We start from the raw sequence: 230686 nt of genomic DNA, 5'->3' as shown, positions 1-230686 counted from the left end.
CGACCGCCTGTTTGCCGGGCAGATCGACCCGCTGCCGTGGTTCTCGCTGCGCTACAACACCCTGGAGCACACCAGCCGTCAGCTGCAGTCGTCGCTCTGGGGCCTGGGTGGCACCCGCGCACAACCGATTGCCCACCAGTTGCACATCGCCCGTGAAGTGGCCGACCGTATCGCTCCGCGGGTACTGCTGGCCGACGAAGTGGGCCTGGGCAAGACCATCGAAGCGGGCCTGGTGATCCATCGCCAGCTGCTGTCGGGCCGCGCCAGCCGCGTGCTGATCCTGGTCCCGGAGAACCTGCAGCACCAGTGGCTGGTGGAAATGCGCCGGCGCTTCAACCTTGAGGTCGCGCTGTTCGATGTCGAGCGCTTTATCGAAAGCGACGCCAGCAACCCCTTCGAGGATGCCCAGCTGGCGCTGGTCGCCCTGGAATGGCTGACAGAAGACGAGAAGGCCCAGGACGCGTTGTTTGCCGCCGGCTGGGACCTGCTGGTGGTCGACGAGGCGCACCACCTGGTCTGGCATGAAGAGCAGGTCAGCCCCGAATACGCCCTGGTCGAGCAACTGGCCGAGGTCATCCCCGGCGTGCTGCTGCTGACCGCCACCCCCGAGCAACTGGGCCAGGACAGCCACTTCGCCCGCCTGCGCCTGCTCGACCCGAACCGTTTCCACGACCTGGCCGCCTTCCGCGCCGAGAGCGAACACTATCGCCCGGTAGCCGAAGCGGTACAGGAACTGCTCGACGAAGGCCGCCTGTCGCCCAAGGCCCACGCTACCATCGAAGGATTCCTCGGTGCCGAAGGCGAAGCCCTGCTGGCCGCGGTCAACGATGGCGACACCCAGGCCAGCGCCCGCTTGATCCGCGAGCTGCTCGACCGCCACGGCACCGGCCGCGTGCTGTTTCGCAACACTCGCGCCGCCGTCCAGGGCTTCCCTGAGCGCAACCTGCACCCCTACCCGCTGCCCAACCCCGACCAGTACATGGAGCTGCCGCTGGGCGAACACGCCGAGCTGTACCCGGAAGTGGCCTTCCAGTCCCAGGGCGAAGGCAGCGAAGACGAGCGCTGGTGGCGCTTCGACCCCCGGGTCGACTGGCTGATCGACACCCTGAAGATGCTCAAGCGGGTCAAGGTCCTGGTGATCTGCGCCCACGCCGAAACCGCCATGGACCTGGAAGACGCCCTGCGCGTGCGTTCCGGTATTCCCGCGACGGTGTTCCATGAAGGCATGAGCATCCTGGAGCGTGACCGCGCCGCCGCCTACTTCGCCGACGAAGAATTCGGCGCCCAGGTGCTGATCTGCTCGGAGATCGGCAGTGAAGGCCGCAACTTCCAGTTCGCCCATCACCTGGTGCTGTTCGACCTGCCCGCCCACCCGGACCTGCTTGAGCAGCGTATCGGCCGTCTGGACCGGATCGGCCAGAAGCACACCATCGAACTGCACGTGCCGCACCTGCAGAACAGCCCGCAAGAGCGGCTGTTCCAGTGGTACCACCAGGCCCTGAACGCCTTCCTCAACACCTGCCCAACCGGCAACGCCCTGCAGCATCAGTTCGGCCCGCGCCTGCTGCCGCTGCTCGAAAGCGGTGATGACGATGAATGGCAAGCACTGGTGGACGAAGCCCGCGCCGAGCGCGAGCGCCTCGAAGCCGAGCTGCACAGCGGTCGCGACCGTCTGCTCGAACTCAACTCCGGTGGCGCCGGTGAAGGCCAGGAGCTGGTCGAGGCGATCCTTGAGCAGGACGACCAGTTCGCCCTGCCGATCTACATGGAAACCCTGTTCGACGCCTTCGGCATCGACAGCGAAGACCACTCGGAAAACGCCCTGATCCTCAAGCCGAGCGAAAAAATGCTCGACGCCAGCTTCCCGCTGGGCGACGACGAAGGCGTGACTATCACTTACGACCGCAACCAGGCGCTGTCACGCGAAGACATGCAGTTCATCACCTGGGAGCATCCGATGGTCCAGGGCGGCATGGACCTGGTACTGTCCGGCTCGATGGGCAACACCTCGGTGGCGCTGATCAAGAACAAGGCGCTCAAGCCCGGCACCGTGCTGCTGGAACTGCTGTACGTGAGTGAAGTGGTGGCCCCGCGCGCCCTGCAACTGGGCCGTTACCTGCCACCGGCCGCCCTGCGCTGCCTGCTCGACACCAATGGCAACGACCTGGCTTCGCGGGTGTCCTTCGAAACCCTCAACGACCAGCTCGAAAGCGTGCCCAAGGCCAGCGCCAACAAGTTCATCCAGGCCCAGCGCGACGTGCTGGCGCCGCGGATCAACAGCGGCGAAGCCAAGATCATGCCGCGCCATGCCGAGCGTGTTGCCCAAGCGCAGCAGCGCCTGGCGGCGGAAACCGACGAAGAGCTGGCGCGCCTGACTGCGCTGCAAGCGGTCAACCCGACCGTTCGCGACAGCGAAATCGAAGCCCTGCGCAAGCAGCGTGAACAAGGCCTGGCGATGCTGGAGAAAGCGGCGCTGCGCCTGGAAGCGATTCGGGTGTTGGTCGCCGGATAAACCGCGTCGTGTTCATCGCTGGCAAAGCCCGCTCCCACAGGATCTTTATCAACCTGCAGATTGCAGGCGAACATTGAACCTTGTGGGAGCCAGCCTTGCTGGCGATGAGGCCCCTCAAGCCTGCGCAAGTTTGCCCGCGCCCCCCTCACTGTCTACCAGCATCCCGTCCCTCATCCTCTGCGCATCGCGGCTAAAGCACCGCGAGGCCAGCAACAGGAACACCAGCGTCAGCATCAACGCCACCGGTATCAGGTACATTGCCCCATGCAGGCCTTCAGCCTTGAATGCCTCGCTCATCTGCACCTGCCCCGCCGCCTGCATCGCCGCCACGGCAAAATGGTCCGACAGCGCACCGACCACCACCGGCCCCAGGCCGCCGCCCAGCAGATAAAGCCCGGCAAAGAACAACGCCATCGCCGTCGCCCGCAGACGCGGCTGCACCACATCCTGAATCGCGGTGTAGACGCAGGTATAGAAGTTGTAGGCAAACAACCAGCCGACGCCGAACACAGCCACGAACACACCGATCTCGATCCGCCCGGCATGCAGCGCCCAAGCGGTGGCCAGGGTTGCAATCAGCATGCTCAAGGCGCCAAACAATAAGCGCCCATTGGCAAAGCGCTGGTGCAGCTTGTCGGCAATCCAGCCGCCAAGGGTCAAGCCCACCAAGCCGGTCAGGCCGACGATCACCCCGGTGGCCACCGCTGCCTGCTGCAGCGACAACAGGAAGTAACGCTGCAACATCGGCACCATGAACGAGTTGCACGCGTAGGTGGCGAAGTTGAAGGTCAGGCCGGCCAGCACCAACCAGCAGAAGGTCGGCACACTCAGGACCCGGCGCAACGGCCGGTCCAGCGGCGCTTGGGAAATCGCCACCGACTCCGCCGCCCCGCGCGCCGGTTCGCGAATCATGAACATGAACAGCGCCAGCAACAGCCCTGGCACCGCCGCGATGAAGAACGGCGCCCGCCAACTGTCGAACGCCTGGACCATGGCGCCGATGCTAAAGAACGCCAGCAACAACCCCAACGGCAGCCCGAGCATGAAGATGCCCATGGCCCGCGCCCGCCGTTCAGCGGGGAACAGGTCGCCAATCAGCGAGTTGGCAGCTGGCGCATAACTGGCTTCACCAATGCCCACGCCCATGCGCACCAGCAAAAAGCTCCAGAAACTGCCGACCATGCCGTTGACCGCCGTCAGCCCGCTCCAGGCCATCAGCCCCCAGCCCATCAATTTGCTGCGTGAACCGTTGTCGGCCAAGCGCCCCAGCGGCAATCCGGCAATCGCATACACCAGAGTGAACGCTGTCCCGATCAAGCCGATCTGAAAATCGCTCAAATGCCATTCCAGGCGGATCGGCTCGATGATGATGGCGGGAATGGTGCGGTCGAAGAAGTTGAACAGGTTGGCCAGAAACAACAGAAACAGGATTCGCCAGGCGTTCGCCGCTTGAGTGGAGCTCTGCATCGATCAGTCCCTCGTTATTATTGTTCGGGGCTTTCCAGCACACCGAGCTGAATCTAGAGGGCCCTCGACGATCTGTCTGCCACCATTGACCGCACTGATACCGGGTAATTGTAAGTAATTGCAGTTTTAGAACCCGGCGCTATTGCCTCAATGACCAAATCGTAGGAGTCAATGTGCCATTAATCAGGATGGACTAATGCCGAGTTCCTATACTCCTGCAGGACGGTCTCCGAACGGGCTATTGGGGGACGAGTGCACACTCGACTAAGAGGGATGCTATGGAGTGGCTGGGGCTAGAAATGCTCGCCGAACTTCCGGCAACCGGAAAGATCCTTCTCGATTGCAGGCATAACCCCTACCTGGTGCTGCTTGCGTTCCTGATCGCCTGTGCCGGCAGCTTCGCCACCCTCGACATGGCCGAGCGCCTGAGCCACGTTGAGTTGCCCGCGGCTCAGCGGCAGTGGCGCCTGCTCGGTGCCTGCTGCCTGGCCGGCGGCATCTGGGCCATGCACTTCGTCAGCCTGCTGGCCCTGCAAACGCCACTGGAAGTGCATTATGACGTCGCCCTGACCGGCGTCTCGCTGCTGATCATGCTGCTGGCCGGCTGGATGGCCATGAATACCCTGGGCCGCCAGGAGCTGCTGCCGCACCATTACCTGCAAGCGGCGGTGTGCTTCGGCCTGGGGATTATCGCCATGCATTACGCCGGCATGGCGGCTATGCGCTCCAGCGCCCAGCAGTTCTATCGTCCCGACCTGTTTGCCGCCTCCGTTGCCGCGGCCATCGCCACCAGCCTCGCGGCACTGCTGTTCGCCCGCTATTTGCGCAATGGCAGCGGCAGCCTCCATCAATTGATGAAGTACGGCGCCAGCGTGCTGATGGCTGCTGGCATTGTCGGCACCCATTTATTGGGGATGGCGGCATTGACCCTGGTGATCGCCCCCGATACCCCGCTGTCGTTGCCGGTCAGCGACAACAGCCTGCAACTGAGCCTGACCATTGCCTTCATTACCTTGCTGATCAGCGCCAGCAGCATCAGCGCCGCGCTGTCGGACAAGAAGCTGCAAAGCAAGGAACACGACCTGCGCCGGGTCAATGTGCTGCTCAGCCAGCTCGACCAGGCCCGAGTCTCCCTGCAGCAGGCCGCCCATTACGATGCCCTGACCAACCTGGTCAACCGTCGTGGCTTCAATCAGGTGTTCGCCGAGCGCCTGGCCGAACAAACGGCCAATGACGGCATGCTGGCGGTGATGTTTCTCGACATCGACCATTTCAAGCGCATCAATGACAGCCTCGGCCACGACGCTGGCGACGAGCTGCTCAAGGTGATTGCCGCGCATATCAAGATTGCCACCCGCAGCCAGGACGTGGTCGCCCGATTTGGTGGCGATGAGTTCTGCATCCTCACTGCCCTGCACAGCCGCGACGAAGCCCGGCACCTGGCCCAGCGCATCATGCAGAAGATGAAGGAGCCGATCGACCTGGCCGGGCGGCGCATGGTGATGACCACCAGCATCGGTATCAGTGTGTTCCCCGACGACGGCCGTACCTGCGAAGAGCTGCTGAAAAACGCCGACCTGGCCCTGTACCAATCCAAGGGCTGCGGGCGCAACAACCTGAACTTCTTCAATAGCAACCTGAAAACCCGCGCCACCCTCGAACTGCAACTGGAAGAGGAACTGCGTATTGCCCTGCTGGAAGAGCATGGCCTGCGCATTCACTACCAGCCGATTTTCGACCTGCATAGCGGTCAGGTTGCCAAGCTCGAAGCGCTGGTGCGCTGGCAACATCCACAGCACGGCCTGCTCAGCCCGGACCGTTTTATCGGTATTGCCGAAGCCAATGGCCTGATCGCCGAACTTGATCTGTGGGTGCTGCGCCATGCCTGCGCAGACCTGGCTCAGCTCATCCGCCACGGGTATGACGGGCTCAAGGTGACAGTCAACTGCTCGGCCTTGACCCTGGCCCGTGAAGAGCTGGGCCGTGAAATCGAGGATGCCCTGCGCCAGGCCGGGATCTCGGCGCGCCAGCTGGAACTGGAAGTCACCGAAAACGCGCTGATGGGCAACATTCACAACACCATCGCCCTGCTCAAGGGCATTCGCGCCCAGGGCGTATCGCTGTCAATCGATGACTTTGGCACTGGCTACTCGTCACTGGCCTACCTCAAGCGCCTGCCGCTGGACACGCTGAAGATCGATCGCTCGTTCATCCAGGATGTGCCACGTTGCCGACAGGACATGGAAATCGTCCAGGCAATCATCGTCATGGCTCACACCCTGCACCTGCAGGTGATCACCGAAGGCGTCGAAAGCGTCGAGCAGTACCAGTTCCTCGCCCAGCAAGGCTGCGACTTCGTCCAGGGTTACCTGCTCAGCCGGCCCGTGCCGCTGGGCGAACTGCGGCCGATCCTTGGCGAGCTCAACCAGCGCCATCAGCAGAGGCAGAGCAGCTTCAATCCTTATGCCGGTACAGATCAATCAGTGTCGCCGGATCTTTTTGCAGATAGCCCTGACTACCATGCAAGCGCATCAATTGGGCGGCCAGGCCGCTGATCGGCGTCGCCGAAGCCTGTTCGCGGGAGAATTTCACCGCGCTATCGAGGTCCTTGAGCAAGGTGCGCACGTGCCACTTGACCGGCTCGAAGCGGCTTTCGGCCATTTGCGGGGCGAGTATCTGCAGCGGCTTTGAATCAGCAAAACCACCGGCCAGCGCTTCGGCGATCAGGCTGGCATCGACTCCCGATTGCTCGGCCAGCGCCACCACTTCGGCAATCACCAGCGCGTTGCAGGCAACGATCATCTGGTTGCAAGCCTTGGTCACCTGCCCTGCCCCTACCGGCCCCATGTGCGTGACCCGCTGACCGAGGGTCAGCAGCACCGGGCGTACCCGCTCAAGGTCTGGCGCCGTGCCGCCGGCCATGATCGCCAGGGTGCCGGCTTCGGCGCCCGGGGTGCCGCCGGAAACCGGGGTATCGAGCCAGCTCATGCCGGTCTTCGCTGCCAGCTCGCGGGCCATCTCGCGGGTGGCTGTCGGTTCGAGGCTGGAGAAATCCACCAGCAACTGGCCGGCCTTGCCGCCCTCGACGATGCCCTGTTCGCCAAACACCACCTCGCGCACCACCGCCGTGTCGGCCAGGCACAGCATCAACACATCGGCGTGCTGGCACAGCTCGGCCGGGGTCGCTACCTGGCGGGCGCCGGCCTTCACCAGCTCGGCGCATTTGTCCGCTGAGCGGTTCCACACCGTCAGCGGATAACCCGCCGCCAACAGCCGCCGACACATCGGCAAGCCCATCAGACCGATACCGGCAAACCCCAACGAAGGACGTGCAGTGCTCATGTACAGCTCCAGACAGATTAAAGAAGTTGACTGATCGGACGATTCAGTTTGCAGGCGTGGCAAGGAAAACTCCTACAAAGGCCTAGGGTTAACCCCTATCGCTCACGCCAAATGCGCACTGATACAGTCGCGAACCTCATCCAGTGATGGCTCTATGCTACCGACTAGAACAGCCACCCACCCCCAGGCAAATGGCGCAAAATGACCTCCAAGACTACTTCTGCCAACGCGGTTTCCGAGCTGACTTCATCCACTCCCGCGTACAGCGCTCCCGGCTCGAGTTACTACAGCCCGCGGGCGCTTAACCCGCAGCAGTACCTGTATTTCACCGAAACCGATATCCAGCGCATCCTCGACAACCTCGACGGCCTGCGCGATCTGGTGTTCCCGCCCAGCGTGCACGTCGAAGACGATGCCCAACTGCGCCTGGACCAGCAGTTCCCTTCGGTGTGCCTGATTGGCCTGGGCCGCTGTGGCTCGAACATCGCCCTGGATGTCGCAGAACTTGTATACAACGCCAGGACCTTCTACCTCAACGAATTCAACAACGAAGACCGCGCGGGCAGCGAACCGAACTACAGCCCGGCACGCTGGATTCGCAACAACCTGCGCCTGGTGCAGAACAAGGGCACCAAACCGGTATTCCTGGTAGAGCCATTGGTCATGCTCGGTGACCTGGACAAGGACATCGCCGGGCGCATCCGCTTCTCGCGCAAGGGCGAGAAGAGCGGCTTTATCCGCGATTACAGCAAGATGAAGATCATGGACCTCTCGGAAGTCCATGCCGGGGGTGCCGGTAACGCGCCGATTCTCGGCCAGTACCTGGCCAAGATCATCCTCAACAAGGAAACCCACCGTTTTTCCAGCGCCGACTGGAAGCTGATCCACTCGTACCTGATCGACTCCTGCGGGATCAAGGCCAACCAGTCGCGCTTGTACTTCTACATCTTCAGCGCCGGCGGTGGTACGGGCTCGGGGATGGCGTCGGAGTTCGGCCTGGCCCAGCAATACTCGTACATGAACAAGACCTTCGATACCAAGCCGGCCGACGAGAACGACGGCAAGAGCGGCCATTCGTTTGTCTTCGAGCCGATCTTCACCAGCGGCATCTGCGTGCTGCCGAACATTTCTGATCACCGCAGTGAAATGTCCGAAGCCCTGCATATCAACGCTGGCCGGCTGCTGTGTAAGTACCTGTCAGAGGAATGGGATTTCTCTTACAACTTCGACAATGAAGACAGCAGCGAAGCCAGCGTCATGGGCCGTATCCGCCCGTGGAACGCCATGATGCTGATCTCCAACGACATCATGCGTTACGCCGAAGAGAACGATGACGGCAACATCCAGAACATCGACGTCAATGCCATGGAGAAGCACGCCAACCAGTACATCTCCCAGCAGATCTTCAACATCCTCACCGCCCAGGCGGTGACCACCGACTACGACCAGAACTACTTCCGTCGCGCCGGCATCGACATTGGCGAAACCATCCGCCTGGATGCCAACGACCTGTTCATGAGCCTGGCCGGCCCCGTGGCCATCGCCTATGCCGAATCGGTGGTACCGGAACAGCCGTCGCCAAGTTCGGATAAATTCAAAGTGTTCGAGAAAGAGCAGCCACGGTTGAACATCGACGACCTGTTCTTCCGTTCCATCGACCTGCCGCACTTCAACAAGGTGACCCAGGCGATCGAAGGCATCAGCCTGTTGCCGATCGAGTCCCGGCGCTACCGCGCCGCCCTCGAGCAGTACCAGGCCTCCGGCTATGACGCGGCAGCGCTGCACGACCTGCACTTTTTCAAGAACTGTTCGTCGGTGGTGTCGATCGTGTCGCTGCCCAAGGACTACAAGCTGTCGTACATGGACCTGAACCGGCTCAAGACGCACCTCAACAGCCTGTTCCCCAACACCACGCTCAAGCGCTACGCGCTGGTCATCGGGGCCTCGGCCAACCTCTCGCTGACCACTCTGATCGCCAAGAGCCCGTGCCTGTCGGACGACTTCCTGACCCTGATCGTGGCCTTCATCAAGCGTTGCTTCGCGCGTAATCCGTACCGTTTCGACGACACCCTGGACAACGCCATCCTCGAATTCATCACCAGCGATGCCTTCGATGAAGACCGCATCGACGACCTGCTCAACGAGTTCGAAAACCCGGCGAAGATCCTCGATACCAACTGGTATGCGATCAAACCGATGTACGAGAAGAAGTACCGCGAACTGATCAACGACAAGAGCAAGTTCGTCTCGATCAATGACATCCGGCTGTCACGCGAATGCGTGAAGAAAGCGGTGAAGTACCTGCGTGAGATTTACCGTCACCGCATCGGCAAGACCCGGGTGATCTCGTTGAACAGCCACACCGGGAAAGTGGATTACTGATTGAAAGCATCGCGGGGCAAGCCCGCTCCTACAGAGATCGCTGTGGGAGCGGGCTTGCCCCGCGATCAGACTGTTACCGCTCTCTCTCGGCACACTCAACTGTTACCAACAGCCACCACGACTGAACAGTCCCGAGCACCAAAACCTTCTCGCTGTGCATTTTCACGCACCATTTTGGCGCGCGATCAGCCGTTGGTCTTTTCCTGAATCACGATAAACGGCGAAACCACCACCGCCCAGATCTCTGGATCGCGGCTCTGAAGGTCTAGCGCCTGCTCTGTAGTGACCGCGCCGACAGTGCCAGCATTACGCCATGCAGCAAAGGTTTCGCTACGGTTTTCGGCCATTGCCTGCGCAACTTCGATCAGGTCCAGGCTAGGGTCGACCCAAATCAGGTCACCCTTGGCCCAAAAACGCTCCAGCGCTTTCCACTCGATTGTTGCTGTCTCGCCGAGCAATTTGGCATAGAGGGTGCTTGGTTGATCAGTCATGGGTTCCTACCAGAAATAATTCGACCGCAATAAAGGTCGGTATTTTTGCAGAAAAACCCAGTTTCAAAATAAGTAATTGATCGACAAGGTGGTAAATGCCCGGGCTCGGCCAGTGAAACTGGCAAAGCAGTGGCGCTTTTATATAACTTTCTGTCGATTAGGCGACACCCCTGGTTTTTGCCCCAGCGGGCCTGCTTTTCAAGCGACAAAGCAGCGCTCTACACTGTACCGGTACAGTTGCCAGGGCCAATCCGGGGGTTATCCGGGTCCGTGACGAGGCGTGGCCTCCCATGGAACCTGATCCGGTCCTCAAGCTCTGGCCGCCAGGACTATAAAAATTACAACAGAATGAGTGGAGCACTATGAGTAAGGCTACTAAGCAGATTTCCAAGCTGTTTGCCGCAATGGTTCTGGCCGGGGTTGCCAGCCATTCGTTTGCAGCCGATACCATCAAGATCGGCATCGCCGGCCCGAAAACCGGTCCGGTCACTCAGTACGGCGACATGCAGTTCGTTGGCGCCAAACAAGCCATCAAGGACATCAACGCCAAGGGCGGCGTCGACGGCAAGATGCTTGAAGCCAAGGAATACGACGACGCGTGCGACCCTAAACAGGCCGTGGCAGTCGCCAACAAAGTGGTCAACGATGGCGTCAAGTTCGTGATCGGCCACCTGTGCTCCAGCTCCACCCAACCCGCTTCCGACATTTACGAAGACGAAGGCGTGATCATGATTACCCCGGCTGCCACCAGCCCGGAAATCACCGCTCGCGGCTACAAGCTGGTCTTCCGCACCATCGGCCTGGACAGCGCCCAGGGCCCTGCCGCCGGCAACTACATCGCCGACCACGTCAAGCCGAAAGTGGTTGCCGTGCTGCACGACAAGCAGCAATACGGTGAAGGCATCGCCACTGCGGTCAAGCAGACCCTGGAAGGCAAAGGCACCAAGGTTGCCGTGTTCGAAGGCCTGAACGCCGGTGACAAGGACTTCTCCTCGATCATCCAGAAGCTCAAGCAAGCCAACGTCGACTTCGTCTACTACGGCGGCTACCACCCAGAGCTGGGCCTGATCCTGCGCCAAGCCCAGGAAAAAGGCCTGAAAGCCAAGTTCATGGGCCCGGAAGGTGTCGGTAACGACTCCATCTCGCAAATCGCCCAGAACGCCTCCGAAGGCCTGCTGGTCACCCTGCCCAAGTCCTTCGACGCCGACCCTGCGAACAAGGCCATCGTTGACGCCATCAAGGCCGACGGCAAAGACCCTAGCGGCCCGTTCGTGTTCCCGGCCTACTCGGCTGTCACGCTGATCGCCGAAGGCATCAAGGCCGCCAAGTCAGAAGACTCCGACAAGGTGGCTGCTGCCATCCACGCCGGTACCTTCAAGACCCCGACCGGCGACCTGTCGTACGACGCCAAGGGCGACCTGAAAGACTTCAAATTCGTGGTCTACGAATGGCATTTCGGCAAACCTAAAACCGAAGTTTCTCCTCAGTAATCCCGTCTGACTATATGACTACAAGCCCACTGTGCGAGCAGTGGGCTTTGTTTTACGAGGTTCATGGGCCTGATTCCCGCGATCCGGGAGCAGGTTCACCTGAAAATCTTAAAACCGTCACCAGCGGTTCGCTGGCAGTTGCCTGTGCCGAAGTGGCCAAGACCACAAGACCGGGCCGGGGGCATCCCCACCAGTGAAATGCGTATCAGGTTTTTAGGAGCGCTGTAATGCCTGAGATCTATCACTTCTTCCAACAGCTGGTTAATGGTCTGACCATTGGCAGCACCTATGCCTTGATAGCCATTGGCTACACAATGGTTTACGGCATCATTGGAATGATCAACTTCGCCCATGGCGAGGTCTATATGATCGGTTCCTACGTGGCCTTCATCGCCCTTGCCGGGCTTGCCATGATGGGTATCGATTCACTGCCGCTGCTGATGACCGCCGCGTTCATCGCGACGATCGTCGTTACCAGTGCCTATGGCTACAGTATCGAACGGGTCGCCTACCGTCCGTTGCGTAACAGCAACCGGTTGATCCCGCTGATTTCTGCCATCGGCATGTCGATTTTCCTGCAAAACACCGTATTGCTATCCCAGGACTCCAAGGACAAGTCCATACCCAACCTGATCCCTGGGAGTATCTCCTTCGGCCCGGGCGGCGCAGAGGAAGTGCTGATCTCCTACATGCAGATCCTGGTTTTCATCGTCACCCTGGTGGCCATGACCGGTTTGACCCTGTTCATCTCCCGCTCGCGTCTGGGCCGGGCCTGCCGGGCCTGTGCCGAAGACATCAAGATGGCCAACCTGTTGGGCATCAATACCAACAACATCATCGCCCTGACCTTCGTCATCGGTGCCGCCCTGGCGGCGGTGGCGGCCGTGCTGCTGAGCATGCAGTACGGGGTGATCAACCCCAACGCCGGTTTCCTGGTGGGCCTGAAGGCCTTTACCGCGGCGGTATTGGGCGGCATCGGCAGCATTCCGGGCGCCATGCTCGGCGGGCTGGTGCTGGGGGTGGCTGAAGCCTTTGGCGCCGATATCTTCGGTGACCAGTACAAGGACGTTGTGGCGTTCGGCCTTTTGGTTCTGGTGCTGTTGTTCCGTCCGACCGGCATTCTCGGCCGTCCGGAGGTTGAAAAAGTATGAACAGACATCTCAAATCGGCGTTTTTCAGCGCCTTGCTGGTCTGGGCCGTGGCCTTCCCGGTACTTGGCCTGAAACTCAGCATCGTCGGCATCAACCTGGAAGTACACGGCCAGGGGCCACTGACCCTGTCGATCATCGCCGCCTGCTCGGTGCTGATGTTCCTGCGCGTGCTGTTCGACAAGCAGTGGAGCGGCCTGATGAAGTCAGCGCCCAAGGGCCCGCTGGTATCGCCCAAGGTCAGCCACTTCCTGACCCTGCCGCGGACCCAGCGCTACATCATCCTCGGCCTGATCGCCGTGGCCCTGGTGTGGCCGTTCTTCGGCTCGCGCGGCGCGGTCGACATCGCCACCCTGATCCTGATCTACGTGTTGCTGGGCCTGGGCCTGAACATCGTGGTCGGCCTGGCTGGCCTGCTTGACCTGGGTTATGTCGGCTTCTACGCCGTCGGCGCCTACAGCTACGCCCTGCTGTCGCACTACTACGGCCTGAGCTTCTGGGTCTGCCTGCCGATCGCCGGCCTGATGTCGGCGACCTTCGGCTTCCTGCTCGGTTTCCCGGTGTTGCGCTTGCGCGGTGACTACCTGGCCATCGTGACCCTGGGTTTCGGTGAGATCATCCGCCTGTTCCTGCGTAACCTCACCGGCCTGACCGGTGGTCCCAACGGGATCAGCAACATCGAGAAACCGACCTTCTTCGGCCTGACCTTCGAACGCAAGGCCGCCGAGGGCATGCAGACCTTCCACGAGTTCTTCGGCCTGCAGTACAACTCGATCAACAAGGTGATCTTCCTCTACCTGGTGGCACTGCTGCTGGCGTTGCTGGCGCTGTTCGTGATCAACCGGCTGCTGCGCATGCCGATCGGTCGCGCCTGGGAAGCCCTGCGTGAAGACGAGATCGCCTGCCGTGCACTGGGCCTGAACCCTACCGTGATCAAGCTCTCGGCGTTCACCCTGGGTGCCTGCTTCGCCGGGTTCGCCGGCAGCTTCTTCGCCGCCCGCCAGGGCCTGGTGACACCGGAGTCGTTCACCTTCATCGAGTCGGCCATCATCCTGGCCATCGTCGTGCTCGGCGGCATGGGCTCGCAACTGGGCGTGATCCTCGCGGCCGTTGTGATGATCCTGCTGCCGGAACTGATGCGTGACTTCAGCGAATACCGCATGTTGATGTTCGGTGCGCTGATGGTGTTGATGATGATCTGGCGTCCGCAAGGCCTGCTGCCTATGCAACGTCCACATATGGAGCTGCGTCGATGAGCCGCGAAATTCTGCAAGTCAACGGCCTGAGCATGCGCTTCGGCGGCTTGTTGGCGGTCAACGGCGTGGCCCTGACCGTCAAGGAAAAACAGGTGGTGGCGTTGATCGGCCCGAACGGCGCCGGCAAGACCACGGTGTTCAACTGCCTGACCGGTTTCTACAAGCCGAGCGCCGGCAGCATCCTGCTCGACGGCCAGCCGATCCAGGGCCTGGCCGGCCATCAGATCGCCCGCAAGGGTGTGGTGCGGACCTTCCAGAACGTGCGTCTGTTCAAAGAGATGACCGCCCTGGAGAACCTGCTGATCGCCCAGCACCGGCACCTGAACACCAACTTCTTCGCCGGCCTGCTGAAGACCCCGGGGTTTCGTCGCAGCGAGCGCGAAGCCATGGACTTCGCCCAGTTCTGGCTGGACAAGGTCAACCTCACCGAGTTCGCCAACCGTACTGCCGGCACCCTGGCCTATGGTCAGCAACGGCGCCTGGAAATCGCCCGCTGCATGATGACCCGCCCGCGGATCCTGATGCTCGACGAACCGGCGGCGGGCCTGAACCCGAAGGAGACCGAAGACCTCAAGGCGCTGATCAGCATGTTGCGTGAGGAGCACAACGTCACCGTGCTGCTGATCGAACACGACATGAAGCTGGTGATGAGCATCTCCGACCACATCGTGGTGATCAACCAGGGCACGCCCCTGGCCGACGGTACGCCGGAACAGATCCGCGACAACCCTGAAGTGATCAAAGCCTACCTGGGGGAAGCGTAAATGCTGCAGTTCGAAAACGTTTCCACCTTCTACGGCAAGATCCAGGCCTTGCACAGCGTCAACGTCGAGATCCGCCAGGGCGAGATCGTCACCCTGATCGGCGCCAACGGTGCCGGCAAGTCGACCCTGCTGATGACCCTCTGCGGCTCGCCGCAGGCCCACAGCGGCAGTATCCGCTACCTGGGCGAAGAGCTCGTCGGCCAGTCATCCTCGCACATCATGCGCAAGAGCATCGCCGTGGTCCCTGAGGGCCGCCGCGTGTTCGCCCGCCTGACCGTGGAGGAGAACCTGGCCATGGGCGGCTTCTTCACCAGCAAGGGCGATTACCAGGAGCAGATGGACAAGGTCCTGCAACTGTTCCCGCGCCTGAAGGAGCGCTTCAGCCAGCGTGGCGGCACCATGTCCGGCGGCGAACAGCAGATGCTCGCCATTGGCCGTGCACTGATGAGCAAGCCCAAGCTGCTATTGCTCGACGAGCCATCGTTGGGCTTGGCGCCGATCATCATCCAGCAGATCTTCGACATCATCGAGCAGCTACGCCGCGATGGCGTGACGGTGTTCCTGGTCGAACAGAACGCCAACCAGGCGCTGAAAGTCGCTGACCGTGCCTATGTGCTGGAAAACGGCCGGGTGGTGATGGAAGGTACCGGTGAAGCGTTGCTGACCGACCCGAAGGTTCGCGACGCCTACCTGGGCGGTTGATAGCCAAGGCTGCATGCTCCAACAGGAAAAAGGCCTTCGGGCCTTTTTTCTTGCCCGCTGTAACGCCTCCACGGCAAGGGACTCTAGTGCTGCAGGTGAGCCAGAACCGCTGGCTCTTGCCTCCTCTGACTACTGGAGCCTCATCATGAACAAGACCCTCAGCGCCGCCGCACTCATCCTCTCCCTCGGTTCGAGCCTGGCCTTCCTGCCCGCGGTACACGCAGCCGACGACATGAAAATGAGCAAGGAAGCGAGCATGGACAAGGACATGAAAATGGACAAGAAAATGGCCGACGACAAAAAGATGGACATGAGCAACGACAAGAAAATGGACAAGACGATGCCCAAGGACGACAAGATGATGAAAAACGAAATGCACGACGACAAAATGTAACCCCCTAAAGGGTCCGTAGCGCCTGGCTGCTGCGCCGGAACCAGGCCAGCAGGTAATCGGCCAGCACTTGGACCCGCCTGGGCATCCCGCCCTGATAGGGGTGCACCAGAAACAACGGTACGCTGCGCGTCTGATAGTCGCGCAGCAACCACTGCAAGCGACCGTCAGCGAGCTCCGCATGCAGCATGTACGATGGCAGCCGGGCAACCCCCGCGCCCAGCAGCGCCGCCTTCTTCAGCAAGCTGTAATGATTGCTGGCAAAACTGCCAGCCACCTGCACCCGCAACAGTTCGTGCTGCTGGTGATACAACCACTCTTCACGGCCGCTGTAGTGGCTGTTGAGCAGACAGCGATGGCCGCTCAACTCGCTCGGCGTCTTCGGCTCCCCATGGCGCTGCAGGTAACCAGGGCTGGCACAGGTAAGTTCCTGCATGGCCAGCACCGGGCGGGCGACCAGGCGCGCGTCATCCTGGACGTCGGTTCGAATCGCCAGGTCGAAGCCATCACCCAGCAGGTCGCGGTAACCGTTGTTCAGCTCAAGCTCTACCTGCAAATCCGGGTAGCGCGTGGCGAACTCCAGCAACAGCCCTTCAAAAAACGTCTCGCCCAAGGACACCGGCACGGTGATACGCACCGGTCCCGCCAGTTCGTCCTTGAGCATGGCCAGGGTCTGCCGCGCCCCTTCCATCTGCCGCACCAGTGCCTGCGCCTGGGGCAGCAACATGGCGCCGGCAGCCGTCAGGCTCAGCCGCCGTGTCGTGCGGTGCAGCAACTTCACCGAATGGCTGGCCTCCAGGGCACTGATGCGCTTGGACAGCTGCCCCTTGCTCCAGCCCAGTTGTTGCGCGGCCAGGGTGAAACTGCCGGCATCCATCAACACGGCAAAGGCCGCCAGGTCATCGAGGTCGCTCATGGATTGTTTCCACATGAAAACCAAAGGTTGCCTATTAGCACGCTTATCTGCAGAAAAATCCACCCTAGACTTGAGCCTTGTCTTCACTACCCATGAGGAAGGGCCCCATGAAAATCCTGTTGATCGGCGCCAGCGGTACCATCGGTTCGGCGGTTGCCAAAGAGCTGGAACAACGCCACGAAGTGCTGCGCATCGGCCGCAACAGCGGCGACTATCAGGTGGACATCAGCGACAGCGCTTCGATTCGCCGCTTGTTCGAACAGACCGGCCGCTTCGATGCCCTGGTCTGCGCCGCTGGCAACGTGACCTTCGCGGCCCTGGAGGAAATGAGCGCGGAGCACTTCGCCCTGGGCCTGAACGACAAGCTCATGGGCCAGGTCAACCTGCTGCTGATCGGTCGCGAGTTCATCAACGATGGCGGCTCGTTCACCTTCACCAGCGGCATTCTCAACCGTGACCCGATTCGTACCGGCACTTCAGCCGCCTTGGTCAACGGTGCCCTGGATGCCTTCGTCAAAGCCGCCGCCATCGAGTTGCCCCGTGGCCTGCGGGTCAACGCCATCAGCCCTAACGTGCTGGTCGAGGCCATGCCAACCTATGCCCCGTACTTCCGTGGTTTCAAACCAGTGCCGGCCGCCGACGTGGCACTGGCCTATGCCAAGAGTGTCGAAGGTTTGCAAACCGGCCAGAGCTACCAGGTCGGCTAGACCCTTGTGATCGGCGACAAGCCTGCGTAACGTGGCGGCACCTTTTGCTCGAGATGCTGGAGTTTGCTTGATGCGTGCCGCCCCTTCGCTGTTGCTTGTCGCTGTGTTGCCGCTGTTTGCCGGCTGCCAGATGCTGGCTGAAAAGCCCCAGGCTGCCTCTACCGCCGGCCAGACCCGCATGCAGGGCGAACTGAGCGCCCAGGGTGGGCAACTGCTGTTCAAACCCTGCGAAGAAACCCGCCGCTTTGCCGTCAATGACAGCGGCAACACCGGCCTGCTGCAGGAAGCCAGTGCACTGGCGGCAACCCCCGGCACCTTGTTCGCCGACGTACGCGGCACGCTGTCGGCCAGCCAGAAAGGCGGCAACGACGGCCAGTTCAATGTGCAGCGCCTGTACCGCGTCGAGCATTCCAGCAGCGCCTGCAGCGACCCCAACTTCAAGCGCCTGACCCTGCGCGCCAGCGGCCACGCGCCGGACTGGAGCCTCAAGGCCAGCGGCAAAGGCATGGTCCTGGAGCGCGTCGGCCAACCGTCCCTGGCCGTACCCTACCTGGAAGAACAACTGCCCGACGGCCGCTTCAGCCTCAATACCGAAGCCAATGGCCAGAAAGTCGAACTCTGGGTCGCCCCACAACGCTGCGTCGACAGCGCCACCGGCAGTGTGCAGCACCTGAGGGCCGAACTGCGGGTCGACGGCCAGACCCTGCGCGGCTGCGCCTATTACGGTGGCTCGCGCAACGACTGATCATCGGCGCACGCGTTTAACCTGCCTGCAAAGGCGGCGAACAGCTTATACTTGGCGGTTTGTGTAAAGCCGCCGGCCGTTCATGGCCGGGATACTGGACCCTGCCATGTTACGAATCACCGAACTGAAGCTGCCGCTGGATCATCCTGATGAAGCCTTGCGCGAGGCCATCGTGCAACGCTTGGGGATCAGCGACGAGCAACTGCTGGACTTCACCCTGTTCAAGCGCAGCTACGATGCACGCAAGAAGAACAGCGAGCTGCTGTTCATCTACACCATCGACCTGCAAGCGAGCAACGAAGCCGAACTGCTGCAAAAGTTCGCCGACGATCACAACGTCAACGTCGCCCCGGATGTCAGCTACAAAGTGGTTGGCCAGGCCCCTGCCGACCTGCAGGAGCGCCCCATCGTCGTCGGCTTCGGCCCGTGCGGGATCTTCGCCGGCCTGCTGTTGGCGCAGATGGGCTTCAAGCCGATCATCCTCGAGCGCGGCAAGGAAGTCCGCCAGCGCACCAAGGACACCTGGGGCCTGTGGCGCAAAAGCGTGCTCAACCCCGAGTCGAACGTGCAGTTCGGCGAAGGCGGCGCCGGGACCTTCTCCGACGGCAAGCTGTACAGCCAGATCAAGGACCCGCAGCACCACGGCCGCAAGGTGCTGCATGAGTTCGTCAAAGCCGGTGCGCCGGATGAGATTCTCTACGTCAGCAAGCCGCACATCGGTACCTTCCGCCTGACCGGCATGGTTGAGAACATGCGCCACGAGATCCAGGCGTTGGGCGGCGAAGTGCGCTTCGAGCAAAAGGTCACCGACCTGCTGATGGACGACGGCCAGCTCAATGGCGTGGTGCTGGCAAGCGGCGAACAGCTGCACTCGCACCACGTGGTCCTGGCCCTGGGCCACAGTGCCCGTGACACTTTCCGCATGCTGCATGCCCGTGGCGTGTTCATGGAGGCCAAGCCGTTCTCCATCGGCTTTCGTATCGAGCACCCGCAATCGCTGATCGACCAGGCGCGCCTGGGCAAGTACGCCGGCCACCCGAAACTGGGCGCTGCCGACTACAAGCTGGTGCACCACGCCAAGAACGGCCGTTCGGTCTACAGCTTCTGCATGTGCCCGGGCGGCACCGTGGTTGCTGCTACCAGCGAGCCGGGCCGAGTCGTGACCAACGGCATGAGCCAGTACTCGCGTAACGAGCGCAATGCCAACTCCGGTATCGTCGTTGGCATCACCCCTGAGCAAGATTATCCGGGCGGCCCGCTGGCCGGTATCGAGTTGCAGGAAAAGCTCGAAGCCCACGCGTATGTGCTGGGGGGCAGCAACTACCAGGCGCCGGCGCAACTGGTCGGTGACTTTGTCGCCGGGCGACCCTCCACGGCTATTGGCAGTGTCGAGCCTTCGTACAAGCCTGGCATCAGCCTTGGCGACCTGGCACCGAGCCTGCCTGATTTTGCCATCGAGGCGATTCGTGAAGCGTTGCCGGCCTTCGATCGGCAGATCAAGGGCTACAACCTGCCTGACGCGGTGCTGACCGGTATCGAAACCCGCACCTCATCGCCGCTGCGTATCACCCGCGATGCCAGCATGCAGAGCCTGAACCTCAAGGGCCTGTTCCCAGCGGGTGAAGGCGCAGGTTATGCCGGCGGGATCCTGTCGGCGGGTGTTGACGGGGTTCGCATTGCTGAAGCGGTGGCGCGCAGTATGCTGGGCTTGCAGGCCTGATTCATACCGCAACACCGTAATCGCCGGCAACGCCGGCTCCCACAGGGGTCTGAGTCGCAGCGGACCTTGTGGGAGCTGGCCTTGCCAGCGATGGGCTGCAAGGCAGCCCGCCCTTCAAAGACCCTCGCGCAATACCGACGCCGGCAACGCCTCACCGCGCTCGACACACGCCTGCACCGCCGCAATCAAGCCCTCCAACTGATACCCCTGCCCGTTCAACCATTCCTGGTCATAGTAAGTGGTGGCATAGCGATCGCCGCCATCACACAGTATTGCCACGATCGAGCCGGCCTCCCCTGCTGCGCGCATCTGCTGCGCCGCCGCCAGGGCGCCAATCAGGTTGGTGCCGCTCGAACCGCCGACTCGTCGGCCCAGGCGCTGCGCCAGGTAATGCATGGCCGCCAGTGACAGGGCGTCCGGTACCTTGACCATGGCGTCAATCACTTGTGGCAAAAACGAAGCCTCCACCCGCGGCCGGCCGATGCCTTCAATGCGTGAACCGCAGTCCAGGCGCAGGGAACGGTCACCGGTCCTGTAGCTGTCGAAAAATACCGAGCGCTCGGCATCGGCGCACAGTACCCGGGTAGCATGCTGGCGATAGCGCACATAGCGGCCCAACGTGGCAGTGGTGCCGCCCGTACCCGGGCTGGAGATCAGCCAGCTCGGCTCGGGGAACTGCTCGAAACGCATCTGGGCAAAGATCGATTCGGCGATGTTGTTGTTGGCCCGCCAGTCGGTAGCGCGTTCGGCATAGGTGAACTGGTCCATGAAGTGCCCACCACTTTCCCGGGCCAGACGTTCGGACTCAGCGTAGATCTGCGTCGGGTCCTGCACCAGATGGCTCTGGCCACCGTAGAAGGCAATCTGGGCGATCTTCTCCTGCGATGTGCTGGCAGGTACCACGGCAATGAAAGGCAGCCCGAGCAAGCGCGCAAAGTAAGCTTCGGAGATGGCTGTCGAGCCGCTGGACGCCTCGATCACTGGCGCCCCCGGGCGCAACCAGCCATTACACAAGGCATACAGAAACAACGACCGCGCCAACCGGTGCTTGAGGCTGCCGGTGGGGTGGCTCGACTCATCCTTGAAATACAGCTCGACACCGGGAAAGCCTGGCAGCGGCAGCGGGATCAGGTGGGTATCGGCGCTACGCTGGAAGTCCGCTTCGATAATGCGGATGGCTTCACGAGCCCACTGGCGGTGATCGTTCATGGTCGATTCTCGGGCAAAAAGGTCGAAGTTCTGTAGAACATGTTAGGAAAATTCTGATAACTCCTACAGATACAGCCACGGTGAATTATCGACTGCAACTGCTAGGCTGCATGGCGTGAGTTGGTTACAGCATATAACAAAAAAGAATATAGTTTTTGTTTTAAAGAATATCACCACAGGGTAGGGTGTGCCCCTATCAGAACCTTCAGGATGGAGAGCGCCCTTGCCCCTGCGTAGCACTTTCACACGTTTCTTTCAGTTGGAAGCTGCCAGCGGTCTATTACTGATTGCTGCAGCCGCCCTGGCCCTGATCATCAACAATTCGCCGCTGTCTTACCTGTACAACGGCCTGCTGGATGTTCCGGTGGTCGCCCAGATTGGCGCCCTGAAAATTGCCAAACCCTTGCTGTTGTGGATCAACGACGGCCTGATGGCCTTGTTCTTCCTGCTGATCGGCCTTGAGGTCAAGCGCGAGGTGGTCGATGGCCACCTCTCCAAGCCCTCGCAGATCGTCCTGCCCGGCGCTGCCGCCATCGGCGGCATGGTGGTACCGGCGCTGATCTACTGGTTCCTCAACAAGGACAACCCGGCCGCCGTGGCTGGCTGGGCCATCCCCATGGCCACCGACATCGCCTTCGCCCTCGGCGTGCTGGCCCTGCTGGGCAAGCGTGTACCGGTTTCGCTCAAGCTGTTTTTGATGACCCTGGCGATCATCGACGATCTGGGCGCGATCATCGTCATCGCCCTGTTCTACTCCGGCACGTTGTCGAGCCTGTCGCTGGGCCTGGCGGCAGCCTGCCTGCTGGTGCTGATTGCGATGAACCGGCTGGGGGTGGTCAAGCTCGGCCCGTACATGGTGGTCGGCCTGATCCTCTGGGTCTGCGTGCTCAAGAGCGGTGTGCATGCCACCCTGGCCGGGGTCACCCTGGCGCTGTGCATCCCGCTGCGCACGAAAAACGCCGAGCCCTCCCCGCTGCTGAGCCTGGAGCATGCCCTGCACCCTTGGGTCGCCTATGGCATCCTGCCGTTGTTTGCCTTTGCCAACGCCGGTGTGTCGCTGACGGGCGTCAGCCTTGAAAGCTTTACCCATCACGTGCCCATGGGCATCGCCGTCGGCCTGCTGGTGGGCAAGACCCTCGGGGTATTCGGCTTCGCCTGGGTGATGATCAAGGCTGGCATGGCTGCGTTGCCCGCAGGTGCCAATTGGGGCCAGGTGCTTGGGGTCGCGATTCTCTGCGGCATCGGCTTTACCATGAGCCTGTTTGTCGGCTCCCTGGCCTTTGTACCGGGCAGCAGCGAATACGCCGGCATGGACCGCATGGGGATCCTCACCGGGTCCATCCTTGCCGCGCTGATCGGCTATGGCATCACCGCGCTGTCGAGTCGCAAGCCCGCCGTGGCCTGAAATTCAAGGCAATAAAAAACCCCGACCGGCGCTGCCGAGTCGGGGTTTTTAATGGCGGGTTCACCACTCAGTGAGTAACCCGGCTGGTACCGTCGACGGTCATGATCCGCACACGCTCACCGACGCGGAAAATCTCGTTCTGTTGCACCGCCTGCACGTAGGCACGCATGCTGCCGTCGTCTTCACGCACGGTGATTTCCACGCCCTGGGTACGGGTCAGGCCTTCTTCGGCCGCAGAACCTGCCAGGCCACCGGCCACGGCACCGATCACGGCGGCAACGATACTGCCGCGACCGCCACCCACCGCGCTACCGGCGACGCCGCCAACGATTGCACCGGCGCCACCGCCGATCGGGGTTTTGGTACCTTCGATTTTCACCGGCCGCAGAGACTCGATGGTGCCCATGCGCACGGTCTGCACACGGCGTGCTTCATCACGGGAGTACGAATCGCCGGTCAGGCTCGAGGCACAACCGCCAAGCAGCAGCGACATTGTGGTGAAGCTTGCCACCAGCAGAACAGATTTACGCATTGGATGATCTCCGTAAGACAGATGCCCATTAGACTCCGCGCATTGACGACTGTCACGACAGATGCGCGGTAAAATTGCTTCCATTCAGCTTCCGTACAGCCTGTTCTATCGGGGCAGCCTGTAGAAACTTCTAGCGCAAGGATAGACATGGATTACTTCATCGTCGTCATCACCACCGTGGCAGGCCTTTACTTCCACTGGTGGATCTACGTTCGCATCAAGCGCTGGATGGACCGTGACCTGGCCTTGTCACTGGCAGGCGAAGACGAAGGCAAGAAGGCCTTCATGCTACAACGTCTGGACAGCGCCAAGGCGCAAAAGGTCAAACGCAGTGAACTGGCGGCCTGGCTGGAGCGTGAGGCCGCCGGTTACCCGGCCGATTAAGGCGCGAGGCGCTCACGCAGCCAGTTGCCCTGCTGCAAGCGGTAATTGAGGCGGTCGTGCAGGCGGCTGGCGCGCCCCTGCCAGAACTCGATACGCTCGGGCAACAGGCGATAGCCGCCCCAGTGCTCCGGGCAATGCGGCTGGTTGTCGCTAAAGCGCTGCTCGGTGGCCTTTACCAGGCCTTCGAGCTCGGCACGGTCGGCAATCACCTGACTCTGCGGAGAAGCCCAGGCCCCCAGGCGGCTGCCCAGCGGGCGCACCTGATAGTACTCGTCCGATTCCTGCTGGCTGACCTTGACCACCCGGCCTTCGATGCGCACCTGACGCTCCAGCGCCGGCCAGAAGAACGTCATGGCCGCAAAGGGATTGACCAGCAATTGCTGGCCCTTGGCGCTTTCATAGTTGGTGAAGAAGGTAAAACCTTGCTCATCCAGGCCTTTGAGCAAAACGATCCGGCAATGCGGACGACCATCGCCATCCACCGTTGCCAGGGTCATGGCATTGGCTTCCACCGGTGGTTGCTCGGTTTTCAGGGCGTCATCGAACCACTGACGAAACAACGCGAACGGCTGCTCCGGAGCCAAGGCTTCGGTCAGGCCGTCACGGGTGTAATCGCGGCGCATATCGGCCAGGGATTGGGTCATTACTGCGTTCCTTGACGATCAGTTGGTCTTCGCAGGGCTGGTGTTGGCAGCGACTTTTTTCGCCGCCGGTGCCGCAGCCTTTTTCGCCGCAGGCTTGGCGGCAGGCTTCTTGGCCGCGCTCTTGGCTGGTGCGGCTTTCTTGGCTGCAGTGGCTTTTTTCGCCGGGGCCTTGGCCGCAGGCTTGGCAGCCGGCTTAGCCGCGACCTTGGCTGGGGCTTTGGCATCCTGCACGGCAACCAGTTCGGCCGGGCTCGGGGTCGGCTGCTTGTACTTGGCCAGCAAGGCGACCATGGTGTTCTGTGGCGTCAGCACCAGCTCGACGCGGCGGTTCAGCGAGCGGCCCTCGAGGCTGTCGTTGGCCGCGCGCGGCATTTGCGAGCCCATGCCACGCAGCATCAGGCGATCGCGTTCCAGGCCGCTGAGACGGAAAATGGCGGCCACCGACTGGGCGCGCTCCTGGCTGAGCTTGGTATTGGCTGCCGCGACCCCACTGCTATCGGCATGGCCGAGGACCAGCACTGCGGTCTGCTTGTCGGTCTCGATGGCCTTGGCCACACGGGTGATCGGGCCAAGGGTGACCGGCAGGAGCATGGCCGGGCGGTCCGGGTTGTAGGAGCTGTCGACCGGCACGGTCACGACCAACACGTCTTCACGGCGTTCGACTTCGAACTTGCTGTCCTTGATGGCTTCGCGCAGCTTCGGCTCGTAACTGTCCAGCCAGGCCTGGGTCGCCTTGCGGTCGATTTTCGGCACGGCAGCGACCTTGCTCTTGTCGCTCTCGCCAAACGGCCACCACCAGCGGCTGGCGCTGTCCGACTTGGCGTCGGCCTTGGCCACTTTTTCGGTTACCACGTCCTTAACTTCCTTGTCGACGACCTGGTCCGAGCCAAATGGCCACCAGTTGAAACCGGCATCAGCGGCCCCGTGTTGCTGAGGATGCTGCGCGCAGCCGGTGACAGCCAGGCACAGGGCGAGAGCTAAGGATTTATGCGAAGACATCAGCGATACACCATGAAAATGAAAGAAATTTGGCCCAGCAATGCAGGGCTTTGGATTTCAGAATAGCCAAAGGGTTCAGGCCACAACGGGGTCAACCGATCAAAGGCAGCTGGCCAATACCCGCACCAGCTTCTGCGCCCGAGGGTCCATGAGCACGTAAGGGCCCAGGGTGTTGGTAACAAAACCAAAGGAAACATCATGTTCCGGGTCGGCAAAGCCCACCGAGCCACCCGCCCCCGGGTGGCCGAAGGCGCGCGCGCCCAGACCAAAGGTAGCGTTTGCCACGCGTGGCTGATCGAGCATACAGCCCAGGCCAAAACGGGTCTGGGTCAACAAGGTCCGGTCCTGGCCGAGGCTGTGCTCCCGCGTCAGTTCATCCAGCAGTTCCGACTCCAGCAGGCTGCCATCGAGCAGGCCAGCATAGAAACCGGCAAGGCTGCGGGCATTGCCATGGCCATTGGCCGCCGGTTGCTGCATCCGGCGCCACTCTGGCTTGTTGGTACTGGTGAGCATGCCTGGCGGGTTGGTGAAGGCCCGGGTCGACAGGGCCTGTGGCTCACGCAGGGTTACCTGGAGCAGGCGCTGGGCCGCTTCATCGCCCAGGTTGCCTTTGCCGCGGGCGATGTGCGCAACCCGATGGAATTCTTCTTCGGCCAGGCCGATATGAAAGTCCAGACCCAGCGGCCTGGCGGTGCGCGCGACGATCGACTCGCCTGGCTCGCGGCCATCTGCACGGCGGATCAACTCGCCGATCAACCAGCCAAAGGTGATGGCCGCATAACCGTGGGCGGTGCCGGGCGTCCACCAGGGCGATTCGCCAGCCAGCGCCTGGACCATGGTTTGCCAGTCATAGAAGGCTTCGGCCGGCATCAACTCGCGCAAGGCCGGTACACCGGCGCGATGGCTGAGCAACTGGCGCAGGGTGATCGATTGCTTGTCGGCCTGGGCGAATTCCGGCCAGTAACGCGCCACAGGCGCATCCAGGGCCAGCTTGCCCTCGCCGACCAATTGCAGGGCCGTCACGGCGGTGAACATCTTGGTGCAGGAAAACAGGTTGGCGATGGTGTCGCTGTGCCAGGCCTCGGCCCCGTCCTTGTCGGCGCTACCGGCCCAGAGGTCGATGACGGTCTCGCCACCGACCTGGATGCACAGCGCTGCGCCACGCTCCTGGGGATCGTCGAACAGCGCCGCAAAGGCTTCACGCACTGCTTCGAACTTAAGCTCGTAATGACCCTGAATCTGCACCCAGCAACTCCCGCAAAACCGGCTTCTCAATAGGGTGTGCATTGTTTCAGTCTGCGCACGATTTGGGAACAGACAGAAGCCGGGCGGTCCACGCCAGACGGCTGCTGTCAGGGGGCCTTGGGCGTTTTCTGCGTGGCTACGAGGGTTTTACCGATCTGCTCCTGAGCCTGCAGGTTGCTTTTGCGCACACCGTCGACAAAGCCCTGGAACGGCACATCGGTAATGCCCACCAGGCCGAAGTGGCCATTCTCGCCATCGAGCAGACGCCCGCTGGCCGGCTGGTCGAGGTATTGGAACCAGTGCACGCCGACGATCGACGGCTCATCCACAGCGGCCTTGACGAAGCCGGCATAGGCTGGCGCCCTGCCTTCTTCCTTGGCCACTTCCATCGGCCCCGGCCAGAACGGGCCGCGATCACGGGAGCCGAACTGGAACTCGGAGACCAGCACCGGCTTGTCCAGCGCCTTGAGCTGGCTGAAGTCGTAACCGTCCTGTGGTTTGGGCGTGTAGAAGTTGAAGCTGATGACGTCGCAGTACTCGGCACAAGCGGCGACCGCTTCCGGGGTGCTCACGGCATAGCGGCCACCGAGCAACAGGTGATTGGGCGCATGCCATTTCAGCGAGTCGGCAATGGTCTTGAAATAGGTTTCGGCGAAGACCTTCTGGAAGTACTTGAAGTCGGCTTCGATCTCCGGGTGCTCAGGGCTTGGCAGCGGCGGCTCGAAGCCAGGGTCTTCCATCAGCTCCCAGGCCGGCAAGTCAATGCCCCAGGCCTTGGACAAGCCAGCCTGGTTGCGGTATTTGTCGCGCAGCTGCTTGAGGAAGGCGCGCTTGGCCGGCACGTCGGTAGTCAGGCGCAAAGTGCCATAGGCCAGGGCGTAACGGGCCTTGGGGTCATCCCCGGGGGCGGCCCAGGCCAGTTCGTTGTCGGCGAAATAACCGATCAGCCAAGGGTCGTCGCGGTGGTCGCGGGCGGCAATCGCCACCGCACGCTCGGTGGCCATGGCAAAGCGTGGGTCGAACGGGTCGGGCATGCCGCCCCACCAGTCCATGCCGGTGCTGATACTGGCATAGTCACCGACGATCGACAGCGGCAAGGTGTAGGGCATGCGGCTGGCCTGGCCCAGCGTCGGCTCGCTCCAGTTGCCCAGGGTATTGAAGCCCCAGGCCTGCAGGCGATCGAGGGTATGACCCTGCCAGCGTTGCTTGTCGAAGCTGGCTACCGGGCATTCAACCGCCGGGGCCTTGTCGCTGGCTGCCACCGGCGTGCACGGTGTGCCATGGCTGCGCTCGATATTGGCGGCATAGAAGTCGAACCAGCGCCCCTGGTTGAAGTTGCGGCCACGGGCCGAGCCGTTGCCATCGTTATTGTTGCCCTCGCCGTAGAACTGCGCCAGCGCTTCACCCGGTTGCGGCAGCGCGCTGAACATGGCTTCGCGCCCGGCGACGTAAGTGCGACCGCCGTCGGCGGCCACGGTGTTGACGCCCAGGGAGTAGAACGGGTGCCCTTGCGGCGTCACCAGGTACCAGCGGCCCTCGCGTTTTTCCGTACGGAAGAAGCCCTTGGCCTCGAACGCCGGCCCCTCGTTGATGCCGCCGAACTTGTCCAGCTTGAGCTTGCTGCGCTCGCCCAGCCAGCCCTTGAGCTGCTGCTGCTCACGGCTGGCGGCGGCCTTGAGCTGATCGTCGCTGACAACCTTCTCCGGCCAGCGGCCGCGGGTGGACTGGCCATAGCCGTCGATCAAGCCGGAGTACACGGCCTTCTGCAACTGGTCGTCATCCTGAGTGCCGACGCGCTCGATAAGGATGCTCTGGGCGACATTGGGCTTGTTCATCGACAAGGTCACCGATACCACCTGCTTGAGGTCGACCTCGCCGGCGCTGCTGGTCAGCAACACCCGCTGGCCCTCATGCACCCAGGGCATCGGCGGCCCGGCACGCATGCCCTGGCTCAGGGGCGAGCTGGCCTTGAGCGGCACATAGACGGTTTGCGCCGGGCCCGCCGGCAGGTCGATGCGGCTGGTGAGGGTCTTGCCATCGCTGCTCTGTACCGTCACATCGACGGTCAGCGCCCAGTCCATGGCGCTTTGCAGACGCAAGGTCATGGCCGTGGCAGTGGACCAGTCCCAGGCACCGGACTGCGGAGTCAGGCGCAGTTTGGGCTGCTGCACCGGGTTGAACACCACCCGGCGCAGCACCTCGCCCTCGGCCGTCTGCTCTGCGTTGTACTGCGGCAGGCTGGCATCTTCGGTCACCACATTGACCACCGCGGCCGGGCGAACGAAGCTGAACAGCGTCTGTTGCCCGGCCAGCAGCGGCGTGCTGAACAACAGTGCGAATACGGCAGGCAAGGTACGGCGAATCATAGGGCTGGTGCTCTCCTTGAGGGCCCATAGGGCCTTGAACTGAGTGATAGACAACGCCCGGAGCATTGCGCTCCGGGTTTCAGGAAATTTCTCTGCGAAACGGTGGCAACGCATTGAGAATAGCCTTGCCGTAGCGCTGGGTGACCACGCGCCGATCAAGCAGGGTGATGGTGCCGCGATCCTCTTCGGTGCGCAGCAGGCGCCCGCAGGCCTGGATCAGCCGCAGCGAGGCATCCGGCACGGCGATTTCCATGAACGGATTGCCGCCCCGGGCCTCGATCCATTCGGCCAGGGCTGCCTCGACCGGATCATCCGGCACCGCGAACGGAATCTTGGCAATCACCACGTGCTCGCAATAGGCGCCCGGCAGGTCGACGCCTTCGGCGAAACTGGCCAGGCCGAACAGCACGCTGGAATCACCGCCATCGACCCGCGCCTTGTGCTTGTTGAGGGTTTCCTGCTTGGACAGGTTGCCCTGGATGAACACCTGCTTGCGCCAGTCGCGGTCCAGGCCGTCGAACACGTCCTGCATCTGCTTGCGCGAAGAAAACAGCACCAGCGAACCGCGCGAACCTTCCACCAGCTCCGGCAGGTCGCGGATGATCGCCGCCGTGTGGGCGGCGGCATCGCGCGGGTCGGCGCGCAGGTCCGGCACCCGCAGCACGCCGGCATCGACGTGGTGGAAGGGGCTCGGCACGACGCTGGTGACCGCAGTCTTGGGCAGCCCGGCACGCATGCGGAAACGATCGAACTTGCCCAGCGCAGTAAGGGTGGCCGAGGTCACCAGGGCGCCATGGGCGACACTCCACAGGTTGCGCCGGAGCATTTCGGCGGCGAGGATCGGGCTGGCATTGACCTCGATGTCGAACAGCGCACCGCTTTCCGCCAGGGTCAGCCAGCGGGCCATGGGCGGGCTGTCTTCCGGGTCCTCGGCGGTGAAGGCGGTCCACAGCTCCCAGTTGCCCTGGGCACGCATCAACAGGCTGCCGAACAGCGGGTACCACTCCTCGGCCTGATGGCTGGCGATGCCGATGTTGACTTCGCCGTCCATGCCTTCCTTGAGCAGCTCGGTCAGGCGGGTGAACAGGTCGTTGAGGCGCGAGAAGCCCTTTTTCAGCTCGATGCCCATCTCGCGCATGTGCTCGGGGACCACTCCGCCTTCGAAGCGATGACGGGGCCGCTCGCGACCTTCCATGTCTTCGCCGGGGCGGAAATCGGCGACCTGCTCGCAGGCGCTGAACATGAACTGCTGCTGGGCCTTGATCTCGCGGGCCAGCTCCGGCACCTGCTCGATCAGTTTGCCCAGGTCGCCGGGCAGCGGATGCTGGGCCAGCAGTTTGGTCAGGTTCTTGGCGGTTTGCTCGAGCCAGTCGGCGGTCGAGCGCAAACGGGTGTAGTGAGCGAAGTGGCCGATGGCCTTGTCGGGCAGGTGGTGGCCTTCGTCGAACACATAAATGGTGTCGCGCGGGTCCGGCAGCACGGCGCCGCCGCCCAGGGCCAGGTCAGCCAGGACCATGTCATGGTTGGTGACGATCACATCGACCTTGCCCATGCCTTCGCGAGCCTTGTAGAAGGTGCACTGCTGGAAGTTCGGGCAATGACGGCCGGTGCACTGGCTATGGTCGGTGGTCAGGCGCGCCCAGTCCTGGTCTTCCAGGGCCTGGGGCCAGCTGTCACGGTCGCCATCCCAGCGGTTGCCGGCGAGCTTCTCGATCATGCTGGTGAACAGCTTCTGGCTGGCTTCATCGACTTCGATCTTGAAGCCTTCCTCTTCGAACAGCTGGGCGGTGGCCGACTGTGCCTGGCCTTCCTGCAGCAGCAGGTCGAGTTTCGACAGGCACAGGTAGCGGCCCCGGCCCTTGGCCAGGGCGAAGCTGAAATTCAGGCCGCTGTTGCGCATCAGGTCGGGCAGGTCCTTGAAGACGATCTGCTCCTGCAGGGCAACCGTGGCGGTGGCGATTACCAGGCGCTTGCCGGCCGCCTTGGCCGCCGGAATCGAGGCCAGGCTATAGGCCACCGTCTTGCCGGTACCGGTGCCGGCCTCGACTGCGACCACAGCCGGTTCACCGACGCGCCGACCTTCGTCGTCGCAGTCGATATCGCCGAGCACCTTGGCCACTTCGGCAATCATCAGGCGCTGGCCGTAGCGGGGCTTGAGGCTCTTGGCTTCGAGAAAACGCGAATAGGCGCCCTGAATCGTGGTTTTGAGTTCGTTGCTGATCATGGTGTCGGGGCGCCCGAAGGGCTGGATAAATTTTCAGTGTTTCGGTTGGGTCGCTATCATACCCCGCTATTGCCCTTTGCGCCGAATGGAGATCCCGATGCCCATCTTTGCCCTTCCTTATAGCCTGCATGTTCTGGCCGCCCTGGTGTGGGTCGGGGGGATGTTCTTTGCCTGGCTGATCCTGCGCCCTGCGGCGGTTGCAGCCCTGGATGGCCCCGCTCGTCTGCGCCTGTGGGTGGAAGTGTTTCAGCGTTTTTTCGTGTGGGTGTGGATCGCGATCGCGGTGCTGGCGATCAGCGGTGTGATCATGATCAATACGCGTTTTGCCAGCTTCGAGACGACACCGCGGCATGTTCAGGTGATGATCGGTGGCGCGATTGCGATGTTCGCCCTGTTCTTTCGTATCCAGTCGTTGCTGTACCCGGAACTGCGCAAGGCAGTGCAGGCCGAAGACTGGCCTGCAGGCGCGGCGGTCATGGCGAGGATTCGCCGGATGGTCGGGATCAACCTGATGCTGGGGATCGCAGTGGTGCTGTCGGGAGGGGTGTTGTGGTGAATTGAAGGCCGGGGGGCTGCTACGCAGCCCATCGCCGGCAAGGCCGGCGCCCACCGGGTCGGCGTGTGTTTTTACAGGCGCTGCAGAATCAACTCCCCAGCCGCCCCGGGCAAACCTGGCTGGCCTGCCACACCCGGTTTGCCCGCGGTACCGCCAGCGGTGCTGTAAACCAGGCAGCCCTTGCTCGAGCCACCGGCCCCCGGCTTGCCGGCTGCTCCCGCCACACCTGGCGCGCCGCCATCGACCTGAACCACGATGCGCTCGGCCGGGAAATCCGCCGGCAGCGCCAGCCGTACCCGGCCACCAGGCGCGCCGTCATGGCCGTTGCCGCCATTGTCGCCATTGGCCCCGCGGCTGGCCTGGCCCCAGGTGCAACCTCCCGGCTTGCCGTTGGCGCCATCGAGCCCGACGTATCCCGGAGCACCGGCCCCGCCACGAGCATCAATGGCCAGCGTCGAGGCCTGCAGCTCATGCAACTGCAACGCCAGGTTGCGCCCGGCCTTCGCCGCCTTTTCATAGGTCCCCGGCGCACCATGGGCGACAATCTGGCTACCCTCGCCCAAACTGGCCCGGCTCACCTCGATCTGCAAGGTGGTGTCGGCCGGCACGATGGCAATCCGCGCGTCATGCCCCAGGTGCAACTCATCGATTTTGAGGTCGACCAGGCTGGCTGGCAGCAACAACGTGGCGGAGTCCGCAACCTCCAGGCGCTGCAAATGCACGACGCTGGACTTGTTCGGCAAGCGCAGCACCGAATGGCTCGCCACGCTAATGGCATCGGCCAGGGCCAGGGGGCTGAACAACGCAGCCAGAATGATCAATTTACGCATGAGCAGCTTCCTTGCGGGGTGCAGGAATCGAAAGGACATGAAAAATACCCACCAGCAGGATCTGCAAGCGATCGAACCAACGATGGCTGCGCGTGCGCAAGCAACCATTGAACATCAACACTTCCAGCAGGTGCAGGCCAAGCAGGGCGGCACCGGCGGCATTGATCAGCAGGTGGAAGGGATGCTCCAGGGGAATCAGCAGATTCACCAGCACCACCCACCAGAACACCACGGTCAGGGCCTTGGCCAGCCCCAGTAAGCCTTGCATAGGCGCCCCCCGTTGTTATTTTTCGGTGGCGATGCCAGCCACGCCGGCATCGCCTGCAACAGTAACGGCTGACACACTCCTTGTGCCAGTGGCTCGATCAATTAAGGTGCAGTTCCACCCTGCGGTTTTGCGCGCGGCCGGCGTCGGTGTCGTTTTCGGCAATGGGCTGGCTCTCGCCGTGCCCCTGGCTGGTGACTTTCGACGGTGCCAGCCCCTGACTGATCAGGTACTCGGCAACGCTGCTCGCGCGCCGCTCGGAGAGTGCCTGGTTGTAGGCATCGGAGCCTTGGCTATCGGTGTGGCCGATGACCTTGACGCTGACCACATTGGCGCCATTGAGCTTGCTGCCCAGCGCCTGCAATTGTTGCTGGGCCGCACTGGTCAACTGCGCCGAATCAGAGGCAAACATCACGGCCCCCTGATCGCTGAGGGTGATGACCTGCGAGGTGGCTGCAGGCTCCGGCGCTTTCTGGCTCATCGGGTACTGCGGCGACGGGCAACCGGTATGGCTGACCGGGGTATTGGCCGGCGTGTCGGGGCAACGGTCACGACGATCGAACACCCCGTCTTCGTCTTCATCACCATCCTGGGCATAACAGATCAAACCGCCGGCAATCGCACCGGCAGCACCGGCGCCAGCTGCCCAGGCAGAACTTTCGATGGCGCCCAGGCCGCCACCGACCAGACCGCCAAGCAGACTGCAGATAGGCCAGGTCCTTTGATTGAGTGGGGCGCTGCCATCGCTGTGGGTCGCGCAACCGGAGAGCAGGCTTGCGGCCAGAAGGACCGGCAGTGTGGCCTTGGAGAGAACACTCATGAGAATTGCTCCTGTGTCACCGGCCTCTACCGGTCACACAGGAGTAAAGACCGGCCTGCAGTACTTCTCAAGCCGCAGGCCGCGGACCGCCGGCGTTTCAGCGCTCGATACGAATTTCCGTACGACGGTTCTGTGCCCGGCCCTCGGCGGTGGCATTGTCGGCAACCGGCTGGGTTTCACCCGCGCCCTGCACCGAGACGAAGCTGGCGCGTGGCACACCGCTCTCGATCAGGTACTCGGTGACCGAATGGGCACGGCGTTCCGAGAGTTTCTGGTTGTAGGTATCAGAGCCTTTGCTGTCGGTATGGCCGGTGACGCTCAAGCGAGCGTTCGCCGCTTCGCTTTTCAAGCGCGTGGCAATGGTATTGAGGCGCTCCTTGTCAGCAGCGGTCAGTTTGGCGGAGTCGAACTCGAAGTGAACATCGCGGATGACGATGACCTCTTCCTTGACCACGGCCACTTCTTCGACCACGGCCACGGGCTCTGGCGGACAACCGTTGGCATCGACCTGTACCCCACGCGGGGTACCCGGGCATTTGTCGCGGCTGTCCGGCACGCCATCACCGTCTTCGTCGCCATCGCCATGGGCCCAGCAATAGCCCGCCGCCATGCCTGCGCCGAGCAACGCGCCCCAGCCAGCCCAGCTGGAACTCTCGATGGCGCCCAGGGCTGCGCCGCCTACGCCCCCGACGGCAGCACACTTCGGCCAGTCGGTTTTTTGCAAACCTGCACAACCAGTCAACACGCTGGTTAGCAGAACCAGAGGTAATGCTGTGCGTACTATGCTCATTTTGTTGCATCTCCTAGGGGGAATCGGTGCAAAACCGATGCTCTGGGAGTAAAGACCGCCTCATTGATATCCGCCAGCAATAGGCCATGATGCGGCGCTGCGGCACTATGCCAAGGGACGCCAGACCGTTAATCTTGCCCGATCTGACCGAGGGTTCCCGATGATGGACGGTTTTTCCCAGCGCACCCCGCAACAGGCCCTTGCCGCCCTGCTCGATCGCTATGCGCCACAGCGGCTGCTATTGATAGGTGAGCGATTTCCGGCGCTGGAGGCGTTTGCCCAGGCCCATCCGCACGTGCAAATCGCCGTGGCCAGCCCCGGCCCGCTGCCTGGGGAGCTGGCGGCGCAACGCTTCGACCTGGCGCTGCTGGTCGATTGCCTGGAGCATCTGCCCAAACGTGACGGTCTGCAGTTGCTGGGGGGTATCCGTAACCTCAACGCCAGCCGCGTGGCGGTACTGGCCGACCTGAGCGCCTGCGGCTGGCAGGAAACCGACTTTTTCGCCCTGGCCCTGCAGGCCAGCGAAAAATTCCAACGGGATGCGCAGGTTCTAAACCTGTTCACCTATGATCTACGTGAATACAAACAGGTCCCGGACTGGCTCAATGCCAAGTTCTGGGCCAACCCGGAAAATTTTGGCAAGTACTGGTGGTGAAGCAATGAGTGTCTCGGTTTGTCCCTGCGGTAGCGGCGATCTGCTTGATACCTGTTGCGGGCATTATCACGCAGGGCTTCCCGCCCCCGACGCGCAGACCCTGATGCGTTCGCGCTACAGCGCCTACGTGCTGGGGCTGGTCGACTACCTGGTAGCCACCACCCTGCCGGCGCAGCAGGCCGGGCTCGATCGCGAAGCGATCAAGGCCTGGAGCCAGCAAAGCACCTGGCTGGGCCTTGAGGTGGAAAGCGCCGAGGTGTTCGGCGGCAAGCCTGAACATGCGTTCGTAACCTTCACCGCCCGCTGGCACGACAACGACGGTGAGCATTGCCATCGCGAACGCTCAGCCTTCGTACAGAACCAGGGCCGCTGGTATTTCATCGACCCCACTGTCAGCCTCAAGGCCACACGCAATGACCCCTGCCCGTGCAACAGCGGGCAGAAATTCAAGAAGTGCTGCTCCAGTTACCTGGGTAGCTGAGCCTGATGGCCCGCCTGTTGCTGATTGGCGCTCTGCTCCTGCAACTGGCGGGGTGCGCCAGCTGGCTGGACGCTGACTATCAGGACCCGCAGGTGCACCTGCTCAAGGTGGAACCGGTAAAGATGCGCCTGCTGCAACAGGAGTTCGTGCTCCATGTGCAGGTCGACAACCCCAACGACAGCCGTCTGTTCATCCGTTACCTGAGCTACAAGGTGCTGATCAACGACCTGGCGCTGACCGCAGGTGAAGCCAGCCTCTGGCGTAGCGTCGGCCCCCACGCGCGGCGCACCTTCAAGATCCCGGTGCGCACCAACCTCTGGCAGCAGGTCAAACCCCTGGCAAAACTGCTCAAAGGCAGCCAAGGTCCACTGCGCTATCGCCTGGAAGGTGAACTGAGCAGCGGATTATTCTTCGCCCGCGACCTGCACTTGTCGCGCAGTGGTGAGATAATTCCCGGCGATCTTATTCCGGAGTAACCCAAGATGACCCAGCAACCCCATGTCCATGGCCCTGACTGCAACCACGATCATGATCATCACGACCATGACCACGGCCATGTACACGGCCCGCACTGCAACCACGGCCACCAGGAGCCGGTGCGCAACGCCCTGAAGGACGTCGGCCGCAACGATCCGTGCCCATGCGGCAGCAGCAAGAAGTTCAAGAAGTGCCACGGGGCCTGATAGCGGCCTTGTAGCAGTGGCCGGTGCTTGTGCCCAGCACAGGCGCGGCCGCTAGCCCTCCCCGCAGGATCGACGCCTCGTCAACTGCTGAAAATAAAGGCAGCGCCCCGCTTGCATGGTGTGATCGCGCTCACTAACGTAGCGCCTTTTACCGCCACGCCCTGCAGGAGCCTGATCATGGCCGCGCCAGCCCTTCCCCCTTTTACCCCCCGGTTCGGCGTAGCCGCTGTGATGCTCGGGCTATTGAGCCTGAGCGGCTGCCAGATGGCCGGCCAGCGTGACAGCGTGCTGCCTGCTTCAGGCGTGCAGCCGCTCAAGGGCCTGGCGCAGAATGTTTCAGTGCGCCGCAACGCCATGGGCATGCCGCTGATCGAATCGAGCAACTTCCACGATGCGCTGTTCGCCCTGGGTTATGTCCACGCCGGCGACCGTATCGGGCAGATGGTCGGCATGCGCCTGCTGGCTCAAGGCCGCCTGGCGGAAATGGCCGGCGCCGATGTGCTGGAAGTCGACCGCCTGATGCGCGCGGCCAACCTCAAGGCCAGCGCCAACCAGCTGTATGCCGATGCCTCACCACGGCTCAAGCGTTTCTTCGAGGTGTATGCCCGCGGCGTCAACGCCTACCTGTTCCGCTACCGCGACAAGCTGCCGGCACCCTTGGCCCAGAGCGGCTACCGCCCGGAATACTGGAAGCCCGAGGACTCGGCGCTGATCTTCTGCCTGTACACCTTCAGCCAGTCGGTCAACCTGCAGGAAGAACTCGCCGCCTTGGGCCTGGCGCAGAAAGTCGGCACCGACAAACTGGCCTGGCTGTTGCCCAGCTATCCTGACGAGCCCCTGGCCCTGGCCGAAACCGACAAGCTCAAAGGCCTTAACCTGAACACCCAGCTCGCGGGCCTGGCGCCATTGACCGCGGCCAGCGAGCAACTGGCCGCGCTCAACCTGCTCGGCACGGCCGGCTCCAGCAACTGGGCGATTGCCCCGCAGCGCAGCCGCAGCGGCAAGAGCCTGATGGCCAGCGATACCCTCGGTGCCTGGGCCATGAGCCCGGTGCAGATCCGCTCGCCCAAGTACCAGGCCGCTGGCGTGTCGATTGCCGGCCTGCCGCTGGTGCTGTCCGGCTACAACGGCAAGCTGGCCTGGAGCGCCAGCGCGGTGATGGCCGACAACCAGGACCTGTTCCTGGAAAAACTGCGCAAGGAAGGCAACCGCTTGATGTACCAGGCCGACGGCAAATGGCTGCCGGCCCAGGCCCGCAACGAGACCTTCTTCATCAAGGGCCAGCGCCCGCTGCGTGAGACGCTGTACGACACCCGCCACGGCACCCTGCTCGGCCAGCCGCAGAATGCAAGCCTGGGCCTGGCCTTGCGCATGCCCGAGTTCAAGGGCGACCAGAGCCTGGACGCCTTCTTCAACCTGTCGCGGGCGCAGAATGTCGAGCACGCGTTCGACAACACCCGCGAGATCGGCGCCGCGGCGCTGAACTTCGTCTTTGCCGACGCCAGCAATATCGGCTGGCAAGTCAGCGGACGCTTCCCCAACCGCCGCGAAGGCCAGGGCCTGCTGCCGTCACCGGGCTGGGACGGACGCTACGACTGGGACGGTTACGCCGACCCGATGCTCCATCCCTACGACCAGGACCCACCCCAGGGCTGGCTTGGCAATGCCAACCAGCGCAGTGTGCCCAAAGGCTACGGCATGCAGCTGTCCAACAGCTGGTACTACCCCGAGCGCGCCGAGCGCCTGGCGCAACTGGCGGGCAATGGCAAACATGACAGCCGCAGCCTGATCCTGATGCAGAACGACCAGACCACGCTGTTTGCCGACAAGCTGAAAAAGATGTTCGAAGCGCCCGGCATGGCCCAGCCCCTGAAGCAGGCGATCGACGCCCTGCCCGCCGATCAGCGGACCAGGGCCCGTGAGGCTTACACCCGGCTGATGGCCTTTGACGGCCGGCTGAGCAGCACATCGGCAGATGCCGCCCTGTACGAGCTGTTCCTGCAGGAAAGCGCAAAACTGACCTTCCTCGACGAGCTGGGCCCCGAATCCAGCCTGACCTGGCAGGCGTTCGTCGGCAATGCCCGGTTGTCCTACTCGGCCCAGGCCGACCACCTGCTCGGTCGCGAAGACAGCCCGTTCTGGGACGATCAGAAAACCGCGCAAAAAGAAGACAAACCGACCATTCTTGCCCGCAGCCTGGCTGCGGCCGTCAGCGCCGGCGAAGCGCAACTGGGCAATGACCACCGCGCCTGGCAATGGGGCAAGCTGCACCAGTACCGCTGGCCGGTACCGACCTTCCACGGCCTGGGTGATACCGTCAGCCGCGGCCCGTTGGCCAGCGGTGGTGACCACAGTACCCTGAACCTGGCGCCCTACGCCTGGGGCAAGGACTTCAACGCGCAACTGGCACCGTCGCTGCGCATGGTGGTGGACTTCGGCCAGGTCGAACCGCTGCAACTGCAAAGCAGCAGCGGCCAGTCCGGCAACCCGGCCAGCCCGCACTTTGCCGACGGCCTGGATGCCTGGTTCAAAGGCCGCTACATGAGCCTGCCGGTGCAGCCGCAGAACTTCGACCGCGCCTATGGCAGCAAGCGCCTGACCCTGGTGCCGGGCAAGTAAACCCGGTACAACCACCCGCAGCCGGTGCAATGCCGGCTGCGCTGATCCATATCAACAGCCCCCGTCGCCAAATCCTTTACAACGAAACTGAGGCCGGTTTCGTTACCAGCCTCTGCCTGATGAACCATAAAAACGATTGCAGCCCTGCGCCCAGGGGACCACCCCACGCCAGGTGATTAAAGGAATAATGCAATGGCATCTGCCTTCTCCCGTCTGGCCCTGCTGGCCACGACCGTGTTGTCGTTCTGTGCACTCGCCAGTGAGCCGCCCCCGGCAGCGGCAGCCGACCCCGAACTGCTTGCCCGCGGCAAATACATCGCCCAACTGGGCGACTGCATCGCCTGCCACACCGCCCCGCAAGCACCGCAAATGGCCGGCGGCCTGCAACTGCAAACGCCCATGGGCACCATCTATTCGAGCAACATCACCCCCGACCCAGACACCGGTATCGGCCGCTACAGTTTTGAACAGTTCGACAAGGCCATGCGCGAAGGTGTTACCCCGGACGGTACCAACCTCTACCCGGCAATGCCCTACCCGTCCTACGCGAAAATGAGCGAAGAGGACATGCGCGCCCTTTACGCCTACCTGATGCACGGCGTGACGCCGATCAGCCAATCCAACCAGGAAGCGGACATGAGCTGGCCGTTCAATATGCGCTGGGGCTTGTCGTTGTGGAACTTCGCCTTCGTCGACACCCAGCCCTTCGAGCCCGACCCCAACAAGGATGAGGTGCTCAATCGTGGTGCTTACCTGGTGCAGGGCCTGGGTCATTGTGGTGCCTGCCACACCCCACGCGGCATCGCCTTCCAGGAAAAGGCCATGAGCGACGCCGGTCGCAGCGGCAAGCACTTCCTCGCCGGCGAAACCGTTGAGCACTGGCGCGCCCTGAGCCTGCGCAACCTGTGGACCGTCGACGACACCGTGCAACTGCTCAAGACCGGGCAGAACCGCTTCGCCACGGTGTCGGGCAACATGGCCGACGTGATCCATCACAGTACCCAGCACTTCAGTGATGGCGACCTGATCGCCATCGCCAGCTACCTGAAGTCCCTGCCGCCGGGCAAGGACGACCTGCCGATGCCGGACATCCCGCTGGCCGCCGCAGCACCGGATGACCTGTTCAGCAGCCGCGGTGGCCTGGGCTACACCCAGTTCTGCAGCGACTGTCACCGCCCCGACGGACGCGGGGTCAAGGGCCTGTTCCCGCCATTGGCCGGCAACCCGAGCATCGCCTCGGCCAATCCGACCTCCTTGCTGCACATCACCCTCACTGGCTGGGAGACCGCGCAGACCGCCACCCACTCACGGGTCTACACCATGCCGGGGTTTGCGCGCCTGGCCGATGAAGAAATCGCCGAGATCCTGAGTTTCGTGCGCAGCCGCTGGGGCAACAACAGCTCGCCGATTACTGCCAAGCAGGTGAAGACGCTACGTGAGCAGCTCAACCCGCAGACCACCGACTCGACGGCATTTGAAACCCCGCGCCTGGCCAACCTGCTGGCTGCTGCCAACGCCGACCAGGTCATCCGTGGCATGCGCCTGCACCTGCAAACCCGCGAGTTGCTGCCGAACAACGTCGGTAACGCGCTGAACTGCACCAGTTGCCACCTCAACGCCGGCACCGTGGCCGATGGCTCGCCGTTTGTCGGCGTCTCGGCATTCTTCCCCAGCTACGCACCACGGGCGGGCAAGGAAGTCACCCTCGAAGAGCGCATCAACGGCTGCTTCCGTCGTTCGATGAATGGTAAACCGCTACCGCCGCAATCAGCGGACATGCAGGCGATGGTGGCCTACTTCGACTGGATGAAGATGAACACCCTGCCAGGCGACAAAGTGGCCGGACGCGGGGTCGGCAAGATCGATACCGCGATCAAGCCGGACCTGGACAACGGCAAGCAGGTGTATGCCGAGCAATGCGCGGTGTGCCATGGCAGCAATGGCGAGGGCCTGGCCCGTGAAGACGGCAGCCTGGTGTACCCGCCGCTGTGGGGCGAGCAGTCGTTCAACATCGGCGCCGGCATGGCCCGCACCTATACCGCCGCCGCATTCGTCAAACGCAACATGCCGATTGGCTTCCACGAGAAGTTCCCATTGGGCCAGGGTGGCTTGAGTGATCAGGAGGCGGTGGATGTCGCGGCCTGGTTCTCGCAGCAACCACGGCCGGACTTCCCGGACAAGGTCAAGGATTGGCCTAACGGTGGCAAGCCGGTGGATGCGCGCTACTGAGGCTATTCAGGGCCGCGCTGCGGCCCATCGCTGGCAAGGCCAGCTCCCACAGAATGTGGGGGCCGGCTGGAATATGGTGTGAAACTTGCTATCACTGTGTTGTCTGGCATCGACCGGTAACGGCTTTGTGCCACCCCAACACTTTGCGAATCCAAGGACACACAATGAAAAAAGCATGGCTGACGCTTTCCGCACTCGCGTTGTGTCTGGCTGCGGGGAATACCCTGGCCAAGGAATACAAGGAGCTGCGCTTCGGCGTTGATCCGTCTTATGCACCGTTCGAATCGAAGGCCGCCGACGGTACCCTGGTGGGCTTCGACATCGACCTGGGCAATGCCATCTGCGCTGAGCTCAAGGTCAAGTGCAAGTGGGTGGAAAGCGACTTCGACGGCATGATTCCAGGGCTCAAGGCCAACAAATTCGACGGCGTTATCTCATCGATGACCGTTACCCCGGCGCGCGAGAAAGCCATCGATTTCTCCAATGAGCTGTTCTCCGGCCCCACCAGCCTGGTGTTCAAGAAAGGTTCCGGCCTGACCGCCGACCCGGCCTCGCTCAAGGGCAAGACCGTCGGCTACGAGCAGGGCACTATCCAGGAAGCCTACGCCAAAGCCGTGCTGGACAAGGCCGGGGTCAAGACCCAGGCCTACCAGAACCAGGACCAGGTCTATGCCGACCTGACCTCCGGGCGCCTGGATGCCTCGATCCAGGACATGCTCCAGGCTGAGCTGGGCTTCCTCAAGTCGCCCAAAGGCGCCGACTACGAAGTCAGCGAGCCGGTCGACAGCGAATTGCTGCCATCCAAGACCGCCATCGGTATCAAAAAAGGTAACACTGAGCTCAAGGCTCTCCTGGACAAAGGTATCAAAGCGTTACACGACGACGGCACCTATGCCCAAATCCAGAAAAAACACTTCGGTGACCTGAACCTCTACAGCGGCAAATAACCCATGTGGGAACCGGCCACGCCGGTTCCCACCTGTTCGCGTCTACTGGCATAGGTTCGGTTCATGTTCGAAGACCTGCTGCAATTTCTGGGGCTCTCGGCATTCAGCTTGAAGGGTTTCGGCCCCTTGCTGCTGCAGGGCACTTGGATGACCATCAAATTGTCCTTCATGTCGCTGCTGGTCAGCGTTGGCCTGGGCCTGCTCGGTGCCAGTGCCAAACTCTCGCCAGTGCGCCCGCTACGCCTGATCGCCCAGGCCTACACCACGCTGATTCGCGGCGTGCCCGACCTGGTACTGATGCTGCTGATTTTCTACAGCCTGCAAACCTGGCTGACCACCCTGACCGACACCATGGAATGGGAATACATCGAGATCGATCCATTCGCCGCCGGGGTCATCACCCTGGGCTTCATCTACGGCGCCTATTTCACCGAGACCTTCCGCGGCGCCATCCTCGCCGTGCCCCGCGGCCAGGTCGAAGCAGCCACCGCCTACGGGCTCAAACGCCTGCAACGTTTCCGCTTCGTGGTCTTTCCGCAGATGATGCGCTTCGCCCTGCCAGGCATCGGCAACAACTGGATGGTGATGCTCAAGGCCACCGCCCTGGTGTCGATCATCGGCCTGGCCGACCTGGTCAAGGCCGCCCAGGACGCCGGCAAGAGCAGCTACCAGCTGTTCTACTTCCTGGTGGTCGCCGCTTTCATCTATCTGTTGATCACCAGCGCCTCGAACGTCGCCCTGCGCTGGCTGGAGCGGCGCTATAACGTCGGTACCCGGGAGGCCATCCGATGATCGAGCTCTTGCAGGAATACTGGCGCGCCTTCCTCTACACCGACGGCACCCACATCACTGGCCTGGCCATGACCATGTGGCTGCTGACCGCATCGCTGGCCATCGGCTTCGTGGTGTCGATCCCGCTGTCGATTGCCCGGGTGTCGCCGCGCTTCTGGATTCGCTGGCCGGTCCAGTTCTACACCTACCTGTTTCGCGGCACGCCGTTGTATATCCAGTTGCTGATCTGCTACACGGGGATCTACAGCCTGGAAGCGGTGCGCACCCAACCGCTGCTCGACAGCTTTTTTCGCGACGCGATGAACTGCACCATCCTCGCCTTTGCCCTCAACACCTGCGCCTACACCACGGAGATTTTCGCCGGGGCGATCCGCAGCATGAACCATGGCGAAGTCGAGGCAGCCAAGGCCTATGGCCTGCGCGGCTGGAGACTTTATGCTTATATCATCATGCCGTCGGCGTTGCGCCGCTCGCTGCCCTACTACAGCAACGAAGTGATCCTGATGCTGCATTCCACCACAGTGGCCTTCACCGCCACCGTGCCGGACATCCTCAAGGTCGCCCGTGACGCCAACTCGGCCACGTTTCTGACCTTTCAGTCGTTCAGCATCGCTGCGGCCATCTACCTGTGCGTGACCTTCGCCCTGGTAGGCTTGTTCCGCCTCGCCGAACGTCGCTGGCTGGCTTTTCTAGGACCGACACACTAGGACTGATATGCATCACTCGACTCACGACATTCTGGCGCCGGTTCCAGGCATTGCCCGCCAGATCCACAGCTTCCACTTCGGCCCCCCGCAAGCCGGCAAGATCTACATTCAGGCCTCGCTGCACGCCGATGAACTGCCCGGCATGCTGGTGGCCTGGCACCTCAAGCAACGCCTGGCTGAGCTTGAGGACCAGGGCTTGCTGCGCCGCGAGATCGTGTTGGTGCCGATTGCCAACCCGGTGGGCCTGGAACAGGTGCTGATGGATGTACCACTGGGCCGTTATGAGCTGCAGAGCGGGGAAAACTTCAACCGCCACTTCGTCGACCTGAGCGACCAGGTCGGCGACCAGGTCGCCGATCACCTGAGCCAGGACCCGCAGCACAACGTCGCGCTGATTCGCGAAAGCCTGCGCCGCGCCCTGGACGCCCATGTCGCCCACACCCCGCTGCAATCCCAGCGCCTGACCCTGCAACGCCTGGCCTGCGATGCCGAGATGGTGCTCGACCTGCACTGCGATTTCGAGGCCGTGGCACACCTGTACACCACCCCGGAGGCCTGGCCACAGGTCGAGCCGTTGTCACGTTACCTGGGAGCCCAGGCCAGCCTGCTGGCCACCGACTCGGGCGGCCAGTCCTTCGATGAGTGCTTTACCCTGGTCTGGTGGCAATTGCAGCAGCGTTTCGCCAAGCAGTTCCCGATCCCCCAGGGCAGCTTCTCGGTGACCGTCGAATTGCGTGGCCAGGGCGATGTCAGCCATCCACTGGCGGAACAGGACTGCACAGCAATCCTCGATTACCTGACCCGCTACGGCGCCATTGAAGGCGAGCCCGCCGCCCTGCCCGCCCTGAGCTACCCGGCAACGCCGCTAGCCGGTGTGGAGCCTGTGGCAACGCCCCTGGGCGGCTTGCTGGTGTTTCACGCCAAACCGGGCCAGTACCTGCAAGCCAATGAGTTGATCGCTGAAATCATCGACCCGCTCAGCGACCGGGTAACCCCGGTGCGCAATACCCAGCCCGGCCTGCTCTATGCCCGCTCGCTGCGGCGCATGGCCACCGCTGGCATGGTCGTTGCCCATGTGGCAGGCAACCAGGCCTATCGCAGCGGCTACCTGTTGTCGCCTTGAACCCTTACCTTTAGAGCCTGCGCATGTACAAACTGACCATCGAAGACCTGCACAAACGCTACGGCGAGCATCACGTGCTCAAGGGCGTTTCGCTCAAGGCCAAGACCGGCGACGTGATCTGTCTGATCGGCGCCAGCGGCTCGGGCAAGAGTACCTTCCTGCGCTGCATCAACTTCCTCGAACAACCCAACGAGGGCAGCATGACCCTCGACGGCAAGCCGGTGCACATGACCCACGACCATCATGGCCTGCATGTCACCGACCCGGACGAGTTGCAGCGCCTGCGCACGCGCCTGGCCATGGTGTTCCAGCACTTCAACCTGTGGAGCCACCTGAGCGTACTCGACAACATCGCCATGGCGCCGCGGCGGGTACTGGGGGTGAGCAAGCATGAGGCCGAAGAACGCGCCCGCCGCTATCTGGACAAGGTTGGTCTGGCGCCGCGGGTGGCGGATCAGTTCCCGGCGTTCCTCTCCGGCGGCCAGCAGCAACGGGTAGCGATTGCCCGGGCGCTGGCCATGGAGCCGGAAGTCATGCTGTTCGACGAACCGACCTCGGCCCTCGACCCGGAGCTGGTCGGCGAAGTGCTGCGGGTGATTCAGGGCCTGGCCGAAGAAGGCCGGACCATGATCATGGTCACCCACGAAATGGCCTTCGCGCGCAAAGTGGCGAGCCAGGTGATGTTCCTTCACCAGGGCCTGGTGGAGGAACAAGGGCCGCCGGAAGAGGTGCTGGGCAATCCGAAGAGCGAGCGCTTGCGTCAGTTCCTGAGCGGCAACCTCAAGTAGGGTCAGGCGATCGGCTGTGGTGGCGGCTCGTCGGGCAAGGTCGGCTCGCCCGGCTCCATCGGCGGATGTTCACCCGGTTGCGGTGAATCGGGGGTGTCCGGGTCAGGCTGACCGGGCACGCCGCCCGCCTGCACGCTATGCGGGTGCGGATGGGCCAGCAACGACCAGGCCAGCACCCCAACGCTGTTGGGCTGCAGCACGGCCAGCTTGGCACTGATGGTCGGGTCGAGTTTCATGGGCTGCTCCTGGTTGACGTCCGCCAGGCGTGTTGCCGAGCGGAGCAGTTCAACTCATTGGAGTATGCCGGGGGCGAGGAATTCCCTCGCTTTGTCGCCTCAGGTGCGTGGCAAGGTAACGCCGCGCTGGCCCTGGTATTTGCCGCCACGATCCTTGTAGGACACTTCGCATTCTTCATCGGATTCGAGGAAGAGCATCTGCGCCACGCCTTCGTTGGCGTAGATCTTTGCCGGCAGCGTGGTGGTGTTGGAGAACTCCAGGGTCACGTGGCCTTCCCACTCCGGCTCAAGCGGGGTGACGTTGACGATGATGCCGCAGCGGGCGTAGGTGCTCTTGCCCAGGCAGATGGTCAGCACGTTACGCGGGATACGGAAGTATTCGACGGTGCGGGCCAGGGCGAAGGAGTTCGGCGGGATGATGCAGACGTCGCTCTTGACGTCGACAAAGCTGCCGGCATCGAAGTTTTTCGGATCGACGGTCGCCGAGTTGATGTTGGTGAACACCTTGAACTCGTCGGCGCAGCGCACGTCGTAGCCGTAGCTGGAGACGCCGAAGGAGATCAGCCGGTTGTCGCTCTCACCGCGCACCTGGCGCTCGACGAACGGCTCGATCATGCCGTGTTCCAGCGCCATGCGGCGAATCCACTTGTCCGATTTGATGCTCATGGCGGGGTGTCCTGAAATTGCGTGGTGAAAAAATTCTGTGCGGCATCTTACCGGGCCCGGCGCCGGGTTCAAAGTTCCATGCGACATCAACCGTCGGATCCACGTATGACGGGGCCTGCGCGGGGGCCTGAAGCACCGTCAGTCATGAATTATGAGAAAGCTTCACAAGACCATTGGCACGTTCTGGAAAAAGGGTTAAGGTGACGCCACTGTGCTGCACGTGTCACTGAGAATATCTACCTGATGCAAGATTTCGATCAACCCATCTTCATGAATTTTCTGCCTCTTTGCACTCAGTCTCGGCCAGGGCGTTTCCTGAGTCGTAGTTAACTTTGTCCAAGGAGACAGACCATGTCCAATCGCCAAACCGGTACCGTTAAGTGGTTCAACGATGAAAAAGGCTTCGGCTTCATCACCCCACAATCCGGTGACGACCTGTTCGTACACTTCAAAGCCATCAAGGCTGACGGCTTCAAGAGCCTGAAAGAAGGCCAAGCGGTCTCTTTCATCGCTACCCGCGGTCAGAAAGGCATGCAGGCTGAAGAAGTAGAAGTTATCTAACTTCCGCTTTACAGCTTGAAAAAAGCCCCGCCCTTAACAGGTGGGGCTTTTTTATGCCTGCTATTCGAGAAATCAAAACAGGGCTGCTTCGCAGCCCATCGCCAGCAAAGCTGGCTCCCACAGGGTCTGGCTATAATCCAGAGAATGGTAGAAACCCTGTGGGAGCCGGCGTTGCCGGCGATGAAGCCCCTATCAATCTTCGCTGATGGTGATATTCGGCATCGCCGGCGCCGCTGCTTCCTGCAGCACGATCCGCGCCCCGACCTGACGGGCCAGCTCCTGATAGACCATGGCAATCTGGCTTTCCGGCTCGGCAATCGCCGTCGGCTTGCCGCTGTCGGCCTGCTCGCGGATCAGCATCGACAACGGCAGCGATGCCAGCAGCTCGACACCGTACTGGGCCGCCAGCTTCTCGCCGCCGCCCTCACCGAACAGATGCTCGGCATGGCCGCAGTTGGAGCAGATGTGCACGGCCATGTTCTCGACCACACCCAGCACCGGGATGTTGACCTTGCGGAACATCTCCACACCTTTTTTGGCATCGAGCAGCGCCAGGTCCTGCGGCGTGGTGACGATGACCGAGCCAGCCACCGGGACTTTCTGCGCCAGGGTCAGCTGGATATCGCCAGTGCCCGGCGGCATGTCGATGACCAGATAGTCGAGGTCGTCCCAGGCCGTTTGCGTCACCAGTTGCAGCAGCGCCCCGGAGACCATCGGCCCGCGCCAGACCATCGGCGTGTTGTCGTCGGTCAGAAAGGCCATGGACATGACCTCGACACCATGGGCCTTGAGCGGCACGAACCACTTCTGTTCGCGGATCTGCGGCCGGGTGCCTTCGGCGATACCGAACATCACGCCCTGGCTCGGGCCATAGATATCAGCATCGAGAATCCCCACCCGCGCACCTTCACGGGCCAGGGCCAGGGCCAGGTTGGCGGCGGTGGTCGACTTGCCGACGCCGCCCTTGCCCGACGCCACGGCAATGATGTTCTTGACGTTGGCCAGGCCCGGAATCTGCGCCTGGGCCTTGTGTGCGGCGATCACGCAGTTGATCTCGACCCGCGCCGAAGCCACCCCGTCGAGACCTTCGACAGCCGTTTGCAGAACCTGCGCCCAGCCGTTCTTGAACAGACCGGCGGCATAGCCCAGTTGCAGCTGCACGCTGACGCGATCGCCCTGGATATCGATGGCCTGGACACAGCCGGCGCTGACCGGGTCCTGGTTCAGGTAAGGGTCGGTGTACTGGCGAAGTACGGCTTCGACGGCTGCGCGAGTGACGGCACTCATGGAGACTCCCGTTATAAAGACTGAGCAAAACAGGCCACTATGCTAACCCGTCATACCTGTTCAGATACGTCCATGGGGTGAAATATATTTCCCGGCGTTTTATAGTGGCCGATCACCGTTTCATCTCAAGTAGCCGAAAAAAGTAGCCGAGCCCCCATGTCCGAGCCACGTCAGATTCTCGTCACCAGCGCCCTGCCCTATGCCAATGGTTCCATTCACCTTGGCCATATGCTCGAGTACATCCAGACAGACATGTGGGTGCGCTTCCAGAAGCTTCGCGGCAACCAGTGCATTTATGTCTGTGCGGACGACGCCCACGGTTCGGCCATCATGCTGCGCGCCGAGAAAGAAGGCATCACCCCCGAGCAACTGATTGCCGCCGTCCAGGCCGAGCACAGCGGGGATTTCGCCGACTTCCTGGTCGAGTTCGACAACTTCCACTCGACCCACGCCGAAGAAAACCGCGAACTGTCGAGCCAGATCTACCTCAAGCTGCGTGACGCCGGGCACATCGCTACCCGTTCGATCACCCAGTACTTCGACCCGGACAAAGAAATGTTCCTGGCCGACCGCTTCATCAAGGGCACCTGCCCCAAGTGCGCGGCTGAAGACCAGTACGGCGACAACTGCGAAAAATGCGGCGCCACCTACGCGCCAACCGAGCTGAAAAACCCCAAGTCGGCGATCTCCGGCGCCACGCCGGTGCTCAAGGACTCGCAGCACTTCTTCTTCAAGCTGCCGGACTTCCAGGCCATGCTCCAGCAGTGGACCCGCAGCGGCACCCTGCAGGACGCGGTGGCCAACAAGATCGCCGAATGGCTGGATGCCGGCCTGCAGGAATGGGACATCTCCCGTGACGCGCCGTACTTCGGCTTCGAGATCCCCGATGAGCCGGGCAAGTACTTCTACGTCTGGCTGGACGCACCGATCGGCTACATGGCCAGTTTCAAGAACCTCTGCGCCCGCCGCCCGGAGCTGGACTTCGACGCGTTCTGGACCAAGGACTCGAAAGCCGAGCTGTACCACTTCATCGGCAAGGACATCGTCAACTTCCATGCCCTGTTCTGGCCCGCCATGCTCGAAGGCGCCGGCTACCGCAAGCCGACCGGCATCAACGTGCACGGCTACCTGACCGTCAACGGCTCGAAGATGTCCAAGTCGCGCGGCACCTTCATCAAGGCCCGCACCTACCTGGATCACCTGGCGCCGGAGTACCTGCGCTACTACTACGCCTCGAAGCTTGGCCGCGGCGTCGACGACCTCGACCTGAACCTGGAAGACTTCATCCAGAAGGTCAACTCCGACCTGGTCGGCAAGGTGGTCAACATCGCCAGCCGCTGCGCCGGTTTCATCCACAAGGGTAACGACGGCGTCATGGTTGACGGCGACGCCGCACCAGAGCTGACCGAAGCCTTCCTTGCCGCCGCCCCAGGCATTGCCGAAGCCTACGAAGGCCGCGACTTTGCCCGCGCCATGCGCGAGATCATGGGCCTGGCCGACCGCGCCAACGCCTGGATCGCCGACAAGGCGCCATGGTCGCTGGCCAAGCAGGAAGGCAAGCAGGACGAAGTCCAGGCGATCTGCGCCCAGGGCATCAACCTGTTCCGCCAGCTGGTGATCTTCCTCAAACCGGTACTGCCCGTGCTGGCCGCCGACGCCGAGGCGTTCCTCAACGTCGCCCCGCTGACCTGGGCCGACCATCAGACCCGCCTGAGCAACCACCAGCTCAACCCGTTCAAGGCACTGATGAGCCGTATCGACCCAGCCAAGGTCGAAGCCATGACCGCAGCCTCCAAGGAAGACCTGGCGGCCAGCCAGACCAGCGTCGTCACCGGTAATGGCGAACTGGCCAAGGACCCGCTATCGGCCGAGATCGACTTCGACACCTTTGCCGCTGTCGACCTGCGGGTCGCCCTGATCCTCAAGGCCGAAGCCGTGGAAGGTGCTGACAAGCTGCTGCGCCTGACCCTGGACATCGGCGACGAGCAACGCAACGTGTTCTCCGGCATCAAGTCGGCCTACCCGGACCCAGCCAAGCTCGAAGGTCGCCTGACCATGATGATCGCCAACCTCAAACCGCGCAAAATGCGCTTTGGCATCTCCGAAGGCATGGTCATGGCAGCCGGCCCTGGCGGCGAAGAGATCTACCTGCTCAGCCCTGACAGCGGCGCCAAGCCGGGCCAGCGCATCAAGTAAGGTTCACGCCCCGGCCGATTGCGGCCGGGGCGTTCTCATCCTCGCGTCATTGCCGGATAATGGCGGACAGCCTCAGCATTCGGCCCCCTCATGAGCGAATTCTTTCTGGCCCTGGTCAGCGCCGCGCTGATCAACAACCTGGTCCTGCACCAGGGACTGGCCATCGACCCACTGCTGCGCAGCGCTACCGATCAGGATCGGCGCCAGGTGCATGCGCTGGGGCTGGCAACCCTGGTGTTACTGGTTTTGGCGGTCGGCCTTGGGCAACTGATTTACCGCCTGGCGCTGCTGCCCCTGCAGCTTGAATACCTGCGCCTGTTCGTGTTCCTGCCGCTGTGCGTGCTGCTGATCAAGCCGCTGCTCACACTGCTGACACGCCTGCTGCCCGCCCTGCCCTTTGACGGCTTGCTGCCCTTGCTGCTGGCCAACGTAGCGCTGCTAGGCTTGAGCCTGCAGGCTAGCGAAAACGGTTTTGGCGTCGCGCAAACCCTGGCCTGGAGCCTGGGTGGCGGCCTGGGCTTCTGGCTGGCCTTGAGCCTGTTCGCAGACCTGCGCCAACGCAGCGACAACGACGACATCCCAGAGGCGTTTCGCGGCCTGCCGATCGAGCTGATTGGCGCCGGCGTGATGGCCATGGCGTTTCTCGGCTTTAACGGATTATTCAACCCATGAGTCTGATTCAACGCATCGACGCCCTGCTGCCGCAGACCCAATGTGGCAAGTGTGGCCACCCTGGCTGCAGGCCTTACGCCGAAGGCCTGGCTGCGGGCGAAGCGATCAACAAATGCCCACCCGGGGGCCGCGAGACCATCGCCGCCCTGGCCAGGTTGCTGGAAGTGCCGGTGATCGAACTGGACCCCGAGCGCGGCAGTGCTCCGGCGCAGGTCGCATTCATTCGCGAAGCCGAATGCATTGGCTGCACCAAATGCATCCAGGCCTGCCCGGTGGACGCCATTGTCGGCGCGGCCAAGCTGATGCACACGGTGATCAGCGCCGAATGCACCGGCTGCGACCTGTGCGTGGCGCCTTGCCCGGTGGACTGCATCGACCTGCTGCCATTGACGGCCAGCCGCAACGTCGTGGCGATTATCGGCGGCCTGGCCCAGGATGCCGAAACGCTCGCAGCCCGCAGTCATAAGCGCAACCATGCCCGGCGCCGTTTTGAGCAGCGCAACAACCGCCTGCAGCGCGAAGAAGCACGCAAGCAGGCCGAACGCCTGGCCCGCAGCCAGCGGGCAGCCAACCCCACCGCTGCCACCCCAAGCGCAGCTGTCGACGACCCGATCAAGGCCGCCATTGAACGCGTCAAGGCACAGAAAGCCGCGGCCGCCGATGCCGCCCTCAAGCAGGCAAAAATTGCCGCGGCCATGAGCCGGGCGCAATTGAGCAAGGCCAGGGCGGCCTTTGGCGATACCCCCAGCGAGACCCAGCAAGCGCAACTGGCGGAGCTTGAGCGCGAGGCGCAACAGACCCAGACGCACCTGCAAACACTACAACCGGCAGCCGACCATGGCCGCAACTGATAACAGCGAACGCCTGCGCAGCACCATGGGCCTGGTGCTGCTGGCCTGCGCGCCAGGGTTGCTGACCCTGCTGTGGCTACACGGCTGGGGGCTGCTATTGAACCTGCTGCTGTGCGCCAGCGCGGCACTGGCGAGTGAAGCGCTACTGCTGAAACTGCAACACCGGCCGATCCAGCCCGCCCTGAATGATGGCAGCGCCCTGGTCACTGCCGTCCTGCTGACGGCGGCACTGCCGGTCTACACCCCCTGGTGGCTGCCAATGATTGCCGCCAGCAGCGCCATTGTCCTGGGCAAGCAACTCTACGGCGGTGTCGGCAAGAACCTGTTCAACCCGGCGATGGTCGGCTATGTGCTGGTGCTGCTGTCGTTTCCACAACATATGACCCAGTGGCCGGTCACCCAGGTACTGGGGCTGGCAGATACACTGCAGCAGGTATTCGGCCTTGGTTCCGGCAACCAGCCAGATGCCTGGGCACAAGCCACGGTACTGGACGGCCTGCGCAACAACCGCAGCCTGACCATGGATGAGCTGTTCGCCAACCATCCCGGCTTCGGCCACTTTGGCGGCCGGGGCAGCGAAGCGGTCAACCTGGCCTTTGTGCTCGGCGGCTTGCTGCTGTTACAGCGCAAGGTCATCAGCTGGCATGCCCCGGTCGGCCTGTTGGCCAGCCTGTTGCTGATCAGCCTGGTGTGCTGGAACGGCTCGGGCTCGGACTCCAATGGCTCGCCGCTGCTGCATCTGCTGTCTGGCTCGACGATGCTGGCGGCGTTTTTCATCGTCACCGAGCCGGTGTCAGGGCCGAAAAGCCCAAAGGCCAAGCTGCTGTTCGGTATCGGCGCGGGCGTGCTCATTTACCTGATTCGAACCTGGGGCAGCTATCCGGACGGTGCCGCATTCGCGGTATTGTTGATGAATCTCAGTGTTCCCACGCTGGAGCGCTGGGCTGAGCGCGCAAAGGCGCAAGCGCAATGAACACCACGTCGATACGCTCCACGGCGCTGTTGCTGGCCCTTGCCGTACTGGCCGTGGGCGGCACAGTACTCTGGCACCAACTCACCGCCCAGCGCATCACGGACGCCGAGCAGCAGCTCAAGGCCCAACGCTGGCTCAGCGTGCTGCCCGAACAGCACTACGACAACCAGCCGCTGCAACACCCCCTGCACCTGGGGGCCGCGCCCCTGGATCACAGCCGCCTGCTCGCAGGTTACCTGGCGACCTTGCAGGGGCAGCCCCGCGCGGTCGTGCTGCACAGCCAGGCGCAGGGCTACGGTGGCCCCCTGGACCTGTTGATTGCCATCGATGACAACGGCCGCCTGATTGGCGTAAAGGTGTTGCAACAACAGGAAACCCCTGGCCTGGGCGGCAAGCTGGTCGAACCCGGCAACACCTGGCTGCAAGGTTTTGTCGGCAGCAGCCGGCACACCATTGCCGATACCGCCTGGGCGCTCAAGCGCGATAGCGGTCAGTTCGATCAACTGGCCGGCGCCACCGTCACCTCCCGGGCAGTCATTCAGGCCACCCATGATGCCCTGCGCTATTTCGACGAGCATCGCCAGCAACTGCTGACAGGAGGTGCCAATGAATAGACAGTGGCTCGCGGCCATAAGCCTGGCGCCCTTGCTGGGGGCCACACAGACGTTCACGCAGGCAAGTGCCATTGCGCTGCTCAGCCTGTTGATCATCGGCCTGCACCGGCTGTGCATGACGCCCCTGCACAAAGTGCTGGATGCAAGCGCCAGCCTGATTGCCAGCGTGCTGCTGGCCGCCTTGCTGGTCACCTGCCTGGAGTTGGCCCTGCGCGCCTGGGCCCTGCCACTGTCGCTGGTGCTGGGCCCCTATTCGGCACTGATCGCCGTACAATGCCTGGTATTCGAGTTCGCCCAGGGCGCCAGCGGCCGTTGGCGTACGGCGGCGGCCACACTGGGCGGTTTCGCTTTGTTGTGCATGGCCATGGGGCTGTTCAGGCAAGGGCTTGGCGAGTTTGCCAACCTGCGCCTGGCCAGTCTGTTGCCGGGTGCGCTGATACTTTTGGGCCTGATGCTGGCCCTGTACAACCGGGTTTGCCGACGGCCAGCCCCTACACGTCGTCAAGGAAAGCGTTGACCCCATGAATGCCGCCAAACGCCTGGAAATCTTTCGCAGGCTGCACGAAGACAACCCTGAGCCGAAAACCGAGCTGGCCTACAACAGCCCGTTCGAACTGCTGATTGCGGTGATCCTCTCGGCCCAGGCGACCGATGTCAGTGTGAACAAGGCCACGGCCAGACTGTACCCGGTCGCCAATACCCCGGAAGCGATCTACGCCCTGGGCGTCGAAGGCCTGTCCGAATACATCAAGACCATCGGCCTGTACAACAGCAAGGCGAAAAACGTCATCGAAACCTGCCGCCTGCTCATCGAACAGCACGAAAGCCGGGTGCCGGAAACCCGCGAAGCGCTGGAGGCCCTGCCCGGGGTTGGCCGCAAGACCGCCAACGTGGTACTCAACACAGCCTTTCGGCAACTGGCCATGGCCGTCGATACGCATATCTTCCGGGTCAGCAACCGTACTGGAATTGCGCCGGGCAAGACTGTCCTGGAGGTTGAAAAGGCCCTGATGAAGTTCGTGCCCAAGGCTTACCTGCTGGATGCCCACCACTGGCTGATCCTGCATGGACGCTATGTGTGCCAGGCGCGCAAACCCCGCTGCGGGAGTTGCCGGATCGAAGATTTGTGTGAGTACAAGCACAAAACCTCGGACGATTGAGAAGATAGTGAAAACACTGCTCAACCGATTGAAAAAATCTTTTTTACCCGCTCAGAAATTCTCGCTATAAGGTGCGCCAATGGCCCTCTTGGCTTGGAGTGACTTATGAGCACCGATAAAGAAGACCTGGTTGTAGATGATGACATCGTCACTGAAGAAGCGGATGACGATGTACCGGTTGAAGTGGCGAAAACCAACCTGAGCAAACGCCGCACCATCGACAACCTGCTGGAAGAACGTCGCTTGCAGAAGCAGTTGGCTGACTACGACTTCGACCTCTGAAGGGCCGATGCTGTAGAAGCACAAAAGCCTCCTTGATGGAGGCTTTGTTGTTTCTGGGTGTATCAAACCAGGCCGTTACGCTGGGCCAGCTCGATCAGATCGACCAGCGAGCGGGCATTGAGCTTGAGCAACAAACGCGTCTTGTAGGTGCTGACCGTCTTGTTGCTGAGGAACATGCCGTCGGCGATCTCCTTGTTGGTCTTGCCGCGGGCAAGCTGCTGCAAGACCATCATCTCCCGGCCCGACAAGCGCTCGACCATGTCCGCCTCGCTCGAGCCACCCAGGTTCGAGCGCACGGAATGCAACGCCTGGTTGGGGAAGTAGCTGTAACCGGAAAGCACTGCCTTTATGGCACTGAGCAGTTCGGTGAGATCCTGCTGTTTGCAGACATAGCCCGCAGCCCCCGTTTGCATGCAGCGCATGGAAAAATGCCCAGGCGCCTGCGAAGTCAGCACCAGCACCTTGATACAGGCATTGTTGGCGGTCAACCTGGCGATCACTTCAAGGCCGTCAAGCTTGGGGATACCGATGTCCAGGATGACGATATCAGGACCATGCTCGCGCGCCAGCTGCAATGCGTCCACACCGTTATCTGTCTCGGCAATGACTTCATATCCATGCCGCTCCATCAATATGCGTACAGCCAGGCGAATGACCGGATGATCATCCACGATCAGGACTTTATTCATGAGCAAAATCCAATTGTTCGCTGTTCTATTATTTTGAGCTCGCACAATAGCCTAGTTGTACGACATATTGTATTGCGCCGTTAACAAGCAAATGCATACAAGGACGCAGCCTACGGACTTTAGAGAATTATCCTACAAACCAGCAAAACCAAAATTTCTAAAGAACCAACACTGACCCATATTGCAGATAGCCTCAACACTTCCTGAATAAAGGTAGCACTAGACAAAGACACCGCCTATGAAACTCGGCCTTAATAGCTGAAGGAAAAGTCCTATAGATCTGTTTGATAAAAACAATAATATTCAGCCATGTAAAACCGCCTTACATGATCCATGGGTAGATTACCAACCCGAGAAGTGAGCCATGCTGCCCGAGGCTGTGTCGAGCATGCTAAACCTGCGGCAACATAGGACCGGACGCACCGAGTGCAAGGGTAACTGCATGAGTAAAGTCGAGCCGAAAAGCCCACTGACGATCATTGCGATTTTTGCTGGCATCATCGAAGCATCAGCGCTGGCCTCTCTGCCATTCCTGGGGGAGGATAGCCAAGGTATCTACACCTGGTTTCTGGTCGGCTTTCCGTTCTTCCTGACGGTATTGTTCTTTCTTACTTTGAATTTCAATTACAAGTCCCTTTATTCCCCCGAAATAAATGAACTCACTGCAGCCACGGTGCCTGCTCCGGCACACATCTCCCTCCAGGTTGAACCGCCCACCCACGAAGTCGCCGACATTGATTTACCAAGCACGCCAGTTAAAGAAGTTGAAACACGGCATGTGCTTCCGGACATTTCCGAGCTGAGCACAGTAACCATCGCATTACGTGGCCCGGCTGCAAGCGAACTAATAGAGTACTTCGTACTACAAGCACTAAAGCCCACACGATTGCCGTGTAACAAGTGGATCTTGAACAACCTCGACACGGGCGCGCAAATCACCCTGATGAGGCAATCATTGACCAAATCGTAGTGCTGCAACCAACCAACAGGCAAAAAAAACCCCGGCAAGCCGGGGTTTTCTGGGGTAACAAGCGTCAGACCAGCTTGCGACCCTTGTTGGCAGCAATGCGCATGCGCAGGGCGTTGAGCTTGATGAAGCCCGCTGCGTCAGCCTGGTTGTACGCACCGCCATCTTCTTCGAAGGTGGCAATGTTGGCGTCAAACAGCGAATCGTCCGACTTACGGCCGGTGACGATGACGTTGCCCTTGTACAGTTTCAGGCGCACGACGCCGTTCACGTTGACCTGGGACGCATCGATCATCTGTTGCAGCATCAGACGCTCAGGGCTCCACCAGTAGCCGGTGTAGATCAGGCTGGCGTACTTGGCCATCAGCTCATCTTTCAGGTGAGCGACTTCACGGTCCAGGGTGATCGACTCGATCGCCCGGTGGGCGCGCAGCATGATGGTGCCGCCTGGGGTTTCATAGCAGCCACGAGACTTCATGCCGACGTAACGGTTCTCGACGATGTCCAGGCGACCGATGCCGTTTTCGCCGCCGATGCGGTTGAGGGTGGCCAGCACAGTGGCAGGCGACATTTCAACGCCGTCCAGGGCAACGATGTCGCCGTTGCGGTAGGTCAGTTCCAGGTAGGTCGGAACGTCCGGGGCGTTTTCTGGCGACTTGGTCCAGCGCCACATGTCTTCTTCGTGCTCGGTCCAGGTGTCTTCCAGCACGCCGCCTTCATACGAGATGTGCAGCAGGTTGGCGTCCATCGAGTACGGCGACTTCTTCTTGCCATGACGCTCGATCGGGATACCGTGCTTCTCGGCGTAGTCCATCAGCTTTTCACGGGACAGCAGGTCCCATTCACGCCATGGCGCAATGACCTTGACGCCTGGCTTGAGCGCATAGGCACCCAGCTCGAAACGTACCTGGTCGTTGCCTTTACCGGTGGCGCCATGGGAAATGGCATCGGCGCCGGTTTCGTTGGCGATTTCGATCAGGCGCTTGGCGATCAGTGGACGAGCGATGGAAGTACCCAACAGGTACTCGCCTTCATAAACGGTGTTGGCGCGGAACATCGGGAACACGAAGTCGCGTACGAATTCTTCGCGCAGGTCGTCGATGTAGATTTCCTTGACGCCCATGGCCTGAGCCTTGGCGCGGGCCGGTTCGACCTCTTCGCCCTGTCCCAGGTCAGCGGTGAAGGTCACCACTTCACAGTTGTAGGTATCCTGCAGCCACTTGAGAATCACCGAAGTATCAAGGCCGCCGGAATACGCCAGTACGACCTTTTTTACGTCCGCCATGCCATCACTCCACGGGGTTGTACGGAAAGCCGTTGATTCTACCGACCTTGCGACAAAATTTACAGTGGGGCGACAGCTTGTGACGACAAAGCGACAGGAACTGTCGAGAGCGCGACGGACTGTCGCAGCTCAGGACTTGCTGACCGGCTTGCTGGCCTCTGTCGCCGCGGCCGGTGCGGCTGGTGCTTTGACGGCAGGCTCGAGCGGTTTTTCCAGCGGTTTTTCGACAGGCGTTACCCGATCAAGCTGAATATTCACCCGCCGGTTGCGTGCGCGGTTGGTTGCGCTGTTGTTGCGCGCCAGCGGATAGCGCTCGCCATGGAAGCGCACGGTGATCTGCTCTTCGGGAATGCCATGGGCCTTGAGGTATTCCATCACCGCCAGCGCCCGGCGCCGTGACAGGTCGCGGTTGGTCAGGCGGTTACCACTGTTGTCGGAGTGACCATCGAGTTCGATATGGTTGACCGAAGGGTCCGCCTTGAGAAAGTCGAGGATCACATCCAGGCGTGCCCGGGCATCGGCATCCAGGTCGATGCCCCCGCCAGGGAAGCCGACCTGCGCCTGGCGCACCTGGTCATAGTTCATCGGCAAGAGTTTTGCCGCACAGGCCTGATAATCGCCGTAGGCCTTGTTGAACTTGACCGGCAACACCCGCACTTCCATGGTCCGCCCGGCTTCACCGGCATAGTTGCGCACCACGGTGCTGCGACCATCGAGCAAACCGTTGATAAGGCGGCTGGCCTGGCCCTGGGAACTGGTGAAGAGCACGCCACTGCGAGCCATGCGCACCGCCCCCAGGTTGATATCGCCGCGACCGGGCTGCCACGGCGCGGCCGCCGCCAGCAGGGTGGCGGAGCCTGTGCCGAGGACATTGCTGCTTGAACGCAGCTGGAAAGTCGCCTGCTCGCCAGCGCGACGGACGAACTCGCCGCTGCCGAAATCGGCAATGGGTTGAACCAGCCGACATTCGAACTGATCGCCTTCGACCTTCCACTCGATGTTCTCCAGACGGGTCTGGAAGGTGAGTGCCATGGCGGGCATGCTGGCAAACACACTGAGCAGGGCTAGATAACGCTGGCGCACGGGCGGCTCCACAGATTTTCACGGTATACCTGCACGCTATCGGTCGGGCGCGGCAAAACTTGATAGCGAGTGCTCGCAACCGGCTTTTCCGGTAGCATTAACCTTGAGTTCGACCCGCCTGGAATCCTCAATGTCCGACCGCCTGACCCTCCTGCGTCCCGACGACTGGCACATCCATCTTCGTGATGGCGCTGTACTGCCGCATACCGTCGGCGACGTTGCGCGCACCTTTGCCCGCGCAATCATCATGCCCAACCTGGTGCCACCGGTGCGCAACGCCGCCGAAGCCGGTGCCTACCGCGAGCGCATTCTTGCCGCACGCCCTGCCGGCAGCCGTTTCGAGCCGTTGATGGTGCTTTACCTCACCGACCGCACCCAGCCCGAGGAAATCCGCGCGGCCAAGGCCACCGGCTTTGTCCATGCCGCCAAGCTGTATCCGGCTGGCGCGACGACCAACTCCGATTCCGGCGTGACCAGTGTCGACAAGATCTTCCCGGTGCTCGAAGCCATGGCCGAGGTCGGCATGCCGCTGTTGGTGCACGGTGAAGTGACCCGCAGCGAGATCGACGTGTTCGACCGCGAGAAGCTGTTCATCGACGAGCACCTGCGCCGTGTGGTCGAACGCTTCCCGACCCTCAAGGTGGTGTTTGAACACATCACCACCAGCGACGCCGTGCAGTTCGTCAACGAGGCCCCGGCCAACGTTGGCGCGACCATCACTGCCCAGCACTTGCTCTACAACCGCAACCACATGCTGGTGGGCGGTATTCGTCCGCACTTCTATTGCCTGCCGATCCTCAAGCGCAACACCCACCAGGTGGCCTTGCTGGACGCCGCCACCAGCGGTAGCAGCAAGTTCTTCCTCGGCACCGACTCGGCTCCGCACGCCCAGCACGCCAAGGAAGCGGCCTGTGGCTGTGCCGGCTGCTACACCGCCTATGCCGCGATCGAGATGTACGCCGAAGCGTTCGAACAACGCAATGCACTGGACAAGCTCGAAGGCTTCGCCAGCCTGCACGGCCCGGCCTTCTACGGCCTGCCGGCCAACACCGATACGATTACCCTGGTCCGCGACAGCTGGACCGCCCCAAGCAGCTTGCCGTTCGGCGAGCAGACCGTTATCCCGCTGCGCGCCGGTGAGCAACTGCGCTGGCGCCTGCTGGAGGAAACTGCGTGAGCGAAGATCAGTACGAAGACGACCAGGAAAGTCATGGCGGCGGTCCGCGCCACCCAATGGCTGAGCGCTTTCGCGGTTACCTGCCAGTAGTGGTCGACGTTGAAACCGGCGGTTTCAATTGCGCGACCGACGCCCTGCTGGAGATCGCCGCAGTCACCATCGGCATGGACGAAAAAGGCTTCCTGTTCCCGGAACACACCTATTTCTTCCGCGTCGAGCCGTTCGAAGGCGCCAACATCGAGCAGGCCGCCCTGGAGTTCACCGGGATCAAGCTCGACCATCCGCTGCGCATGGCCGTCAGTGAAGAGTCGGCCCTGACCGACATCTTCCGTGGCGTGCGCAAGGCACTCAAGGCCAATGGCTGCAAACGGGCGATCCTGGTCGGTCACAACAGCAGTTTCGACCTGGGTTTCCTCAATGCCGCCGTGGCCCGCCACGACATGAAGCGCAACCCGTTTCATCCGTTCTCAAGCTTCGACACCGCCACCCTGGCCGGCCTTGCCTATGGCCAGACCGTGCTGGCGCGGGCCTGCCAGAGCGCCGACATCGACTTCGATGGCCGTGAGGCGCACTCGGCGCGTTACGACACCGAGAAGACTGCCGAGCTGTTCTGCGGCATCGTCAACCGCTGGAAAGAAATGGGCGGCTGGCAGGACTTCAACGACTGACGTTGGAGCGGGCTTGCCCCGCGATTGGGGCCTGTCAGGTACATCGTATCGCGGGGCAAGCCCGCTCCTACAGGCATAAAAAAACCGGCCATCAGGCCGGTTTTTTTATGCCTGGCAATTACAGCTTGCCAGCGTTCTCGCTCAGGTAAGCAGCAACGCCTTCTGGCGAAGCGGTCATGCCCTTGTCGCCTTTTTTCCAGTTGGCAGGGCAGACTTCGCCGTGCTCTTCGTGGAACTGCAGGGCGTCGACCAGACGCAGCAGCTCGTCCATGTTACGGCCCAGTGGCAGGTCGTTGACGATTTGCGAGCGGACAACGCCCTTGTCGTCGATCAGGAAGGCGCCACGGAAAGCCACGCCGCCTTCGGACTCTACGTCGTAGGCCTTGGCGATGTCGTGCTTCATGTCAGCAGCCATGATGTACTGGACCTGACCGATGCCGCCGGCATTGATCGGGGTGTTGCGCCAGGCGTTGTGGGTGAAGTGCGAGTCGATCGACACGGCGATCACTTCAACGTTGCGCGCCTTGAATTCAGCCATGCGGTGGTCCAGAGCGATCAGCTCGGACGGGCAGACGAAGGTGAAGTCCAGCGGGTAGAAGAACACCAGGCCGTACTTACCTTTGATGGCCGAAGCCAGGTTGAAGCTGTCGACGATTTCGCCGTTGCCCAGAACAGCTGGAACGGTGAAGTCCGGGGCATTTTTGCCAACGAGTACGCTCATGCGATATCTCCTGATGGGGTGGAATCATCCTGCACAGGCCAGCATGCACCGGCCTGGCATCGAAATGGCCGACCATCATACACCGCCCGGCGCCGCTCGCCGAGTTTCAGTCCGAACGCTCGACAATCAGCCGTTGGTCGCTCTAGTCCGCGCCCTGCAGAAAGAGCTTTGACAAGCATTCTCATTAACATTAAGCTTCTTCGCATTGAGCCTTAACCAGCGATGGCCAGCCCTATGTATGTGTGTCTTTGTGTTGGTGTGACCGACGGACAGATCCGCGATGCGATCTATGAAGGATGCTGCAGCTACAAGGAAGTCAGAAGCGCCACCAACGTGGCGAGCCAGTGTGGCAAATGTGCCTGCCTGGCCAAGCAGGTAGTGCGCGACACCCTCACCGAGCTTCAGGTCAGCCAGGCTGCCCTGCCCTATCCTGTAGAATTTACGGCAGCATAATTCAGCGAATTCCAAGAACCGGACCCAGTGTCCGGTTTTTTTATGCCTGTAATTCAAGTAGTTAGGGGTTTAACGCGGAACACAAACATTCTTATTCCGATTAATTTTCATTTATTATTCAATAACTTAGGTTTGACAGTAGAAGTTGCGAAGCTCAGACTTGCCTTTATAGACACACTTACAGGGCAGGACCCCATCATGAAAGGCGACGTTAGCGTCATCCAGCATCTCAACAAGATCCTCGGAAACGAGCTGGTCGCAATCAACCAATACTTCCTGCATGCCCGCATGTACGAGGACTGGGGTCTGGAGAAGCTCGGCAAGCACGAGTACAAAGAATCCATCGAAGAGATGAAACACGCTGACAAACTGATCAAGCGTATTCTGTTCCTCGAAGGCATCCCCAACGTCCAGGACCTGGGCAAGTTGCTGATTGGTGAACACACCAAGGAAATGCTTGAGTGCGACCTGAAGATCGAGCAAAAAGGCCTGGTCGACCTCAAGGCCGCCATCGCCCACTGCGAGACCGTCGGCGACTTCGGTAGCCGTGAACTGCTCGAAGACATCCTCGAAGCCGAGGAAGAGCACATCGACTGGCTGGAAACCCAGTTGAGCCTGATCGACAAGATCACCCTGGAAAACTACCTGCAGTCGCAGATGGGCGAGTAAGCTCACCACCCTGTCCTACAGGCACAAAAAAGCCCCGCACTGCGGGGCTTTTTTTTGACCAAACCTGGAATCAGGCCTTGTCAGCGGCCTTGGCTGCAGCTTCCTTGATCAGGGTCTGCAGTTCGCCGTTGGCAAACATTTCGGCCATGATGTCGGAACCGCCGACCAGCTCACCGGCAACCCACAGTTGCGGGAAGGTTGGCCAGTTAGCGTACTTTGGCAGGTTGGCGCGGATTTCCGGGTTCTGCAGGATATCCACGTAAGCGAACTTCTCGCCGCAACCCATCACGGCTTGCGCCGCCTTGGCCGAAAAGCCGCACTGCGGGGCATTCGGCGAGCCTTTCATGTAAAGCAGAATGGTGTTGTTGGCAATCTGCTCTTTGATTGTTTCGATAATATCCATGAAGCACCTCGCGGCTGAACTTTCCGACCTGGTTGTCGGCACGGTGACGCATTGTATCGGAAAGCCAAGCAGGACGCTCGGCCTTGCCGATATCAGGCCGCAACCACCTGCACTGGCACGCCATTGAGCGCCGCATTGCCCGACACCGCATCGAACTGGCGCTCATCGGTGAGGTCGTTGGCGCTGGCGCCGGGCTGGCCTTGGGCGATCTCCAGGCGTACCCCGGCACGGGCATGGCCAAAGCCATGGGGCAAGCTGACCACCCCCGGCATCATGTCGCTGCTGGCCTGCACCTCGACCTCGATTTCGCCGACCCGCGAGCTGACCCGCACCCGCTGGCCGTCCTGCAAGTGGCGACCGGCCAGGTCATCCGGGTGCATCAGCAGTTGATGGCGCGGCTTGCCTTTGACCAGGCGATGGTAGTTATGCATCCAGGAATTATTGCTGCGCACATGGCGACGACCGATCAGCAGCAGTTGATCCGCCGCCAGCGGCTGTTGCCCGGCAAAGCGCTGCAGGTCGCCAAGCATTTCCCGCGGTGCGGCTTGAATCCGCTGGTTAGGCGTCTTCAAGCGCGCGCCAAGGTTGGGCCGCAGTGGCCCCAGGTCGATGCCGTGCGGGTGCTGGTCGAGGGCCTCAAGCGACAGCTTGAACGCCGAGGCCTCACCGTAACGGCCCTGGCGCAGGCCGATATCGATCATCTGCGCCGGCGCCAGGGTCGGCTTCAACGGCTTGTCACTGCGGGCGGCAAAGGCCTTGGCCAGGCCGACGAAGATCTCCCAGTCATGCAAGGCGCCGTCGGGTTTGGGCAGGATGGCCCGGTTGAAGCGGCTCACGTTGCGTACCGCCAACAGGTTGAAGGTGGTGTCGTAGTGATCATTCTCCAGTGCCGAGGTGGACGGCAGGATCAGGTCGGCGTAACGGGTAGTCTCGTTGATGTACAGGTCGATGCTGAGCATGAACTCAAGGCCGTCCAGGGCCCGCTCCAACTGCCGGCCATTGGGCGTGGACAGCACCGGGTTGCCCGCGACCGTCACCAGCGCGCGAACCTGCCCCTCGCCTTCGACCAGCATCTCTTCGGCCAGGGCCGCCACCGGCAATTCGCCGCCGTACTCGGGAAGCCCGGAGACCCGGCTCTGCCAGGCATTGAAATGCCCACCCGAAGTACTGGCCACCAGATCCACCGCAGGCTCGGTACACAGGGCACCACCCACGCGGTCGAGGTTGCCGCTGACCAGGTTGATCAGCTGTACCAGCCAATGGCACAAGGTGCCGAAGGCCTGGGTCGAGATGCCCATGCGCCCGTAACAGACTGCCTTGTCGGCGGCGGCAAAGTCCCGGGCCAACTGGCGAATGACCTGGGCCTGGACGCCGCACAGCGGGCTCATGGCCTCGGGCGTGAACGGCGCGATCGCCGCTTGCACCTCGTCCAGGCCCTCCACCGGCAGGCTCGGTTGGCGGGTCAAGCCTTCGGCAAACAACGTATTGAGCAGGCCACACAGCAACGCGGCGTCACCGCCGGGGCGAATGAACAGATGTTGATCCGCCATGGCCGCCGTCTCGCTGCGGCGCGGATCGACCACCACCAGCTTGCCACCACGGGCCTGGATTGCCTTGAGACGCTTCTCGACGTCCGGCACGGTCATGATGCTGCCGTTGGAAGCCAGCGGGTTGCCACCCAGGATCAGCATGAACGCGGTGTTGTCGATGTCCGGGATCGGCAGCAACAGGCCATGGCCGTACATCAGGTAGCTGGTCAGGTGATGCGGCAGTTGGTCCACCGAGGTGGCAGAGAAGCGGTTACGGGTCTTGAGCAACCCGAGGAAGTAGTTGCTGTGGGTCATCAGCCCGTAGTTGTGCACGCTCGGGTTGCCTTGATACACCGCCACGGCGTTTTGCCCGTGGGCCTGCTGGATGGCCCAGAGCTTTTGCGCGGCCAGTTCGAAGGCCTCTTCCCAACTGATCGCCTGCCAGCTGTCACCGACGCGCTTGTGCGGCGCCCGCAGGCGGTCCGGGTCATTCTGGATATCCTGCAAGGCCACCGCCTTGGGGCAGATGTGGCCGCGGCTGAAGCGGTCCTCGGGGTCACCCTTGATCGAGGTGATGCGCGGGGCGACATCGGGCTCGTGGGTGATTTCCAGGGTCAAGCCGCAGATGGCTTCACACAGATGACAGGCACGGTGATGCAGGGTCTTGTTCATGGCCACCTCTTGCTTGGGTGTCTGGGATGAACTGACTATGAGCCTGGCCCGGCGCGCGTACCAGCGAGGTTTGTCACGTGAATCTTCGGGCATCAGGCGTAGCGATTCACAACCGGCCCGCCGCCCGGTTTGCCAAGGCGCAGGCAGGCAGTGTAAAACCCTCGTGTAACGTATAAAAAAAGCTTCTGCCCAATGGGTTACGACACTGCCTGAAACATCGGCGACGAAACCCCCTCTTGGTATGACGCGACATTTAATTATAGTATTGCGTCTTCCCCTAATTCGTCGCCCCGTGCGGCTTTCGCCGCAGGTCACTTCCGTTGTTTTGAAAAACCGGTATGGCTGATCTGCGGTCTGTTGCAAAAAGGTAGTCAAACATGAGCGCTAGGCACTTTCTCTCCCTGATGGATTTCACACCCGACGAACTGCTCAGTGTGATCCGTCGAGGTATCGAGCTGAAGGACCTGCGTAACCGCGGCGTACTGTTCGAACCACTGAAAAACCGCGTGCTGGGGATGATCTTCGAAAAATCCTCGACCCGCACCCGCCTGTCGTTCGAAGCCGGCATGATCCAGCTCGGTGGCCAGGCCATCTTCCTCTCGCCACGGGACACCCAGCTAGGCCGTGGCGAACCGATCGGCGACTGCGCCATCGTCATGTCGCGCATGCTCGATGCGGTGATGATTCGTACCTTTGCCCACAGCACCCTGACCGAATTCGCCGCCAACTCACGAGTGCCCGTCATCAATGGCCTGTCCGACGACCTGCACCCGTGCCAGTTGCTGGCCGACATGCAGACCTTCCTCGAACACCGCGGCGCCATCCAGGGCAAGACCGTGGCCTGGATCGGCGATGGCAACAACATGTGCAACAGCTATATAGAGGCGGCCATCCAGTTCGACTTCCAGCTGCGCATCGCCTGCCCGGCCGAATTCGAGCCCAATGCGCAGTTCCTGGCCCAGGCCGGTGACCGCGTGCAGATCTTCCGTGACCCCAAGGATGCGGTGCAGGGCGCCCACCTGGTAAGCACCGATGTCTGGACTTCCATGGGTCAGGAAGAGGAAACTGCACGGCGTCTGGCCTTGTTCGCGCCTTACCAGGTAACCCGCGAACTGCTCGACCTGGCAGCACCCGATGCCCTGTTCATGCACTGCCTGCCCGCTCACCGCGGCGAGGAAATCAGCCTGGACCTGCTTGACGACCCCCGTTCGGTCGCCTGGGACCAGGCCGAAAACCGCTTGCATGCACAGAAGGCGCTTCTCGAATTTCTTGTTGAACCGGCCTATCACCACGCATGAGTCAACCTTTACTGCTTAACCTGCGCGAGCTCGCCTGTGGCTATGGCGAGCAGCGCATCGTCCAGAACCTCAACCTGCACCTGAACGCCGGCGACATCGGTTGCCTGCTGGGCTCCTCGGGGTGCGGCAAGACCACCACCCTGCGCGCCATTGCCGGTTTCGAGCCGGTGCACGAAGGCGAGATCCAGCTGGGTGGCGAGGTCATCTCCAAGGCCGGATTCACCCTGGCCCCGGAGAAACGCCGGATCGGCATGGTGTTCCAGGACTACGCGCTGTTCCCGCACCTGACCGTGGCCGAGAATATTGCCTTTGGTATCGGCAAGCACCCGCAACAGCGCCAGGTGGTCGAAGAGATGCTCGAGCTGGTCAAGCTCGGCGGCCTGGGCAAACGCTACCCCCACGAGCTTTCCGGCGGCCAGCAGCAACGTGTGGCCCTGGCCCGCGCGCTGGCGCCCGAACCGCAACTGCTGCTGCTCGACGAACCGTTCTCCAACCTCGATGTGGAGCTGCGCCGGCGCCTGAGCCATGAAGTGCGCGACATTCTCAAAAGCCGTGGCACCAGCGCGATCCTGGTCACTCACGATCAGGAAGAAGCCTTCGCCGTCAGCGATCACGTCGGTGTATTCAAGGAAGGTCGCCTGGAGCAATGGGATACCCCCTACAACCTCTACCACGAACCGCTGACACCATTCGTGGCCAGTTTCATTGGCCAGGGCTATTTCATTCGCGGCCAGTTGACCAGCCCTGAATCGGTACGCACCGAACTCGGTGAGCTGCGCGGCAACCGTGCCTACACCCTGACGCCTGGCAGCGCCGTGGACGTGTTGCTGCGCCCGGATGACATCATCCATGCGCCGCACAGCGAGCTGAAGGCGTTGATCGTGGGCAAGAGCTTCCTCGGTGCCTCGACCCTGTATCGCCTGCAACTGCCTACCGGCAGCCAGCTGGAAGCGATCTTCCCGAGCCACAACGACCATCAGGTCGGTGCCGAAGTAGGGATTGAAGTGGCGGCGGATCACCTGGTGGTGTTTGCCGTACCGGGCAGCGTGGCGGCGCAGTTGCCGGTGCCGGAGAACGGCGTTCGCCGGTACAGCTCGGCGGTCTGATGCAGGGCCAATCGCGGGGCCTGTGGGAGCGGGCTTGCCCCGCGATGCTTCTAAATCATCAAAACCCCACTGGCCACCAGCCTGGCATACCCAGCAATCTTCACCCGCGCCCCCTCCAGCCGGCAGAACAACTCCCCGCCGCGACTCGAACACTGAAACGCCCGCAGCTCGCGCTTGCCCAGGCGCTGCGCCCAGTACGGGATCAGGCTGCAATGGGTAGAACCTGTCACCGGATCCTCGGGAATACCGATTCCCGGTGCGAAATAACGCGAGACAAAATCGTGCTCGATACCGGGCGCGGTGACGATCACCCCGAGCCCCGGTAATTGCGCCAGCGCCACCATGTCCGGCGTACAGGCACGCAACACCTGCTCGGATTCGACCCGCACCAGCAGTTCATTGGTTTTCCAGACTTCCAGCACCGGGCAGCCCAGGGCTTGAGCCACCGGCACCCCGTCATTCAAGGGCTGCGGCTCGACCCGCGGGAAATCCAGCTGCAAACGCCCGCCTTCGCGGCTTACGCTCAGCGGGCCGGATTTACTCTGGAACAGCAGCCGCTCCCCCGGCTCTTTATAGACCTCCAGCAACACATGAGCGCTGGCCAGAGTCGCGTGGCCACACAGCGGCACTTCGGTGGTCGGGGTGAACCAGCGAATCTGCCAGCCTTCGGCATGGGGAACGACGAACGCAGTCTCGGCCAGGTTGTGTTCGGCGGCGATCTGTTGCATCAACTCATCGGCGAGCCAGCGCTCCAGGCGATAGACCATGGCCGGGTTGCCGGCGAAGGGACGGTCGCTGAAGGCATCGACCTGATGGAACTCAAGCTGCATGGGACAGATCTCTCGGTGGCGGGCGACAAAGCATGCCCGCCAAGTCGCAAAGACCGACAGAGACAGAATCAACCGATTTTGAGCATACAGATGTCAGTCACGGCCAATGGCGGCGAATATGCCCTGGGTATGCTCGGCCAGCACCGCAGCCGCCAGTTCGACTTCCAGCCCTCGGCGGCCAGCACTGACGAAAATTGTTTCAAAGGATTCAGCGGTTTCGTCAATGAAAGTGCGCAGGCGCTTCTTTTGCCCCAGCGGGCTGATCCCGCCCAGCAGGTAACCGGTCGAACGCTGGGCCGCCGCCGGATCCGCCATCTCGCATTTCTTCACCCCGGCAGCATGGGCCAGGCCCTTCAGGTCCAGGCTACCGACCACCGGCACCACCGCCACCAGCAGCTCACCCTTTTCGCTACTGGCCAGCAAGGTCTTGAACACCCGCGCAGGCTCAAGGTTGAGCTTCTCCGCCGCTTCCAGCCCGTAGGATGCTGCCTTGGGGTCATGTTCGTAACTGTGGATGTGGTGTTCGGCGCGAACCTTTTTCAGCAGATCCAGGGCGGGGGTCATGCAGGACTCCAGACAGTAGGGTGAATGCCATTTCGCTGGCTACTTTAGGGCAAAACCCCAACCGCAACCAACGCCCATCACCGTCACCCATAGTCAGATTGTGAATGGTGGTTCACTTTCGACCTTTGACATAATCGTTTCTTGTCTATATTTTTTCGATTCTGAATATAGTTATGCCCCGATAAGGTGCATTTCCTGCCGCCGCCCGACCGAAATGGGGATTTCTGTCGGGCTTTTGTCGAGCGCTCACTGCGCCTCACAACAACAAGAACCGAGGTAACGAATGACGACTGCTCTGAGACAACCAACACTTTCAAGCCAATGCATGGCCGAATTTCTCGGCACTGCGCTGCTGATCTTTTTCGGCACCGGCTGCGTCGCTGCGCTCAAGGTGGCGGGTGCCAGCTTTGGCCTGTGGGAAATCAGCATCATCTGGGGCGTCGGCGTGAGCATGGCGATCTACCTCACCGCAGGGGTTTCCGGTGCGCACCTGAACCCGGCGGTGAGCATCGCCCTGTGCCTGTTCGCCGGTTTCGAGAAGCACAAACTGCCGCTCTACATCGTCGCCCAGATTGCCGGCGCCTTCTGTGGCGCTGCGTTGGTTTACACGCTGTACAGCAACCTGTTCTTCGATTTCGAACAGGCCCATGAAATGATCCGTGGCAGCCAGGCCAGCCTCGAGTTGGCCTCGGTGTTCTCCACCTACCCGCACCCGGCGCTGTCCACCGGCCAGGCCTTTTTGGTCGAAGTGATCATCACCGCCGTACTGATGGCGGTGATCATGGCCTTGACCGATGACAACAACGGCCTGCCGCGCGGCGCCATGGCGCCCCTGCTGATCGGCCTGCTGATTGCCGTGATCGGCAGCGCCATGGGCCCGCTGACTGGCTTTGCGATGAACCCGGCGCGGGATTTCGGGCCCAAGCTGATGACCTTCCTCGCCGGCTGGGGCGAAGTCGCCTTTACTGGCGGTCGTGATATTCCCTATTTCCTGATTCCGATTTTTGCGCCGATCATAGGCGCGAGCCTTGGGGCCGCCCTGTACCGCGGCGTGATCGCCCGCAACCTGCCGGTTGCCGAGAGCGAAAGCGCCCAGACCGACGCCAACCCTCAGGGCAAGACCCAGGCATCCTGATGTCTGCAGTGGCGAGCCAGGCTCGCCCCGCCCTGATCTCCACCCTATTAAGTGCAAGGCCAACGACATGACAGACACCCAGAACAAGAACTACATCATTGCCCTGGACCAGGGCACGACCAGTTCGCGGGCCATCATTTTCGACCGTGACGCCAACGTGGTTGGCACCTCGCAACGCGAATTCGCACAGCATTACCCACAAGCCGGTTGGGTCGAGCACGACCCCATGGAAATCTTCGCCACCCAGAGCGCGACCATGGTCGAAGCCCTGGCCCAGGCAGGCCTGAGTCACGACCAGGTAGCCGCCATCGGTATCACCAACCAGCGTGAAACCACCGTGGTCTGGGACAAGGAAACCGGCCGCCCGGTGTACAACGCCATCGTCTGGCAATGCCGGCGCAGCACCGAGATCTGCGAACAGCTCAAGCGTGACGGCCTGCAAGACTACATCCGCGAGACCACCGGCCTGGTCACCGACCCGTACTTCTCCGGCACCAAACTCAAGTGGATCCTCGACAACGTCGAAGGCGCCCGCGAGCGCGCCGAGCGTGGCGACCTGCTGTTCGGCACCGTCGACAGCTGGCTGATCTGGAAATTCTCCGGTGGCAAGGTCCACGTCACCGACTACACCAACGCCTCGCGCACCATGCTCTTCAACATCCACACCCTGGAGTGGGACGAGAAGATGCTTGAAGTGCTGAACATCCCGCGGCAGATGCTGCCCCAGGTGCGCAGCTCCTCGGAAGTCTACGGCCGCACCAAAAGCGGTATCGCCATTGCCGGTATCGCTGGCGACCAGCAAGCCGCGCTGTTCGGCCAGATGTGCGTGGAACCGGGCCAGGCCAAGAACACCTACGGCACCGGCTGCTTCCTGCTGATGAACACCGGCGACAAGGCGGTCAAATCTTCCCACGGCCTGCTCACCACCATCGCCTGCGGCCCTCGCGGCGAAGTGGCCTACGCCCTGGAAGGCGCAGTCTTCAACGGCGGTTCCACCGTGCAGTGGCTGCGTGACGAGCTGAAGATCGTCAACGACGCCCACGACACCGAATACTTCGCCAGCAAGGTCAAAGACAGCAACGGCGTGTACCTGGTACCGGCCTTCACCGGCCTTGGCGCACCATACTGGGACCCCTACGCCCGTGGCGCGCTGTTTGGCCTGACCCGCGGGGTCAAGGTCGATCACATCATCCGCGCGGCGCTGGAGTCGATCGCCTACCAGACCCGCGACGTGCTCGACGCCATGCAGCAGGACTGCGGCCAACGCCTGAGCGAGCTGCGGGTGGATGGTGGCGCGGTCGCCAACAACTTCCTCATGCAGTTCCAGGCCGACATCCTCGGCACCTGCGTCGAACGCCCGCAAATGCGCGAAACCACTGCCCTCGGCGCTGCCTACCTGGCGGGCCTGGCCTGCGGTTTCTGGAGCAGCCTGGATGAACTGCGCGGCAAGGCAATCATCGAGCGCGAGTTCAACCCGCAACTGGATGAAGTGCAGAAAGAGAAGCTGTACGCCGGCTGGCTGAAGGCAGTGGACCGCACCCGCGATTGCTTGAGGCGACTGGCCGTCAGACAAATCCTCCGGCATCATGGAGAAATTTGCCCGGCTGCCCAAAAGGACCGCCCATGAATCTCCCCCCTCGCCAACAACAAATCCTCGAACTGGTTCGCGAACGCGGCTATGTCAGTATCGAAGAAATGGCGCAGTTGTTCGTCGTTACCCCGCAAACCATCCGTCGAGATATCAACCAACTGGCAGAAGTTAATCTGCTGCGTCGCTACCACGGTGGCGCGGCTTACGACTCCAGTATCGAAAACACCGCCTACGCCATGCGCGCCGACCAGATGCGCGACGAGAAGCAGCGCATCGCCGAAGCGATCGCCGCACAGATTCCCGACCACGCCTCGCTGTTCATCAACATCGGTACCACCACCGAATCCATCGCCCGCGCCCTGCTCAACCACAACCACCTGAAGATCATCACCAACAACCTGCACGTGGCTTCGATCCTCAGTGCCAAGGATGATTTCGAAGTGCTGCTGGCCGGCGGTAATGTGCGCCGTGACGGTGGCGTGGTCGGCCAGGCCAGTGTCGACTTCATCAACCAGTTCAAGGTCGATTTCGCCCTCGTCGGCATCAGCGGCATCGATGAAGACGGCAGCCTGCTGGATTTCGACTACCAGGAAGTACGGGTATCCCAGGCGATCATCGCCAATGCCCGCCAGGTCATCCTCGCCGCCGACTCAAGCAAGTTCGGCCGTAACGCCATGGTGCGCCTGGGTTCCATCAGCCTGATCGACTGCCTGGTGACCGACCAGGCGCCAGTGCCCGCCCTCACCCAGCTACTCAACCAGTACAAGATCCGCCTCGAAGTGGTCTGAGCGGCCACGAGCTGCCATCGCAACGATGGCAGCTCGAATGTTCGTTATTTTTCATTTATTTGTCATCTGATCAGTATTTTCTATGAAAAGTGACTGGCGAGCAGCATTTTGTTGCGCTAGTATTTTCGAAAATGAACATCGATGTTCAGATTCGATGTCGGAAAGACCTTCAGGAGGCCACCCGTGTCCCAATCCAGCGTGTCATCGCCCGCCCTTGCCGAAATTTATGACCTCGCCGTAATCGGCGGCGGCATCAACGGCGTGGGGATTGCCGCCGATGCAGCCGGACGCGGTCTTCGCGTGTTCCTTTGCGAAAAGGACGACCTGGCCAGCCACACGTCCTCGGCCAGCAGCAAGCTGATCCACGGCGGCCTGCGCTACCTGGAACATTACGAATTCCGCTTGGTGCGCGAAGCCCTGGCCGAGCGTGAAGTGCTGCTGGCCAAGGCGCCGCACATCGTCAAGCCGATGCGCTTCGTGCTGCCGCACCGCCCGCACCTGCGTCCGGCATGGATGATCCGCGCCGGCCTGTTCCTTTACGATCACCTGGGCAAGCGCAAGCAGCTCGGTGCTTCGCGCAGCTTGCGTTTCGGCCCGGGCAATCCGCTCAAGCCGGCAATCACCCGCGGTTTCGAATATGCCGACTGTGCTGTCGACGACGCCCGCCTGGTGGTGCTCAATGCCATGGCCGCCCGTGAGAAAGGCGCCGACATCCGCACCCGTACCCGTTGCGTCAGCGCCCGTCGGGTCGATGGTGTATGGAACGTGCAACTGGAAAACGCCGACGGCAGCCAGCAGTCGATCCGTGCCCGCGCGCTGGTCAACGCTGCTGGCCCGTGGGTAGCCAAGTTCATCCAGGATGACCTGAAGCTCGACGCGCCCTACGGCATTCGCCTGATCCAGGGCAGCCACCTGATCGTGCCCAAGTTGTACGACGGCGAACATGCCTACATCCTGCAAAACGAAGACCAGCGTATCGTCTTCGCCATTCCGTACCTGGAACGCTTCACCCTGATCGGCACCACCGACCGCGAATACACCGGCGACCCGGCCAAAGTGGCAATCACCGAGGGCGAGACCGATTACCTGCTGAAAGTGGTCAACGAACACTTCAATCACCAGCTCAGCCGCGCCGATATCCTGCACACCTATTCCGGTGTTCGTCCGCTGTGCAACGACGAGTCCGACAACCCGTCGGCCGTCACTCGCGATTACACCCTGGCGCTGTCGGCCAGCACTGGCGAAGCACCGCTGCTGTCGGTGTTCGGCGGCAAGCTGACCACCTACCGCAAACTGGCCGAGTCGGCGATGACCGAGCTGGCACCGTTCTTCCCGCAGATGCGCGGCAGCTGGACGGCTACCGCGCCACTACCGGGCGGTGAAGACATGAGCACCCCGCAAGCGCTGGTCGACGCCATCCTGGCCCGCTGCGGCTGGCTGCCGGCCGAGATCGCCAAGCGTTGGGCACGTACCTACGGCAGCCGCGTCTGGCGCTTGCTCGAAGGCGTGCAGGGCCCGCAGGACCTGGGCGAGGCCATTGGTGGCGGCCTGTTCAGCCGTGAGGTGGACTACCTGTGCAGCGAAGAATGGGCGGTGAATGCCGACGACATCCTCTGGCGCCGGAGCAAGCTGGGCCTGTTCACGACCGCTACAGAGCAGCAGGCTTTGCAGGAGTACCTTCAGCGCCTGGAACTGAACCGCGCACGCGTACAAGCTGCCTAGTCGCTGACCAACATCGCGGGGCAAGCCCGCTCCTACACTGGGAGCGGATTTGCCCCGCGACGCGGCTCATCATTCGGTTTTCCGAACGTTAAACCCCGCTGCATTCGGCCATCCGGACGAATCCTACCTCCCGCAAATCGTCAAAAAAGATTAATCCCCAGATTTTTCATGGCGTTATGATCGAAATCAGCGCTTGGCACGAGTCATGCTCTACACTCAGTACCCGAATGCGCAAAACGCTTCACTGCAGTGTTCGCTGAACGAAAGAGCCCGCCAACGGCTCCATAAAAAAAACAACGTCGAGGAAATTTTGATGCGTATCGTTCCCCATCTGTTGGGCGCCGCTGTTGCGGCCGCTTTGATCAGCACGCCAGCCTTCGCTGCCGAACTGACCGGCACCCTGAAAAAGATCAACGAGTCGGGCACCATTACCCTGGGGCACCGCGACGCTTCCATTCCGTTCTCCTACATCGCCGACGCTTCGGGCAAACCCGTCGGTTACTCCCATGACATCCAGCTGGCAATCGTCGAGTCCCTGAAAAAGGACCTGAACAAGCCGGACCTGAAGGTCAAATACAACCTCGTCACCTCCCAGACCCGTATCCCGCTGGTCCAGAACGGCACCGTTGACGTCGAGTGTGGCTCGACCACCAACAACGTCGAGCGCCAGCAGCAAGTGGCCTTCTCGGTCGGCATCTTCGAAGTCGGTACTCGCCTGCTGACCAAGGCCGAAGACGGCAAGCCGGAAAACGCCAAGTACAAGGACTTCCCGGACCTGGCCGGCAAGAACGTGGTGACCACCGCCGGTACCACTTCCGAGCGCATCCTCAAGGCCATGAACGCCGACAAGCAGATGAAGATGAACGTCATCTCGGCCAAGGACCATGGCGAGTCGTTCCAGATGCTTGAGTCCGGCCGCGCCGTGGCTTTCATGATGGACGACGCGCTGCTCGCCGGTGAAATGGCCAAGGCCAAGAACCCGAAGGGCTGGGCCATCGTCGGTACGCCGCAGTCCTATGAAATCTACGGCTGCATGGTCCGCAAGGAAGACCCAGCGTTCAAGGCTGCGGTCGACAAGGCCATCGTCAACCTCTACAAGTCGGGCGAGATCAACAAGATCTACGACAAGTGGTTCAACCAGCCAGTCCCGCCTAAAGGCCTGAACCTGCAGTTCCCGATGAGCGACGAGCTCAAGGCGTTGATCGCCAATCCTACCGACAAAGCTGCAGACGAAAAGAAGTCCTGATCCCCAGCTAGTTAGTGTCTAACCTTTCATCCGAGGGCGCCCTGCGCCCCCGGATGCTCGAAGGTGCCCGTGAAATAACTGATCTGAGGGGAGATCCCGATGAATTACAACTGGGACTGGGGCGTATTCTTCAAGTCCACCGGCGTGGGCAGCGAAACCTATCTGGACTGGTATCTCACCGGCCTGGGCTGGACCATCGCCATTGCCATCGCCGCCTGGATCATCGCATTGCTGCTGGGTTCGGTACTCGGCGTCATGCGCACCGTGCCAAACCGTCTGGTGTCGGGCATTGCCACCGCCTACGTGGAACTCTTTCGTAACGTACCGCTGCTGGTGCAGCTGTTCATCTGGTACTTCCTGGTACCGGACCTGCTGCCCGAGAACTTGCAGGAGTGGTACAAGCAGGACCTCAATCCGACCACCTCGGCGCTGATCAGCGTGGTCGTCTGCCTGGGCCTGTTCACCGCCGCCCGCGTTTGCGAGCAGGTGCGTACCGGTATCCAGGCGCTGCCCCGCGGCCAGGAAGCCGCCGCCCGCGCCATGGGCTTCAGCCTGCCGCAGGTGTACTGGAACGTGCTGCTGCCGCAAGCCTACCGGATCATCATTCCGCCGCTGACCTCGGAATTCTTGAACGTGTTCAAGAACTCCTCGGTGGCCTCGCTGATCGGCCTGATGGAACTGCTGGCGCAAACCAAGCAGACCGCCGAGTTCTCGGCCAACCTGTTTGAAGCCTTCACCCTGGCCACCCTGATTTACTTCACCCTGAACATGGGCCTGATGCTGCTGATGCGCATGGTCGAGAAGAAAGTCGCCGTGCCTGGCCTGATCTCCGTGGGGGGCAAATAATGGACTTCAGTGGAATCATCCCTGCCCTGCCGGGCCTGTGGAACGGCATGGTCATGACCCTGCAACTGATGGTCATGGGCATTGTCGGCGGTATCGTGCTCGGCACCATCCTGGCGCTGATGCGCCTGTCGTCGAGCAAGCTGCTGTCGAACTTCGCCGGCGCTTACGTCAACTACTTCCGTTCCATTCCGCTGCTGCTGGTCATCACCTGGTTCTACCTGGCGGTGCCGTTCGTACTGCGCTGGATCACCGGCGAAGACACCCCGGTCGGGGCCTTCACCTCCTGCGTCGTGGCGTTCATGATGTTCGAGGCGGCGTATTTCTGTGAAATCGTCCGTGCCGGCGTGCAGTCGATCTCCAAGGGCCAGATGGGCGCAGCCCAAGCCCTGGGCATGACCTATGGCCAGACCATGCGCCTGATCATCCTGCCCCAGGCGTTTCGCAAGATGACCCCGCTGCTGCTGCAGCAGAGCATCATCCTGTTCCAGGACACCTCGCTGGTGTACACCGTCGGCCTGGTCGACTTCCTCAACTCGGCACGGGCCAGTGGCGACATCATCGGGCGCTCCAATGAGTTCCTGGTGTTTGCCGGCGCCGTGTACTTCGTCATCAGCTTCTCCGCTTCCTTCCTGGTCAAGCGTCTGCAGAAAAGGATAACCGTATGATCTCCATCAAGAACGTCAACAAGTGGTACGGGGACTTCCAGGTTCTGACCGACTGCAACACCGAGGTCAAGAAAGGCGAAGTGGTCGTGGTCTGCGGCCCGTCGGGCTCGGGCAAGTCGACCCTGATCAAGTGCGTCAACGCCCTGGAGCCCTTCCAGAAGGGTGACATCATCGTCGACGGCACCTCGATTGCCGACCCCAAGACCAACCTGCCCAAGCTGCGCTCGCGGGTCGGCATGGTGTTCCAGCATTTCGAGCTGTTCCCGCACCTGACCATCACCGAGAACCTGACCATTGCCCAGCGCAAGGTGTTGGGCCGCAGCGAAGCCGAAGCGACCAAGAAGGGCCTGGCCCTGCTCGAGCGCGTCGGCCTCAGCGCCCACGCCAAGAAGCACCCGGGGCAACTGTCCGGTGGCCAGCAGCAGCGTGTGGCCATCGCCCGCGCCCTGTCGATGGACCCGATCGTCATGCTGTTCGACGAACCGACCTCGGCACTGGACCCGGAAATGGTCAGCGAAGTACTCGACGTAATGGTCGAACTGGCCCACGAAGGCATGACCATGATGTGCGTGACCCACGAAATGGGCTTTGCCCGCAAGGTCGCCAATCGGGTGATCTTCATGGACAAGGGCAGCATCATCGAAGACTGCACCAAGGAAGAGTTCTTTGGTGACCAGAGCGTACGCGACCAGCGTACCCAGCACTTCCTCAGCAAGATCCTGCAACACTGAGGTGATCATCACGCTCTGTCCGGTGTACGCCGGCAGAGCGTGCTGGTCGTACCAAGGCTACTGTGATGAAATGCGACCCTACGCTCTTTCGCCCTGCCAAGCCTGCCCTTGCCGTGAAACCCCGTCTGATCCGCCAACTGCTGTTACCGCCACTGATCATCCTGCTGATGATCGGCCTGGGTGTGGCCGGCTTCATGATCAGCGAACACAACGGCATCCGCACCTTGAGCGAAAACGGCGAGCGCCAGCTCGAGCTGCACGCACGCGCAGTCGAGAGTGAAATCAGCAAGTACACCTACCTGCCAAGCTTGCTGGAGCTGGAAAACAGCGTTTCCGGCCTGCTTACCGAACCCGACGGCGAACACCGCCAGGCGGTCAACGAATACCTCGAAGGCCTGAACCGGCGCAGCCGCAGTCGGGCGATCTTTGTCCTGGACACCAGCGGCCGGGTCCAGGCCACCAGCAACTGGCGCGATGTCGACAGTTTCCTCGGCGAAGACCTGTCGTTCCGCGCCTATTTCCAGGATGCCGTACGCGGTCAGCCCGGGCGCTTTTATGGCATTGGCAGCACCACCGGCGAGCCGGGCTATTTTCTTGCCCACGGCCTGGAAGAACACGGCAAGATCATTGGCGTGGCGGTGATCAAGGTGCGCCTGGAAGCCATGGAAGAACGCTGGCAGCGGGCCCGCCTCGAGGCTTTTGTCAGCGACGAGAACGGCATCATCATCCTCTCCAGCGACCCGGCGCGGCGACTCAAGTCGGTGCGCCCGCTGACCCCGGAAATCAAGGAACGCCTGGCCCGCAGCCTGCAGTATTACTGGTGGCCGCTGAATGAACTGCAACCGCTGTCGCGGGAAAAAATCGCCGACGGCGTCGAGAAGCTGAGCTTCCCGGCCAATGCCGAACTCGGCGATGGCCGCCGCGAAGTGGCTTATCTGGCGCAAACCCGGCGCCTGAGCGACACGCCCTGGCACTTTACCTTGCTCACGCCCTTGCAGGACCTGCGCCGCGAATCCATGGTCCAGGGCATTCTGGTCGGCGTTGCCTTGGCCTTGCTCGCGATCTTGCTGATCGCCTGGAACGAACGGCGCAAGGTGATCGCCACCCGCCTGGCCGCCCGTGAAGCACTGGAAGAGGCCAACAGCCAGCTGGAACGCAAGATCGCCGAACGCACTGCCGACCTGCGCGCCAGCAACGAACGCCTCAAGGGCCAGATCCGCGAACGCCGGCATGCCGAACAGACCCTGCGCCACGCCCAGGATGAGCTGGTCCAGGCTGGCAAGCTGGCGGCCATCGGCCAGATGTCGACGAGCATTGCCCATGAACTGAACCAACCGCTGGCCGCCCTACGCACCTTGTCGGGCAACAGCGTGCGCTTCCTCGAACGTGGCGCACTGGAAACCGTCAGCACCAACCTGCGCACCATGAACGACCTGATCGACCGCATGGGTCGCATTACCGCCAGCCTGCGCTCCTTCGCCCGCCGCGGCGAAGACAGTGGCAAGGCCTCGCTGGGCAAGGCCGTCGAAGCCTGCCTGCAGGTGCTGGGCAACCGCATCGCCGGCTGCCACCTGCAGTTGCACAGCAATTACGCGGACCAGAAGCTGGCCATCGACCAGACCCGCCTGGAGCAGATCCTGGTCAACCTGATCGGCAACGCCCTTGATGCCATGGCCGCGCAACCCATGCCGCAGTTGTGGCTGGAAGGCGAGTTGCAGGGTGACAAGTACCGCCTGCGGGTGCGCGACAATGGTCACGGCATCGATGACGAAACGCGCAAGCACCTGTTCGAACCGTTTTTCACCACCAAACCGGGAGAGCACGGCCTGGGCCTGGGCCTGACCCTGTCTGCCAGCCTCGCCGCCGCCGCCAGGGGCAGCCTCAGCGTCGAACACCCCGCCAGCGGCGGTACCGCGTTCGTGCTCAGCCTGCCGCTGGTCAATGCCCCCACAGAATCAGCCGAGTCCCTATGAACCAAGCGCCCCTTACCGTCCTGATCGTCGAAGACGACCCGCATGTGCTGCTCGGCTGCCAGCAGGCGCTGGCCCTGGAAGACATCGCCTGCGAAGGCGTCGGCAGCGCCGAAGAAGCCCTGCAGCGTATCGGTGATGACTTCGCCGGCATCGTCGTCAGCGATATCCGCCTGCCCGGCATCGATGGCCTGGAACTGCTCAGCCGCCTCAAGGCCCGCGACCGCAGCCTGCCGGTGGTGCTGATCACCGGCCACGGTGATATCGACATGGCGGTCGGTGCCATGCGTAACGGCGCCTACGATTTCATGGAAAAACCCTTCGCCCCGGAACGCCTGGTCGAAGTGGTGCGTCGTGCGCTGGAGCAACGTGGCCTGTCCCGTGAAGTGTTCGCCCTGCGCCGCCAACTGGCCGGGCAAAGCACCCTTGAAGGGCGGATCATTGGCCGCTCGCCAGCCATGCAGAACCTGCGCGAACTGATCGCCAACGTCGCCGATACTTCAGCCAACGTACTGATTGAAGGCGAGACCGGCACCGGCAAGGAACTGGTCGCCCGCTGCCTGCACGATTTCAGCCGCCGCCAGGGCGCACCGTTCGTGGCGCTCAACTGCGGCGGCCTGCCGGAGAACCTGTTCGAGAGCGAGATCTTCGGCCACGAGGCCAACGCCTTCACCGGTGCCGGCAAACGCCGGATCGGCAAGATCGAGCACGCCAACGGCGGCACCCTGTTCCTCGACGAAGTCGAAAGCATGCCGCTCAACCTGCAGATCAAGCTGCTGCGGGTACTGCAGGAACGCACCCTGGAGCGCCTGGGTTCGAACCAGAGCATTGCCGTGGACTGCCGGGTGATCGCCGCAACCAAGTCCGACCTCAACGCCCTGGGCCAGAGCGGGCAGTTCCGTAGCGACCTGTACTACCGCCTCAACGTGGTGACCCTGGAGCTGCCGCCCCTGCGCGAGCGCCGCGAAGACATCCTGCAACTGTTCGAGCACTTCCTGCAGCAATCGTCCCTGCGTTTCGACCGGGAAACCCCGCAACTGGACAGTCAGACCCTGTCGCGGCTGATGGCTCACGACTGGCCGGGCAACGTGCGCGAATTGCGCAACGTCGCTGAACGCTACGCGCTGGGCTTGCCGGCGTTCAAAAAGGCCGGGGCCAGCGCCAACCAGGGCCTGGGCTTTGCCGAGGCGGTCGAGGCGTTCGAGCGCAACCTGCTCAGCGATGCCCTGCAGCGTACCGGCGGCAACCTCAGCCAGGCCAGCCAGGAGCTGGGCATGGCCAAGACCACGCTGTTCGACAAAGTGAAGAAGTATGGCCTGGGCTAACCCGGTGCTGAGACGGAATGACACGTGGACCTGATACTCAAAGCCTGCCTGGGCGCTGCCGTGGTGGTGATCCTTGCCGCCCTGGCGAAAACGCGCAACTACTATATTGCCGGCCTGGTGCCGCTGTTTCCGACCTTCGCCCTGATCGCCCACTACATCGTCGGCAAGGGCCGGTCACTGGACGATTTGAAGACCACCATCCTGTTCGGCATGTGGTCGATCATCCCCTACTTCGTCTACCTGGCGGCGTTGTACCTGCTGGTCGACCGGCTGCGCCTGGAGGCGTCGCTGGCCCTGGCAGCCGTGGCCTGGCTGGTGGCGGCGACGGTGCTGGTGGGTGTCTGGGTAAGGCTGCATTGAGCGTCTGGCTTTATCGCGGGGCAAGCCCGCTCCTACCCCCGCGATCAATACACCGCCAGGTGGGTATCGGCCAGCCGTTGAGTCTTCAGATAGGGCAGCACCGCACCCAGCAACGGCCCTTTGAACCGCTCCTGAAAGCGATGGGCCAAACCTGGGATCAGCTGCAACTGGCTGCCCTTGATATGTGCTGCCAGGTGCACACCGTGCATCACCGGCAGCAGCGGGTCGGCGGTACCGTGCACCACCAGGGTTGGCAGGCGCAGGTTGTTGAGTAACTGGACGCGGCTTTGCTCGGCCAGGATCGCCATGATCTGGCGCTTGACCCCCTCGGGATTGAAAGCGCGGTCATAGGCAATCGCTGCCTGTTCGAGCAGCGCCTGGCGGTCATCCTCGACCTCGGGGCTACCCAGGGCCGCCAGCAGGTCGGCCTGCTGCTCAAGCGCCACCTCGCGATTCGGCGCGCCACGCCGGGCCAGCAACTGCACCAGTGCCGGGCTCGGTGCCGGCAAGCCCTGGGCACCGGAACTGGACATGATCAAGGTCAGGCTCTCGACCCGCTCCGGCGCCTGCGCCGCCAGGTGCTGGGCGATCATCCCGCCCATGCTCACGCCCATGACATGAAAGCGCCGCACCTGCAGGGCATCCATCAGCCCCAGGCCGTCTTCGGCCATGTCGCTCAGGGTGTAAGGCGCGGCCACCGGCAGGCCGAGCTTGTAGCGCAGCAGCTCGAAGGTCAGGTTGGCGCCGGTGGGGGCCTGGTTCCAGCTGGACAGGCCGACATCGCGATTGTCGTAGCGGATCACCCGAAAGCCCTGCTGACAGAGGGCGACCACCACTTCATCGGGCCAGTGGATCAGTTGCCCGCCCAGGCCCATGACCAGCAGCAAGGCCGGGTCCGAATCGCGGCCGATACTCTGATACGCCAGGCTGACCTGCGAAAGCTCGACCCGTTCAGTCGGCACATTGACGTCGCAACGCGACGCCGCAAAAGAAGGAATGGCGCACATCAACGCCAGAAAAAAAGCAAAAGCCCGCATGAGCGAAACACCAGAATGCAAATCCCCAGTAGAGCGCGAGTCTGATGAACTTCGTTCAAGCGCGCTGCCACAGTTGCGTGACAGTTTGATGAATGGCGCCCAACGGTATTCAGCAATATGTACCGCAGCGATCAACACGGTTTCCTGCCCAATGTTGAATGCCATTACCGGCATTACCTGAATCAGGAAACCTGCGATGAGTGAGCTACCTGAAACACTAGAAAGGCTGTCTCTATCCCCTGTCGAATTTGTTGCCGACCGGTCAACTGCGTCGGTCATACCCACCGCCATCGTCAGACGCTGGGAAGATCATCTGCAAACCTTCAACACCTTGCTAGCCGAAGCGCCAGGCGTTCACCAGGCATTACTCGGGCTGGTGCGCACACAACTGCGCGCAGACCCGGTTACCACCGCCCTGCGCTTTCAGGTGGGCACCGGGGGGCATACTTCGGATGTCAGCCTGGTCGCGCTTGCCGCACATGTTCGCCATCACCCACAGGCCCCCGCCGACCTGGACGATACGGCCCAGGTCGTGGCCCTGGACAACCGCAGCCCGCTCCTGCACCTGACACCCACGCAACTACTGGCTCGCGTCGCCAGCCTGGACATCGTTGGTGCTGTCCGCCAGCAATGGAACAGCTACTGGCAAGCACGGGCCAAAGGTACGCCGGTCAGCCGCCGCACCCACGCCCATAACCAGTACCACGGCCTGCTCAGTGCACGCTGGGAAGCGGCGCTGGCAGCAGGTGAGTTCAATGCCCAGCAGCAACGTCCGGTCAACGGCGTGCTGGCCAATCCTGAGTGGTTACGCCTGGACAACAAGCAGCTCTATTTGCAGACACCCTCCCTGGCAGGAAAAGCAGTGGCTGGCGCGCTGCTGTTCAGTGTCGAGAATGAGCCTGGGCTAGTTCTCTACAGACCTGGCAATCAACCTGCATTCACTGCCTATGAGACGCACCAAGCGCTGACAGACGCTCTGATGGAACACGCCGGCGACTCGACGGACACCGTGAGTTTCCAGAACCACGACACCCTCTCGGCCGGGTTCACCACACTGTTCGACAGCTTGCTCGATGCGCGATTGAAGGCTCTGGACCATGACCCAGGCGCCGATATCCGACAATACGCTGAACTCGCCCTGTCCCTTATCCATTGGGTCGATCGCGAGCAACGCAATCCATCCGTGCTTCATCCCCCTCCTGTGCTCGTGGAAGAAGACCACGAAGCGGTGCCACAGCCCTCGTTTTTTGACTTCGGCAATCTGCGAGTCGACATTCCCTACCCTGTACGCTTGCAGCAGATCAACCGGCAAAGGCATCTACTGGACAGCATTACCGAGCAAAATCTGCAATCGCTGCAAGATCAGCATAACGCGCTGGTCGCCGCCTGCGAGGATGCTGAAAAGGCCGCTGAACAACAGCTACTGGTTGACGCATGGCGCACGGATGAAACGCCCACGGCCGCTGGCGACCTGATCGCAGCCCATCATAAAGGCCTGCGCGCTCATGCTCGCCTGCAGAACCTGCTGGGGCAGCTCGATAACGAGGAGTTGCGCTGGATAGAAAGCCTGCTCGACGCCCCCGACACCTTTCCGAGCCTGGGCTCGAGCATTACCGCCGCCCATCCGCTACTGAATACCACCAGGGTTCAACAAGGTACTGAGACTGTAACCAGCACCGTTGTCCAGGACTGCATTGTCGTGACGCTGCAGGAACAGAATGCGCAGCACAGCCTGCTACTGTATTGGCCAGGCGAACAGGGAGGACTGCTACGTTGCGCCAACCAGAGTGAATTAGAGCGATGCTTCGGCCTCTCTGATTCAAGCCAGCAGTCGTTGAGCCTTTCGGCCATAACCGGTGATGTGCTGGCCAAGGTGCTGACTTACCACCTGACCCGCTGCAAGGCAGCGGCCCAAACCAGCGCGTCGGCATCGGCAAGCACTGCGGATGATTCGCTTGCACGTATTCGAGAGTCGCTCACGCACGCCTTGCAGGTTCCGCGTCATGCCGCACGTGAATATGCCTTCGGCCTGATGAAAGAGCAGCAAGCCAGCGCCACCTTGAGCAGCGTCTCCTTCCCCTGGCTGACAGGCCTGACGACGCCCATTCGAGCGGCCCTGAAATCGGACATGCTGGCGTATATCGACGCCATGCGTCGCTCCCAGGCACTGATCGCCCGCGATCTGCCTCATCTCTCGCTGTTTTGCCGTCAACACATCTACAGTCGCCTGGTGCAGGATTTCCCGAACTACGACGGCAGCCCTATCAGCATTGACCTGCCGAAGAGTACGTCCAAACGCAAAGAGCCTATCGCCGGCAGCGGTGCCCCTGGTGTTGCGTACCAAGAAGTGTTGGTGGCCAGTGACGAGCGGGAGGTCCTGAGCCTGGAAACGCTGCTCCTGGAGCACATCGATGATGCGATGAAAGGCCGACTGCAGTTCATGACTTTGCACATAGCAACGTCGCAGCCATTGCTTGAACAGGCACTGCAAGGCGGTATCAATGCTGCGTATCTAGTGGCGCTAACCCAAGATCTCGACCTGGCCCAGAAACGCGAAGACATGATTCTTGCCGCCTATCGTGGCACCCACGAAGATTCCTTCGCCCGCCAGTTTCGCCGTGAATGCCTGGGTGCCCCCTTGCGTCTGATGCTCAAGATGCAAAGTACCCACGCCAGGGCAACCGGCGATATCAACGCCCAGGGACAGGCGATCTTCGACATCGCCATCGATGCCGACAGCGCTGAAGCCTTTCTGGCCGATGGTCACAGCATTCGTCTGATCCCCGCCCGGCTCACCGCGGGTGGGGAAGATACCGAAGGATATGGTGTAACCCTTTCCGGCGTGACCTTCGTTACCGACGAAAAAAGCGACACGACCTTGCTCTACCGCCCTGATCATCCGAAAAAATACCTGCGCCAGTACTCCAGTCTGGAAGATGCCCGCATGGGCTTGTACGAGTTGATCAAGCAAAGCGCAGAGATCGATTACCTGGCCGACCGTGCCTTGCTGGGCGACCCGGACACACACAAGTCGCGCATGCGCCAGGCCATAGGGCATCGCTTCAATGGCATCATCGGACTAGGATCGGCGTGGCCATCGACCACCTCGCTTGCCCAGCACCTGCTTGACGCCCAAGGCGGCCGGGTACTGGAGGCTCATCGCGCGACATCGCGATCGAACAATCAGCTATGGCTGGAAAACTTCGCCTACCAGAGCGGCATGATCTTCAACTACATCAAGATGGCGCTAGGCTTCGTTCCGGGGGTCGGCATTCTTATCAGCACCTACGACTATTACCAGGCCAGCTTCAACGCTGCCGCTGCATTGGTGCGCGGTGAGGTAGGCAAGGCACTGGATGAACTGGAGCAAGCGTTGCTGGCGTTCATTGATGGTGCAATGGACATACTGCCGGGCGTCGTCGTCAAGTCCAGCGCTGCACGACAGTTTGCCCGTCAACGTCAGTTGCTCAAGCTACTCAAAGGCCCCAAGGCGGGATTCCGGCCCGGCTCCCCCAGTGCCCCCAAACGCCTGGCACGTTTCGACGGTTATGAGTATCAGACGCCGCTGTCGCTAAAAGGCATACAACCGGGGCTCGTAGGCAAGTACCGTGGCATCTACCGCCACGCAGAAGGGGATTTCATCCTGGTTGAGGATCGTCCTTGCCAGGTTGAATGGCTTGAAACGGAACACACCTGGCGCCTGCGCGGCAACGCGCGCAAGACCTGGAGAAAAAACATCGACCTGGATGAAAATGGCCAGTGGGATACCCATTACGCACTGTACGGCGTCCACCTGCAAGGCGGTGGCGCGGGTGGAGGGCAAACACTCGGGCGCCTGGCCGATCAGTTGGAGCCCTATTGGCCAGCGGCCATTCGCGAGCGACTGCCGCGCACCTGGGTGGACCGCCACTATCGTCGCCAACGCATGCTGACGGCAAAGTCCCTGGAGGAGGAAGCTCGGTTTCAAACTGCATTGGCACGCACCAACGCTAGTTTCGAGGTGTTCGCGAACGCCAGCCTACAAGCCCGGCAGGCTTCACTGGCGACAATGAAAGCAAACTGCCAGGCAGATATAGCAGCGGCGAAAAAGGCTTATAACACCTGGGATGAGTTACAAAAAATCAGTCTCAGGGCGGAAAAGCAAAGGTCCCTAACGCAGAAGGCACGTACAGCCAAAGTTATATGTGATCGAACACTGAACTTGATCAACCTGTCCAAGGAGGAGACGTTGCGCAACCTCTATGCATCACTGACGATTCGCGTACGTCTGGAGGGCCTGAACGATCTTGTTGATCAAGCCCCCCTGTTGCGGGAACTGCGCAGCAAATCGCTGAAGATCGTGGATGCCAAGCAGCAGATGCTTGAGCAAAAGCGGGAACTCGACATCTGGTTCCCATTGGCGACTGCTCCAACTCAACCTCAAATAAGAAACCGCGCAGCAGATTTCAGGAAACGGCTGGCGGACATCAAGTCGGAGTTTTCCGACCGCATCCAGGCCGCTCAACGCCTCGAGGGCGACCCCATCCTATTCGACACACGATTGAATGAAGCCAATAGCCAGTTCTCGGAAAGCCTCTCAAGCCTGGGAGGACGCTTTGAAGGCACGGCAGAGTACCTGCAGGAGTTCGCAAGTCACGAGTTACTCAGAAGCGCGTACCAGCGGCTGGAAAAACGCCTCAATGACGCGTTCTTCACCTTCCACAACACCTCGCACCTGATGGTCCTGGCGCAAAAATACGCCAATACCTCAGTCATCGCAGATTTCTACACAGGGCGATTACGAACCATCGAAGACGAAGTGAAAATGATGCACGGGACCTTGTCGGAATTGTCAGAAGTACAAAGCAGTGCAGCTCAACGTCGAACGATCCAAACCGAAGCCCAACGCATCTACCGCCAGTACACACTTGAACTGCAAAGCACCCGCGCCAGCTTTCCCGAGTTGTTTGACGAACACTACCTGGAGAAGCTGTACGACAACCTCGACAAACTGATCCAGCAGGCCGACAAGGCAATCCAGCGCTTGCCCGGCCTACGCCCTGATCGCAGGCAAAACAGTCGCCCGCGACTGTTCCAGGCAGAGGACAACCGCTTTTACATCGGTGATTACACCCCTGCCCAAAACAATGCTCCAGAACGGATTACGGTGCGTGACGCCGACGGCAGTGCCGTCAGGCGTTTTGAACCTGCGGGTGAACGCTGGCGGCCACAGGCGCTTGCGAGGCCGGCACGACCTCATGAACTGCGCAACCTCAAGCAGACCGCTACACAACTGATCCAAGGGCTGGACAGTTTCCGTCAGCGGGTGCGTGGCTATATCAGATCAGACACCCTGCCGGCGGACCTTGAAGACATGATGATCGCCAAGGCCAATGAGCTTGAAAGCTGTGCAGCGCGAATCGAAGCGCTAGGCGGCAACGCGACGGATACGCAAGCACTGCGCACCCAGGCGGCACAATTGCGCCGGGATGGCATCCAGCTGCGCATTGAGCAGATAAAGGACAGCCCTCGCCCCAATGAAGGCCATCTTGCCTACCTCGATGATCAGCAGCAGATCAGCATTCGCAAGCTGGGAGAGCGCCAGATGCTCAAAGCCCGCGACTACCTGCAGGAGTACGAGATTCGTGACTTGAAATCTGCCGGCGAGCCTGTGCTGTGGTATGCACACTTCCATTACCGCAGCCTGGATACGCCGTTCGAGAACTCCAGTGCCGCCCATCTCAAACGGGTGGTGGACCGCAAGAAGGGGCCGCAGTGGCAGCAAGCCCAGGCCAGTGCCGGTAGCATGCCGGACGACATCTGGCGTGGCGCCATAAACCAGCGAACCGCAAACCGGTATTTCGCCGGTCTGTAATCTCTAACTGCAACGGCGAGCCAGAGGGCTCGCCGCTGCATCTCTCACGCCAGCTCGCTACGCAATTGCCGCGCGGCCGCCACCATGTTCACCAGCGCCGCTTCCGTCTCCGGCCAGGCGCGGGTCTTCAGGCCGCAGTCCGGGTTGACCCACAGGCGCTCGGCCGGGATACGCTTGACCGCCTTGCTCATCAGCTTGACCATCTCGCCGGTGTCCGGCACCCGTGGCGAGTGAATGTCGTAGACGCCCGGACCGATGTCGTTGGGGTAGTCGAAGGCTTCGAAGGCGTCCAGCAGCTCCATGTCCGAGCGCGAGGTCTCGATGGTGATGACGTCGGCGTCCATCGCCGCGATCGCTTCGATCACGTCATTGAACTCGCTGTAGCACATGTGGGTGTGGATCTGGGTTTCATCGCGCACACCACTGGAGCACAGGCGGAAGGCCTCCACCGCCCAGTCCAGGTATGCCTGCCATTGCGCCCGGCGCAGCGGCAGGCCTTCACGGAACGCCGCTTCGTCGATCTGCACGATCTTGATGCCAGCGGCTTCCAGGTCCTGCACTTCGTCACGGATGGCCAGGGCCAATTGTTCGGCCTGAACCTTGCGCGACACGTCTTCACGCGGGAACGACCACATCAGCATGGTTACCGGGCCGGTCAACATGCCTTTGATGACCTTGCTGGTCAGGCCTTGGGCGTATTCGATCCAGGCCACGGTCATGGCCTGCGGGCGGCTCAGGTCACCATAGATGATCGCCGGTTTCACGCAGCGCGAGCCATAGCTCTGGACCCAGCCAAATCGGGTGAAGGCGTAACCGTCCAGTTGCTCGGCAAAGTACTCGACCATGTCGTTGCGCTCGGCTTCGCCGTGCACCAGCACGTCCAGGCCCAGGCGCTCCTGCACCTGCACGGCATGACGGATCTCGCTGTGCATGGCATCGGTGTAGTCGTTGGCCGACAGTTTGCCCTGCTTGTAGGCCTGACGCGCCAGGCGAATCGCCGAGGTCTGTGGGAAAGAGCCAATGGTGGTGGTCGGGAACGCCGGCAGTTGCAGGCGCTGGCGCTGGGCTTCGATCCGCTGGGCAAAGGCTGACTGGCGCTGGCTGTCGGCGGCGGTCACGGCGGCCAGACGGGCCTGGACCTGCGGCTTGTGAATGCGCGGCGACTCAACACGGCGCTGCTGTACCGCGCGGCTGTTGCTCAGCGCGTTTTGCACCAACGGCAGGTGCGGGGCATCCAGGGCCTTGGCCAGCACGGCGATTTCTTCGCACTTCTGCACGGCAAAGGCCAGCCAGCTTTTCAGTTCTGTGTCGAGCTTGTCTTCACGGCCGAGGTCCACCGGGCTGTGCAGCAGCGAACAGGAGCCGGCCACCCAGAGGTTGGCACCAAAGCGTTGCTGGGCTTGTTGCAACTGCGCCAGCGCCTTGTCCAGGTCGCAGCGCCAGACGTTACGGCCGTTGACCACGCCCAACGACAGCACTTTATAGGTCGGCAGGCGGTCGAGCGCCGCTGGCAGTTGCTCTGGCGCACGCACCAGGTCGATATGCAGGCCATCCACCGGCAGACCGACGGCCAGGCCGAGGTTGTCTTCCAGACCGCTGAAGTAGGTAGCAACCAGCTTCTTCAGCGGCGAGTATTGAAGAATGTGGTAGGCACGCTCGAAGGCGTTCTTCCATTCCTGCGGCAGGTCCAGGCCCAGGATCGGCTCGTCGATCTGCACCCACTCCACGCCCTGGCGCGACAGGCGGCTGAGGATCTCGCCATAGACCGGCAACAGGCGCTCGAGCAGGTCGAGCTTGTCGAACTCGTCGCCCTTGGCCTTGCCCAACCACAGGTAGGTCAGCGGGCCGATCAGCACCGGCTTGACCGCGTGGCCGAGGGCCTGGGCTTCGGCCACTTCATCGAACAGCTGTTCCCAACTGAGCAAAAAGCGCTGGTCGGCGCTGAATTCCGGGACCAGGTAGTGGTAGTTGGTATCGAACCACTTGGTCAGCTCTTGCGCATATTGCGTCTGGCCGTGGCTGGCGCCGCAACAGGTACTGGCACCGCGCGCCATGGCGAACAAGGTGTCGAGGGTCGGCAGGCCATTGGCGCCCGTGACCTGGGCAAAGCGCTCGGGGATCGCCCCGAAGGCCAGCGAGTGGGTCAGGACCTGGTCGTACCAGGCAAAATCGCCGACCGGCAGCAGTTCGATCCCGGCGTCCTTCTGCAACTGCCAGTGGCGGGCGCGCAGTTCGCGGCCAACAGCCTCCAGCCCAGCCTGGTCGAGATCGCCTTTCCAGTAGGCTTCTTGCGCTTTTTTCAGTTCGCGGTCAGCGCCGATGCGCGGGAAACCAAGGTTGTGGGCCAATGCCATGAGAAAACGTCCTCCCTGTAAAAGATGACGCTATTGTCGACAGCCAGAGCAACATGAGACAAACTCAATAAATTCGTGTTCATCTCAAAGTTTATTCATGGAGCCCACCGGTGCTGGAAATTCGCCACCTGAAAACCCTGCACGCCCTGCGCGAAGCCGACAGCCTGGTCGAGGCCGCCGAGCGCCTGCACCTGACCCAGTCGGCGCTGTCCCATCAGTTCAAGGAGCTGGAAGAACGCCTGGGCATGCCGCTGTTCATGCGCAAGACCAAGCCAATCCGCTTCACCAGCGCCGGGCTGCGCCTGCTGCAGCTGGCCGATGCCACCCTGCCGCTGCTGCGCGGCGCCGAGCGCGACATCGCGCGCCTGGCCGGTGGTACCGCCGGGCGCCTGCACATGGCCATCGAATGCCACAGCTGCTTCCAGTGGCTGATGCCGACCATCGACCAGTTCCGCGATGCCTGGCCGGAAGTCGAGCTGGACCTGGCCTCGGGCTTTGCCTTTGCGCCGTTGCCAGCCCTGGCCCGCGGGGACCTGGACCTGGTGGTGACCTCCGACCCGCTGGAGCTCAGCGGCATCACCTACGTGCCGCTGTTCACCTACGAAGCCATGCTCGCCGTGGCCAACCAGCACCCCCTGGCCCAGAAGCCGTACATGGTGCCGCAGGACCTGGCCACGGAAACCCTGATCACCTACCCGGTGGAGCGCGACCGCCTGGACATCTTCACCCGCTTCCTGGAGCCGGCCGACGTGGAACCGGCGCAGGTGCGCACGGCGGAGCTGACGGTGATGATGATGCAACTGGTGGCCAGCGGTCGCGGGGTGTGCGGCATGCCGCACTGGGCCCTGCACGAGTACAGCTCGCGCGGCTACGTGAAGGCCAAGCGCCTGGGTGAAAAGGGCCTGTTTGCCACGCTGTACGCGGCAGTGCGCAGCGACATGCTCGATGCGCCGTACATGCGCGACTTTTTGCTGACCGCCAAGGACACCTCGTTCTCCACCCTCGACGGCGTCAGCGCAGTACGGTGAGCCTCACGCGACCCGGCGTTGCTCCTGCACCAGGCGCAGCGCCAGGCCGGCCAGGACGAAGCCCATGACGTAACGCTGCAGCATCAACCACAGCGGATAACGCACGAACCAGCCGGCAATGCCGGCGGCGAACAGGGCGATCAGCAGGTTGACCGAAAAGCTCACGGCGATCTGGGTCAGGCCCAGGGCCAGGCTCTGCGCCAGCACCGAACCGTTTTCCGGCGAGATGAACTGTGGCAGCACCGAGAGGTAGAACACCGCCACCTTGGGGTTCAATACGCTGGTCAGAAAGCCCATCAGCACCAGCTTTCGCGGGGAATCCGGGGCCAGTTCACGGGGCTCGAACGGCGAGCGGGCACCGGGCTTGACTGCCTGCCAGGCCAGCCACATCAAGTAGCCGGCACCGGCCCACTTGAGCAGGTCGTAGGCCAGCGGCACGGCCATGAACAAGGCGGTCAGGCCAATGGCTGCGGCGCTCATGTGCACCAGAAAGCCGCCCACCACGCCGAGCAACGACGTTACCCCGGCCGTGCGGCCCTGGCAGATCGAACGGGAAATCAAATAAATCATGTTCGGCCCCGGGGTCAGGACCATCAACAGCGCAGCGCCGATAAACAGCAGCCATTCGTGAGTAGGGATCATCGGCATTCCTTTGCAAGTGGGATCAGACAGGGGTTGTAGTTAACTGCCGGTACAGGGGCAGAATCAAGTCCCGTGTGAGCGGGGCCAGCTCAAGGGTCAACGGCTTGCGTGCCGACACCCACACCACCTCTTCGATTTCAGCGGCGGGCTCGACCGGCATGGCGGAGTGCACCTTGAAAATGTCAGCCTGGACGACAAAACCCGGCTCGTTGGCCGCCGGGGCACTGAACTGGCCGAGAAACTCGGCGTCCTGCGGCTCAATCGCCAGGCCCAGCTCTTCGAACAGCTCGCGAGCCAGGGCATTGACCGGCTGCTCGTCGGCCTCGATCTTGCCGCCAGGCTGCATGAACGCCAGAGTGCCGCGCTTGCGCACCAACAGGGTACGGCCTTGCGGGTCGAGCAGAAGGGCGGCGGCGATGCGAATGGTTTTGCTCATGGGACGCTCATGGACGGGAAAGCGCGCAAGGATCACATGTTGGCGGTGGCCTTTCAATGTTGGAGCGGGCTTGCCCCGCGATCAGGTTGGCCTGTGCGATTGCATCGCGGGGCAAGCCCGCTCCCACACCCCGTCTGACGAACGCCCCTTGCAACCCCACATCAATGGCCGCATAAACAACCCATGAACCTCCCCGCCCGCAAGCACCCGGAACTGGACGCTTTCCACCCCGCGGTCCGCACCTGGTTCCAGCGCCAGTTCCCGACGGTAACCGCCGCCCAGGCCCGGGCCTGGCCGTTGATTCGCAGCGGGCAATCCTTGCTGGTCGCCGCGCCTACCGGTTCAGGCAAAACCCTGACGGCCTTCCTGGCGATCCTCGACGAGCTGTTCGAACAGGGCCTGGCCAGTGGAAATCTGCCGGACCAGACCCAGGTGGTCTACGTCTCGCCGCTCAAAGCGCTGTCCAATGATATCCAGATCAACCTGCAGGCGCCGTTGGCCGGGATCAACGCGGTCCTGACCGAACAAGGCCACGCGTCGCTGGAAATCCGCACAGCGGTGCGCAGCGGCGATACCCCGCAGAAAGAACGCACGGCCATGCGCCGCCAGGCGCCGCACATTCTGGTCACCACCCCCGAATCGCTGTATGTGTTGCTCGGCTCGGCCTCCGGGCGCCTGGGCCTGGCCAGCGTGCACACGGTGATCGTCGACGAGATCCATGCCCTGGCCGGCAACAAGCGCGGCAGTCACCTGGCCCTGAGCCTGGAGCGCCTTGAGGCACTGTGCCAGCGGCCACTGCGGCGCATCGGCCTGTCGGCCACGCAACGTCCGGTCGAGCGGGTGGCGCAGTTTCTGGTGGGCCAGGCGCGCACCTGCGCCATCGTCGATATCGGCCATGCCCGTCCCCGCGACCTGGGCCTGGAAGTGCCACCGGTGCCGCTCGGGGCGGTGATGGCCAGCGATGTCTGGGAGCGGGTTTACGACCGCTTGGCGGCCCTGGCCCGCGAGCATCGCACCACGCTGGTGTTCGTCAACACCCGGCGCCTGGCCGAGCGCCTGACCCGCCATTTGAGCGAACGCCTGGGCCGTGACGCAGTGGCCGCGCACCACGCTAGCATGGCCAAGGAACACCGCCTGGACGCCGAGCAACGGCTCAAGCGCGGTGAGCTCCAGGTACTGGTAGCTACGGCCTCGCTGGAGCTGGGCATCGATATCGGTGAAGTCGAGCTGGTCTGCCAGATCGGCTCACCCGGCTCGATTGCCGCGCTTTTGCAAAGGGTCGGGCGCTCCGGGCATCAGGTCGAAGGCACACCCAAAGGCCGGCTGTTCCCACTGTCGCGCGATGACCTGATCGAATGCGCAGCCCTGCTCGACTGCGTGCGCCGCGGCGAGCTGGACCACTTGCATGTGCCGAAAGCCCCGCTGGACGTATTGGCGCAACAGATCGTCGCCGAAGTCAGCAGCCAGGAGTGGCACGAGCAAGCGCTGTTCGACTGCCTGCGTAGGGCCATGCCCTATGCCGAACTGGATCAAGGCCATTACCAGGCGTTGTTGCGCATGCTCGGCGAAGGCTTCAATGGCCGCCAGGGCATCCGCAGTGCCTATCTGCACCGCGATGCGCTCAATGGCACCCTGCGCGGGCGCCGTGGCAGCCAGCTGACGGCATTGACCAGCGGCGGCACCATCCCCGATAACGCCGACTACACCGTGGTGCTCGAACCTCAGGGCCTGAACATCGGCAGCGTCAACGAAGACTTCGCGGTAGAAAGCATCGCCGGCGATATCTTCCAGCTGGGCAATGCCTCCTACCGCATCCTGCGGGTGGAAAGCGGCCGGGTGCGGGTCGAGGACGCCAAGGGCCTGCCGCCGAGCATCCCGTTCTGGCTCGGCGAAGCGCCGGGGCGCAGTGATGAGCTGTCCGCGGGCGTTGCGCGCCTGCAAGGCGAGATCGACCAACGCCTGAGCGATGCCGATGGCCAGCGGCAACCGCTGCTCGACTGGCTCACTGCAGCGCTGGGGCTGGGGCTGGACAGCGCCGAACAGCTGCTTGAATACCTGGCCCACACCCGTCAGGTGCTCGGCGCCCTGCCCTCGCAGCAAACCCTGGTGATGGAGCGTTTTTTCGACGAGTCCGGCGGTACCCAACTGATCATCCATTCGCCGTTCGGCAGCCGCATCAACCGCGCCTGGGGCCTGGCCCTGCGCAAGCGTTTCTGCCGCACCTTCAACTTCGAACTGCAGGCTGCGGCCAGTGAAGACGCGATTGTCCTGTCGCTGTCGGCCAGCCACAGTTTTGCCCTGGAAGAGGTCTGGCGGTACCTGCACAGCAACAGCGCCGAGCCGATCCTGATCCAGGCCCTGCTCGATGCGCCGCTGTTCGGCGTGCGCTGGCGCTGGAACGCCGGCACCGCACTGGCCCTGCCGCGCTTTGTCGGCGGGCGCAAGGTGGCGCCGCAGATTCAGCGAATGAAAAGCGAAGACCTGATTGCCGCAGTGTTCCCCGACCAGATCGCCTGCCTGGAAAACCTCGCCGGCGAACGGCAGATTCCCGATCACCCGCTGGTCGAGCAAACCCTCGACGACTGCCTGCACGAGGCGATGGACAGCGAAGGCTGGCTGGCGCTGCTGCGGCGTATCGAGCAAGGCCGGATCACCCTGGTTGCCCGTGACCTGCCGGCCCCCTCGCCGCTGGCTTCGGCCATTCTCAACGCCCGGCCCTATACCTTTCTGGATGATGCACCGCTGGAAGAACGGCGCACCCAGGCCGTGCTCAACCGGCGCTGGAACGAGGCACAGAGCAGCGATGACCTGGGCGCACTGGACCGGCAAGCCATCGCCGCCGTGCAAGCCGAAGCCTGGCCCACACCCACCCGCGGCGATGAGATGCATGAAGCCTTGATGAGCCTGGCCTGTGTCAGCCAGGCCGAAGCCGAGGCCAATCACGGCTGGCAGGGCTGGCTGGCGGCGCTGGCCAAGGAAGGCCGCGCCTGCCGCCTGCAACTGGCCAGCGATCAAGCATTGTGGCTGGCCCGCGAACGCCTGGTGCTGCTGCGCGCCCTGTACCCGCAGGCGGCCCTGACACCCGAGGTTTCTGCCCTGCCCGGTTTTGATCAAGCCATGGACGCCGAGGCGGCGCTGGTCGAGCTGCTGCGCGCGCGCCTGAGCGGTTTCGGCCCGCTGACCAGCGAGCAGATTGCCGCGCCGCTGCACCTGTCAGCCAGCGCCATCGAGCAAGCCCTGGCCCGCTTGGAAGGCGAAGGCTACGTGATGCGCGGGTACTTTCAGCCGAGCCAGCAGCCGAGCCAGCAGCCGGGCCAGCAAGCGCTGCAATGGTGCGAGCGGCACCTGCTGGCGCGCATTCATCGCTACACCATCAAGCGCCTGCGCCGGGAAATCGAGCCGGTCAGCCTGCAGGACTTCATGCGCTTTCTGTTCGACTGGCAGCACCTGACGCCCACCGCTCGCCTGCAAGGCCAGGCCGCGCTGAGTGCCGTGCTCGACCAGTTCGAAGGCTATCCCGCTGCGGCAGCGGCCTGGGAAAGCGACCTGCTGCCCACCCGGCTCAAGGACTACAGCCCGCGCTGGCTCGACGAAGCCTGCCGCGCCGGTAAATACGCCTGGGCGCGTCTGGCCCCGAGTGCCGCAAGCAGCACTCTGCGCAGCACGCCGCTGGTACTGTTGCCACGTACCCGCCTGGGCTTGTGGCGCGCCCTGGGCCCGGCGCTGGACAGCAGCGCGCTAAGCCTGCGTGCCCAGCGCGTGCACAGCGTGCTGAGCGAATACGGCGCCTTGTTCTTCGACGAACTGGTGCACGACGCCCACCTGCTACCCAGCGAACTGGAAAGCGCCCTGCAGGAGCTGGTGGCCGCCGGGTTGATCAGCGCCGACAGCTTCGCTGGCCTGCGCGCCCTGATCACCCCGGCCAGCAAACGCCAGGGCCGCAGCCATAGACGCGGTCGCGGGCCGTTGTTTGGCGGCATGCAAGACGCCGGGCGCTGGGCCCTGCTGCGCACGCCCGGCGACAAGCGTGACGACGACCTTGAACACATTGCCCGCACCTTGTTGCGCCGCTACGGTGTGATCTGCTGGCGTTTGCTCGAACGCGAGGCCGACTGGCTGCCCAGCTGGCGCGAACTGCTGCGCTGCTACCACCGCCTGGAGGCCCGTGGCGAAATCCGTGGCGGGCGCTTTATCAGCGGCCTGGCCGGCGAGCAGTTCGCCTTGCCCGAGGCCGTGGCGCTGCTGCGTGAAGTACGCCGGCGGCCGCTGGATGCCAGCCTGGTAGCGGTCAGCGCCAGCGACCCGCTGAACCTGGTCGGCACCCTGCTGCCAGGCAACAAGGTACCCGCCGTCAGTGGCAATCGCCTGCTCTATCTGGACGGTGTGCCGGTCGCGACACTGATTGCCGGCAAGGTTCAGTTCAGCGGTGACGATGAACGGGCGCAGCACGGGGAGTGGCGCGACCGCCTGATCCGCGATGCCGCCCTGGTGACTTGAGCTACGGGCTGGCGCTGGAAACCCCAACCGGGCTAAGGTCGAGGTTTGTCCAGGCCCTGAGCCTGACCGTGCCATCGCAAGGAAACCGTATGAGCCTGTCACTTCTCAGCCGCTACGCCTTCTTCGCTGCCTGTGTGCTGTTCACCCTGGCCAGCCTGCCCTTCCTCCACCACGAATGGCTGTGGCCGTTCACCCTGGTGACCGCCGTGCTCAGCCTGATTGGCCTGGGCGACCTGCTGCAAAGCCGTCACGCGGTACGGCGCAACTACCCGATCCTGGGCAACATTCGCTACTTGGTCGAAGGCATTCGCCCGGAAATCCGCCAGTACCTGCTGGAAGCCGATAGCGATGCCCTGCCGTTTTCCCGGGCGCAGCGCTCACTGGTGTATGCGCGGGCCAAGAACGAAGCGTCGGACAAACCCTTCGGCACCCTGATCGATGTCTATCAGTCCGGTTTCGAGTTCATCGGCCACTCCATGCGCCCGGCACCGCTGAGCGACCCGTCGAGCTTTCGGGTGAGCGTCGGCGGCCCGCAGTGCAAACAGCCGTACTCGGCTTCGGTGTTCAACATCTCGGCCATGAGCTTCGGCTCGCTTAGCGCCAATGCCATTCGCGCCCTGAACCAGGGCGCCAAGCTGGGCAACTTCGCTCACGACACCGGTGAAGGCAGCATCAGCCCCTATCACCGCGAGCACGGCGGCGACCTGACCTGGGAGCTGGGCAGCGGCTACTTCGGCTGCCGCACCTCGGACGGGCGCTTTGACCCCGAGCGTTTCGCCGAACAGGCGCGCAACCCGCAGGTGCGGATGATCGAGATCAAGATGAGCCAGGGTGCCAAACCCGGCCACGGCGGCATCCTGCCCAAGCACAAGGTCACCCGCGAGATTGCCGAGACCCGCGGCATCCTGATGGGTGAAGACTGCATCTCGCCGTCACGTCACAGCGCCTTTTCCACCCCGATCGAGATGATGCAGTTCATCGCCCAGTTGCGCGAGCTGTCCGGCGGCAAGCCGGTGGGGTTCAAGTTCTGCCTCGGTCACCCGTGGGAGTTCATGGGCATTGCCAAGGCCATGCTGGAAACCGGCATCCTCCCCGACTTCATCGTCGTCGACGGCAAGGAAGGCGGCACCGGTGCCGCACCGGTCGAGTTCACCGACCATATCGGCGTGCCGCTGCGCGAAGGCCTGCTGTTCGTACACAACACCCTGGTGGGCCTGAATTTGCGCGACAAGATCAAGCTTGGCGCCAGCGGCAAGATCGTCAGCGCCTTCGACATCGCCAGCGTCCTGGCCATCGGCGCCGACTGGGCCAACTCGGCGCGTGGCTTCATGTTTGCCATCGGCTGCATCCAGTCGCAAAGCTGCCACACCAACAAATGCCCGACCGGCGTCGCCACTCAGGACCCGCTGCGCCAGCGCGCCCTGGTGGTGCCCGACAAGGCCGAGCGGGTACTCCACTTCCACCACAACACCCTCAAGGCCCTGGCCGAGATGCTTGCCGCCGCCGGCCTCGATCACCCCTCGCAACTGGAAGCCAAGCACCTGGTGCGGCGCATCTCGGCCACCGAGATCAAGCTGTTCTCGCAGATGCACGTGTTCCTCAAACCGGGGGAATTGCTCAGCGGCGAGGTCAATGGCGAGTTCTATTCGCGGATGTGGCAGATGGCCCGGGCGGACAGTTTCGAGCCACTGGCAGCCTGACAGGCTCGATGGCGAATCGTCTGCCATCCTGATCACTCGGGTACTGCGAACAGCATTGCCCGGGTCTCTCCCGCCCTGATTTCCGCCAGCTTGGTCCAGTTACCGGGCAAGTGACGCTCCTTACCAGGGCCGGGAACGCCACCTACCCACCATACCCTGCCGGATTTCGGCGCTAACGCTTGAGGCATGTGAACATACAAATGCTCTGCCCGAGGGAAAAGCAGAGTCGCAGCGCCATAACTGGAGCTGGAAGTACCCGTACTATCGCCCTTTGCACCATTTTCATAAATCAGCGGTTCGCTACCCGTCCTGTTGTAGTAAGCCACGCTGAAATACCAGTAGAGGCCATCAACAACCATCAAGTCCCCTGGCTGCCACTGTGCGTTAACGCCATCGACCACAGTATCCAGACGATTGACGTACCAGCCTGCAGCATCATTCAAGCTGTTTTGCTGATTGTAGATACGCGTAATGCCGGTCAATTCCAGCGCCAGGCAAGCAGCGACCAACAAAGTAGCCAGGCTACGATGATTGATGGCAAGGTAATCCAGCGCCAACGCCAGCAAAATTGGCAAGCCAACAGCCGCAAACACCAGATAACGCTCAACGAACAACGGCATCGCGAATGAAATCAACCACACCAGCACCAGTGGTACGTAACTGGAAGCCATGATCAAAACGCTGGGGCGGGTGGTCTGCCTGTCCCGTCGGACAATAAAAACCGATGCAATGAGCAACACCATTGGCAGCAACAGGAATATCGGCCAGGGATAAGCACTACCGTTATTGAGGGTGAAAAACTGCCAGAAGGCCGACGGAAGTGTTTCAAGCGTCACCTGAGGAATCCAGGCAATAGCCGAAACGTGCGCCAACTGTCCTACCAGGGAAGGCAGCCAAGGAGTAAAGGCGAGCGCAATCGCCACGTTGCACAGCCACCACGACCGGACTCGAATCAGGCGCCTTGAATCAGCATTTTTTACAAACACTAGATACAACCAATGTGCCGCTGCACAGAGGACGGTGAAATAGTGGGTGTACAGCCCTGCTACCATCAGCATTGCATACAGTATCAAGACACGGTTTTGCGCCGGTCTGCTCACCCAGCGCAGCAGCACAAAGGTCGCTGCAAGTAACAACAGCCCCAGCAACGAATACATCCGCACTTCCTGGCTATAACGCACCGCGATAGGCAGCAGTGCTAGTAATAGACCGCTGATCAAGGCTGCTCGCGAGGATGCCAGGCTGCGTGTGAGCCGCACACCCAGGGCTACCGTCAGCACTCCCGTGAGCACACTCAGACCTCGAACGGCCAGTACGTCGTTGCCCAGCCATTGCATCCAGTAATGTAACAACAGGTAGTACAACGGTGGGTGAACGTCGCGAGCGGTGTGGAACAGGATCTGTGATGGCGACAAGGCACTGAGTGCCACGGAAAAGGCTTCGTCGTACCAGAGCACCGGTTCTGTAACCTGATAAAGACGCACAGCGCTGCTCAACAGTACTATCGCCAAGCAAGCCAGCAGCCATGCAATCTGCGTCCGTAGGCGCAGCGTCAGGCTCATCTGCTCTCCTTGAGCACAGACCTATGGGTGTGCTGCTCGGATTTTCCAACAATACTTTTGATAACGTAGCGGGGCCGATGTTTGGCCTCCATGTAAATTCGGCCGATGTATTCCCCCAGTATGCCGATGCCGATCAGTTGCACCCCGCCGAGGAACAGAATGGCTGTCATCAAGGACGGATACCCGGGCACATCATTGCCGAACAGGATCTTGTCCAACACCAGGTAACCGGCATACAACAACGCCAGCAACGAGATGCACGCGCCGAGGTAACTCCACAGGCGCAAGGGCAAGGTGCTGAACGAGGTAATGCCGTCCAGCGCCAGGTTCCACAGCCGCCAAGCGTTGAACTTGCTGCGGCCCACAGCCCTCGGCGCACGGTCGTATTCAACAATGGCAACGTTGAACCCCGCCCACGACAGCACGCCCTTCATGAACAGTTGCTGTTCTGGCAGGGTCTTGATCACGTCCACCACCTTGCGGTCCATCAAGCGGAAGTCGCCGACGTTTTCTTCTATATGGGTATAGGCGATGCGATTGAGCAGGCGATAGAACAGCGAGGCACTGCGGCGTTTCAGGTAGCCATCGCTGGAGCGATCCCGGCGTTTGGCCAATACCACATCAGCGCCCTTGCACCATTGCTCGATCAGTTGCGATATCACTTCAACCGGATCTTGCAGGTCGACATCCATGGGTACCACGGCATCGCCGCTGGCATATTCCAGGCCGGCGAACAGGGCTGGTTCCTTGCCGAAGTTACGCGAGAAGTTGATCAACACCACGTCACTGTCGGCCAGGGCGATGGCGCGGGCGATTTCAGCCGTGCCGTCACTGCTGCCATCGTTGATGAACACGATTTCGATGCAGTGGGCTTGCAACGAGGGCTCCTGACGCACCGCCTGGTAAAACAGGCTGACGGCCTGCTCTTCGTTGAGCACTGGCACGATCAGTGAAACCTTCATGGCTCGGACCTGTGAAAGACCACCCACTTGGACAGCAAGAAGCCGCAGGTCAGGCTGATCAGGGAAAAACTCACGACTGTGATCATCCCGTGCAGCCGCCAGTGGTCGCCCAGCCACCCCACTGCCAGGCTGACACCTCCCAGGCAGGACATGAACAACAGATAGCGCCCGATCGAGGGCGGGACGACGAAGGTGTAGAGGGCATTGACGTAAAAGGACAGCGTCGCCGCCACGCAAAACGCCAGAAAATTACTCAAGGCCTGGCTGAACTCGAACGCGACCCTGAGCACGAAAAAAAGCTGCCAATGGACCAGGGTATTGGCAATACCGATCACGGCATAGGTGGAAAATCCTTTCCATACGTTGGCCATTGCGCGTCGCGCCTCGATGGCTGTTGCGGCTGAATCCAAGCAGGCCACGTAAGCCGAAATTCGTCTACTACCAAAACTGACAGGTACGGGTGATTTTCGATCAACGGTCTACCGCGCAACGGGCGAATAGAGACATTCAGTAATAAGCCCCCTTTGCAATTGCCAACGATTACCGCCACCCTGCCCCCCGCCCGAGGTGCGGCGCGAGCGATTGCCGTCGTCCGCCGGTCATTACTAAACCCACTGTTCAAGAGCCCGCTGCCATGTTTAACGGACGCGACCCGCGCATCGATTTTTTTCGAGGCCTGGCGTTGATCTTCATTTTCTGGGATCACGTCCCCCACAACCCTTTAGGCCAGGTCACCCTGCGTAACATCGGCTTTAGCGATGCCGCTGAAGTCTTCGTCTTTCTCGCCGGCTACGCCGCAGTACTGGCCTATGGCAAAGTCCTGCAGCGAGACGGTTACCTGATCGCCTGCGTGAAGATCCTGCGGCGTACCTGGGTGCTGTATGTGGTGCATATCTTTCTGCTGGCGATGCTGATGGGCATCGTGTTCTTTGCCAACAGCCACGTGCAGACCCGCGACCTGGTTGAGGAAATGGGCCTGATGCATTTCATCACCAACCCCCAGCAAGCGCTGACAGACGAGCTGTTGCTGCGCTTCAAACCCAACCTTATGGACCCGCTACCGCTGTACATCGTGCTGCTGGCCGGTTTGTCTCTGCTGCTGCCGCTGCTGATGCGCAACACCCTGGCCGTGGTTGGTGTATCGATGGCGGTGTACCTGGTAGCCCCCGGACTCGGCTGGAACCTGGCGAATTTTTCCGATGGCGTGTGGTACTTCAACCCGGTTACCTGGCAGTTCCTGTTTGTGCTCGGCGGCGCCGCGGCGCTTTATGGGCAACAGGCTCGGCCGCCGCAAACCCGGCCGTTGCGGCGCCAACCGCTGTTTCTGGCGGCAGCCGCCTATTCGCTGGCGGCAGGCATCATTACCCTGTCCTGGCGCTGGCCAGAGCTTCACGATGCACTGATGCCGGCCAGTCTCAACAACCTGCTCTACCCGATCAGCAAGACCGATCTGTCGCCGGTGCGCCTGCTGCACTTCCTGGCACTGGCCTACGTCACGGCCAAGCTGCTGCCGGGCAGCGGCTGGACGCAGAACTGGCTGGCGCAGCAAACCTGCCGCATGGGCCGCTATTCGCTTGAAGTGTTTTGCCTGGGCGTGCTGCTGGCGCCCCTGGCGGACATGATCAATGCCATGGCCGGCGATGCCTTTGCCATGCAGATCTTCACCGCGCTGGTGGGCGTCGCGATCATGGCCCTGCTCGGTGCCTGGCTGGACTTCAATAAACGCCTGACCCAGCCGATGCGTGCGGTAGCCACCTGATAACCGCAGGCAAAAAAAAGCCCGTATCCATGGATACGGGCTTTTCACTTATCGCGGGAAGATCAGGACGCCGAACCTGCGGCACGCTGCTCCACGGTGCTTGGTGACAGCTTGAACACGTAGAACAGCACCGTCAGCATTACCAGGAACGCCGGGCCGATGTACAGGGCCACGCGGGTTTCCTCGAAATAAGCCATCAGGCCGACCACCAGGATCAGGAACGCCAGCGCCAGGTAGGAGCTCAGCGGCCACAGCCACATGCGGTATTTCAGGGCGGCACGCTCGGCGTTGCTCAGGCCGGCGCGGAATTTCAGCTGGGCCAGCAGGATCATCACCCAGGTCCAGATCGCGCCGAAGGTGGCAATGGCGGTGACCCAGACGAAGACTTTCTCCGGCACCAGGTAGTTGGCCAGCACACCCAGCAGCAAGGCTGCGATCGACAGCAGCAGGGCATTGCGCGGTACGCCGTTGCTCGAGGTGCGGGCGAAGGTAGCCGGCGCCTGACCGTTCTGCGCCAGACTATAAAGCATGCGCCCGGTGCTGAAGATGCCGCCGTTGCACGACGACAGCGCAGCGGTGATCACCACGAAGTTGATGATACCCGCAGCGGTCTTGATGCCCAGACGCTCGAAGGTCATCACGAACGGGCTGCCCTGGCTGCCGATTTCGTTCCACGGGTAGATCGACAGGATCACGAACAATGCGCCGACGTAGAACAGCAGGATGCGCCAGAACACCGAACCGATGGCCTGCGGGATGGTCTTTTGCGGGTTACGCGCTTCACCGGCGGTCAGGCCGATCATCTCGACGCCCAGGTAGGCGAACATCACCATTTGCAGCGACATCAGCACGCCGGTCACGCCGTTGGGCATGAAGCCACCGTTGCTCCAGAGGTTGGAGATGCCCATGGCCACGCCGTCGTTGCCAAAACCGAAGGCGATGATGCCGACGCCACCCAACACCATGGCGATGATGGTGACGATCTTGATCAGGGCGAACCAGAACTCGAACTCACCAAAGGCCTTGACCGCGATCAGGTTGATCGCGCCCATGCTGCCCAGGGCTGCCAGGGCCCAGATCCAGCGCGGCACTTCCGGGAACCAGATGCCCATGTAGATGGCCACTGCGGTGATTTCCGCCACACAGGTCACCAGCCACAGGAACCAGTAGTTCCAGCCGGTGAGGAAACCCGCCAACGGGCCGAGATAGTCTTGGGCGTAGCGGCTGAAGGAGCCGGCTACCGGGTTGTGCACGGCCATTTCGCCAAGGGCGCGCATGATCACCAGGATCGCCAGGCCGCCGATGATGTAGGACAGCATGATAGCTGGCCCGGCCATTTCGATGGCCTTGGCCGACCCCAGGAACAGGCCGACACCGATACAGGCGCCCAGCGCCATCAGGCGAATGTGGCGTTCGCCGAGTTCTCGCTTGAGTGGGCCGCCCTGAGCGGTCTCACCATGAGAAGGGTGGTTGCCGACTGGCATAGAAATACAACCTCATTTTGTTATTGGATATGACCATTCGTGCAGGCCTGGCACCGCCGATAGGCTGGATGCGCTGCCTCGCCGGGCACCGCCTTGTGAGCGGACCCGTCTGCCGGGTGTGCAAAACCGGCAGAGCGAAAGGGGCGAGCAGTATAGAAAGGCCCCTGCAGGGTATTTCACTATATAAAGCCGGTTATTTGGCGAGAACTCTCGGCAAAAACCGCTTCTACGGAGGGGCATTCCCCGTGCTTTTACCACTGCAGGAAACAGGGCGGCTAACATAGCACCAAAACGGGGCAATTCAAGCTCCACCAAAGGCGCATTTCTGACACGGTTTTGGGAAATCCCTGCCAAATGACTACAAATTTTTCACCAAACCCGGCCACCGTCTAAGCTTCAGGCAAGCAAGACGAAAATACGTAGCCGAGCTGAAGACTATGGGCGCATTGTGGCAATCGGAAGCAGACAGTACGGAAGCTCCCTCTGAACACCTCGATCCTTCGCCATTGCCGAAAAGCCCACGCCAGCGCCGTCTGTGGTGGCGGCTGTTGTGGTTGGTCCTGCTGCTCGCCCTGATCGCCCTGGGGTATGCCGCCACCGCCGAAATGCACACCTCGCGCCTGCAATCACGGGAATTCAGCCAATTCGCCGCGACCCTCAGTTATTCCATGCAGCCAGGCCCCAGCGATGCCATCCGCTACCCCGGCGACGGCCCGTTCGACAAGCGCCTGGGCTACAGCTCTCTGGGTGAATTCCTACCGCGCCTGCTGAAGCGTGACTACGTGATCAACGAGCAGACGCGCTTTTCGCCTGCGCTTATGGACTACGTTGACCACGGCTTTTTCGTACCGTATGCCGAAAAAATCCAGGCTGGCCTGTCGATCACCGACTGCAAGGGCGATGCGCTGTATCAGTTCCACTATCCGCAACACCTGTACCCGGACTTCGCCTCGATTCCACCCATCATCGTCCACAGCCTGCTGTTCATCGAGAACCGCGACCTGCTTGATCCCAACGACCCGCTGAACAACCCCGCCGTGGATTGGCCGCGCTTTGCCAAGGCGGCCTACACCCAGGTCGCCAAGTACCTGGCCCTGCCCGGCCAGTCGGCGGGCGGCAGCACCCTGGCGACCCAGTTGGAAAAGTACCGGCATTCGCCCGACGGCCTGACGGCCTCGGGGAGCGAGAAGATCCGCCAGATGATTTCCGCCAGCGTGCGCGCTTATCAAGGCGGCCCGCAGACACTGGAAGCACGCCAGCGCATCGTGCGCGATTACCTCAACAGCGTGCCGCTGTCGGCGGTACCCGGGCATGGTGAAGTGCATGGCATGGCCGAAGGCCTGCGAGTCTGGTACGGCGCCGATTTTGCTCAGGTCAACCAGGCTCTGTCGTCCACCGCAAGTGATCCGCAAAGCCTGGCTGCCCGTGGTCTGGCCCTGCGCCAGGTGCTGTCGCTGATGATCGCCCAGCGCCGTCCCTCGCACTTTTTGTCCAAGGGCCGTGCGGAGCTGGCGCTGCTGACCGACAGCCATATCCGCGTCCTCTCGGCCAGCAACATCATCGACAAGCCATTGGCCGACGCCGCCCTGGCCAGCAAGACCCTTTACCGCGACTGGGTGGCCCAGCCGACCATTCAGCCGATCGTCACCAACAAGGGCATCAGCGTTGCCCGCAGCCGTCTGTCTTCAGCCCTCGGCCGACCGCTGTACGACCTGGACCGTCTCGATCTGTCGGCCACCAGCACCCTGCAATCGGATTTGCAGGGCCAGGTCAGTCAGTACCTGAAAGACTTGGCCGACCCGGCCTTTGCAGAAAAAATGGGCCTGTTCGGCGAACGCCTGTTGACCCCGACCAGTACCACCCAGGTGCGCTACAGCTTCACCCTGCTCGAACGCACCGCCGACGGCTCAAGGGTGCGGGTGCAGACCGACAGTACCGACCAACCGTTCGACATCAACGAAGGCAGCAAGCTGGAACTGGGTTCGACCGCCAAGCTGCGGGTACTGACCAGCTACCTGGAAATCATCGGCGAACTGCACGACAAGTACGCCAACACCCCGGCTGCGGAGCTTAAGAAAGTCCCGGTGGCCGAATTGGACTTCATCACCCGCTGGGCCATCGACTACCTGATCCAGAACAAGGACCGCGACCTCAGCGCCATGCTCAACGCCGCGCTGGAGCGCAAGTACTCCGCCAGCCCCGGCGAAGCCTTTTTCACCGGCGGTGGCCTGCATGTGTTCAACAACTTTCGCAAGGAAGACAACGGCCGCATTCCGACGCTCAAGGACGCCCTGCGTGAATCGATCAACCTGCCGTTCATTCGCCTGATGCGCGATCTGGTGCGTTACAGCACCTATCAGCAGCCGGGTAATAGCGCCAGCCTGCTCAAGGACGATGCCGAACCGCGCCGCCAGGAGTACCTGGCACGCTTTGCCGACAAGGAAGGCACCGATTACATGCGCAGGTTCTGGAAGAAGTACCAGCGCAAGACGTCGCAGCAGCGCCTGGACACCTTCCTCGACAGCCTGCGGATCACACCGATCCGCTTGGCCGCGGTGCACCGTTACCTGTTCCCGGAGGCCGACCAGGCCACCTTCAACGCCTTCGTCCAGGCGCACCTGAAAAAAGACCGGATCGAAAACAAGACCCCGGCCACCAAGCAGAACACCGTCACCGAGAAACGTCTGCAAGAGCTGTACGAAGCCTACCGGCCCGGTGCTTACGACCTGCCCGACCAGGGCTTTATCGCCAAGGTCCATCCGTTGGATCTGTGGCTGCTCGGCTACCTGCTGCAACACCCCAGCGCCACCTTCCAGCAGGCCGCTGATGCCAGCCACTTCGAGCGCCAGGAAGTCTACGGCTGGCTGTTCAAAAGCCGACACAAGGGTGCGCGCGACAGCCGCATTCGCACCCTGGTGGAGATCGAAGCCTTCCTCGATATCCATCAACGCTGGAAACGCGTCGGCTACCCCTTTGACCACCTGGTGCCATCGCTGGCCACTGCCATCGGCAGCTCCGGCGACCGTCCGGCAGCCCTCGCCGAGTTGATCGGCATCATCCAGAACGATGGCGTGCGCCTGCCGGTGCTGCGCATCGATACCCTGCACTTTGCTGCCGATACCCCTTACGAAACCCGCTTGACCAGCGACCCCGACCTCGGCCAACGGGTGCTCTCGGTAGAAGTCGCCCGGGCCCTGCGCGGCGCCCTCTCGCAAGTGGTGGATGCCGGTACCGCGCGGCGGGTGTCGGGCAGCTTCAAACTGGCCGACGGCACCCCGCTGGTGATGGGCGGCAAGACCGGCACCGGTGACAACCGCATCGAAAGCTTCGGTGCCGGCGGGCGGCTGATTGGCTCACGCTCGTTGAACCGCACCGCGACCTTTGTGTTTTTCCTCGGCGAAAACCACTTCGGCACCCTCACCGCCTTCGTGCCCGGCAGAGCGGCGGAATCCTTCCGCTTTACCTCGGCGCTGCCGGTGCAGGTACTCAAGGGCATGGCACCGCTCCTGATGCCGTACCTGGAGCCGGGCAGTCACACCCTGTGCAAACCGCCGCGGATGGTGCAGCGCTAGCCACCGTGAAAGCGCTTGGCGGTCATGAAGCTTTTGTTCCAGTAGCTGTTGCGCAGCGAATCGATACGGATGTTCTTGCCGGTGCGGGGGGCGTGGATGAAACGCCCTTCGCCGATATACAGGCCAACGTGGCCGATCCGGCCCTGGCCGTTGCGATTGAAGAATACTGCGTCACCGCGCTTGAGCTGGCTCTGCCTGATGGTCCGGGCACCGGACTGGAGCATGGCCGTCGTGGTGCGCGGTATCTTGATATCGGCCTCATGGCGAAACAGATAGACCAGCAGGCCGCTGCAATCGAACCCGCCCTTTACCGACATGCCGCCCCAGCGATAAGGCACGCCGATCAGTTGGTGGGCGCGCTCGACCAGACGATCGAGGTTGGTGTCCAGCTCATGCCGCACACTGTGCTCACGCGCAATCTGGGTAACCGAGAAATTGGCCTGGGCAAAAAATGACAGGCCCCAGAGTAGCCCGATGAAAAAAATGGAAGGTGCCACGGTGAAATACTCACGGATGAAGAAAACGTGGCGAATCTTAGGGACGATTTCCGCGCGTGTAGATCAAGGCAATCCGAGAGTTCTGTAAGAAAAACCTTAAGAATTCCTACGCGTTTTTCCGGTTCCCGCCTTTACTTCATGAGAAATATTCCTATTCTTCCGCTTGATTTAAGATATATCTTGAGTAATATCTGAAGATACATCTAACCCAAACGGAGACACCCAATGCGTGACCATCATTCCCATCACCGCGAGCATGGCGATCGGCACGACGGCTTCGAACGTCGTCACGGCCGCGAACGTGGCGACCGCGGCCCCCGCGTATTTGCCCCCGGCGACCTGAAATTGCTGCTGTTGTCGATGCTGGCCGAGCAGCCTTGCCATGGCTATGACCTGATCCGCCAGATCGAAAGCCTCTTCGATGGCAGCTACAGCCCCAGCCCCGGGGTGATCTACCCGACCCTTAATTTTCTGGAAGAAGCCGAGCTGATCAGCGGCAAAACCCAAGGCAGCAAGCGTCTTTACGGCATCACCGCAGCGGGCCAGAAGTCCCTCGCGGACCAAGCCATTGCCCTGGACGGCGTGCGCATGCGCATTGAAGTCAGCAAACGCTCGTTGCGTGGCCACGATCGCCCGGCAGAAATCCACGAAGCCGTGCACAACCTGCGTCATGCCCTGCAAATGCATAGCGGGCGCTGGAACCCAACGGAAATCGAGCGGGTCCGTACGCTACTGAACGACACCGCCAAAGCCATCGTCGCAGGGCCCATTGCGACCTCAACGGAGAAAGCCGAATGACTGTTAGCGAAAACACCACCATTCACCGCGTCAATCACGAGATCAAACACCGTCGCCTGAACGTGCTGCGGGTCACCGAGCTGACCCCGCGCATGCGCCGCATCACCGTCGGCGGGCCAGAGCTGCAAGGCTTTGCCAGCGTCGGTAGCGACGATCACGTCAAGTTGATGTTTGCCTGCTCGGAACAAGAGCAGGCTGCGCTCGACAACCTCGATTTCAGCCGCGATGGCGTGCGCCCGACCATGCGCGAATACACGCCACGGCGCATTGATCTGGCGAACGGCGAAATGGATATCGACTTTGTCCTGCACGGCGACGGCCCTGCCTCGACCTGGGCGGCCCAGGCGCAGGTCGGCCAGGTACTCAACATCGCCGGGCCTCGTGCGTCGATGGTGGTCCCGGACATCTTCGACAGCTACCTGCTGATCGGGGATGAAACCGCCATCCCGGCCATTGCCCGACGCCTGGAAGAATTGCCGGCCGGGCGCAAGGTACTGGCGCTGATAGAAATCGAAGATGCCCAGGAACAACAACCGCTGCCGAGCGCAGCGCAGGTCGAGGTCATCTGGGTGCAACGCCACCAGCAGGCCTTGCTTGAGGTCATCAAGGGGCTGTCGTTGCCAAGCGGTCAGTTGTACACCTGGGTCGCTCTGGAGAAATCGCTGACGCGCCAGGCCAAGCGTTTGCTGGTCGATGAAAAAGGCGTGAAGGAAGAGCTGATCAAGGCTGTCGCCTACTGGCGCCTCGACCCGCACGACGACGAGTAACAGGCTACCTCAGGGTTGCGTCCTGGCCTTGGCCAGGCGCCCGCCCTGCCAATGATCGAGGCCGAGCAACAGCAGGCTGATGGCGACAAATCCGACCAGGATCGACAGTGCATTGAGCAGCACCTGAGCGTAACCCAGTTCGGCAACATCGATGAACGGGTAGGGATAGACTCCTATCACATGCCCACGCAGCAGCGTGTAGGCAAAATACCCTGTCGGGTACAGCAGCCAGGCCAGCAGATGCCTGAAACGCAGGCTGCCCTTCTCTACACAACACCACCAATAGGCCACGAACAGCAGCGGCATGACGTCGTGCAGCAGCTCGTCCGCCAGCCATTGCCAGCCCTGCGGGTGCCACAGGTGACGCAACAACAGGCTGTAGGCGAGGCCCACGAGAATAATGCTCGCGGCAATCCCGGAACTGATCCAGGGTGCGAGAAAAAAGCGCCGCAGCGGTGAGTCGCGGCCGAATGCTGCGTGACTGAGCACCACGGCGACCAGGGTGTTGCTGAGCACGGTGAAAAAACTGAACAACGTCACCAGGCCGCCCAGCAAGCTGGCCTGCTCCTGCCAGCGCGCCAGCAACAGCAGGTACATCTGGATCGCCAGCGCGCTCCAGCCCAGGCACGCGGCCAGGGCGATGAACAGCCTGCGCCGGCTCACCGGCTCAGCGGCCGCGTTGCATTTTCAGGTACAGGCGCTCGACCTTCTCCCGGGCCCAGGGTGTCTTGCGCAAAAAGGTCAGGCTCGACTTGATGCTCGGATCGCTCTTGAAGCAGCGGATATCGATGCGCTGAGCCAGGCCATCCCATTGGTAGTGCGCCACCAGCGCGGTGAGGATCTGCTCCAGGGTCACGCCATGCAGCGGGTTCTGATTAGCGGCGGTCATGCCTGTGCTCCAGCCAACGAAAGGTGCGCACCTTAGCTGAGGCTCGCCTGCAAGTCTTCAGACTTTTCGCTTTCAAGGTGCTGCTTACAGACATTCTAGTGTGGGCAAAGGCTCTAGCCAGCGCATAGGCGTTTTATCTTTAATGGTAATGTTATATTGTATCAATACTATAACACTGCCAAGGACCCCTTCCCTTCATGCCTCACTTACCCCTGCGCCTCTCCCCTCTCGCCGCCGCGCTCTGGCTGGCTTCACCCTTGAGCCAGGCCGTCGAGCTGCAACCTCAGGTAATCACCGCCAACCCGTTGGGTAACAGTGAACTGGCCGCGCCCAGTACCGTGCTCGACGGCGACGACCTGACCCTGCAACAGAAAGGCAGCCTCGGCCAGACCCTGAACAACCAGCCCGGTGTTGCCTCGACCTGGTTCGGCCCCGGCGCCAGCCGCCCGGTGATCCGCGGCCTGGACGGCGACCGTATCCGCATCCTGCGCAACGGCGTCGGCGCCCTGGATGCCTCGTCGCTGTCCTATGACCACGCCGTGCCGCTGGACCCGGCCACCGTTGAACGCATCGAAATCGTCCGCGGCCCGGCGGCCCTGCTCTACGGCGGCAACGCCATTGGCGGGGTGGTCAACAGCTTCGACAACCGCATCCCGACCTCGCCCATCGACGGCATTCACGGTGCCGGTGAGTTGCGCTACGGCGGTGCCGACACCACCCGCAGCAGCGCCGGCAAGCTGGAAGCGGGTGACGGCCGCTTCGCCCTGCACCTGGACGCCAACAGCCGCCAGTTCAATGACCTGCGTATTCCCGGTTACGCCCGCAGCTCGAAAGTGCGCGACGCCGACGAACCGGGCAGCAAGCATCGCCTGGAAAACAGTGACGGTCGCCAGGACGGTGGCGCGCTGGGCGGTTCCTATCATTGGGATCACGGCTACGCCGGCCTTTCCTACAGCCGCTACGACTCCAATTACGGTTCGGTGGCCGAGCCGGGCGTGCGCCTGGACATGCAGCAGGATCATTACGGCTTCGCCTCGGAACTGCGCGACCTCGACGGCCCGTTCAGTTCGGTGAAGGTCGACCTCGGCTACACCGACTACCAGCACCGCGAGCTTGAGAGCGGCGAGGTGCACACCACGTTCAAGAACAAGGGCTACGAGGCGCGGGTCGAGGCCCGACACCAACCGTTGGGGCCGGTCGAAGGGGTGATTGGCGTCCAGGTCAGCCGCAACGAGTTCTCCGCCCTCGGCGAAGAAGCCTTCGTGCCGCAGACCGACACCAACAGCCTGGCGCTGTTCATGCTCGAGCAGTGGCAAGCCACCGAACGCCTGAACCTGAGCCTGGGCGGGCGCCTGGAGCATACCCGGGTCGAACCCGACAGCAAGGGCAGCGAGCGCTTTGCCGAGGCCGATCGCTCGAGCAGCTTCACCGCCGCCAGCCTGTCGTCTGGCGCAGTCTACGAGCTGACCCCGGTCTGGTCCCTGGCCGCAACCTTGGGCTACACCGAGCGCGCACCGACCTTCTATGAGCTGTACGCCAACGGCGCCCACGTCGCCACCGGCACCTATGAGGTCGGCGATCCGAACCTGAGCAAGGAGAAAGCCATCTCCAGCGACCTGGCCTTGCGCTTCGACAACGGTACGCACAAGGGCAGCGTCGGCGTGTTCTACAGTCATTTCCGCAACTACATCGGCCTGCTGGCCAGCGGCAACCTGCGTGAAGGCCATGACCACGACCATGATCACGGCGATGAAGAGCACGATCACGACCATGATCATGACCACGGCGGCGATGTGCCCGAATACCTCTACCACGGGGTTCGCGCGCGCTTCTACGGCATCGAGGCCCAGGACCGCTGGCAATTGGCGCAAAACCGCTACGGCAGCTTTGCTCTGGAACTGTCCGGCGACTACACCCGAGCCAAGAACCTCGACTCTGGCGAAGACCTGCCGCGCATCGCCCCGCTGCGCCTGAACAGCGGCCTGCTGTGGGAACTGGACCGCTGGCAGGCACGGGTGGATGTGCAGCACGCCAGCGCCCAGCACAAAAAGCCGGCCAACGAGACCAGCACCGACGGTTACACCACCCTCGGCGCCAGCGTGGGTTACCGCTTCGACATCGGCCAGAGCCAGTGGCTGGCCTTTGTCCGCGGCGAGAACCTCACCGACCAGACGGTGCGCTACTCAAGCTCGATCCTGCGCGACATCGCCCCGGCGCCGGGGCGTAGTGTCGAGGTTGGCTTGCGTACCACCTTCTAAGCCAACGCCCATCCCGAGGGAGCCAGCCTTGCCGGCGATTGGTCGCATTGGTCTGCGCCCAGTCAGCGCCTGATGTGCTGATTGTGCCGGCCTCATCGCCGGCAAAGCCGGCTCCCACAAGGGATCAGTGTCACCTGCCTCACCCGGACTGTTACCGATCCGGCAACGGTGACTCTTGCTGAATTGACTTTTTTTCTTACAAGTTCAGCTATATCCTCCCCGCCGCAAGCTGAACCGCTTCAGTTTATTTCCCTGCAGCCTTATCGCCGATGATCCTCGGAACTCGGTGGCCTTGCCGTTTTTTCAATAATCAAAAGATAGCGCTATCTCATGCCTCAGAATGATCGTTTCCGCTTTTCCCCCGCCACCCGGACACTGCTTTCGGGCCTGGCCATCGCCAGCCTCGCGCCTTGCGCCCAGGCCGCGGCGATGTTCGCCAGCGACTCGCCATGGATGCTTGGCGACTGGGGCGGCACCCGCACGGAGCTGGCTGAACGCGGCTACGACTTCACCCTCGGTTACACCGGCGAGATGGGCGCCAACCTGCACGGCGGCTACGACGATGACGAAACCGCGCGCTACAGCGGCCAGTTCGCCCTCGGCAGCCACCTGGACCTGGAGAAAATCCTCGGCTGGCACGACGCCGAGTTTCAGTTGACCGTTACCCAGCGCCACGGCGACAACATCAGCAACGACCGCATCAATGACCCACGGGTCGGTGGCTTTACCTCGGCCCAGGAAATCTGGGGCCGTGGCCAGACCTGGCGGCTGACCCAGATGTGGATCAAGCAGAAGTACTTCGACGGCGCGCTGGATGTGAAATTCGGCCGTTTCGGCCAGGGCGAGGACTTCAACAGCTTCCCGTGCGACTTCCAGAACCTGGCGTTCTGCGGCTCCCAGGTGGGCAACTGGGTCGGTGACATCTGGTACAACTGGCCAGTCAGCCAGTGGGCGCTGCGGGTCAAGTACAACCTGACCCCAGAGCTGTACGCGCAAATCGGCGCCTATGAGCAGAACCCCTCCAACCTCGATCGCGGCAACGGTTTCAAGCTCAGCGGCAGCGGTACCCAGGGCGCGGTGATTCCGCTCGAACTGGTCTGGAGCCCGGCGGTTAACGGCCTGAAAGGGGAATATCGCGCCGGTTACTACTACAGTAATGCCAAGGCAAGCGATGTCTACAAGGACAGCAACGAACAACCGGCAGCACTGAGCGGCCAGGCTTATCGCAGCAGTTCGAGCAAGCACGGCTTCTGGCTCGGTGCCCAGCAACAGGTGACGTCGCTGGCATCAGACCACTCGCGAGGGTTGAGCGTGTTCGCCAACGCCACGCTGCACGACAAGAAGACCAATGCCATCGACAACTATGTTCAGGCAGGTGTGGTGTACAAGGGGCCCTTCGATGCCCGCGCCAAGGACGACATCGGTTTCGCCCTGGCACGCGTGCACGTCAACCCTGCCTACCGCAAGAACGCCCAGGCCATCAATCAGGCCCGCGGCGTCAGCGACTACAACGATCCCCTGTTCCGTCCGATCCAGGACACCGAGTACAGCGCCGAGCTGTATTACGGCATCCACCTGGCCGACTGGCTGACCGTGCGCCCGAACCTGCAGTACATCCGTCACCCCGGTGGCGTGAGCCAGGTCGATGACGCACTGATCGGCGGGATCAAGATCCAGAGCAGTTTCTAACCACCCTTTTCACCTAACGGAGAACACACGATGAGCACTGATGGTGCCTTGAGTAGAACCCGCTGGCTGCCGCGACTGATCGGTGTGCTGCTGTTGCTGATGGGCCTGGCCCTGCTGGCTGGCGGTATCAAACTGAGCCAGCTGGGCGGTTCGCTGTATTACCTGATCGCCGGTATCGGCTTCGCCCTGTCCGGCATCCTGCTGCTGGCCCTGCGCCGCAACGCCCTGGGTCTGTATGGCCTGGTGCTGCTGGGCAGCACCCTGTGGGCATTGTGGGAAGTGGGCCTGGACTGGTGGCAACTGGTGCCGCGCCTGGCCCTGTGGTTCGCCCTGGGCGTAGTGTTGCTGCTGCCGTGGGCGCGCCGCCCACTGCTGGGCAACCCGTCCAAGGCCAACATCGGCCTGCTGAGCCTGGCCGTGGCGCTGTCCGGCGCCACTGCGGTGGCCAGCCAGTTCACCCACCCGGGTGAAGTCAAGGGCGAGCTGGGCCGCGAAAGCGCCGAGATGAGCAGCACCGCGCCGCAGATGCCTGATGGCGAGTGGCAGGCCTATGGCCGCACCGAGTTCGGCGACCGCTACTCGCCGCTGCGCCAGATCACCCCGCAGAACGTGCACAAGCTGCAGGAAGCCTGGCGCATCCGCACTGGCGACCTGCCAACCGACAACGACCCGGTCGAGCTGACCAACCAGAACACCCCGCTGAAGGTCAACGGCAAGCTGTATGCCTGCACCGCCCACAGCAAGGTGCTGGCCCTGGACCCGGACACTGGTGCAGAGATCTGGCGTTTCGACCCGCAGATCAAGAGCCCGGTAGGCTTCAAGGGCTTCGCCCACATGACCTGCCGTGGTGTGTCGTATTACGACGAGAACAACTACGTCAATGCCGACGGCAGCCCGGCACCCAAAATCAGCGACGCCGGCCAGGCCGTTGCCGTCGCCTGCCCGCGCCGCCTTTACCTGCCGACCGCCGACGCCCGCCTGATCGCCCTGAACGCCGACACCGGCAAGGTCTGTGAAGGTTTCGGCAACCAGGGTGTGATCGACCTCACCACCGGCATCGGCCCGTTCACTGCTGGCGGTTACTACTCCACTTCGCCTGCAGCGATCACCCGCGAACTGGTAATCATCGGCGGCCATGTCACCGACAACGAGTCGACCAACGAGCCGTCCGGCGTGATCCGCGCCTACGACGTGCACGACGGTCGCCTGGTGTGGAACTGGGACAGCAACAACCCCGACGACACCGCACCGCTGGCGCCCGGCAAGACCTACAGCCGCAACTCGGCAAACATGTGGTCGCTGGCCAGTGTCGACGAGAAGCTGGGCATGGTCTTCCTGCCGCTGGGCAACCAGACCCCAGACCAGTGGGGCGCTGACCGCACCCCGGGCGCCGAGAAGTACAGCGCCGGTATCGTCGCCCTGGACCTGGCCAACGGCAAGGTACGCTGGAACTACCAGTTCACCCACCACGACCTGTGGGACATGGACGTCGGCAGCCAGCCAACCCTGCTTGACCTGAAAACCGCCGACGGTGTGAAGCCTGCGCTGATCGCCCCGACCAAGCAGGGCAGCCTGTACGTGCTCGACCGTCGCGACGGTACGCCGATCGTGCCGATCCGCGAAACCCCGGTACCGCAAGGTGCCGTCGAAGGCGACCGCACCGCGCCAACCCAGGCCCGCTCGGACCTCAACCTGCTCGGCCCGGAGCTGACCGAACAGGCCATGTGGGGCGCCAGCCCGTTCGACCAGATGCTCTGCCGCATCCAGTTCCGCGAACTGCGCTACGAAGGCCAGTACACCCCGCCATCGCTACAGGGCAGCCTGGTCTACCCGGGTAACGTCGGCGTGTTCAACTGGGGCAGCGTCTCGGTCGACCCGGTGCGTCAGCTGCTGTTCACCAGCCCGAACTACATGGCCTTCGTCTCGAAGATGGTGCCGCGCGCCGATGTCGCCGCCGGCAGCAAGCGCGAGAGCGAAACCAGCGGTGTGCAGCCGAACACCGGCGCACCCTACGCGGTGATCATGCACCCGTTCATGTCGCCTCTGGGCGTGCCGTGCCAAGCGCCAGCCTGGGGCTACGTGGCCGGTATCGACCTGACCACCAACCAGGTGGTGTGGAAGCACAAGAACGGCACCAGCCGTGACAGCTCGCCGATCCCGATCGGCCTGCCGATTGGCGTGCCAAGCATGGGCGGCTCGATCGTCACCGCTGGCGGCCTGGGCTTCCTCAGCGGCACCCTGGACCAGTACCTGCGTGCCTATGACACCAACACCGGCAAGGAGCTGTGGAAATCGCGCCTGCCGGCCGGTGGCCAGGCCACGCCGATGACCTACACCGGCAAGGACGGCAAGCAATACGTGCTGGTGACCGCCGGTGGTCACGGCTCGCTGGGCACCAAGATGGGCGATTACGTAATCGCTTACAAACTGGCGGATTGATCCACCAGCAAGGAAGGCTACCCTCGGGTAGCCTTTTTTGTCTGCGGCTGCTGCGCAGCCCATCGCAGGCGCCGCGCAACATAAGCCAATCAACCATTGAAACCGCCCTCCACCCGCCCCATCTAAGCACCATAGTCATTGAGCAGGTGCGCCATGAGCGATCAGCAGGATCTACCGGAACGTCCCGAGGAAACCGCCGAAGTCGAGCATCTCGAAGCCTCCGAACACAGCGGCCGAAACCTTGCCTTGCCGGGCCAACAGTTGCCGGACAAGGTCTATATCATCCCGATCCACAACCGCCCGTTCTTCCCCGCGCAAGTGTTGCCGGTGATCGTCAATGAAGAACCCTGGGCCGAAACCCTGGATCTGGTAGCCAAGACCCCGCATCACTCCCTGGCCCTGTTCTTCATGGACTCGCCGCCAGAAGACCCTCGTCATTTCGACACCTCGGCCCTGCCGCTGTACGGCACCCTGGTCAAGGTTCACCATGCCAGCCGCGAAAACGGCAAACTGCAGTTCGTCGCCCAGGGCCTGACCCGGGTACGTATCCGCACCTGGCTCAAGCATCATCGCCCGCCATACCTGGTCGAGGTCGAGTACCCGCATCAACCCAGCGAACCGACCGACGAGATCAAGGCCTACGGCATGGCCCTGATCAACGCGATCAAGGAGCTGCTGCCGCTCAACCCGCTGTACAGCGAAGAGCTGAAGAACTACCTGAACCGCTTCAGCCCCAACGACCCATCGCCCTTGACCGACTTTGCCGCCGCGCTGACCTCGGCCACCGGCAACCAGTTGCAGGAGGTGCTCGACTGCGTGCCCATGCTCAAGCGCATGGAAAAGGTCCTGCCGATGCTGCGCAAGGAAGTCGAAGTCGCGCACCTGCAGAACGAGATCTCTGCGCAAGTGAACCGGCAGATCGGCGAACACCAGCGCGAGTTCTTCCTCAAGGAGCAGCTCAAGGTCATCCAGCAGGAGCTGGGCCTGACCAAGGACGACCGCAGCGCCGACCTCGAACAGTTCGAGCAGCGCCTGCAAGGCAAGACCCTGCCCGCCGCCGCGCAAAAGCGCATCGACGAAGAGCTGGGCAAGCTGTCGATCCTCGAAACCGGCTCGCCCGAATACGCCGTCACCCGCAACTACCTGGACTGGGCCACCGCCCTGCCCTGGGGCGTGTACGGCAAGGACAAACTCGACCTCAAGCACGCGCGCAAGGTGCTCGACCAGCATCACGCCGGCTTGGGTGACATCAAGGAACGCATCCTCGAATTCCTCGCCGTCGGCGCCTACAAGGGCGAGATCAGCGGCTCCATCGTGCTGTTGGTAGGCCCGCCAGGCGTCGGCAAGACCAGCATCGGCAAGTCCATCGCCGAATCCCTGGGCCGGCCGTTCTATCGCTTCAGCGTCGGCGGCATGCGCGACGAGGCCGAGATCAAGGGCCATCGCCGGACCTACATCGGTGCCCAGCCGGGCAAGCTGGTGCAGGCACTGAAGGACGTCGAGGTGATGAACCCGGTGATCATGCTCGACGAGATCGACAAGATGGGCCAGAGCTACCAGGGCGACCCGGCCTCGGCGCTGCTGGAAACCCTCGACCCCGAGCAGAACGTCGACTTCCTCGACCACTACCTGGACCTGCGCCTGGACCTGTCCAAGGTGCTGTTCGTGTGTACCGCCAACACGCTGGACTCAATCCCCGGGCCGTTGCTCGACCGCATGGAAGTGATTCGCCTGTCCGGCTACATCACTGAAGAAAAACTGGCCATCGCCAAGCGCCACCTGTGGCCCAAGCAGTTGCAAAAAGCCGGGGTGGCCAAGACCAGCCTGAGCATCAGTGACAGCGCCCTGCGCACGGTGATCGAGGGCTATGCCCGCGAAGCCGGTGTACGCCAGCTGGAAAAACAGCTGGGCAAGCTGGTGCGCAAAGCGGTGGTGCAACTGCTCGACGACCCCGAGAAAAAGATCAAGATCGGCCCCAAGGACCTCGAAGCCTCACTGGGCATGCCGGTGTTTCGCAGCGAACAGGTGCTCTCCGGCAAGGGGGTGATCACCGGTCTTGCCTGGACCAGCATGGGCGGCGCGACCCTGCCGATCGAAGCGACGCGCATCCACACCCTCAACCGCGGCTTCAAGCTGACCGGTCAGTTGGGTGATGTGATGAAGGAGTCTGCCGAAATCGCCTACAGCTATGTCAGCGCCAACCTGAAGCGATACGGCGGTGATCCAAGCTACTTCAATGAAGCGTTCATACACCTGCACGTGCCCGAAGGCGCCACGCCCAAGGACGGCCCCAGCGCCGGGGTGACCATGGCCAGTGCGTTGCTGTCGCTGGCTCGCGACCAGGCGCCGAAGAAAGGCGTGGCCATGACCGGCGAGTTGACCCTGACCGGCAAGGTCCTGCCGATTGGCGGGGTACGCGAGAAGGTCATTGCCGCGCGGCGGCAGAAGATCTTCGAGCTGATCCTGCCGGAAGCCAACCGCGGAGATTTCGAGGAGTTGCCGGATTACCTCAAGGAAGGCTTGAGCGTGCACTTCGCCAAGCGCTTCAGTGATGTGGCGAAGGTGTTGTTCACTTGAAGGGGTTCTGGAAGGCGCGGGCTCTGAGAGCCCGCGTCAACCTGCTCGAGTACGGCTACCTAACGCTCACGGCTGATACCGGGTCAGCGTGCGGTTCATCTGCACCGCGCTTTGTTCAATTGTCTTCCATAGCCCCAGGAACCGCCCGAAGTAGATCGCAAACCGGGCCAGTTGCTGGCCTGAGGTAACGAGCTGCAGCTGATTACTCGACGCATCGATGTAAGCAGTGAGGCTTTGCCAGGCTGAATGAACATGAGACGAAGCCGTCACCACGGCTCTGAGCAGTTGTTCCAGTTTCCGCAGTTTTCCTGAGAGTTCCAGGAAACGTGATTGCAGTATCTGCCTGAGAATCTCCGCGATACCGCCCTGGGTCGCTGGTTTTACAAACTTGCCAATCTCATTGACCTTTCTCGTCGCCGCCGGAATGACCTGCATCCGAGCCTCATCGCGAAACCGAGTGGCCTCGATGCGCACACGCTCGACCTGGCGGGCGTATTCCTTCAATTGCTCCTTGAGTGCATTCACGTACGTGGGCAAGGACGACACAATCTGCCTATCGGCCACACTAAGCGCCAGCGCCTCACCGCCCAGCAAAGCATCCCAGGCCTCACGTTGCTTACCCAATGCCTTGGTTTGTGCGCACACATCCAGAATGACCTCCCCTGAACGGTTGATGTTGCCGGCGACAGTGACCAACGTATGGGTCAGCTGCAGGTTTTTCCCATACAACACCTCCCAGCCGTTGGCATGCTGTTTCACCTGGCGAGAGAATGCCAGCATGGCGTTACCATTCAGCTCAGGGTTCGATGACATCAACGCGCTGAGAATCGATGTCCAAGGGTTCGCCTGCCCTCCACCCATCCACTGAAAGATGCCAGCCGGTGAGTTCGGCAATCCCCGTGTATAGGCGACATACTCATTGAGGTCACGCACGTGTGCTGGCGACAAACTCAGGGCACCGGTGTCCTGCCCTGACGCCATGGCGCTCAACAACGCGCCGGGAAGACGTGACGCTTGTACTTGCCAGTCTTTATCCAGCCTTCCATTTGCAGTCATCAATAGCGCTCTCCTACTCGCCATTCAGCGCGCCACCCGCTTTAACTAACAATGGGCGGCGCACTGAGACACGGCCGTGATTAAAATGCTCGACGGAACTGGAAAACTATATGTTGAACATAGGCGACCAATTGTTTCAGCAACTGATTGAACGCCTGCGCGCCCTCAAAACTGTCCAGTTTTATCCTGCGTAGTTGACTGGCCACTGTCTCCAGTTGCACATGAATCTTCTGTTTTTCAGCCAGCCATTCCAGGCGTTTTGGTTTCAGCACGGTATATTCCGCCAGGGCCTGCAGATTGCCCTTCACTTGAGTCGCTCGTTGCTCCTTTTCGCGTTGTTCAGCGATCAGTTCGTTTACTTCCGTGCGCAGTGCCCGACGCAGGTCTTGCAGCCGCGAATACTGCATGCCTTGCTGCACGCCCTCCATCAATTTGCCCAGCGCCTCCAGTGCCTGCTCGACCGCTACGGCGGCGCCGGCCGTTGTGGCGCCCTGAGCGACCAGCCCCTGAAGCTGTTCAACCGTTGGCAATTTGCCTTGGAACAACTGTTCGATTCCATTGGCCTCAAACACACCGATGGCTTTTTCCAGCTCGGCAAGGTTTTCGCGTTTGCCGTTGAGCGTATCGGTTAGCGCCTGTAGCCTGCTGGCCAGGCGCTCCTGAGTCTCCAGGTAACTGGCCTGGTCGCGGCTTGCATCATAAACCGGCAGGCTGGCGATGGACTTCGTAGCGGTTATCACCCCAGAGACCACGACATCAAGTTCTGCAGCGATCTTGTTGTTTGAGATCTGCAGCTCCTCCAGGAAGAATTCCTCTTCTTCAGGGTCTCCCGAGGCCTCTCGAAAATCGTCAATCAGCTCATCAAGCTGGTATGATTTTATGGTGACCGCCAGCACTTCCGAGTTTTTAGCCAAGCCATCAACGTACCGTTGCATCCCTTTGTAGTGCCGTTCAACTGATTCATGCAGCAACGGCAGAAAGCCAAATCTACGTTGTTCCCAAAACGCGGAGTATGCCGACACGACCGAGAGAACCTTGTCCATATCCGGGACATTAAGCGAAGCACTCAAAGCGACAACATTATCATTCATCACGTTATATCCTTATTGGGCGGCTGCGGCGTCATCAAAAACACGATTCATATGCTGGGCAAACGTCTCAATGTCTTTCCATTGCCCAATGAAGCGTTTGAAAAATATCGCGAACTTGAACAACTCCTGATTGGATTCGATACGCTGGAGGTGTTCAATCGATGTATCGATGTACACCCCGATCAACTGCCAGGCCGATTGCAGGTGAGAGGCGGCTGTCACCACATCCCTGAGTCGAGTATCCAGCTGTCCCATTTGAGTGCCGAGGTCTTCCACCAGCCCTTCCAGGCGAACGGCCGCCTTGAGTTTCTGGCTGAGTTCACCGCGCTGGCCCTGCAGCTTGTTACGTTCCTTGCGGACTTTCGCCGCCTTGCTGCCATATATGCCGCCGGTTATAGCCGCGCCCAGCGGCCCCGCAGCCAGGCCACTCAGCGCTGCTTTGACATACTGGTCATACTCGGCTTCAAGTTTTTTGATTTCATTGTCCAGCTCGGCGAGATCTTCACGCAGCTGCTGTACTGCCCCGCTCGCCTTCTGACGCTTGATCGCCTGGGTTTTTACCGCGACCAAGGGGATCAGCTGTTCACGCGCGGTATCGCGAAACTGTTCAGTCTCTTCACGTACAGCGCCCACACGCCGAGAAAACAGGTCCACGTCTTCGCGCAGTACCTCCATGTAGTCCACCAGGTCGAGAACCCTGTGGCGGTCTTCTGTCCCCAGGCTGATAGCCTTGTCGAACTTGATGGTTTCCCACGCATCCCTGCGCTTGCCCAGCGCACGGCTGTTTTCGAGAATGACCAATATCTCGTCACCGGTGGTATTGATGCCATTGGCACTGGCCGCCAACTCGAAGCCCAGCTTCTTGCTATTGTCGGCAAGTACTGTCCAACGGCGTCCGTGTTTCTGTAGCTGCTTGTGCATCGCCTCCATCTTGTCCGGCATCAGGTCCGGCTCTTTGATGGTGGAATAGCCCAACCAGCGAATCACCGCAGCCTTGGCAACAGGAAGCTGGAAGGTATAGTTGGCATACTTGTTAAGGGTAACAATATGCTCTCGTGTCAGCGTCAACCCACCCTCGTTGGGGCCATCGCGCTGCGCCATTGCCTGAATGAGATTTCCGGGCAGGCGCTCAGCCTCATTCTGCAATGTGTCAATATTGATCTGTGTACTGCTCATGACCACGTCCCTGTTAAATAGCCAACTCGGCGGGGACCTTCAAACTAATACGGCTGCGAAGTGCCCTGCAGAGGGCAGGCTTTCCTGAAAGCCAATACCAGCCTGACGGACAGAATTGTCGATGAACATCAATTGCAAGCTGTTGGTCCTTGGTCTGTCACTCCTGACAGCCTGTTCACAAACGCCGGGCAAACACGACAACGTGGTGCTGGAAAAAGCAAGCCAGTGCCCTGTGCACCTGGAGACAGGCCAGACCCTCACCCTGACCCTGCCCAGCAACCCCAGCACCGGTTACCGCTGGCTGCTACAAAACCCGGCCAGCGGGATCCTGCGCAGCCTCGGGCCGGAGGTGTACAGCCATCCGGAAGACGCCGGCGTGGTCGGCAGCGCCGGGCAATCGTTGTGGCGCTTCCAGGCCCAGACCGCCGGCGAAGGCCATCTGCTGCTGGTCTACCAGCAACCCTGGGCCCCGGAAGTGCGCCCGGTGCAGACCTTCGATTGCGCAATCACGGTGAAGTAGGCGGCGCTGGTCAGCGGGCCATGCATCCTGCGGCCAGTTTGGCTAAAATGCCGGCCCTTTACCGCCCAACGCCTGGATTGCCCCCGTGAGCAAAGAACCCGACCGCCTATTCGCCCAGCCCCTTGGCCAGGTGCCCGACTTCGCCTTCAACGAAGACGTGGTGCGGGTGTTCCCGGACATGATCAAGCGTTCGGTGCCTGGTTACCCGACCATCGTCGAGAACCTCGGCGTGCTCGCCGCCCAGTTCGCCCAGCCCAACACTGCCCTGTACGACCTGGGCAGCTCGCTCGGTGCCGTGACCCAGGCCCTGCGCCGGCATGTGCGCAGCGAGGGTTGCCGGGTGATCGCCATCGACAATTCGGCGGCCATGGTCGAGCGCTGCCGGCAGTACCTCAACGCCCAGGACTCGATGTTCCAAGAGCTGCTGCCGGTCGAGGTGATCGAAGGCGATATCCTCGCCCTGCAATTTCAGCCGGCCTCGGTGGTGGCGATGAACTTCACCCTGCAGTTCATCGCCCCCGAACAGCGCCTGGAACTGCTCACCCGTATCCGCCAGGCGCTGCTGCCCGGCGGTGCGCTGATCCTCTCGGAGAAGCTGCGCTTCGTTGACGAGGAGGAACACGCACTGCTCACCGACCTGCATGTGGCGTTCAAGCGGGCCAATGGCTACAGCGAACTGGAAATTGCCCAGAAGCGCAGCGCCATCGAGAACGTGATGAAACCCGACAGCCTTGAAGAGCACCGCGAACGCCTGCTGGCGGCCGGTTTCTCCAAGGTCGTGCCCTGGTTCCAATGCCTAAACTTTACCTCGTTGATTGCCCTGCCATGATTGATTTGTCCCCCCTGGTCCGCCGCTTGGCGGGCACTCCCCTGGCGCAATGGGCACAAGGCCTGCAAGCGCAACTCGATGCCAAGATGGAAAAGGGTCATGGCGACCTGGAACGCTGGCAGGCCGCGCTCGACGCCCTGCCGGCACTGGAGCCTACGCACATCGACCTGCAAAACGGCCTCAATCTGGATTGCGACTGCGATGACGACACCCGTGCGCGCATGCAGCAGGCACTGATGGGCCTGTCACCGTGGCGCAAGGGCCCGTTCGACCTGTTCGGCGTGCACGTCGATACCGAATGGCGCTCGGACTGGAAGTGGTCGCGGGTCGCCCCGCACCTGGACCTCAAGGGCAAACGGGTACTGGATGTCGGTTGCGGCAACGGCTACTACCAGTGGCGCATGCTCGGCGCCGGGGCCGACAGCGTCATCGGTGTCGACCCCAACTGGCTGTTCTTCTGCCAGTTCCAGGCCGTGCAACGCTACCTGCCAAAGCTGCCGGCCTGGCACCTGCCGTTCGCCCTCGAAGACCTGCCGGCCAACCTCGAAGGCTTCGACACGGTGTTCTCCATGGGCGTGTTCTACCATCGCCGCTCGCCCATCGAGCACCTGCTGGCGCTCAAGGACTGCCTGGTCAAGGGCGGCGAACTGGTGCTGGAAACCCTGGTGATCGAAGGCGACGAAAATCAGGTGCTGGTGCCCGAAGATCGCTACGCACAAATGCGCAATGTCTGGTTCCTGCCGTCGGTGCCAGCCCTGGAACGCTGGTTGCGCCGCGCCGGGTTCAGCGATGTGCGTTGCGTCGATGTCAGCACCACCAGCGTCGAAGAACAGCGCAGCACCGAGTGGATGCGCTACCAGTCGCTCAGCGACTTCCTCGACCCCAACGACCATAGCCGCACCATCGAAGGCCTGCCGGCACCACGGCGCGCGGTGCTGGTGGCGCGCAAATAAAACAGGCGCCCAAATGGGCGCCAAAAATTCACCTTTTCCAAAGGAGCGGGGAGCTTCCAAGGTGAATGGAGCTACTCCTTGGCGACCTGCTTGGTCGCCGTGTCACGCTTTTGCGAGTCGGACGCGACCAGCGCCTGGTCCTTCTTGCCGTGAATCTGTTCCTGGCTGAGGCGGAAGTTTTCCCAGAATTGCTTCGAACGCTCCGCTCCGCCTTCAGCCAGCGCCGCGCTGCTGCCCAGGGCCAATACAGCCATCAGCACATACTTGTTCAGGCTCATGTTGCTCACCTCGTGATTGAATTTCAGGACAGTTCAATCTTACGCAGGGCAAGCTAACGCCAAGGTGAGCCGCACATTACAGTGCTGCAAGATTCGCCCTACAGCAGGGTCAGCGGATACTCGACAATCAGGCGTACTTCATCGAGGTCCGATTCGAAGGCCGAGGCCCGGGTCGTGGCCTGACGCACGCGCAGCGACAAGTCCTTGAGGCTGCCGGACTGCACCACGTACTTCGCTTCGATATCGCGCTCCCAACGCTTCTGCCCGGTCAGCGGATTGCCCTCGGCATCGCGGCGCATGTACACGCCGTTGGCATCGGAGTAATCGATGCCGCTGCCACGTCCGTAACGGCTCATGAACGACAGGCCCGGCACGCCATAGGCGGCCATGTCGAGGTCATAGCGCAACATCCACGAGCGCTCTTTCGGCGAGTTGAAGTCGCTGTACTGGATCGAGTTGTCGAGGTAGATCGAGTCGGACTGGCGCAGGTAATCGAAATCGTTGTCGCCCTGGTTGCGCTGGTGCGACAGGGCCAGGGTATGGGCGCCATAGCTCACGCCGACGCGGGCACTCCAGATATCGTTGTCGAACTTGCCCAGCAGTTGCTGGCCTTCATCCTTGGCCTTGTAGTAGTTGAAGCTGGTGAAGCCGGTCAGGTCGTCGGTGATCGGGTACTTGTAGCTGATACCGGCGTAGTACTGATCCCAGGCATCCTTCAGACGGCTGCTGTAGAGGCTCAGGCTGAGGTTGTCGCTGGCCTGGTAATCGCCACCGAAGTAGCCCAGCCAGGGCGAATCGACGGGGCCGGCGTAAAAGGTCACGAAGCCGTCGCGGTTGTTGCTCGACAACGGCTGGCTCATGGCGTGCAAACGCCCGCCCTGGACTTTCAGGCCTGCCAGGCTGGTGTTCTCCAGGGTCCAGCCGGTGAAACTTTCCGGCAACAGGCGCGAGTCGCCGAAGTGCACCACCGGGGTGGTCGGGAACACGTCACCAAACTTGAGCTCGGTATCGAACAGGCGCGCCTTGATCGCACCGCCCAGCTTGCTGAAGTTGCTGGCGGTATCGCCATTGCGGTCCACCGGCAACATGTCGAACGAACTGCGCCCGCCGCTGCGGCCATCGCCGCTGTCGAGCTTGAGCGCGAGCATGGCGTGGGCGTCCAGGCCAAAACCGACCGTGCCCTCGGTATAGCCCGACTCGAAGCGGGCGATAAAGGCCTGGGCCCAGGCTTCGGCGTAGCCCGCCTTGCCGGTGGGCGACTGTTCGCCTTTACGGTAGTCGCGGTTGAAATAGAAGTTACGGCTGAGCACCGTCAGGCTGCTGTCTTCGATAAAACCCCCGCCCTCGGGCTGGCTGACGGCACTGGCGGTCGCACAACTGGCCAGGGCCAGGGCGCCGGTCAAACAGGCTGTGGATTTGTTCCCCATCTTCAACTCCTGATTTTTCGCAGAAATACGCAAGGCGCCCGCAATGCGGGCGCCATGGGTATCCTGACAAGGGCTGAATAACCCGAAGATGAGCGGCGAATTACAGTTTCGTCACCTCGGATACGACCTCCTCCTCGTCTTTGCGGTGAGCCCAGTAATACAGCGCGGGCAATACCAGCAGGGTCAACGCCGTTGATGAAAGGATGCCGCCAATCACCACGGTAGCCAGCGGCCGCTGCACTTCGGCGCCGGTGCCGGTGGCCAGGGCCATGGGGATAAAGCCAAGGGAGGCCACCAACGCGGTCATCAACACCGGCCGCAAGCGCGTCAGTGCACCTTCGTCGATGGCCTGATGCAGCGAACGCCCCTGCTCGCGCAGGCCGCGGATAAAGGCAATCATCACCAGGCCGTTGAGTACCGCGACCCCGGACAAGGCAATAAACCCCACGCCCGCCGAGATCGACAGGGGGATATCCCGCAACCACAGGGCAACCACCCCGCCAGTCAGGGCGAAAGGAATACCGGTGAACACCAGCAACCCGTCCTTGAGGTTGTTGAACATCATGAACAGCAGGCCAAAGACCAGCAGCAAGGCCACCGGCACCACCACCTGCAGGCGCTGCGCCGCCGACTGCAACTGCTCGAACTGGCCGCCCCAGCGGGTCCAGTAACCGGCCGGAATGCTCACCTGGCTATCGATGCGCGCCGCCGCCTCGTCAACGAACGAACCGATATCGCGGCCGCGCACGTTGGCGCTGACCACCACCAGGCGCTTGCCGTCCTCACGGCTGACCTGGTTGGGCCCCTGCACCAGCTCAAGGCTGGCGACATCGGCGAGGGTAATAAAGCCGATCTGGCCGCCGCTGCCCGTGCTGGCCGGTACCGGAACCAGCAGTTGCGACAAGCCGTCGATGTCGGTCCGAAGGTTATCGGACAAGCGCACGACCATGTCGAAACGCCGATCGCCTTCATACAGGGTTCCGGCCTGGCGCCCACCCACGGCCACGGCAATGGTGTCCTGCACGTCGCCAACGTTGAGGCCATAACGCGCCGCCTTGTCCCGGTCGACGTCGATGGTCAGCACTGGCAGGCCGGAGGTTTGCTCGACCTTCACTTCCGACGCCCCCGGCACCGCCTGCAAGGTACTGGCGATCTTCGCCGCGGTGCTGTTGAGCACTGCCATGTCATCGCCGAACACCTTCACTGCGACATCACTGCGCACCCCGGAAATCAGCTCGTTGAAGCGCAACTGGATCGGCTGCGACAGCTCATAGTTGCTGCCCGGCACCCGCGCGCTGGCGCGCTGGATATCGGCGATCAGCTGCTCGCGGCTCTTGCTCGGGTCGGGCCATTGATCCTTAGGTTTGAGCATCACATAGCTGTCGGAAATGTTCGGCGGCATCGGGTCCGAAGCGATCTCGGCCGTACCGGTGCGGGCGAACACCCGTTCTACCTCCGGCACCTGGCTGAGCACGCTCTGCTCCAGGCGCTGCTGCAACTGCACCGACTGGCTCAGGCTGGTGCCGGGCACGCGCAGGGCCTGCAGGGCAAAGTCGCCCTCGCTCAGGCTCGGCACGAACTCGCTGCCCATGCGGCTGGCCAGCACGCCCGAAAGCAGCACAGTCATAGCGGCGAGGGCAAAGGCCAGCGGCCGATGGCCCATGACCCATTTGAGCAGCGGCGCATAACCACGCTTGGCGCTGCGCATCAGCAGGTTTTCATCTTCCTTGACCTTGCCGGTCACAAACAACGCGATGGCCGCGGGCACGAAGGTCACCGACAGCAGCATGGCGCCGAGCAAGGCGATCACCACGGTAAACGCCATCGGGTGGAACATCTTGCCCTCGACCCCGCTCAGGGCAAAGATCGGCAGGTACACCACCATGATGATCAACTGGCCGAAAATCAGCGGCCGGCGCGCTTCGCGGGCGGCATTGAACACCTCGTGCAGGCGCTCGGAGCGGGTCAGCAGGCGGCCGTGGTGCTGCTGGGCATGGGCCAGGCGGCGAATGGCGTTTTCGACGATCACCACCGCGCCATCGACGATGATGCCGAAGTCCAGCGCGCCCAGGCTCATCAGGTTGGCACTGACCTTGTTGCTGAACATGCCGGTGAAGGTGAACAGCATCGACAGCGGAATGACCATGGCGGTGATCAGCGCCGCGCGGATGTTGCCAAGGAACAGGAACAGAATGACGATGACCAGGATCGCGCCTTCGATCAGGTTCTTCTTCACCGTGGCAATGGCCTTGTCGACCAGGTTGGTGCGGTCATAAACAGTGACCGCACTCACCCCTTCCGGCAGCGAACGGTTGATCTCCACCAGCTTTTGCGCCACCGCCCGGGATACCGTGCGACTATTCTCGCCGATCAGCATGAACACCGTGCCGAGCACCACTTCGCGGCCGTTCTCGGTCGCCGCGCCGCTGCGCAGTTCACGGCCGATACCGACCTCGGCGACGTTGCGCACGCGGATCGGCGTGCCGTCGACGTTGGCCAGGACGATATTGGCGATGTCATCGATGCCGGCCAGTTGCCCCGGGGCGCGAATCAACAACTGCTCGCCACGGCGCTCAATGTAACCGGCACCGACGTTGGCGTTGTTGCGCTCAAGGGCGGTGAGCAGATCGCTCAGGGTCAGCTTGTAGGACGCCAGCCGTTTGGGGTCCGGGGCAATCTGGTATTCCTTGGCGAAACCACCGATGCTGTTGATCTCCGCCACCCCGCGCACGTTGCGCAGTTGCGGCTTGATGATCCAGTCCTGGATCTCGCGCAGGTCGGTCGGCGTGTAGGGGCTGCCATCGGCCTTGCGCGCATCGTCGGCGGCTTCTACCGTCCACAGGAAGATCTCGCCAAGGCCGGTGGAGATTGGCCCCATGGCCGCTTCAACGCCTTCAGGCAGTTGCTCGCGAGCCTGCTGCAGGCGCTCGTTGACCAGTTGCCGGGCGAAGAACAGGTCGGTGCCTTCCTCGAAGATCACCGTCACCTGCGACAGCCCCGAGCGCGACAGCGAACGGGTCTGCTCCAGCCCCGGCAACCCGGCCATGGCGGTTTCGATGGCGAAGGTGATGCGTTGCTCGGTCTCCAGCGGCGAAAAGCCTGCGGCCTGGGTGTTGATCTGCACCTGGACGTTAGTGATGTCCGGCACGGCATCGATCGGCAGCTTCTGGTAGCTGGCAACCCCCAGCCCGGCCATCAGCAGCACCGCCAGCAGCACCATCAGGCGCTGCTCGATGGCAAATTGTATGAGGCGTTCGAACATGTGAGGTTCCCGGTCAGTGGGCGTGTTCGGCGCTGGCCTTGCCCAGCTCCGACTTGAGGATGAAGCTGCCCTGCGCCGCGACCTGCTGGCCGGCTTGCAGGCCTTTGCGGATCTCGACAAAACCGTTGGCGCTGGCGCCCGGCTCCACCGTTTGGGCGATGAAGCCCTCGGCGCTGCGCACGAACACCGTGGGCTTTTCTTCCAGGGTCTGCAGGGCCTGGTCCGGTACGCTCAGGGCGGCGGTGTACTGCTCGGTGGGCACCTGCACGGCAACGAACAGGCCGGGGCGCCAGGCGCCTCGTGGGTTGTCGAGGGTAACCCGCACGGTGGCGGTACGGGTCTGCTCGCCGAGCAGGCTGCCCACGTGGGTAACCGTGCCGCTGACTTGCTCGCCCAGCTCACTGGCGACAAGGGTCACCGGCATGCCGGCGCGCACCTTGGACAGGTCACGGGGCGCCACGCCGAAGCTCGCCCAGACCCGCGACAGGTCCGAGAGGGTGAAGGCAGCGCTGGTTTCGTTGACCACCTCGCCCGGCACCAGGTGCTTCTCGACGATCTGCCCGGCAAAGGGTGCACGCAACTCATAGCGGTTGCCGCCAGCCAGGACCACGCTGCCGCTCAGGGCGCTGATCTTCTGCCGGGCGTTGGCCTGGGCAATTTCCGCCTCCTGCAGGGCCTGGCGGGCCTGCTGGTAATCCTGCTCGGCGGAAATACCCTCCTGCCACAGGTCCTTCTCGCGCTGGTAGCTGCTGCGCGCCAATTCCAGCCGACGCTGGCTGGCCGCCAGTTCACTGCGCTGCTCGGAGATCTGCGGGCTGGCGATCACCGCCAGCAGGTCACCGGCCTTGACCTGCTGGCCAAGCACCACAGCGACGGACTCGACCACCCCGGCAGCGCGCGGCACCAGGTGCGCGGTACGGTCTTCGTCGAAACGGATCTCGCCCGGCAGCGACAGGCTGCGTTGCAACTGGCGCGGGCCGACGGCAGCCAGCTCGATGCCAGCCAGGTCGATCTGCTCCTGACTGAGGGTCAGCGCACCCTCTTCCTCGTGACCGTCTTCAGTTTTTTCCGACTCGCCATGTTGTTCTTCCTCGTGATCGCCTTCGGCATGGGCGTGAGCGGATGCGGGGGCGGCGGCAACCGGGCCGCCCTGGCGCGCCAGCAGCACGCCCAGGCCCAGGCCGAGCAGCAGGGCCGCGACCAGCAGCGTGGTGGACTTCTTGTTCATGCAGGTTCCTCAGCAAATAGTCAGGTGAAGGTCGCATTCAACGAGTGGCGAGGCTCAGGTCGCCAAAGATCCGCTCCAGGCGAACCCGCGCCTCGCTGCTCTGGGCCTGGGCCTGCAGGTATTGCAGGCGTGCCGCCACCAGGGTGCGCTGGGCATCGAGGACATCGAGAAAAGCGAACTTGCCGCGCTCGAAGCCACGGGTGGCGGCATCCAGCGCCTGCTGCGCCGAGGGCAGGATCGAGCGTTCGAAGGTCTGTACTTCCTGGGCCGCCGTGCTCCACTGGGTCAGGGCCTGGACCACTTCGCTGCGCAGGCGCAGTTCGGCGCCATTGCGCTGATCGCGGGCCTGGTCGGCGCGCCGGGCGGCGGCGAGGACGTTGCCCTGGTTGCGGTCGAACAAGGGAATCGGGACCGACAGGCCGACCACATTGATGCGCTCACGGTCGGTTTCGCTGTACTGGCTGCCAACGCTGACGGTCAGGTCGGGGATGCGCTGGCTGCGGGCCAGGCCCAGGGCCGCTTCGCGCTGGTCGATCTGCAGACGGGCCAGACGCAGATCGGCGGTCTGCTCCAGGCGATCGAGCAACAGCGTGCGGCTTGGAAGAGAGCTGTCAGCGCCCAGGCCGCCGTCGACCCGGCTGAACTGGGCCATTGGCGCGCCGGTCAGCGCTGCCAGTTGCTGGTAGGCAATGGTCAACCTCTGTTCAGCCCGGCCCTGCTCCAGGCGCACCTCGGACAACTGCACCTGGGCACGGGTTGCCTCGACCGGCGAGGCGCTGCCGGCCTTGACCCGGCCTTGCACCACCTGCAGTGCACGCTCGCTCAAGCGCAGTGACTGCTCGGCCAGTTGCAAACCTTCCTGGGCCTGGGCAGCGGCCTGGAAGGCGCCAATGACATCGGCACGCAGCGCGTTGCCCTGGCGCTCCAGTTCCAGCGCCGCAAGCTGCGCATCGCGGTCGGCAACGTCCAGGCGCGCACCGCGTTTGCCGCCCAGCTCGAACAGCTGGCTGACACCGACGGTGGTGGTTTGCGAACCCTTGCGGGTATCTTCCACCTCCCAACTCAGCTCCGGGTTTGGCAACACGCCGGCCTGGCGCCGTTCGCCTGCGGCAATGTCGATGCCCCAGCGCGCAGCGGCAAGCTCGGGGTTGTTGTCGCGGGCCGCCTGCAGGGCCGAATCCAGGGTCAATACGCGCGCTTGCGCCAGGGCCAGCGACGGCAAGGCCAGCAACAGCAGGGCCAGCACTATTCGGCCTGGGCCTGTGCCTGGCCTGTCGAGGGTGCAAAACATGGCGGACTCCTGCGCCTTGATCGGAGCCCGCACTCTAGTAATCGGGGTTTATCGCCAGGATGACTCAAGTATTACAAATCTGTAATCCACGCAAACCGCGCGCCCGGATGGCTTAGTATCCGCCGCTCGATGCACTTCACCGCTTGACCTTGCAGTAACTACAGGGTTGAGAATCAGCGCCTTTCACTACCAACGAGTCACCCCATGCGTCTACTGATTGTCGAGGACGAACTGCGCACTGCCGAATACCTGCAACAGGGCCTGCGCGAAAACGGTTACATCGTCGATTGCGCCCACACCGGTGCCGACGGTCTGCACCTGGCTCGCCAGCAGGCCTATGACCTGGTCATTCTCGACGTCAACCTGCCCGAGCTCGATGGCTGGACCGTACTGCAGCGCCTGCGTGCAGAATCCAGTACGCGGATCATGATGCTTACGGCCCACGGCCGTCTGGCCGATCGGGTCAAGGGCCTGGACCTGGGTGCCGACGACTACCTGCTCAAACCTTTCGAATTCCCCGAACTGCTGGCGCGCATCCGCAGCCTGCTGCGGCGTAACGACCAGGCACTGCAACCGAATACGCTCAAGGTCGCCGACCTCGAGCTGGACCCCAGCCGCCACCGCGCCTACCGCAACGGCCAGCGCATCGACCTGACCGCCAAGGAGTTCGCCCTGCTGCACCTGCTGATGCGCCAGAACGGTGAGGTGCTGTCGCGCACGCAGATCATCTCGCTGGTCTGGGACATGAACTTCGACTGCGACACCAACGTGGTGGAAGTGTCGATCCGCCGCCTGCGGGCGAAAATCGACGACCCGTTCGACGACAAGCTGATCCACACCCTGCGCGGCGTCGGTTATGTGCTTGAGGCCCGCGAATGAAACCTGCGCGCCTGTCGCTGCGCCTGGGCCTGAGCGTCAGCCTGATGGGCGCGGCACTGGTGCTGCTGCTCGCCTGCCTGGCGGTATTTGCCCTCGACCATGAACTGGACAGCCGGGCACGCAAGCACCTGGCCAACAAGATGGTGCAGATCGAACACAGCCTGACGATTGACCTGAAAGCCGCCGACCTGCGCACGCCGGTGCATCCGCTGCTGGATGTGATCATGGGCCACGACAACCTGAGCCTGAGCGTGATTGCCCTGACCGGCCGCCATTCGGCCTTGCTGACCCTGGGCCCGGCCCTGGAAGCCAGCGCCTTGCTGCAGATTGAGAGCGGCCCGCAGCTAAGCTTCAGCCCGTGGCGCGATCAGGATGGCGACCACCTGCTGACCGCTTCGCGGCTGATGCGCCTGCAAGACGGCACCCTGGTGCGGGTGCTGCTGACGGTCAACCGTGCCGACGACCATGCCCTGCTCCAGGCCTATCTGGGCTCGACCCTCTGGGCCTTGCCGCTGCTGCTGTTGCTGATTGGCCTGGGCGCCTGGAAGCTGGTCCAGCGCGGGCTGCTGCCGTTGCGCCGCTTTCGCCGGGTTGCCGAACAGGTCTCGGCGCAAACCCTCAGCCACCGCCTGCCGGAAGCCGGCCTGCCGCAAGAGCTGGGTGACCTGGCGGGCGGTATCAACATCATGCTCGATCGCCTGGACGACGGCGTGCAGCGGCTGTCGCAATTTTCCGACGACCTTGCCCATGAACTGCGCACCCCCATCGGCAACCTGATGGGCAAGGCCCAGGTCACCCTGACCCGCGAGCGCTCCAACGACGAGTACCGCGAAGCGCTGGAGAACAGCATCGAGGAACTGACCCGGCTGAACCGCATCATCAACGACATGCTGTTCCTCGCCCAGGTCAGCCAGGCGCAGGCGCAGGTGCCGCTCAAACCGGTGGTGCTGGCCGACGAGGTACAGCGGGTGTGCGAGCTGTTCGAATGCAATGCCGAGCAAAAGGGCATTACCTTGCATGTGCAGGGCTGGGGCACGGTGATGGGTGAGCGGTTGATGGTGCAGCGGGCGCTGTCCAACTTGCTCAGCAATGCGATCCGACATGGCGATGAGGGGCAGCCGATCAACATTGGCATTGAACGCCGGGACGGTTCGGTGTGGGTGTCGGTGGCCAATCACGGGCCGGGCATTGCCCAGGCGCATTTACCGCATCTGTTCGAACGCTTTTACCGCGTGGGTTCGGGGCGCTCGCGCCTGGAAGGCGGGACGGGGCTGGGGCTGGCGATCGTGCGCTCGATCATGCAGGTGCATGGCGGACGGGTTGAGGTGCACAGCGAACTGCAGGGGGTAACGCGGTTCAGCCTGGTGTTTGCCGATACTACCGAATAAATGGACCTACACCCAATCGTGTGGGAGCTGGCTTGCCAGCGATGAGGCCAGTACAGGCAGCACATCCACTGCCTATTAGGCGACCGCTACGCGCTCGGTCGCTGGCAAGCCAGCTCCCACAGGATTGGCGTCGAATCTGTTAGTGCCGGCTGGCCGCCAGGATCAACGCCTTCATCTCTGCCACCGCCGACTTGAAGCCGACGAACAGCGCATGGGCCACCAGCGCATGGCCGATGTTCAGTTCATTGATGCCCTTGATCGCCGCCACTGCCTCAACGTTGTGGTAATGCAGGCCATGACCGGCATTGACGATCAGCCCCTGGCCCAGGCCAAAGGCTACGCCATCGGCCACGCGCTTGAGCTCTTCGGCCACTTCGCTGGGGGTTTGCGCATCGGCATAACGGCCAGTGTGCAGCTCGATGGCCGGCGCACCGACTCGGCGCGAGGCTTCGATCTGGCGCTCGTCGGCATCGATGAACAAGGACACTTCCGAGCCCAGGCGCGACAGGCGCTCGACCGCGGCCTTGATCCGCGCTTCCTGGCCAGCGACATCCAGGCCACCTTCGGTGGTCAGCTCCTGACGGGTTTCCGGGACCAGGCAGATATGCGCCGGGCGAATGCGTTCGGCGAACGCCATCATTTCTTCGGTGACGCCCATTTCGAAGTTCATGCGCGTCTGCAGCACGTCCTTGAGCAGCAGCACGTCGCGCTCCTGGATGTGCCGGCGGTCTTCGCGCAGGTGCACGGTAATGCCATCGGCACCGGCCTCTTCGGCGTCCAGCGCGGCTTTGACCGGGTCCGGGTAGCGGGTACCACGCGCCTGGCGCAGGGTCGCCACGTGGTCGATGTTCACGCCGAGCAGCATGCGGTTGCTTTGAGTCACGAAGAGGCTCTCCTGAAGATTGAGCCCCACAGCATACGACGTTGTTCAGCGCTTGCGAAACAGTTCGCGACTGACCAGCGGCCGACCGCCCAGATGCACGGCCAGGGCTTGGCGCATCAGGCGCTTGGCCGCGCTCAGGGCGCCAGGAATTTCCCAGTCGGCATCGGCCATGGCCAACAGCTCGGCGCCGTTGAACAGCCCCGGCTGCAACAGGTAGACCCGCTCAAGCCCGGCATCGACCTGCAAGCGGTACAGGCCATCGACCACCAGCGGATCACCGTTGATGTCCTGATCGAGCGCAAAGGCATAGCCCAGCTCGTCCAGCAGGCGCCATTCGAACGCCCTTAGCAGTGGCTCCAACGGCCGTCCCGCCGCCAGGGCCTGTAAGGTCGCCGCATAGTGCTCGAACACCACCGGATGCGGGTCTTCAGCCGGCAGCAGGCGAATCAGCAGCTCGTTGAGGTACAACCCGCTGAACAGCGCATCGCCATGCAGCCAGGCGGCCACGCCGACGCTGTCCAGACGGCCGACATTCTTCAGCTCGCCGCGGCCGCGAAACTCGACTTCCAGGGGGACGAAGGGGCGCACCTGGCTGCCGGCCTTGCCACGGGCACGGCGCATGACGGCGCGCAGGCGCCCTTGCGGGGTGAGGAAATCCACCAGCGCACTGGTTTCACGGTAGGCCCGGCTGTGCAGCACATAGGCCGGTTGGCCAACTGGCAGTTCCATGAGCGGCGCTTCAGAAGAGGTTCGACCCGGCAGCGGACGCTACCGGGCCTGGAGCAATCAGAGGTCGCCGTAGCCCAGCGAACGCAGGGCGCGTTCGTCGTCGGACCAGCCACCCTTGACCTTGACCCAGAGGTTGAGCATGACCTTGGCGTCGAACAGCACTTCCATGTCCTTGCGCGCCTCGGAGCCGATGCGTTTGATCCGCTCGCCCTTGTCGCCAATGATGATCTTCTTCTGGCCGTCACGTTCGACCAGGATCAGCGCATGGATGTGCAGGATCTTGCCCTGCTGCTTGAACTCTTCGATTTCCACGGTGATCTGGTATGGCAGCTCCGCACCGAGCTGACGCATGATCTTCTCGCGCACCAGTTCGGCGGCCAGGAAGCGGCTGCTGCGGTCGGTGATCTGGTCTTCCGGGAAGAAGTGATCGTTTTCCGGCAGGTGCTTGGCGATCAGGCCTTCAAGGGCTTCGAGGTTGTGCCCCTGCTGGGCCGAAATCGGCACGATTTCAGCGTTTGGCAGTTGTGCCTGCAGCCACTGCAGGTGCGGGATCAGGTCGGCTTTCTCTTCGATCCGGTCGGTCTTGTTGATCGCCAGGATCACCGGCCCCTGCACGTACTGCACACGCTCGAGCACCAGTTGGTCTTCGTCGGTCCACTTGGTGCGGTCAACGACGAAGATCACCACGTCGACGTCCTTGAGGGCGGCCGAGGCGGTCTTGTTCATGTAGCGGTTGAGCGCCTTTTCGTTGCTCTTGTGCATGCCCGGGGTATCGACGTAGATCGCCTGGACATCACCTTCGGTCTTGATCCCGAGCATGTTGTGGCGAGTGGTCTGCGGCTTGCGCGAGGTGATCGCGAGCTTTTGCCCGAGGATGTGGTTGAGCAGGGTCGACTTGCCCACGTTCGGGCGGCCGACAATGGCGACATAGCCGCAGCGGGTAGTGTTGGTATCAGTCATTGCCATTCTCCACGCCCAGGGCGATCAGTGCTGCGGCGGCCGCGACTTGCTCGGCGATACGCCGGCTGACGCCTTGCCCTCGGCTTTTTTCAGTCAAAAGGGTCACTTCGCATTCGACGAAAAACGTCCGGCAATGGGGTTCACCTTGAATATCCACCACTTCGTAGCGCGGCAGTTCGCAGGCCCGCGACTGCAAGAATTCCTGCAGACGGGTTTTCGGGTCCTTGTTGGTATCGACCAGGGTCAGGCTTTCGAATTCGCCTGCCAGCCATGCCAGCACCCGCTCGCGGGCGGTTTGCATGTCCGAGTCCAGGTAGATGGCGCCAATCAGCGCCTCCAGGGCATCGGCAAGGATCGACTCGCGGCGGAAACCGCCGCTTTTCAGCTCGCCCGAGCCCAGGCGCAGGTATTCGCCCAGGTCAAAGCCACGGGCCAGTACCGCCAGGGTCTCGCCCTTGACCAGACGCGCCCGCAAGCGCGACAGCTGGCCTTCGCGGGCCTGGGGGAAACGCTCGAACAGCGCTTCACCGGCGACGAAGTTGAGGATCGCATCGCCGAGAAACTCGAGGCGTTCGTTGTTACGCCCGGCAAAACTGCGGTGCGTCAGGGCCAGCAGCATCAGCTCCTGGTTCTTGAAGGTATAACCGAGCTGGCGCTCGAGGCGGCTCAAGGAAACGCTCACAGTGTACCCACGCGCAGTTCGTGGTCGAAATTCAGCCCGCGCGCCAGGGCACCAGGCTCACACTTTACAGCTCGGTACGCCGCCATCGGGGCTACCGTCGGATTTAACGCGTTGTTCAAATCAACATCCTGAAAGACTGTTTGGCTCATGCTCGCTGGCCGCGATGCTCGGTGGAATCGCAAGATCCCTGAACACAGCCTATGCCAGAAACGCATTCGGCGCTGTCCCAGGACAGCGCCGTTGTGGTGTTACTTGATCAACCCGACCCGCGACAGGTTCGGGAAGTGGCTCAGTTTAGGCTCTGGCCAGCTCATCCAGACCGCAAAGGCCTTGCCGACGATGTTCTTGTCCGGAACCATGCCGTGCAGTGCCTTGGGAATGCTGGGGTCATCCCAGTAACGGCTGTCGTTGGAGTTGTCGCGGTTGTCGCCCATCATGAAGTAATGGCCGGCCGGGACTGTCCATTGCTGGTCAGGCGGCATGCGATAGCGGCTCATTTCCTTGCGGATCAGGTGCTCGGCTTCGCCCAGTTTTTCCTTGTACAGCTCGGCGCTGCCCAAGGTCCCAGGCTCAGTGCCGACCAGTTGCTCGGCAATCGCCTGACCGTTGACGGTCAGCTTCTTGTCGCTGGTGTAGCGAATCTGGTCGCCCGGCAGGCCAACCACCCGCTTGATGTAATTGACGTTCGGATCGCTCGGGTAGCGGAACACCATGACATCGCCGCGCTGCGGGTCACCAACCTCGATGACCTTCTTGTCGATCACCGGCAGGCGAATCCCGTAGGAGAACTTGTTCACCAGGATGAAATCGCCCACTTCCAGGGTCGGCTTCATCGACCCCGAAGGGATCTGGAACGGTTCGATCAGGAACGAACGCAGCACCAGGACAATGAACAGCACCGGGAAGAACGATTTACCGTACTCGACCAGCAACGGTTCCTTGTTCAGACGCTCGACCACTGCCATTTCAGGCTGGCTGACGCTGCCCTGATAGTTGGCGATTGCCGAACGCCGGCGCGGGGCCAGGAACAGCAGATCGACCAGGGCCAACAGACCGCAGACGGCAACGGCGATGACAAGCAACAGCGGGAAATTTAGCGACATAGGACCTAACTATCCAACCTGAGCACGGCGAGGAAGGCTTCTTGTGGGATTTCCACGTTGCCGACCTGTTTCATGCGTTTCTTACCGGCCTTCTGCTTCTCCAACAGCTTGCGCTTACGGCTAACGTCGCCACCGTAGCATTTGGCCAGTACGTTCTTTCTGAGCGCCTTGACAGTGGTACGCGCAACAATCTGCCCGCCAATGGCGGCCTGGATTGCCACATCGAACATCTGCCGAGGAATCAGTTCCTTCATCTTCTCGGTCAATGCGCGGCCCTTGTAGTGCGCATTGTCGCGGTGCACGATCAGCGCCAGGGCGTCGACCTTGTCACCGTTGATCAGTACGTCAAGCTTGACCAGGTTAGCCGACTGGTAGCGGTCGAAATGGTAGTCCAGCGAAGCATAACCGCGGCTGGTGGACTTCAGGCGGTCGAAGAAGTCCAGTACCACTTCGTTCATCGGCAGATCGTAGCGTACTTGCACCTGCGAGCCGAGGAACTGCATGTCGCGCTGCACGCCACGCTTCTCGATGCACAGGGTAATGACGTTACCCAGGTGCTCCTGCGGCACCAGGATGGTGGCCGAAACGATCGGCTCACGGAAGTCTTCGACCGAGGACACATCCGGCAGTTTCGACGGGTTGTCGACGTAGATGGTTTCGCCGGTCTTGAGCTTGACCTCGAAGATTACGCTTGGCGCGGTGGTGATCAGGTCCAGGTCGTATTCGCGCTCCAGGCGCTCCTGGATGATCTCCATGTGCAGCATGCCGAGGAAGCCGCAACGGAAGCCGAAGCCCAGGGCGTCGGAGCTTTCCGGCAGGTACTGCAGCGACGAGTCGTTCAGGGTCAGTTTCTGCAATGCATCACGAAAATCTTCGAAATCATCGGAACTGACGGGGAACAGGCCGGCATACACTTGCGGTTGAATACGTTTGAAACCGGGCAGCACCTCGACCTCGGGGGTCGTGCTCAGGGTCAGGGTGTCACCCACCGGCGCACCGTGAATATCCTTGATGCTGGCGATGATGAAGCCTACTTCACCAGCTTTGAGGTCGGCGGTCTGGGTGTGTTTGGGGGTGAACACACCGACGCTGTCGACCAGGTGGATCTTGCCGGTGGACTTGACCAGGATCTTGTCGCCCTTCTTCACCCGGCCGTGACGGACGCGCACCAGGGAGACGACGCCCAGGTAGTTGTCGAACCAGGAGTCGATGATCAGCGCCTGCAGCGGCGCCTCGATGTCACCGGTAGGGGCTGGAATGGTGTGCACCAGGCGCTCGAGCACCTCGTCCACGCCCATGCCGCTCTTGGCGCTGCAGGCCACGGCGTCGGTGGCGTCAATGCCGATGATCTTCTCGATCTCGTCCTTGACCTTGTCCGGGTCGGCCTGGGGCAGGTCCATCTTGTTCAGCACCGGCATGACCTCAAGGCCCTGCTCGATGGCGGTATAGCAGTTGGCGACCGACTGGGCTTCTACGCCCTGGCCGGCATCGACCACCAGCAAGGCACCTTCACAGGCTGCCAGCGAGCGGCTGACTTCGTAGGTGAAGTCAACGTGGCCGGGGGTGTCGATGAAGTTCAGCTGGTAGGTTTTGCCGTCCTGCGCCTTGTAGTGCAGGGTGACGCTGTGGGCTTTGATGGTGATACCGCGCTCACGCTCCAGGTCCATGGAATCGAGTACCTGGGCTTCCATCTCACGCGCAGTCAGGCCACCGCACATCTGAATGAAGCGGTCGGCCAGGGTCGACTTGCCATGGTCAATGTGGGCGATGATGGAGAAATTGCGGATATGACTCAAATCACTCACGGATCAACACTCAAAAAGGCTGCGGGCCGGACGCCCACCGAAAAATAGCCGGGAATTGTACCTGAAGCTTGACGTTGGCGTCACGTGAACTGTGGGCAAGGGAGCTGTGGGAAATGTTTGCGTGCTGGCGACCTGACCCGCAAATGAGCCGGAAAAACCTGTGGGGGCCTGGGGCAGCGCCCAGCAAAAAGGGCAGCCGAGGCTGCCCTTTTTTGTTCAACCCGACTTATTCAGCCAGTTTGAAGGTGATGAAGCTGGCGCGCCCCTGACGCAGGACACGCATGGACACCGAACGGTTCTTCGGCAGTTCCTTGGCGATTTCGGTGAACTGCTTGGCCGACAGAATCGCCTGGTTGTTCAGGTGGCTGATGACATCGCCCGGACGCAGGCCGATCAGCGCCGCCGGACCTTCCTGGACTTCCTTGATGACCACGCCGCCCTTGAGTTCAAGGGCCTTCTTCTGCTCGGCGGTCAGGTCGGACACCGACACGCCCAGGCGGTTGCTGCTGCGCTCGACACCGCCGTTGAGGTTGGTGCTGACTTCGGCGTCATCATCCGGCAGTGCGCCGATGGTGACATCCAGGGACTGGCGCTTGCCGTTGCGAATGATGTCCAGCTTGGCCTTGGCACCATCCTTGAGGCCACCGACCAGGTGCGGCAGGTCGGCGGACATGACGATTGGCTGACCGTTCATGCTCAGGATCACGTCACCGACCTGCAGGCCACCCTTGGCGGCCGGGCCGTCTTCCAGGACCTGGGCCACCAGGGCACCGGCCGGCTTGTCGAGGCCGAAGGACTCAGCCAGGTCCTTGTTGACCTCCTGGATCACCACGCCCAGCCAGCCGCGGCTGACCTTGCCGTCTTTCTTCAACTGGTTGGAAACATCCAGCGCCACGTCGATCGGAATGGCGAAGGACAGGCCCATGAAGCCGCCGGAACGGGTGAAGATCTGCGAGTTGATACCCACCACCTCACCGTTCATGTTGAACAGCGGGCCACCGGAGTTACCCGGGTTGATCGCCACGTCGGTCTGGATGAACGGCACGTAGGTGTCGTTGGGCAGGGTACGGCCCTTGGCACTGACAATACCTTTGGTCACCGAATGATCGAAGCCGAACGGCGAACCGATGGCCAGCACCCACTCACCGACCTTGAGCTTCTCGGAATCACCCAGCTTGACGGTCGGCAGGTCCTTGCCTTCGACCTTGAGCAGGGCTACGTCGGTGCGCGGGTCGGTGCCGACCAGCTTGGCTTGCAACTCGCTGCGGTCCGACAGGCGGACGATGATTTCGTCGGCGTCGGCAACCACGTGGTTGTTGGTCAGCACATAACCGTCACTGGAGATGATGAAACCCGAACCCAGCGATTGCGCTTCGCGCTGACGGTCGCCGCGCGGCGAACGCGGGGCTTGCGGCATGTTGCGCTCGAAGAATTCGCGGAACATCGGCGGCAGGCCTTCAAGATCTGGCACCTGGCCCGCCGCGTACGTGCGGTTAGGCAGTTTCTGCTTGGTACTGATGTTCACTACCGCAGGCGACGCCTGCTCGACCAGGGTGGTGAAGTCCGGCAGGGCTTCAGCCTGGGCGGTGAGCACCTGACCGAGCATGAACACGGCGGCGAACAACGATAGGTAGGTTTTCAAGCGTGGTATTGACATACGGCTCCCGTCACAACGAGCGTGGTTAGCAGTAGGGACCTGCAGAAGCAGGAAAGGCCAGCCCCCGAAAGGACTGACCTATAGAAAAATTCTGGAGTTTTTGCAAACTGCAAAGCTTGCCAATCATGTCAGCCAAGCAATCCTCGCCCTGTCAGCCTCATTGCCTGCGCCTCATTTTTTTGCCTGGGCATCCTGGGCGCGCATGGACAGCGCAATGCGTTCGGCAGTACCGATAGGGATCTCGCCCACCACGGTGACCATCATTTCGCCCATGGGCGTGGTCAGGCGCCGCGAGACGGCAACGGTCGGCCCCAGTTGCGTGCGGATATCAGCGGCAGTGCCTTTGTCCAGGGCTTCGACGAACACCGAGAAGCGCGCCAGGCCATCGTCGAACATCAGGCTGCTGACGGCGTTCTTGCTTTGCGGATCCTTGCGCACCGAACTGTTGATCAGTTCAAAGCCCGGGGGTAGCCAGTCCGAACGCCAACCGGTGGCAGGCTGCGCGGCCTGAGCGGTCAGTTGCGCGACCGGCTTGCAGATATCGCTGGCTTTGAGCTGATCGTCGGATGGCGCGTCACGGGTGTCCAGACGGGTGAACTGGAAGCGTTCGAGCAAACGTCCACCATCATCGAGCATCAACGACTTGAGCGGCAGCCCGGTCTGGCGATCCAGGTGCAGCTCGAAGGCATAGCGGTGTTGATCACGCGGGGTAAGGGTGACGATGACCGCTTCGCGGTCTGCCACCCTGGACTTGCCGGCGACCCCGAGGTCGTACCAGCTCATCAGCCTCAAAGGGTCAAGCACTCGCGCCGCCGCTTCCGGGGTGTTGGCCACACCCGGTACCAGGGCCCCGCTTACGCACTGGGTATGCCCATCGACACGCACGACTTCCTGGGCTGAGCCGTCGAGCTGCAACAACCGCTCGCTGACCTTGCCGTCCTGGACGCGATGCCAGATGTCGTGGGTGGAGAAACTACCGTTACGCTCGTAAACGAAAGTACCCTGATAACTCTGCTGTTGCTCGGCCTGGGCCAGACGTTTGAGCCAGTCACCTGCCTCCGGAGAGGAGTTGGCGGCAAGGGCCGGCACCGTCAACCAGCCACCAAGCAGCAGCGGTATGAGAGGTAGCGCGCGCATGATCCTCCTTACTTAACGATTTTCCAGGCTGGCTGCACGTGCATACGGCAGAGCGCTCTCGGTACCCTTGAGGGCTGCTTCCTGAGCATGCTGACGCAGGTAGCCAGGCAGACGCTGGTCATGCCAGCCGGTTTGCCCTTGCAGCACGCCATTGGCCATCGGGCCCGGCTGTTCTGCATTCTCACTATAGCCTGCCAATACGGCCGGGCCTTGCGCCTGCGGCAGGCTAAGACCTTGCTGGGCCGGTTGCTGGGCAGCCAGCTGGGCACCGCTGATCTCGTCCTGGTTGTACAGACGAACGCCGGCCAGTACCGCGACAGTCACCGAAGCGGCGACGGCCAGGCGGCCCAGGCTGCGCCACGGGCCACGGCTGACCTTGGCAGGAGCGGCTTCATCGGCCAGGGCGGCGGATACGGCCGAGGCGATATCCAGCCGTGGCAGCACCAGCTCCTTGTGCATGGCTGCACGGGCAACCTGGTAACGCGACCAGGTAGCACGGGTTTCAGGATCGTCGACGGCATTCAATACCCGACGTAACTCCAGCTCGTCCGCTTCGTTATCCATCACCGCGGACAGCGATTCCTGCAAAGCTTCACGACTCATGGCGGTTCCTCTCTTGGCTGTCGCCGCTGTCTCAGGTTTCCTGCAACAACGGCTGCAGGGCTTTGTCTATGGCCTCCCGAGCGCGGAAGATTCGAGAGCGCACGGTACCCACCGGACACTGCATGACGCTCGCAATGTCCTCGTAACTCAGACCATCGAATTCACGTAAAGTTAACGCCGTACGCAAATCTTCTGGCAGCTGCTGGATGGTCCGATGGACGGTGCCTTCGATCTCATCTCGCAACAACGCGCGCTCGGGGGACTCCAGATCCTTGAGGCCGTGATCGCCGTCGTAAAATTCCGCATCCTCGGAACTTACATCACTGTCCGGTGGCCGCCGACCGCGGGACACCAGGTAGTTCTTTGCCGTGTTGATAGCAATACGGTACAGCCAGGTATAAAAGGCGCTGTCACCGCGAAAATTACCAAGCGCGCGGTAAGCCTTGATGAAAGCTTCCTGCGCCACATCCTGGGCTTCATGGGTGTCGTGGACAAAACGCACGATCAACCCGAGAATCTTGTGCTGATACTTCAGCACCAACAGATCGAACGCTCGCCTGTCGCCACGCTGCACGCGCTCGACAAGCTGCTGATCCTCTTCCTGGGTTAGCATGAACACTCCTCAGTGAACTCGAAGGAGCGTCGCACCAGCCACCGTTCAGGCTTGCAACCATAGACTCGGGCTTTGCGCAAAAGTTCTCCCCTCCAAGCAAGTTTCCTGCGGCCCTTGGTCGGCTCGCACGAAAAACGCAGCGCGGTCACGGCCGCCTGCGTCGATAATCGGGTCTCGAATACGCAAACAGTGCCTTCATGGGGCGCCTGTCGTGCGTCGCCGCGGCATTATGGCGTGCGGGCAGCCTTCTATGGATATCCATACATCACGGAAAGTTCCCACAAAAGGCTACCAGGACTGTGCAAGCGCCATTGGAAATCAGGGCCTTGTGACTGCTATAAAGGCAGCCGGTCCAGATTCACGATAGTTTCACAATGCCATAAGCGCCTGACTATTGTGCCGATCCCCCCCTTCAGATACTAGTGTCCTGACATGAGCCAACAATTCCAACATGATGTTCTCGTGATCGGCAGCGGTGCCGCCGGCCTCAGCCTGGCCCTGACCCTTCCCGGCCACCTGCGCGTCGCCGTGCTCAGCAAGGGCGACCTCGCCAATGGCTCGACCTTCTGGGCCCAGGGCGGCGTGGCCGCGGTACTGGACGATACTGACACGGTGCAGTCCCACGTCGAGGACACCCTCAATGCCGGCGGCGGCTTGTGCCATGAAGACGCCGTGCGCTTCACCGTTGAGCATAGCCGCGAAGCGATTCAGTGGCTGATCGACCAGGGTGTGCCCTTCACCCGTGACGAACACGCCGGCGACGAAGAAAGCGGTTTTGAATTTCATCTGACCCGCGAAGGCGGCCACAGCCATCGGCGCATCATCCACGCCGCCGATGCCACGGGTGCGGCGATCTTCACCACCCTGCTGGCACAAGCACAACTGCGCCCGAACATCGAGCTGCTGGAGCAGCGGGTGGCAGTCGACCTGATCACCGAGCGGCGTCTGGGCCAGGACGGCGATCGCTGCCTGGGGGCCTATGTACTGGACCGCAATACCGGCGAAGTCGACACCTTCGGTGCCCGTTTCACCGTGCTGGCGACCGGCGGCGCGGCCAAGGTCTACCTGTACACCAGCAACCCCGACGGTGCCTGCGGCGATGGCATTGCCATGGCCTGGCGCGCCGGTTGCCGGGTGGCCAACCTTGAATTCAATCAATTCCACCCGACCTGCCTGTATCACCCGCAGGCCAAGAGCTTTTTGATCACCGAGGCCCTGCGTGGTGAAGGCGGCCTGCTCACGTTGCCCAACGGCGAGCGGTTCATGCCGCGCTTCGACCCCCGTGAAGAACTGGCCCCGCGCGATATCGTCGCCCGCGCCATCGACCATGAAATGAAGCGCCTGGGGGTGGACTGCGTCTACCTGGACATCAGCCACAAACCGGCCGAGTTCGTCAAAAGCCACTTCCCCACCGTATACGAGCGCTGCCTGACCTTCGGCATCGACATCACCCGCCAGCCGATCCCGGTGGTGCCGGCCGCCCATTACACCTGTGGCGGGGTGATGGTCGACGAACAAGGCCTGACCGACGTGCCGGGCCTGTACGCCATCGGCGAAACCAGCTTCACCGGCCTGCACGGCGCCAACCGCATGGCCAGCAACTCGCTGCTCGAATGCTTCGTTTACGGGCGTTCGGCCGCCAACGACATCGTCGCCCGCCTGGATCAGGTCGAAATGCCCCAGGCGCTGCCGTGCTGGGATGCCAGCCAGGTGACCGATTCGGACGAAGACGTGATCATCGCCCACAACTGGGACGAACTGCGGCGCTTCATGTGGGACTACGTGGGTATCGTGCGCACCAACAAGCGCCTGCAGCGTGCCGAGCATCGGGTACGCCTGCTGCTCGACGAAATCGACGAGTTCTACAGCAACTACAAGGTCAGCCGCGACCTGATCGAATTGCGTAACCTGGCCCAGGTTGCCGAATTGATGATCCGCTCGGCCATGCAGCGCAAGGAAAGCCGCGGCCTGCACTACACCCTGGATTACCCGGGCATGCTCAGCGAGGCCCGCGACACTATCCTGCAGCCATCCACCTACGCCGACTGAACTTCAGGCGCAAACGCAGGCGCCGGTGCTGCACCGGCTCCAGCGCGTCAAAGGCTATGCACTGGCCTTCGGTTAAACGCCGCCCGACCCTGCGAAAGCGCAGCACCACCCACCCGGGCAAGGCCAGGCTGTCGGGCTTGAGCTGCACCGCCTGCCAGCCCTGGGCACGGCTGAACAACTGCCAGCCGTGGGCATCGCGGCGCAGTGCGGTAATGGCGTGGGGGTGGGTCAGCAGAATGCGCCGGGGAATAGTCCACAGTGCGTGCAACAGGCACAGGGCAATGGCTACCAGGCGCAACCACAGTGGCACCTGCAGCAGGCCAAGCGCCAACAGGGCTAGCAGCAGGCTGGCGAGGTACGCCGCCAGCAGGGCCCTTGAGCCCTGCCAGCGACATTCGAAGCGCTCACTTGGGCTGGACACGGTCCAGGATGACGCGAACCATGCGTTGCAGCTCCGGGTCTTCGGACTCGCTGCGCTCCATGAACCAGCCGAACATGTCCTGGTCTTCGCAGCTCAACAGGCGCACATAGAGCTCGCGGTCGGCCTCGCTCAGGGTTGGGTAGACCTCCGCGCTGAACGGGACCAGCAGTACATCAAGCTCGAGCATGCCGCGGCGGCTGTGCCAAAAGAGCCGGTTGAGTTCAGTTTGTTCGACCATGAAGCCCTCCTAAAATAGGCCGCCAGTATACAGAGCCCGCGCTCGGGGGACACGCGACGTTGGTCCGGACATGTGAGCAAATAATGACAGAGGGCCGCGCTCAACTACCTATTTTGCCAACAGCGCTCTATCATGGCCCCCAGACCTATCACCTTGCGATAAACCATGGCCGATTCCGCTTTTTTCTGCACCCTTTCCCACGAAGGCGTTCTCGCCGTCCGCGGCTCGGACGCCGGCAAGTTCCTGCAAGGCCAATTGACCTGCAATATCAGTTACCTCAACGACCATACCGCCAGCCTCGGCGCCCGCTGCATGGTCAAAGGCCGCATGCAGTCGAGCTTTCGCATCCTTGCCGAGGGTGATGGCTACCTGCTGGCGATGACCCGCGAACTGCTCGAGCCGCAACTGGCCGACCTCAAGAAGTACGCGGTGTTCTCCAAGGCCAAGCTGACCGACGAGAGTGCCGCCTGGGTGCGCTTCGGCCTGCACGACGGTGAAGCGGCCCTGCAGGCCCTGGGCCTGGAAGTGCCGGCGCAGACCGACGCCGTCAGTCGTCACAACGGCCTGATCGCCATCGCGGTATCGGCCGCTCGTGTCGAGTTGTGGGTACCTGCCGAGCAGGCCGAAGCGGTGCAAGCCCAACTGGCCGCCAAGCTTGCCAACGCCGACCTCAACGACTGGCTGCTCGGCCAGATCCGTGCCGGCATTGGCCAGGTCATGCCGCAAACCCGCGAGCTGTTCATCCCGCAGATGATCAACCTGCAAGCCGTTGGTGGCGTCAGCTTCAAGAAAGGCTGCTATACCGGCCAGGAAATCGTCGCGCGCATGCAGTACCTGGGCAAGCTCAAGCGCCGCCAGTACCGCCTGGCCCTGGCCGAGGGCAGCCTGCCGGAGCCCGGCACCGAAGTGTTCTCGCCAACCCATAACTCCTCCGTCGGTGAAGTGGTGCTGGCCGCCCGCAGCGAACGGGGCAGCGAACTGCTGGCCGTGCTGAGCGCCGATGCCGTGCAAGACGACAACCTGCACCTGGGCAGCCCCGAAGGCCCGCGCCTGGCGCTGCTGACGCTCCCTTACGAACTGGATCGCGATCGCGAAATCCAGCGCTGAGCCTGCTCCCGCCCTTTATGGGCGGGGCACTCCTCAATTGCGGTAGAGAATCACCATGAACAAGATGGCCGAGATGATCCAGGCCCACCTGCTGAGCGCCATCGACAACGATGACCTGGTGCTGCCAACCCTGCCGGAAGTGGCCTTGAGCATTCGCGAAGCCGCTGAAGACAGCGAGATCAGCGTCAGCACCCTGAGCAAGGTGATCGGCCGCGATGCGGCGCTCTCGGCGCGCCTGATCAAGGTGGTCAACAGCCCCTTGCTGCGCGCCGCCACCGAGGTCACCGACCTGCACACGGCCATCACCCGCCTGGGCATCAACTACAGCTGCAACCTGGCGATCGGCTTGGTGATCGAGCAGATCTTCCACGCCCGCTCCGATGTCGTTGAACAGAAAATGCGCGAGATCTGGGCGAAAAGCCTGGATGTGGCCGGCATCAGTTATGAACTGTGCTTGCGCTTCACTCAGCTCAAGCCGGACCAGGCAGCATTGGCCGGGCTGGTCCACCAGATTGGCGTGCTGCCGATTCTGCTGTATGCCGAAGAGCACAACGAGCTGCTTTCCGACCCGGTCAGCCTGAACTATGTGATCGAACAGATTCACCCGGCACTGGGCGACAAGATCCTCAGCGTGTGGGAGTTCCCCGAGCAACTGGTGCACCTGCCCGGGTTGATCCAGGACCTGGACCGTGGCACCGACAAGGTCGATTACGTCGATATCGTGCAGATCGCCCAGGTGCTCAGCAGCAACAGCAAGGAACGACCACTGGCCGCCCTGCCCGCCTACCGCCATCTGCGCCTGCCCACCGGCACCGAGTTGCAGGCCAGCGACCTGCTCGACGCCAAGGCGATGTTCCGCTAGTCGGCGCTGAAGCTGACCCGTACCTTCAAGCCACTACGCTCGCCATCATGCAGGCTGATCTGCGCCAAATGCGCGCGGCAGATCTCGCCGACAATTGCCAGGCCCAGACCGGTACCCTGGGCACTGCGCCGGTAGAAACGCTCGAAGACTTTTTCCCGCTCGTGCTCAGGAATGCCCGGGCCGTCGTCTTCAACCTCAAGAATGCCGGGTGCGCTGACCCGCAGGATCACATTGCCGCCCTTGGGCGTATGGGCCAGGGCATTGTCGACCAGGTTGCTGAGCAGCTCGTTGAGCAGCGTTGGCTCGCCGCGCACCCACACCGGCACCTCGGCCTCCAGCGCCAGGGCCACACCGCGAGCATGGGCCAGCGGCGCCATGGCCATGCCCAGTTCACGGGCCAGCTGGCTGAGGTCCAGGTGTTGCGCGCCGCCTTCGGCAATCGCCCGCGCGCCGTTCTCGACCCGCGCCAGCGATAGCAACTGGTTGGCCAGATGGGTCAGGCGATCGGTGCCTTGCGCAGCGGACTCCAGGGTTTCGCGCCAGACCTGCGGCTCATTCGAACGCAAGCCCAATTCGACCCGTGCCTTGAGTGCCGCCAGGGGCGTGCGCAGCTCATGGGCGGCTTCGGCAATGAACTGCGCCTGCCGCTCGAACTGACCGCGCAGGCGTTCGGTAAAGTGATTCAGCGCGCGTACCAACGGGCTCAGTTCACGCTGCACCTGAACCACCGGCAAGGCCCGCAAGTCATCGGGCTGACGTTCTTCCACGGCACTGCGCAAGCGCTCCAGCGGGCGCAGGGCGGCGCTGACGGCAAACCACACCAGCATCAGGGCGCCAAGGGCGAGCATACCCAAGCGCAGCAAGGTATCGGCCATCAGGCTGCGGGCCATGCGCACCCGCGCTTCTTCGGTTTCGGCCACGCGGATTTCGGCCATGCCGTTCATGTTCGGCTCGCTGACCGCCTTGAGCAGGCTGACCACACGCACGTCCTGGCCCAGGTAGCGGGCGTTGTAGAAGCGTGCCAGGGCCGGGTAATCGTCAGTGCGCGGGGTATTGGGCGGCGGTGCCGGCAGGTTTTCGTAGCCTGAGATCAAACGCTGATGAATATCGTTGACCTGGTAGTAGATGCGCCCGGCGCTGTCGTAGGCGAAGGTGTCCAGGGCCACATAAGGCACATCGGCGCTGAGGGTGCCGTCGCGCTGCGACAGGCCGGCGGCAATGGTCCGCGCCGAGGCCAGCAAGGTACGGTCGTAGGCGGTATCGGCAGCTTCGCGACCGTTCCAGTAGGCGCTCAGGCCGCTGGCCAGCATCAGCACCACCAGCAGGATCGCCAGGTTCCACAGCAGCCGCCCGCGCAGGCTGCCGCTGTCACGCATCTTTATGCTCGAGCAGGTAGCCGAGCCCCCTGAAGGTAACGATGGCCACGGCATGGCCATCGAGCTTCTTGCGCAGGCGGTGCACGTAGATTTCGATGGCGTCGGCGCTGGCTTCCTCATCCAGGCCAAACACCTGGGCGGCCAGTTGCTCCTTGCTCATCACCCGTCCGGGCCGGGCAATCAGCGCTTCGAGCACGGCCTGCTCGCGGGAGGTCAGGGTCAGCAGCTCTTCGCCGAGGGTGAAACGCCGGGTATCGAGGTCATAGACCAGCGGCCCGCAGCGCTGTTGGCGTTCGCCACCGAGGACGCTGCGGCGCAGCAGGGCCTTGACCCGCGCTTCCAGCTCGGTCAGCTCAAAGGGTTTGGCCAGGTAATCGTCGGCGCCCAGGTTCAGGCCATGGACCCGGTCCTTGACGTCGCTGCGCGCGGTCAGCATCAGCACCGGCACGGTCTTGCCGCGGGCGCGCAGGCGCGCCAGCACCTCGAAACCGTCCATGCGCGGCAAGCCGACATCGAGCACCGCCACGGCGTATTCCTCGCTGGCCAGGGCCAGGTCGGCGGCCACGCCATCATGCAGCACATCCACGGTCAGGCCGGTGCTTTTCAGGGCCTGGGCCACGCTTTCGGCCAGTTGCAGATGGTCTTCGACGAGCAGCACACGCATCGATCTCTCCCCTTTGCGTCGCGTTCAATGGCGCGGAGTGTACAGCCGACAGCCCGCCTGTGAAGCCTTCGCAGCAATCAAAAGCTGCTGAAAGGTTAGCGAAAGGTTCACGTCCTAGCATCCTCTCACGGCTCACTCTGCTTGCCGTAAAACCGGACCCAAGGTCCGAACTAATAAGAACAATAACGGAGTCACTCCACGATGCTGTCCATGCAGCCGCAGGCGTACGCGCCTACCCGACGTCTACCTTCCCGCCAGACCGCAGTTGCCAGCGCCCTCGCCCTTGCCGGCGTCGCTCCGTTGAGCCAGGCCGCCTTCTTCGATGACAGCAAGGCGAGCTTTGAAACCCGCAACATGTACTTCAACCGCGACTTTCGCGACGGCACCAGCGCCCAGCAGTCCAAACGGGACGAGTGGGCCCAGGGCTTCATGCTCAACTTCGAGTCAGGTTATACCGAAGGTACTGTAGGCTTTGGCCTTGATGCCCTGGGGATGCTCGGTATCAAGCTCGACTCCAGCCCCGACCGCACCGGCACCGGCCTGCTGCCGACCCATGACGATGGCCGCGCCGCCGACGAGTATTCCAAGCTCGGCCTGACCGGCAAGGTGAAACTCTCCGAGACCGAATTGAAGATCGGCACCCTGATCCCGGAGCTGCCCACCCTGCAGCCCAACGACGGGCGCATCCTGCCGCAGACCTTCGAGGGTGGCCTGCTGACCTCGGGCGAGATCAAGAACCTGACCTTCACCGGCGGGCGCCTGGAAAAAGCCCGCGACCGCGACAGCACCAACAACGAAGACATTGCCCTCAACAACAAGAACAGCCGCTTTCTCGGCACCGTCGCCGGTAACCATTTCGACATGGCCGGCCTGGACTACACGTTCACCGACAAGATCACCGGCAGCTACCACTGGGCCCAGCTCGACGATGTCTACCGTCAGCACTTCGTCGGCATGATCGCCTCCCAGCCCTGGGGCCCGGGAACCTTCGGCGCCGACCTGCGCATGGCCTTCAGTGACGACCAGGGCCAGGCTCGCGGCGGCAACATCGACAACACCGCGCTCAACGGCATGCTCAGCTACGGCCTCAACGGCCACAAGCTCAGCGCCGGCTACCAGCACCTGTCCGGCGACACCGCCTTCCCCTATGTCGATGGCGCCGACCCGTACCTGGTCAACTTCGTGCAGATCAACGACTTTGCCGGCGCCGACGAGCGCTCCTGGCAGGCTCGTTACGACTATGACTTCACCAAGCTGGGCATCCCCGGCCTGACCTTCATGACCCGCTACATCAGCGGCGATAATGTCAGCCTGGCCGATGGCGGTGAGGGCAAAGAGTGGGAACGCAACACCGAGTTCAAGTACGTGGTGCAAAGTGGCGCCCTGAAAAACGTCGCCGTGCGCCTGCGCAACGCCACCTTCCGTTCCAACTTCGCCCGCGATGCCGACGAAGTGCGACTGCTGGTGAGTTACAGCCTTGCGCTGTGGTAATCCCCGACAACAATAATGCTCACGGAGATAGACGATGACTTTTTCACTGCGCCGCATTGCCCTCGCCACCGGTTGCCTGCTGCTTGCCGGTAACGTCCTGGCCGCGGAACCGAAACGCCCCGAATGCATCGCCCCGGCCTCGCCCGGCGGTGGCTTCGACCTGACCTGCAAGCTGCTGCAAAGCGCCCTGATCAACGAGAAGATCCTCAGTAAGCCGATGCGCGTCACCTACATGCCCGGTGGTGTCGGCGCGGTGGCCTACAACGCGGTGGTCGCCCAGCGCCCGGCCGATGCTGGCACCCTGGTAGCCTGGTCCAGCGGCTCGCTGCTGAACCTGGCCCAAGGCAAGTTCGGCCGCTTCGACGAGAATGCCGTGCGCTGGCTGGCGGCGGTGGGTACCAGTTACGGCGCCATCGCGGTGAAAAGCGATTCGCCCTACAAGACCCTCGACGATCTGGTCGCGGCGCTGAAAAAAGACCCGAGCAAGGTGGTGATCGGCTCCGGCGGTACCGTCGGCAGCCAGGACTGGATGCAGACCGCACTGATCGCCAAGGCCGCCGGGATCAACCCGCGCGACCTGCGCTACGTGGCCCTGGAAGGCGGCGGCGAAATCGCCACGGCGCTGCTCGGCGGCCATATTCAGGTCGGCAGTACCGACATCTCCGACTCCATGCCGCACATCCAGAGCGGAGACATGCGCCTGCTCGCGGTGTTTGCCGAAACCCGCCTGGACGAGCCGGAAATGAAGAACATCCCCACCGCCAAGGAACAAGGCTATGACATCGTCTGGCCGGTGGTGCGCGGTTTCTACCTCGGGCCGAAAGTGACCGATGAAGAGTACGACTGGTGGAAAGCCTCGTTCGACAAACTGCTGGCCTCGGAAGAGTTCGCCAAGCTGCGCGACCAGCGCGAGCTGTTCCCCTTCGCCATGACCGGTGCCGAACTGGACACCTACGTGAAGAAGCAGGTGGCTGACTACAAGGCCCTGGCCAAGGAATTTGGCTTGATTCAATAAGCCTCTCCCCTTTCGAACGCATCGCGGGGCAAGCCCGCTCCCACTTGCCCCGCGAAAAGAGGATTCCCCAATGATCCTGCAACGCCTCTTCGCCCTGTTTTTGCTGGCGGTGTGCGCCGCCCTGGCCGTAATGGCCTGGCCTTACCAGGCAGCTTTTTCCTACGAACCGGTCGGGCCCCGCGCCTATCCCTTGCTGATGCTCGGCCTGATGGCTGCGGGCCTTGTGTACCTGGCCTTTCGCCCCACGCCCATCGTGCACAAGGACGACGAACCGCAACTGGACCGCGAAACCCTGAACAAGATCGGCCTCTGCGTCGCCTTGCTGCTGGTCTTCGCCGCCACCTTCGAGCCACTGGGCTTCATTGTCAGCAGCATCCTCATCGGCGTGCCGATGGCGCGCCTGTATGGCGGGCGCTGGCTGCCCAGCGTGGTGATCATCGGCCTGCTGAGCATCGCCCTGTATTGGCTGTTCGACCGTGTGATGGATGTGCCCCTGCCCCTCGGCCTGCTCGACGTACTGGAGAACTGACATGGATACGCTTGGCTATCTCGGCCAGGGCTTCGGCGTCGCCCTGAGCCCTTACAACCTGGTTACCGCCCTTGCCGGCACGCTGATCGGCACCGTGGTCGGCCTGCTGCCGGGCCTGGGCCCGATCAACGGCGTAGCGCTGCTGATCCCGATTGCCTTTGCCCTTGGCCTGCCGCCGGAGTCGGCGCTGATCCTGCTGGCGGCGGTGTACCTGGGCTGCGAATACGGTGGGCGGATCAGCTCGATCCTGCTCAACATCCCCGGTGAAGCCTCGACGGTAATGACCACCCTCGACGGCTACCCCATGGCCCGCCAGGGCCTGGCCGGGGTGGCGCTGTCGCTGTCGGCCTGGAGCTCGTTCATCGGCGCCTTCATCGCCACCTGCGGCATGGTGCTGTTCGCGCCGCTATTGGCGAAATGGGCGATCGCCTTTGGCCCGGCGGAATATTTCGTGCTGATGGTGTTCGCCATTGTCTGCCTCGGCGGCATGGCCGGTGACCGGCCGTTGAAGACCTTCATCGCGGCGCTGATCGGGCTGTTTCTCTCCAGCGTCGGCATCGATGCCAACAGCGGCGTCTACCGTTTTACCGGCGACAGCGTGCACCTGGCCGACGGCATTCAGTTCGTGGTGCTGGTGCTCGGCCTGTTCTCCATCAGCGAAATCCTGCTGCTGCTGGAAAAAACCCATCACGGCCACGAAGCAGTTAAGGCCACCGGGCGCATGCTGTTCAACGTCAAGGAGGCGGCCTCGGTATTCTTCGTCAACATTCGTTGCGGCCTGCTCGGTTTCATCATGGGCGTGTTGCCCGGTGCCGGTGCAACCCTGGCCAGCGCCGTGGCCTATATGACCGAAAAGCGCATCGCCGGCCCCAGCGGCACCTTCGGCAAGGGTGACAAACGCGGCCTGGCCGCGCCGGAAACCGCGATTGGCGCGTCCTGCTGCGGCGCCCTGGTGCCGATGCTGACCCTTGGCGTACCCGGCTCGGGCACCACGGCGGTGATGATCGGCGCCCTGACCCTGTACAACATCACGCCGGGCCCGATGCTGTTCGCCCAGCAACCGGACATCGTCTGGGGCCTGATCGCCTCGCTGTTCATCGCCAACATCATGCTGGTGATCCTCAACATCCCGATGATCCGCATCTTCACCCGCATCCTCGCCGTGCCGAACTGGGCACTGGTGCCGGTGATCGCGATCATCACCGCGATCGGTGTGTACGCAGTGCATGCCACCACCTTCGACCTGTTCCTGATGATCGGCATCGGCATCTTCGGCTACATCCTGCGCAAGCTGGACTTCCCGCTGTCGCCGATCCTCCTCGGCTTCATCCTCGGCGGGCTGATGGAGCAGAACCTGCGCCGTGCGCTGTCGATCTCCAACGGCGCCCTGGACATCCTCTGGTCGAGCCCGATCAGCGTCAGCGTGTGGGGCCTGACCATCGCCATGATGCTCCTGCCGCTGCTGCGCATCTGGCGCAAGCGCAGCCTTCAGCGCCGTGCCCTGGCCGATGTCTGATGGGCGCCTGAAACTGTACTGGGCCACCGGCCTGGTCGGCTTGGCTGGCGGTTACCTCGCAAGCAGGGTCGGCTGGCCACTGCCATGGATGGTCGGCTCATTGCTGGCGATCATCCTGGTGCGTTGCCTGACGCCCTGGCAACTGAGCGAGATCCCCGGTGGGCGCAAATGCGGGCAGTGGATCATCGGCATCGGTATCGGCCTGCACTTCACCCCGGCGGTGGTCGAGCAGGTGGCGAGCAACTTCGGTTTGATTTTCTGCGGGGCACTGATCACCAGTGTCTCCAGTGTGATCGGGGTGTGGTTGCTCAGGCGCACCGGGGAAGACCGCGCCACGGCGTTCTTTTCCAGCATGCCCGGTGGCTCCGGGGAGATGGTCAACCTCGGCGCCCGTAACGGCGCGGTGCTCAGCCAGGTGGCGGCGGCGCAGAGTTTGCGGGTGCTGGCGGTGGTGCTGTGCGTGCCGGCGCTGTTCAAATTCCTGCTCGGCAATGGCGTGCCGCTGACCCATACCGGCAGCGTCAACTGGGGCTGGCTGTTGTTGATCTGCCCACTGGGCGTGTTGCTGGCCCTGGGCTGGCAACGCCTCAAGCAACCCAACCCCTGGCTGTTCGGGCCGTTGCTGGTGGCGGCGGTAGCCAGTGTCAGTGCCAACCTGCAGGTTGCCCTGCCCGATGGCGCCAGCCAGATCGGTCAATGGCTGATCGGCAGCGGCCTGGGCTGTCACTTCAACCGCGCGTTCTTTCGCCGGGCGCCGTCGTTTCTCGGGCGCACCTTGATCGCCACGGCCTTGACCATGCTGATCGCCGGTATCGCCGCCTGCGTGCTCAGCGTCATGACCAACCTCGACCTGCGCTCGTTGACCCTGGGCATGATGCCCGGCGGCATTGCCGAAATGAGCCTGACCGCCGAAACCTTGCAACTGTCGGTGCCGCTGGTCACGGCGCTACAGGTGATGCGTTTGCTGTTCGTGCTGTTTCTGGCCGAGCCGTTGTTCAGGCATTGGGACAAACGCTGCGACTGAAACAAAAAAGAGGAAGCCAAGGCTTCCTCTTTTTCATTGCGCGCTTACCAGGTGAAGCGCACCCCGACATTGGCACCGAACGGTTTCTCGATCTTGTCGCCGTTGCTGTAGTCGATATCGGCATGCAGCTGCAGGCGCTCGGACAGCGACACGGCGATACCGGCACCGACCTCGGCACGCGAGCCTGACAGGTCATTGTTGAACACGTTGTCGTTGACCTTGACCTGGTTGTTCTTGGCGAACTCATGCACCGCCGCAGCGCGCAGGTATGGCTGGGCAAAGCGGCCCTCACCCAGATCAAAGTTGCGGCCCACCGTGGCACCGGCCTTGCCAAGCACCGAGGTGGTACGGTCACCTTCAGCCTTCAGGCCGCTGTCCAGGTCGTAGGACGCGCCCTGGATGCTCACCGCCGACACCTGGGCGAAGGGTTCAACGAAGTAGCCGTCATCGAGCTTGATGTGGCGACCGAACTCGGCCAACGCACCGACGCCGTTGGTCTTGTAGTTGCCCTTGGCCTGGCTACCGTCGCTCATGGCCACCTTGGACTTGTTGTCGAAGCGGTTGACCTTGGCCACGGCGTCGAAGTAGTAACCGCTGTCCTGGTCCAGCCAGGTGGTGTAGGCACCGGCGTAGTAGCTGTCGACCGTACCGCTGGTGCCACGGCTCAGGTCCAGGTCGGACTTGCTATGACCGGCCAGTACGCCGACCAGCCACTGGCTGTCGCCCAACTGCGTGTCGGCACCCAGGGTGAAGCCTTGCTGGGTTTGCTTGTAGGCGGTGCCAGAGGACTCGGCAACGTTGTACTTGCTGCCATAAGCCCGGCCCCAGGCACCGCTTTTACCTTCGTTGTAGCGCAACTCGCCCATGCGGGTGCGCAGCGAGGACAGCTCGCCGTACCACACGGTCGGTGCGGTGTTGAACAGCGCCAGGACCGAACGGGTGCCGGGGCTGATGACCTTTTTCTCGGTGTCCAGGTGCCAGTCGTTGCCTTCCTTTATCAGGTCATAGGAAAACGCGCCCAGGTCGACAGGACCGTTCACCAGGCTGAACTCGGCATCGCCGCCGCCAGTGGTCACTACGGTGACCCGCTCTACAGGGTCGAGCTCAAGACCGCTGGCCTTGATGGCCAAGCCGAATTCGCCGTTGGCCTGGCCGCTGACATTCAGGCGGTCGCCTTCGCCGGTGGCGAAGTCGGCAGCCATCTGGAAGGTACCGTTGCCCGACAGCTCGTTGACGTCCAGGCGGTAGAACTGCTCTGCGCTGGCGAAGCTTACGGTTGCACCGCTCAATGCCAGATCGCCAACCTGGCTGTTGCCGGTCAGGGTCCATTGGCTGCCAGCGTCGGCGCTAAGGCTGGAAACATTGCCCAGGCGCCCGACCAGTTGCGAGCCATGCTGCAACTGCACATCGGCCTTGCCATCAGCGGCGACCAGAATGTCACCGGTGAGCTTAGAGTCGGACATCGCCAGGGTCACACCACTGCCACTGTCTACTTGAATGTTGCCGCTCAGCGCACTGCGCGCCACCTGTACATCGGCGGAAGAGCCCTGTTTGATTTCCAGCATGTTGCCGTTGCCGCCAATCAGTTGCGCGCCGTCGCTGACAGTGATTTTTGCCTGGGTACGGGCATCGACCACCACCGCCGCGCCACGCTCGCCAATCACTTTTGCACCGCTCATCAGGTGCAGCTCAGGTACCTCGTTGTTCGGCTCGAAACCCACTGTTTCATGGGCCAGCAAGGCGCCGTTGAGCCCGCCCTGGATAACGCTTTGATCCGCCACGGCCACTCGCCCACCGTAGCTGCGCACGCCAATGCTGTTAGCGCCGGTCGCGATCAATTGCGAATGGTTGGCCAGGTTGAGCTGGCTGAAGGCGGTAAGGCTGGCGCCGCCGGTGACGCCCGTAAGCCGGGTGTTGTTCAGGGTCAGGTTGGAGCCTTGATACCGGCCATCGATGTAGCGGCCGAGGGAAACTGCCTGCCTGGTGGTGGCTTGTTCTTTGTCATTGACGACCAGGGTTTGCCCGGTCAATTGATAGAGTGTCTTGTTGCTGGTTTGCGCCATCAGTTGGCTGGCGGACAGGCTCAAAGGGGCGGCCAGGATAAAAGGCAGCACACGGGAAAACGGAGCAGAAGACAAATAAATACGGGACATGGTAAGTCACACTCTCGAACGCTGTTAGTCAGAATGAAAAACAGAGCTCACACGACAGTGCTCCGTTTTCAGGCTTGCAGCGTACAGAGGTACTCAGAAGGACTATGTAGGAATAATCTACAAAGATAATCAGGCAATTCTACAGCACATCATTTATGTACAACGGCCGGCAGCACTGCCACCGGCCGTTGTTCAGCTTACAACTTTCCTACCCGTACAGGTGTATGACGTTGTGCAAACGATGGCACGCAATTACCCGCACCCTGGACGATATTGTAGTTATACAACCGCTCTTCTGACCCCCCGACAGGAATACCATCACGGATCACGCTCCAGCGAATGCGAATCCTGGCCAGGTTGGGCGCCGGCTGGATGTAATCCCAGAGCACCGAGATCGACACGCCAAATTCAACATGATTGGGGTCGGAAACTTCACCTTGCAGAGACACAACAGTGCCCTCTACCGGATCCGAACCACTGAGGGGATACATGGCCCAATGCACGGTAACATTATCACCCAATTGCAACTTGCTCGGGTCGCTGACCAGTACCGTCAGGCCATTCCACGGCGTGTGCGAGCACAATACAACAGGTGTACCGGTAGGCGGGATAGGAACGCCCGTGATAATAGGCAATGCTAGGTCGTCCAGTTGCACAATGACTGCACGTACCAGCGTAGGCCGTGACTCCTGATAGTTGGTGGCAGTTTCATCCTTGTAGATGCGATAAAACAATGGCTGTTCCAAACCGTTACCGACCTCGATAATATCGGCGGCGCTGATGGTCATTTCGATCTCGGAACCTGCCGCCTCATTGGTGATGACATGGGTGGCAACCAGCTTCGCCTCCGGGCCATAGAACAGGCGGATGACCTCGTCGGCATTGACCGGGTCATAGACTTGTACGGTGACGGTGACGTCTTCGTCCTTGTCTTCAGGCGTCAGCTCGTTCTCAAGGCCACTGACCGGGCCAACCAGCAGCGCCAACTCCAGCGTCGGGTTGACCGGCTCGGGCTCTTCCGGGTTGGGTGGGCCGGCCTTGGTCGTGTCGACTTCAACCTCAGTGACGGGTGAGGGGTAGGTACGGCCCCGCAGGACAATATAGTCAACCTCGGCCGTATAGGGCTGGTCCTGGTCAACGACGGTAAAGCGGGCAATGGCCTCCAACGGCCACTCATCCAGCTCGTTGGTTTGAAAGGTGCCGATTGATTGACCATTCCAGCGAACCTGGACGTAATCGCCTGTTCGCCAGTTGGTGTACGCCGGTACTTGCACAAGAACACCTGCCCGAGCTTCTTCCAGGTCAATCGGGGCAGCGGGCACCAACGGCGGCTCCAGGTCAGCCGGTGCTGGCTCAAGCGACAGGACCATGCCTTGCGGAGTGGAGAACTGGCTCTCGTTGCCGGCGCGGTCGGTGACCTTGATCCAGAATTCGACATAACCCGATGGCAATGCCTGCAACTCTTCCAGGGTAACGTCGATGGTGAAGTAAGCCCTGCCGCCACTGTCATCCCCAACCACGTCACCGACTTTCTGCGCCGAACTTTGCGACCACAGGTACAGGGCCCAGCGATCACCCGGTTTCGGGTCGGGATAACGCGGCACATCCAGTGTCAGAACATCACCGTGGTCGGCCAGGTACTCCGGTGTGATTTCAATGCCGGTCAGGTCTTCTGGCAGCAGCGGCTTGGGCGGCGGGTTATTGAGGGCCGGGTCGAGCGTATCCACAATGACATCCCGGGGCAGAGAGTCGACGCTGTTCTGGTTTTCTACCCTATAGGTAATCCGCCGGACACCATCGCCACCGAGCTGTTCCCGGGTCAACGAATGCATGGATGGAAAGGATCCAGGCGGGTGATCGAAGGGAATTTCTATGCCTTCGATCTGTGCAACACTATTCACAAGAATGGTAATTTGATCAAAATCGTTGAAGCCCTGAACCGGATACTCGCTGATCACCACCGTCAAGCCGTTTGGCAGATCCTTGGTCAGAATCAGTCCATCAGGTTGGATAGGATGAGCGCCAGGTGCAGGAAGCGAGTTGTTCAGGTTGCTCGTTGAAGAGCGCCGGCGCGGTGCCGCACTGGATGGACTTGCAGCGGCCGTCGCCTTCTTGGTAACTGGCTTGTCCGCAACTTTGGCTTTCTTGCTGGTCTTGGGCAAAACTTCCTGCTTGGTCATGGTTGTTTTCTCTCGCAAACATCAGATAAACCCAGCGACGGCGCTCTGCTGGATGCCGTGTTACCAAACGCACCTACCTCTACTTACTCAAAAACATCAGGGCTCGATCGGCTCGCCGTTATCACAATAAAACCCGCCACCTGGCTCAATGACCGACAGCCGAACCTGCGAGCGTGGTGAGTTCCCCACCCCTCCCCCGTTCGCTGCCGCCTTGACCAGCCGATAACTGACCACACCGGCTCCGCGTAGACGAGCAGCGGGTTTGATCAGGGATTCATAGGGCCAGACCGCAATCTCGAAGCCGTCGCGAGCGTCTTCAGCGCTGAGCGCGTGAACGAAACTGGCTTCGGTGCCGGCAATGGGATCGCCGCCGACCTGCCCTCGGTCAGCGATCCAGAACAGGGTGACCTGGTCCAGCGCGGCGAAGCGTTGCGCATCCCCGGGGATGCGCACCTTCACACCGTTGATCCACGGCTGGTAGGCACAGTTGACCCAGCCGCCCTCGGCTGTTCCCGGGAAGGTTGCGCGGGCCAGGCCTTCAATGATCCGGATCTGCACATCGACCCACTTGGTCGGCGAATGCTGGGTGTTGATCCCATTGAACGTGCTGTAATAAACAGGCAGTTCGGGATTGCTGCCAACAGCGTTGATAATGGCCCAGGGTACGGTGAACGCGATGGTTGCTCCGCCGCGGTCGTCAGGTCCAATCAGATAGGTCGCTGCAGGCTCGACACGACTCCCCCAGTAAAGCTGCAGCACCTGCCCCTGCTGCGGATTGGCGTACAGCACCAGCTCCACCCGGGCATCGTGATCGACATCTTCGGCACCGAGCTGGTCATCGCCGTTGCGGCCCTTGACCACCACGGCGGCAAGCCTTGGGTTGACCGGGTCGGGGGTTTGCGGATCGGGCCCGGCCACCGTCAGGTTCAGCGCCATCGACAGGCTGCGCGACGGTCTGGAGCGCCAGGTGTAATGCACCGGATCATCGCGTTCGACAAAACCTTCGGCTGTCAGCACTTGCCAACCCACCGGGAACACTATCGGCCACTGCAGAGGGGCGACCAGTTCGACACTGCCAACTGGCAACCCGCGCCAATAGCCGATCACCCGATCGCCCGGGCGGGCGTCGACGATTTCATTGATCACCAGATCGACGCCGGTACGCGCCCGGTCCAGGTCGATCAGCCCCGCAGGCTCGACCTCCGGCAACGGTAAAGGATTCGGCGCGCTTTCCAGTTCAACACTGATTTCGTTGACATGGGAAATGGGCCCGCGATTGCCGCTACGGTCTTCCCAGTCGTAACACAGGTAGCGCAAACCATCGCCGCTGCGGCGAATGGCGCCGGCTGGCACCCTGAGCTCGACAGGTGCATCCGGGTAGCGGACCACGAACTCGTCCACGGCCTCCAGCGGATCGTCCACGCGGGAAAAACTGCGCCAGTACAAGCGCACCGTATCGCCCAGACGCAGATCGCCCCAGGGCACAAGTGCGATGTTCACGCCCTGGTGCGCGGCCAGGTAGTCCTCGTTCAAGCCCTCCGAGCCGATGGGCGGAACCGGCTCCGGCCGGATACCTGCCTCACCATAGTTGGGCGCGGTCTGGTCGATGTTCAGCAGCACCGCTTGGGACAGCGCGGGGTTGCCCATGTCGATGCGGTAACTGACCCGATGCGGGCCCGGGGTGCCCAGGTAAATCTGCGGCACTTCAAGGTGCAGCGGAATGACCTCGTCCTTGTCGTACGGCCAGGTCAGTGTTTCCCCGTCTACCGGCAACCCATCCCAGAGCAGGTCGACCCGGGTGATATCGCCGTCAAAGCCCTCATGCTGTGGCCAGATTTCATCGATGATCACCGCCAGTTCCCGGAACTGGTCATCCTTGTGAATCAGGTGATGGTTTTGATCATCCGGCTCAAGCGCCATGGCCGCCGGCACCACGGGCGCTTTGTATTTACCTGCCGGGGGCGATTCAGAGGACACGCTTTGCTCAAGCGGCGATGGAGTGAACCTGGACATGAAACCCCTCCCTGGCCAGGGGCTACCTGGCGTTGCGTACAGGGAGGTTATTTAATGCCCTATTTTTGCCGGGCGAAACTGACAAAAATGCTAGGTACCCGGCCTCAAGCCGGTGGCAAGCGCCAGTCGATCGGGGTCAGCCCGCGCTGCTCGAGGAAACGGTTGGCCTGGCTGAAATGACCGCAGCCAAGAAAACCCCGGTAGGCCGACAGCGGCGATGGATGCACCGACTTGAGCACCAGGTGCTTGGTGGCATCGATCAACTTCTGCTTGCTCTGGGCATGGGCGCCCCAGAGCAGGAACACGCTGTTGGGCTGGTGTTCGCTGACCACTTCGATGATCCGGTCGGTGAAGAACTGCCAGCCCCTGTTGGCGTGGGACGCGGCATTGGCGCGCTCGACGGTCATGGTGGTGTTGAGCAGCAATACGCCCTGCTCGGCCCAGGACTGCAGGCAGCCGTGCTTGGGGATCTCGATGTTCAGGTCACGCTGCAACTCTTTGTAGATGTTCACCAGTGACGGCGGTGTCGCCACCCCCGGTTGCACCGAGAAGCACAGGCCATGGGCCTGGCCCGGGCCGTGGTAAGGGTCCTGGCCAAGGATCACCACCTTGACCTGGTCCAGCGGGGTGGAGTTGAGGGCATTGAAAATCAGCGGGCCCGGCGGGTAGATCTCTTTGCCGGCGGCGTGTTCCTCACGCAGGAATTCGCGCAGCTGGTGCATGTAGGGCTGGTCGAATTCGGCGCGCAGGGCCTCTTTCCAGCTCGGTTCAAGTTTGATGCGGTCGTCGTCAGTCATGGTCGGGTCCGTAAAACAATGGCGCGACACTAGGAAAGCTGCCTGCGCTTGTCAATCGATCCGACCGGCAACCGCCGAAATCACCAGCAGCGGCCATACTTGTGCGGATCAACCACGAGGTCGCCCATGGCTGCAGTACAGTGCGAAGAACTCACCGGCGTCGACGGCGCGCGCATCGGTGTCGCCACGCTCAATGCGCCGCAAACCCTCAATGCCTTGTCGCTGCCAATGATCGAGGTACTCGATGAACAGCTCAAGGCCTGGGCCGATGACCCGGACATCGTCTGCGTACTGCTGCGCGGCAGTGGCGCCAAAGCCTTTTGTGCCGGCGGTGAGGTGCGCAGCCTGGCCCAGGCCTGCAGCGACCATCCCGGCCGGGTACCGCCCCTGGCGGCGCAATTCTTTAGCGCCGAGTATCGCTTCGATTACCACCTGCATACCTACCCCAAACCACTGATCTGCTGGGGCCATGGCCACGTGCTGGGCGGCGGCATGGGCCTGTTGCAAGGCGCCAATGTGCGCGTGGTAACGCCAAGCAGCCGCTTGGCCATGCCGGAAATCAGCATCGGCCTGTACCCGGATGTCGGTGGCAGCTGGTTCCTGTCCCGCTTGCCCGGCAAGCTGGGCTTGTTCCTGGGCCTGACCGGCGCACCGATCAACGCCACCGATGCCCTGGACCTGGGCCTGGCGGACCGTCTGCTGGGTGAAAGCCAGCAGGAAGAACTGCTCGATGACCTGCTGCAACTGAACTGGCAGGAGCAGACTGCCCTGCAGCTCAACAGCCTGCTCAAGGCGCAGCAGCATGGCGCCCAGGCTGAACGGCCCGAAGCCCAGTGGCTGCCCAGGCGCCAACAGATCGACGCCCTGCTCGATGTCGCCGACCCAGTGTGCGCCTGGCGCGCCATCGCCCAGTTGCGCAACCACGCCGACCCGCTGTTGGCCAAGGCCGCGCAGACCATGCTCGAAGGCTGCCCGTTGACCGCACACCTGGTGTGGGAGCAGATCCAGCGCGCCCGCCATCTGTCACTGGCCCAGGTGTTCCAGATGGAATACACCATGAGCCTCAACTGCTGCCAGCATCCGGAGTTCAGCGAAGGGGTGCGCGCACGGCTGATCGACAAGGACCAGAAACCGCGCTGGCACTGGGCGGATATCGCCCAAGTGCCAACGGCGGTGGTCGACGCGCATTTCAGCAAGGCGTGGGAAGGACGTCACCCCTTGGCGGACCTGGCCTGAACGGCGCCTCAGCGGCGCCAGTTGCGATCCGGCCAGCCGTCACGGTTGCGCTCGTGGCGTGACGAACCCTGGCGGTAGCGGTCATGGCCGCGGCCCGGATACGGCTTGTAGTAGTTATGCGGTGTTTCCCGGTAGTAGCCGTGGGGCGCAGGACGGTAGTAATGCGGTGGCGGCGCGTAGTAACGCGGGGGTGGTGCCACGTAGTAGCGCGGCTGCGGAGCTACGTAATAACCGCGATTGTAGGGATAGGACGGCCGGTAGTAACCCGGATAGCCGTAGCTATCGGCGGTATAGATTTCAGTGCGGTAATAACCGTGACCTCCATAAGGGACACAAGCGGTAGTCAGCAAACCCAGCACTACAATCAGCAAAAGTCGGCGATTCATGGCGGCCTCCTGGACCGCGAAACTGCCCATCCCAGCGGCGCTGGTCGGCGTCGATCGGCAAGCGTGCATCGACATGAAATAAGACTGCCAAAAACAGGTCCGGTGCCATTGCTGCAATAAATTGATACAAGGCCGATACCCTTAAAAATCGTAAAGTTATTTTTCTGCCAGACCACTAGAATGAATGCCATTGGCCCACAGACCGGGAATGTCATGCCGCCTCGTTCCGCCCTGTTTTCGCAGCGCTCGCTGATCCTGACATTACTGCTCTTGCTCGCCTGCGGCTTTTTGGCGACTTCCCTGCTGAGTTACTTCGCCTCGCGTAGCTCGATCCGCGACAACATCGTCAACACCGAACTGCCGCTGACCTCCGATACGGTGTATTCGGAAATCCAGAAGGACCTGGTGCAGCCGATCCTGGTCTCCTCGATGATGGCCCACGACACCTTCCTGCGTGACTGGGCGCTGGCCGGCGAACGGGACCCTGCTCAGGTGAACCGCTACTTGAACGAGGTCATGCGTCAGCACCACGCCTACACGGCGTTCTTCGTCTCAAACAATACCGGCGTCTACTACCAGGCCAAGGGCGTGCTGAAGAAGATCGACCCGCAGGCGCCCCGCGATGCCTGGTACCAACGGGTGCTGACCCTGAACACGCCCTACGAGATCAACGTCGACCTCGACATGGCCAACCAGGATCGCCTCACGGTGTTCATCAACTATCGGGTGTTCGACTACGACGGCAAGTTCATTGGCGTTGCCGGTATCGGCCTGACGGTCGAAGCGGTGATTCGCCTGATCGATGATTACCAACAGCGCTACCAGCGCCGGGTGTTCTTCGTCGACCGCCACGGCCGCGTGGTGCTGACCGGCTCCAGCGGCGGCCCCCATGGCGCCCGGTCTGGCCAGTCGCTGAGCGAGCTGGACGGTTTGCACAACCTGCTCAAGCAGATGCCCACCCCGGTCAGCGGCAGTCATGAGTACCGCAGCAGCGACGGCCACAGCCATTTCCTCAATGTGCGCCTGGTACCGGAGCTGAACTGGTTCCTGTTCGTTGACAAGCGCGAAGACGGCGCCATGGACGCCATACGCCAGTCGCTGTACCTGAACCTGGCGATCTGCGCGATGATCACCCTGGTGGTGCTGTCGCTGCTCAATGCCATGGTCAAGCGCCATCAGGACAACATCGAAACCCTGGCCACCCTCGACAGCCTCACCGGCCTGCCCAACCGCCGCGGCTTCGACCTGCTGGCCGCGCAAGCGCTGCAGGAAGCCCAGCGCGAACCCAAGCCGCTGATCGCCCTGCTGATCGACCTCGACCACTTCAAGGCGCTCAATGACACCCATGGCCATCTGGCCGGCGACGAAGTACTGCGCCAGTTCGCCCAGGTGCTGGAAGACTGCCTGCGCCATGCTGATATCATCTGCCGCTGGGGTGGTGAGGAATTTATCGTGCTGCTCAAGGACACCGACAGCCACAGCGCCCTGGCCGTAGCCGAGAAGATTCGCAGCAAGACCGAAGCACTGGCCTTTACTTATGCCGGGCAGCCGATCCATCTGACCGTCAGTATCGGCTTGAGCAACCTGCAGGCCGACGATACCCTGCACAGCCTGATCGCCCGTGCCGATCATGCCCTTTACCGGGCCAAACAGAGTGGACGCAACCGCGTCTGCAGCGAGATGCCCCGATCCGACCATGAACAGCCTTGACCATGAATGACACCCGCCGCTGCCCCGCCTGTGGCGCCAGCAACGATTGCAGCCTGGCCGACCCGCGCACGGCCGCCCAGGCCTGCTGGTGCTATGGCGTGAGCATCGACCCCAAGGTGCTGGAGGCCCTGCCGCCCGAACTGCGCGACAAGGCCTGCCTGTGCCCACGCTGCGCCGAGGTCGAGGCGCAATTGCAGGCAGCCAAGGCCGCGCCCGAAGGTTAAACTGTCGCGCCCTGCGCCTGGCTCTGTATGCGTCTCGATCGATTCCTCAGCAACCTGCCTTGCTTCAGCCGCCAGCACGTTCGCCTGCTGCTGGTAGAACGGCGCGTGCGCGTGGATGGCCAGTGCGTCAGCGATCCGCGCTTCGACGTGCGCGAGTTCAGCCGTATCGAGGTCGACGAGCAACTGCTGCAGACCGGGCGCCCGCTGCGCTACCTGATGCTGCACAAGCCCCAGGGCTGCGTCAGTGCCACCCAGGACCCGCAGCACCCTACCGTGATCGAGTTGATCGACCAGCCCGACACCCAGGACCTGCACATCGCCGGGCGCCTGGACTTCAACACCACCGGGCTGATGCTGCTGACCAACGACGGCCTGTGGTCGCGGCGCCTGACCCAGCCACAGACCAAACTGCCCAAGGTCTACTACGTCGAAACCGAGCAGGAGATTGGCGAACACTACATCGACAAGTTCCGCCAGGGTTTCTACTTCGCTTTCGAAGACCTCACCACCCTGCCCGCCGAACTGACCTTGCTGGGCCCGCGCAGCGCCCGCCTGAGCATCGTCGAGGGGCGCTACCACCAGGTCAAGCGCATGTTCGGCCACTTCGACAACAAGGTGCTGCGCCTGCACCGCGAACGCATGGGCCCGTTGCAACTGGACCCGAACCTGCAACCGGGCCAGTACCGGGCGCTCTATCCGGAAGAAATCCAGGCGATCTGAGCCTACGACCGCCTGGCGGAAAATTTTCGCCAATTGGCCGAAAGGCACTTGCGGGTTGGCCAGGTGCCTGCTTGAATCCAATCGTCGGTCTGCATGTGACTCACCAGTCACAGTCGTAGTCCAAGACACCTTTTTGCTGGCGACCCATGCCTCGAAGCATTGGCGTCCGGCAGATTGCCCTCCTACAACAATACCGGTCGACCCGCGTGCCACAGGGATCGACCAGGGCCCTCAGCTACTTCAAGGCGTATGCCTACCTGTCATAAAGAACGCGCATCCTTGCATGTGCGAACACCCTTTTTTGCGCCAGGAGTCGACGACATGAGGCCAGAAATCGCTGTGCTTGATATACAAGGTCAGTATCGGGTTTACACGGAGTTCTATCGCGCAGACGCCGCTGAAAAGACGATCATCCTGGTCAATGGCTCGCTGGCCACTACGGCCTCCTTTGCCCAGACGGTGCGCAACCTGCACCCGCAATTCAACGTGGTGCTCTATGACCAGCCGTACGCCGGCAAGTCCAAGCCACACAACCGCAACGAACATCTGCTGACCAAGGAAACCGAAGGGCAGATCCTCCTGGAGCTGATCGACCATTTTGGCGCCGATCACGTCATGTCCTTCTCCTGGGGCGGCGCCTGCACCCTGCTGGCCCTGGCGCACAAGCCACGGCGCATCGAAAAGGCCGTGGTCAGTTCGTTCTCGCCGGTGATCAACGAACCGATGCGCGACTACCTCGAACGCGGTTGCCAGTACCTGAGCGCCTGCGATCGCTACCGGGTCGGCAACCTGGTCAATGACACTATCGGCAAGCACCTGCCGTCGCTGTTCAAGCGGTTCAACTACCGGCACGTCAGCAGCCTGGACAACCACGAATACGCGCAGATGCACTTTCACATCAACCAGGTACTCGACCACGACCTGGGCAACGCTCTGCGGGCGGCGCGGGTGATCGACATTCCGGTACTGTTCATGAATGGCGAGTGGGACGAATACACCACCACCGAGGATGCCCGCCAGTTCGGTCAGCATGTGCGCAACAGCCACTTTCGCGAGATCCGCGCCACCGGCCATTTCCTCGACATGGAACACAAGGCCGCCTGCCGCGACACCCGTGAAGTGCTGCTGGGTTTCCTCAAGCCTGCGCTGAAAGAATCGCGTCCCCGTTACAGCTACACCCAGGAGCACCATGCACTGGCTATCTGAGCGACACGGTGACCGGTAGCGCAGCCTCCTGCATCAACGGCCCCAAAGGCCAGAAAGAAGATGCACGACCTTGCGCTAGCGGCCACCGGCCGATGGCTCTGCAGCAACAAAGAGCTTCAAATCGCGGCGAAGTTCTGGTACAAAGTCAGCCCTGAAAGCGGGTGTCGTATAATGGCATTACTCCAGCTTCCCAAGCTGATAACGAGGGTTCGATTCCCTTCACCCGCTCCAGCTTCTTCCAGGTTCCAGCGCAGCTGAGGCCTTGGCCACCGCCCTGGTGGCTATTTCGCTAATTGCCCTTCGCCTCAACCACCGCCAGCACCAGTATTCGCTGGGCCAGCTCGCTGTCCGTTGCCCCTGTCGCACGCCCCTCGCTGCGCAACCAGTGCAGTGCCGATTGCAGATACACACCCCGGTAAGCCCCGTCGCTGGCAATGAACGCCGCAGCATCGTCGCGGGCTTGCGCAAGCACCCGCTTGCCATCGCTGCCGGAAGTCCCCTCGGAGGCCATGGTTGGCCCGAAGGTGGTTGCCCCGGTGAGCATGAAGGGCACGTACACCGTGGCCCCCAGGGTCAGCATGCCATCGACATTGCCAGTGCCATCGCCAAAGATGTCGCCCATGCCCTGGGCGGTGCAGCACCAGGCCAGGCACAGCAGGCCTGCAGGTTTTTTCCAGCTATTGAGTATGCGTTCCATCGGCTTCCATTCACTGATCCAAATATTCGGGCGGCATTTTCCACGGCTTGCACCAGACTTAACAGCGGTGTTTTTGATTTGACGCCCTGCCCAGGCACTACGCGCTGCGCTTTAATAGCCCACCGCGAAACACTCGAAAGGATCCGTGCATGTTTCTCTCCCGCTGGCTGCCTGGCCTGGCCAACCTGTTGCAGTACCGCCGTGAATGGTTTCGCCATGACCTGCAGGCCGGCTTGTCGGTGGCCGCGATCCAGATCCCTATCGCCATTGCCTATGCGCAGATCGTCGGCCTGCCGCCGCAGTACGGCTTGTATGCATGCATCCTGCCGATGATGGTCTATGCCCTGATCGGCAGCTCGCGGCAGTTGATGGTCGGCCCGGATGCCGCCACCTGCGCCATGGTCGCCGGGGCGATCGCGCCGTTGGCCATGGGCGACCCGGCGCGGCTGGCGCAATTGTCGGTGATTGTCACCATCCTGGTCGGTTTGATGCTGATCGGTGCCGGGCTGGCGCGGGCCGGGTTCATTGCCAGTTTTTTCTCGCGGCCGATCCTCATCGGTTACCTCAACGGTATCGGCCTGAGCCTGCTGGCCGGGCAACTGGGCAAGGTGGTGGGGTTCCAGATCGAGGGCAACGGCTTCATTCTCAGCCTGATCAACCTGCTGCAGCGCCTGGGGGAAATCCACTGGCTGACCCTGGTGATCGGCGTCGCCGGGCTGGGCTTGCTGATCTGGCTGCCGCGCCGCTACCCACGCCTGCCGGCGGCGCTGGTGACAGTGGCGGTGGCAACCCTGGTGGTCGGGCTGTTTGGTCTGGACCGTTTTGGCGTGGCGGTTCTCGGCCCGGTGCCGGCCGGCATGCCGGAACTGGCCTGGCCGCACACCAATCTGGAAGAAATGAAAAGCCTGCTGCGTGATGCCCTGGGTATCGCCACCGTCAGCTTTTGCAGCGCCATGCTTACCGCCCGCAGCTTTGCTGCCCGTCATGGTTATGCGATCAACGCCAACCATGAGTTCCTGGCCCTGGGGGTCACCAACATTGCCGCCGGGGTTTCCCAGGGCTTTGCCATCAGCGGCGCCGACTCGCGCACCGCCGTCAACGACATGGTCGGCGGCAAAAGCCAGTTGGTGGGGATCATCGCCGCCCTGGTCATCGCCCTGATATTGCTGGCCTTCACCACGCCCATGGCGTGGATTCCGCAAGCGGCGTTGGGCGCGGTACTGCTGATGGCCGGCTGGGGGCTGATCGATGTGCAGTCGCTGAAAAAGATCTACACGCTCAGCCGCTTCGAGTTCTGGCTGTGCGTGCTGACCACCGTCGGCGTGCTCGGGGTCGGCGTGCTGCCGGGCATCATCATCGCCGTGACCCTGGCGATCCTGCGCCTGCTCTACAGCATCTACCAGCCTACCGATGCGGTGCTCGGCTGGGTGCCGGGCATCGAAGGCCAGGTCGACATCCGCCGCTACAAGGAGGCGCGCACGGTACAAGGGCTGGTGGTGTACCGCTTTGACGACGCGATCCTGTTTTTCAATGCCGACTACTTCAAGATGCGTTTGCTCGAGGCGGTGCATCGTGAGGAGCAACCGCGCGCGGTGCTGTTCGATGCCGAGGCGGTCAGCTCGATCGATGTCAGCGGCATTGCGGCCTTGCGCGAGGTGCGCGACACCTTGAAAGCCCGCGGTATCTACTTCGGCATCGCCCGGGCGCGCGGACGCTTTTTGCGCATGCTGGTGCGTTCGGGGATCGCGCGGGAGATGGAGAACGGCTTGCTGTTTGGTTCGGTGCGTTCGGGGATCAGGGCGTATCGGTTGTGGCGCAATCGCAGTCGCAAGGAACAAACGCTCTAGCACTGGCAAGGCCAGCTCCCACAAGTTCGGTGCATGCAGAGCCATTGTGGGAGCCGGCCTTGCCGGCGATGGGCTGCAAAGCAGCCCCGTTTTCAGCCTGGCTGACAGGTTTTCGGCAGTTGCGCAGCCTTGCCGATCAAACTGATCAAGCCACACGGCAAGCTGCCCCGCCATTGCAAGTAATCATGCCCGGCTGGGTATTCGACCTGCTCCACCGGGTATCCCTTGGCCAGCAACACATCACGCAAATGGCGGTTGGTGTCGAGAATTTTCGGCCCTTCGAACAAGCCCGACTGCAAGTAGAAGCGCAGTGGTTGCTTGGGCGCCTTGACGTACTCGCGGGTAAGCCAGCCTGGCTCTTCACCTTCTTGCCCCCACCAGTAGGAACCGGACAGGCTCAACACATTGCCGAACAGTTCCGGGTGCTTGAGGCCCATGTAGGCCGAGGCCAGGCCACCGTAGCTGGAGCCCGCGACCACGGTGCGCTGCGCCGCTGCCGCCAGGCCTTGCTGGCGTGCCCAGGGCATCAGTTCTTCAGCCATGAAACGAGCAAACTGCGGGTTCGGCGGCAGCTCCCGCTGGCGGCTGAGGTCGCTGGGGTTGGCGATGATCAAGGCCGCGGTTGGTGGGATCAAGCCATCGGCGATCAGGTTGTCGAGAATGGTCGGGGTCGGCACCTGGCGCGTATAGGCGTGCGCATCGAACAGCACCAGCAGGCCCTGCCCCTCAGCCTCCGCCTGCCACTGTGCCGGGCGGTACAGGTAGACATCGCGTTGGTTGCCCAGCAAGGTGCTGCTCAGCACCTTGCGCTCCAGGCTGCCACGGGCAATACCCTTGCGCTCGGCCACCCAGGGTTGCGCGGGCGCAGCCGGCAGTTCCAGGCGCGAGCGCGACAGGTACGGGTCGCCACTGCCATCAGCGAAGCTGTTCGGGTTCAGCGGGTCACGCCGGGTGCTGGCGAGGATCATCCGCCGATCATCCGACGCTGGTACGTCCGGGGCCAGTTGATAGCTCAAGCGTGCAGACGAAGGCAGCAGATAGCTGCGAAACCACACGTCACTGACGCCGAGACGTTGCAGCTCATCGTGATTGCCCGAGGGTGCGCCGAACACCCGCACATTGTGCTCGGCACCGCGCCAGAGGAAGGTCACCAGGCTCATGCCCGGCGTGTCCGCCACGGCTTCGACCATGGGCGTGCCCTGTTGCTGACGCGCCTTCCAGAACGCGTCGGTGCTCGCCCCCCGGGCCAACTGTTGCTGCAGCGCACGCAGGGTCGGGCTCGGCAACGGTACGGCGCGGCGCTGCTGCTCGCTGGCCGCAATCACCTGTTTCAGGCGCAACGCGTAGGTTGCTTGCGGCCGGCTGGCCAGCATCTCGGCACGCAGGCCGTAAGCGCTATCGCGCTCGGCGATGAAGATGAACTCGCGCGGCTGGTCCTGACCATCGATCAGCAGCCGCACAGGTTGGCCCTGGGCATCGAGCAGGCGCAGGCTGGCATCGCCCTGCAGCCGGCCCTGGACCAGGTCGCCGGCCTTGAGCTGCAAGCTCCAGACCGGTTGTTGCCCCTGGGCAAAGCTGGCGTTGACGGTTTGCCCCGGTTGCAGGGGCCTGTCGGCGTTCGCCATCGCGTTGCCACTCACGCACAGGGCCAGCGCCACGGCGCAGCTCCACTGACTGAAAGTCTGCATGCTCACCTCAGAAGTCGATGCTGGCGGAAAGTTTCAGCGTGCGGGGCTCGCTGACCGTGGCATAGCCGTCGTTGAACACCCCGGCCCAGTAGGCGCGGTTCTCGACGTTCTCAAGGCTTGCGCGCAGCACTACATCCTTGCTGAGGATGCGCGTGCTGTAGCGACCGCCAAGGTCGTAGCGGGTCCACTGCGGGATCTTCAGGTCGTTGGCACTGTCGAGGTACTGCGAGCTGCTGTGGATGCCCAGTGCGGTCAGGGTCAGGCCCGGGACCCAGGGGGTGTCCCATTCGGCGCCGAGGTTGGCCGACCAGGCCGGCACACCCCGGGCGGTGTTGCCATCGAAGGTACCGCCGGCGGTGCGGGTCAGTTCGGCACGGGTGTAGGTGACGCCACCAAGCAGGCGCACGCTCGGGGTCAGCGCGCCGAACAGGTTCCATTCCACGCCGCGGTTACGCTGCTCGCCATCGTCGGTGTAACGGTTGCTGGCGCGGTCCTGGAGCATGCTCGGCTTCTCGATCTGGAACACGCTGAGGGTGTGGGTGAAATCGCCCAGGTCCCACTTGACCCCAGCCTCCATCTGCTTGGCCTTGTACGGGGCGAACTGCTCGCCGTAGTTGGCGGCGGCAAGGTCGGTGACCATGCCGCCCTGGGTCAGGCCCTCGATGTAGTTGGCGTACAGCGACACCGGCGCATCCCAGGGCTTGAGCACCAGGCCCAGGGCCGGAGTCAGGGCGCGCTCGTCATAGGCCGGCTTGCTCATCTTCTGCCGCACTCGTTGCGAGCGTACCCCGAGGGTCAGCAGTACTTTGTCGTCGATAAAGCCCAGGGTGTCGGCGACGGCGAAGCTGGACAGGGTGTTATCGCCGGTCTTGTCGCTGGAACCGATGTCACCGGCAATGATCGGCTTGCCCGGGTGGTAGATGTTGGTCACGTACTTCTTGCTGGTCACCGTGGCGGCGCGGCCGATGTCCTGATGCAGCAAGGTGGTGCTCAATACCACCTGGTGGTTGACCGGGCCGGTGACGAAGTTGCCACGCACCCCGGCTTCGGTGGACAGGCTATGGGTGTAGCCGGCCTGGTTATAGGTCTCGCCGCTGGCATCGCCGTTGGCACCCGTGACGATCACCCGGGTGCCATTGAGAAAACCCTTGTAGCGGGTGCGGGCGCTGCCGACGCTGGCGTAGGCGGTCCAGTCGTCGTTGAGGTCGTATTCACCGCGCAGCACCACGGCCTTGCTGATTTGCTTGGCGGAAATGCCGTCGAGGATGTTGGTGTCCGGTTTCGGCGCCTTGGTGACATGGCCCAGTTTGCTGAAGCCGGCCATCATCGGGCTGCCGTCCTCAAGTTTTTCGTGGCTCTCGTAGGCATCCAGCTCGAGCTTCCAGCCATCGCCGCGATAGTCCATGCCCAACGATGCCAGGGTGCGGTCCTTGGATTGCTGGTCGACGCCGGTTTCGCCGCTGCCATATACACCGTTGAAGCGAATGCCCAAGCGCTGCTCGTCGCCCAGGCGACGGCTCAGATCGATGTGTTCAGCGATATAACCGTCGGATACGTAGCTGCTGGTCAGGCGGGTCAGCGGCGCTTCACCGGCGCGCTTGGGCACTAGGTTGATCACCCCGCCGACACCGCCGTTGGGTGCCATGCCATTGAGCAAGGCACCGGGGCCTTTGAGCACTTCCACCCGCTCAAGGAACTCGGTCGGCACATGGCCATCCGGGGCCAGGCCGTACAACCCGTTTAGCGCAAGCTCGGTGGAGTCAAGGGAGTAGCCACGGATCATGAAGTTCTCGTAGGCGTGGCCTTCGCCGGTGCTGAAGCGGATCGACGGATCGTTGCGCAGCACCGCGCCAACCGTGCCGCTTTGCTGGTTTTCCATGTGCTGGGCGGTGTAGGAAGTGACGTTGAAGGGTGTCTCCATCACATCGCGATTACCCAGCATGCCTAAGCGTGCGCCGCGGGCGACCTGGCCGCCACTGTAGGCCTCGGGCAGGCCATCGGGATTGCTGCTGGCATTGATGTTCAGCTCACCGAGGGTCAGGGCGCCGTCGCTGTTCAGGCTGCGCAGGATGATCACACCGTTCTCTTCACTGGCGACCAGGCCAGTGTTGGCCAGCACGCGCTGCAAGGCCTGCTGCAAGGTGAACTGGCCCTGCAACGCCGGTGCGCTGCGACCCGCCAGCAATTGGCTGTCGGCGGCGATAGCAACCCCGGCTTCACGGGCCAGGGCATGCACCGCGGCTTCCAGGGACTGACCCGGCAGGTTCAAGCTCAGGGCCGGCGCGTCAGCAGCCAGGGCGGCGGCGTGAACGCCAGTCAGTGGCAACAGGCTGGCGCTGCCCAGGGCACAGGCCAGCACCAGCCGACGCAGGGTACCGGGGAAAGCCGCAGGGGGTGCCGGGCGGGCATGGGGAAGCGACATGATCTGTCCTTGCAGAGGTGGGTTCAGCGATGAAGACGGGCCACTTCGCCGTTACCCCTCAAAACTTTTTCAGCGCAATCGCAGGGTGCGCTGCTGCACCTGCTGAACCAGGCTCACCGGAAGGACTTTCGGCAGCGTCTGCAGCAGCAGTTCCGGCTGGTCGCTGGGGAAGCTGCCGGTCAGTTGCAGGCGTGCCACGGCGGGCTCCAGCACCACCGGTTGCAGGGCATATGCGTTGACCTCGGCAATCACCTCGGCCAGCGGCGTCTCGGTGAACGACCACCAACCGCGCTGCCAATGCTGGATATCCGGCGCGGCATGCGGATCGGACCTGAGCCGGAGCAATCGGCCTTGCGCATCGAGGCTGATCCGCTCACCGGCCAGCAGCACCTGCGAGCCGTCACGCAAGCCACGCACCTCGACCCGCCCGCGCGCCACTGCGACCTGAATCTCAGCACCGCGATCGCTGACACTGAATGCCGTGCCCAGCACCTGCACTTCGCCCAGCCGGGTGCTGATCACAAACGGTCGCAAGCGCTCGCGCGCCACGTCGAAATAGACGTGGCCATGCAGCAGGCGCACCTGGCGCAGACCGTTGCTGTACTCGACGCGCAGGCTGGTTTCGGCGGCCAGCAGCAACTGGCTGCCATCGGGTAGGGTTTCGCCGCGTGGCGGTTCGGCATGCACGGTTTGCAGCAGGCGATCGAACTGCGGCGTACGCCGCCACAACCAGCCCAGCCAACTGGCCCCCACCACCGCCAGCAGCAGGCCGCCGCCCTGACGCAGCAGGCGCCGACGGCTGAGGTTGAGCGGCTCCGGCGCCACTGCCGGGCGCAGTTGCGGGGTCAGCCGATGCACCAGTTGCCAGCGTTGTTCGGCCTCTTGCCAGGCCCGTTCGTGCTCGTTGCTTTTACCGCGCCAGCGCTCCAGTTGCCCACGCGCCTGCTGTACCCGTTCGGGGTCGTCACTATTGAGTGCGGCCAGGTAGGTCAGGGCCTGCTGCACCTTGCGCGTTGATACCGGCGAAGACTCAGGCATGCCGTGCCGCCAGGCTCAGTTCGGACAAATCGAACACCGCCCGGGCGACGTGCAGCTCCACTGCCTTGGCCGACAGTTCCAGCTCGGCACACACCTGGCGATGGGGCTGGCCGTGCAGGCGCACGCGGACGAACACTTCACGGCGCAGGCGCGGCATGCGTTCGATACGCTCGATCAGCTGCTGCAGCTGCTCGCGGGCGATGATGATTTCTTCAACGCTCGGGCTCAGCGCATCGGCCCGGGTCAGCCAGTCTTCCAGCGCCGCCAGCTCGTTGCTGCGTCGCCGGTACTGATCGATGCACAGGTTGCGCGCCGCCTGGAACAGCAAGGCCCGGGCGTTGAGCACCGGGGCGTTCAAGGCATGGGCGTAGGCCTGGGCAAAGCTTGACTGGGCAATGTCGGCGGCATCATCCGGATTGCGCAAGCGCCCACTCAGGTAGCGGCGCAGGTCGCTATAGTTGGCCAGCAGATCGTGGACGACCGCCTGCAAGGCCGGGGCAGCGGCGGTCCAGGGCGTGGAGAGCGAAGTCATGAAGGTCCGGCGTGCGAGAAGTGCATGAATAGGAATTCATATCATTCTCACATATCGGTATAGCCTTCTGCCAGCCCTCAGCTGTTGCGCGGCAACAGGCCAGGCAAGGCGTGGGCCAGGGCATTCACGGCAAAGCCGATGAACATCACCCCGCACGCCCGGGTGATCCACAGCTCGTAACGGCTGTACAGGGTACGCACATGGCGGGCACCGACCACACCGACGAGAATCGCATAAGCCAGCAAGCCACCGACAAAACTCAAGGCGATCAGCGCCGGCAGCATTGACCAATCCAGTGTTTCAGCGCGGCTGGAAAGCAAGGCGGTGAACGTGGCCACAGCCACCGGATAGGCCTTGGGGTTGGTCAGGCCGAACACCACACCGTGCCAGAACGGTTTGCGCACCGGCCCCTGCTCGCCCTCGCCATTGCCCGGGCGGCTACGCAGGGCACGCATGCCCAGCCAGAACAGGTACAGGCCACTGAGCACGCCGAGAATGTCGAACACCGAGTTGCCGATCTGCCGTGCGCCGACGATGGCCACCAACGCCGTGCTGCACCACAGCACATCACCCAGCAAATGACCGCAGAGAAACCCCGCCCCGGCGCGTCGGCCACGCGCCGCGCCAATGCCGAGCACCGCCAGCACGCCGGGCCCCGGAGTAATGCCGTAGATAAAACCGGAAGCGATTACCGCCAGCAGCAGTGAAAAGGTCATCGAGGCAGTGTCCTGAAAGTCCGTGCAAGGCGCGAAGTCTACGGCAGCCGCGCAGCACCAGCCAGCCTGTCAATAACCCTCGGCGCGCAGAATCTGCGCCTCGCTGCGGGCACTGGGCCGGGCCAGGTAACGCAGCAGCTGGCCGCTGCGATTGCTGAAGATGCCGTCCACGCCCGCGTCCAGCACCTTGCGAAAATCCACCGGCTCATCGACGGTGTACACGTGCACCAACAGGCCCTTGTCGTGCGTCAGCTGGTTCATCCACGGCTGCACCAGGTCGGCGTAACTCTGGGCACCGCCCTCGGTCAGCGCTGCTGAAGGGCCGGTGCCGATGGCTCCATCGGCCTTGGCGTAATCCAGCCAGCGCTCGAATTCGGCCTTGTCTTTGGGTTGTTGGCGCGCATAGAACGCCGCCTTGTCGCGCTCGCCGGACTCGGCGAAGGTCTGCTGCGAGGCCGGTTCCATGCTGCCCTTGCCGATCCACAGCAACAGCACCTTGGGCACCTGGGGCATGTGCTGGTGCAGCAGCGCCAGGCTGCTACGGTCGAAGCTTTGCAATACCACCTTGCCCGGCCGCGCGAGCCAGCCCTTGGCCTGCAGGCTTTTCTTCAGGTCAGCTTCGATGCCGGGAAACAGGCCAGGCACCTTGGTCTCGATGTACAAGCCGGGCTGGTGCTGCGGGTTAGCCGCAGCGATGGCCATGACCTCATCGAGGGTCTGGATCTTCAGGCCCTTGAAGCTTGCCCGGGCACGCTCGGGGTAAGCCTTGTTGAACCAGCTGCCGACATCCAGCGACTTGAGTTCGGCCAGGGTGAAGGCGCTGACCGGGCTGTTCTTGCGTTCGGGAAAACGCTCGGCAACATCACTGGTACGCAGCAGGTTGTCATCGTGCACGGCAACCAGTACGCCATCGCTGGAGCGCTGCAGGTCCAGCTCCAGGTAATCGGCGCCCAACTCGCGCGCCAGCCGGTAGGCCGGTGCCGTGGACTCCGGCGCATCATAAGACGCGCCGCGATGGGCGATCACCGCCGGGTAGGGAATACCCTGGGCCCTGGCCAACTCAGCGCCCTGCCCGGCCTCGGCAAGCCCCGCCAGCGGCAACAACGCCAGGCACCACACACGTCCAATTGCGTTCAACATTTTCAGCCTTCCTTTGGTGCACAGCGAATCCAGCATAGTCGCCAACGCTGATGACAGACCGGTTGCATGCTAAAGTCGCCGGCGATTGCCTGCCCTGCCACAGAGATGCCCGATGCCCCACGCCGACCTCGACGCCAGCCTCCACCCCTGGCCAGACCTGAACGCCAGTCAGCCGTGCAGCGGCCTGCTGCTGGGCAACGGCGCCAGCCGTGCGCTGTGGCGACCCTTCACGTATTTTTCGCTGTTCGAAGAAGCCCAGCGGGTGCGGCACAAACCCCTGAGCCTGACCGACCAGGCGCTGTTCAAGTCGCTGGGCAGCGAGCTGTTCGAACCGGTGCTCAGTGCCCTGAACACGACGGTACGGATCAACGCCGCGCTGGCGATCAGCGCTTCGGCGCCGCTGAACCGCTACTACGCGATCAAGGAAGCGCTGATCCATGCCATTCGCAGCGTGCACATCCCTTGGCGCATGCTGCCGAGCCAGACGTTACTGCTGATCAACCGCGAGCTGGGCAATTACCAGAGCGTCTACTCAAGCAACTACGACCTGATCTGCCATTGGGCCGCCAGCCAGGCACCGGAAGGCTTTCAGCAGTTGTTCGATGAAGACGGCGACTTCGATATCCGCCGCACCCGCAGCCCCGGCACACGCCTGCTGTACCTGCACGGCGGCCTGCACTTGCTCAAGCAGCAGGATGGCAGCACCCGCCAGCGCAGTGCCACCGACAGCCAGTTGCTCGATGGCTTTGCCGTCAACACCCCGGGCGACGTGCCGCTGTTCGTCAACGAGAGCAGCAGCGACGACAAGCTCAAGGCTATTCGCAGTTCCGACTACCTCAGTTGGGCCCTCGGTGAGCTGGCGGGGCACCAGGGCGGGCTGTGCATCTTCGGCCAGCACCTGGACAGCACTGACCGCCATCTGCTGGAGGCGCTCAAGCAGGCGCGCCCGACGCACCTGGCCATCGCCATCCGGCCGTTGAGCGACGCCTCGATCATCAGCCAGAAGCAGCACTACCTGCAGCGTTTTGCCGACATGCCCGAGCTACCACTGTACTTTTTCGACGCCAGCAGCCACCCACTGGGCGCGCCCGGGCTGGACGTCCCGGTACCGGTTCCGATCCGCAAGCGGCGGTGATGGGCGACAAAAACAGGCATGGTAAATAGCAATTATTATCGATACCATTTGCAACCTTTCTCTCCGGTCCGTCCTGGAAAGCTTGCATGCCGCGCCCCAAACCCGACCCTTTTGCCCACGAAACCTGTCGTGGGTTCTATGCCGATATCCTGCATTTTTTGCGCAAGCGCATGGACAATGCCAACGATGCCGCAGACATGACCCAGGACGTGTTCACCCAGTGGCTGGGTTATCGCGACCGCGCGCGGGTCGAGCAACCACGGGCGTTCCTGTTCCAGATGGCGCGCAACCTGCTCAGTGATCACTGGCGCCGGCAGAAGGTGCGTCACAGTGTGCTCGACGAACAAGCCCAGGCCAGCGAACAGACACCGGCCGGCACCAGCAGCGACCCGCTCAAGCATGCCCAGCAGCAACAGCGCCTGGAACAATTGAAACTTGTCCTCGCCGAGCTCTCGCCGCGCCGCCGCGAAGCCCTTATGCTGCACCGCTTCGAAGGTTTGACGCAGGCGCAGATCAGCGCGCGCATGGGCATTTCCGTGAGCATGGTGGAAAAGCACATCGCCGCGGCCCTGCTGCATTGCAAGCAACGTCTGGACAGTGACAACGGCATGGAGCAGCCAGAATGACCCCCACTCCTGAAATCGATAAGCGCAGCATCGATGCCCAGGCGGCCAGCTGGTTTACCCGTAACCGCAACGACCGCTCGCGCGAATCACGCAAGGCCTTCACCCAATGGCTGCAACACCCCGAGCATGCCCGCGCCTATGCCCAGTTCGAACAACTCTGGGATGACCTGGCCGCGCTCAAACGCCTGAACAAACCGGTCGCCCTGCCCAGCCGCAAACCGTTGCGCTGGCGTCCGGCGCTGGCCGTGGCCGCCGGGCTGGTGTGCGCCGTGCTGGCGGCCAACCTCGGCCTGCCGAGCCGCCATCATCAGCAACAACTGACCGTGCAAAGCGAACGCCCGCAGCACCTGGCCCTGCCGGATGGCAGCCAGCTGGAGGTCAACGCCCGCACCCGGCTGAGCCTGAGCTTCGACAACGAGCGCCGGCTGATTCGCCTCGACCAGGGCCAGTTGTACATCGACGTGGCCGCCGACAAGGAGCGCCCGCTGTACATCGATGCCGGCAATGCGCGGGTACGGGTGGTCGGCACCGCGTTCGATCTGCGCCGCGGCCAGCAGGAGCTGGTGCTCAGCGTCGCCCACGGCCAGGTGGCCCTGGAAACCCCCGGCGAGAATCGCCCGCCAGTACTGTTGAGCGCCGGCCAGCGGGCCATCTATGACCTGGCCCGGGGCAGCCTCAACGTCCAGAACCTCAGCGCTCAGGAGGTGGCCGACTGGCGCAGCGGCCATGTGAGCTTTCGCAACCGCGAACTGGCCAGCCTGGTCGATGAGCTGTCGCTGTACCGCTCGGCACCGGTGCTGCTCGCCGACCCGGCGCTGGGCCGCTACAAGGTCTCGGGCAACCTCGACGTCAATGACCCGGATGCCGTGCTCAACGCCCTGCCGGCGCTGCTGCCGATCAAAGCGGTAAACCTGGCCGACGGCCGCCTGCGGATCGAACGCAAAGAGTAATTTGAGAATATTTTTCATTCGCATGTGAGGGTTTTCCGCAGCCCTGCGTCTTCCTCCCGTCTGCGTAATCACTGCAGGCCTTTTCTGGCCTTTGTTGCCATATTGGGGGGTTTCATCTTGCGTGCGTTTGCTCCGTTCAAGCCGTTGTCTGTTCGTCCTTCACTGCTGGCCGCGTGCCTGGCCCTGAGCCTGCAGGCCCAGGCCGCGCCGTTGCAACTGAACCTGCCGGCGCAGCCGCTGGCGGCGTCGCTGAGCCAACTGGCGCAGCAGGCCAAACTGCAGCTGCTGTTTGACGAATCCTTGCTCAACAGCGTCCAGGCCCCAGCCCTGCAAGGTGCTTACGAACCGCTCGAGGCGATCAGCCAGTTGCTGCACAACAGCCGCTTTGCCCTGGTCAAGGTCGGCAACACCTATGTGGTGCGCCTGCGCGAAGACGACACCACCGCCGACAACAGCATCCAGCTCGGCGCGGTAAGCGTGGTAGGTGACGGCCAACAGGTCGACCCGAGCACCGTCGGCCGCTCGACCCTGACCCAGGAAGACATCGACCGCTACCAGCCGAGCAACATCCCCAGCGTGCTCTCGACCCTGCCCGGGGTGAACATGGGCGGCTCGGCCAAGCCCGGCGGCCAGACCATCAATATCTGGGGCCTGGGTGATGCCGAAGACGTGCCGATGACCGTCGATGGCGCGACCAAGAGCGGCTTCGAGCGCTACCAGCAAGGCACCGTCTTCATCGAGCCGGAGCTGATCAAGAACATCGAGGTGGAAAAGGGCCCGCACTCGATCTACACCGGCAACGGCGGCTTCGGCGGCAGCGTCAACATGACCACCAAGGACGCCCCCGACCTGCTCCAGGACGGGCGCAACAGCGGCGCCATGCTCAAGTATGGTTACGCCAGCAACGACCATCAGCAGGTCTACAGCTCGGCGTTGTTCGGCCGCACCGACGATGGCCGCATGGACGCCCTGGTGTACCTGACCAAACGCGACGGCGACGACATGAAGCTGGCCGGCACCCTGCCCGACCCCGAAGGCCGCTACCCGATCAACCCCCAGCGCCTGCCCAACAGTGCCCTGGACCTGGATGGCGCGCTGCTCAAGGCCAACCTGCACTTCAACGACGAACACAGCCTGGGGTTCTCCTGGTCGCGCTCGGAGAGTGAGCGCTGGGCGCCGTTCTCCTCCACCGCCTATCCGACCCCGCCGACCCAGTCGGACATCAACCGGTTCGGCTACAAGGATGCCCTCAAGCGCTTCCTGGCCAACCGCACGACCACTGACACCACCTGGTCGACCACCTACAAGTACCAGCCGGTGAACAACCCGCTGATCGACCTGCAGGTGAAGTATTCGGAGTCCGACACCCAGCAGACCGACGAGCGTGACGCCACTGCGTTCTTCCAGCCGTCCACCGGTGGGCGCAAGATGGACACCGAGTACCAGGACCAGATGCTCGATGTACGCAACACCAGCCTGTTCGCCACCGGCCCGCTGGAACACGCCTTCACCAGCGGCGTGCAGATCCGTCACCACGACCGTGACACGCAGATGTGGATGCCCGGCAAAAGCTACGAGATCCCCAAATACAACAACGGCCATTACCAGCCGTACTTCATGCCCAGCGGCACCGTCGACAGCCAGGGTTACTTCATCCAGGACGCCATCACCCTTGGTGATGTGACCATCACCCCGTCGCTGCGCTACGACCATGTCGCCAACAAAGGTAAGCCAAACCAGGCGCCGTATTACAACGTTGTCGCAAACGGCCACGACTACAGCGAGAAAACCTACACCGGCTGGTCACCGCGCCTGTCGCTGTTCTGGAAAGCCACCGCCAACACCGCGTTCTTCGCCGATTACAGCAAGACCTGGCGCGCTCCGGTGCTGGATGAACAGTACGAAGTCCAGGGTCTGGGCAGTCGCACCGCCAGCAGCCGCAACCTCGACCCGGAACGCATCACCGCCCTGCGGGCCGGTAACGTAACCGACTTTGCCAACGTCTTCACTGCCGACGACAGCATGCAGATCCGCACCACGCTGTTTCGCAATGAAATCAAGGACGAGATCTTCAAGGCCACCGGTATCGGCTGTGAAGCACAACTGGCCAAGGGCAAAAACATCTCCGATGCCTGCGGTAAAGGCTTAATGTCCAATTACCGTAACCTCAAGGGCGTGACCATCAAGGGCTTCGAGGTCGAAAGCTTCTACGACTCGACCTACCTGTTCGGCTCGGTGTCCTACTCGTGGATGACCGGCCGCCATGAAGGCGCCTACACCAACCCCTGGGGGCCGGATGTCTGGGCCAAGGACATTCCGGCACCGAAGTGGATCACCACCCTGGGAGTGAAGATCCCCAGCTGGGACGCCAAGGTCGGCTGGCAGGCGCAGTTCGTGCGCAAGACCGACCGCCTGCCGAGCGACAAGTACCGCGAAGGCCCGGCCAGCTCCCTGGGTGACCGCTACTACGACCACTACGCCAACGACGACTATCAGCTCCACGGCCTGTTCGCCAACTGGAAGCCGCAGCAGCCTTACCTCAAAGGCACCGAGGTCAACCTGACGGTGGATAACCTGTTCAACAAGGACTACCGCTCCGAGCTCAGTGGCGAATATGCCTACAGCCAGGGCCGGAATGCCAAGGTCAGCATCACCCGTTTCTTCTGACGCAACTGTACGGATGAACTTGTTAGCAACTGTAACAAGATCATCCGCCGCGCCTGTGGCTCAATGAGTGGACTTCTCTGCCACAGGCGTCCTGTATGTCCAGCCGCGAAAACACCGGGATGGTCCTTGGCCTTCTCGGTGTGATTATTTTCAGCCTGACCCTGCCCATGACCCGCATCGTCGTGCAGGAGCTGCACCCCTTGCTCAACGGCCTGGGCCGGGCGTTGCTGGCGGCGATTCCGGCAGCGGCGCTGCTGCTCTGGCGCCGGGAAAAATGGCCGACCTGGGCACAGATCAAGGGCCTGAGCCTGGTGGCGCTGGGGGTAATCCTGGGGTTTCCGGTGTTCTCGGCCTGGGCGATGCAAAGCGTGCCGGCGTCCCACGGTGCGCTGGTTAATGGCCTGCAGCCCTTATGCGTGGCGGTGTACGCCGCCTGGCTGTCCCACGAGCGCCCGTCGAAAGCCTTCTGGGCCTGCGCCGCCCTGGGCAGCGCGCTGGTGCTGGCCTACGCGATGATCATGGGCGCCGGGCAGATCCAGGCCGGCGACCTGCTGATGCTGGCGGCGATTGCCGTGGGCGGCCTGGGCTATGCCGAAGGTGGCCGGCTGGCGCGGGAAATGGGCGGTTGGCAGGTGATCTGCTGGGCGCTGGTGCTGTCGGCACCGCTGTTGCTTGGGCCGGTGCTCTACCTGGCCTTGCAGCATCAGGGGCCGGTGAGTGCAAAAGCCTGGTGGGCCTTCGGCTACGTGTCGCTGTTCTCGCAGTTCATCGGCTTCTTTGCCTGGTACGCCGGGCTGGCCTTGGGCGGCATTGCCCGGGTGAGCCAGATCCAGTTGCTGCAGATTTTCTTCACCATCGCCTTTTCGGCGCTGTTCTTTGGCGAACAGGTCGAGCCGATTACCTGGGTGTTTGCCGCCGGGGTGATTGCGACGGTGGTGCTGGGGCGCAAGACGCGGGTGCATCCTGCGCCTGTGCGGGGGCTGGGCTGACGCTATCGCCGGCAACGCCGGCTCCCACAGTGGATCTGCGTGCACCGCCTTTGTAGGAGCGGGCTTGACCCGCGATGCTATCAGGCAGGGATCAAGCCATCGGCCCGCAGCAAGGTTTCCAGGCAATGCTCCTTGACCCCATAGAACGCCTTGAGCTGCTGGATCTTCTCCAGCAACGCTGAAGCCTGCACCGGCGCCTGGCGCTTGACCGCCAGGATCATCTTGTTCTTGTTGGTGTGCTCCAACGAAATGAACTCGAACACCTTGGTCTCGTAGCCGCAGGCTTCCAGGTACAACGCGCGCAAGCTGTCGGTGAGCATTTCGGCCTGCTGGCCCAGGTGCAATCCATACTGCAGCATCGGCTTGAGCAGGCCCGGGCTGTGCAGTTGCGGGCGAATCTGCTTGTGGCAGCACGGCGAGCACATGATGATCGCCGCGCCGCAGCGGATGCCGGTGTGGATCGCGTAATCGGTGGCGATGTCGCAGGCATGCAGGGCGATCATCACCTCGATGGCGCTGGGCACCACGCTGCGTACATCACCGCATTCGAACACCAGGCCCGGATGCTCCAGGCGCGAGGCCGCGGCATTGCACAGCTCGACCATGTCCGCGCGCAGCTCGACGCCGGTTACCTGCGCTTCACGCTGCAGGGTATTGCGCAGGTAGTCGTGGATGGCGAAGGTCAGGTAGCCCTTGCCCGAGCCGAAGTCGGCCACCCGCAGCGCTTGGTCGGCGGCCAGCGGCGCCGAATTCAGGGCGTGGGAGAACACTTCGATGAACTTGTTGATCTGCTTCCACTTGCGCGACATCGCCGGGATCAACGCCTGTTGCTTGTCGGTCACGCCCAGGTCCTGCAAGAACGGCCGGCTCAGTTCCAGGTAGCGCTTCTTCTCCCGGTCATGCTCACCGGCCGGCACCTGGCGCGCCTGCTGCACGGCGCTGCGGTGGAGCATCGGCTTGCCCTTCTTGCTGAATTCCAGCTGCGCTTCGTCGCTGAGGCTGAGCAGGTGGGCGTTGCGAAACGAGGCCGGGAGCAACTCGTCGACCAGCGCCAGCGCTTCGTCGTTGCCCAGGTTGCGGGTGATGTCGCGGGTCTTGTAGCGGTAGACGAACGACACGCAAGCCTGGCCCTTGACCGTCAGCGGCTTGGCGATGATGCGCTGCAGGGTTTCTTCGTTGCCGACATGGCGCGCCAGCACCAGCTTGATCAGGGCGTTCTGTTCCAGGCTGGTGGCGAGCAGGCTCAGAAACTGCGCACGCGCATCCGGCGCGGCCTGGGCGGTGGAGGAATCGGACATCGGGAAAGGGTGCCTCGGGTTGCGGAGGGGGCGCAGGTAGGCGCAGTGCCGGGAATTTTACGTGGATGCGCTTTCCCTGCACAGCTTTTGTCGACCGCCGCCGCGGCTAACCGAGCACCACCAGGCGATTGGGCAGCTCGTTGCGCTCGTGGGTCAGCGGCACGTGGGTACTGAGCAGCTCGCCGCAGGCCTCGATACAGCTGACAAAGCCCTGCAACGTCTGGCCCTGGCGCACCTGCTCGGTAAAGCGCCTGACGATGGCCTCCCAGACCTGGTTGTCCAGGTGCCGGGATATGCCCTCATCGACGAGGATTTCGACATAGCGCTCGGCCTCGCTGACAAAGATCAGCATGCCGGTACCGCCCACGGTATGGTGCAGGTTCTGCTCGAGAAACTGCCGCCGGGCCAGGTTCGCCGCACGCCAGTGGCGCACCGACCGGGGGATCAGGCGGGTGGTCAGGGCCGGGATGCGGAACAGCAGGCACAGGGCAATAAAGCTCAGCCACTGCACGATCAGCAAACTGTGCACGCTCATCCAGCCGCTCAGGTAATGAATGATGCCTGGCACCACCAGGGCCAGCAGGCTGGCCCACAGCAACGGGATATAGGCGTAGTCGTCGGCACGGCTGGCCAACACCGTGACCAGTTCGGCATCGGTGTGACGCTCGACCCGGGCAATGGCTTCAGCGACCTGGCGCTGTTGATGTTCAGTAAGCAAAGTCATGTGCTGCGGTTCTCGTTGTTGATCATTTACCAGCCACCCGACGACCCACCACCGCCAAAGCCGCCCCCGCCACCGCTGAAGCCCCCACCGCCTCCCCCGCCGCCGCCAAAGCCACCGCCGTAGCCACCACCGAAACCGCCGCCCATGCCGCCGCGCCCGCTACTACCGAGACCAAGCGACTGCAGGGCGAACACGACAACGATCAACAGGATGAACAAGCCGATGGCCCAGGCCGGCGCCCCGTCTTCGGCATCATTGCCCAACGCCCGTGACGGTTCGGCCAACGGGTTGCCGCCGAGCACCTGAAGGATCGCCGCCGTACCCTGGACAATACCCTGGCTGTATTCGCCACGGCGAAACGCCGGGGTGATGATGCGATTGATGATCACCGAGGACTGCGCATCCGTCAGGCGCTCTTCCAGGCCGTAGCCGACTTCGATGCGCAGCTTGCGTTCCTGAGGGGCGACGATCAACAGTGCGCCGTTGTCCTTGCCCTTCTGGCCGATGCCCCAGTGGCGGCCGAGCTGATAGCCGTAGTCTTCGATGCTCTGCCCCTGCAAATCCGCCAGGGTCACCACCACGACCTGCTCGCCAGTGCCCTGTTCATGGGCCTTGAGCATGCTGTCGAGCTGGCTGCGGCTGGCACCGTCGAGCAGGCCGGCATTGTCCACCACCCGCCCGCTCAGCGCCGGGAAACTCAACTCGGCACGCAGCGGTGTGGCAAACAGCAGCGCCAGCAGCAGCGCGAGCTTGAACAGACGCATCAGAATTTCACTTCAGGCGCTTTTTCGGCATCGGCGCTGGTGGCCTCGAAGTTTTCCCGGATCGGCAGGTCGCTGTACATCACGCTGTGCCAGATGCGCCCAGGGAAGGTACGAATCTCGGTGTTGTAGCGCTGCACGGCGGCGATGAAGTCCTTGCGCGCCACGGCGATACGGTTCTCGGTACCTTCAAGCTGCGACTGCAGGGCGAGGAAGTTCTGGTTGGATTTGAGGTCCGGGTAGCGCTCGGACACCACCATCAAGCGGCTCAGCGCCCCGGTCAGCTGCGACTGGGCCTGCTGGAACTGACGCAACTTCTCGGGATCGTCCAGGGTACTGGCATCGACCTGGATCGAGGTCGCCTTGGCCCGGGCCTCTATGACCGCGGTCAGGGTTTCCTGCTCCTGCTTGGCGTAGCCTTTGACCGTTTCGACCAGATTGGGAATCAGGTCGGCGCGGCGCTGATACTGGTTCTGCACCTGGGCCCAGGCGGCTTTTACCTGCTCGTCATAGTTGGGGATGTTGTTGATCCCGCAACCGGCCAGCAGGCTGCCAAGCATCAGCAGCAACCACAGGCGTACGCCCTTGTAATGAACTACCTGCATGTTGCTACGCTCCTTGATCGCCGTGATGCACCGGACTTGAGGCATAATCCGTCGTCGCCGCTGGATCGGAATCGCCCAATCGGCTAAAAGATGCCCCAGCAAACTACAACAATAGCCGCTTCCCCAACTTCGGCTGGGCAGTATCACCGTGAACACTGCCGTAAGCCTTGAGAACAGAATTCATGAACAAGCTGTGTTTGCTGGGTCTGGTTGTCAGCCTGGCCAGTCAGTCGGCCTATGCCGACACCTCTGCCGCCCCGCTGCAGGACAAGCAGGCGTTCATCGCCAACCTGATCAAGCAGATGACCCTGGATGAAAAGATCGGTCAGTTGCGCCTGATCAGCATCGGCCCGGAAATGCCCCGCGAAATGATCCGCAAGGAAATTGCCGCCGGACGTATCGGCGGTACCTTCAACTCGATCACCCGTGCGGAAAACCGGCCGATGCAGGACGCCGCCGCCAAGAGCCGGCTGAAGATCCCGATGTTCTTCGCCTACGACGTGATCCACGGCCACCGCACGATCTTCCCGATCAGCCTGGGCCTGGCCGCCAGCTGGGACATGGACGCGATCGCCAAGGTCGGCCGGGTGTCCGCCCTTGAAGCGGCCTCCGACGGCATCGACATGACCTTCGCGCCGATGGTCGACATCGCCCGTGACCCACGCTGGGGCCGCACCAGCGAAGGCTTTGGCGAAGACACCTACCTGGTCTCGCGCATTTCCAAAGTGATGGTCGAATCCTTCCAGGGCCAGAGCCCGGCCGCACCGACCAGCCTGATGGCCGCGGTCAAGCACTTCGCCCTGTACGGCGCAGTGGAAGGCGGCCGCGACTACAACACGGTCGACATGAGCCCGACCAAGATGTTCAACGACTACCTGCCGCCCTACCGCGCCGCCATCGATGCCGGTGCAGGCGGAGTGATGGTTGCGCTGAACTCGATCAACGGCGTGCCGGCCACCTCCAACACCTGGTTGATGAACGACCTGCTGCGCAAGGACTGGGGCTTCAAGGGCGTGACCGTCAGCGACCACGGGGCAATCACCGAGCTGGTGCGCCACGGCGTTGCCCGCGATGGCCGTGAAGCCGCGAAGCTTGCAATCAAGGCCGGCATCGACCTGAGCATGAACGACTCGCTGTACGGCGAAGAACTGGCCAGCCTGCTCAAGGCCGGTGAAGTCGACCAGGCCGATATCGACAACGCCGTGCGCGAAGTGCTCGGTGCCAAGTACGACATGGGCCTGTTCGAAGACCCGTACCGGCGTATCGGCAAGGCCAGCGACGACCCGGCCGATACCTATGCCGACAGCCGCCTGCACCGTGCCGAAGCCCGTGACGTGGCACGCCGCAGCCTGGTCCTGCTGGAAAACCGCAAGCAGACCCTGCCACTGAAAAAAGCCGGCACCATCGCCCTGGTCGGCCCGCTGGCCGATGCCCCGATCGACATGATGGGCAGCTGGGCCGCCGCCGGCCGCCCGCATCAGTCGATCACCGTGCGCGAGGGCATGCGCCAGGTCCTCGGTGACAAGGCCAAGGTCATCTACGCCAAGGGCTCCAACGTCACCCACGACAAGGCCATCCTCGATTACCTGAACTTCCTCAACTTCGATGCCCCGGAAATCGTCGACGACCCACGCCCTGCCGCGGTGCTGATCGACGAAGCGGTCAAGGCCGCCAAGCAGTCCGACGTGGTGGTCGCGGTGGTCGGCGAGTCGCGTGGCATGTCCCACGAATCGTCCAGCCGCACCACCCTGGAAATCCCCGCAGCCCAGCGCGAGCTGATCAAAGCCCTGAAAGCCACCGGCAAACCGCTGGTGCTGGTGCTGATGAACGGCCGGCCGCTGTCGCTGGCCTGGGAGCGTGAGCAGGCCGATGCCATCCTGGAGACCTGGTTCAGCGGCACCGAAGGCGGCAACGCCATCGCCGATGTGCTGTTCGGCGACTACAACCCGTCGGGCAAGCTGGCCATCACCTTCCCGCGTTCGGTCGGGCAGATCCCGATGTACTACAACCACCTGAGCATCGGCCGCCCCTTCACCCCGGGCAAGCCAGGCAACTACACCTCGCAGTACTTTGAAGAGCCGAACGGCCCGCTGTACCCCTTCGGCTATGGCCTGAGCTACAGCGACTTCAGCCTCTCGAACCTGAGCCTGTCGAGCAAAACGGTGAAACAGGGCCAGGACCTGGACGCCAGCATCGTGGTCAAGAATACCGGCAAGCGTGACGGCGAGACCGTGGTGCAGCTGTACCTGCAGGATGTGACAGCGTCCATGAGCCGCCCGATCAAGGAGCTGAAGAACTTCCACAAGGTCATGCTCAAGGCCGGCGAGGAACGCACCCTGCACTTCACCATCAAGGCCGACGACCTGAAGTTCTACAACGGCAAACTGCAATGGGCAGCCGAGCCGGGTGAGTTCCGGGTCCAGGTCGGCCTCGACTCGCAGGCCGTGCAACAACAGAGCTTCGAGCTGCTGTAACAACGTTGCCACGCTCCAAGGGAAGGCCAGGAGGCCTTCCCCACTGCCGGGACTTGCACCATGCCTTCTTCCTTTCGCGCCCTGCGTCTGGGCCTGATTCTGTTCTTCATCCTCGCCGGCACGCTGTTGACCGCAGGCTGGGCCATGCACCACGCCAAGCGTCAGTCGATGGTCGAGGATGCCCGCCGGGCCAGTGAGCAGTTGGGGCTGTATGCCAACTCGCTGCACACCCTGATCGAACGTTACCGCGCCCTGCCGGCGGTGCTGGCCCTCGACCCGGAACTGATCAGCGCCTTGCGCGGCCCGGTTGCAGGCCCGGTGCAGGATGCCCTGAACCGCAAACTGGAGCGCATCAACGGTGCGGCCAATTCCTCGACCCTCGAGCTGCTCGACCGCACCGGCCTGGCCGTGGCCGCCAGCAACTGGCGCCTGCCCAGCACCTACGTTGGCTCCAACTATGGTTTCCGGCCGTATTTCAAACAAACCCGCAGCCAGGGCAGCGGCCGCTTCTATGCGGTGGGCGTGACCAGCGGCGTACCGGGGTATTTCTTGTCCAGCGCGGTGCAGGATGAAAACAGCCGTTTCCTCGGCGCCATGGTGGTCAAGCTGGAGTTCCCCGAGCTTGAGCGCGAGTGGCGCCAGGGCAGCGATATCCTGTTGGTCAGCGACGCCCGCGGGATCATCTTCATCGCCAACCAGGACGGCTGGCGCTACCGCGAGCTGCAACCGCTGACCAGCGCCGACCGCGCCGAGCTTGCCGCCACCCGCCAGTACGACAAGCAACCGCTGGTGCCGCTGCAGCACCATATCCTCAGCAGCTTCGACACCAACAGCCACCTGATGCGCGTGCAGGGCCCGGAGGGCAACACCGACTACTTGTGGGAAAGCCTGCCACTGGAGGCCGAGGGCTGGACCCTGCACCTGCTGCGCAAGCCGCAGGTCAGCGAAGACGGTCGCAACGCCGCGCTGGCTGCCGCCGCAGTGTGGTTGAGCCTGGTCTTCGCCTTGTTGTTCATCAGCCAGCGTTTGCGCCTGGCACGCTTGCGCCAGCGCAGCCGTAAAGAACTCGAACGCCTGGTCGAAGCCCGCACCCGCGACCTGCGCACCGCCCAGGAAGGCCTGGTGCAATCGGCCAAGCTGGCGGCGCTGGGGCAGATGTCGGCGGCGCTGGCCCACGAGATCAACCAGCCGCTGACCACCCAGCGCATGCAACTGGCAACCCTGCGCCTGCTGCTCGACAACCAACGCCTGGACGAAGCACGCCAGGCCCTGGAGCCACTGGAGCAGATGCTCACGCGCATGGCGGCCCTCACCGGGCACCTGAAAACCTTCGCCCGCAACAGCCCCAGCGGCCTGCGCGAACGCCTGGACCTGGCCACCGTGGTCGACCAGGCGCTGCAACTGCTCGAGGCGCGCATTCGCGCCGAGGACGTCAGCGTCGCCCTGTACCTGGCCCGCCCGGCCTGGGTACGCGGCGATGCGATACGCCTTGAGCAAGTGCTGATCAACCTGCTGCGCAACGCCCTGGATGCCATGGCCGAAAAGAGCTACAAACGCCTTGAGGTGCGCATCGATGCCGAACAGGAGCACTGGCGCCTGAGCGTGCTCGACAGCGGCGGCGGTATCCCTGCCGAACACCTGGCCAGTGTCTTCGACCCGTTCTTCACCACCAAGCCGGTGGGCGAAGGCTTGGGCCTGGGTCTGGCGATTTCCTATGGCATCATTCACGAAGCCGGCGGCCGCCTGCAGGTCGAAAACCAGCCCGGCGGCGCCCGTTTCAGCCTGACCTTGCCTATGGACCCGGAACCCGCATGTTGAACTCAGTGATGGTCGTCGACGATGAAGCCAGCATCCGCACAGCCGTGGAGCAATGGCTGAGCCTGTCCGGCTTCAACGTGCAGCTGTTCAGCCGTGCCGAAGACTGCCTGCAGCAACTGCCGGTGCATTTCCCCGGGGTGATCCTCAGTGACGTGCGCATGCCCGGCATGGACGGCCTGCAGTTGCTCGAGCGACTGCAGGCCAGTGATGCCGACCTGCCGGTGATCCTGCTCACCGGTCACGGCGATGTGCCGATGGCGGTCGAGGCCATGCGCAATGGTGCCTACGACTTTCTGGAAAAACCCTTCAGCCCCGAAGCGCTGCTCGGCAGCCTGCGCCGGGCCCTGGAAAAACGCCAGCTGGTGCTGGAGAACCGCCGCCTGCATGAACAGGCCGACCTCAAGGCGCGCCTGGAGGCGAACCTGCTAGGCGTGTCCCAGGGCATGCAGCACTTGCGCAAGCAGGTGCTGGACCTGGCCAGCCTGCCGGTCAACGTGCTGATTCGTGGCGAAACCGGCAGCGGCAAGGAGCAGGTCGCACGCTGCCTGCATGACTTCGGCCCGCGCGCCGGCAAGCCCTTCGTTGCCCTCAACTGCGCGGCGATCCCCGAGCAGTTGTTCGAGGCCGAGCTGTTCGGCCATGAAAGCGGCGCCTTCACCGGCGCCCAGGGCAAGCGCATCGGCAAGCTCGAATACGCCAATGGCGGCACGGTGTTCCTCGACGAGATCGAAAGCATGCCACTGGCCCAGCAGGCCAAGCTGCTGCGCGTGTTACAGGAGCAGAAACTCGAACGCCTGGGCGCCAACCAGAGCATCAGCGTCGACCTGCGGATCATCGCCGCGACCAAACCCGACCTGCTCGAAGCAGCCCGGGCCGGGCGTTTTCGCGAAGACCTGGCATATCGCTTGAACGTTGCCGAGTTGCGCCTGGCGCCGTTGCGCGACCGCCGCGAAGACATCCCGCTGCTGTTCAGCCACTTTGCCCGCCTGGCCGCCGAGCGCGTCGGCCGCAGCGCACCGGTACTCAGTGGCGCGCAGTTGGGCAAGCTGCTCGGTCACGACTGGCCGGGCAACGTTCGTGAACTGGCCAACGCCGCCGAACGTCATGCCCTGGGGCTGGGCGAGCCGGCGGCAGCAGAAATCGAAGCCGGGCAATCGCTGGCCGCCCAGCAGGAAGCCTTCGAAGCCCAGTGCCTGCGCGCCGCCCTGAGCCGGCACAAGGGCGAGATCAAGGCCGTGATGGAAGAGCTGCAACTGCCGCGGCGCACCCTCAACGAGAAGATGCAGCGCCACGGCCTGCTGCGCGAAGATTTTCTCGGGCCTACCTGATCGACCCACCGGGTCGCCATAAGCGGATTTTCGCCGATACACTCATTTGAATAGGCGGATTTCCGCTCATTACATCCGTTCAACCCTTCTAGACCGGGCCTCCAGCATCTGGCACAGCTTCTGCTATAGCCCTGGCAGGCTGCGTTTCGGCGCGCTCCACAAAAACAACTATGAAGGTCCCTTCGATGGATAACTCCACCACCCTGCCAACCGGGGCGGCCATTGCGCCCGCCGCGGTAAAAACCACCCGAAGCCGACTCAAGTCGATTTTCAGCGGTTCGATCGGCAACATGGTCGAATGGTACGACTGGTACGTTTACGCCGCGTTTTCCCTGTATTTCGCCAAAGCTTTCTTCCCCGCCGGCGACACCACCGCACAACTGCTCAACACCGCCGCGATCTTCGCCGTGGGCTTTTTGATGCGCCCGATCGGCGGCTGGCTGATGGGTATCTACGCCGACCGCAAAGGCCGCAAGGCTGCGCTGATGGCCTCGGTATTGCTGATGTGCGCAGGCTCGCTGGTCATCGCCCTGACCCCAGGGTATGAAACCATCGGCGTCGCCGCCCCGGTGCTGCTGGTTATCGCCCGCCTGATGCAAGGCCTGTCGGTGGGTGGCGAATACGGCACCTCGGCCACCTACCTCAGCGAGATGGCCACCAAGGAGCGCCGTGGCTTCTTCTCCAGTTTCCAGTATGTGACGCTGATTTCCGGCCAGCTCATCGCCCTGGCAGTGCTGATCATCCTGCAGCAGACCCTGACCACCGAACAACTGTATGCCTGGGGCTGGCGCGTACCTTTCGTGATCGGCGCACTGTGCGCAGTGGTCGCCCTGTACCTGCGCCGCGGCATGGAAGAAACCGCCTCCTTCACCAAGAAGGAAAAGTCCAAGGAAAGCCTGATGCGCACCCTGATGCGCCATCCGAAAGAGCTGGCCACCGTGGTCGGTCTGACCATGGGCGGCACCCTGGCCTTCTACACCTACACCACCTACATGCAGAAGTACCTGGTGAACACGGTGGGCATGAGCATCACCGACTCGACCACCATTTCGGCGGCCACCCTGTTCCTGTTCATGTGCCTGCAACCGATCATCGGCAGCCTCTCCGACAAGATCGGCCGGCGCCCGATCCTGATCGCCTTCGGCGTATTGGGTACCCTGTGCACCGTACCGATCCTGACCACCCTGCACACCATCCAGACCTGGTGGGGCGCGTTCTTCCTGATCATGGCGGCGCTGATCATCGTCAGCGGCTACACCTCGATCAACGCCGTGGTCAAAGCCGAACTGTTCCCTACCGAAATCCGCGCCCTGGGCGTTGGCCTGCCGTACGCCCTGACCGTGTCGATCTTTGGCGGTACCGCTGAATACGTGGCGCTGTGGTTCAAGAGCATCGGCATGGAGAGCGGTTTCTACTGGTACGTGACTGCCTGTATCGCCTGCTCGTTGCTGGTGTATGTGTTCATGAAGGACACCCGCAAGCATTCGCGGATCACCACTGACTGATCCCAGTCATCGGCAAAAAAAGGGGGCATCCGCCAGCGGATTGCCCCCTTTTTTTGTTTATGGCGCTTTAACCCGCAATTAATCCCACACCCTCAATCTTCACTCATAGCGTAGACCGCATCGCCTGCATCGCTGGCAAGGCCAGCTCCCACAGGTCCGTGCATGCTGCTCAACTGTGGGAGCCGGCCTTGCCGGCGATGAGGGCGAACTGCCGTCACATACATCTACTTTTTAGATTCTTATGCGTTATTTTTTGCGCTTTTTAATCAATTTTATCGGCGTAGCATTACACCCATAGAAACAAACAACCCCTCAGCACCTCGGAGCAACAACCATGAAAAACAAACTGATCCTGACCCTGGCCTTCTCGGTACTGGCTGCCAACGCGTTCGCCGAAGACGGCTTCGACCGTACCAACGCCCACAACTTCAACGCCGTGCCAACCCAGCCGGCCACTTATGTAGAAGACGGTTTTGATCGCACCGGCGGCGCCAAATTTGCTGAAGGCGGCTTCGATCGCACCCAGGCCCACCGCATCAGTTAAGCGCTGATGTGACGCAGTCAGCCCGGCTTCGGCCGGGCTTAGTCATTTTCAGCAAGGCAAAGCCTTGGCACACTAGCGGCCTACTCACAGGGAAGGCCTTCGGGCCAGCGCAGATGTATTACTACGAACCGGCAAAAGGCCACGGCCTGCCCCACGATCCGTTCAATGCCATCGTCGGCCCACGCCCGATTGGCTGGATTTCCTCCCAGGACGCCGAAGGTCGCCTGAACCTTGCGCCCTACAGCTTCTTCAACGCCTTCAACTACATTCCACCGATCGTCGGTTTCGCAAGCGTCGGGCGCAAAGACAGCCTGAACAACATCGAGCAGACCGGCGAGTTCGCCTGGAACCTGGCCACCCTGCCGCTGGCCGAGGCCATGAACCAGAGCTGCGCGGCAGTTGCGCCGCAGGTCGATGAGTTCACCCTGAGCGGTCTGACACCGGTGGCGTCAAAAGTGATTGCCGTGCCGCGGGTGCAAGAGAGCCCGGTGTCGTTCGAGTGCAAGGTGACTCAGATCATCCAGTTGCAGCGTGCCGACCAAGCGTTGGTGCCGAGCTGGCTGGTGCTGGGCGAGGTGGTGGCCGTGCATATCGCCGAGCATCTGCTCAAGGACGGCATCTACGACACCGCTGCGGGCCAGCCGATCCTGCGTGGCGGCGGCCCGGCGGATTACTTCGAACTGGGCAACCTGTTCAAGATGGCCCGCCCGCAGGTCAACGGCTGAGTGACCAGACCAGCTCGGCGTCGTCATCGACGCCCTGCAGGCGCTCAAGTTCGGCGCAGGCCGCTTCATCAGCAGCCAGGGCGGTGTTGAAGGTCTGCTCTACCAGGACCTTGTGAAAACGCGGCGCCCCGGAGGCCCCCAGGCCTTTGACGGCGATGGCGGCGTGGTAGCCGTCGTCGCCGCGTACGGCTGCCGATACTGCTTCGAACCGGGAAAATTCTTTACGTGCCATGTGCCTCGAGTCCACATCAATTGCCGGAAGCCGCCATTCTAACCTGCGCAAGGCGAGTCGAAGGTATGCAGGTCGAGGCTGTCGACTACCCGCGCCTGCACCAGCTCGCCGAACAGCTCAAGGGTCGGTGACGCGAAGTAGCCGCTCATCGATTGCTGATCGCGCCAGAAACCGCTGAGCAGCCACAGGTCGGCGTCGGCCTGGGAGCGTTGCAGGTTGAATTTCAGGCAGCCGGGTGCCTGGCGCGACGGTTCCAGCAGATCACGCAGGCGCGCGCCGAGTTCTTCTGAACGACCGCTGCTGGCCCGGATAAATGCGAGGTGGGTGACCGAATGTGTCGAGGTCATGAGCGTTTCTCCATGTGCAGCCAGATGAAATTGCCAGGCTGCACAGGTTAGGCCACACGCCCGCGCGGCGGTTAGGCGATTCCTGTCGAGCGCTTGCCTGATCCTGCGCGCCTTGCAGGATCAGGCAAGCGGGCGGCAGCTTTCGACTAGCGCCGTGGCTTGCACAAACCTATCCTGCAGTCGTTCTCCCTGGAATCGTCCCCATGTCCGCCATCGACCCTGACCGCCTGATCCTCGACCCCGCCCTGGAGCAACAGCGCCAGGAGCTGGCCGACCTCATCCAGCGCCACGCACCCCGTCAGTCTGGCGTCGAGTCGGCGGTCGAGGACCTGTTTCTGGTGCGCTATGAAGAAAGCGTGCGCTCGATGCCCGCCCTGGCGGAGCCTGCGTTGTGCATCCTGGCCCATGGCAGCAAGGAGGTATGCCTGGGTGACGAGCGCTATGTCTACGACCCGCTGCATTACATGGTGGTGTCGGTGGCGCTGCCGATCAGTGGCGTGTTGCTGGAGGCCAGCCCGGAAAACCCCAGCCTGGGCGTACGCCTGAACATCGACCCGGCGCAGATCAACAACCTGCTGGCCGATGCCGGCCCCCTCGGTGTGCCGGCTTTGCCGTCGGGCCGTGGGCTGTATGTGGAGCGTACCGACCCGCTGTTGCTCGATGCCCTGCTGCGCCTGATTCGCCTGCTCGATTCGCCGAAGGACATCCCGATCCTCGCACCGCTGATCCAGCGCGAGATTCTCTATCGGTTGCTACGCGGCCCGCAGGGTTACCGGCTGTACGAAATTGCCATGGCCAACAGCCAGACCCACCGGGTGTGCCAGGCCATCGAATGGCTCAACCAGCACTTTCATCGGCCGCTGCGCATCGATGACCTGGCGCGCGAGGTCAACCTCAGTACCTCGACCCTGCATCACCGCTTCAAGGCAGTGACCTCAATGAGCCCGTTGCAGTACCAGAAGCAGTTGCGCCTGCAGGAAGCGCGGCGGCTGATGCTCAATGACGGGCTTGAAGCAGCGGTGGCGGGCTATCGGGTGGGCTATGAAAGCCCGTCGCAGTTCAGCCGGGAGTACAGCCGCTTGTATGGGGCGCCGCCGGTGCGGGATTTGGCCAGGTTGCGCAGCGCGCTTTAGATCGCTATCGCCGGCAACGCCGGCTCCCACAGGGATAAGTGCAAGCTGATAACCCTGTGGGAGCCGGCGTTGCCGGCGATGGAGCGCGCAGCGGTCCGCTTTTACACCGCCCTGACCACGTGCTTGATCTCCTGAAAAGCACTCAAGCCCCAAGGCCCCAGCTCCCGACCCAGGCTGCTCTGTTTGTACCCACCCCAGGCCGTCTGCGGGAAGATCACCTGCGGTGCGTTGATCCACACCAACCCCGCCTGCAAGGCATTGGCAACCCGCTCGGCGGCTTGCAAATCACGGCTGAGCACACTGGCCACCAGGCCGAACTCAGTGTCATTGGCCAGTGCCAGCGCCTCGGCTTCAGTGGCAAACGCACGTACGCACAGCACCGGACCGAAGATCTCCTCACGCCACAGTGCACTGTCCAACGGCACCTCGGTAAACACCGTGGGGCTGACGAAATAACCACAAGGCAGCTGTGCCGGCCGTGAGCCACCACAGAGCAGCTGCGCACCCGCTTGCAGGCCCGCCGCAATATGCGCGTGTACCCGCTGGTACTGAGCCTGATTGACCAACGGGCCCATTTCGCTTTCGCCGCTGAACGGCTCGCCCACGCGGATCGCTTCGGCCCGGGCCTTCAGCGCATCGATAAATGCAGGGTACAGGGCTTGGGCGACCAGTACCCGGCTGGTGGCCGAACACATCTGCCCGGCATTGAAGAAACCGCCCAGGCAAGCCAGCTCCACCGCAAGCTCAAGGTCGGCGTCGTCCAGCACCAGCAACGACGACTTGCCGCCCAGCTCCAGGCTCACGCCCTTGATCGTCTGCGCCGCGCGCTGCATGACCTGCACCCCTACCGCATTGCTGCCGGTGAAGGAAATCTTGGCAATCCGCGGATCGGCCGCCAACGGCGCGCCCACCCCCAGCCCGGTACCGCAGACCAGGTTGAACACCCCGTCCGGCAGCCCCGCTTCGGCGATGATCGCCGCCAGTTCCAGCTCGGCCAGTGGCGTGACTTCCGAAGGCTTGAGCACCACGCAGCAGCCTGCCGCCAGGGCCGGCGCGAGCTTCCAGGCGGTGGTGACCATGGGGAAGTTCCACGGCACGATCAAACCGACCACACCGCACGGCTCACGCCGTACCCGGGCGACAAAATCTTCGCTGGGCAGGGCCACCGAGCGGTCACGCCCGAGGTTGTCCGCCAACTCCGCGTAATAGCGAAAGGTCGCGACGACATCATCGACATCGATGTGGGCTTCAACCAGCGGCTTGCCGTTGTTGCTGGCTTGCAGCTGTACCAAGCGCTCGCGGCGCGCCTCGACACCCTCGGCAATAGCCCGCAAGATGGCCGCACGGGTCGGCCCGCTGGATGTAGACCATTCGACAAATGCCGCTCGGGCCGCCAGCGTTGCCCGCTCGACCGCCGCCGCGTCGCCACCGGCTACTTCGGCCAACACCTGTTCATTACTCGGGTTGATCACCGTCAGCGCCTGGGGGCCATGCTGCCAGACGCCTGCGATATAGATGCCAGGCAGCTTGATCATGCTGGCACCGCCCGCATCCAGGTGGCCTGGTCGATTTCGATCAGGCTCGGGCCTTTGCGATCGCAGGCCTGACGCAATGCTTCGCGCAGCTGGGCGACGTCGCCCACAGACTCGGCGCTGCAGCCCAGGGCCTTGGCCACGCCGATGAAATCAGGGGTGTAGATATCGACGCCGACCGGTTCGATGGCGCGGTTGACCATGTAGCGCTTGATCTCTTCGTAGCCCTGGTTGTTCCACAGCAGCACGATCAGCGGCACCTGCGCCTCGCGGGCACTGGCCAGTTCCGGCAGGGTGAACTGCAAACCGCCGTCGCCGATCAGGCACACCACCGGCGCGCGATCGGCCGGCGCTTCAGCGCTGCCCAGCCAGGCGCCCATGGCTGCCGGCAGCGCGTAACCCAGGGTGCCGTAGCCAGTCGAAGCGTTGAACCAGCGCCGCGGCTGGTCCATGTCCAGGGTCAGGTTGCCGGTGTACACCGGTTGCGTCGAATCACCGACCAGCACGGCACCCGGCAGGGTTTCGACAAGGGTGGTGAGCATGCGCGTCTGGCTGCGCATCGGCAGGTCGCGATCAGCCTCCAGCACTCCACGCAAGCGCGCGGCACGGGCCGCGCCCCACTCGGCGCCGCGCACCGGTGCCGGTTGCTCGGCCAGGGCGACCAGCAAGGCCTGGGTGGCGAGGGTCGAATCAGCAACCAGGGCGACTTTCGGCGGATAGTTGCGCACGGTCTGGTCGGGGTCGATATCGATGCGCAGCAGCTCGCCCGGGATCTCGAAGCCGCCCTTGAAGGTCACGTCGTAGTCGGTCTCGGCAAGCTCGGTACCGATCGCCAGCACCACATCGGCTTCGGCGACCAGGGCGCGGGTGGCCACCAGCGATTGGGTCGAGCCGATCTGCAGCGGGTGGCTGGCCGGCAGCACGCCCTTGGCGTTGATAGTCAGCGCTACCGGCGCCTGCAGGTACTCGGCCAGACGGGTCAACGCGGCGCTGGCCTCGATGGCGCCACCACCGGCGAGGATCAGCGGCCGTCGGGCAGCCGCCAGCATGGCGGCCATTTGTGCCACTGGCGCGGGGGCGGCCCCGGCGCGGGCGATACGCACCGGGGCGCAGGCCAGCAGGTGATCGGCGTCCTCGACCAGCACGTCCAGCGGAATTTCGATATGCACCGGGCGCGGGCGCGCGCCGTCGAACACGGCAAAGGCACGGGCCAGTACCGACGGCAGGTCATCGGCGCTCATCAGGGTGTGGGAAAACGCCGCCACGCCGGCCACCAGGTTGCTCTGCGCCGGCAACTCATGCAGTTTGCCGCGCCCGCCGCCCAACTGGTCGCGCGACTGCACGCTGGAGATCACCAGCATCGGAATCGAATCAGCATAGGCCTGGCCCATGGCGGTGGTGATGTTGGTCATGCCCGGGCCGGTGATAATGAAGCATACGCCCGGCTTGCCACGGGTACGCGCATAGCCGTCAGCCATGAAGCCGGCGCCTTGCTCGTGGCGCGGGGTGATGTGCCGGATGCGCGAGCTTGCCAGCCCGCGATAGAGTTCTACGGTATGCACGCCGGGAATGCCGAAGACATGGTCTACGCCATAGCCTTCAAGGAGTTTGACCAGTACTTCGCCGCAAGTCGCCATGATCGTCTGCCTGTCATTGTTCGGGAAACAGGCTGTATTGGACCGCCCGACAGCTACCTGCACAATGCAAAAAAGCTCATACTAGCCATGTCCTCATATCATGGCTCAAGCCGATGAAACGCCTGCCTCCACTGCCTGCCCTGCACACCTTTCTGGTCACTGCCCAGTGCTGCAACTTCACCCGCGCCGCGCAACTGCTGCACATCACCCAGGGCGCGGTGAGCCGACAAATCGCCGGGCTGGAGGACCACCTCGGCTATCCGCTGTTTCTGCGCCAGGCCCGTGGCCTGAGCCTGACCCGCGAAGGCCAGGACTGGCTGCCGCGGGTGCAGCAGGTGTTCGCCTTGATCGAGGAAGGGGTGCAGCAGGTGGGTGCGCGTAGCACCACCTTGCAGCTCAAGGCACCGACCTGCGTGATGCGCTGGCTGCTGCCGCGCCTGATGGAATGGCAGGCGCTGCGCCCGGATGTGCCGGTGGAGCTGACCACCACGGTGCAGCATGGGGTGGATTTTCGTCGGGAAGTGTTCGACGCGGCGGTGGTCTATGGCGCCCGGCCCAACCATGGCCTGCAGACCCTGAAGCTGTTCGATGAACAACTGACGCCGGTGTGCGCGCCGCAACTGCTGAGCGGCGCCCTGCCCTTGCAGCAGGTCGCGGATCTGGACCTGCACATGCTCCTGCACCCGACTCGCGACCAGCGCGACTGGCATGCCTGGCTCGATGCCGCCGGGGCGAGCCTGCCCCGGCAAGGCAAGGGCCAGCATTTCGAGACCCTGGACATGGCCATGTCGATGGCTTCCCAGGGTACCGGTGTGGCCATCGGCGACTGGTCGCTGATCGCTGATGACCTCAAGTGCGGGCGGCTGGTGACGCCGTTCCCGCTCAAGGTCAGCACCGGCCAGGCCTATTACCTTGTGCGGCCACAAGGCTCGGCTTCAGCGGCGTTGCTGGAGCTGCTGGCGTGGTTGTGCGAGCAGGCCCAGGCCCCTCAGTAACCGACCGTGAAACGCTGGCGCGAGTGCGCCGGCTTCTCCACTTCATCGAGCATGGCAATGGCGTAGTCGGCAAAGCTGATCCAGCTCTTGCCATCGGCCCCGATCAACAGGTGATCCTTGCCCAATTTGTAAGCGCCGCTGCGGGCACCTTCGACGAATTCGGCCGAAGGTGACAGGAAGCTCCAGTCCAGTTCCTTTTCCTGGCGCAGTATGTCGAGGTAGTGACCACCGGCAGTAGCTTCAGCCTTGTAGGCCTCGGGAAAATCCGGGCTGTCGATGACCTTGTGCCCCGACGGCAGCAGCAGGCTGCCCGCCCCGCCCACCACCAACAGGCGCTTGACCCCGGCGTGCTTCACCGGCTCGATGATGGCCTGCGGTTTGATGCTGGAAAAGTGCGCGGCGCTGAGCACCACGTCATGCCCCGCTACTGCCTGCTCCAGGGCGGTGGCGTCGCTGACGTCCAGCGCCACGGCGTTCACCCCTTCGCGCCCCTGCAGTTTCGAGATGTCGCGGGCAATGGCGGTAACACGATGGCCGCGGCGCAGGGCTTCTTCCAGCAACTGGCTACCAGCACGGCCGGTAGCACCGATGATTGCGATCTTGCTCATGGGAAATCTCCAGTCAGGATTGAATGACGCTTACCACTTCATCTCGCCCTTGGCGACCTTGGCGCTGAGCTCCAGCGAGCTCTCTTCACCCAGGGCCGGGTAACGCTTTTTCATTGCCGCGATCAGATCGGCGGCGTTGCCCGCCTTGGCGGTTTCTTCGTCGAAGGCGCGGATATAGTCTGCGGTGAACTGCACCGCCTTCAGCGAACGGCTGCTCTGGCCCAGGTAGTGGCCAGGGATCACGGTGTCGGGCTTGAGCTGTTCGATGCGCTTGAGGGTCGCCAGCCAGTCCTGGTGCGATTGCGCCGACTGCGTGTCGGCCATCCACACGTGCAGGTTCTCGGCGACCACCACACCACCGACCACCGCCTTGATCGATGGAATCCAGACAAAACTGCGGTCCGGCTGCGGGCCGTCGAGGCCGACCACTTGCAGGCGCTGGCCTTCGAGCTTCAGTTCATTGCCTTGCAACACCTGCGGCACGACCAGCTTCGCCGGTTTGTCGGCGCCCATCTGCGGGCCCCAGTAGGCCAGCTTGCCGTCCATGGTCTGCTTGATATGGGCAACGGTCGCCGCCGAGGCCACGACCTTGGCCTTGGGATAAGCATCGGTCAGGGTCTGCAGGCCGAAGTAGTAGTCCGGGTCACCGTGGCTGATGTAGATGGTGGTCAGTTGCTTGCCGCTCGATTGCAGTTTGGCCAGCAACTGCTCTGCCTGCGCCTTGCCGAACTGGGCATCGACCAGGATGGCGTCATGCTTGCCGCTGACAATCACTGAGCTGACCGGGAACAAGGCGTTGGTACCCGGGTTGTAGACATCCAGGTTCAGCGGTTCGGCGGCCGAAGCCTGGGCCATGGCCCCAAGGGTGGCGAAAGCCAGCAGCAGGCGGCGCAGGGAGAACGAACGAGGCATCAAGGCGATTCCTGTGAAGTGGGCGATGAACAACAGCTTAGTTGCACGATCCGTCACAAAAAATGCGATGCTTAGGATTAGTTTGTTTCTGAAAGCGTGCAAATCATGGATCGTCTGACAGCAATGCGAGTCTTCGTCAGCGTGGTCGACCTGGGCAGCCAATCGGCCGCCGCCGACCACCTGGAACTTTCCCGCCCGGTCGTTTCGCGCTATCTGGCCGAGCTTGAGGACTGGGTTGGCGCACGCCTGATGCAGCGCACCACGCGCCGCCTGAGCCTGACCGCCGCCGGCCAGGAAACCCTGCCACGCTGCCGGCAGATGCTCGAGCTTGCCGGCGACCTGCAAGCGGCCGTCGGCACCCCGAACGATGCCCCGCGCGGCGAGTTGCGCATCAGCGTCAGCACTTCGTTCGGCCAGGCGCAACTGATGGACGCGGTGGCCGACTACGTCAAACGCTACCCCGGGGTAAAAATCGACCTGCAGATGCTCGACCGCACGGTGAACCTGGTGGACGAGCGCATCGACCTGGCCATCCGCACCAGCAACGACCTGGACCCCAACCTGATTGCCCGGCGCCTGACCGTATGCCGCTCGGTGATCTGCGCATCCCCTGCCTACCTGCGCCAGCACCCGGCGCCGCAGCACGTGCAGGAGCTCAGCCAGCACAACTGCCTGACCCACTCCTACTTCGGCCGCAGCCTCTGGCATTTCGACGTCGAGGGCGAGGTGGTGTCGGTGCCGGTGCAGGGCAACATCAGCGCCAACGAAGCCATGACCCTGCAACGGGCGGCCTTGGCCGGCGCCGGTGTGGCGATGCTGCCGACCTATCAGGCAGCCGACGCCCTACGCAGTGGTGAGCTGATTCGCCTGTTACCCCAGGCCAAGCCACGGGAGCTGAACCTCAACGCCGTGTACACCTCACGCAAACACATGCCGGCGACCCTGCGCAGCATGCTCGACTTTCTCGCCGAGCGTTTTACCGCCGAACCGATCTGGGATCGGGACCTGCTCTAGGCCGGGCATACCTGGCCCAGCTGACCTATGCTTTGAGTAGCACCTGTAGGTGGTTTGCAGGAGGTGAGCAGCATGGGCATCAAATCCAGAAAATGCGCCGTTATCTGTGCCATGGCCGCTGTGGTCGGGCTGTATGCCGCCGCAGCCTACCGGGTCGAACAGATCCGCAACCAACCCTACTCCGCCGCCAGCTGCAGCCTGGCTCACTGCGTGCCGCACACCGCGACGCTGAGCGCACTCAAGTAGGTTGGCCTGGGGCCTGGTGACGAAAGTCACTGGGGGCCTTGCCCGTCAGGCGGCGGAAGAACCGCGAAAAATAGGCAGGGTCAGCAAAACCCAGGCTGTCGGCCAGTTGCTTGATGCTCAGGCTGGTGTAAATCAGTTCGCGCTTGGCCTCGAGTAGCAAGCGTTGATGGATGATCTGCAAGGCCGACTGCCCGGCCAGCTCACGACAGATACTGTTCAGGTGCGCCACCGAAATCCCCACCTCATGGGCCAGCGCCTCGACGCTTGGCTGCTGACGAAACTGCTGCTCGACCAGTTTATTGAAGCGTTGCAGATATTCACGCCCGCGGGCCACCGCCAGCCCCTGGCCATGGCGCTGCAAGCATTGACGGCTGATCCACACCACCAGCAGGTTGATCAATGAGCGCAGTTGCAAGTCGCGCCCGGGTTGGTCCTGCTGGTACTCCTGCTGCAAGGCACTGAACAGGCTGTACAGGTAGGTGCGGTCGGCGCCTGCCAGGTAGGTGCCGGCCTGGGCCAGGGCCGCTGGCGCTCCGGCCAGTTGGGTGTGCAACAGGCTCACCAGGGGCGCCGCCAGGGTGACCACGTAACCATCGACGTCGCTGGAAAAGCGAAAACCATGCACGCACAGGGCCGGCACCACCTGGATCGCCGCCTGCTCCAGGCGCCGCACCTGGCCTTCCACTTCGATCTCGGCCTGCCCCTCATAGAGAAACAGCAACTGGCACAGATCGGCATGCCGATGCGGTTCGATTTCCCAATCATGCAATCGGCTGCGCGCCGGAATCGACTCGCAGTGCAACAGGTCCGGGGTCGGCCACTGCAACTGCTCGCCGTACAGCTTGAACACCGGGATCGATGCCTTGCTCATTGATCAACTCGCTCCAGGGCAATGCCCGATAATCGCACTGATTGGTGAAAAGTCCTGCTTCATGCCGTTTTTATCCCTTCTTCGCTCGCATTTCAAAGCGAAAAATGCAAGCACAACAATCATAAGCTGCTTTCGGCCTTGCCCTGAAGCTTGCCTGGGATAACAACAATGAAGACTCAAGTCGCAATTATCGGTGCCGGCCCTTCCGGTCTGCTGCTCGGCCAGTTGCTGCACAAGGCCGGGATCGCCAATATCATCATCGAGCGCCAGAGCGCCGACTACGTACTCGGGCGAATCCGCGCCGGGGTGCTGGAACAGGGCATGGTCGAGTTGCTGCGCGAAGCCGGGGTTGGCGCGCGCATGGACGCCGAGGGCCTGCCCCACAGCGGTTTCGAACTGGCCTTCGACGGGCGCCGCGAACACATCGACCTCAAGGCGCTGACCGGCGGCAAAGGCGTAATGATTTATGGTCAGACCGAAGTCACCCGGGATTTGATGGCCGCGCGCCAAGCCTGCGGCGCCGTCACTGTCTATCAGGCCGACAACGTTCGCCTGCATGACCTGAAATCCGAGCGCCCTTACCTGACCTTTGAAAAGAACGGCGAAATCCAGCGCCTGGACTGCGACTACATTGCCGGCTGCGACGGCTACCACGGCATCGCCCGGCAATCGATTCCCGCCCAGGCACTGAAGATTTTCGAACGGGTCTACCCGTTCGGCTGGCTCGGCGTGCTGGCCGATACTCCGCCGGTCAGTGACGAGCTGGTGTATGCCCGCCACGAGCGCGGCTTCGCCCTGTGCAGCATGCGCTCGCCGACCCGCACCCGTTACTATGTGCAGGTGGGCGCTGAAGAGAAGGTCGAGGACTGGTCCGATGAGCGCTTCTGGAGCGAGCTCAAGTCGCGCTTGCCGGCTGATCTGGCCGAGCGCCTGGTGACCGGTCCGTCGATCGAGAAAAGCATCGCGCCGCTGCGCAGCTTCGTGGTCGAACCCATGCAATACGGCACGTTGTTCCTGCTTGGCGACGCCGCGCATATTGTCCCGCCCACCGGCGCCAAGGGCCTGAACCTGGCGGCCAGTGATGTCAGTACCTTGTACAACATCCTGCGCAAGGTCTACGCCGAAGGCCGTAGGGACCTGCTGGAGCGCTACTCGCAAATCTGCCTGCGGCGTATCTGGAAGGCCGAGCGGTTTTCCTGGTGGATGACTTCGCTCCTGCACCGCTTTCCCGACAGCGATGCCTTCAGCCAGCGTATCCAGCAAACCGAGCTTGAGTACTACGTCAGTTCCGACGCCGGTCGTACAGTACTGGCGGAAAACTACGTCGGCCTGCCTTACGAGCCGATCGAGGGGGACGCTTAGCAAGCTATCGAGTAGACTGGTCAGCACTTGCGCCCGCCGCTACCGGCTGCGGGCTTCACCTGCCTCAGAGCTGGCCCGTGACTCAACTGAACACTCCGCAACCGGTGCTGCGCAGCGTGCTCGTCGCACTGATGCTGGCGATCTTTCTTGGCGCGCTGGACCAGACCATCGTCGCCGTGTCGATGCCGGCGATTTCGGCGCAATTCAACGATGTCGGCCTGCTGGCCTGGGTGATTTCCGGTTACATGGTGGCCATGACCGTGGCCGTGCCGATCTACGGCAAGCTCGGCGACCTGTATGGCCGGCGGCGGATGATCCTCACCGGTACCGCGCTGTTCACCCTGGCTTCGATCTTCTGCGCACTGGCACAGAACATGGAGCAACTGGTGCTGGCGCGGGTACTGCAGGGTATCGGCGCCGGTGGCATGGTCTCGGTCAGCCAGGCGATCATCGGCGACTTCGTGCCGCCGCGCGAACGCGGTCGCTATCAGGGCTACTTCAGCAGCATGTATGCCCTGGCCAGTGTCGCCGGCCCGGTGCTCGGCGGAATGCTCACCGAATACCTGTCATGGCGCTGGGTGTTCTGGCTCAACCTGCCCCTGGGCCTGACCGCCTGGTGGGTGACCCGCCGCGCCCTGCGCAGCCTGCTGGTACCAACGCACAAGGCGCAGGTCGATTACCTCGGCGCCGCGCTGCTGATTCTTGGCCTGGGCAGCCTGCTGCTGGGCATCACCCTGATCGGCCAGGGGCAACCCTGGGACTCTGCGCAAGTTGCCAGCCTGCTCGGTTGTGCACTGATCGGCCTGCTGCTGTTCGTGCTTCATGAACAGCGCGTCGCCGAGCCGCTGCTGCCGCTGAAACTGTTCGCCAATCGCACCGCCACCCTGTGCTGGTGCACGATCTTCTTTACCAGCTTCCAGGCCATTTCCCTGACCATGCTGATGCCGCTGCGCTATCAGAGCATCACCGGTGCCGGTGCCGACAGCGCTGCCCTGCATTTGCTGCCGCTGGCCATCGGCCTGCCGATCGGTGCGTATTGCGGCGGTCGCCTGACCTCCCTCACCGGGCGCTATAAGCCACAGATTCTCGGCGGTGCGCTGCTGATGCCGTTTGCCATCGTCGGCATGGCCTTCAGCCCGCCGCAAGCGGCCTGGTTCAGTGGCGTGTTCATGGTCTTGACCGGGATTGCCTCGGGCCTGCAGTTCCCCACTTCGCTGGTGGCGACCCAGAGTGCGGTGGAACCACGGGATATCGGCGTGGCCACCAGCACCACCAACCTGTTCCGCTCGCTCGGCGGGGCCATGGGCGTGGCCATCATGTCCACCCTGCTGCTGGCGATGCTCGCCCAGGGCGGCTTGAGCCTGGCCGGCGATGCCCTGCTCGGTAGCCTGCAGGCCGGTGAACCGACCGCGGCGATGCAGGCCGAGTTGTTGCTGACCTTTCGCCACCTGTTGCTGGGCAGTGCGACGGTTTCACTGCTGGGGCTGACGGCGGCGCTGGCTTTGCCTGACAGACAATTGCGCGGCCGTCAGTAAGACGCTTATAACTGGCGTAGAAACAAATGATCACAAAGCTTCACAAAGTGTCATTTGCGCAAGGCGGGGCTCAAGCGCAGCATATCCAGCCCGGTATCGATCCACAGCTCGGCCTGGTTCAGCAGGTCAAAGCTGCCGGGTAGCAGTAGCCAGCGGCGAATCAGCCCGTCTATATAGGCATAGATGGCCAGTGCCGCGCGCTCCGGGTCCACGTCGGCGGGCAGTTGCCCGCGCTTGACTGCATTGCCCAGCGACAACGCGATATGGGCATGACAATCGATCGTCGAGGCCTGCCGTTGCTGGCGGATCTCGCACCTATCATCGGTGAACTCGCATTTGTGATGCAGAATTTCATTGATTCGCCGGGTCTTCGGATCGAGCACCATCTGGTGCATCAACCGTACCAGCAGCTTGCGCATGCAGCCGAGCGGGTCGACTTCATCCTCGCTTTCACTGGCCCGGGCCAGGGCGTCCAGCGGCTCGTGCAGGCTGTCGAGCATGGCCTGCACCAGTTCGGCCTTGTCGTTGAAGTGCCAGTAGATGGCGCCGCGGGTCACCCCGGCCTCTTTGGCAATATCGGCCAGGGTGGTACGCGCTACCCCGCGCTTATAGAAGGCCTTTTCCGCCGCCTCGAGAATCTGGGCGCGGGTTTCCTGGGCTTCTTCTTTGGTTCGACGGACCATGGCAGTACAACCTCATCAGGCCCAGGCACGCACGCTGGGTGCCTGGGAGTCGGGCCGGGTCAGCCTCTGCAGGCTGTTACCGGCTGTATTAATTTGGGGGCTCGCATCGGCTGAATGTGTCGCCTGCGAGGTATTTACAAACAACCATGAATGTAAGTATATTCCTTAGCAAGCTATTAATCCACCCGACAGCATTTTTTATAGCGCACCCTTTCCATTATTCTTGAGCGTCTTCAGCTCTTGCGACCCGAGGATCTTCATGCAATTCAAGCCAGCTGTTACCGCTCTGGTTTCCGCCGTCGCCCTGGCAACACTGCTCAGCGGCTGTAAAAAGGAAGAGGCGGCGCCTGCGGCGCAAGCTCCTCAGGTCGGCGTCGTAACCCTGCAAACCCAAGCCTATACCCTGACGTCCGACCTCCCAGGCCGTACCACCGCGTACCGCATTGCCGAGGTTCGACCCCAGGTCAACGGCATCATTCTCAAGCGCCTGTTCAAGGAAGGCAGCGAAGTCAAGGAAGGCCAGCAGCTGTACCAGATCGACCCGTCGCTGTACGAGGCGACCCTGACCAGCGCCCAGGCCAACCTGCAATCGACCAGCTCGCTGGCCAACCGTTACAAGCAATTGGTCAGCGAACAGGCGGTCAGCCGCCAGGAATACGACGACGCCAACGCCAAACGTTTGCAGGCTCAAGCCTCGTTGCGCAGCGCCCAGATCGACCTGCGCTACACCAAGGTGCTGGCGCCGCTGAGCGGGCGCATTGGCCGTTCTTCGGTCACTGAAGGCGCACTGGTCAACAATGGCCAGGCCGATGCCATGGCGGTGATCCAGCAGCTCGACCCGATCTACGTCGACGTCACTCAGTCCTCGGCCGAGCTGCTCAAGCTGCGCCGCGAGCTGGAAAGCGGCCAACTGCAGAAGGTCGGCGACAACGCCGCCAAGGTCACCCTGACCCTGGAAGACGGCAGCACCTACAGCAAGGAAGGCCGACTGGAGTTCTCCGAAGTCTCGGTAGACCAGACCACCGGCTCCGTGACCCTGCGTGCGGTGTTCCCCAACCCTGAGCACAACCTGCTGCCGGGCATGTTCGTTCATGCGCGCCTGGCCGCCGGGGTCAACAGCGCGGCCATCCTCGCCCCGCAGCAAGGCGTGACTCGCGACCTCAAGGGCCAGCCGACCGCGCTGGTCGTCAACCAGGACAACAAGGTCGAACTGCGCCAGCTCAAGGCCAGCCGTACCGTCGGTAGCGACTGGCTGATCGAGGAAGGCCTGAACCCGGGCGACCGCCTGATCACCGAAGGCCTGCAGTTCGTCAAGCCGGGCATCGAGGTCAAGGCCAGCGCAGCCACCAACGTCAAGCCTGCCCAGCCAACCCAGGCCAATGCAGCGATTGCAGGGGCCAAAGGGGAATAAACCATGTCGAGATTTTTTATCGATCGCCCGATCTTTGCCTGGGTGATCGCCTTGGTGATCATGCTGGTCGGCGCTTTGTCGATCCTCAAATTGCCAATCAACCAGTACCCGAGCATCGCGCCGCCGGCCATCGCCATCGCCGTGACCTACCCGGGCGCTTCGGCGCAAACCGTGCAGGACACCGTGGTGCAGGTGATCGAGCAGCAGCTCAACGGTATCGACAACCTGCGTTATGTGTCGTCGGAAAGTAACTCCGACGGCAGCATGACCATTACCGCGACCTTCGAGCAGGGCACCAACCCTGACACTGCGCAGGTCCAGGTGCAGAACAAGCTGAACCTGGCCACCCCGCTGCTGCCGCAAGAAGTGCAGCAGCAGGGTATCCGCGTGACCAAGGCGGTGAAGAACTTCCTGTTGGTGATCGGCCTGGTGTCCGAAGACGGCAGCATGTCCAAGGACGACCTGGCCAACTACATCGTCTCCAACATGCAGGACCCGATCTCGCGCACGGCCGGTGTCGGTGACTTCCAGGTGTTCGGTGCCCAGTACGCCATGCGTATCTGGCTCGACCCGGCCAAGCTGAACAAGTATCAGCTGACCCCGGTCGACGTGCGTACCGCCGTGGCCGCGCAGAACGTCCAGGTGTCCTCCGGCCAGCTCGGCGGCCTGCCTGCCCTGCCAGGCACCCAGCTCAACGCCACGATCATCGGCAAGACCCGCCTGCAGACCGCCGAGCAGTTCGAAAAGATCCTGCTCAAGGTCAACCGTGACGGCTCCCAGGTGCGCCTGGGCGATGTCGCCAAGGTCGGCCTGGGTGGTGAGAACTACGCGATCAGCGCCCAGTTCAACGGCAAGCCGGCTTCCGGCCTTGCGGTAAAACTGGCCACTGGCGCCAACGCCCTGGATACCGCCAAGGCCCTGCGCCAGACCATCACCGACCTGGAGCCGTTCTTCCCGGAAGGCATGAAGGCGGTGTTCCCGTATGACACCACTCCGGTCGTGACCGAGTCGATCAGCGGGGTAATCCACACCCTGATCGAAGCGATCGTGCTGGTGTTCCTGGTGATGTACCTGTTCCTGCAGAACTTCCGCGCCACCATCATCACCACCATGACCGTACCGGTGGTATTGCTGGGTACCTTCGGCATCCTTGCCGCGGCGGGCTTCAGCATCAACACCCTGACCATGTTCGGCATGGTGCTGGCCATCGGCTTGCTGGTGGACGATGCCATCGTCGTGGTAGAGAACGTCGAGCGGGTGATGGCCGAAGAGGGGCTATCGCCCAAGGAAGCGACCAAGAAGTCCATGGGCCAGATCCAGGGCGCCCTGGTCGGTATCGCCCTGGTGCTGTCGGCGGTACTGCTGCCCATGGCCTTCTTCGGCGGCTCCACCGGCGTGATCTACAAACAGTTCTCGATCACCATCGTCTCGGCCATGGCCCTGTCGGTACTGGTGGCCCTGATCTTCACCCCGGCGCTGTGCGCGACCATGCTCAAGCCGATTGCCAAGGGCGAGCACCACGTTGCCAAGCGCGGCTTCTTCGGCTGGTTCAACCGCAACTTCGACCGCAGCGTGCGTAGCTACGAGCGCGGCGTCGGCAACATGCTGCGGCACAAGGCCCCGTACCTGCTGGCCTACCTGCTGATCGTGGTCGGCATGATCTGGCTGTTCACCCGCATTCCGACGGCGTTCCTGCCCGAAGAAGACCAGGGCGTACTGTTCGCCCAGGTGCAGACCCCGGCCGGTTCCAGTGCCGAGCGCACCCAGGTGGTGATCGACGAAATGCGCAGCTACCTGCTCGACAAGGAAGCCGATACCGTTGCCTCGGTGTTCACCGTCAACGGCTTCAACTTCGCCGGTCGTGGCCAGAGCTCGGGCATGGCCTTCATCATGCTCAAGCCATGGGGCGAGCGCTCTGCCGAGAACAACGTGTTCAACCTGGCGAACCGTGCCCAGCAGCACTTCTTCAGCTTCCGCGATGCGATGGTGTTCGCCTTTGCTCCACCGGCGGTACTGGAGCTGGGTAACGCCACCGGTTTTGACGTGTTCCTGCAAGACCGTGCCGGTGTCGGCCATGAAAAACTGATGCAAGCGCGCAACCAGTTCCTCGGCATGGCCGCGCAGAGCAAGATCCTTTCGGCAGTACGCCCGAACGGCCTGAACGATGAGCCGCAGTACCAGCTGACCGTCGACGACGAGCGCGCCAGTGCCCTGGGCGTGACCATCGCCGACATCAACAGCACCCTGTCGATTGCCCTGGGTGCCAGCTACGTCAACGACTTCATCGACCGCGGCCGGGTCAAGAAGGTTTACATCCAGGGTGAAGCCGGTGCGCGGATGAGCCCGGAAGACCTGCAGAAGTGGTACGTGCGCAACGCCGCTGGCGAGATGGTGCCGTTCTCATCCTTCGCCAAGGGCGAGTGGATTTACGGTGCACCGAAGCTGTCGCGTTACAACGGCGTAGAAGCCATGGAAATCCTCGGTGCGCCAGCGCCTGGCTACAGTACCGGTGAAGCCATGCTCGAGGTCGAGCGCCTGGCCGCGCAACTGCCGGCGGGTATCGGTTACTCCTGGACGGGCCTGTCGTACGAGGAGCGGCTGTCCGGCTCCCAGGCGCCAGCGCTGTACGCCCTGTCGCTGCTGATGGTGTTCCTGTGTCTGGCGGCGCTGTATGAAAGCTGGTCGATTCCGATCGCGGTCATGCTCGTGGTGCCGCTGGGGATCATCGGTGCGCTGCTGGCCACCAGCCTGCGCGGGCTGTCCAACGACGTGTACTTCCAGGTGGGCCTGTTGACCACCATCGGCCTGGCGGCGAAAAACGCGATCCTGATCGTCGAATTCGCCAAGGAACTGCACGAGCAGGGCCGCAGCCTGATGGATGCGGCCATCGAAGCCTGCCGGATGCGTCTGCGGCCAATCATCATGACCTCGCTGGCGTTCATCCTCGGCGTGGTACCGTTGGCCATCTCCAGTGGCGCAGGCTCAGGCAGCCAGCACGCCATCGGTACCGGGGTAATCGGCGGCATGCTGACCGCCACCGTACTGGCAATCTTCTGGGTGCCATTGTTCTTCGTAAGCGTGTCGTCGCTGTTCGGTAGCAAGAAGCCCGAAGAGGACGCCACCCCTGAAACTCCACGCTATGAGGCCGGGCAATGAGTAAGTCCCTGTTGTCCCTGGCAGTAACCGCTTTCATTCTTGGCGGCTGCTCGCTGATCCCTGACTACCAGACCCCGGAATCGCCGGTGGCCGCGCAGTGGCCGCAAGGCCCTGCCTACTCGCCGACCGAGTCGGCCGAGGTGGCCGCCGCCGAACAGGGCTGGCGTCAGTTCTTCCATGACCCGGCGCTGCAGCAGTTGATCCAGACCGCGCTGGTCAACAACCGCGACCTCAAGGTCGCGGCGCTGAACATCGATGCCTACCGGGCGCAGTACCGCATTCAGCGGGCCGATCTGTTTCCGGCGGTCTCGGCCAATGGCAGCGGCAGCCGTCAGCGGATGCCGGCGAACATGTCGCAAACCGGTGAATCGAGTATCAGCAGCCAGTACTCGGCGACCCTTGGGGTCAGCGCCTACGAGCTCGACCTGTTCGGCCGGGTGCGCAGCCTGACCGAGCAACAGCTGGAGATCTACCTGTCCAGCGAAGAAGCCCGGCGCTCGACGCAGATCAGCCTGGTGGCCAGTGTGGCCAACGCCTACTTCACCTGGCAGGCCGACCAGGCGCTGCTCAAGCTCACCGAAGAAACCCTCAAGACCTACGAGGAAAGCTACCAGCTGACCTTGCGTAGCAATGAAGTGGGGGTTGCTTCGGCCCTGGACCTGAGCCAGGCACGCACGTCGGTTGAAGGTGCGCGGGTCAAGCTGGCGCAGTTCCAGCGCCAGGTTGCCCAGGACCTCAACAGCCTGACCGTGCTGCTCGGCACCGGCGTGCCGGCCAACCTGCCGGCGGCGCAGAATCTCGACAGCGACCTGTTGGCCGAAGTGCCGGCGGGCCTGCCGTCCGACCTGCTGCAACGCCGGCCGGACATCCAGGAAGCCGAGCACCTGCTCAAGGCCGCCAATGCCAACATTGGCGCGGCCCGCGCGGCGTTCTTCCCGAGCATCAGCCTGACCGCCAACGCCGGGACCCTGAGCCCGGACATGGGCGGCCTGTTCAAGGGTGGCTCGGGCACCTGGCTGTTCCAGCCGCAGATCAACCTGCCGATCTTCAACGCCGGTGCCCTGCGTGCCAGCCTCGACTACTCGAAGATCCAGAAGGACATCAACGTCGCCAAGTACGAGAAAACCATCCAGACCGCCTTCCAGGAAGTCTCCGATGGCCTCGCCGCGCGCCAGACCTTCAATCAGCAGTTGCAGGCCCAGCGTGACCTGGTTGCCGCCAACCAGGACTACTACCGCCTGGCCGAGCGTCGCTACCGCATCGGTATCGACAGCAACCTGACCTTCCTCGACGCCCAGCGTCAGCTGTTCAACACCCAGCAGTCGTTGATCAGTGATCGCCTGTCGCAGCTGGTCAGCGAGGTCAACCTGTACAAGGCCCTCGGTGGCGGCTGGTACGAGCAGACCGGTCAGGCGCAGCAACAGGCTGCGGCCCAGACGCCGAAAGGCTGAGTGTTTGCGTTGTGAAAGAGCCCACCCTTACGGTGGGCTTTTTTGTGCAATCGCCTGTAGGAGCGGGCTGGCCCCGCGATGAGAATTAACCAAACAGTTACCGTTCGATTATCGCCCAATTCCACCTGCAACGAATTGATTCCCCCCGCCCGCCGCCGCACCATCGCTTCGCAGCTTTTCCAAAGCGTACCCCCAAAAGATCGTAGCCCGGCCTGTGACCTCTAACCGTCGCAGCGGATGGCTTCGGCTTACATAAAAACAAGAGACAACAGACGATGACCACACCCGCACCCGCACGACACCTGCTTCCCGGCTTGCTGGCCATGACTTGCACGCTGCCCGCCCTGGCGGCCGAAGGCGGCTTTGTCGAGGACGCCAAGGCCAGCCTCAACCTGCGCAACTTCTACATCAACCGCAACTTCGTCGACCCGGCCAACCCCCAGGGCAAGGCCGAGGAATGGACCCAGAGTTTCATCCTCGACGCCCGCTCCGGCTTTACCCAAGGCCTGGTCGGCTTCGGTGTCGATGTGCTGGGCCTGTACTCGGTCAAGCTCGATGGCGGCAAGGGCACGAAGGGTACGCATTTGTTGCCGGTACACGATGACGGGCGCCCGGCCGATGATTTCGGGCGCCTGGGCGTAGCGCTGAAAGCGAAGATCTCCAACACCGAACTGAAAGTTGGCGAATGGATGCCGGTGCTGCCGATCCTGCGCTCGGACGACGGCCGCTCGCTGCCGCAGACCTTCCGTGGCGGGCAGATCACCTCGCAGGAGATCGCCGGCTTGACCCTGTATGCCGGGCAGTTTCGCGGTAACAGCCCACGCAATGACGCGAGCATGGAAGACATGTCGATGAACGGCCGGGCGGCCTTCACCTCCGACCGCTTCAACTTTGCCGGTGGCGAATACAGCTTCAACGACAAGCGCACGATGATCGGTTTGTGGAATGCCGAACTCAAAGACATCTACAACCAACAGTACATCAACCTGGTGCACAGCCAGCCTGTGGGCGACTGGACCCTGGGTGCCAACCTCGGCTACTTCATCGGCAAGGAAGACGGCGCCGAACGCGCCGGCAAGCTGGACAACCGCACCGCCTCGGCGCTGCTCTCGGCCAAATACGGCGCCAACACCTTCTACCTCGGCCTGCAGAAAGTCAGCGGCGACGATGCCTGGATGCGGGTCAATGGCACCAGTGGTGGCACCCTGGCCAACGACAGCTACAACTCAAGCTTCGACAACGCCCAGGAACGTTCCTGGCAGCTGCGACACGACTACAACTTCGCCGGCCTCGGCGTGCCTGGGCTGACCCTGATGAACCGCTACATCAGCGGCGACAACGTGCACACCGGCGCCATTACCGATGGCAAGGAATGGGCGCGGGAATCGGAGCTGGCCTATGTGATCCAGTCCGGGACGTTGAAGAGCCTGTCGGTCAAATGGCGTAACTCGACCATGCGCCGGGACTACAGCACCAATACCTTTGATGAGAACCGGCTGATCATCAGTTACCCGATCAGTATTCTCTGAAACCTCTGCCTTGGGGCTGCTACGCAGCCCATCGCCGGCAACGCCGGCTCCCACAATGTCCGCTGTGCACAACACCTGGACTGTAGGAGCGGGCTTGCCCCGCGATTACTTCAAGCCCCGCGTGTAGTGCGGCTCCGCTGCCCGGCCACCCCCACCGGTACATCGCCCTGCAAGGTCACCCGGCGCACCACGCGGCCCTGGGTGCCGTAGTCATCGACCGCATAGTGCTGGGTCGCGCGGTTGTCCCAGATCGCCACGTCACCGGCCTGCCAGCGCCAGCGCACGGTGTTCTCCAGGCGCGTGACATGGCTTTGCAGCAGGTTGAACAGGTGCGCCGAGTCGCTCTGCGAGTAGCCCTTGATGCGTTTGACGAAGTGCCCGAGTAAAAGGTTCTTCTCACCGCTGACCGGGTGCACACGCACTACCGGATGCTCGGTTTCGTACACCGTCGAGGTGAAGATCTTCCGGTAGTTTTCCAGTTGTTCCAGGCTCACATTGGGCTTGGCTGCGGCGTAGTCGTACTCGTTGCTGTGCACCGCCCAGAGCTGGTCAGCCAGGGCCTGCAGCTCTGCAGAGAGGTCCTGATAAGCCGTGGCGGTATTGGCCCACACCGTGTCGCCACCCGACGCGGGCGCCACCACCGAGCGCAGGATCGACGCCTTGGGATAGGCATCAACGAAGGTCACGTCGGTGTGCCAGGAATTGGCCCGGCGCCCTTCGCCGCCATCGAGTTCGAGCAGGTAACGCGTGCCTTCGCGCACCGGCACGGTCGGGTGGGCGATCGGCTCACCGAGCAGGTGGGCGAAGGCTTCCTGGCCCTGGTCATCGAGGTGGGTCTGGGCGCGGAAGAACACCACCTTGTGTTGCACCAGGGCGGCCTGGATGGCTTCGATCACGGCGGGCTCAAGGTCGGCGCTCAACTGAACCCCGCGAATTTCGGCACCGATGCGCCCGGCCACCGGGTGGATATCCAGCGCGTGGGTGACAGGTGCTACAGCACGTGCGGCATTGCTCATGGTTTGACCCTCATCTGGCTAGGTTGCGCGAAGCGGCGTTGAAACCTCTGCTCTATTGATATGCAAATAAGCTCTAACAAATAAACAGGTGCTTCATTGACGGAATAAGAGCTTGCATTTAAAACCTGAGCCTGCACGGCGGCAAATACCTTCGCCGTATTTTTGGAATGCCGGGAAAGCATATGGATCTTCGCCAGCTGCGTTACTTCATCGCCCTCACCGAACACCGCAGTTTTGTCCGCGCCGCTGACGCCATGGGGATCACCCAGCCGGCTTTCAGCCGCAGTATCCAGGGCCTGGAGCAAGCGTTCGGCTGCGTGCTGATCGATCGCGCCAACAAGGACCTGCGCCCCACGCCCGAAGGCCAGGTGGTGCTGCAACACGCCCTGCGCCTGGTGCAAGGCGCAGCACAGCTGCACAGCGAAGTGCAGCAGATGACCAAACTCGATGCCGGCGAGCTGCGCTTCGGCTGCGGCCCGGCGCCTGCGGTGCACCTGGTACCGCAGGCGGTGGCGCGCTTTCTCGATGCCCACCCCAAGGTGCGCACCTGCTTCGACGTGGATAACTGGGAAAAACTCAGCCGCGCGCTGAGCCGTGAAGAGATCGAGTTCTTTGTCGCCGACATTCGTCATTTCGAGGCCGACCCGAACTTCCAGACCCAGCCGTTGAGCCCGCGCCGCGGCCTGTTCTTCTGCCGCCCGGGGCACCCGCTGCTGGCCAAGGACAGCCTGTCGACCAACGACATGTTCGATTACCCGCTGGCCACCACCCTGATACCGCCGGGTGTACGCAAGCTGCTGGCCAACCTCAGCGGCAAGACCGACTTCGCCCCGCAGGTGCAGACCGAGCACTTGCCGACCCTGGTGAAGATCGTGCTGAGCACTGACGCCATCGGTATCGGCACCGAAGAAGCGTTCGCCGAGGACATCGAACAGGGCCGCCTGGTGCGCCTGCACTGGCGCAACCTGCCGGCCAACCTCGACAGCCTCAACGCCCGCTGCGGCATCGTCAGCCGCAGCGGCTACCGCCTCTCACCCGCCGCGCGGGCGATGATCGAAACCCTGGTCAGCCTCGATCGGCAGCCAGCGGCGCAGGTGCTGGCCGGGTAGCCTGGGGCGCCAGCCACTGCTCGACGTTGAACGGTTTGCGAATCAACCGCTGCTCGGCGGCCAAGTCCACCGACGCCTGCAATTTGGCCAGGAAGTCGGTATCCAGGGTCGAAGGGAAGATCTTGCTCAATTGCTCGTGCTGCAGGTCCTGCTGAAGGATCGCTGGCGGGTAACTGGCCAGCCCCGAGACCAGCTGGATGTACGCCTCCTTGTTGTCGTCCCGGGTCAGCCAGTGCACGGCCTTTTCCTGGGTAGCGAGGAGTTTTTCCACCAGTTCCGGATGCTCGTCGACAAAGCGCCCGGAGCCCACCAGCACGGCCTGCACATTGCCGGCGCCGCCCAAGTCACGGGTACTCAAGGGCAACTCGGCCAGGCCGCGTTGCTTGAGAGCGCTGACGCCGGTCGAACCCCAGGTGGCGTCGATCTGCCTGGCGGCCAGGGCGGCAATCGCCGCGTTGAAATCCAAGTTGATGACTTTCAGGTCCTTCTCGCTCAGGCCCTGGCTGGCCAGGGCGGCGTCGAACGACAACTGGGTGGCGGTGCCGCGAAACACCGCCACGCGTTTGCCCTTGAGGTCTTGCAGGGTCTTGATGTTGCTGCCCGGCGCCACTCCCAGGTAGTGCTTGATGCCGCGACCGGTGGCGGCCAGCAGACGGGTGTCGAGGCCATTGGCCTTGCCGATGATCGCCGCGAGGTCGCCGAGGTAGGCGAAGTCGACCTGACCGTTGGCGAATGCCTCGTTGATCACCGGGCCCGCGCCCTTGAAGTAATTCCACTGAATGCTGATGCCATCGGCGGCGAAGGCTTTTTCCAGCAGTTGCTGGTCGCGCAGCACATCGGTCACACCGCCGCCGGAATGCTGGCTGCCGGCGCTCAGGTCGGGCACGGCGATGCGGATTTGCTTGACCTCGGCAGCCTGGGCCAGTGGCGGCAGGCAACTGAGCAGCGCGGCCAGGGCGGGAATGGCAAACAGATTGAACACACGGTGGATCGACAGGTTCATGGCAGGCGACTCCTGGTAATGGTGCGGCCACGCTACCGACAACCCTGACCAGCAAATAAATACTAATAAATTACATTTTAATAATAAAAAAGCATAAAAGCCGTACCACGGGCCTCGCAGCACGCCATGCATCAGACACAAGAAAAATATGCTTCGAATGCATTGGCTGCGCGTCGTGACAGGAGCTTTAAATGCAGGTTCTTATCACTTAATTGTATGTATTTTTTAATACTAATTCTTTTTAAGAATAAACAAATTCCAACGTGCGGAGGTTTCCATGGCCCGAGCTTCACTTTCCAGCCTGCCACTGGCCAGCCCGCCAGACCGCATGCGACTGTTCGACGGCCTGCCCCTGCGTCGCCTGCAGGCCTGGTATCTGCCCCTGTTGCTGGCCGCATGGTGGTGGCTGGCCAGCCGCAACCTGTGGATGAGCGAACAGATACTGCCAGCGCCGAGCCTGGTCTGGCAGAGCGCTGTGGAGCTGGCCCGGGGCGAACTGTGGACGCACCTGGCGATCAGCCTGCAACGCCTGGCCCTGGGCTTGTTGCTGGGTGTTGCCAGTGGCGCCCTGCTCGGCGCCTGGCTGGGCTTCAGCCGCCGTGCCGAGCGCCTGGTATTGCCGACTTTCAACGCCCTGGCGCAGATTCCGACCCTGGCCTGGGTGCCGCTGTTCATGGTGCTGTTCGGCATCGGCGAGGTGCTCAAGCTGGTGGTGCTGGTCAAGGCGATCATCGTGCCGGTAACCCTGCATACCCTGGTGGGCGTGCGCGATGCCCAGCCACGGCTGCGCGAAGCGGCCACGGTGTTGCGCCTGCCGCCGCGCCTGCTGATCAGCCAACTGATTGTGCCGGCGGCGCTGCCAGCCTTTCTCGCCGGTGTGCGCCTGGCCCTGGCCACCGGCTGGACATCGTTGCTGGCGGTGGAACTGCTGGCCTCCAGTGAAGGCATCGGTTACCTGATGGTCTGGGCCCGGCAGTTGTTCATGCTCGACATTGTGTTTGTCTGCATCCTGGTCATTGGCCTGCTGGGTGTTGTCATGGACCGTGGCCTGAGCTGGCTCGACCGACGTCTGGTGCACTGGCCGCACCCGCCCAGCGCCGAACTGCGGGTGTCGCGCTTGCACGGTGGCCAGCGCCTGCAGGCCTTGCTGCTGCCCTTGGCGCTGCTAGCGCTGTGGCAGTTGGCCAACCAGTTGAACTGGGTCGACACACAGATTCTGGTCGCCCCGCTGCAGGTCCTGGAGACTACCGGCAACGGCCTGCTCGACGGCTCGCTCAGCGGCGCCCTGGCGATCAGTGTCGGTCGGGCCCTGGGCGGCTTGTTGCTCGGTGGCAGCCTGGGTTTTGCCCTGGGCCTGTGGCTTGGGCTGTCGACGCCCGCCGAACGCCTGCTTGGGCCAAGCCTGGCCGGTCTACGGCAGATCGCGATCTTCGCCTGGGTACCGCTGCTGACCGCCTGGTTCGGCCTCGGTGAACTGGCCAAGTGGGTATTCGTTGGCCTGGCGGCGTTCTTCCCGTTGTTCATCGCCACCCAACGGGCCGTGGCCAACCGCTCGCCACAGCTGGAAGAAGCCGCCCGCGTGCTGCACCTCAACCTGGCCCAGCGCCTGCGCCGGCTGGTACTACCGGGAGCGGCGCCGGGGATTTTCGCCGGCCTGCGCATCGGCCTGATCTACGCCTGGCTGGGCACCATCGGCGCCGAGTACTTCATGCCCTCGGGCGGCGGTATCGGCAGCCTGATGATCGGTGCCCAACAGTTGCTGCGCATGGACATCATCATGGCCGGGATGCTCCTGGTCGGCCTTACCGGCGCACTCCTGGGTGCCCTCGGACAACACCTCGAATTGCGCGCCACGCGCTGGAGACGAGCATGAACGCCATCGCCCCTGCCCTGGTCAGTTTCAATCAGGTCGGCAAACACTTCGCCGTGGCCGGCGGTGAGCTGGAAGCCATCCGTGACTTCAACCTGCAAATCGCCGACGGTGAGTTCGTCGCCATCGTCGGCGCCAGCGGCTGCGGTAAATCTACCCTGCTGCGCCTGCTGATCGGCCTGGACAACGACTACCAGGGGCAGATCCTGATCGACGGCCAGCCGCTCAATGGCATCGGCAGCGAACGCGGCATCGTCTTTCAGGAGCACCGTCTGTTCCCCTGGCTGAGCGTGGCGCAAAACATCGCCCTGGGCCTGGTCAACGAGCCGTTAAGCAGCGAACAGCGCCAGCAGCGCATCGACCAGTACATCGCCCTGGTGGGCCTGCAAGACTTCAGCCAGGCCTACCCGCACCAGCTCTCCGGCGGCATGGCCCAGCGTGTGGCGATTGCCCGTGGCCTGGTGGCCAGCCCGCGTATCTTGCTGCTCGATGAACCCTTCGGCGCCCTCGACGCGCTGACCCGCCAGCAGATGCAGGACGAGCTGCTGGCGATTCGCGAGCGGGCACGCATTACCACCCTGCTGGTGACCCACGATGTCGAAGAAGCGCTGTTTCTCGCCGACCGCGTGGTGGTCCTGGAGCCGCGCCCCGGGCGGATCAAGCGCATCGTCGACATCGACCTGGCGCACCCGCGCCAACGCGGCAGTTACGCCTTCCACCGTCTGCGCGAAGACCTGCTGCACGAACTGACCGCCGACGAACGCTATCTGCCGCCGGCGCTGGAACAGATCCGCGACCTGCCTGTGACCTACCTTGCCTACTGAGAACCGACCATGAGCCAACGCCCCAACTTTCTGGTCATCGTTGCCGACGACCTGGGTTTCTCCGACCTCGGCGCCTTCGGCGGTGAAATCGCCACGCCGAACCTCGACACGCTGGCCACTGCCGGCCTGCGCCTGACCGATTTTCATACCGCACCGACCTGCTCGCCGACCCGCTCGATGCTGCTCACCGGTACCGACCACCATATCGCCGGCATCGGCACCATGGCCGAAGCGCTGACCCCGGAGCTGATCGGCAAGCCGGGCTACGAAGGCTACCTCAACGACCGCGTGGTGGCCTTGCCAGAGCTGTTGCGCGATGCCGGTTACCAGACCCTGATGAGCGGCAAATGGCACCTGGGCCTGACCGCCGAGCTGGCGCCCCAGGCCCGCGGCTTCGAACGTTCCTTCGCCCTGCTGCCCGGCGCTGCCAACCACTATGGCTTTGAGCCAACCTACGACGAACACACCCCCGGCCTGCTCAAGTCGACGCCGGCGCTGTACATCGAAGACCAGACCTTTATCGAAGAACTGCCCAAGGATTTCTATTCCTCCGATGCCTTCGGCGACAAGCTGCTGCAGTACCTGAAGGAGCGCGACCAGAGCCGGCCATTCTTCGCCTACCTGCCCTTCTCGGCGCCGCACTGGCCGTTGCAGGCGCCTGCCGAGGTGGTGGCGCGCTACCAGGGCCGCTACGACGCCGGCCCCGAAGTGCTGCGCCAGGAGCGCCTGGAAAAACTGCGCCAGCTGGGCCTGATCGGCGCCGATACCCAGGCCCACCCGGTGGACAACCACTGGCACAGTCTCAGCGATGAGCAACGCCAGCGTTCGGCGCGGGCGATGGAGGTGTACGCAGCGATGGTCGAGCGCATGGACTGGAACATCGGCCGGGTGCTGGACTACCTGCGCAACCAGGGCCTGCTCGACAACACCCTGGTGCTGTTCATGTCCGATAACGGCGCCGAAGGCGCGCTGCTCGAAGCCTTCCCCAAGTTCGGCCCGCAACTGGCCAGCTACCTCGACCAGCACTATGACAACAGCCTGGAGAACATCGGCCGGGCCAACTCCTACGTCTGGTACGGCCCGCACTGGGCGCAGGCGGCCACCGCACCGTCGCGACTGTACAAGGCCTTCACCAGCGAGGGCGGGATTCGCGTGCCGGCGCTGGTGCATTACCCGGCGCTGGCGCGCCAGGGCCAGATCAGCCATCAGTTCAGCACGGTGATGGATATCACCCCGACCCTGCTTGATCTTGCCGGCGTGCGCCACCCCGGCAAGCGTTGGCGCGGCCGTGACGTGGCGCCGCTGCGCGGTAAGTCCTGGCTGGGTTACCTGTCGGGCGAGACCGAGCAGGTACACGACGAAAACACCGTCACCGGCTGGGAGCTGTTCGGCCGCCGGGCGATTCGCCAGGGCCACTGGAAAGCCGTGTACATCCCCGGCCCGGTCGGCCCGGCCACCTGGCAGCTCTACGACCTGGCCAGCGACCCGGGCGAAATCAACGACCTGTCCACGGCACAACCAGCGAAACTAGCGGCGCTGCTCGGCGAATGGCAGAAGTATGTCGAGGAGACCGGGGTGATCCTCAGTCAGTCACCGTTCCAGCCGGACTAGCCAGCACCTGCAGGCGTGCGAGGTCGAGGATTTCGATCTCGCCATAGCCCAGGCGCAAGGCGCCCTCCTGCTGCAGCGACTTGAGGATCTGGTTGGTGGTCTGGCGCGACAGCGAGAGCATCAGCGCCAACTGCTCCTGGGACAGTTGCAGCACGCGCCGGCTGCCCCGCAACTCGCCATAACCGGCAGCGATCTGCAGCAGCCGATGGGCCACCCTTGGCGCGGCGGCCAACAGGCTCTGCTGCTCGAGGGCGACAAACACCACGCGCAGTTTATGGCTCATCAGCAAGGCCACATCGCGCCAGTGCCGTGGTTGTTGTTCGAGCAGGTTGAGTAACGGCGCCTGGGGTATCCATAACAGCCGGGTCGGCCCTAGCGCCTGGGCGTCGTGGGTACGCGGCTGGCCGTCGAACAGGCTGATCTCGCCGAACCAGTGCGGCGCTTCGATCAGGGTCAACAGCGCCTCCTTGCCATCGGTAGCCACCGCACCCACGCGCATCGCCCCGTCGAGCAGCGCATACAGCCCGCACGGCGCATCACCGCGCTGGAACAGGTATTGCCCGGCCGCGAGCTCGCGCTGCCGGGCCAGCGCCAACAGGCTATCCTGAAAGCGGGGAGGCAATGCCTGGAACCAATGACCTTGCAGCAGGGTTTCGCGCATAGCGCCTCGAAGGTGAACTCTGTCGGCTAGGCGACAGACAGGCGGAAATCTGTAGGACATGCTCAAGCCACCTACAGGAGGAACAACAATGAAAAACCTGGTCGAACACCTGAGTCAATACGCCGCCTACCACCGCGACCCGCGCAACATCGTCACCCACTTTATCGGTATTCCGCTGATTGTCATGGCAGTGACCGTTTTGCTGTCACGACCGGGGGTCGACCTGGGTGGTGTCTGGGTGTCGCCGGCGTTGCTGGTAGCGCTGGTTAGCAGCGGGTTCTACCTGCGCCTGGATCAACGCCTGGGCCTGCTGATGGCGGTATTGCTCGGTTTGTGCCTGTGGGCCGGGCAGGCGTTGGCGGTGCACAGCACCCTGCTGTGGCTGAGTACGGGGCTGGCACTGTTCGTGATCGGCTGGGTGATCCAGTTTGTCGGCCACCACTATGAAGGGCGCAAGCCGGCGTTTGTCGATGACCTGATGGGCTTGATCATCGGGCCGTTGTTCGTGGTGGCGGAGCTGGGGTTCTTGCTGGGGCTGCGTACGGAGCTTAAGAAGGCGATCGAGGACAATGTCGGGCCGGTGGCGGTTCGGCAGAAGAAGGCGGCGGTCTGATTGGGGCTGCTTTGCAGCCCATCGCTGGCAAGGCCAGCTCCCACAGGTTTGGTGGTTGCAATACCTGGCTTGCCAGCGATGAAGCCCTGAAGGTCAGCCCCGCGACTCAACCCCCAACTCATCCCACACCGACTCGGCCAGGTGGAAGGTCGCATTGGCCGCCGGGATGCCGCAGTAGATCGCGCTCTGCATCAGCACTTCCTTGATCTCTTCACGGGTCACGCCATTGTTGGCCGCCGCGCGCAGGTGCAGTTTCAGCTCCTCGTTGCGGTTCATGCCGATCAGCATGGCGATGGTGATCAGGCTGCGGGTATGCCGGGGCAGGCCCGGGCGGGTCCAGATATCACCCCAGGCGTGGCGGGTGATCATTTCCTGGAACTCGCTATTGAACTCGGTCAGGTTGTTCAGGCTGCGGTCGACATGGGCGTCGCCAAGCACCGCGCGGCGCACCTGCATGCCGGCCTCATAACGTTGTTTCTCGTCCACGGTCATTCCTCTCGGGCCAGCAGAAAATCGATCACCCGGCGGCTGAACGGCGCACCGACTTCAACGTTGGACAGGTGTGCGGCATGGAACTCGGCGTATTCGGCGCCCGCCACGTTCTCCTGGATGAAGCGCCCGCCCGACGGCGGCGTGACCGCATCGTGAGTGCCGGAAATCACCAGCAGCGGCACCTTGATCTCGCCCAACTGATCACGGAAATCAGCATCGCGCACTGCCCCGCAGTTAGCCGCATAGCCCTCAGGCGAAGTGGCGGCGAGCATATCGGTAATCCGCTTGGCCTGCTCGGGGTTGCCCGCGGCATAGCCTGGGGTGAACCAGCGCTCGATCGACGCATCACGCAGGCCAACCATCGCCGCTTGTTGATCACGCAGGACCATCTCGATGCGCGGGTTCCAGATTTGCGGCGTGCCGATCTTGGCCGCAGTGTTGCAGACGATCAGGCGCTTGAGCCGGTGACCGGCATTGATCCCCAGCCACTGGCCGATCAGCCCGCCCATGGACAGGCCGCAGAAATGCGCCTGTTCAATGTGCAAGGCATCGAGCAGGGCCAGCACATCCTGCCCCAGTTGCTCGATGCTGTACGGCCCCTGGGTGACCAGCGAGCCACCATGGCCGCGGGTGTCATAGCGCAGCACGCGAAAATGCGCGGTCAGGGCCGGTACCTGGGTGTCCCACATGTGCAGGTCGGTGCCCAGGGAGTTGGACAGCACCAGCACCGGCAGGTGTTCCGGGCCTTCAAATTGATAATTGAGTACGCCATCGGCGAGTTGTACCTGTGCCACTGCAGCCTCCTTCAGGCATTGATGCGGTGATGTTCAGCCAGCGCTCGCTCGACCCAGGCTCGGGCCTGGCCAAGGTAGTGGGCTGGATCGAGCAGACGATCGAGTTCGTCGGGCGAAAGTTCGGCGCTGACCTGCGGCTCGTCGCCAAGCACGGCGCGCAGCTGGCGCTGTTCGGCTACGGCACGCTGGCAGCAGGTTTCCAGCAAATGGTGGGCGCGGTCACGGCCCAGGCGTTGGGCCAGCACCACACTGACAGCTTCGGCCAGGACCAGCCCCTGGGTCAGGTCGAGGTTGCGACGCATGCGCTCGGCGTCCACTTCCAGGCCATCGGCGATGACCTGGGCCTGACGCAGCGCACCGGAGACCAGGCAGCAGATTTCCGGCAGGGTTTCCCATTCGGCATGCCACAGGCCGAGGCTGCGCTCGTGCTCCTGGGGCATGGCGGCAAACAGCGTGGCCAGCAGGCCAGGCACGCGGGTGGCAGCGCCGATCAACACGGCGGCACCGACCGGGTTGCGCTTGTGCGGCATGGTCGAAGAACCGCCTTTGCCTGGCGCCGAAGGCTCGAACACCTCGGCTGCCTCGGTCTGCATCAGCAGGCTGACATCGCGGCCCAGTTTGCCAAGGCTGCCGGCAATCATGCCGAGCACCGAAGCGAACTCCACCAGGCGGTCGCGCTGGGTGTGCCAGGGTTGCTCGGGCAGCGTCAGCTTCAGCTCTGCGGCCAAGGCTTGAGCCACCGGCAGCGCCTTGTCGCCCAACGCCGCCAGGGTGCCGGAGGCGCCGCCAAACTGCAGGGTCAGCAAGCGTGGCTTGAGCTCCTGCAGGCGCTCGCGGTGGCGGCTCAATGCGCCCAGCCAGCCTGCGATCTTCATGCCCAAGGTGACCGGCGTGGCATGTTGCAGCCAGGTGCGACCGGCCAAGGGCGTCTCAGCGTAGGTCAGGGCTTGGCGAGCCAGGGCATCGGCCAGACGCGCCAGATCCGTTTCGATCAACGCCAGCGCCGCCCGCAGTTGCAGCACCAGGCCGGTGTCCATGGCATCCTGGCTGGTGGCACCCAGGTGCACATAACGCTCGGCCTCCGGCACGCCACTGGCAATCACCTTGCCCAGCGCTTTGACCAGCGGAATGGCCGAGTTGCCGGCCACGGCAATGGCTTCGGCCAGCGCGGCAAAGTCGTAGCGCTCGGCATGGCAGGCGGTTTCGATCGCTGCCACGGCCACCT

198 protein-coding genes, 1 tRNA gene and 2 pseudogenes (2 of these 201 only partly in view) are annotated in these 230686 nt (G+C 62.6%); 112 read left to right on the top strand and 89 right to left on the bottom strand.

Features of this window, described 5'->3' with window-relative positions; translation table 11 throughout:
- Positions 1-2512 carry the 3' portion of an RNA polymerase-associated protein RapA gene (rapA, locus tag NLX68_RS16405; RefSeq protein WP_254284820.1) on the top strand. 335 nt of this gene lie to the left of the window's left edge, so only the last 2512 of its 2847 coding nucleotides appear in the window; its start codon lies off the left edge, out of view; the stop codon is at positions 2510-2512.
- A gap of 114 nt (positions 2513-2626) precedes the next feature.
- Here rapA and NLX68_RS16400 read toward each other — a convergent pair whose 3' ends face one another.
- Entirely contained in the window at positions 2627-3979 is a 1353-nt protein-coding gene (locus NLX68_RS16400; protein WP_254284819.1) for an MFS transporter, read from the bottom strand.
- A 278-nt stretch (positions 3980-4257) separates the two neighbouring features.
- On the opposite strand from NLX68_RS16400, the gene NLX68_RS16395 reads away from it, so the two are divergent.
- Entirely contained in the window at positions 4258-6534 is a 2277-nt protein-coding gene (locus NLX68_RS16395; protein WP_254284818.1) for a bifunctional diguanylate cyclase/phosphodiesterase, read from the top strand.
- On the opposite strand, the gene NLX68_RS16390 is transcribed toward NLX68_RS16395, so the two are convergent.
- Positions 6434-7321, bottom strand: coding sequence for an NAD(P)-dependent oxidoreductase (locus tag NLX68_RS16390; RefSeq protein ID WP_254284817.1), 888 nt, complete (start codon positions 7319-7321; stop codon positions 6434-6436). The two genes, NLX68_RS16395 and NLX68_RS16390, sit on opposite strands and share 101 nt — an antisense overlap.
- Before the next feature lie 201 nt (positions 7322-7522).
- On the opposite strand from NLX68_RS16390, the gene NLX68_RS16385 reads away from it, so the two are divergent.
- Positions 7523-9703: a hypothetical protein gene (locus NLX68_RS16385; RefSeq protein ID WP_254284816.1), complete on the top strand. Its 2181-nt coding sequence runs from the start codon at positions 7523-7525 to the stop codon at positions 9701-9703.
- 185 nt (positions 9704-9888) lie between these two features.
- Here NLX68_RS16385 and NLX68_RS16380 read toward each other — a convergent pair whose 3' ends face one another.
- Positions 9889-10194 carry a DUF2288 domain-containing protein gene (locus tag NLX68_RS16380; RefSeq protein ID WP_010221093.1) on the bottom strand — a complete coding sequence of 102 codons (306 nt, stop codon included), beginning with the start codon at positions 10192-10194 and terminating at the stop codon, positions 9889-9891.
- Between the two features lie 362 nt (positions 10195-10556).
- Between NLX68_RS16380 and NLX68_RS16375 the strand changes: the two genes are divergently transcribed.
- From NLX68_RS16375 to NLX68_RS16350, 6 genes are all read left to right on the top strand, one after another.
- Positions 10557-11684: a branched-chain amino acid ABC transporter substrate-binding protein gene (locus NLX68_RS16375; RefSeq protein WP_010221092.1), complete on the top strand. Its 1128-nt coding sequence runs from the start codon at positions 10557-10559 to the stop codon at positions 11682-11684.
- 227 nt (positions 11685-11911) lie between these two features.
- The gene (livH, locus tag NLX68_RS16370; protein WP_010221091.1) at positions 11912-12835 is read left to right on the top strand and encodes a high-affinity branched-chain amino acid ABC transporter permease LivH; all 924 of its coding nucleotides are present in this window, start codon (positions 11912-11914) and stop codon (positions 12833-12835) included.
- Complete coding sequence (locus NLX68_RS16365; protein WP_254284815.1) at positions 12832-14088, top strand: high-affinity branched-chain amino acid ABC transporter permease LivM; 1257 nt, start codon at positions 12832-12834, stop codon at positions 14086-14088. Before livH ends, NLX68_RS16365 begins: the two co-directional genes overlap by 4 nt.
- Positions 14085-14852 carry a high-affinity branched-chain amino acid ABC transporter ATP-binding protein LivG gene (gene livG, locus NLX68_RS16360; RefSeq protein ID WP_254284814.1) on the top strand — a complete coding sequence of 256 codons (768 nt, stop codon included), beginning with the start codon at positions 14085-14087 and terminating at the stop codon, positions 14850-14852. The genes NLX68_RS16365 and livG overlap by 4 nt, the downstream gene beginning before the upstream one ends.
- Positions 14853-15554, top strand: coding sequence for an ABC transporter ATP-binding protein (locus tag NLX68_RS16355; protein WP_010221088.1), 702 nt, complete (start codon positions 14853-14855; stop codon positions 15552-15554).
- Between the two features lie 145 nt (positions 15555-15699).
- Positions 15700-15948 (top strand): hypothetical protein, encoded by a 249-nt coding sequence (locus NLX68_RS16350; RefSeq protein WP_254284813.1) that lies wholly within the window; start codon positions 15700-15702, stop codon positions 15946-15948.
- 4 nt (positions 15949-15952) lie between these two features.
- Here NLX68_RS16350 and NLX68_RS16345 read toward each other — a convergent pair whose 3' ends face one another.
- Positions 15953-16861 carry a LysR family transcriptional regulator gene (locus tag NLX68_RS16345; RefSeq protein ID WP_254284812.1) on the bottom strand — a complete coding sequence of 303 codons (909 nt, stop codon included), beginning with the start codon at positions 16859-16861 and terminating at the stop codon, positions 15953-15955.
- 107 nt (positions 16862-16968) lie between these two features.
- On the opposite strand from NLX68_RS16345, the gene NLX68_RS16340 reads away from it, so the two are divergent.
- The 3 genes from NLX68_RS16340 to NLX68_RS16330 all read left to right on the top strand — a co-directional run bounded on the left by NLX68_RS16340 (position 16969) and on the right by NLX68_RS16330 (position 20033).
- A complete protein-coding gene (locus NLX68_RS16340; RefSeq protein ID WP_254284811.1) occupies positions 16969-17568 on the top strand; it encodes a short chain dehydrogenase in 600 nt (199 codons plus the stop codon).
- Positions 17569-17638: 70 nt separating this feature from the next.
- Positions 17639-18313, top strand: a complete 675-nt coding sequence (locus NLX68_RS16335; protein ID WP_254284810.1) for a COG3650 family protein — start codon at positions 17639-17641, stop codon at positions 18311-18313.
- 106 nt (positions 18314-18419) lie between these two features.
- Positions 18420-20033, top strand: coding sequence for an NAD(P)/FAD-dependent oxidoreductase (locus NLX68_RS16330; protein WP_254284809.1), 1614 nt, complete (start codon positions 18420-18422; stop codon positions 20031-20033).
- A 114-nt stretch (positions 20034-20147) separates the two neighbouring features.
- On the opposite strand, the gene NLX68_RS16325 is transcribed toward NLX68_RS16330, so the two are convergent.
- On the bottom strand, positions 20148-21242 hold the full coding sequence (locus NLX68_RS16325) for a PLP-dependent cysteine synthase family protein (RefSeq protein ID WP_254284808.1): 1095 nt from the start codon (positions 21240-21242) through the stop codon (positions 20148-20150).
- A gap of 223 nt (positions 21243-21465) precedes the next feature.
- On the opposite strand from NLX68_RS16325, the gene nhaA reads away from it, so the two are divergent.
- Positions 21466-22647 carry a Na+/H+ antiporter NhaA gene (gene nhaA / locus NLX68_RS16320; RefSeq protein WP_254284807.1) on the top strand — a complete coding sequence of 394 codons (1182 nt, stop codon included), beginning with the start codon at positions 21466-21468 and terminating at the stop codon, positions 22645-22647.
- Positions 22648-22714: 67 nt separating this feature from the next.
- Here nhaA and NLX68_RS16315 read toward each other — a convergent pair whose 3' ends face one another.
- On the bottom strand, positions 22715-23179 hold the full coding sequence (locus NLX68_RS16315) for a glycine zipper 2TM domain-containing protein (protein ID WP_010221079.1): 465 nt from the start codon (positions 23177-23179) through the stop codon (positions 22715-22717).
- A 147-nt stretch (positions 23180-23326) separates the two neighbouring features.
- On the opposite strand from NLX68_RS16315, the gene NLX68_RS16310 reads away from it, so the two are divergent.
- On the top strand, positions 23327-23563 hold the full coding sequence (locus NLX68_RS16310; protein ID WP_254284806.1) for a hypothetical protein: 237 nt from the start codon (positions 23327-23329) through the stop codon (positions 23561-23563).
- On the opposite strand, the gene pdxH is transcribed toward NLX68_RS16310, so the two are convergent.
- The 5 genes from pdxH to dinG form a co-directional block, all read right to left on the bottom strand.
- Positions 23560-24207: a pyridoxamine 5'-phosphate oxidase gene (gene pdxH, locus NLX68_RS16305; protein ID WP_010221077.1), complete on the bottom strand. Its 648-nt coding sequence runs from the start codon at positions 24205-24207 to the stop codon at positions 23560-23562. The genes NLX68_RS16310 and pdxH overlap by 4 nt on opposite strands.
- Positions 24208-24225: 18 nt before the next feature.
- Positions 24226-25206, bottom strand: coding sequence for an OmpA family protein (locus NLX68_RS16300; protein ID WP_254284805.1), 981 nt, complete (start codon positions 25204-25206; stop codon positions 24226-24228).
- A 99-nt stretch (positions 25207-25305) separates the two neighbouring features.
- The gene (locus tag NLX68_RS16295) at positions 25306-26451 is read right to left on the bottom strand and encodes a serine hydrolase domain-containing protein (RefSeq protein ID WP_254284804.1); all 1146 of its coding nucleotides are present in this window, start codon (positions 26449-26451) and stop codon (positions 25306-25308) included.
- A 107-nt stretch (positions 26452-26558) separates the two neighbouring features.
- Positions 26559-28817, bottom strand: coding sequence for a beta-galactosidase (locus NLX68_RS16290; protein WP_254284803.1), 2259 nt, complete (start codon positions 28815-28817; stop codon positions 26559-26561).
- Between the two features lie 79 nt (positions 28818-28896).
- The gene (gene dinG / locus NLX68_RS16285; RefSeq protein ID WP_254284802.1) at positions 28897-31041 is read right to left on the bottom strand and encodes an ATP-dependent DNA helicase DinG; all 2145 of its coding nucleotides are present in this window, start codon (positions 31039-31041) and stop codon (positions 28897-28899) included.
- A gap of 97 nt (positions 31042-31138) precedes the next feature.
- Here dinG and NLX68_RS16280 point away from each other — a divergent pair, with 97 nt between their 5' ends.
- Positions 31139-31597: a CopD family protein gene (locus NLX68_RS16280; RefSeq protein WP_010221072.1), complete on the top strand. Its 459-nt coding sequence runs from the start codon at positions 31139-31141 to the stop codon at positions 31595-31597.
- A gap of 71 nt (positions 31598-31668) precedes the next feature.
- Here the strand turns inward: NLX68_RS16280 and NLX68_RS16275 are convergent, their stop codons facing one another.
- The 4 genes from NLX68_RS16275 to NLX68_RS16260 form a co-directional block, all read right to left on the bottom strand.
- The gene (locus NLX68_RS16275; protein WP_254284801.1) at positions 31669-32427 is read right to left on the bottom strand and encodes a collagen-like protein; all 759 of its coding nucleotides are present in this window, start codon (positions 32425-32427) and stop codon (positions 31669-31671) included.
- Positions 32420-32695, bottom strand: a complete 276-nt coding sequence (locus tag NLX68_RS16270; protein ID WP_010221070.1) for a DUF1145 domain-containing protein — start codon at positions 32693-32695, stop codon at positions 32420-32422. Before NLX68_RS16270 ends, NLX68_RS16275 begins: the two co-directional genes overlap by 8 nt.
- Before the next feature lie 97 nt (positions 32696-32792).
- Complete coding sequence (locus NLX68_RS16265) at positions 32793-33512, bottom strand: OmpA family protein (RefSeq protein WP_254284800.1); 720 nt, start codon at positions 33510-33512, stop codon at positions 32793-32795.
- A gap of 97 nt (positions 33513-33609) precedes the next feature.
- A complete protein-coding gene (locus tag NLX68_RS16260) occupies positions 33610-34302 on the bottom strand; it encodes an OmpA family protein (protein WP_010221068.1) in 693 nt (230 codons plus the stop codon).
- A 160-nt stretch (positions 34303-34462) separates the two neighbouring features.
- On the opposite strand from NLX68_RS16260, the gene NLX68_RS16255 reads away from it, so the two are divergent.
- The 11 genes from NLX68_RS16255 to NLX68_RS16205 all read left to right on the top strand — a co-directional run bounded on the left by NLX68_RS16255 (position 34463) and on the right by NLX68_RS16205 (position 45326).
- Positions 34463-34957, top strand: a complete 495-nt coding sequence (locus tag NLX68_RS16255) for a DUF6231 family protein (RefSeq protein WP_254284799.1) — start codon at positions 34463-34465, stop codon at positions 34955-34957.
- Positions 34958-34961: 4 nt separating this feature from the next.
- Positions 34962-35438, top strand: coding sequence for a YchJ family protein (locus tag NLX68_RS16250; protein ID WP_010221066.1), 477 nt, complete (start codon positions 34962-34964; stop codon positions 35436-35438).
- 5 nt (positions 35439-35443) lie between these two features.
- Positions 35444-35914: an LEA type 2 family protein gene (locus tag NLX68_RS16245; protein WP_254284798.1), complete on the top strand. Its 471-nt coding sequence runs from the start codon at positions 35444-35446 to the stop codon at positions 35912-35914.
- 6 nt (positions 35915-35920) lie between these two features.
- Positions 35921-36121, top strand: coding sequence for an SEC-C metal-binding domain-containing protein (locus NLX68_RS16240; protein WP_010221064.1), 201 nt, complete (start codon positions 35921-35923; stop codon positions 36119-36121).
- A gap of 177 nt (positions 36122-36298) precedes the next feature.
- Positions 36299-38740 (top strand): penicillin acylase family protein, encoded by a 2442-nt coding sequence (locus NLX68_RS16235; protein WP_254284797.1) that lies wholly within the window; start codon positions 36299-36301, stop codon positions 38738-38740.
- Between the two features lie 192 nt (positions 38741-38932).
- Positions 38933-40969: a c-type cytochrome gene (locus NLX68_RS16230; RefSeq protein WP_254284796.1), complete on the top strand. Its 2037-nt coding sequence runs from the start codon at positions 38933-38935 to the stop codon at positions 40967-40969.
- 164 nt (positions 40970-41133) lie between these two features.
- Positions 41134-41916: a transporter substrate-binding domain-containing protein gene (locus NLX68_RS16225; protein WP_254284795.1), complete on the top strand. Its 783-nt coding sequence runs from the start codon at positions 41134-41136 to the stop codon at positions 41914-41916.
- A 63-nt stretch (positions 41917-41979) separates the two neighbouring features.
- Complete coding sequence (locus NLX68_RS16220; protein WP_010221060.1) at positions 41980-42708, top strand: ABC transporter permease; 729 nt, start codon at positions 41980-41982, stop codon at positions 42706-42708.
- Positions 42705-43415 carry an ABC transporter permease gene (locus NLX68_RS16215; RefSeq protein WP_254284794.1) on the top strand — a complete coding sequence of 237 codons (711 nt, stop codon included), beginning with the start codon at positions 42705-42707 and terminating at the stop codon, positions 43413-43415. The genes NLX68_RS16220 and NLX68_RS16215 overlap by 4 nt, the downstream gene beginning before the upstream one ends.
- A gap of 7 nt (positions 43416-43422) precedes the next feature.
- Entirely contained in the window at positions 43423-44538 is a 1116-nt protein-coding gene (locus NLX68_RS16210; protein ID WP_254284793.1) for a succinylglutamate desuccinylase/aspartoacylase family protein, read from the top strand.
- A 23-nt stretch (positions 44539-44561) separates the two neighbouring features.
- On the top strand, positions 44562-45326 hold the full coding sequence (locus tag NLX68_RS16205) for an ABC transporter ATP-binding protein (RefSeq protein ID WP_010221057.1): 765 nt from the start codon (positions 44562-44564) through the stop codon (positions 45324-45326).
- Positions 45327-45328: 2 nt separating this feature from the next.
- Here the strand turns inward: NLX68_RS16205 and NLX68_RS16200 are convergent, their stop codons facing one another.
- The gene (locus tag NLX68_RS16200; protein ID WP_254284792.1) at positions 45329-45562 is read right to left on the bottom strand and encodes a hypothetical protein; all 234 of its coding nucleotides are present in this window, start codon (positions 45560-45562) and stop codon (positions 45329-45331) included.
- A 99-nt stretch (positions 45563-45661) separates the two neighbouring features.
- The gene (gene dcd, locus NLX68_RS16195) at positions 45662-46228 is read right to left on the bottom strand and encodes a dCTP deaminase (RefSeq protein WP_010221055.1); all 567 of its coding nucleotides are present in this window, start codon (positions 46226-46228) and stop codon (positions 45662-45664) included.
- Between the two features lie 351 nt (positions 46229-46579).
- Here dcd and NLX68_RS16190 point away from each other — a divergent pair, with 351 nt between their 5' ends.
- Positions 46580-46789 carry a cold-shock protein gene (locus NLX68_RS16190; RefSeq protein ID WP_010221054.1) on the top strand — a complete coding sequence of 70 codons (210 nt, stop codon included), beginning with the start codon at positions 46580-46582 and terminating at the stop codon, positions 46787-46789.
- A gap of 192 nt (positions 46790-46981) precedes the next feature.
- Here NLX68_RS16190 and apbC read toward each other — a convergent pair whose 3' ends face one another.
- Positions 46982-48076, bottom strand: coding sequence for an iron-sulfur cluster carrier protein ApbC (apbC, locus tag NLX68_RS16185; protein WP_254284791.1), 1095 nt, complete (start codon positions 48074-48076; stop codon positions 46982-46984).
- A gap of 156 nt (positions 48077-48232) precedes the next feature.
- Here apbC and metG point away from each other — a divergent pair, with 156 nt between their 5' ends.
- The 8 genes and pseudogenes from metG (at position 48233) to NLX68_RS16145 (ending at position 54824) form a co-directional block, all read left to right on the top strand.
- Positions 48233-50272, top strand: coding sequence for a methionine--tRNA ligase (metG, locus tag NLX68_RS16180; RefSeq protein ID WP_254284790.1), 2040 nt, complete (start codon positions 48233-48235; stop codon positions 50270-50272).
- 90 nt (positions 50273-50362) lie between these two features.
- Complete coding sequence (locus NLX68_RS16175; RefSeq protein ID WP_036996647.1) at positions 50363-50944, top strand: Rnf-Nqr domain containing protein; 582 nt, start codon at positions 50363-50365, stop codon at positions 50942-50944.
- Positions 50941-51738: pseudogene (rsxB, locus tag NLX68_RS16170) on the top strand (electron transport complex subunit RsxB); the annotation flags it as partial. The gene NLX68_RS16175 and the pseudogene rsxB, both read left to right, overlap by 4 nt.
- A 43-nt stretch (positions 51739-51781) precedes the next feature.
- Positions 51782-52768: an RnfABCDGE type electron transport complex subunit D gene (locus NLX68_RS16165; protein WP_254284789.1), complete on the top strand. Its 987-nt coding sequence runs from the start codon at positions 51782-51784 to the stop codon at positions 52766-52768.
- Entirely contained in the window at positions 52765-53382 is a 618-nt protein-coding gene (locus NLX68_RS16160) for an RnfABCDGE type electron transport complex subunit G (RefSeq protein ID WP_254284788.1), read from the top strand. Before NLX68_RS16165 ends, NLX68_RS16160 begins: the two co-directional genes overlap by 4 nt.
- Positions 53375-53899 (top strand): Rnf-Nqr domain containing protein, encoded by a 525-nt coding sequence (locus NLX68_RS16155; protein ID WP_254284787.1) that lies wholly within the window; start codon positions 53375-53377, stop codon positions 53897-53899. The genes NLX68_RS16160 and NLX68_RS16155 overlap by 8 nt, the downstream gene beginning before the upstream one ends.
- A 4-nt stretch (positions 53900-53903) precedes the next feature.
- Positions 53904-54542 (top strand): endonuclease III, encoded by a 639-nt coding sequence (nth, locus tag NLX68_RS16150; RefSeq protein WP_254284786.1) that lies wholly within the window; start codon positions 53904-53906, stop codon positions 54540-54542.
- Between the two features lie 105 nt (positions 54543-54647).
- Complete coding sequence (locus tag NLX68_RS16145; RefSeq protein WP_174242306.1) at positions 54648-54824, top strand: PA3496 family putative envelope integrity protein; 177 nt, start codon at positions 54648-54650, stop codon at positions 54822-54824.
- 62 nt (positions 54825-54886) lie between these two features.
- Here NLX68_RS16145 and NLX68_RS16140 read toward each other — a convergent pair whose 3' ends face one another.
- Positions 54887-55513: a response regulator transcription factor gene (locus NLX68_RS16140; RefSeq protein WP_254284785.1), complete on the bottom strand. Its 627-nt coding sequence runs from the start codon at positions 55511-55513 to the stop codon at positions 54887-54889.
- Between the two features lie 442 nt (positions 55514-55955).
- Between NLX68_RS16140 and NLX68_RS16135 the strand changes: the two genes are divergently transcribed.
- Positions 55956-56483 carry a hypothetical protein gene (locus NLX68_RS16135; RefSeq protein WP_254284784.1) on the top strand — a complete coding sequence of 176 codons (528 nt, stop codon included), beginning with the start codon at positions 55956-55958 and terminating at the stop codon, positions 56481-56483.
- Positions 56484-56547: 64 nt separating this feature from the next.
- On the opposite strand, the gene NLX68_RS16130 is transcribed toward NLX68_RS16135, so the two are convergent.
- A complete protein-coding gene (locus tag NLX68_RS16130; RefSeq protein WP_010221042.1) occupies positions 56548-57765 on the bottom strand; it encodes an argininosuccinate synthase in 1218 nt (405 codons plus the stop codon).
- Positions 57766-57894: 129 nt separating this feature from the next.
- A complete protein-coding gene (locus NLX68_RS16125) occupies positions 57895-58848 on the bottom strand; it encodes an OmpA family protein (RefSeq protein ID WP_254284783.1) in 954 nt (317 codons plus the stop codon).
- Between the two features lie 130 nt (positions 58849-58978).
- On the opposite strand from NLX68_RS16125, the gene pyrC reads away from it, so the two are divergent.
- Positions 58979-60025, top strand: coding sequence for a dihydroorotase (gene pyrC / locus NLX68_RS16120; protein ID WP_010221040.1), 1047 nt, complete (start codon positions 58979-58981; stop codon positions 60023-60025).
- Complete coding sequence (rnt, locus tag NLX68_RS16115; RefSeq protein ID WP_254284782.1) at positions 60022-60693, top strand: ribonuclease T; 672 nt, start codon at positions 60022-60024, stop codon at positions 60691-60693. Before pyrC ends, rnt begins: the two co-directional genes overlap by 4 nt.
- A 118-nt stretch (positions 60694-60811) precedes the next feature.
- On the opposite strand, the gene NLX68_RS16110 is transcribed toward rnt, so the two are convergent.
- The gene (locus NLX68_RS16110) at positions 60812-61414 is read right to left on the bottom strand and encodes a peroxiredoxin (protein WP_010221038.1); all 603 of its coding nucleotides are present in this window, start codon (positions 61412-61414) and stop codon (positions 60812-60814) included.
- Positions 61415-61648: 234 nt separating this feature from the next.
- On the opposite strand from NLX68_RS16110, the gene NLX68_RS16105 reads away from it, so the two are divergent.
- Positions 61649-61867 (top strand): bacterioferritin-associated ferredoxin, encoded by a 219-nt coding sequence (locus NLX68_RS16105; protein ID WP_254284837.1) that lies wholly within the window; start codon positions 61649-61651, stop codon positions 61865-61867.
- 198 nt (positions 61868-62065) lie between these two features.
- Positions 62066-62536, top strand: a complete 471-nt coding sequence (bfr, locus tag NLX68_RS16100; RefSeq protein WP_010221036.1) for a bacterioferritin — start codon at positions 62066-62068, stop codon at positions 62534-62536.
- Between the two features lie 70 nt (positions 62537-62606).
- Here bfr and grxD read toward each other — a convergent pair whose 3' ends face one another.
- Complete coding sequence (grxD, locus tag NLX68_RS16095) at positions 62607-62939, bottom strand: Grx4 family monothiol glutaredoxin (RefSeq protein ID WP_010221035.1); 333 nt, start codon at positions 62937-62939, stop codon at positions 62607-62609.
- 92 nt (positions 62940-63031) lie between these two features.
- Positions 63032-65140 carry a molybdopterin oxidoreductase family protein gene (locus tag NLX68_RS16090; RefSeq protein WP_254284781.1) on the bottom strand — a complete coding sequence of 703 codons (2109 nt, stop codon included), beginning with the start codon at positions 65138-65140 and terminating at the stop codon, positions 63032-63034.
- Between the two features lie 377 nt (positions 65141-65517).
- Between NLX68_RS16090 and argF the strand changes: the two genes are divergently transcribed.
- Entirely contained in the window at positions 65518-66438 is a 921-nt protein-coding gene (argF, locus tag NLX68_RS16085) for an ornithine carbamoyltransferase (protein WP_254284780.1), read from the top strand.
- The gene (locus NLX68_RS16080; protein ID WP_134061536.1) at positions 66435-67544 is read left to right on the top strand and encodes an ABC transporter ATP-binding protein; all 1110 of its coding nucleotides are present in this window, start codon (positions 66435-66437) and stop codon (positions 67542-67544) included. Before argF ends, NLX68_RS16080 begins: the two co-directional genes overlap by 4 nt.
- A 50-nt stretch (positions 67545-67594) precedes the next feature.
- On the opposite strand, the gene NLX68_RS16075 is transcribed toward NLX68_RS16080, so the two are convergent.
- Together NLX68_RS16075 and ybaK are read right to left on the bottom strand one after the other, a co-directional pair.
- Positions 67595-68374, bottom strand: a complete 780-nt coding sequence (locus NLX68_RS16075) for a PhzF family phenazine biosynthesis protein (protein ID WP_254284779.1) — start codon at positions 68372-68374, stop codon at positions 67595-67597.
- Positions 68375-68467: 93 nt separating this feature from the next.
- Entirely contained in the window at positions 68468-68938 is a 471-nt protein-coding gene (gene ybaK, locus NLX68_RS16070) for a Cys-tRNA(Pro) deacylase (RefSeq protein WP_254284778.1), read from the bottom strand.
- 283 nt (positions 68939-69221) lie between these two features.
- On the opposite strand from ybaK, the gene NLX68_RS16065 reads away from it, so the two are divergent.
- The 11 genes from NLX68_RS16065 to NLX68_RS16015 all read left to right on the top strand — a co-directional run bounded on the left by NLX68_RS16065 (position 69222) and on the right by NLX68_RS16015 (position 81317).
- On the top strand, positions 69222-70073 hold the full coding sequence (locus NLX68_RS16065; RefSeq protein WP_254284777.1) for an MIP/aquaporin family protein: 852 nt from the start codon (positions 69222-69224) through the stop codon (positions 70071-70073).
- Between the two features lie 67 nt (positions 70074-70140).
- Positions 70141-71700 (top strand): glycerol kinase GlpK, encoded by a 1560-nt coding sequence (gene glpK / locus NLX68_RS16060; protein WP_254284776.1) that lies wholly within the window; start codon positions 70141-70143, stop codon positions 71698-71700.
- Entirely contained in the window at positions 71697-72452 is a 756-nt protein-coding gene (locus NLX68_RS16055; RefSeq protein ID WP_010221027.1) for a DeoR/GlpR family transcriptional regulator, read from the top strand. Before glpK ends, NLX68_RS16055 begins: the two co-directional genes overlap by 4 nt.
- Before the next feature lie 183 nt (positions 72453-72635).
- Positions 72636-74174: a glycerol-3-phosphate dehydrogenase gene (glpD, locus tag NLX68_RS16050; RefSeq protein WP_254284775.1), complete on the top strand. Its 1539-nt coding sequence runs from the start codon at positions 72636-72638 to the stop codon at positions 74172-74174.
- Positions 74175-74487: 313 nt separating this feature from the next.
- The gene (locus tag NLX68_RS16045; RefSeq protein WP_254284774.1) at positions 74488-75420 is read left to right on the top strand and encodes a glutamate/aspartate ABC transporter substrate-binding protein; all 933 of its coding nucleotides are present in this window, start codon (positions 74488-74490) and stop codon (positions 75418-75420) included.
- A 99-nt stretch (positions 75421-75519) separates the two neighbouring features.
- Complete coding sequence (locus tag NLX68_RS16040) at positions 75520-76266, top strand: amino acid ABC transporter permease (protein WP_010221024.1); 747 nt, start codon at positions 75520-75522, stop codon at positions 76264-76266.
- The gene (locus NLX68_RS16035) at positions 76263-76931 is read left to right on the top strand and encodes an ABC transporter permease subunit (protein WP_166675653.1); all 669 of its coding nucleotides are present in this window, start codon (positions 76263-76265) and stop codon (positions 76929-76931) included. The genes NLX68_RS16040 and NLX68_RS16035 overlap by 4 nt, the downstream gene beginning before the upstream one ends.
- Complete coding sequence (locus NLX68_RS16030) at positions 76928-77662, top strand: amino acid ABC transporter ATP-binding protein (RefSeq protein ID WP_254284773.1); 735 nt, start codon at positions 76928-76930, stop codon at positions 77660-77662. The genes NLX68_RS16035 and NLX68_RS16030 overlap by 4 nt, the downstream gene beginning before the upstream one ends.
- A gap of 65 nt (positions 77663-77727) precedes the next feature.
- On the top strand, positions 77728-79635 hold the full coding sequence (locus NLX68_RS16025; RefSeq protein ID WP_254284772.1) for an ATP-binding protein: 1908 nt from the start codon (positions 77728-77730) through the stop codon (positions 79633-79635).
- Positions 79632-80957 (top strand): sigma-54 dependent transcriptional regulator, encoded by a 1326-nt coding sequence (locus NLX68_RS16020; protein WP_302056222.1) that lies wholly within the window; start codon positions 79632-79634, stop codon positions 80955-80957. The genes NLX68_RS16025 and NLX68_RS16020 overlap by 4 nt, the downstream gene beginning before the upstream one ends.
- Before the next feature lie 33 nt (positions 80958-80990).
- The gene (locus tag NLX68_RS16015) at positions 80991-81317 is read left to right on the top strand and encodes a GlpM family protein (RefSeq protein WP_162471122.1); all 327 of its coding nucleotides are present in this window, start codon (positions 80991-80993) and stop codon (positions 81315-81317) included.
- Positions 81318-81361: 44 nt separating this feature from the next.
- On the opposite strand, the gene NLX68_RS16010 is transcribed toward NLX68_RS16015, so the two are convergent.
- On the bottom strand, positions 81362-82354 hold the full coding sequence (locus NLX68_RS16010; RefSeq protein WP_254284771.1) for an alpha/beta fold hydrolase: 993 nt from the start codon (positions 82352-82354) through the stop codon (positions 81362-81364).
- Here NLX68_RS16010 and NLX68_RS16005 point away from each other — a divergent pair.
- Positions 82314-82535: a hypothetical protein gene (locus NLX68_RS16005; RefSeq protein WP_254284839.1), complete on the top strand. Its 222-nt coding sequence runs from the start codon at positions 82314-82316 to the stop codon at positions 82533-82535. The genes NLX68_RS16010 and NLX68_RS16005 overlap by 41 nt on opposite strands.
- Before the next feature lie 15 nt (positions 82536-82550).
- Positions 82551-88208 (top strand): DUF6543 domain-containing protein, encoded by a 5658-nt coding sequence (locus tag NLX68_RS16000; protein WP_254284770.1) that lies wholly within the window; start codon positions 82551-82553, stop codon positions 88206-88208.
- 44 nt (positions 88209-88252) lie between these two features.
- Here NLX68_RS16000 and metE read toward each other — a convergent pair whose 3' ends face one another.
- Complete coding sequence (gene metE / locus NLX68_RS15995; RefSeq protein ID WP_254284769.1) at positions 88253-90562, bottom strand: 5-methyltetrahydropteroyltriglutamate--homocysteine S-methyltransferase; 2310 nt, start codon at positions 90560-90562, stop codon at positions 88253-88255.
- Positions 90563-90672: 110 nt separating this feature from the next.
- On the opposite strand from metE, the gene metR reads away from it, so the two are divergent.
- Positions 90673-91590: a transcriptional regulator MetR gene (gene metR / locus NLX68_RS15990; RefSeq protein ID WP_010221014.1), complete on the top strand. Its 918-nt coding sequence runs from the start codon at positions 90673-90675 to the stop codon at positions 91588-91590.
- Positions 91591-91593: 3 nt separating this feature from the next.
- On the opposite strand, the gene NLX68_RS15985 is transcribed toward metR, so the two are convergent.
- Complete coding sequence (locus tag NLX68_RS15985; protein ID WP_010221013.1) at positions 91594-92232, bottom strand: LysE family translocator; 639 nt, start codon at positions 92230-92232, stop codon at positions 91594-91596.
- Positions 92233-92254: 22 nt separating this feature from the next.
- Positions 92255-92668 carry an NUDIX domain-containing protein gene (locus NLX68_RS15980; protein ID WP_254284768.1) on the bottom strand — a complete coding sequence of 138 codons (414 nt, stop codon included), beginning with the start codon at positions 92666-92668 and terminating at the stop codon, positions 92255-92257.
- Positions 92669-92851: 183 nt separating this feature from the next.
- Here NLX68_RS15980 and NLX68_RS15975 point away from each other — a divergent pair, with 183 nt between their 5' ends.
- Positions 92852-97165: a DEAD/DEAH box helicase gene (locus NLX68_RS15975; RefSeq protein ID WP_254284767.1), complete on the top strand. Its 4314-nt coding sequence runs from the start codon at positions 92852-92854 to the stop codon at positions 97163-97165.
- A gap of 89 nt (positions 97166-97254) precedes the next feature.
- Positions 97255-98865, top strand: coding sequence for an FMN-binding glutamate synthase family protein (locus NLX68_RS15970; protein ID WP_254284766.1), 1611 nt, complete (start codon positions 97255-97257; stop codon positions 98863-98865).
- Positions 98866-98897: 32 nt separating this feature from the next.
- Here the strand turns inward: NLX68_RS15970 and NLX68_RS15965 are convergent, their stop codons facing one another.
- From NLX68_RS15965 to NLX68_RS15955, 3 genes are read right to left on the bottom strand one after another with little or no spacing between them, the layout of a single operon-like run.
- Positions 98898-100427, bottom strand: coding sequence for a glycosyltransferase family 39 protein (locus tag NLX68_RS15965; RefSeq protein ID WP_254284765.1), 1530 nt, complete (start codon positions 100425-100427; stop codon positions 98898-98900).
- Entirely contained in the window at positions 100424-101389 is a 966-nt protein-coding gene (locus NLX68_RS15960) for a glycosyltransferase family 2 protein (protein ID WP_254284764.1), read from the bottom strand. The genes NLX68_RS15965 and NLX68_RS15960 overlap by 4 nt, the downstream gene beginning before the upstream one ends.
- Positions 101386-101760 (bottom strand): GtrA family protein, encoded by a 375-nt coding sequence (locus tag NLX68_RS15955; protein ID WP_100782826.1) that lies wholly within the window; start codon positions 101758-101760, stop codon positions 101386-101388. Before NLX68_RS15955 ends, NLX68_RS15960 begins: the two co-directional genes overlap by 4 nt.
- A gap of 263 nt (positions 101761-102023) precedes the next feature.
- Here NLX68_RS15955 and NLX68_RS15950 point away from each other — a divergent pair, with 263 nt between their 5' ends.
- Positions 102024-103148, top strand: coding sequence for an OpgC family protein (locus tag NLX68_RS15950; RefSeq protein ID WP_254284763.1), 1125 nt, complete (start codon positions 102024-102026; stop codon positions 103146-103148).
- A 62-nt stretch (positions 103149-103210) separates the two neighbouring features.
- Here NLX68_RS15950 and NLX68_RS15945 read toward each other — a convergent pair whose 3' ends face one another.
- Positions 103211-104632: an amino acid permease gene (locus NLX68_RS15945; RefSeq protein ID WP_254284762.1), complete on the bottom strand. Its 1422-nt coding sequence runs from the start codon at positions 104630-104632 to the stop codon at positions 103211-103213.
- Positions 104633-105069: 437 nt separating this feature from the next.
- On the opposite strand from NLX68_RS15945, the gene NLX68_RS15940 reads away from it, so the two are divergent.
- A complete protein-coding gene (locus NLX68_RS15940; protein ID WP_254284761.1) occupies positions 105070-108204 on the top strand; it encodes a transglycosylase domain-containing protein in 3135 nt (1044 codons plus the stop codon).
- Here the strand turns inward: NLX68_RS15940 and NLX68_RS15935 are convergent.
- On the bottom strand, positions 108201-108701 hold the full coding sequence (locus NLX68_RS15935; RefSeq protein WP_254284760.1) for a C40 family peptidase: 501 nt from the start codon (positions 108699-108701) through the stop codon (positions 108201-108203). The two genes, NLX68_RS15940 and NLX68_RS15935, sit on opposite strands and share 4 nt — an antisense overlap.
- 225 nt (positions 108702-108926) lie before the next feature.
- Between NLX68_RS15935 and NLX68_RS15930 the strand changes: the two genes are divergently transcribed.
- Both NLX68_RS15930 and NLX68_RS15925 read left to right on the top strand, forming a co-directional pair.
- A complete protein-coding gene (locus tag NLX68_RS15930) occupies positions 108927-109499 on the top strand; it encodes a PadR family transcriptional regulator (RefSeq protein WP_254284759.1) in 573 nt (190 codons plus the stop codon).
- On the top strand, positions 109496-110266 hold the full coding sequence (locus NLX68_RS15925; RefSeq protein ID WP_254284758.1) for a siderophore-interacting protein: 771 nt from the start codon (positions 109496-109498) through the stop codon (positions 110264-110266). Before NLX68_RS15930 ends, NLX68_RS15925 begins: the two co-directional genes overlap by 4 nt.
- Before the next feature lie 9 nt (positions 110267-110275).
- On the opposite strand, the gene NLX68_RS15920 is transcribed toward NLX68_RS15925, so the two are convergent.
- Together NLX68_RS15920 and NLX68_RS15915 are read right to left on the bottom strand one after the other, a co-directional pair.
- Positions 110276-110929 (bottom strand): Pr6Pr family membrane protein, encoded by a 654-nt coding sequence (locus NLX68_RS15920; RefSeq protein WP_254284757.1) that lies wholly within the window; start codon positions 110927-110929, stop codon positions 110276-110278.
- Positions 110930-110933: 4 nt separating this feature from the next.
- On the bottom strand, positions 110934-111155 hold the full coding sequence (locus tag NLX68_RS15915; RefSeq protein WP_010220998.1) for a VF530 family DNA-binding protein: 222 nt from the start codon (positions 111153-111155) through the stop codon (positions 110934-110936).
- Between the two features lie 197 nt (positions 111156-111352).
- On the opposite strand from NLX68_RS15915, the gene NLX68_RS15910 reads away from it, so the two are divergent.
- The 4 genes from NLX68_RS15910 to lon all read left to right on the top strand — a co-directional run bounded on the left by NLX68_RS15910 (position 111353) and on the right by lon (position 120118).
- Positions 111353-113413, top strand: coding sequence for a TonB-dependent receptor (locus tag NLX68_RS15910; RefSeq protein ID WP_254284756.1), 2061 nt, complete (start codon positions 111353-111355; stop codon positions 113411-113413).
- Between the two features lie 330 nt (positions 113414-113743).
- Positions 113744-115102, top strand: a complete 1359-nt coding sequence (locus NLX68_RS15905) for a carbohydrate porin (RefSeq protein ID WP_254284755.1) — start codon at positions 113744-113746, stop codon at positions 115100-115102.
- A 30-nt stretch (positions 115103-115132) separates the two neighbouring features.
- Positions 115133-117541: a glucose/quinate/shikimate family membrane-bound PQQ-dependent dehydrogenase gene (locus tag NLX68_RS15900; RefSeq protein ID WP_254284754.1), complete on the top strand. Its 2409-nt coding sequence runs from the start codon at positions 115133-115135 to the stop codon at positions 117539-117541.
- Between the two features lie 153 nt (positions 117542-117694).
- Entirely contained in the window at positions 117695-120118 is a 2424-nt protein-coding gene (gene lon / locus NLX68_RS15895) for an endopeptidase La (protein WP_254284753.1), read from the top strand.
- 66 nt (positions 120119-120184) lie between these two features.
- Here the strand turns inward: lon and NLX68_RS15890 are convergent, their stop codons facing one another.
- The 3 genes from NLX68_RS15890 to NLX68_RS15880 all read right to left on the bottom strand — a co-directional run bounded on the left by NLX68_RS15890 (position 120185) and on the right by NLX68_RS15880 (position 123441).
- Positions 120185-121174 (bottom strand): hypothetical protein, encoded by a 990-nt coding sequence (locus NLX68_RS15890; protein WP_254284752.1) that lies wholly within the window; start codon positions 121172-121174, stop codon positions 120185-120187.
- 80 nt (positions 121175-121254) lie between these two features.
- Positions 121255-122265: an alpha-xenorhabdolysin family binary toxin subunit B gene (locus NLX68_RS15885; protein ID WP_254284751.1), complete on the bottom strand. Its 1011-nt coding sequence runs from the start codon at positions 122263-122265 to the stop codon at positions 121255-121257.
- A gap of 12 nt (positions 122266-122277) precedes the next feature.
- Positions 122278-123441, bottom strand: coding sequence for an alpha-xenorhabdolysin family binary toxin subunit A (locus NLX68_RS15880; RefSeq protein ID WP_254284750.1), 1164 nt, complete (start codon positions 123439-123441; stop codon positions 122278-122280).
- A gap of 121 nt (positions 123442-123562) precedes the next feature.
- Between NLX68_RS15880 and NLX68_RS15875 the strand changes: the two genes are divergently transcribed.
- From NLX68_RS15875 to cmoB, 3 genes are all read left to right on the top strand, one after another.
- Positions 123563-123961, top strand: coding sequence for a protease inhibitor I42 family protein (locus tag NLX68_RS15875; RefSeq protein ID WP_254284749.1), 399 nt, complete (start codon positions 123563-123565; stop codon positions 123959-123961).
- 85 nt (positions 123962-124046) lie between these two features.
- The gene (gene cmoA / locus NLX68_RS15870) at positions 124047-124790 is read left to right on the top strand and encodes a carboxy-S-adenosyl-L-methionine synthase CmoA (RefSeq protein ID WP_254284748.1); all 744 of its coding nucleotides are present in this window, start codon (positions 124047-124049) and stop codon (positions 124788-124790) included.
- Positions 124787-125743 carry a tRNA 5-methoxyuridine(34)/uridine 5-oxyacetic acid(34) synthase CmoB gene (cmoB, locus tag NLX68_RS15865; protein WP_254284747.1) on the top strand — a complete coding sequence of 319 codons (957 nt, stop codon included), beginning with the start codon at positions 124787-124789 and terminating at the stop codon, positions 125741-125743. The genes cmoA and cmoB overlap by 4 nt, the downstream gene beginning before the upstream one ends.
- 71 nt (positions 125744-125814) lie before the next feature.
- Here cmoB and NLX68_RS15860 read toward each other — a convergent pair whose 3' ends face one another.
- The 5 genes from NLX68_RS15860 to NLX68_RS15840 all read right to left on the bottom strand — a co-directional run bounded on the left by NLX68_RS15860 (position 125815) and on the right by NLX68_RS15840 (position 133229).
- Entirely contained in the window at positions 125815-126021 is a 207-nt protein-coding gene (locus NLX68_RS15860; RefSeq protein ID WP_254284746.1) for a hypothetical protein, read from the bottom strand.
- Positions 126022-126119: 98 nt separating this feature from the next.
- The gene (locus tag NLX68_RS15855) at positions 126120-127448 is read right to left on the bottom strand and encodes an OprD family porin (RefSeq protein ID WP_254284745.1); all 1329 of its coding nucleotides are present in this window, start codon (positions 127446-127448) and stop codon (positions 126120-126122) included.
- 100 nt (positions 127449-127548) lie between these two features.
- Positions 127549-130710, bottom strand: a complete 3162-nt coding sequence (locus NLX68_RS15850; RefSeq protein ID WP_254284744.1) for a CusA/CzcA family heavy metal efflux RND transporter — start codon at positions 130708-130710, stop codon at positions 127549-127551.
- A 13-nt stretch (positions 130711-130723) separates the two neighbouring features.
- A complete protein-coding gene (locus NLX68_RS15845) occupies positions 130724-131938 on the bottom strand; it encodes an efflux RND transporter periplasmic adaptor subunit (RefSeq protein WP_254284743.1) in 1215 nt (404 codons plus the stop codon).
- A gap of 37 nt (positions 131939-131975) precedes the next feature.
- The gene (locus tag NLX68_RS15840; protein WP_254284742.1) at positions 131976-133229 is read right to left on the bottom strand and encodes a TolC family protein; all 1254 of its coding nucleotides are present in this window, start codon (positions 133227-133229) and stop codon (positions 131976-131978) included.
- 204 nt (positions 133230-133433) lie between these two features.
- On the opposite strand from NLX68_RS15840, the gene NLX68_RS15835 reads away from it, so the two are divergent.
- Entirely contained in the window at positions 133434-134108 is a 675-nt protein-coding gene (locus NLX68_RS15835; protein ID WP_254284741.1) for a heavy metal response regulator transcription factor, read from the top strand.
- A complete protein-coding gene (locus NLX68_RS15830) occupies positions 134105-135496 on the top strand; it encodes a heavy metal sensor histidine kinase (protein ID WP_254284740.1) in 1392 nt (463 codons plus the stop codon). Before NLX68_RS15835 ends, NLX68_RS15830 begins: the two co-directional genes overlap by 4 nt.
- A gap of 139 nt (positions 135497-135635) precedes the next feature.
- On the opposite strand, the gene pdxJ is transcribed toward NLX68_RS15830, so the two are convergent.
- The 10 genes from pdxJ to rpoE form a co-directional block, all read right to left on the bottom strand.
- Positions 135636-136379, bottom strand: coding sequence for a pyridoxine 5'-phosphate synthase (gene pdxJ, locus NLX68_RS15825; RefSeq protein ID WP_254284739.1), 744 nt, complete (start codon positions 136377-136379; stop codon positions 135636-135638).
- 45 nt (positions 136380-136424) lie between these two features.
- The gene (recO, locus tag NLX68_RS15820) at positions 136425-137108 is read right to left on the bottom strand and encodes a DNA repair protein RecO (RefSeq protein WP_010220979.1); all 684 of its coding nucleotides are present in this window, start codon (positions 137106-137108) and stop codon (positions 136425-136427) included.
- Between the two features lie 57 nt (positions 137109-137165).
- Positions 137166-138068, bottom strand: a complete 903-nt coding sequence (gene era / locus NLX68_RS15815; RefSeq protein ID WP_254284738.1) for a GTPase Era — start codon at positions 138066-138068, stop codon at positions 137166-137168.
- Positions 138061-138750, bottom strand: a complete 690-nt coding sequence (gene rnc, locus NLX68_RS15810; RefSeq protein ID WP_010220977.1) for a ribonuclease III — start codon at positions 138748-138750, stop codon at positions 138061-138063. The genes era and rnc overlap by 8 nt, the downstream gene beginning before the upstream one ends.
- A 248-nt stretch (positions 138751-138998) precedes the next feature.
- A complete protein-coding gene (lepB, locus tag NLX68_RS15805) occupies positions 138999-139853 on the bottom strand; it encodes a signal peptidase I (protein WP_010220976.1) in 855 nt (284 codons plus the stop codon).
- A 5-nt stretch (positions 139854-139858) separates the two neighbouring features.
- Entirely contained in the window at positions 139859-141658 is a 1800-nt protein-coding gene (gene lepA, locus NLX68_RS15800; RefSeq protein ID WP_026001187.1) for a translation elongation factor 4, read from the bottom strand.
- Between the two features lie 226 nt (positions 141659-141884).
- Entirely contained in the window at positions 141885-143264 is a 1380-nt protein-coding gene (locus NLX68_RS15795) for a DegQ family serine endoprotease (protein ID WP_254284835.1), read from the bottom strand.
- A 222-nt stretch (positions 143265-143486) separates the two neighbouring features.
- Positions 143487-144452, bottom strand: a complete 966-nt coding sequence (locus NLX68_RS15790) for a MucB/RseB C-terminal domain-containing protein (protein ID WP_254284737.1) — start codon at positions 144450-144452, stop codon at positions 143487-143489.
- A 12-nt stretch (positions 144453-144464) separates the two neighbouring features.
- Positions 144465-145055 (bottom strand): RseA family anti-sigma factor, encoded by a 591-nt coding sequence (locus NLX68_RS15785; RefSeq protein ID WP_010220972.1) that lies wholly within the window; start codon positions 145053-145055, stop codon positions 144465-144467.
- A 31-nt stretch (positions 145056-145086) separates the two neighbouring features.
- A complete protein-coding gene (gene rpoE / locus NLX68_RS15780; RefSeq protein ID WP_010220971.1) occupies positions 145087-145668 on the bottom strand; it encodes an RNA polymerase sigma factor RpoE in 582 nt (193 codons plus the stop codon).
- A gap of 432 nt (positions 145669-146100) precedes the next feature.
- On the opposite strand from rpoE, the gene nadB reads away from it, so the two are divergent.
- On the top strand, positions 146101-147717 hold the full coding sequence (nadB, locus tag NLX68_RS15775; RefSeq protein ID WP_254284736.1) for an L-aspartate oxidase: 1617 nt from the start codon (positions 146101-146103) through the stop codon (positions 147715-147717).
- On the opposite strand, the gene NLX68_RS15770 is transcribed toward nadB, so the two are convergent.
- A complete protein-coding gene (locus NLX68_RS15770; RefSeq protein WP_254284735.1) occupies positions 147686-148138 on the bottom strand; it encodes a protein YgfX in 453 nt (150 codons plus the stop codon). The genes nadB and NLX68_RS15770 overlap by 32 nt on opposite strands.
- Complete coding sequence (locus NLX68_RS15765; RefSeq protein WP_254284734.1) at positions 148122-148376, bottom strand: succinate dehydrogenase assembly factor 2; 255 nt, start codon at positions 148374-148376, stop codon at positions 148122-148124. The genes NLX68_RS15770 and NLX68_RS15765 overlap by 17 nt, the downstream gene beginning before the upstream one ends.
- A 165-nt stretch (positions 148377-148541) precedes the next feature.
- Between NLX68_RS15765 and NLX68_RS15760 the strand changes: the two genes are divergently transcribed.
- Both NLX68_RS15760 and NLX68_RS15755 read left to right on the top strand, forming a co-directional pair.
- Complete coding sequence (locus NLX68_RS15760; protein WP_254284733.1) at positions 148542-149483, top strand: folate-binding protein YgfZ; 942 nt, start codon at positions 148542-148544, stop codon at positions 149481-149483.
- 55 nt (positions 149484-149538) lie between these two features.
- The gene (locus NLX68_RS15755) at positions 149539-150345 is read left to right on the top strand and encodes an HDOD domain-containing protein (RefSeq protein WP_254284732.1); all 807 of its coding nucleotides are present in this window, start codon (positions 149539-149541) and stop codon (positions 150343-150345) included.
- On the opposite strand, the gene NLX68_RS15750 is transcribed toward NLX68_RS15755, so the two are convergent.
- A complete protein-coding gene (locus NLX68_RS15750; protein WP_254284731.1) occupies positions 150342-151721 on the bottom strand; it encodes a sensor histidine kinase in 1380 nt (459 codons plus the stop codon). The genes NLX68_RS15755 and NLX68_RS15750 overlap by 4 nt on opposite strands.
- Positions 151714-152385, bottom strand: a complete 672-nt coding sequence (locus NLX68_RS15745; protein WP_045197613.1) for a response regulator — start codon at positions 152383-152385, stop codon at positions 151714-151716. The genes NLX68_RS15750 and NLX68_RS15745 overlap by 8 nt, the downstream gene beginning before the upstream one ends.
- 201 nt (positions 152386-152586) lie before the next feature.
- Here NLX68_RS15745 and NLX68_RS15740 point away from each other — a divergent pair, with 201 nt between their 5' ends.
- The 5 genes from NLX68_RS15740 (at position 152587) to NLX68_RS15720 (ending at position 157960) form a co-directional block, all read left to right on the top strand.
- The gene (locus NLX68_RS15740; protein ID WP_254284730.1) at positions 152587-153876 is read left to right on the top strand and encodes an OprD family porin; all 1290 of its coding nucleotides are present in this window, start codon (positions 152587-152589) and stop codon (positions 153874-153876) included.
- Positions 153877-153910: 34 nt separating this feature from the next.
- A complete protein-coding gene (locus NLX68_RS15735) occupies positions 153911-154891 on the top strand; it encodes a tripartite tricarboxylate transporter substrate binding protein (RefSeq protein WP_254284729.1) in 981 nt (326 codons plus the stop codon).
- Between the two features lie 70 nt (positions 154892-154961).
- Positions 154962-155420 (top strand): tripartite tricarboxylate transporter TctB family protein, encoded by a 459-nt coding sequence (locus tag NLX68_RS15730; RefSeq protein WP_254284728.1) that lies wholly within the window; start codon positions 154962-154964, stop codon positions 155418-155420.
- 1 nt (position 155421) lies between these two features.
- Positions 155422-156936, top strand: coding sequence for a tripartite tricarboxylate transporter permease (locus NLX68_RS15725; protein WP_254284727.1), 1515 nt, complete (start codon positions 155422-155424; stop codon positions 156934-156936).
- Positions 156929-157960, top strand: a complete 1032-nt coding sequence (locus NLX68_RS15720) for an AbrB family transcriptional regulator (RefSeq protein WP_254284726.1) — start codon at positions 156929-156931, stop codon at positions 157958-157960. The genes NLX68_RS15725 and NLX68_RS15720 overlap by 8 nt, the downstream gene beginning before the upstream one ends.
- A 44-nt stretch (positions 157961-158004) precedes the next feature.
- On the opposite strand, the gene NLX68_RS15715 is transcribed toward NLX68_RS15720, so the two are convergent.
- The 4 genes from NLX68_RS15715 to ung all read right to left on the bottom strand — a co-directional run bounded on the left by NLX68_RS15715 (position 158005) and on the right by ung (position 165103).
- Positions 158005-160113: an autotransporter outer membrane beta-barrel domain-containing protein gene (locus tag NLX68_RS15715; RefSeq protein ID WP_254284725.1), complete on the bottom strand. Its 2109-nt coding sequence runs from the start codon at positions 160111-160113 to the stop codon at positions 158005-158007.
- Positions 160114-160310: 197 nt separating this feature from the next.
- On the bottom strand, positions 160311-162293 hold the full coding sequence (locus NLX68_RS15710) for a hypothetical protein (protein ID WP_254284724.1): 1983 nt from the start codon (positions 162291-162293) through the stop codon (positions 160311-160313).
- Between the two features lie 96 nt (positions 162294-162389).
- Positions 162390-164306 carry a hypothetical protein gene (locus NLX68_RS15705; RefSeq protein ID WP_254284723.1) on the bottom strand — a complete coding sequence of 639 codons (1917 nt, stop codon included), beginning with the start codon at positions 164304-164306 and terminating at the stop codon, positions 162390-162392.
- 104 nt (positions 164307-164410) lie between these two features.
- On the bottom strand, positions 164411-165103 hold the full coding sequence (gene ung / locus NLX68_RS15700) for a uracil-DNA glycosylase (protein WP_254284722.1): 693 nt from the start codon (positions 165101-165103) through the stop codon (positions 164411-164413).
- Positions 165104-165229: 126 nt separating this feature from the next.
- Between ung and NLX68_RS15695 the strand changes: the two genes are divergently transcribed.
- Complete coding sequence (locus tag NLX68_RS15695) at positions 165230-166339, top strand: enoyl-CoA hydratase/isomerase family protein (RefSeq protein ID WP_254284721.1); 1110 nt, start codon at positions 165230-165232, stop codon at positions 166337-166339.
- Positions 166340-166347: 8 nt separating this feature from the next.
- Here the strand turns inward: NLX68_RS15695 and NLX68_RS15690 are convergent, their stop codons facing one another.
- Entirely contained in the window at positions 166348-166725 is a 378-nt protein-coding gene (locus NLX68_RS15690) for a hypothetical protein (protein ID WP_010220952.1), read from the bottom strand.
- A gap of 213 nt (positions 166726-166938) precedes the next feature.
- On the opposite strand from NLX68_RS15690, the gene NLX68_RS15685 reads away from it, so the two are divergent.
- From NLX68_RS15685 to NLX68_RS15665, 5 genes are all read left to right on the top strand, one after another.
- On the top strand, positions 166939-168435 hold the full coding sequence (locus NLX68_RS15685; RefSeq protein WP_254284720.1) for a sensor domain-containing diguanylate cyclase: 1497 nt from the start codon (positions 166939-166941) through the stop codon (positions 168433-168435).
- A 2-nt stretch (positions 168436-168437) separates the two neighbouring features.
- Complete coding sequence (locus NLX68_RS15680; protein ID WP_254284719.1) at positions 168438-168659, top strand: cysteine-rich CWC family protein; 222 nt, start codon at positions 168438-168440, stop codon at positions 168657-168659.
- 27 nt (positions 168660-168686) lie between these two features.
- Positions 168687-169379 carry a pseudouridine synthase gene (locus tag NLX68_RS15675; protein WP_254284718.1) on the top strand — a complete coding sequence of 231 codons (693 nt, stop codon included), beginning with the start codon at positions 168687-168689 and terminating at the stop codon, positions 169377-169379.
- Positions 169380-169700: 321 nt separating this feature from the next.
- The gene (locus NLX68_RS15670) at positions 169701-170585 is read left to right on the top strand and encodes an alpha/beta fold hydrolase (protein WP_254284717.1); all 885 of its coding nucleotides are present in this window, start codon (positions 169701-169703) and stop codon (positions 170583-170585) included.
- A gap of 157 nt (positions 170586-170742) precedes the next feature.
- Positions 170743-170816, top strand: a tRNA-Gly gene (locus NLX68_RS15665).
- 58 nt (positions 170817-170874) lie between these two features.
- Here NLX68_RS15665 and NLX68_RS15660 read toward each other — a convergent pair.
- The gene (locus NLX68_RS15660; protein ID WP_254284716.1) at positions 170875-171282 is read right to left on the bottom strand and encodes a DUF2388 domain-containing protein; all 408 of its coding nucleotides are present in this window, start codon (positions 171280-171282) and stop codon (positions 170875-170877) included.
- Between the two features lie 149 nt (positions 171283-171431).
- Here NLX68_RS15660 and NLX68_RS15655 point away from each other — a divergent pair, with 149 nt between their 5' ends.
- A complete protein-coding gene (locus tag NLX68_RS15655; RefSeq protein WP_036996698.1) occupies positions 171432-173129 on the top strand; it encodes a SulP family inorganic anion transporter in 1698 nt (565 codons plus the stop codon).
- Positions 173130-173221: 92 nt separating this feature from the next.
- Here the strand turns inward: NLX68_RS15655 and NLX68_RS15650 are convergent, their stop codons facing one another.
- From NLX68_RS15650 to NLX68_RS15625, 6 genes are all read right to left on the bottom strand, one after another.
- Positions 173222-174817, bottom strand: coding sequence for an alpha/beta hydrolase-fold protein (locus tag NLX68_RS15650; RefSeq protein WP_254284715.1), 1596 nt, complete (start codon positions 174815-174817; stop codon positions 173222-173224).
- A gap of 7 nt (positions 174818-174824) precedes the next feature.
- Positions 174825-177239 carry a TonB-dependent receptor gene (locus NLX68_RS15645; RefSeq protein WP_254284714.1) on the bottom strand — a complete coding sequence of 805 codons (2415 nt, stop codon included), beginning with the start codon at positions 177237-177239 and terminating at the stop codon, positions 174825-174827.
- A gap of 69 nt (positions 177240-177308) precedes the next feature.
- Complete coding sequence (locus NLX68_RS15640) at positions 177309-178277, bottom strand: FecR domain-containing protein (RefSeq protein WP_254284713.1); 969 nt, start codon at positions 178275-178277, stop codon at positions 177309-177311.
- Positions 178270-178809 (bottom strand): RNA polymerase sigma factor, encoded by a 540-nt coding sequence (locus NLX68_RS15635; RefSeq protein WP_254284712.1) that lies wholly within the window; start codon positions 178807-178809, stop codon positions 178270-178272. Before NLX68_RS15635 ends, NLX68_RS15640 begins: the two co-directional genes overlap by 8 nt.
- Before the next feature lie 77 nt (positions 178810-178886).
- Positions 178887-179525, bottom strand: coding sequence for a LysE family translocator (locus tag NLX68_RS15630; RefSeq protein ID WP_254284711.1), 639 nt, complete (start codon positions 179523-179525; stop codon positions 178887-178889).
- Positions 179526-179594: 69 nt separating this feature from the next.
- The gene (locus tag NLX68_RS15625) at positions 179595-180665 is read right to left on the bottom strand and encodes a glycerophosphodiester phosphodiesterase (protein ID WP_254284710.1); all 1071 of its coding nucleotides are present in this window, start codon (positions 180663-180665) and stop codon (positions 179595-179597) included.
- 112 nt (positions 180666-180777) lie between these two features.
- Between NLX68_RS15625 and NLX68_RS15620 the strand changes: the two genes are divergently transcribed.
- The 5 genes from NLX68_RS15620 (at position 180778) to NLX68_RS15600 (ending at position 187032) form a co-directional block, all read left to right on the top strand.
- The gene (locus NLX68_RS15620; protein WP_254284709.1) at positions 180778-181800 is read left to right on the top strand and encodes a DUF4917 family protein; all 1023 of its coding nucleotides are present in this window, start codon (positions 180778-180780) and stop codon (positions 181798-181800) included.
- A gap of 86 nt (positions 181801-181886) precedes the next feature.
- The gene (locus NLX68_RS15615) at positions 181887-182426 is read left to right on the top strand and encodes an RNA polymerase sigma factor (RefSeq protein WP_254284708.1); all 540 of its coding nucleotides are present in this window, start codon (positions 181887-181889) and stop codon (positions 182424-182426) included.
- Positions 182423-183376 (top strand): FecR domain-containing protein, encoded by a 954-nt coding sequence (locus NLX68_RS15610; protein ID WP_254284707.1) that lies wholly within the window; start codon positions 182423-182425, stop codon positions 183374-183376. Before NLX68_RS15615 ends, NLX68_RS15610 begins: the two co-directional genes overlap by 4 nt.
- A gap of 117 nt (positions 183377-183493) precedes the next feature.
- Positions 183494-186043 (top strand): TonB-dependent receptor, encoded by a 2550-nt coding sequence (locus NLX68_RS15605; protein ID WP_302056221.1) that lies wholly within the window; start codon positions 183494-183496, stop codon positions 186041-186043.
- A 95-nt stretch (positions 186044-186138) separates the two neighbouring features.
- Entirely contained in the window at positions 186139-187032 is an 894-nt protein-coding gene (locus NLX68_RS15600) for a DMT family transporter (RefSeq protein ID WP_254284706.1), read from the top strand.
- Positions 187033-187112: 80 nt separating this feature from the next.
- Here NLX68_RS15600 and NLX68_RS15595 read toward each other — a convergent pair whose 3' ends face one another.
- The 4 genes from NLX68_RS15595 to NLX68_RS15580 form a co-directional block, all read right to left on the bottom strand.
- Positions 187113-188330, bottom strand: a complete 1218-nt coding sequence (locus NLX68_RS15595) for an SAM-dependent methyltransferase (protein WP_254284705.1) — start codon at positions 188328-188330, stop codon at positions 187113-187115.
- Positions 188331-188436: 106 nt separating this feature from the next.
- A complete protein-coding gene (locus tag NLX68_RS15590) occupies positions 188437-189054 on the bottom strand; it encodes a TPM domain-containing protein (RefSeq protein WP_254284704.1) in 618 nt (205 codons plus the stop codon).
- A 26-nt stretch (positions 189055-189080) separates the two neighbouring features.
- Positions 189081-189818 (bottom strand): YgcG family protein, encoded by a 738-nt coding sequence (locus tag NLX68_RS15585; protein ID WP_254284703.1) that lies wholly within the window; start codon positions 189816-189818, stop codon positions 189081-189083.
- Positions 189818-190420, bottom strand: coding sequence for a LemA family protein (locus NLX68_RS15580; RefSeq protein ID WP_254284702.1), 603 nt, complete (start codon positions 190418-190420; stop codon positions 189818-189820). Before NLX68_RS15580 ends, NLX68_RS15585 begins: the two co-directional genes overlap by 1 nt.
- 182 nt (positions 190421-190602) lie before the next feature.
- Here NLX68_RS15580 and bglX point away from each other — a divergent pair, with 182 nt between their 5' ends.
- The 6 genes and pseudogenes from bglX to NLX68_RS15550 all read left to right on the top strand — a co-directional run bounded on the left by bglX (position 190603) and on the right by NLX68_RS15550 (position 198814).
- Entirely contained in the window at positions 190603-192894 is a 2292-nt protein-coding gene (bglX, locus tag NLX68_RS15575; RefSeq protein ID WP_254284701.1) for a beta-glucosidase BglX, read from the top strand.
- 60 nt (positions 192895-192954) lie between these two features.
- Positions 192955-194712, top strand: a complete 1758-nt coding sequence (locus tag NLX68_RS15570) for an ATP-binding protein (RefSeq protein WP_254284700.1) — start codon at positions 192955-192957, stop codon at positions 194710-194712.
- On the top strand, positions 194706-196040 hold the full coding sequence (locus tag NLX68_RS15565) for a sigma-54 dependent transcriptional regulator (protein WP_254284699.1): 1335 nt from the start codon (positions 194706-194708) through the stop codon (positions 196038-196040). Before NLX68_RS15570 ends, NLX68_RS15565 begins: the two co-directional genes overlap by 7 nt.
- A gap of 185 nt (positions 196041-196225) precedes the next feature.
- Positions 196226-197545, top strand: a complete 1320-nt coding sequence (locus NLX68_RS15560; protein WP_254284698.1) for an MFS transporter — start codon at positions 196226-196228, stop codon at positions 197543-197545.
- Between the two features lie 334 nt (positions 197546-197879).
- Positions 197880-198068, top strand: a pseudogene (locus NLX68_RS15555) (heme utilization protein); the annotation flags it as partial.
- A gap of 134 nt (positions 198069-198202) precedes the next feature.
- On the top strand, positions 198203-198814 hold the full coding sequence (locus NLX68_RS15550) for a flavin reductase family protein (RefSeq protein WP_254284696.1): 612 nt from the start codon (positions 198203-198205) through the stop codon (positions 198812-198814).
- Here NLX68_RS15550 and NLX68_RS15545 read toward each other — a convergent pair.
- Together NLX68_RS15545 and NLX68_RS15540 are read right to left on the bottom strand one after the other, a co-directional pair.
- Positions 198804-199046 (bottom strand): hypothetical protein, encoded by a 243-nt coding sequence (locus NLX68_RS15545; protein ID WP_254284695.1) that lies wholly within the window; start codon positions 199044-199046, stop codon positions 198804-198806. The genes NLX68_RS15550 and NLX68_RS15545 overlap by 11 nt on opposite strands.
- A 38-nt stretch (positions 199047-199084) precedes the next feature.
- The gene (locus tag NLX68_RS15540) at positions 199085-199393 is read right to left on the bottom strand and encodes an antibiotic biosynthesis monooxygenase family protein (protein WP_254284694.1); all 309 of its coding nucleotides are present in this window, start codon (positions 199391-199393) and stop codon (positions 199085-199087) included.
- A 203-nt stretch (positions 199394-199596) separates the two neighbouring features.
- On the opposite strand from NLX68_RS15540, the gene NLX68_RS15535 reads away from it, so the two are divergent.
- A complete protein-coding gene (locus tag NLX68_RS15535; protein ID WP_254284693.1) occupies positions 199597-200526 on the top strand; it encodes an AraC family transcriptional regulator in 930 nt (309 codons plus the stop codon).
- 101 nt (positions 200527-200627) lie between these two features.
- On the opposite strand, the gene NLX68_RS15530 is transcribed toward NLX68_RS15535, so the two are convergent.
- Complete coding sequence (locus NLX68_RS15530) at positions 200628-202061, bottom strand: aldehyde dehydrogenase family protein (RefSeq protein WP_254284692.1); 1434 nt, start codon at positions 202059-202061, stop codon at positions 200628-200630.
- Positions 202058-203695, bottom strand: coding sequence for a 5-guanidino-2-oxopentanoate decarboxylase (locus tag NLX68_RS15525; protein WP_254284691.1), 1638 nt, complete (start codon positions 203693-203695; stop codon positions 202058-202060). Before NLX68_RS15525 ends, NLX68_RS15530 begins: the two co-directional genes overlap by 4 nt.
- Before the next feature lie 113 nt (positions 203696-203808).
- Between NLX68_RS15525 and NLX68_RS15520 the strand changes: the two genes are divergently transcribed.
- Positions 203809-204690, top strand: a complete 882-nt coding sequence (locus NLX68_RS15520) for a LysR substrate-binding domain-containing protein (RefSeq protein ID WP_254284690.1) — start codon at positions 203809-203811, stop codon at positions 204688-204690.
- Here the strand turns inward: NLX68_RS15520 and NLX68_RS15515 are convergent.
- Positions 204684-205298: an NAD(P)-dependent oxidoreductase gene (locus NLX68_RS15515; protein ID WP_254284689.1), complete on the bottom strand. Its 615-nt coding sequence runs from the start codon at positions 205296-205298 to the stop codon at positions 204684-204686. The genes NLX68_RS15520 and NLX68_RS15515 overlap by 7 nt on opposite strands.
- A 30-nt stretch (positions 205299-205328) precedes the next feature.
- Complete coding sequence (locus tag NLX68_RS15510) at positions 205329-206210, bottom strand: MBL fold metallo-hydrolase (RefSeq protein ID WP_254284688.1); 882 nt, start codon at positions 206208-206210, stop codon at positions 205329-205331.
- A 105-nt stretch (positions 206211-206315) separates the two neighbouring features.
- Here NLX68_RS15510 and NLX68_RS15505 point away from each other — a divergent pair, with 105 nt between their 5' ends.
- The gene (locus NLX68_RS15505; RefSeq protein WP_010220915.1) at positions 206316-207224 is read left to right on the top strand and encodes a LysR family transcriptional regulator; all 909 of its coding nucleotides are present in this window, start codon (positions 206316-206318) and stop codon (positions 207222-207224) included.
- A 72-nt stretch (positions 207225-207296) separates the two neighbouring features.
- On the top strand, positions 207297-207470 hold the full coding sequence (locus tag NLX68_RS15500) for a hypothetical protein (RefSeq protein ID WP_010220914.1): 174 nt from the start codon (positions 207297-207299) through the stop codon (positions 207468-207470).
- Here the strand turns inward: NLX68_RS15500 and NLX68_RS15495 are convergent.
- Complete coding sequence (locus NLX68_RS15495; protein WP_254284687.1) at positions 207463-208341, bottom strand: helix-turn-helix domain-containing protein; 879 nt, start codon at positions 208339-208341, stop codon at positions 207463-207465. The two genes, NLX68_RS15500 and NLX68_RS15495, sit on opposite strands and share 8 nt — an antisense overlap.
- A 168-nt stretch (positions 208342-208509) precedes the next feature.
- Here NLX68_RS15495 and pobA point away from each other — a divergent pair, with 168 nt between their 5' ends.
- Complete coding sequence (pobA, locus tag NLX68_RS15490; RefSeq protein WP_254284686.1) at positions 208510-209703, top strand: 4-hydroxybenzoate 3-monooxygenase; 1194 nt, start codon at positions 208510-208512, stop codon at positions 209701-209703.
- 131 nt (positions 209704-209834) lie between these two features.
- Positions 209835-211238: an MDR family MFS transporter gene (locus NLX68_RS15485; RefSeq protein WP_254284833.1), complete on the top strand. Its 1404-nt coding sequence runs from the start codon at positions 209835-209837 to the stop codon at positions 211236-211238.
- Between the two features lie 50 nt (positions 211239-211288).
- Here NLX68_RS15485 and NLX68_RS15480 read toward each other — a convergent pair whose 3' ends face one another.
- Positions 211289-211921, bottom strand: coding sequence for a TetR family transcriptional regulator (locus NLX68_RS15480; RefSeq protein ID WP_010220910.1), 633 nt, complete (start codon positions 211919-211921; stop codon positions 211289-211291).
- A 259-nt stretch (positions 211922-212180) separates the two neighbouring features.
- Here NLX68_RS15480 and NLX68_RS15475 point away from each other — a divergent pair, with 259 nt between their 5' ends.
- From NLX68_RS15475 to NLX68_RS15460, 4 genes are all read left to right on the top strand, one after another.
- Positions 212181-213332, top strand: coding sequence for an efflux RND transporter periplasmic adaptor subunit (locus tag NLX68_RS15475; RefSeq protein ID WP_254284685.1), 1152 nt, complete (start codon positions 212181-212183; stop codon positions 213330-213332).
- Positions 213333-213335: 3 nt separating this feature from the next.
- A complete protein-coding gene (locus tag NLX68_RS15470; RefSeq protein ID WP_010220908.1) occupies positions 213336-216488 on the top strand; it encodes an efflux RND transporter permease subunit in 3153 nt (1050 codons plus the stop codon).
- A complete protein-coding gene (locus tag NLX68_RS15465; RefSeq protein ID WP_010220906.1) occupies positions 216485-217939 on the top strand; it encodes an AdeC/AdeK/OprM family multidrug efflux complex outer membrane factor in 1455 nt (484 codons plus the stop codon). Before NLX68_RS15470 ends, NLX68_RS15465 begins: the two co-directional genes overlap by 4 nt.
- Before the next feature lie 275 nt (positions 217940-218214).
- The gene (locus NLX68_RS15460) at positions 218215-219468 is read left to right on the top strand and encodes an OprD family porin (protein WP_254284684.1); all 1254 of its coding nucleotides are present in this window, start codon (positions 218215-218217) and stop codon (positions 219466-219468) included.
- A 110-nt stretch (positions 219469-219578) separates the two neighbouring features.
- On the opposite strand, the gene NLX68_RS15455 is transcribed toward NLX68_RS15460, so the two are convergent.
- Positions 219579-220484, bottom strand: coding sequence for a TauD/TfdA family dioxygenase (locus NLX68_RS15455; protein ID WP_254284683.1), 906 nt, complete (start codon positions 220482-220484; stop codon positions 219579-219581).
- A 182-nt stretch (positions 220485-220666) separates the two neighbouring features.
- Here NLX68_RS15455 and NLX68_RS15450 point away from each other — a divergent pair, with 182 nt between their 5' ends.
- Positions 220667-221593, top strand: a complete 927-nt coding sequence (locus NLX68_RS15450; RefSeq protein WP_254284682.1) for a LysR family transcriptional regulator — start codon at positions 220667-220669, stop codon at positions 221591-221593.
- On the opposite strand, the gene NLX68_RS15445 is transcribed toward NLX68_RS15450, so the two are convergent.
- A complete protein-coding gene (locus tag NLX68_RS15445; RefSeq protein ID WP_254284681.1) occupies positions 221550-222596 on the bottom strand; it encodes an ABC transporter substrate-binding protein in 1047 nt (348 codons plus the stop codon). The two genes, NLX68_RS15450 and NLX68_RS15445, sit on opposite strands and share 44 nt — an antisense overlap.
- Positions 222597-222873: 277 nt before the next feature.
- Between NLX68_RS15445 and NLX68_RS15440 the strand changes: the two genes are divergently transcribed.
- From NLX68_RS15440 to NLX68_RS15430, 3 genes are read left to right on the top strand one after another with little or no spacing between them, the layout of a single operon-like run.
- Entirely contained in the window at positions 222874-224469 is a 1596-nt protein-coding gene (locus NLX68_RS15440) for an ABC transporter permease (protein WP_254284680.1), read from the top strand.
- Complete coding sequence (locus NLX68_RS15435) at positions 224466-225290, top strand: ABC transporter ATP-binding protein (RefSeq protein WP_254284679.1); 825 nt, start codon at positions 224466-224468, stop codon at positions 225288-225290. Before NLX68_RS15440 ends, NLX68_RS15435 begins: the two co-directional genes overlap by 4 nt.
- Positions 225291-225299: 9 nt before the next feature.
- Positions 225300-226901, top strand: a complete 1602-nt coding sequence (locus NLX68_RS15430; RefSeq protein ID WP_254284678.1) for an arylsulfatase — start codon at positions 225300-225302, stop codon at positions 226899-226901.
- Here NLX68_RS15430 and NLX68_RS15425 read toward each other — a convergent pair.
- Positions 226873-227562 carry a Crp/Fnr family transcriptional regulator gene (locus tag NLX68_RS15425; RefSeq protein WP_036996732.1) on the bottom strand — a complete coding sequence of 230 codons (690 nt, stop codon included), beginning with the start codon at positions 227560-227562 and terminating at the stop codon, positions 226873-226875. The two genes, NLX68_RS15430 and NLX68_RS15425, sit on opposite strands and share 29 nt — an antisense overlap.
- A gap of 88 nt (positions 227563-227650) precedes the next feature.
- Here NLX68_RS15425 and NLX68_RS15420 point away from each other — a divergent pair, with 88 nt between their 5' ends.
- Positions 227651-228175 (top strand): DUF962 domain-containing protein, encoded by a 525-nt coding sequence (locus tag NLX68_RS15420; protein WP_254284677.1) that lies wholly within the window; start codon positions 227651-227653, stop codon positions 228173-228175.
- 93 nt (positions 228176-228268) lie between these two features.
- On the opposite strand, the gene pcaC is transcribed toward NLX68_RS15420, so the two are convergent.
- The 3 genes in view from pcaC to NLX68_RS15405 are tightly spaced (at most 11 nt apart) and all read right to left on the bottom strand, a layout consistent with a single transcriptional unit that may run on beyond the window.
- Positions 228269-228661 carry a 4-carboxymuconolactone decarboxylase gene (gene pcaC / locus NLX68_RS15415; RefSeq protein ID WP_254284676.1) on the bottom strand — a complete coding sequence of 131 codons (393 nt, stop codon included), beginning with the start codon at positions 228659-228661 and terminating at the stop codon, positions 228269-228271.
- A gap of 2 nt (positions 228662-228663) precedes the next feature.
- Positions 228664-229461: a 3-oxoadipate enol-lactonase gene (pcaD, locus tag NLX68_RS15410; RefSeq protein WP_254284675.1), complete on the bottom strand. Its 798-nt coding sequence runs from the start codon at positions 229459-229461 to the stop codon at positions 228664-228666.
- 11 nt (positions 229462-229472) lie between these two features.
- On the bottom strand, positions 229473-230686 hold the 3' portion of the coding sequence (locus NLX68_RS15405) for a 3-carboxy-cis,cis-muconate cycloisomerase (protein ID WP_254284832.1). 151 nt of this gene lie beyond the right edge of the window; 1214 of the gene's 1365 nt are visible here — the last part of the coding sequence; its start codon lies off the right edge, out of view; its stop codon occupies positions 229473-229475.

It is taken from the genome of Pseudomonas sp. SBB6, from assembly GCF_024213215.1.
GTDB lineage: Bacteria > Pseudomonadota > Gammaproteobacteria > Pseudomonadales > Pseudomonadaceae > Aquipseudomonas > Aquipseudomonas donghuensis.
The sequence above is the reverse complement of the archived record's forward strand: the minus strand, read 5'-3'. Positions and strand labels throughout refer to the sequence as shown.

Excerpts from the sequence above, each read along its gene's own strand:
- NLX68_RS15925 (WP_254284758.1), top strand. The coding sequence starts at position 109,496 with ATGACTGTTAGCGAAAACACCACCATTCACCGCGTCAATCACGAGATC.
- NLX68_RS15970 (WP_254284766.1), top strand. The coding sequence starts at position 97,255 with ATGAGCCTGTCACTTCTCAGCCGCTACGCCTTCTTCGCTGCCTGTGTG.
- NLX68_RS15520 (WP_254284690.1), top strand. The coding sequence starts at position 203,809 with ATGAAACGCCTGCCTCCACTGCCTGCCCTGCACACCTTTCTGGTCACT.
- recO (WP_010220979.1), bottom strand. The coding sequence starts at position 137,108 with ATGGAACTGCCAGTTGGCCAACCGGCCTATGTGCTGCACAGCCGGGCC.
- NLX68_RS16315 (WP_010221079.1), bottom strand. The coding sequence starts at position 23,179 with ATGCGTAAATCTGTTCTGCTGGTGGCAAGCTTCACCACAATGTCGCTG.
- NLX68_RS15630 (WP_254284711.1), bottom strand. The coding sequence starts at position 179,525 with ATGACCTTTTCACTGCTGCTGGCGGTAATCGCTTCCGGTTTTATCTAC.
- NLX68_RS15485 (WP_254284833.1), top strand. The coding sequence starts at position 209,835 with ATGCTGGCGATCTTTCTTGGCGCGCTGGACCAGACCATCGTCGCCGTG.
- NLX68_RS15835 (WP_254284741.1), top strand. The coding sequence starts at position 133,434 with ATGCGTCTACTGATTGTCGAGGACGAACTGCGCACTGCCGAATACCTG.
- NLX68_RS15530 (WP_254284692.1), bottom strand. The coding sequence starts at position 202,061 with ATGATCAAGCTGCCTGGCATCTATATCGCAGGCGTCTGGCAGCATGGC.
- NLX68_RS16365 (WP_254284815.1), top strand. The coding sequence starts at position 12,832 with ATGAACAGACATCTCAAATCGGCGTTTTTCAGCGCCTTGCTGGTCTGG.
- NLX68_RS16205 (WP_010221057.1), top strand. The coding sequence starts at position 44,562 with ATGTACAAACTGACCATCGAAGACCTGCACAAACGCTACGGCGAGCAT.
- NLX68_RS16380 (WP_010221093.1), bottom strand. The coding sequence starts at position 10,194 with ATGACTGATCAACCAAGCACCCTCTATGCCAAATTGCTCGGCGAGACA.
- NLX68_RS15960 (WP_254284764.1), bottom strand. The coding sequence starts at position 101,389 with ATGAAGGTTTCACTGATCGTGCCAGTGCTCAACGAAGAGCAGGCCGTC.
- NLX68_RS15760 (WP_254284733.1), top strand. The coding sequence starts at position 148,542 with ATGGCCGATTCCGCTTTTTTCTGCACCCTTTCCCACGAAGGCGTTCTC.
- NLX68_RS16355 (WP_010221088.1), top strand. The coding sequence starts at position 14,853 with ATGCTGCAGTTCGAAAACGTTTCCACCTTCTACGGCAAGATCCAGGCC.
- pdxH (WP_010221077.1), bottom strand. The coding sequence starts at position 24,207 with ATGACCCAATCCCTGGCCGATATGCGCCGCGATTACACCCGTGACGGC.
- livH (WP_010221091.1), top strand. The coding sequence starts at position 11,912 with ATGCCTGAGATCTATCACTTCTTCCAACAGCTGGTTAATGGTCTGACC.
- NLX68_RS16280 (WP_010221072.1), top strand. The coding sequence starts at position 31,139 with ATGCCCATCTTTGCCCTTCCTTATAGCCTGCATGTTCTGGCCGCCCTG.
- NLX68_RS16160 (WP_254284788.1), top strand. The coding sequence starts at position 52,765 with ATGAACACCACGTCGATACGCTCCACGGCGCTGTTGCTGGCCCTTGCC.
- metE (WP_254284769.1), bottom strand. The coding sequence starts at position 90,562 with ATGGCATTGGCCCACAACCTTGGTTTCCCGCGCATCGGCGCTGACCGC.
- NLX68_RS15465 (WP_010220906.1), top strand. The coding sequence starts at position 216,485 with ATGAGTAAGTCCCTGTTGTCCCTGGCAGTAACCGCTTTCATTCTTGGC.
- livG (WP_254284814.1), top strand. The coding sequence starts at position 14,085 with ATGAGCCGCGAAATTCTGCAAGTCAACGGCCTGAGCATGCGCTTCGGC.
- NLX68_RS15915 (WP_010220998.1), bottom strand. The coding sequence starts at position 111,155 with ATGACCGCCGCTAATCAGAACCCGCTGCATGGCGTGACCCTGGAGCAG.
- NLX68_RS15670 (WP_254284717.1), top strand. The coding sequence starts at position 169,701 with ATGAGGCCAGAAATCGCTGTGCTTGATATACAAGGTCAGTATCGGGTT.
- NLX68_RS16220 (WP_010221060.1), top strand. The coding sequence starts at position 41,980 with ATGTTCGAAGACCTGCTGCAATTTCTGGGGCTCTCGGCATTCAGCTTG.
- NLX68_RS16075 (WP_254284779.1), bottom strand. The coding sequence starts at position 68,374 with ATGCAGCTTGAGTTCCATCAGGTCGATGCCTTCAGCGACCGTCCCTTC.
- NLX68_RS15750 (WP_254284731.1), bottom strand. The coding sequence starts at position 151,721 with ATGCGTGACAGCGGCAGCCTGCGCGGGCGGCTGCTGTGGAACCTGGCG.
- NLX68_RS15455 (WP_254284683.1), bottom strand. The coding sequence starts at position 220,484 with ATGAGCAATGCCGCACGTGCTGTAGCACCTGTCACCCACGCGCTGGAT.
- NLX68_RS15730 (WP_254284728.1), top strand. The coding sequence starts at position 154,962 with ATGATCCTGCAACGCCTCTTCGCCCTGTTTTTGCTGGCGGTGTGCGCC.
- lepB (WP_010220976.1), bottom strand. The coding sequence starts at position 139,853 with ATGTCGCTAAATTTCCCGCTGTTGCTTGTCATCGCCGTTGCCGTCTGC.
- NLX68_RS15745 (WP_045197613.1), bottom strand. The coding sequence starts at position 152,385 with ATGCGTGTGCTGCTCGTCGAAGACCATCTGCAACTGGCCGAAAGCGTG.
- NLX68_RS15735 (WP_254284729.1), top strand. The coding sequence starts at position 153,911 with ATGACTTTTTCACTGCGCCGCATTGCCCTCGCCACCGGTTGCCTGCTG.
- NLX68_RS16250 (WP_010221066.1), top strand. The coding sequence starts at position 34,962 with ATGAGTGTCTCGGTTTGTCCCTGCGGTAGCGGCGATCTGCTTGATACC.
- NLX68_RS15795 (WP_254284835.1), bottom strand. The coding sequence starts at position 143,264 with ATGCTCGGTCAGGTGCTCACCGCCCAGGCTGAAGCCCTGCCGGACTTC.
- NLX68_RS15505 (WP_010220915.1), top strand. The coding sequence starts at position 206,316 with ATGGATCGTCTGACAGCAATGCGAGTCTTCGTCAGCGTGGTCGACCTG.
- NLX68_RS15425 (WP_036996732.1), bottom strand. The coding sequence starts at position 227,562 with ATGCGCGAAACCCTGCTGCAAGGTCATTGGTTCCAGGCATTGCCTCCC.
- NLX68_RS15755 (WP_254284732.1), top strand. The coding sequence starts at position 149,539 with ATGAACAAGATGGCCGAGATGATCCAGGCCCACCTGCTGAGCGCCATC.
- NLX68_RS15660 (WP_254284716.1), bottom strand. The coding sequence starts at position 171,282 with ATGGAACGCATACTCAATAGCTGGAAAAAACCTGCAGGCCTGCTGTGC.
- NLX68_RS15680 (WP_254284719.1), top strand. The coding sequence starts at position 168,438 with ATGAATGACACCCGCCGCTGCCCCGCCTGTGGCGCCAGCAACGATTGC.
- bfr (WP_010221036.1), top strand. The coding sequence starts at position 62,066 with ATGAAAGGCGACGTTAGCGTCATCCAGCATCTCAACAAGATCCTCGGA.
- NLX68_RS15910 (WP_254284756.1), top strand. The coding sequence starts at position 111,353 with ATGCCTCACTTACCCCTGCGCCTCTCCCCTCTCGCCGCCGCGCTCTGG.
- NLX68_RS15620 (WP_254284709.1), top strand. The coding sequence starts at position 180,778 with ATGCCCCACGCCGACCTCGACGCCAGCCTCCACCCCTGGCCAGACCTG.
- argF (WP_254284780.1), top strand. The coding sequence starts at position 65,518 with ATGAGCGCTAGGCACTTTCTCTCCCTGATGGATTTCACACCCGACGAA.
- NLX68_RS15640 (WP_254284713.1), bottom strand. The coding sequence starts at position 178,277 with ATGCCTGAGTCTTCGCCGGTATCAACGCGCAAGGTGCAGCAGGCCCTG.
- NLX68_RS16135 (WP_254284784.1), top strand. The coding sequence starts at position 55,956 with ATGAGTAAAGTCGAGCCGAAAAGCCCACTGACGATCATTGCGATTTTT.
- NLX68_RS15720 (WP_254284726.1), top strand. The coding sequence starts at position 156,929 with ATGTCTGATGGGCGCCTGAAACTGTACTGGGCCACCGGCCTGGTCGGC.
- NLX68_RS16375 (WP_010221092.1), top strand. The coding sequence starts at position 10,557 with ATGAGTAAGGCTACTAAGCAGATTTCCAAGCTGTTTGCCGCAATGGTT.
- NLX68_RS15975 (WP_254284767.1), top strand. The coding sequence starts at position 92,852 with ATGAACCTCCCCGCCCGCAAGCACCCGGAACTGGACGCTTTCCACCCC.
- NLX68_RS15500 (WP_010220914.1), top strand. The coding sequence starts at position 207,297 with ATGGGCATCAAATCCAGAAAATGCGCCGTTATCTGTGCCATGGCCGCT.
- nadB (WP_254284736.1), top strand. The coding sequence starts at position 146,101 with ATGAGCCAACAATTCCAACATGATGTTCTCGTGATCGGCAGCGGTGCC.
- NLX68_RS15470 (WP_010220908.1), top strand. The coding sequence starts at position 213,336 with ATGTCGAGATTTTTTATCGATCGCCCGATCTTTGCCTGGGTGATCGCC.
- NLX68_RS16300 (WP_254284805.1), bottom strand. The coding sequence starts at position 25,206 with ATGTCTTCGCATAAATCCTTAGCTCTCGCCCTGTGCCTGGCTGTCACC.
- NLX68_RS15615 (WP_254284708.1), top strand. The coding sequence starts at position 181,887 with ATGCCGCGCCCCAAACCCGACCCTTTTGCCCACGAAACCTGTCGTGGG.
- NLX68_RS15525 (WP_254284691.1), bottom strand. The coding sequence starts at position 203,695 with ATGGCGACTTGCGGCGAAGTACTGGTCAAACTCCTTGAAGGCTATGGC.
- NLX68_RS15550 (WP_254284696.1), top strand. The coding sequence starts at position 198,203 with ATGTATTACTACGAACCGGCAAAAGGCCACGGCCTGCCCCACGATCCG.
- NLX68_RS15495 (WP_254284687.1), bottom strand. The coding sequence starts at position 208,341 with ATGAGCAAGGCATCGATCCCGGTGTTCAAGCTGTACGGCGAGCAGTTG.
- NLX68_RS15565 (WP_254284699.1), top strand. The coding sequence starts at position 194,706 with ATGTTGAACTCAGTGATGGTCGTCGACGATGAAGCCAGCATCCGCACA.
- NLX68_RS15535 (WP_254284693.1), top strand. The coding sequence starts at position 199,597 with ATGTCCGCCATCGACCCTGACCGCCTGATCCTCGACCCCGCCCTGGAG.
- NLX68_RS16225 (WP_254284795.1), top strand. The coding sequence starts at position 41,134 with ATGAAAAAAGCATGGCTGACGCTTTCCGCACTCGCGTTGTGTCTGGCT.
- NLX68_RS16395 (WP_254284818.1), top strand. The coding sequence starts at position 4,258 with ATGGAGTGGCTGGGGCTAGAAATGCTCGCCGAACTTCCGGCAACCGGA.
- NLX68_RS15980 (WP_254284768.1), bottom strand. The coding sequence starts at position 92,668 with ATGAGCAAAACCATTCGCATCGCCGCCGCCCTTCTGCTCGACCCGCAA.
- NLX68_RS15880 (WP_254284750.1), bottom strand. The coding sequence starts at position 123,441 with ATGAGCAGTACACAGATCAATATTGACACATTGCAGAATGAGGCTGAG.
- NLX68_RS15930 (WP_254284759.1), top strand. The coding sequence starts at position 108,927 with ATGCGTGACCATCATTCCCATCACCGCGAGCATGGCGATCGGCACGAC.
- NLX68_RS15515 (WP_254284689.1), bottom strand. The coding sequence starts at position 205,298 with ATGAGCAAGATCGCAATCATCGGTGCTACCGGCCGTGCTGGTAGCCAG.
- NLX68_RS16020 (WP_302056222.1), top strand. The coding sequence starts at position 79,632 with ATGAACCAAGCGCCCCTTACCGTCCTGATCGTCGAAGACGACCCGCAT.
- NLX68_RS16275 (WP_254284801.1), bottom strand. The coding sequence starts at position 32,427 with ATGCGTAAATTGATCATTCTGGCTGCGTTGTTCAGCCCCCTGGCCCTG.
- NLX68_RS15570 (WP_254284700.1), top strand. The coding sequence starts at position 192,955 with ATGCCTTCTTCCTTTCGCGCCCTGCGTCTGGGCCTGATTCTGTTCTTC.
- ybaK (WP_254284778.1), bottom strand. The coding sequence starts at position 68,938 with ATGACCCCCGCCCTGGATCTGCTGAAAAAGGTTCGCGCCGAACACCAC.
- NLX68_RS15740 (WP_254284730.1), top strand. The coding sequence starts at position 152,587 with ATGCTGTCCATGCAGCCGCAGGCGTACGCGCCTACCCGACGTCTACCT.
- NLX68_RS15625 (WP_254284710.1), bottom strand. The coding sequence starts at position 180,665 with ATGTTGAACGCAATTGGACGTGTGTGGTGCCTGGCGTTGTTGCCGCTG.
- NLX68_RS16110 (WP_010221038.1), bottom strand. The coding sequence starts at position 61,414 with ATGAGCGTACTCGTTGGCAAAAATGCCCCGGACTTCACCGTTCCAGCT.
- glpK (WP_254284776.1), top strand. The coding sequence starts at position 70,141 with ATGACAGACACCCAGAACAAGAACTACATCATTGCCCTGGACCAGGGC.
- NLX68_RS16260 (WP_010221068.1), bottom strand. The coding sequence starts at position 34,302 with ATGAGCATAGTACGCACAGCATTACCTCTGGTTCTGCTAACCAGCGTG.
- NLX68_RS15560 (WP_254284698.1), top strand. The coding sequence starts at position 196,226 with ATGGATAACTCCACCACCCTGCCAACCGGGGCGGCCATTGCGCCCGCC.
- NLX68_RS15690 (WP_010220952.1), bottom strand. The coding sequence starts at position 166,725 with ATGAATCGCCGACTTTTGCTGATTGTAGTGCTGGGTTTGCTGACTACC.
- NLX68_RS16200 (WP_254284792.1), bottom strand. The coding sequence starts at position 45,562 with ATGAAACTCGACCCGACCATCAGTGCCAAGCTGGCCGTGCTGCAGCCC.
- NLX68_RS15830 (WP_254284740.1), top strand. The coding sequence starts at position 134,105 with ATGAAACCTGCGCGCCTGTCGCTGCGCCTGGGCCTGAGCGTCAGCCTG.
- NLX68_RS15705 (WP_254284723.1), bottom strand. The coding sequence starts at position 164,306 with ATGTCCAGGTTCACTCCATCGCCGCTTGAGCAAAGCGTGTCCTCTGAA.
- NLX68_RS16145 (WP_174242306.1), top strand. The coding sequence starts at position 54,648 with ATGAGCACCGATAAAGAAGACCTGGTTGTAGATGATGACATCGTCACT.
- NLX68_RS15845 (WP_254284743.1), bottom strand. The coding sequence starts at position 131,938 with ATGAACAAGAAGTCCACCACGCTGCTGGTCGCGGCCCTGCTGCTCGGC.
- NLX68_RS15675 (WP_254284718.1), top strand. The coding sequence starts at position 168,687 with ATGCGTCTCGATCGATTCCTCAGCAACCTGCCTTGCTTCAGCCGCCAG.
- NLX68_RS15710 (WP_254284724.1), bottom strand. The coding sequence starts at position 162,293 with ATGACCAAGCAGGAAGTTTTGCCCAAGACCAGCAAGAAAGCCAAAGTT.
- NLX68_RS15435 (WP_254284679.1), top strand. The coding sequence starts at position 224,466 with ATGAACGCCATCGCCCCTGCCCTGGTCAGTTTCAATCAGGTCGGCAAA.
- NLX68_RS15595 (WP_254284705.1), bottom strand. The coding sequence starts at position 188,330 with ATGTCCGATTCCTCCACCGCCCAGGCCGCGCCGGATGCGCGTGCGCAG.
- nth (WP_254284786.1), top strand. The coding sequence starts at position 53,904 with ATGAATGCCGCCAAACGCCTGGAAATCTTTCGCAGGCTGCACGAAGAC.
- NLX68_RS16080 (WP_134061536.1), top strand. The coding sequence starts at position 66,435 with ATGAGTCAACCTTTACTGCTTAACCTGCGCGAGCTCGCCTGTGGCTAT.
- NLX68_RS16040 (WP_010221024.1), top strand. The coding sequence starts at position 75,520 with ATGAATTACAACTGGGACTGGGGCGTATTCTTCAAGTCCACCGGCGTG.
- NLX68_RS16340 (WP_254284811.1), top strand. The coding sequence starts at position 16,969 with ATGAAAATCCTGTTGATCGGCGCCAGCGGTACCATCGGTTCGGCGGTT.
- NLX68_RS16290 (WP_254284803.1), bottom strand. The coding sequence starts at position 28,817 with ATGATTCGCCGTACCTTGCCTGCCGTATTCGCACTGTTGTTCAGCACG.
- NLX68_RS15480 (WP_010220910.1), bottom strand. The coding sequence starts at position 211,921 with ATGGTCCGTCGAACCAAAGAAGAAGCCCAGGAAACCCGCGCCCAGATT.
- NLX68_RS16235 (WP_254284797.1), top strand. The coding sequence starts at position 36,299 with ATGGCCGCGCCAGCCCTTCCCCCTTTTACCCCCCGGTTCGGCGTAGCC.
- NLX68_RS16325 (WP_254284808.1), bottom strand. The coding sequence starts at position 21,242 with ATGAACGATCACCGCCAGTGGGCTCGTGAAGCCATCCGCATTATCGAA.
- NLX68_RS15545 (WP_254284695.1), bottom strand. The coding sequence starts at position 199,046 with ATGGCACGTAAAGAATTTTCCCGGTTCGAAGCAGTATCGGCAGCCGTA.
- NLX68_RS15685 (WP_254284720.1), top strand. The coding sequence starts at position 166,939 with ATGCCGCCTCGTTCCGCCCTGTTTTCGCAGCGCTCGCTGATCCTGACA.
- ung (WP_254284722.1), bottom strand. The coding sequence starts at position 165,103 with ATGACTGACGACGACCGCATCAAACTTGAACCGAGCTGGAAAGAGGCC.
- NLX68_RS16390 (WP_254284817.1), bottom strand. The coding sequence starts at position 7,321 with ATGAGCACTGCACGTCCTTCGTTGGGGTTTGCCGGTATCGGTCTGATG.
- NLX68_RS15460 (WP_254284684.1), top strand. The coding sequence starts at position 218,215 with ATGACCACACCCGCACCCGCACGACACCTGCTTCCCGGCTTGCTGGCC.
- NLX68_RS15765 (WP_254284734.1), bottom strand. The coding sequence starts at position 148,376 with ATGGTCGAACAAACTGAACTCAACCGGCTCTTTTGGCACAGCCGCCGC.
- apbC (WP_254284791.1), bottom strand. The coding sequence starts at position 48,076 with ATGAGTGCCGTCACTCGCGCAGCCGTCGAAGCCGTACTTCGCCAGTAC.
- NLX68_RS16310 (WP_254284806.1), top strand. The coding sequence starts at position 23,327 with ATGGATTACTTCATCGTCGTCATCACCACCGTGGCAGGCCTTTACTTC.
- NLX68_RS16255 (WP_254284799.1), top strand. The coding sequence starts at position 34,463 with ATGATGGACGGTTTTTCCCAGCGCACCCCGCAACAGGCCCTTGCCGCC.
- dinG (WP_254284802.1), bottom strand. The coding sequence starts at position 31,041 with ATGATCAGCAACGAACTCAAAACCACGATTCAGGGCGCCTATTCGCGT.
- NLX68_RS15890 (WP_254284752.1), bottom strand. The coding sequence starts at position 121,174 with ATGACTGCAAATGGAAGGCTGGATAAAGACTGGCAAGTACAAGCGTCA.
- NLX68_RS16055 (WP_010221027.1), top strand. The coding sequence starts at position 71,697 with ATGAATCTCCCCCCTCGCCAACAACAAATCCTCGAACTGGTTCGCGAA.
- NLX68_RS16270 (WP_010221070.1), bottom strand. The coding sequence starts at position 32,695 with ATGCAAGGCTTACTGGGGCTGGCCAAGGCCCTGACCGTGGTGTTCTGG.
- NLX68_RS15645 (WP_254284714.1), bottom strand. The coding sequence starts at position 177,239 with ATGTCGCTTCCCCATGCCCGCCCGGCACCCCCTGCGGCTTTCCCCGGT.
- NLX68_RS16065 (WP_254284777.1), top strand. The coding sequence starts at position 69,222 with ATGACGACTGCTCTGAGACAACCAACACTTTCAAGCCAATGCATGGCC.
- NLX68_RS16330 (WP_254284809.1), top strand. The coding sequence starts at position 18,420 with ATGTTACGAATCACCGAACTGAAGCTGCCGCTGGATCATCCTGATGAA.
- NLX68_RS15510 (WP_254284688.1), bottom strand. The coding sequence starts at position 206,210 with ATGCCTCGTTCGTTCTCCCTGCGCCGCCTGCTGCTGGCTTTCGCCACC.
- NLX68_RS15860 (WP_254284746.1), bottom strand. The coding sequence starts at position 126,021 with ATGAGCCTGAACAAGTATGTGCTGATGGCTGTATTGGCCCTGGGCAGC.
- NLX68_RS16345 (WP_254284812.1), bottom strand. The coding sequence starts at position 16,861 with ATGAGCGACCTCGATGACCTGGCGGCCTTTGCCGTGTTGATGGATGCC.
- NLX68_RS15945 (WP_254284762.1), bottom strand. The coding sequence starts at position 104,632 with ATGCCAGTCGGCAACCACCCTTCTCATGGTGAGACCGCTCAGGGCGGC.
- NLX68_RS15450 (WP_254284682.1), top strand. The coding sequence starts at position 220,667 with ATGGATCTTCGCCAGCTGCGTTACTTCATCGCCCTCACCGAACACCGC.
- NLX68_RS15430 (WP_254284678.1), top strand. The coding sequence starts at position 225,300 with ATGAGCCAACGCCCCAACTTTCTGGTCATCGTTGCCGACGACCTGGGT.
- NLX68_RS16165 (WP_254284789.1), top strand. The coding sequence starts at position 51,782 with ATGGCCGCAACTGATAACAGCGAACGCCTGCGCAGCACCATGGGCCTG.
- NLX68_RS15900 (WP_254284754.1), top strand. The coding sequence starts at position 115,133 with ATGAGCACTGATGGTGCCTTGAGTAGAACCCGCTGGCTGCCGCGACTG.
- NLX68_RS15635 (WP_254284712.1), bottom strand. The coding sequence starts at position 178,809 with ATGACTTCGCTCTCCACGCCCTGGACCGCCGCTGCCCCGGCCTTGCAG.
- NLX68_RS15580 (WP_254284702.1), bottom strand. The coding sequence starts at position 190,420 with ATGCAGGTAGTTCATTACAAGGGCGTACGCCTGTGGTTGCTGCTGATG.
- NLX68_RS16245 (WP_254284798.1), top strand. The coding sequence starts at position 35,444 with ATGGCCCGCCTGTTGCTGATTGGCGCTCTGCTCCTGCAACTGGCGGGG.
- NLX68_RS15875 (WP_254284749.1), top strand. The coding sequence starts at position 123,563 with ATGAACATCAATTGCAAGCTGTTGGTCCTTGGTCTGTCACTCCTGACA.
- NLX68_RS15715 (WP_254284725.1), bottom strand. The coding sequence starts at position 160,113 with ATGTCCCGTATTTATTTGTCTTCTGCTCCGTTTTCCCGTGTGCTGCCT.
- NLX68_RS15850 (WP_254284744.1), bottom strand. The coding sequence starts at position 130,710 with ATGTTCGAACGCCTCATACAATTTGCCATCGAGCAGCGCCTGATGGTG.
- NLX68_RS16210 (WP_254284793.1), top strand. The coding sequence starts at position 43,423 with ATGCATCACTCGACTCACGACATTCTGGCGCCGGTTCCAGGCATTGCC.
- NLX68_RS15965 (WP_254284765.1), bottom strand. The coding sequence starts at position 100,427 with ATGAGCCTGACGCTGCGCCTACGGACGCAGATTGCATGGCTGCTGGCT.
- NLX68_RS15655 (WP_036996698.1), top strand. The coding sequence starts at position 171,432 with ATGTTTCTCTCCCGCTGGCTGCCTGGCCTGGCCAACCTGTTGCAGTAC.
- NLX68_RS15590 (WP_254284704.1), bottom strand. The coding sequence starts at position 189,054 with ATGACTTTGCTTACTGAACATCAACAGCGCCAGGTCGCTGAAGCCATT.
- grxD (WP_010221035.1), bottom strand. The coding sequence starts at position 62,939 with ATGGATATTATCGAAACAATCAAAGAGCAGATTGCCAACAACACCATT.
- NLX68_RS16010 (WP_254284771.1), bottom strand. The coding sequence starts at position 82,354 with ATGCGGGCTTTTGCTTTTTTTCTGGCGTTGATGTGCGCCATTCCTTCT.
- bglX (WP_254284701.1), top strand. The coding sequence starts at position 190,603 with ATGAACAAGCTGTGTTTGCTGGGTCTGGTTGTCAGCCTGGCCAGTCAG.
- pyrC (WP_010221040.1), top strand. The coding sequence starts at position 58,979 with ATGTCCGACCGCCTGACCCTCCTGCGTCCCGACGACTGGCACATCCAT.
- NLX68_RS15790 (WP_254284737.1), bottom strand. The coding sequence starts at position 144,452 with ATGCGCGCGCTACCTCTCATACCGCTGCTGCTTGGTGGCTGGTTGACG.
- NLX68_RS15940 (WP_254284761.1), top strand. The coding sequence starts at position 105,070 with ATGGGCGCATTGTGGCAATCGGAAGCAGACAGTACGGAAGCTCCCTCT.
- cmoB (WP_254284747.1), top strand. The coding sequence starts at position 124,787 with ATGATTGATTTGTCCCCCCTGGTCCGCCGCTTGGCGGGCACTCCCCTG.
- era (WP_254284738.1), bottom strand. The coding sequence starts at position 138,068 with ATGACTGATACCAACACTACCCGCTGCGGCTATGTCGCCATTGTCGGC.
- NLX68_RS16335 (WP_254284810.1), top strand. The coding sequence starts at position 17,639 with ATGCGTGCCGCCCCTTCGCTGTTGCTTGTCGCTGTGTTGCCGCTGTTT.
- NLX68_RS15840 (WP_254284742.1), bottom strand. The coding sequence starts at position 133,229 with ATGTTTTGCACCCTCGACAGGCCAGGCACAGGCCCAGGCCGAATAGTG.
- NLX68_RS16385 (WP_254284816.1), top strand. The coding sequence starts at position 7,523 with ATGACCTCCAAGACTACTTCTGCCAACGCGGTTTCCGAGCTGACTTCA.
- pobA (WP_254284686.1), top strand. The coding sequence starts at position 208,510 with ATGAAGACTCAAGTCGCAATTATCGGTGCCGGCCCTTCCGGTCTGCTG.
- NLX68_RS16350 (WP_254284813.1), top strand. The coding sequence starts at position 15,700 with ATGAACAAGACCCTCAGCGCCGCCGCACTCATCCTCTCCCTCGGTTCG.
- NLX68_RS16000 (WP_254284770.1), top strand. The coding sequence starts at position 82,551 with ATGAGTGAGCTACCTGAAACACTAGAAAGGCTGTCTCTATCCCCTGTC.
- NLX68_RS16045 (WP_254284774.1), top strand. The coding sequence starts at position 74,488 with ATGCGTATCGTTCCCCATCTGTTGGGCGCCGCTGTTGCGGCCGCTTTG.
- NLX68_RS15540 (WP_254284694.1), bottom strand. The coding sequence starts at position 199,393 with ATGACCTCGACACATTCGGTCACCCACCTCGCATTTATCCGGGCCAGC.
- NLX68_RS16025 (WP_254284772.1), top strand. The coding sequence starts at position 77,728 with ATGAAATGCGACCCTACGCTCTTTCGCCCTGCCAAGCCTGCCCTTGCC.
- NLX68_RS16215 (WP_254284794.1), top strand. The coding sequence starts at position 42,705 with ATGATCGAGCTCTTGCAGGAATACTGGCGCGCCTTCCTCTACACCGAC.
- NLX68_RS15420 (WP_254284677.1), top strand. The coding sequence starts at position 227,651 with ATGAAAAACCTGGTCGAACACCTGAGTCAATACGCCGCCTACCACCGC.
- NLX68_RS16155 (WP_254284787.1), top strand. The coding sequence starts at position 53,375 with ATGAATAGACAGTGGCTCGCGGCCATAAGCCTGGCGCCCTTGCTGGGG.
- NLX68_RS15885 (WP_254284751.1), bottom strand. The coding sequence starts at position 122,265 with ATGAATGATAATGTTGTCGCTTTGAGTGCTTCGCTTAATGTCCCGGAT.
- NLX68_RS15955 (WP_100782826.1), bottom strand. The coding sequence starts at position 101,760 with ATGGCCAACGTATGGAAAGGATTTTCCACCTATGCCGTGATCGGTATT.
- NLX68_RS16005 (WP_254284839.1), top strand. The coding sequence starts at position 82,314 with ATGGCGCACATCAACGCCAGAAAAAAAGCAAAAGCCCGCATGAGCGAA.
- NLX68_RS16400 (WP_254284819.1), bottom strand. The coding sequence starts at position 3,979 with ATGCAGAGCTCCACTCAAGCGGCGAACGCCTGGCGAATCCTGTTTCTG.
- NLX68_RS16230 (WP_254284796.1), top strand. The coding sequence starts at position 38,933 with ATGGCATCTGCCTTCTCCCGTCTGGCCCTGCTGGCCACGACCGTGTTG.
- rpoE (WP_010220971.1), bottom strand. The coding sequence starts at position 145,668 with ATGCTAACCCAGGAAGAGGATCAGCAGCTTGTCGAGCGCGTGCAGCGT.
- NLX68_RS15650 (WP_254284715.1), bottom strand. The coding sequence starts at position 174,817 with ATGCAGACTTTCAGTCAGTGGAGCTGCGCCGTGGCGCTGGCCCTGTGC.
- NLX68_RS16240 (WP_010221064.1), top strand. The coding sequence starts at position 35,921 with ATGACCCAGCAACCCCATGTCCATGGCCCTGACTGCAACCACGATCAT.
- NLX68_RS15985 (WP_010221013.1), bottom strand. The coding sequence starts at position 92,232 with ATGATCCCTACTCACGAATGGCTGCTGTTTATCGGCGCTGCGCTGTTG.
- NLX68_RS16030 (WP_254284773.1), top strand. The coding sequence starts at position 76,928 with ATGATCTCCATCAAGAACGTCAACAAGTGGTACGGGGACTTCCAGGTT.
- NLX68_RS15725 (WP_254284727.1), top strand. The coding sequence starts at position 155,422 with ATGGATACGCTTGGCTATCTCGGCCAGGGCTTCGGCGTCGCCCTGAGC.
- NLX68_RS15950 (WP_254284763.1), top strand. The coding sequence starts at position 102,024 with ATGTTTAACGGACGCGACCCGCGCATCGATTTTTTTCGAGGCCTGGCG.
- NLX68_RS16175 (WP_036996647.1), top strand. The coding sequence starts at position 50,363 with ATGAGCGAATTCTTTCTGGCCCTGGTCAGCGCCGCGCTGATCAACAAC.
- dcd (WP_010221055.1), bottom strand. The coding sequence starts at position 46,228 with ATGAGCATCAAATCGGACAAGTGGATTCGCCGCATGGCGCTGGAACAC.
- NLX68_RS16140 (WP_254284785.1), bottom strand. The coding sequence starts at position 55,513 with ATGAATAAAGTCCTGATCGTGGATGATCATCCGGTCATTCGCCTGGCT.
- NLX68_RS16105 (WP_254284837.1), top strand. The coding sequence starts at position 61,649 with ATGTATGTGTGTCTTTGTGTTGGTGTGACCGACGGACAGATCCGCGAT.
- NLX68_RS15585 (WP_254284703.1), bottom strand. The coding sequence starts at position 189,818 with ATGCGTCTGTTCAAGCTCGCGCTGCTGCTGGCGCTGCTGTTTGCCACA.
- lon (WP_254284753.1), top strand. The coding sequence starts at position 117,695 with ATGAGCGATCAGCAGGATCTACCGGAACGTCCCGAGGAAACCGCCGAA.
- NLX68_RS16130 (WP_010221042.1), bottom strand. The coding sequence starts at position 57,765 with ATGGCGGACGTAAAAAAGGTCGTACTGGCGTATTCCGGCGGCCTTGAT.
- NLX68_RS16190 (WP_010221054.1), top strand. The coding sequence starts at position 46,580 with ATGTCCAATCGCCAAACCGGTACCGTTAAGTGGTTCAACGATGAAAAA.
- NLX68_RS16265 (WP_254284800.1), bottom strand. The coding sequence starts at position 33,512 with ATGAGTGTTCTCTCCAAGGCCACACTGCCGGTCCTTCTGGCCGCAAGC.
- NLX68_RS15475 (WP_254284685.1), top strand. The coding sequence starts at position 212,181 with ATGCAATTCAAGCCAGCTGTTACCGCTCTGGTTTCCGCCGTCGCCCTG.
- NLX68_RS15855 (WP_254284745.1), bottom strand. The coding sequence starts at position 127,448 with ATGGGGAACAAATCCACAGCCTGTTTGACCGGCGCCCTGGCCCTGGCC.
- NLX68_RS15600 (WP_254284706.1), top strand. The coding sequence starts at position 186,139 with ATGTCCAGCCGCGAAAACACCGGGATGGTCCTTGGCCTTCTCGGTGTG.
- NLX68_RS16090 (WP_254284781.1), bottom strand. The coding sequence starts at position 65,140 with ATGAACAAGACCCTGCATCACCGTGCCTGTCATCTGTGTGAAGCCATC.
- NLX68_RS15905 (WP_254284755.1), top strand. The coding sequence starts at position 113,744 with ATGCCTCAGAATGATCGTTTCCGCTTTTCCCCCGCCACCCGGACACTG.
- NLX68_RS15610 (WP_254284707.1), top strand. The coding sequence starts at position 182,423 with ATGACCCCCACTCCTGAAATCGATAAGCGCAGCATCGATGCCCAGGCG.
- metG (WP_254284790.1), top strand. The coding sequence starts at position 48,233 with ATGTCCGAGCCACGTCAGATTCTCGTCACCAGCGCCCTGCCCTATGCC.
- NLX68_RS15785 (WP_010220972.1), bottom strand. The coding sequence starts at position 145,055 with ATGAGTCGTGAAGCTTTGCAGGAATCGCTGTCCGCGGTGATGGATAAC.
- NLX68_RS15440 (WP_254284680.1), top strand. The coding sequence starts at position 222,874 with ATGGCCCGAGCTTCACTTTCCAGCCTGCCACTGGCCAGCCCGCCAGAC.
- NLX68_RS15695 (WP_254284721.1), top strand. The coding sequence starts at position 165,230 with ATGGCTGCAGTACAGTGCGAAGAACTCACCGGCGTCGACGGCGCGCGC.
- NLX68_RS15445 (WP_254284681.1), bottom strand. The coding sequence starts at position 222,596 with ATGAACCTGTCGATCCACCGTGTGTTCAATCTGTTTGCCATTCCCGCC.